The following is a 229,297-nucleotide window of genomic DNA, read 5'->3' as shown; positions in this document are numbered from 1 at the left end:
TGCCCTTCTCGAAGTCGCCCATGGACGCGGTGGTGACGGTGTCGTCCAGCGGACGCCGCTCCAGGGTCTCGCGGATCTCGTCCAGCTCGACGCCGAGCGCGCGCGCCATCAGCCGGACCTGCCCGCCCCACACCATGGTCGGGACGGTCGCGGCGAGCATGGGCGGTTCGTAGTCCATGGGCTGGCCCATGCCGACCAGGTACCGGACGGAGTCGGGCTGGTCGTAGGTGGAGTAGTCGAAGATCTCCTGGCAGCGGACGACGTCGATGACGCCGCCGAGCCCGCTGATCATCAGCGGCAGGACGTCGTTGCCCCAGCCCGGGTCGACGCCGGAGACGAACAGCGAGCCGCCGCCCTCGGCGATCGCGTCCAGTACCGCCTCCCGCATCTCGGGGGGCGCGTTGCGCTGGTCGTAGAGCGCGTACAGCGCGGGCGTGACGACCACGGCGCCGGCGCGGATCGCCGTCAGGATGTCGGCGAGCGCCTCGTCCGGGCGGATGTCGCCGGACGCCGCGTAGACGACGGCCTGCGGGCGGGTGGCGAGGAGGGCCTCAGCGTCGGTGGTCGCGGCGACGCCGAGGTCGCGGCCGAGGCCGGCGAGGTCGCCCGCGTCCCGTCCGGCCTTGCCCTCGTCGTGGACGATCACACCGGTGAGGGTCAGCGCCGGATGGGCGTCGACGGCGCGCAGGGCGAGCCGCCCCACATTGCCGGTGCCCCAGACGATCGCGGAGATCATGGGCGGAATGTAACAAAGCCCGGACCGCTTGCCAAGCAAGCACTTGGTTGTAAGTTACTTTTGCGTAGCTAGTGACTTCCCTTCCGGCTCGATATAGAACCTGTTCCAGTCTCAATGAGAGTGAGGGAGGTCACACATGAGCGACTTCGCCATGCCCGACAAGAGACCCGGCGACGTTTCGCGCCGTGGGTTCATCGTTGGAACCGGTTCCATTCTGGGATTGGGACTGATGGGGAGCGCCGGCCTGTCCCGTGCCCGGGCGGCCGGGCCGATCGGCGACGGCGCGCACGTCCCCGCCCTGATCATCGGCACCGGCTACGGCGGCTCCGTCGCCGCGCTGCGGCTCGCCCAGGCCGGCGTCGACGTGCACATGGTCGAGATGGGGCAGTCCTGGGACACCCCGGGCTCGGACGGCAAGATCTTCGCCAACACCCGGACGCCCGACTACCGGTCCTACTGGCTGCGGACCCGGACCAAGCAGCCGATCAGCAACTTCCTCGGCTTCCCGATCGACAAGGACGTCCCCCGCTACACCGGGATCCTGGACGCCGAGGAGTTCGCCGGCATCACCGTCTACCAGGGGCGCGGCGTCGGCGGCGGCTCGCTCGTCAACGGCGGGATGGCGGTGACGCCGAAGCGCTCGCGGTTCAGCGGCGTCCTCCCGACGGTCGACGCCGACGAGATGTACAACACCTACTACCCGCGCGCCAACGCCGGGCTCGGCGTCAACGAGGTCGACCGGGCCTGGTTCGACACCACCGACTGCTACCAGTACGCGCGGGTCGGGCGGAAGCACGCCCAGCGCTCCGGGTTCGAGTTCGTCTACGTCCCCAACGTGTACGACTTCGACTACATGGAGCAGGAGGCGGCGGGCACGGCGCCGAAGTCGGCGCTGGCGGCGGAGATCCTCTACGGGAACAACTACGGCAAGAAGTCCATGCCGAAGACGTACCTGGCGCAGGCCAAGGCGACCGGCCGGGTCTCCATCTCACCGCTGCACCGGGTGACGTCGGTGTCGCCCGCGTCCGGCGGCGGCTACACGGTCGTGATGGAGACGCTCGGCACGTCCGGCGACGTGACCGGCACCAAGACCGTGCGGGCCGACCGGGTGTTCTTCGCGGCCGGCAGCGTCGGCACCAGCAAGCTGCTGGTCAAGCTCAAGGCGACCGGGGCGCTGCCGAACCTGAACGGCGAGGTCGGCAAGGGCTGGGGCGACAACGGCAACGTCATGTGCGGCCGCGCCAACCACATCTGGGACCCGACCGGCAGCCTCCAGTCCTCGATCCCGACCGGCGGCATCGACAACTGGGACGCGGGCGGCGCGTTCGCGGAGGTCGCGCCGCTGCCCACCGGGATCGAGACCTGGGCGTCGTTCTACCTGTCGATCACCAACACCCCGCACCGGGCCGAGTTCTCCTGGAACGCGGCGGCGGGCCGGGTGGACCTGAACTGGCAGACGGCCTGGAAGCAGACCAGCATCGACATGGCCAAGTCGATCTTCGACAAGATCAACAAGAAGGAGGGGACGATCTACCGGACCGACCTCTTCGGCGCCTACAAGATCTGGGGCGACCACCTCACGTACCACCCGCTCGGCGGCGCCGTCCTCAACAAGGCCACCGACAACTACGGCCGGCTGCGCGGCTACTCCGGCCTCTACGCGATCGACGGCTCGCTGATCCCCGGCAACACCAGCGTCAACCCCTTCGTCACCATCACCGCCCTCGCCGAACGCAACATCGAGAAGATCATCGCAACCGACCTGTAGCGGCGCGCCGACGGGATCCGGCCACGGGCGCGTGTGGCCGGACTGTTCACGCCGGGGCGCGCTCACCTCACGGGCAGGGGTCGAAGAGCCGCCGCGTTCCCGTCCCGGCCGCGTAGGCGGCGGGGTCGCTGAACCGGCACCCGTAGTCGGCACCCGCCACCGTCCGCGGCTTCGTCGTCACGTCACCCGCCGGGCGCCTGCCGGTGCCGATCCAGCGCACCAGGTCGTCCCAGGCCGTCCCCGCCTCCGTGGCGGAGAACTCGCAGTGCTGGGTCGTCCGGATCGCCCGCTGGACGAGCAGCCGCGACCGGTGCCGCCGTGCCGCCTCGGACGCGTAGACCTGCTCCATCGAGAACGGGACGAACATGTCCCCCAGCCCGTGCAGGCTGAGCACGGGCACGTCGGGGCGGCCGTTGACGCGCGGCACCTGCGACAGCCGGTTCGACAGCCGCGCCGGCAGGTTCGCGACCGGCACCCGCTGCACTGTCCCGTTGACGTCCACCGGCTCGTTCGGCCGGTACCGGGTGAACAGGTTCGTCGCCAGCTGCCCCGGTTCCTCCGCGAGCGTCGCGCCCGGGACGGACGGCGTGGCCAGCGTGAACGGGAAGTCCTTCCAGAACGCGAACGACTGCACGGCCCCGGGCCGCGTCCCGCCCGTCCGGTCGATGACGATCGACCGGAACTGCTTCCCGCGCGCGTTCGCCGTGTCGGGCCCGCCGGGCCGCAGCGCCGTCAGCCCGAGCGCGGCCTCGATCTTCGGGACGGTCACCGTCGCGTACTGGTCCGTCACGGGGTATTCGCGGATGCCGGAAAGGTCCTGCGCGACGACGTTGTAATCGAGGAAGAAGTCGAACAGCTCGTCGTCGCCGAGCACCCCGCACATGGGCAGCGCCCCGTCGTAATAGCCGGGGAACTGCTCCAGGGAGCGTCCGATGACGTGGCCGCCCATCGAGACGCCGACGATGATGCGCTGCTTGGGCCGTCCCACCTCGCGGGCGAACAGGTCGGCGAGGTCGCGGGTGCTCAGCACCCCGGCCCGCACGTCGTACCCGTTGTCGTAGTAGGACGACGCCGCCCACGCGTACCCCTGGTCGAGCAGCCGCTGCCGGAGCCCGAACGGCGGCGGCCCGACCGTCAGCACGAACCCCTGGCCGGCGTAGCCGTGCGCGTAGAGCGCGAGCTTCCCGTTCCAGTGCGGCGGCACCTCGATGTCGTAGGCCGCGTGGCGGTGGACGCCCTGCAGGACGCGCGACGGCGTCCCGTGCATATGGACGGGCGCGAGCGGCGGATTGGCGATCGTGTATCCGGGTAGCGGCTGATCATCGGGGGTGCGGTCGGCGTGGGCCGGGCCTGACGGGACCAGAGCGGCGAAGGCCGTCGCGGCGAGGGCGGTGAGGGCTCGGATGCGCATGGTGCTCCTCTGGCAGACGCCCGCATTACATACCGGCACGTGACATACCGTCCAGTCGGTTTGTGGATTCGGGGAGGCCGGATCCGGCCTCACCCGGGGACGGCGCCCGGTTGCGTCCGGCGACCCCGGGTAGGTGCGGACCCGGACGGGTCCGTCGGGGGAGATCGTGGATTCCGATGAGCATTCTCGGCATGGGCATCGCGGTGGTGGCCGCGGGCTTCATCGGGCTCGGCTTCGTGGCGCAGCAGCACGCCGCGTTCCGGGAGCCGCTGGAGGAGATCCTGCATCCGCGGCTGCTGCTGGACCTGCTGCGCAGCCGGCTGTGGCTGACCGGCATCGCCTCGATGATCACCGGTCAGATCATCTTCGCGTTCGCGCTGAACATGGCCGACGTCGCCGAGGTCACGCCGGTGCTCACGGTCAACCTCATCTTCGCGCTGTTCGCCGCGCACGTGATCTACCGGGAGCGGCTCGGCCGCACCGAGGTGCTGGGGTCGCTGCTGCTGACCGGCGGCGTCGCGCTGTTCCTCGGCGTCGGGGTGCCGCACGGCGGGTCGCTGCCCGGCGTCCACTCGCCGCGCTGGCTCGCGGGCGCGGCCGTGCTCGGCCTCGTCGTCCTGTGCGCGTCCGGCGGCCTGCACCGGGACCTGCGCGTCCGCGCGATGCTGCTCGCCTGCGGCGCCGGGCTGCTCTACGGGCTCCAGGACACCCTGACCCGCAGCGTCCTGCTGGTCTCCGACAACGGCTTCACCCGCGTCCTGGTGACCTGGCAGCCGTACGGGCTGGTGCTCATCGGGGCGCTGGGCCTGCTGTTCGCGCAGAGCGCCTTCGACGCGGCGCCGCTGCGGATCTCGCTGCCCGCGACCACCGCGGCCGAGCCGCTCACCGGCATCGCGCTCAGCATCGTGATCTTCGGGGAGCGGGTGCGGCTGGAGATCTCCGACCTCGCCTTCGAATCGCTCGGGCTCGCCGCGATGGTCGCGGGAATCATCGTCCTCGGCCGGTCGCCGTACCTGGGCAAGCCCGGCGATCGCGCGGCCGCGCCTCCTGACGAGGTGGAGTGCCGGTGATCCCCATCGTCCTCGCGCTGCTCGCCGGAGCCTCGAACGCCCTCGCCTCGGTGCTCCAGCGGCGGGTGGCCAAGACCGCGCCCGAGGCGGACGCCTTCAAGCCCGCGCTCATCCTGGACCTGCTGCGCAGCCCGATGTGGCTCGCCGGCATCGGCGCGCTCATCGCGGCGTTCGTGCTGCAGGCGGCGGCGCTGTCCATCGCGGGGCTGTCGCTCGTCCAGCCGCTGCTGGCCGTCGAACTGCCCTTCACCATGATCCTCATCGCGTGCCTGCCGCCGCGCGGGCTGGACCGGGTGCCGTGGACCGCCGTCATCCTGCTCAGCGCCGGCCTGGCCGTGCTGCTGTTCGCCCTCTCGCCCGACGAGAGCTACACCCGGCCGGGCACCGCCGCCTGGAGCATCGCGACGGCCGGCACGGTCGCCTGCGTCGCCGGGCTCGGCGCGCTGGCCCGGCTCATCAGCGGGCCGGTCCGCGCCGTCCTGCTCGGCGTCACGACCTCGATCGGGTTCGCGCTGACGGCCGCCTTCATGAACACCGCCACGCACGACTTCGAACGCGGCGTCCGCGCCGTCCTCACGTCCTGGCAGCTCTACGCCATGGCCCTCGCCGGCCTCGCCAGCCTCTACCTGCTGCAGAACGCGCTGCAGAGCGGCAGCCTCGTCGCCGTGCAGCCCGCCCTGACCATCTCCGACCCCGTCGCCAGCATCGTCCTCGGCGTCTACCTGTTCGGGGAGGACGTCCGCGGCGGGCCGTGGATCGTCCTGGAGGCCGCCGGCATGGCGCTGATCCTCCTCGGCAGCATCGGCATCGCCCGATCCCCGCTGCTGCACGAGGAGCACGACGTCAGCCGAGCACCGACCGGATGACCCGCTCGGCGGGGACGGCGTCGAACAGCGCGCCGACCTTGCGGGCCCGCGCCTCCCGCACCGCCTCGTCCTTCAGCCGGTCGAGCGCCTCCACCAGCTCGCCCGGCGACTCGGCGTAGCAGCTCAGGCCGTCGCGCGCCATCGCCGCGGCACCGTCCCGCCCGTGCCCGGGGATCGGCCGGTAGGAGATCACCGGCAGCCCGCACGCGAACGCCTCCCGGCAGGTCAGCCCCGCCGCGTTGTCGATCAGCGCGTAGGCGCCCGCCATCAGCTCGGGCATGTCGTCCCGCCAGCCGAGGGCGGGCCCGTAGACGCGTTCGAGGAGCCGCTCGTTGCGCCCGCACAGCACCACCGGCACGTACCGGCCGGACGCCGCGATGCCCTGCGCGGTCTCCACGACGCGCCCCACTCCCCAGGCGCCCGCCGAGATCAGCACGATCTTGTCGTCCGGCCGCGCGCCCGCCGCCTCCCGAAGCCGGTCGTCCGCGGCCCGCTTCCGGCGGAACGCGGGCCGCACCACCGGCGCGTGCCCGCCGGCCGGACGTCCCGTCCGCTCCATCACGGCCCGCGCGGCCCGCTCGTCCGGGCACAGGTACCGGTCGTTGCCCGCGTGCAGCCACATCCGGTGGACGGCGAAGTCGGTCACCAGCACCAGCGACGGCACCGTCAGCCGCCCCGAGTCGCGCAGCCGCCCGGCCGCCTGCGCCGCGAGGTGGAACGTCGACACGACCGCGTCGGGCGGCAGCTCCCGGATCCGCGCGTCCAGCCGCCGCGCGATCAGCGCCGTGAGCGGCGACGCGGGCGGCGGGCGCCGGGACACGAAGAACGCCCGGTAGATCCCCTCGTACAGCCACGGCGCGGACCGGACCATCCCCCCGTACATGCGCCGCAGCCCATGCCCGAGCTTCAGCGGAACCAGGTCGAGGACGTCCAGCACGGCCGTCTCCACTTCCTGGAGCGCCATCCTGCGGGCCAGCTCCGCCGCAACCGCGTTATGCCCGGCACCCATGCCCGCTGTCAGAATTAAGAGTCGTTTGCCCATGAGTTGAGCTCCCCCCGGTGAAGATGTCTTCATGTCCCGCCGCGTCCCCGCCGTCCTGGCCGCCGCCCTCCTGGCCCACGCGCTGCCCGCGGCGTCCTGGCTCGGCCCGGTCCGCCGCCTGACCCCCCGCATCGCCGGCCGCGGCGGCCCCCGCCACGTCGCGCTCACCCTGGACGACGGCCCCGACCCTTCGTCCACGCCCCTCTTCCTGGACGAGCTGGCCCGCCTCGGCTGCCATGCGACGTTCTTCGTCCTCGGCACGATGCTCCAGCGCGCCCCGTGGCTCGGCCGCCGCATCGTCGCCGACGGCCACGAGATCGCCGTGCACGGCTGGCACCACGACAACGCCCTCGTGACCCGCCCCGGCCGGGTCACCGCCGAGATCCGGGACACCGTCCACCTCATCGAGGACGTGTGCGGCGTCACCCCGTCCTGGTACCGGCCCCCGTACGGCGCCCTGAGCACCGAGGCCCTGTTCGCCGCCCGCCGCAACGGCCTCCGCCCCATCCTGTGGACGGCCTGGGGCAAGGACTGGACGGCGTCCGCCACCCCTTCGTCCGTCCTGGAGACCCTCGCGCCCGGCCTCAAGGGCGGCGCGACGCTGCTCCTCCACGACAGCGACGTCACCGCGGCACCCGGCGCCTGGAGGTCGACCCTCGGCGCCCTCCCCGAAGTAGTGACCGAATGCCGCACCGCCGCGCTGACCATCGGCCCCCTGCGCGACCACGGAGTGCACCCGTAACGACCGCTGCCACACGGCTACTACTCCCCCACGACACGTCCTCTATGTGGAGCCGCCACCCGTTTCTGAAGGGCTGCGGCTCCTGGTCATGCCAGCTCGTGAGGGCGCGTCAGAACGCCTGCGACTACAGGCCGAGCTCCCCGCGCTTCACCCGCACCAGCAACCCCGCGAACGCATCCCGCCCGAACGCCAGCCGCTCCCCGTCCGGATCCTTGGAGTCCCGCACCCACACCCGGCCCGCCAACTCCGCCAACTCCACACACGCTTCGTCATTCCCGCCACCGGTATAGGAACTCTTCCGCCAAGTGATCATTCGTACGTCCTCATCGTCCGTTCGATCAGATCCTTCGAAGCTGCCCGCGACAGGGCATTTGCTCCGATCTGATCGAACCGTATCGTCAGGGTGTCCGCTTGGTCACCGGCCTCGATCAAGCGGCCGCCGATCTGCGCTCCGGCATAGGCGACCTCTCGACCTCGAATCCGCAGCACCTGGAACGGGCCATCGTGGCCCGGATGCCAACCCGACTCGCGCAGGACGACTCGCACGCAGACGTGCGGCAACTCCGCGACTTCGAGAAGTCGCGCCAATTGCCCTCTCATGACCTCGCTGCCCGCGACAGGACAATCAAGGACCTCCTGATCTATGAGGATCCAGAGATATGGCGGGTCGTCCCGGGTGAGGATCTCCTGTCGTTTCATCCGAGCCTTGGTAGTCGCCTCAGCCTCGTGCATGTGCCCGGCCGCGCGAAGCACGCCCTGCGCGTAAGCCTCCGTCTGCACGAGCAATGGGACGTTCTTGCCATGGAACATCTTGATGATCTCTGCGTCCATCTCGTATTGGACGTATTGCCGGAACCAATCAGGGTCATGGCCAGCGCAGGCGAACATGTGCAGCCGCTCGAAGTGCCCACCCGTGTCCCACGCCTGGTCGAGGCGCTTCATGCACGTGTCACTCGGCCGGAACCGCCCGGCCTCCCAGTTCGATACGGTCCCCCGGGTCGCGTTGACGATCATGGCGACCTGGGCCAGCGAGAGACCGCGCCGACTGCGGTAAAACCACAGGTCAAAGGCCATCCAGGCCCATAGCGACGACTTCGGATCAATGGACTCGCGCACGCTCATCGTTCACCTGCATGTGTATTGACCGCCACACAATGCACAACGCGTTAGCGCGCGATCACTCAAAGTGAGGGCAGAATCCGAAAAGTGAGGACGGCCTCCAATGAATGATCTTGATCTCGTCACACCGGCGCCCGGTATCCCGGAGGTTCGGCTCACTCTGCTCGCCGTGCCGTCGACCGTCGTCCTGGCCCGGGAACTCGTCCGCTACGCGCTGACGAACTGGGGGTTCAGCCGCGAAGTGATCAACGACTCGACCCTCGTCATGAGCGAGATCGTCACCAACGCCGTCGCGGCGTCGCACGGCCGGCGGCTCCGCCTCCGCTGCGCCCTTCATGAGGGGACGCCTCTCCTGGAGTGCTGGGACCCGTCCCCCGAACTCCCGATCCCGAGCCCGCCGTCCCTGACGGCCGAGAGCGGCCGGGGCCTCGCCATCGTCTCCGCCTATGCCAAGGAGACCGGCACCCGCCCGTCCGCCACCGGCGAGGGAAAGATCGTCTGGGCCCAGATGCCCGCCTGACCCGCCGGGATCCGCAGCCTGGTGGGCGACCGGATGGTCGTCCACGATGATTGGCGGCTCGCGTCCCGCTTGACCGGGACCGGCTCGTCGGGCTGCCGGGCGTCCGAGACGGGCTGGATCTGACCGCACCGCCCGGCATGGCCTCGGGGCATCCGGAATCGGGGGCGGCGCGGCGGGTGTTGAAGCTGAGATGACCACGGCCGAGGAACGACTGATCGCGGATCGCGACGGCACGCTGAAGCTCATGGCGGCGCTGAGCCGCGATTGGGACGGTGTCGTCGAGGCCTCGGCGCAGACCGGGGTGGACGACGAGCACGACCCGGAGGGCGCCACCATCGCCTTCGAGCGCGCCCGGATCGAGGCGTCCCTGAGCCGGGCGCGCTCGCAGCTGGCCGACATCGAAGACGCGCTGCGCCGGCTCCGCGACGGCACCTACGGCACCTGCGAACGCTGCGGCGGCCCGGTCGGGGCGGACCGCCTGGACGCCCGGCCCGCCGCCCGCACCTGCATCACCTGCGCCGCCGCCTGACAGGTCCGGGTGCGTTGACTGCGGCGAGTTGTTGTTATCGGCCTTGCCATAGCAACAACTCGCCGCAGGTGAACGAGTGTCGACCCGGCCAACGTTCGTGGACGCCGCGCTAGAGGCGCTGCTTCAGGAGTTCCTTGCCCTGGTCGGCGCCCTTGCGGCTCTCTCCCTGCGCGCGGCGGAAGAAGTCGGCCAGCTCGACGTCCCCCTCGCGTTCGGCGTCCTGGATGTAGGTGTCCAGCCTGAGAGCGTTGCTCAGGCACTGCTCGACGAACCAGGTGATGTTGTAGTCCTTGTCCTTGGTCCCCGTGGCGTGACCGGTCTCTTGAGCAGACATGTTTCCTCCCCGATGATGCTTGCGCTCCGGCGCGTACCCAAAAAACGGCCCCGGTCACACGGCGCCGGCCCGGGTGGGGTCCGCGGCGGAGCGGGTCCGCGAGCGGAAGGTGCGGCGGTAGGTGTCCGGGGGCACGCCGACGGTGCGGTTGAAGTGCCGGCGCAGGGTCGTGGCGGTGCCCATGCCGGTGGCCGCCGCGATGGCGTCGATGCCGTCGCCGGTGGTCTCCAGCAGCTCCTGGGCGTGGCGGATCCGCTGGGTCAGCAGCCATTGCAGCGGGGTCGTGCCGGTCACCGACCTGAAGCGGCGGGTCAGGTGGCGCGGGCTCATCCGCGCCTGGCGGGCGAGGTCCGCCACGGTGAGCGGCTGGTCGAGCCGTTCGATCGCCCATGGGAACAGGACGGCGAGCGGGTGGCCGTCCGGGGCGGGTACCGGGGCCGTGACGAACTGGGCCTGGCCGCCGTCCCGGTGCGGCGGCACGACGAGGCGGCGGGCGACCGCGTTGGCGACCGCGGAGCCGTGGTCGAGGCGGACGAGGTGCAGGCACAGGTCCATGGCGGCGGCCTTGCCCGCGGAGGTGAGCACGCTGCCGTTGTCGATGTAGAGCACGTCCGGGTCGACGTCCACTCGCGGATAGCGGGCGGCCAGGTACCCGGTGTGCGCCCAGTGCGTGGTCGCGCGCCTCCCGTCCAGCAGGCCGGCGGCGGCCAGCACGAACGCGCCCGTGCAGAGTGACGCCACGCGTGTGCCCGCCTCGTGGGCCGCGCGCACCGCGTCCACCAGGTCGGCGGGTGGGTCGGTATCGACGTCCGCCCAGCCCGGGACGATCACGGTGTCGGCCTGCGCGAGCCGGTCGAGGCCGTGGTCGGGTTCCAGCCGGAACCGGCCTACCCGGACGGTGCCCGGCCCGCAGACGGTGAGGCCGTACCAGGGGACCGTCACACCGGCGGGGGCGGCGGCGAAGACCTCGTACGCCAGCGACAGTTCGAGGTGCAGCATGCCGTCGGTGACGGCCAGCGCGACAGTGCCCATGTCCGGAATTGTACGGAGCATGGCGTTCCAGACACTCACGGCGGGCTGCCCGCCGCCGCCAGGATGTCCACGGCAGATCGTTTGAGCGAGGAGAACCCATGGGGTCGGGGCAGCCGGTGGCGGTGTTCGGTGCGTACGGGCACACCGGGCGGTTCGTGGTGGCGGAGTTGCGGGAGCGCGGGTTCGTCCCGGTCCTGTCGGGCCGCGACGAGGGCAAGCTGAAGGCGATGGCGCACGAGACCGGGCTGGACGCGCGTCCGGCGTCGGCCGGCGATCCGGCCTCGCTCGACCGCGCGCTGGCCGGTGCGGCGGCCGTGATCAACACCGCCGGGCCGTTCGCCTCGACGGCCGCCCCCGTGATCATGTCGGACCCGGACACCCCCGCGCCGGTCCCGGCCGACGAGCGTGGGCGGTCGGCGCAGACCTTCCTCGTCGACGTCGTCGTGCGCTCCGGCGGCGGCGAACGGCGTGCCGTGGCGACCGGCCGGGACGGGACCCTTCAGCCGAGCTGTTTCGTCATGAAGACGCTGTTCGGGTCCGGGCGGTAGTCGGCGAAGGGGGCGCAATAGGTGAAGCCGAACTTCTCGTAGAGGCTTCTGGCCGGGAGGAAGAACTCGTCGGAGCCGGTCTCCAGGCTCATCCGGGTGAATCCCATCCGCTCGGCTTCGGTGATGATGTGCCCCAGCAGCCTGGACGCGATCCCGCTCCGCTTGCGCGTCGTGGACGTGCGCATCGACTTCAGTTCGGCGTGGAACGCGTCCAGCCTCTTGATCGCTCCGCAGCCCACGACGGCGCCGTCGTCCATGACCGACCAGAACGTGACGTCGGGTTTGCGGAGCCCGTCCAGGTCAAGGGCGTGCTTGCTCTCCAGCGGCGTGATGGACCGCATCTGGCGGACGTGCTCGGCCAGGAACTCGGCGATCTGCGTCCCGGACAGGTCGTCGACGACGATTCTCATCTTGCTCGCTCACTCCTGGCCGTCATCCCGCTCCAGCATGGCTTCCCATCGTTAACCTGCACTTCACGATCGTTGCACAGCAGCGCATTGATCGGCCTCCCGCACCGGCCAAGAGTAGAAGGCATCCTTCCTCTGATCTGCAATGGGAGCAGGCATGTACGTGACCGATGGGCAGGCGGTGTCAGCGTCCGGGGACGAGGCCGTGGTGCGGGAATTGCGCGATCGCGCCGAGATCGTGGACGCGCTGTACCGGTTCGGCCTCGGCCAGGACCTCCAGGACGCCGAACTGTTCGCGTCCGCCTTCGCCGCCGGCGCCGAACTCGACTTCCGTCCCGCGGCCGCCAAGTGGGGCGGGCACCCGCCGCTGATGGTCGGACGGGACACGATCGTCACCACCATCCTCGGGTCGTTCACCGGACGGGTCGACACCACGCACCAGGTCGCCAACCCCCGCGTCAGCGTCGACGGCGACACAGCCCGGCTCACCGCCCTGGTGGAGGCCCAGCACCTGCTGACCGCGGACCACTCCACGTTCGCCCTGCTGAAGAACCCCTACGACGTCGAACTGGTCCGGGACGGGCGGCGCTGGGTCGTGCACCGGATGCGCATCGACAACGCCTGGTACCTCGGTGACCCCACCGCCATCTTCGGCTGACCACCCCTGCGCACCGAATGGCCGGCCGCTATTCTGATGGGTCGTCCGAAGGGAATGACCAGGAGGGAAAACGGTGACTCTGCCGGCGGAGGAGACGTTCAGCTTTCAGGCCGAGGCGGCCCAGATCCTCGATCTCATGGCCAATTCGCTGTACAGCAACAAGGAGATATTCCTGCGCGAGCTGATCTCCAATGCGTCCGATGCGATCGACCGGTTCCGGATCGAGCGTTTCGCCGAGCCGGAGTCCGCCGGGAGGGAACCGGAGGACGAGCCTCGGATCCGGGTCGGTTTCGACAAGGACGCCGGCACGATCACCATCGCCGACAACGGCATCGGGATGAGCCGCCGGGAGGTGATCGGGAACATCGGCACGATCGCCCGGTCGGGCACCGCCGAGTTCCTCCGCGCGACGAGCGGCGACAAGCGCGGCGACACCGCGCTGATCGGGCAGTTCGGCGTCGGCTTCTACTCCGCGTTCATCGTCGCCGACCGGGTGACGCTGACCACCCGCCGCGCCGGGCTGCCGGCGGGCGAGGGGGTGCGCTGGTCGTCCGAGGGCAAGGGCGAGTACACGGTGGAGACCGTCGAGCGCGCCGAGCGGGGGACGACGATCGTCCTGCACCTGCGCGACGGCGAGGACGAGCTGCTGAACGAGCACCGGCTGCGGACGGTCATCAAGCGGTACTCCGACCACATCGGCCGGCCCATCCTCCTCGGCGACGACGACACCCCCGTCAACCAGGCCACCGCCCTGTGGGCGCGCCCGAAGAGCGAGCTGAAGGAGCAGGACTACAACGACTTCTACCGGCAGCTCACCAACGACTTCTCCGACCCGCTGGCCCACGTCCACGTGAAGGTGGAGGGACGGTACGAGTACACGCTGCTGCTGTTCGTCCCGTCGCAGGCCCCGTACGACCTGTGGCTTCCGCAGTCCCTCCAGGGCGTGCGGCTCCACGTGCAGCGCGTCTTCATCCTGGAGGACACCGACCGGCTGATGCCCCGCTACCTGCGGTTCGTCCGCGGGATCATCGACTCCGCCGACCTGCCGCTGAACGTCTCCCGCGAGATCCTGCAGGGCGGCCAGGCCATGGACCACATCCGGTCGAGCGCGGTCAAGCGGGTGCTCAAGCTGCTCAAGGACATGGCCGAGGGCGAGCCGGAGAAGTACGCGACCTTCTGGAAGGAGTTCGGCGCCACCCTGAAGGAGGGCATCCCGGACGACCCCGCCCACCGGGACGACATCGCGCGGCTCCTGCGGTTCACGTCCACCAAGCAGGCCGACGTCTCGCTCGGCGACTACGTGTCCCGCATGAAGGAGGGGCAGGACAAGATCTACTACCTGCTCGCGCCCGGCCTGGCGGACGCCGCGTCCAGCCCGCACCTGGAGGCGTTCCGCGAGAAGGACATCGAGGTCCTCCTGCTGGACGACGCCGTCGACAACTTCGTCGTCACCGCCCTGCCGCACTTCGAGGACAAGCGGCTCCAGTCGGTCGCCCAGGGCGCACCCGACTTCGGCGACATGGAGGACGCGGCCGACAAGGAGGCCGCCGAGCAGGCCGACGCCGACTACGCCGCCCTCGTCGGCAAGCTCAAGGAGCACCTGGACGGCCGGGCGTTCGACGTGCGCGTCACCAGCCGCCTCACCACGTCCCCGGCCTGCATCGTCGCGAACGAGGCGGAGACCGAGTTCGCCCTCGCGCAGCGGATGCGCGGCTCGGGCCTGCCGAACCAGCCGGTCCTGGAGGTCAACCCGCGCCATCCGCTGATCGAGCGCCTCAACGGCGGGCGGGACGACCCGCGCCTGGCCGACTGGGCGCACGTCCTGTTCGACCAGGCCGTGCTCACCAGCGGCGCCCGCGTCGAGGACCCCGGCACGTTCGTCTCGCGGCTCAACGACCTCCTGGTCTCACTCGCGGACGGGCGTTGACGCAGCGCCGGCTTCCCCGCCGCCGACGTCACCGGATGTCTTGCGTACGGTGGTAAGCCGTACGACCTTGTCCTCAGGTGCGTTCACGGGACCTTCGGCCCGCGGATCAGGGCCGGACGTCACATCGCCGCCGGTGGGCGGCGGCACCAGACTTGCCGGACGGGGCACCTGGGAGGGAAGCCATGGCGGATGTCCGGACGGCGCTGGCGGAGGCCGTCGGCGAGGAACACGTCCTGTCGGGTGACGCGGTGCCCCCCGAGTACGGGCGGGACGAGTCGCTCGGCGTCGCCGGGGTGCGGCCGGACCTGGTCGTGCGGCCGGCGGACGCCGGGCAGGTCGCGGCCGTGCTGAAGGTCGCCGGCGAGCACGGGCTGCCGGTGACGGCGCGCGGGTCGGGGACGGGGCTGTCCGGTGCGGCGGTGCCGCGTCCGGGCGGGCTCGTGGTGTCGTTCGAGCGGATGAACCGGATCCTGGAGATCGACGCGGACGGCCAGGTGGCGGTGGTGCAGCCGGGTGTCACGCTCGCGGAGCTGGACGAGGCGACGGCCGCGCAGGGGCTCGTCTACCCGATCTTCCCGGGCGAGGGCAGCGCCAGCATCGGCGGGACCGTCGCGACCAACGCGGGCGGCATGCACGCGGTGAAGGAAGGGGTGACGCGGCACCACGTCCTCGGGCTGGAGGCGGTACTCGCCACCGGAGAGGTGATCCGGACGGGCGGACGGTACGTGAAGACGTCCACCGGCTACGACCTGACGCAGCTCATCGTGGGCTCGGAGGGCACACTCGCCCTCGTCACGGAGGTGACGCTGCGGCTGCGGCCCCGGCTCCCGCACACGGCGGGGGTGCTGGCGCCGTTCCCCGGCACGGAGCCGGTCACGGCGGCCATTCCCCGGCTGACGGGCGGCGGGCTCGACCCGCTCGTGCTGGAGTACGTGGACGTCCTGGCCATGTCGGCGATCACGCAGAACGCCGGGCTGGACCTCGGGGTGCCGCAGGAGATCCGCGACGCCGCCGGCGCCTACCTGCTGGTGGTGCTGGGGAACCGCTCGGCGGAGCGGCTGGACGAGGACGTCCAGACGCTGGGCGAGCAGCTGGCCGGCCTGGGCGCCGCCGACGTCTACGTCCTCCAGGGCGAGCCGCTGCGGAAGCTGATCACGGCGCGGGAGGGGGCGTTCTGGGCGGCGCGGGCCGCCGGGGCGAACGCGATCGTGGACGCCGTCGTGCCGCGCACCGCGCTGGCCCGGTTCTTCGCCGCCGTCCCAGAGATCGCCGGACGGCACGGCGCGCTGATCGGCGGGTGCGGGCACGCCGGCGACGGCAACGTGCACCTGTCGGTGTTCCAGCCGGATGACGAGGCGCTGGCCGAGGCGATGGACGAGCTGCTCGCGGCGGCCGCCGAGCTGGGTGGGACGATCAGCGGGGAGCACGGTATCGGACGAGAGAAGATCCGCCAGTTCCTCGCCCTGGAGGATCCGGCGAAGGTGGCGCTGATGCGGCGGATCAAGACATCCTTCGACCCGGACGGGATACTCAATCCGGGCGTCCTGTTCGGCTGAAGTGGGGAGATGCAATGAACGGCGCGCAGGCCATGGTGCGCACGCTGGCGGACGCCGGCGTCGGCGTGTGGTTCGCCAATCCGGGCACGTCCGAGCTGCACCTGGTGGCGGCGCTGGACGGCGAGCCGCGCGCGAGGGGCGTGCTGTGCCTGTTCGAGGGCGTCGCGACGGGCGCCGCCGACGGGTACGGGCGGATGGCGCCGGACCCGGCCGCCGTCCTGCTGCACCTCGGGCCGGGCCTCGGGAACGGGCTCGCCAACCTGCACAACGCGCGGCGCGGCGGGACGCCGGTCGTCACGGTCATCGGCGACCACGCCACCGGGCACCAGCGGTTCGACGCGCCGCTCCAGTCGGACATCGCGGCGGTGGCCGGGTCGGTGTCGGCCTGGACGGGGCGTCCGGTGACCGCGGCCGAGGCGGGCAAGGCGGCGGCCGAGGCCGTCGCGGCGGCCCGCGCCGGGGGCGTCGCCACGCTGATCGTGCCCGCCGACGCCGCCTGGTCGGACGGCGGCGAGGTCGCGGCGGCACTGCCCGCTCCCCCGCCCGAGCCGGTCGCGGACGCCGCGCTGGAGCCGGCCGCCGCCGCGCTGACCGGCGGTGAACCCTGCGTCGTGCTGATCGGCGGGGGCGCGACCCGGCGCGAAGGGCTGGAGGCCGCCGGGCGCATCGCGGCGGCGACCGGGGCGCGGGTGCTGTGCGAGACGTTCCCGGCCCGGCTGGAGCGCGGCGCCGGGCTCCCGGCGGTGGAGCGGCTCGCCTACCTGGGCGAGATGGCGGCGGCGCAGCTCGACGGCGCCCGGCACATCGTCCTCGCGGGTGCGCGCCGTCCGGTGACGTTCTTCGCCTACCCCGGCCTTCCGGGCGACCTGGTGCCGGACGGCTGCCAGGTGCACGACCTCGGCGCCGACGCGACCGGCGCGCTCACCGGGCTCGCCGGCATGGTCGCCAAGGACGCGGCCCCCGCCCTGCAAGTGGCGGCGCGGCCGGAGATCCCGACCGGGGCGCTCACCGGGGAGACCGCCGCCGCCGTCATCGGCGCGCTGCTGCCCGAGGGCGCGATCGTGTCCGACGAGGCCAACACCTCCGGGCTGTGGCTGCCGGGCGCGACCGCCGGCGCGCCGCCGCACGACTGGCTGTCGCTGACCGGCGGCGCGATCGGCCAGGGCCTGCCCGTGGCGACCGGCGCCGCGGTCGCCTGCCCGGACCGCCCGGTCGTCTGCCTGGAGGCGGACGGCAGCGCCATGTACACGATCTCCGCGCTGTGGACGCAGGCCCGCGAGGGGCTCGACGTCACGACCGTCGTGTTCAACAACGGCTCCTACGCGATCCTGTCGATGGAGACGACGCGGGTCGGCGCCGTCCCGGCACCGCCCGAGGCGGGGACCATCACCCGCGACATGGTCGACCTGTCGCGCCCGGCGCTCGACTTCGTCGCGCTGGCGTCCGGCATGGGCGTCCCCGCGTCCCGCGCGCGCACGGCCGAGGAGCTGGCGGCCCAGTTCGGCAAGGCGCTCGCCGAACCCGGCCCCCACCTCATCGAGGCTGTCGTACCGCCGCTCGGCTGACGGGCGCCCGGCTGCGCGCCAGGCGGCGGAACATGCCCCGCTGGCTCCGGTACAGGCCGGGGAACTCCCGGTAGAGGCGCTCGTACTCCGCCCCGGCCGGCGCGTCGGGGCGGAAGACGCGGTCGACGCGGATCCGGACGTCCTCGCGGCGGACGGCGCCCAGCGACAGCGCGGCGAAGACCGCCTGGCCGCGCAGCGTCGCGTTGATCGGGTCGGCGACCCGCTCGACGGTGCGGCCGAGCACGTCCGCGTGGATCTGGCACCACAGGTCCGACCGGGCGCCGCCGCCGATCAGCCGGATCGGGTCGAGGCGGCGGCCGGCGAACCGCTCGACCGCCTCGTGCAGCCACCGGTTGTTGTACGCGACGCCCTCCAGCACCGCGCGGACGAGGTCGTCCTGCGTCGTGGTGAGCGACAGGTTGTGGAAGCCGGCGCGGGCGTCGCGGTCGTCCACCGGGGACCGTTCGCCGTCCAGCCAGGGAGTGAAGATCACCCCGTTGCCGCCCGGCGGCACGCCGGCGGCGCGGGCCGCCAGCCGCTCGTAGTCGGCGTCGCGGGTGGCGGGCGCGCCCAGCACGCCCTCGTTCAGCCACTGCAGGCACCGGCCGCCGGTCTCGTGGTTGTTCGCGACGACGTAGGAGCCGTCCCGCAGGCCCGGCACGCTGGCGATCGACCGCAGGACATCGGTCTTCTTGAACGGCACCGACAGCCCGATCCAGGACGTCGTGCTGATCGCCAGATGTGCCTGGTAGTCGTCCAGCCCGGCACCGCAGACCGCCGCGTGCAGGTCGGGAAGGCCGGTGACGACCGGGAGCCCCTCCGGTACGCCCAGCTCGCCGGCCGCGCCGGCGGAGACGCCGCCCACCACCGAGCCGATGCCGCGCAGCGGCGGGAGCTTCCCGATGTCGACTCCGGCGCGCCGCGCCAGGCCGGTGTCGTAGCGCGGCACGTCGGGGCGCCGGTTGTCGGTCAGCCACGCGGCCGTCATCGAGGCGTGCGTGGCGGCGGCGACCCCGGTCATCCGCATCGTCAGGTAGTCGACGGGCTCCAGGAACCAGCGCGCCGCGGCGTACACGTCCGGCATCTCGTGGCGCAGGAACAGCAGGTGCCCGATCGGGTCGGCGCCGGACGGCGACGGCGCCCCGCCCGTCTTCCGCACCCAGGCCAGCGCGTTGCGCGGCGCGAACCCGGCGACCGGCCCCGCGATGACGGCGCGGGAGTAGGGCGCGCCGCGCGTGTCGTCGTACAGGAGGCAGTCGCCTACGGGACGGCCCGCCGCGTCCACCGGCACGGTGCTGGCCCACTGCCCGGTGCACGACGCCGCGACGAGCTGCTCGGGACGGACCTGCTCCACGACCCGCCGGGAGGCAGCGGTGACGAGCCGCCACCACTCCTCCGCGTCCTGCGTGGACGCGCCGCCGCCCGGCCGGGACGTCGTCACGAACGCGAACTCGCACTGGGCGATCTCCCCGGTGAGGGAGACGAGGCCGACCTTCAGCCCGGTCGAGCCGAGGTCGACGGTGAGGACGTAGCGCTCGTCCGGCGGATACATGATCGTCGTCTCCGGCCGGGTCAGCGGGCGGCCGGGGGCAGCGACTGCTGGGCGTCGAGCATCCCGGCCATGATCTCCCGGATGAAGTCGTCCGCCTCTTCGGTGAGCCCGCCCGGCACTCCCCCGTACACGGCGCCCGACATCGGCGCCTCCCCCGCCGCCTGCCGCGCCGCGGCGTGCTCGACGGCGGCGGCGAGGTCGGCGGCGAACGCCTCCGCGACTCCGGGCTGCGTCTGCGGCCGCGTCACCGCCATGTGGACGGCGTTCGGGTACTGCTGGCCGTTCAGCCGCCAGCCGCGTCCCGCCATGAAGTCGTACACGTGGTAGATGTCGAACTCGTCCGAGGTGAAGCTGAACAGGAACGTCGGCTCGCCCATCACCCGAAGTTCGGGGTGCGACCGGACCGCCTCGATCATCCGCCGCGCGGTGGCGAAGATCTGCTCGGCGTGGCGGCGGTATCCGGCGCGTCCGAGCTTGACCATCCCGGCCCAGGTGGCGGCGAGCAGCCCGCCCGACCGGGAGCCCTCGATGCCCGGCGACAGGTACTTCCCGCCGCTCCACCCGGTGTTGAGGAAGTACAGCGCGTTGCGCAGCGCGCCGTCGCGGAACAGCAGCGTGGACGTGCCCTTCAGGCCGTACCCGTACTTGTGGGTGTCGGCGGAGATGCTGGTGACGCCCGGCAGCCGGAAGTCGAAGACCGGGACGTCCACGCCCAGCTCCTCGCCGAACGGGAGGATGAACCCGCCGAGGCAGGCGTCCACGTGCAGGCCGACGCCCCGGGACAGGGCCATTTCCGACAGCTCCGCGATCGGGTCGATCGTCCCGTAGCCGTAGTTGCCCGCCGAGCCGATCACCGCGACCGTGTTCGCGTCGATGAGCTGCGCCACGGCGCCGACGTCCACCAGGGTCGTGGCCGGGTCGACCGGCGCCTCCCGCACCTCGATGCCGAACAGGTGGCCCGCCTTGTCGAACGCGGGATGCGCGGTCTCCGGCTTGACGATGTTCGGACGCCCGTGGCCGGACGGCTCGCGCCCGGCGGCGTCCCGGTAGGCGAGCATCGCGTGCAGGATGCTGCCGGTCCCGCCCGTCGTGACGATCCCGCCCGGCGTCGTCCCGGTGACGGCGCCGCCGTGCATGAGGTCGAGGGTCATGGCGAGGATCTCGCCCTCGAACTTCGTCGCGCTGGGGAACATGTCCCGCTGCAGGACGTTCGCGTGCCCGAACAGGCCGTACGTCTCCGTCATGAAGGCGTAGTGGCCGTGGTCGCCGCAGTAGACCGTCCCGGACGCCTTGCCCGTCTCCCAGAAGGCGTCCTCCGCGGCCGCCATCTCCCGAAGCTCGGCGAGGATCTTCTCCCGGGGCCGCCCGTCCTCGGGGAGCCGCTCGTGGACCTCGAACCGGTCGGCGTAGGGAAAGTCCGTCACGTGTGCCGCCCCTCCGTCCCGCGCGTCCGCTCCGTCACGGCGCGCCGTGCCCACGATCGTCGGACGGCCGGGGCCGGGGAGGTAGGGGCTTTCGTCCCCCCGGCCGGTGCCGTTCGGCCCGGCCGGGGGACGGGGTCAGACGCCGAGGCCGCGGCCGATGATCTCCTTCATGATCTCGGTGGTGCCGCCGAAGATCGTCTGGATGCGGACGTCCTGGTACGCCTTGGCGATCGGGTACTCGGTCATGTAGCCGTAGCCGCCGTGGAGCTGGACGCAGCGGTCGACGACCCGCTTGAGCAGCTCCGTGTTCCACCACTTGAGCATCGCGGCCTCGTCGGCGGTCAGCTCCCCCTTGCTCTCCTTGAGGATGCACTCGTCGGTGAAGGAGCGGGCGACGGTCAGCTCCGTCTTCATCTCGGCGAGCGTGAAGCGGTTGTGCTGGAACTTGCCGATCGGGCGGCCGAACGCCTCGCGCGTCTTGCAGTACTCGAGGGTCTGCTCGAACGCGTCCTCGGCGGCGGCCATCGCGGTCGCGCCGATGGACAGGCGCTCGCGGGCCAGGTTCGTCATCAGGTAGATGAAGCCCATGCCCTCCTCGCCGAGCAGGTTCGCCTTCGGGACGCGGACGTTGTCGAAGAACAGCTCGGCGGTGTCCTGCGCGTGCATGCCGACCTTGTCGAGGTTGCGGCCGCGCTCGAAGCCGTCCATGCCGCGCTCGACGGCGAGGAGGCTGACGCCCTTCGCACCGGCGGACGGGTCGGTCTTCGCCACGACGATGACGAGGTCGGCGAGGATGCCGTTGGAGATGAACGTCTTCGACCCGTTCAGGACGTAGTCGTCGCCGTCCTTGATCGCGGTGGTCTTGATGCCCTGCAGGTCGGAGCCGGCGGCGGGCTCGGTCATCGCGATCGCGGTGATGATCTCGCCGGAGCAGTAGCCGGGGAACCAGCGGGCCTGCTGCTCGGGGGTGCAGAGCTGGCGCAGGTAGCCGCCGTTGATGTCGTTGTGGACGGCGAAGCCGGGCCCGTGGATGCCGGCCTTCGCCAGCTCCTCGTTGAAGATCACGTAGTAGCGGTAATCGGAGTTGCCGCCGCCCCCGTGCTCCTCCGGCATGTCGATGCCGAGCAGGCCCGCGCGGCCGGCCGCCAGCCACACTTCACGCGAGACGATCCCGTCCTTCTCCCACTGCTCGTGGTGGGGGGCGGCCTCCTTCTCGATGAAGGAGCGCACCATGTCGCGGAAGGCGTCGTGCTCGTCGGTGTAGATGTCCCGTCCCATCCGGCGGTCTCCCTCAAGTAAGTGTGTACTGATACAGGATTAATGTAACACTGGCGCTGTCACATAGAGGGAGGCGGGATGGAACTCACCGTCGACGAGCTGGCCTCGCGCGCCGGGGTCACCGTCCGGACCGTGCGGTTCTACGCCGGGCGCGGCCTGCTCCCGCCCCCCAGGCTGCGCGGACGCACCGGGCTCTACGGTCCCGACCACCTGGCGCGGCTCGAACTCGTCCGGGAACTCCAGTCGCTCGGCCTCACACTGGCCTCCATCGAGAAGCACCTCCAGAGGATTCCCCTGGACGCCCCCGCCGAAGACCTCGCGCTGCAGCGGGCGCTGCTGTCGCCGTGGGCGCCGGAGCAGCCCGAGGATCTCGACCGGCACGAACTCGACCGGCGCGCCGGGCGCCACCTCGACGACGAGACGATCAAGCGGCTGGAGTCGCTCGGGGTCGTCGAGCGGATCTCGGCGGACGTCATCCGGGTCGTCAGCCCGGCCCTGCTCGGCATCAGCGCCGAACTCGCCGAGCTGCCCATGCCGCTGGACACGCTGATCGCCTCGCACGAGGCCGTCGACCGGCACACGACCGCGCTGGCCGCCGAGCTGCAGCAGGTCTTCCAGGACACCGTCGTCCGCCCCTACCGGGAGGGCGGGCGGGCTCCGCAGGAGCGGGAGCGGCTCATGGAGATGGCGGGAAAGATGAAACCGCTGATGATCCAGTCGCTGGTCACGTCGTTCCAGCGCGCCGTCGACAAGGCCATCCGCCAGTCGGTGCCCGACTGATCAGGAGTTCTTCCACTCCTGGCCCTCGTACTCGACGAGGCGCGGATGGACGAGCGTGTTGACGCCGACGTCCCGGCTGCGGCGGTCCTTGGGGAAGACCGTCGACGCCTGGAGCACGGCACTGTCGAGGAAGCGCAGATCGGGGACGTCGGGGGCCAGCCTCAACGCGGGCGCCTCCTTCGCCGGGGCCGCCAGGACGAAACCCCAGTCGCCGAAGCTCGGCACGTCCACGTGGTACGGGGACGTGGCGAAACCGGCGGCGGCGATCGACTTCTGGATGCTCCAGAACGACTTGGGCGCGAAGTACGGCGAACCCGACTGGACGACCATCCGGCCGCCGGGTGCGAGGATCCGCCTCACCATCCCGTAGAACTCGACCGAGTACAGCTTGGCCGTGGACACGTCGTCCGGGTCGGGCATGTCCACGATGACCGCGTCGAACTGCTCGTCCAGGCCGCGCAGCCACGAGAACGCGTCCGCGGCGACCGTCCGCACGCGCGGGTCCTCGAACGAGCGGTGGTTCAGCGACACGATCGGCTTGTAGGTGCGGGCCAGGTGCAGCATCTCCGGGTCGAGCTCGACCAGCGTCGCGCTCCGGACGTCCTTGTAGCGCAGCACCTCGCGCAGCGCCAGCCCGTCCCCGCCGCCGAGGATCAGCACCCTGCCGTGCGGGCCCGACATCAGCGGATGGACGAGCGGCTCGTGGTACCGGTACTCGTCCACCGACGAGAACTGCAGGTCGCCGTTGAGGAACAGCCGCAGGTCGGACGGGCCGAGCCCGGCCTGCCGGGTGATGACGATCTCCTGGTACTTCGTCCGCTTGGAGATCGCGATCGGGGCGCTGTAGAGCGCCTGCCGCGCCGACACCTCGAAGCGGTCCGCCAGCGCGTACGTCCCGCCGAGGACGCCGATGACCGCGATCATGCCGAGCGCCAGCGCGGCCCGCGCGACGCGCCCGACCTGGCGGCGGAACAGCCACAGCACGACCGCCATCCCGGCGACGGCGTTCACGACGCCGACCAGCAGCGCGCCCTTGATGTGCCCGAACGCGGGCAGCAGCAGGAACGGGAACGCGAGCCCGCCGACCAGCGCGCCCACGTAGTCGGCCGCGAACAGGTCGGCGACCGCGGACCCCGCGTCCTGCTTCCGGATCCGCTGCAGCAGCGTCATCAGCAGCGGGATCTCCGCGCCGATCAGCGCGCCCACCGCGAACGACACCACGACCAGCGCCGGGACGTACAGGTCGAGCCACGCGAACGCCGCGTACAGCGCGAGGACCGACACGCCGCCGATCAGCGCGAGCGCGCCCTCGACGACCGCGAACGCCACGACCGCGCGGCCCTGCAGCGGCTTCGCCGCCAGCGACCCGACGCCCATCGCGAACACCATCACCGACAGGACGATCGACGCCTGCGTGACCGAGTTGCCGACGAGGTAGCTGCCCAGCGCGACCAGCGCCAGCTCGTACACCAGGCCGCACGCCGCGCACGTGAACACGGCGGCGAGGACGAGCGTGCGGGCGAACCGGGCGGGAACGCGCGGCCTCCCCGGGCCGTCCGCCTGGGACGGCTCCGGGGAGGACGGCCGGCCGGCGGCCTCGTCCAGGCCGGGGGACGTCAGGAGACCGCCCCGGCCACGATCGCGGCGACGCCCAGGTCGGCCGCGGCGACGACCCACCCGGCCGGGTGGATGGCGGTTCCGCCGCCGTCCGCGTCGACGAGCGTCGCGCCGAGCTTCCCGGGCGTGATCACGTCCAGCAGGACGAACGCGACGATCATCAGCACGATGCCGCACGCGCCGAACACCGCGGTGTCGATCAGCCCTTTGCTGAGGTCGCTGTCGCTGGTGATGATCGCCGTGAAGACGATGCCGCCGATGCCGAACAGCTTGACCGCGAGCAGCAGCGCGGCGCCCCGGTTGCCCTCGGTCCAGATCTGCTTGCCGAGGCGGCCGGGCGTCGTCACCTCCACCACCAGGTAGCCGACGGCCATCAGCGCGATGCCGACCGCCCCGTAGGCGAACGTCGCGCCGACCTCGTCAAGGATGTCGTTCATCTTTCGCTCCTCATTTGCCCGACCCCGGGCCGCCGCCCCGGAATGATGCGGCGCCTCTGCTGTTCCAACCCTTGCTGCCGGGGCTCGCCCAGTGACCGCCGATATGGGAGTAGTAGCGGTTGTAGCCGCGGCGGGGCTTGTCGACCGTGATCCGGCTGCCCGCCCCGTTCGGCAGGACGCCGACGACGAGCTGCGGGTAGCGCAGGAAGATGCCGCCCGCGGCGCCCCTGGCCGCCATGTCGTCCACCCGGTCGATCGGCTTGAACTTGCGGCTGATCTCCGAGGCGACCGTCCCGGGGGCCTTCGGGGACCGGTAGGTGCCCGACCCCATCTTCGTGTACTTGTCGCCGATCCATGACGACTGCGACTGCCCGCAGCCGCCGAGCGCCACGGTGGTCAGGGCGGCGGCGGCCACCGCGCCCGCCACCCGGAATCTGCTGTTCATGAAGGTCTCACCAACCGGCTCCGCGTCATCACGATCTCCCGGGTCTGGGGGTAGGCGTGCCAGGTCCGCCAGCCGAACCCGGGTTCTTCCGTCTCTTCCAGGGCCAGCGCGGTGACGGCGTGCGGCGAGCCGGGGAACGACCCGGTCAGCGCGTCACCGCGGTCCGCGAGCCGCGCGCACACGGCCTCGACGGCGCCGGCGAACGCCGTCGCGTCGCTGTGCGCGGCGGTCGTCGCGGCGAACTCGTACGCCCAGCCGGGCACGTTCGTCGCGGCGCGGCCGGGCAGCGGCTCGGTGCGGCCGGCCAGGCACGCCACCGTCTCGCTCAGCGGGCCCGCGATGACCTGGTGGGACGCGCCGAGCAGGCGCATCTCCACGGTCAGGCCCGCGCGCTCCACCGGCAGGACGGCGAGCGCGTCCAGCGGCGGCAGCCCGAGCACGAAGGACAGCCCGTCGGCGCGCGCGTCCGCGTAGGGGGTGTCGAGGGTCGCGCGCAACTCAGCTACCGCCACCCGGGTAGATCGTCATCGAGCCGGCCGGGACGCGCTCGCCGAGGCCGGCCTCCCACTGGCCGCCGCCGTACTGCTCGAACGACAGGTACTTCCCGCGCGGGCCCTCGTAGTCGACGTACTCGACCCTGCCCTGGACGCCGACGCCCGTCGTGCCCTCGCTGGTGTAGTCGGCGGTGCCGTGCTCGTCGCGGCGGTACTCGACGCCGTCCACGACGACGGTCTTCTCACCGGGCCTGAGGTCGCCGGCGTCGTGCTCGGTCCACCAGACGACCTCCAGGTCGGGGTCCTCCTCGACGGAGATCCACACCTTCTGGCCCTCGATGGTGTCGGCGTCGAGGAGGTGCTCGCTCCAGGTGAAGCCGCCCTCCCGCAGCCGCAGCGAACCACGCACGAAGTAGCGGGTGCCGAGGTACTCGACCATGTCGCCGGCCTTCAGCGTCCGCGGGTCGCCGGCCACCGAGTCCTCGGGGGCGAACGGGTCGCGCGGGACGGCGGGGGCCGGGCCGGGCGCCGGGGCGCTCGAACGACGCCGCATCAGGACGAGGATGAGCACGACCAATGCGGCCAGGATCAGGACCAGAAGGATCACAATCGCCGTTCCGCCCACGGACACCTCCATCTTTTCGTCGACAACACGGGCGCAGACCAGCGGATCCTACCGATTGCGCCGTTCCAAGCCCATACCGCGATGAGACGTATCAAATGATCCACGGGTTTCCTATGGAAAGCCGGGATCCGATGCAAGGCCGGTACACGGGCCGGCAGCCGGATCCGGGGGGGCGGCCGCGTCAGAGGCGGCCGGCGGCGGCGGCGACGCGGTCGTCCGTCGCGGTGAAGGCGACCCTGACGTGCCGGGCGCCCGCCGGGCCGTAGAACTCGCCGGGGGCGACGAGGATCCCGAGGGACGCCAGGTGGGCGACGGTGTCCCAGCACGGCTCGTCCCGCGTCGCCCACAGGTACAGGGACGCCTCGGAGTGGTCGATGCGGAACCCGTGCCGCTCGAACGCCTCCCGCAGGGCGGCGCGGCGGCGCGCGTACCGCGCGCGCTGCTCGTCCACGTGGGCGTCGTCGCCGAACGCCACCGCCATCGCGGCCTGCACCGGAGCCGGGACGATCATGCCGGCGTGCTTGCGGACCTCCAGCAGCCGCTGCACGATCGCGAGGTCGCCGGTCACGAAACCGGCGCGGTAGCCCGCCATGTTGGAGCGCTTGGAGAGGGAGTTGACCGCGAGCAGCCCCTCGTGGGAGCCGTCGCACACGTCCGGGTGCAGGATCGAGACCGGCGGGTTCTCCGCGTCCCAGCCGAACTCCAGGTAGCACTCGTCGCTGACGACGATCGCGCCCCGGCCGCGCGCCCACGCCACGACCTTGCGCAGATGCTCGGCGGGCAGCACCTTGCCGGTCGGGTTGGACGGCGAGTTCACCCACACGATCTTCGGGTTCACCGGGCCGAGGCGCAGCAGCCCGTCGGTCGCGACGGGCGTGGCGCCGGCCAGGCGGGTGCCGACGTCGTACGTCGGGTAGGCCAGCTCGGGGAAGACGACCCTGTCGCCGGGGCCGGCGCCGAGCAGCGTCGGCAGCCAGGCGACCAGTTCCTTGGTGCCGATGACGGGGAGCACCGCGTCCGGGTCGGCGCCGGACACTCCGGCGCGCCGCCGCAGCCAGCCCGCGACCGACTCGCGCAGCCGCGGCGTCCCGTAGGTCTGCGGGTAGCCGGGCGCGTCGGCCGCGCCGGCGAGCGCCGCCCGGACGGGCTCGGGCGTCGGGTCGACGGGCGTCCCGACGGACAGGTCGACGATGCCGTCCGCGTGCCCGTGCGCCCGCTCCTTGTAGGGCGCGAGCCGATCCCACGGAAAGTCCGGCAGCGTGAACACTGGCCCTGTTCCTCCTCTGGACGCCCGGCGGGCCGTGGCCTTCCCGAACTCGGGAGAGACCACGGCCCTGAAGTCAACGCAGGGGGACCTCGGGGCGCGTCCGCGCCGGGACGCGCCGGAGGTCCCCCGGCTCAGTCGTCGTGGCTCTGCGGGGGCAGCGCCGCGACGATCGGGTGGTCCTTGTCGATCTTGCCGACCTTGGACGCGCCGCCCGGCGAGCCGAGGTCGTCGAAGAACTCGACGTTCACCTTGTAGAAGTCCTTCCACTGATCGGGGACGTCGTCCTCGTAGTAGATGGCCTCAACCGGGCAGACCGGCTCGCACGCACCGCAGTCGACGCACTCGTCCGGGTGGATGTAGAGCTGACGCTTCCCTTCGTAGATGCAGTCGACCGGGCACTCCTCGATGCATGCCTTGTCGAGCAGGTCCACGCAGGGCTGCGCAATGACGTAGGTCACGTCAGTGACTCCTCTCGGATATCCGGCCCCGCCGCACGTCACGGGTCGCCGCAAGCTCGCTGTGAATAGTATGGCCACCACGGCTCGGTCGATTCGACATGGGGGTCCTCACATGTCCGCTCGCTTCGCCGCGCGGCTGGTGGTGTCCATCAGTGGCGCGGACGTGGGCCAGCGGATCTCGCTGCGCCGCCGTCTGCCTACGGGAGAGTACAGCGACGTGGTCGGCGTACTCGAATCCTGGTCCGGTGGAACGCTCACGGTGCGCCGCCGCGACGGCGAAGTGGTCGAGGTCCCCGAGGGGATCATGGTGGCGGCGAAGGTCGTCCCGCCGCAGCCCCCGCCGCGCCGCCCTCCCCGCCGAGAGGAGCCGGAGGACGGCTGACGCGGCCGGCCGCGCTCAGCCGGTGCCCGACGGCACCGGGCTCGACGCGGCGGGGCTGGACGGCGCGGGGCTGGACGGGGCCGGGCTTCCGCCTCCCGGGCCGGCGGGCGAGCCGTAGGGCGGCGGTTCCGCCGTCACCTCGACGGTCCGCTCGGTGTAGGTCTCGCCGGGCTTGAGGTCGCGGCCCTGGAACAGCTCCGACACCGTGACGAGCGTGAACCCGCGCTTCTTCAGGCCGGCCACCACCTTCGGGATGGACTCGACGCTCGTCTTGTGGATGTCGTGGAACAGGATGATGCCGCCGCTCTTCGCCTCCTTGGTGCCGACCCTGACGTCGCGGGCGACGTTGTGGTAGCGCCAGTCGAGCGTGTCGACGCTCCACAGGATGAGCGGCATCCCGACCGCGTGCCCGACGCGCTTGTTCGTCGCGCCGTAGGGCGGGCGCATCAGCGTCGGCTCCACCCCGCCGGACGCCTCCTTGATCACCTTCTGCGTCCGCTGGATCTGCGACCGCACCTCGGCGGACGACAGCGAGGTCAGCTCGGGGTGGGACCAGCTGTGGTCGGCGAGCTCGTGCCCTTCGAGGGCCATCCGCCGCACCACGTCCCGGTGGCCGCCGACGTTCTCGCCCAGCATGAAGAACGTCGCGCGCACGCCGTCCTTCCGCAGCGTGTCGAGCAGGCCCGCCGTGTAGGGGCCGGGGCCGTCGTCGAACGTGAGCGCGACGCACTTCACCCGGTCGCAGTCGATCTTCCGCGGCGGTGGCGGCGACGGGGACCGGGGCGCCTGCGCCCCGCGACCCAGGGCGGCATGCTCCCCGGCCGTCCGCGCCTGCCGCTTGTCGGCGTGGCTGCATCCCGCGACGAGCAGGAGCCCCGCGCCGATAATGGCGATTTTCCTTATCCGCACCACGCACCCCCGAACGTGTCGCTTCGGGGCGGCTCATACCCTCCGTCACCCAAGCGACACACGCCGCTAAGATGCGGAAACAGCGGTTACCGGACGGGCCAGTCGGGGACCTCGGGCGGGAGGTCCTTGCTGACCCGCATCGGGAAGGCGGCTTCGCGCTTCTCCAGGAAGGACGTGACGCCCTCGATCGCGTCGGCGCCGCCGCCGAGGGCGGCCATGAGGCGGGAGTCGGCGGCGTGCGCGTCCCACGGGGACGGCGCGGACAGGCCCGACCACATGAGGCGGCGGATCGCGGCGACGGAGACGGCCGAGGTGTTGTCGGCGATCTCGCGGGCGAGCGCGTAGGCGGCGGGGAGCAGCTCGTCCGGCGCGTGGACGCGGGAGACGAGGCCGCCGGCGAGGGCCTCCCGGGCGTCGAAGACGCGGCCGGTCGCGGCCCACTCCATGGCCTGCGCGATGCCGACGAGGCGCGGCAGGAACCAGCTGGACGCGGCCTCGGTGACGATGCCGCGGCGCGCGAACACGAACCCGAACCTGGCCTTCTCGCTGGCGAGCCGGACGTCCATCGGGAGGGTCATGGTGACGCCGACGCCGACCGCGGCGCCGTTGAACGCGCCGATGACGGGCTTGAGGCAGCGGGCGATGCGGAGCGCGACCGTGCCGCCGCCGTCGCGGGGCGTGCCGTCCTCCAGGACGTCGTCCTCGCCCGCGAACATGTCCTTCGACCGCTCCTTGTCGAAGGTGTCGCCGCCGCCGCTCAGGTCGGCGCCCGCGCAGAACGCGCGTCCCGCGCCGGTCACCACGACCACGCGCACGTCGTCGTCGGCGTCGATGCGGTCGAAGACGTCGAGCATCTCGTTGCGCATGGTGAACGTGTAGGCGTTCATCTTCTGCGGGCGGTTCAGCGTGACGGTGGCGATCCCGTCGCGAACCTCGTACTCGATCTCCTTGTACGGCACCTGCGGCCCCTCTCGCGCTGGACAGAACTCGATTCTAGAACGAGACTTCAGCTGCGGGCTTCGGGGAAGAGGCGGAGCAGGACCTCCCGGCGCCACTCGGCCGTGTCGCGGCCCAGCGGCGGGACGGGGAGCAGCGCGCCGTCCGCCGCTTCGGCGAAGCCGATCCCGACGCCGGGGGCGAGTTCGGCGGGGGGCTCGCCGGTGGCCGCGAGCCGCCGCGCCAGGGCGCCGAGGACCCGGGCCCAGCCGTCCCCCAGGTAGGGCGGCAGCCCCTCGGCGCGCAACTCGGGGAGCCCGCGGGCGGCGAGGCCGACGGTCCGCAGGACCAGGCCGTCCGGGCCTTCGGCGCCGACGATCCGGACCTCGGACGTGACGTCCGCCATTCCCAACACCGCCTCCCTGCAGGACTTTCTCCGATAAATTATGACAGTGAACTGGGCCGTGACGACGTACGACTCCGCCTTCGGGTATGTCTCCGCGCACGGTGCCCCCCTGATCGATCTGCTCGATCCGCAGCCCGGCGAGCGGGTCATCGACCTCGGGTGCGGCACCGGCACGTTCAGCGCGGAGATCGCCGAGCGGGGCGCCGAGGTGCTGGGCATCGACGGCAGCCCCGACATGGTCGCGCAGGCCACCGCCACGCACCCGGGCCTGTCCTTCGTCGTCGGCGACGCCCACGACTTCACCGTCGGCGACTCCTTCGACGCGGTCGCCTCCAACGCGGCCCTGCACTGGATGACCCGCGACCCCGACGCCGTCATCGGGCGGGTGCACTCGGCGCTGCGCCCCGGCGGCCGGTTCGTCGGCGAGCTCGGCGGCGCCGGGAACTGCGCCGAGCTGATCGTCGCGATGCAGACGGCGTGGCGGGTGTTCGGCCTCGGCGAGCCCGAGCTGCCCTGGTACTTCCCGTCGCCGGCCGAGTACGCCGCGAAGCTGGAGGACGCCGGGTTCACGCTGCGGCTGCTGGAGCACGCCGACCGCCCGACCCGGATGGCGGAGGGCCCGAACGGCGCCGCCGACTGGGTCCGCGCCTACGCCGCGCGGGCGCTGGCGGACGTCCCGCCGGAGCTGGTCGACCCGCTGCTCGACCGGGTGAACGACCTGGCCGCGCCCGCGCTGCGCCGCGAGTCGGGGTGGGTCGCCGACTACGTGCGGCTGCGGTTCGCCGCCGTCCGCCGCTCCGACGGCGCCGCCCCCATGCCGTTCGGCCCGCTGGAATCCGACCGGCCCCTCTGATCCTCCGGCGTCCCGCCGCCTAGGGTGGGAGGCATGCTGCGGTTGCACGACCACCGGACGGGACGTACCGAACCTCTGCCGGCCGGGCCGGGCCTGCGCCTGCAGGTCCTGGACGGCGCCGGCCACCGCACGCTCGTGGTCGCCGATCTGCTGCGGCGGATCGCCGGGCGGGCCGGGCGCCGGGTCCGTTTCACGAGCGTCCCGGTCGCCGTGGAGGGCTGGGCGGACTACAACGTCGCGTCCTTCGAGGTCCTCGACGAGCCCCTCGCGGAGGCCGACGTCTACGTCGCCGCCGCCATGGCCGATGTGGACGCGCTGTGCCTGGCGGTGCCCCCGGAGACGGGCGGGAAGCCGCCGGACGCGCTGGCCGCGCGCCTGGCGATGCTGGAAGTCCCGTATCGGGAGCCCGTGGAGTTGTCGGACGCGCGCTTGACGGCCGCGGGCGCGCGGCTGGACGCGTGGCGCGGCATGGTCGCCGAATGGGCGACGGCTCCGGGGCGTCCACTGAGCCGGGAGTACACGAATCAGGCGGAGACGGCGCTGGCGGACGATCTGGACAGCGCGGGCGCGCTCGCCGTCCTGGACCGGCTCGCCGCCGACCCGGACGTGCCGCCGGGCACGAAACTGGAGACGTTCATCCACCTCGACATGCTGTTCGCGCTGGGGCTGATGGCGGCGATCGGGAGCGCCTGATCACACCTCGATGAGGCCGCCGTCGGCCGTTGCAGCCGGTAGAGGTGGTCCCGATGGCCTCCGTGCGTCGCGATGGCCTCCTCGATGGCACCTGTGCGGCAGATTAACCGCACCGCCGGGTGACCCGGGCTTTCGCGGTGCCTGGGAGAAGCTAACTTCGTATGTCGTGTCGACCGAAGCCCCAGAATCACCGGCACCCGCGGCCCCCGGGCCGCCGGTCCGGTCGCGCCGCCGCCGCGCCCGCCCGCTGATGGCGGTGCTCGTCGCGTTCGCCGTCCTGCTGTTCGCGGCCGTCGGCGGCGTCGGCTGGTACTTCGCGGGCGTCGCGATCGAGGTCGACCACACCGCCGAGTACCCGCTGACGATCGTGGACGCGGCGGACGGCACCGTCACGCTGCCCCGCGAACCGGTGACGGAACGTCCCGGAACGTGGGCGCTCGTCTGGAAGGGCGGGCGTGCTCTGCTCGGCCCCATCGTCGGCGGCGACTCCCGCCATGTCGTGCGGAAGGTGTCGTCGGTCGTCTCGGGTTCCCTGACGAAGAGCGCGCCGGCCGCCATCGACCACTGGATGTACGAGGGCGACCCCAAGACGGCCTTGGGGCTGCCCTTCGAGGACGTCACGTATCCGTCCAAGGTGGGGGCGATGCCGGCGTGGCTGGTCCCGGGGTCGTCCTATAAGGGGACATGGGTCATCGCCGTCCACGGACGGAACGCGGACAAGGCGGAGACGTTCCGCGTCATGCGCGTCGTCCACGAGATGGGCCTGCCGATGATGTCCATCGCTTACCGGAACGACGTGGGCGCGCCCTCGTCCGGCGACCGGAAGAACCATCTCGGCGACACGGAATGGCACGACGTCATCTCCGCGATGGGCTACGCGCGCGCACACGGCGCGACCGGAGTCGTCCTGCACGGGTGGTCGATGGGCGGCGCGATGGCGATGACGGCCCTGCGCAAGGACCCGTCGTTCGTCCGGGGCGTCGTCCTCGACTCCCCCGTCCTGGACTGGAGCGCCACCCTGGACAAGCAGGGCGACGCCCGCAACCTGCCCGGCTTCATGACGGACGTGGCCAAGCAGGTCCTGGAATGGCGCATCGGCATCGACCTGACCGACTACGACCAGCGCCGGTACGCGCCCCGCCTGCGCACGCCCGTCCTCATGTTCACCACGCAGGACGACGCCACCGTCGCCAACGGGCCCGCCTACACCTTCGCCAGGAAGGCCCCGCCCGGCATGGTCACGCACATCTCCACACCGGGCGACCACACCGAATCGTGGAACGTCGACCCGGCCGCCTACGAACGCAGCCTGCGGTCGTTCCTGAAGAGGGTGGGCTAGAGCTCCAGCAGGGTCTTGCCAACGGTGGAGCGCGACTCGATCGCCCTGTGCGCGTCGGCGGCGCCTTCGAGCGGGAAGCGCTGACCGATCACCGGCCGGAGCCGTCCCTTGGCGGCCTCCTCCAGCGCGCTCCTCGTGAACTCCCGCAGTTGGTCAGGCGTGGCCGTGGACCGGACGAGCGTCACGCCGCGTCCGGCCGCCTCCTCGTCCGCAATGCTCGCCCACTCGCCGGACGCGAGCCCGAAGCTGACCATGCGCCCGCCGCCTCGCAGCAGGCCGAACGCCTCGCGCGCCACGGCACCGCCGACCCCGTCGAAGACGACGTCCACTCCCCCGGCCTTCCCGGCCCAGCCGGGCTCGCGGTAGTCGACCGCCTCGTCCGCGCCCAGCCGCATCGCGGCCTCGGTCTTCCGCGCACCCCCGGCCGCCGCGACGACCGTCGCGTTCCTCATCTTCGCCAGCTGGACGAGGAGCGTCCCGACCCCGCCGGCCGCCGCCTCCACGAGCACCCGCTCCCCCGGACGGGGCGCCGCCGCACTCACCATCATCGCGGCGGTCCGTCCGTCGGCCAGGAGCGCCACCGCGTCGTCGAGCGCCAGACCGTCCGGCACCTCGAACAGCCCCTTCGCATCGACGGCCGCCTTCTCCGCGTAGGCGCCGGTGCCACCGGTACTGCTCACGACCCGCCGCCCGACGAGCCCGCCGTCGACACCCGCGCCGACCTTCGCCACCACGCCGCCCACGCCGTTGCCGGGGATGACGGGCGGCTCCAGCTTCACCGGCGCCGGGCCGCCGCCCGACCGCATCTGCGTCTCCACGAACGTGATGTTGACGAACTCGACCTCGATGAGCACCTGCCCCTCGTCCGGCACCGGATCGGGCGCCTCACCCGGTACGAGCACCTCCGGCCCGCCGAACTCCGTCAGCCACACCGCACGCATCCGAACCCCTTCCATCAGCGGTAGTAGCCGAAGCGTGCAACCTCAAGCGAGGTCGAGGTCAAGCCGGTCGCAACGAATCTCTTTTCTCGCCCCACGCGCCTCTGTAAGCTTTCGGGCGAGTTCCGCCCCCGTTGTCGGCTGCCGCTCAAGGAAGACGATGCGCGCCCGGTTGGTACGTTCCTCCCCGCACGGGTCAAACCGCGCAGCTACCGCGGTCGCCCTGCTGGCCCTGTGCACGGCCGCCGCCTGCGGTTCGTCCGGCTCGTCCTCGAACGGCGAACTGGCCCCCAACGGCTCCTTCAACACCGCCCCCGCCGCCCCTTCGCGAGCCGCCGACGCACCCTCGGCCATGCCCACGGCGGAGCTTTACAAGACCGTCCTCAAGCGCTACCGCGCCTACCAGGACGCCTACAAGAAGGCCTACGAAACCAACGACGCAGGCATCCTCCAGGACGTTGCCATGGACCCCCTCCTGACCGAGGTCGCCAACGACGTAGAGGCGACCGAGGCCAAGGGCGTGGTCTGGCGCTTCACGAACACGTTCAACCCCCGCGTCTACGCCCGCTCCAAGGACAGCACGAAGGTCTACGTCATCGACTGCGTCAGCACTCTCGCCGCGTACCGCTACTCCGCGAAGACCGGCAAGAGGATCGAGCAGCTCCCCGGCGGGGCCTTCGTGTACCGGGCCACCGTCGCGTATGACTCCGGCACCTGGAAGGTCGCCGCCAACGTCCGGGACCGGCAATGCTGACGGTCCGCAGGGAAGGACACTCGATGTCTGCCCACACCCCCACCAGACGCCGCACGGCCGCAGCCATGGCAGCGGCAACGGCCATGGCCATGCCCCTGCTGATCGCCGTCCCCGCCCAGGCCGCGCCCTGCAACGTCACCAAACGCAAGCATGCGAACTGCAACAAGGTCATCCGCACCCCCGGGAGCGGGGGAGGCGGAACCGGAACGGGCGGCGGCACCAGCGGCCCCTGGGTTCCTCCCCCGCCGGAAGGGCTGACCCCGGACGAGGCACAGGGTGTCATCGGGATCCCGGGCGCGCCTCCTCCTGCGCCCGCGCCGCCCGCCACGGCCGACTTGGTCGCCATGGCGCAGGCCGCCGCCGAGTTCCCCACGCCCACCGTGCATACGGCGCCGGAGGGCAAGACATTCGTGAGACTGCGGACGGCCCTGTGGGTGGACGGCTTCCAGAACGTGCAAACAGAGCCGATCACCGTGGGCGCGCAGACGATCCAGTTGATCGCCGAACCCAAGTCCGTCACATGGAACATGGGCGAGAGAACTTTCGCATGCAGCGACGCCGGGACCAAGAACGGTAAGACCTGCAACTACACCTACCGGCAGTCGTCCGCGTCAAAGCCCGGTGGCGAGTACAGGATCACGGCGACCATCAATTGGGAGGTCAGGTGGACCTGCGAGGGTGCCGACTGTGACTCCGATGGCGGTGCCCTCCCCCCGAATCCCGTGCCATCGCCGGCCACTCCGCTGGTGGTGGGCGAGATCCAGACCAATACCGGCCAGTGACACTACGTGAACATCGGCTGCCGGGGTTCGTCGAACTCGCGGAGCTGGGGACGGGCACCCAAGGCGAGGTCGTGCTCGCACGGCACGAGTCCGGCGGTCCACCAATCGCGATCAAATATCTGGCGTCCGGCCTGCGCGGCGACACTGCCGCTCGGGGCATCTTCCGAGCCGAGGCCCAGATGCTCAAGCGGGTGAACAACCCGCACGTGGCGCGATTACTCGATTACCTGGAATCTCCCTGGGGAGCCGCCATCCTCTTGGAGGCAGTGCCCGGCCGCCCACTCCGCAGGGTGCTGGACGAGCAGGAAGGGGCACTGACGGCCGAGGCGGCGTTGGCGACGCTGAAAGGCTCGCTGCTCGGTTTGGCCGCGGCACACGCGGTCGGAGTCGTCCACCGCGACTACAAACCCGCGAACGTGCTCGTCCAGGACGACGGGCAGAGCAAACTGATCGACTTCGGGGTCGCCGTTCTCACCGGACAGGGCGGCCAAGCCGGGACGCCCGCCTACATGTCCCCAGAGCAATGGGCGGGCGGACCCGCCACACCGGCGACCGACCTCTACGCGGCCACATGCGTCTTCGTGGAATGCATCACAGGCAAGAAGCCCTTCGGGGGCACGACGCTCGCCGAGTTCAAGACGGCACACGAAGAAGGCTTCACATCATTCGAGAGCGTGCCGGAGCCGTTGCGCCCGCTCGTCCAGCGAGGCTTGGCGAAGAGCCCAAGCGATCGAGTCTGGAACGCGTACGAGTTCGTGAGCGAGTTGGAATCGGTGGCCGTACAGGCTTACGGACCCGACTGGGAACGGCGTGGCTTCCTCGCACTCGGCGCGGTCGCCGCGACCGTCGTGACGGCCGTCCCGCTGGCCATGCTCGGCGGCACCCTGCTGGCCCCTGGCGCATCCGCGACGGGCGCCGCGGCCTCCACGGCGGCAGGTCATGTGTCGGCAGGGCTCGTCCAAGGCGCCACGTCGGTGGACGTGATGGCGAAGACCGGAACGTCCGCCGCCAAGGGCTTCCTGAGCAAGGTCGGCGGGACGAAGGGCGCTGTCGGCATCGGAGTCGCCGGTGTAGGCGGCGTGATCGCGGCATGGCTTCTCTGGCCCGGGCCGAGCGTCGGCGGGACGAGCCACGCCGGCGTGCACGCATACTTCACTAAGCCGGGAGTTCTTCTAGGCCAGGCCTACCTGCCCGCTTCCGAGACTCCGTACATCGACTTCAGATACTCGCTTGCGCCGGCCAGAGCGAAGACCGGGACGGAAGTGCGTCTAGTAGAGAAGTTCCGCGCCCGCACCCCAGGGAGCCTCTACTACACCCCGAGCGGTGAACGTCAATGCCTCAGCGAAAACACCGACCCACCGAAAACCCATGCGTATGGATGGGGACTCGGGCTCGGCCAGAACCAACTCGACGTCAAAAGCCCGGACTTCATGGCCTTTTACCCCATGCCACCGGCAAAACGGAACGATATTCCGCAGAAGACGACCGGCGCCGTCGTTCTCCCCGTCCGAAGCGACACGGTCGGTGAGCAGCAGCCGTGGGTCCAGGCGGAATGCGCCACCATCAGCCAATGGACGACCACGGCGAGGATCGTCCTGCCGGACCACAAGCTGCTACCACCCGGCAAGTACCTCGTGACACCGCATGTGCCGATGAAGATCACGCAGGCCAGCCTGGAGGACGAGGCGATCCCTCCGGAGTCGGCGGGCGGCAGAATCGACGGAACGCTGCCGATGATCGAGGTGCTGGACGACTGAAGCGCCGTGTCGGCGCGCGTCCACTCCTGGTTCTGCGTCAGTCGGTCGCGGGTGCGGCGATGAGGCCCGTGCCCCGTGTTGTTCGTCAGGCCACGTTCTACGCTGGTTTGCGGGCCATTCCGCCCCACAGGGCGGCGGGTGCGGACGCCTCAAGGTCGGAACGAGGGCGCCACTGTGGGACCTGGACGACGCCGGGCTCAACGAGGTCCAGCCCGCGGAAGAACCCGGCGACCTGCTCATGGTCGCGCAGCGTGACCTTCTCCGCCGACTTCTGGTTCATGGCCCGCGCGAACGCGGCCATCTCCTCGGGAAAGATGTCCTTCGCGGTGTGGGACACCACCAGGTAACTGCCCGGGGGGACGGCGGCCATCAGCGAGTCCGCGATCTGGTACGGGTTCGGCTCATCCGGAATGAAATGGAGTACGGCGATGAGCATGACCGCCACCGGCCGGCTGAAGTCCAGCGTCCGGGAGGCCTCCTGCAGAATCTTGCCGGGTTCGCGCAGGTCGGCATCGATGTAGTCGGTCGCACCCGAGTCGGTGCTCCGCAGCAGCGCCTCGGCATGAGCGAGCACGATCGGATCGTTGTCGACATAGGCGATCCGGCACTCGGGCGCGATCGCCTGGGCGACCTCGTGGGTGTTGTTGGCCGACGGAAGCCCGGTACCGATGTCCAGGAACTGGCGGATCCCGGCCTCGGCCACCAGGTACTCCACCGTCCGCGCCAGGAACGCGCGGTTGGCCCGTACGGACTTGACCGTGCTCGGAAAGGCTTGCAGGCCGGCCTCGGCAGCCGCCCGGTCGGCGGCATAGTTGTCCTTGCCGCCCAGCCAGGCGTCATAGACCCGGGCAGGGTGCGGAATGCTCGTATTGAACCGGGAGAGCTTGTCCTGACTCGGCGACTCTCCAGGCAGATCCGATGCCACGAACGTCTCCTCAAGCGCCGCCATTGATTTGCACGAACACCATATATGCGACACGCCTTCCGCGGGCTCCAGTCGCAGATGGCCGCTGGTCCCCGTTCGCGGCGGGGCGACCATCGCCGAGGCGACGACCGGCGGCGCCGCCGGTTTCAGGTGGCGGGTGCGGGCTCGGCGGCGAGGGAGCCCAGGAGGCGGAGCCGCTCGGCGGACGCCGAGCCGGGTTCGGCGGTGTAGATCATGAGCATCAGGCCGGGTTCGGCGGTGATGGCGAGTTCCTCGTGGGCGAGGACGAGCTCGCCGACCTCGGGGTGATGGAAGCGCTTGGTGCCGGCGCCGAGGACGTGCACGTCGTGGGCGCTCCACAGCCTGCGGAACGGCTCGCTGTGCGCGGAGAGTTCGCCGACGAGTTCTTGCAGGCCGCGGTCGTGGGGGTCGCGTCCGGCCTCGGCTCGGAGGATCGCCACGCTCATCTGCGCGAAGCGGTCCCAGTCGGGGTAGAAGCCGCGCGAGGCGGGGTCGAGGAACAAGAACCGCGCCAGGTTCGGCACGCGGCCGGCGTCGCCGATCAGGGGTGCGTAGAACGCCCGGCCGAGGGCGTTGGCGGCCAGGACGTCCGTCCGGGGGTTGCGGACGAAGGCGACGGCATCGGTGATCGCTTCCAGCACCCGGGCAAGGCCGGGGCGTACGGTGGCCGGCTTCGTCGTCCGGCGCCGCCCGGAGGCGGGGTTGCCGTCGGCGGTGCGGGCCAGGTCGAACAGATGCGCGCGTTCGGCGTCGTCGAGGCGAAGGGTGTCGGCGATGGCGTTCAGAACGGCGGCGGACGCGCCCCGGATGGCGCCCCGTTCGAGCCGCGAGTAGTACTCCACGCTCACACCGGCGAGGATCGCGACCTCACTGCGGCGGAGCCCGGGCACCCGGCGGCCACTCCCGGCGGGCAGCCCCGCCTGCGCGGGGGTGACCTTGGCGCGTCGCGACATGAGGAACTCGCGTACCTCGTGGCGGTTGTCCATGGGATCGAGCGTACGACGGCCCTGTGCCGCCGAGGAGTGCCCTGCCAGGACACCTAAGGCCGGGGTTCGACGGCTGAGGGGCTGGTGGGGGCGCTGGTATCATCTCGGGCGATGCGCGGGCGGAAGCGGTGACGCAGCCAGGAGGCCCGCCCCCGGCGTGACACGGCGGATCTCCCATCGGCGCGGGATTCCGTCCGCCCGCTCGTCCACAGTTAGGTTCCCCGGTGCTGCTCTTCCCTCTGGCCAATCGTTGCTCGAAGAGCGCAGTGGGCGCGGTCAGGGGCCACTGGTTGTTCGCGCTGGTGCTGCTCGCGGGTGTCGTTCTGCGGGTCGTCACCATGCTCGGGTTCCGGGGCGTGCTGTGGTTCAACGACAGTTACGACTTCCTGCGGATCGCGGACGATCCGTTTCCGCATCCGCTGCGGCCGTCCGGTTATGGGCTTTTCCTGTGGGGGTTGAAGCCGTTCCACAGCCTGGCTCTGGTGACGTTGTTGCAGCATGCGGCGATCGTCGGGCTGGCGGTGGTCGCGTACCGGATGCTCGTCCGGGACTTCGAGGTGCGGCGGGCGTGGGCCGCGCTGGCCGTGACGCCGATTCTGCTGGACTCGTACCAGATCGAGCTCGAGCATCTGCTGCTGTCGGACACCTTGTTCACCGTGCTCGTGCTCGGGGCGATGCTGCTGCTGGCGAAGCCCGGGGCGGCCGGGTGGCGGCGGGCGGCCGCGGTGGGGGCGCTGCTGGGCCTGGCGGCCGTCACGCGGACGGTCGGGCTGCCGCTGTTCATGATCGTCCTGCTCTACCTGGTGGTGCGGCGGACGAGATGGACCGTGTACGCGGCGCTCACGGTGACGTTCGTCCTGCCCGTCGGGGCTTACGCGACCTGGTTCCAGCAGGAGCACGGCCGGTTCCAGATGACCGGCGTGGACGGCGTCTTCCTGTGGGGGCGCACGGCGGCGTTCGCCGACTGCGACGCGCACACGCCGCCGCCGGATCTGGCGAGCCTCTGCCCGTACGGGGCGAAGGAGAACCGGCCCGCCTCGTCCCACCAGATCTGGGAGAAGAACTCGCCCACCGGATGGTCCAACGGGGAGGCGTTCAGCGAGGAGACGAACGAGCGGGCGCAGCGGTTCGGGTTGTGGGCGATCCGGAATCAGCCGGTCGACTACCTGCGGGTCGTGTCGTACGACTTCTTCGTCCGGACGTTCTCGTGGCACCGGTCGCAATACCCGACGGTCGGCACTGAGGCCCGGTATCACTTCCCCACGAAACCGACGGCGCGGAAGCCTGGTCTGCGCGTGCTCGGGGGCGGCGACCGGCGGTCGGTCGTCCATGAGTACTCGCATGGCACCGGACGGACGCACATCGTGGAGCCGTATGCGGGTGTGATGCGCGGCTACCAGGAGCGTGTGAGCGTGCCCGGGACGGTGCTCGGGGTCGTCCTGCTGGCGGGTGCGGCCGGGATCGTGTGGCGGCGGGCGCGCGCGCGGACGGCGCTCTTCTGGACGTCCGGGGTCGCCCTCCTGGCCATCCCCCCGATCACGGTGGACTTCGACTACCGGTACATGCTGCCCGCCCTGCCGTTCGCGTGCTTCGCCGCCGCGATGGCGTGGGGGCGCGGCGAACCGGCCGGTGAGGGGCGGGAACCGGACGCGGTCGAGGCGGCGGAGCCCGAGGCGCAGCCGGCCGACGCCTGACGGCCCCTTGCGTCCGCGATCGCCGTCACCCTCGACGCGAAATGAGTACGAACGCGGATGCCGGCGGGCCGTGGCGACCGTGATCCTTGAGCTCATGCGCCGATATGTGATCTTCCTGGTTCCCGTTCTGCTGGCCGCCGCCTGCGGCGGCGTCCCGTACGCGGGCGGCGGGACGTCCGGGAGGCCGGCCGCCGGAACGGCCGAGGAGCAGGCCACCGCAGACGCCCGGAAGACCGCCGACAACGCCGGCGACAAGGTCTACACGGCCCGGGTGTGGCCCGCGCGCGACCTGGCCCACCGGGCGGCGGATCTGGACGGCGTCGAGGTCATGGGCGTGCGGGGTGCGTCCACCGCCGGGGCCGGGGTGGCCCTCGTCGTCCGCGTCTCCGGCACGGGGACGAAGGCCGGGCCGTATCCCGGCGAGCCCATCACCGTGAAGCGCTGTTTCCGGATGCGGTTCTCGACGACGACCGAATGGCACGAATACGAGACGCGCCTGGTGACATGCCCGCCGGGAGAACCGCTGCGGTTCGAGCCGTGGCCGAAGACGCCGGACATTCCGTCCGCGAAACTGCAGAAGGTGCTGCCGCGCGTCCCGGCCGGGGGCAGGGCGGACGAGGCGAAGGTCCGCGCGGCGGTCGCGTCGCTGCGCCTGGACCCTGCGATCAGCCGCGAATTCCGGACCGAGGGGCCGGTCGTCGGCGTGGTGCTGAAAGTGCGGCCCTATCTCTCGGACGCGTTCGACTGCGTCCTCGCCCGCGTCGCGCCGGGACGGACGAGCGTCTGGTCACCGGCACGGATCCAGCGGATGCCGGGCGAAGGCGGCTGCAGCGCCGGCAACGCCGTCGACCCGATGCCGCCGCCGCACTAGAGGTCGCCGAGGCGGGCGGCGGCGACCTTCTTCGGGACGACCATTCGCCACGCGTCGATCACCAGTTCGCGCATTTCCGCTTCGTCGAGCGCGGCCGTCCAGGCGTGCACCCAGTTGAAACGCATGTCGGACTCGCGGGGCAGGTGGAATTTCGCCGGTTCGGAGGCCACCAGCGCGGCGCGCTCCTCCTTGGGGAAGGCGAATCCCATCACGGTCTCGTCCCGCGAGAGTGCGACGTAGACGATGGAGCCGACGCGGAACTTCACCTGGTCCCTGATGAGGTGCTCCGATGTGCGGGGCAGAGTTCTCGTGAGCGCCCGCACCTGCTCGACGGTGATCATCTTGTCCTCCTCCGGCCGCGGTTTCCCCAGCAAAGCACCCGGGACCGACGATCTTGTTAGATTTGCCTGCACGAGGGGGCGGTCGTGAACGAACTGGTGCGCTGGCAGACCGAGCACGGGACCATCGTCGTGGAGAGCGACGACCGGGAACCCGGATTCGGATCGGTGTCCCGTAGCGGCGAGATCTTCCATGAGGCGGCGGGCAAGTTCGAGGACGCGTTCGCCAACGTCCGGGAGGCGGCCCAGTCGGCGCTCGCGGCGCTGCGCGGCGGCGACCTGAACCCCGACGCGGTCGAGCTGGAGTTCGGCGTCAAGCTGAACGCCGCGGCGGGCGCGGTCATCGCGAAGACGTCCGTCGAAGGGCACCTCAAGGTCAAACTGACGTGGGGTCGGCCGCCCGCCGGGGCCGGAGCCGCGGAGGAGGCGTAGCGGGGATCGTGGACGATTGGCAGTGGCGCGCCTGGGTCGGCCACCCGTCCGGCGGCAAGCTGGGCGCGGCGTTCCTCATCACCGAGACCCGCCTGCTGACCTGCGCACACACCGTCGAGGGGATGGACGAGGCACGCGTCGGGTTCCCGGGGCTCCGGGAGGACCTCCCCGCCGCGGTGGTGCGGTGCACCGGCTGGCGGCGGGCGGGCGACTTCGGGGACGTCGCCGTCCTGGAACTGCGGGAACCCGTCCCCTACGAGCCCGCGCGGTTCGCCGCTCCCGACGAGGTCCACTCCCGGGCCGGGGAGAACGAGTTCGGCGTGTGGGGGTTCCCCTACGGCCTGGACGACGGCGAACTGCACGGCACGGTCACGACCAGGCCGCAGTGGCAGCGCCGGCGCGAGTGGTGGCAGTTGCGGGCCACGCAGGGCAGCGCGCTGGAGAAGGGCTACAGCGGGTCGGCGGTGTACCGCCTGGCCACGGGCGAGGTCATCGGCATGGTCACGAACGCCGACCTGCGCCGCGACGACTACACGGACGTCGGCTGGATGCTCCCGCTCGACCGGCTCCGGCTGTATTCGGAGGAGCTGGACGACCTGCTGCCGCTCACCTGGCTCACCGCCCCGGCCCGGCGCGAACTGCGGGGGATCCTCGCCGGCGTCCCCTTCACGCCCGTGCTCGCCGCCGAGCTGGCGGTGGTCACCGGACGTCCCTCGCCGGCCGTCTTCCAGTCGGCCTGGCACTCGGTACGGCATGTCGCCGAGGGCTTCCGTGAGGAGCAGCTCGTCCGCTACCTGCGGGCGGTGCGCCGGGCCTCCCCGGCCTCCGCCGCGCGGCGCCTGACCACCTGGTCGAGGCGTCACCTTCCGGACGGCGCGAACGCGCACGGCCCCCGTCCCGGGCCCCCGTCGGTGATCGTGCGGCTGGAGCGGATGACGCACGGCGCGTTCGACATCACCGTGCACCTCTGGACGGACGGCGCGGCGGGCCGCTCCCGGCGCGCGGAGGAGGTGCCGAGGCAGCGGGTGCGGCAGGTCGTCGAGGAGCACGTCGCCGAACTGGCGCCCGCCCTCTTCGGACGCGAGTGGATGATCGAGTTCGCGGTGCCGCAGAAGTGGCTCAGCACGCCGTTCGAGCAGTGGCACGCGGACCCCGAGAAGACGCAGCGCATGCGCCGGTACCCGCTGGTCGTCCGGGACGTGCAGCGCATGCGCCCGGACTCCTTCGCGCGGGACCAGGCGTATCGGCGCTGGCGCCTGCTCAGCGAGCTGGAACGCAGCGACCCGCGGCGCATCACGTGCGACACGGCCCGGGACAGCGGCTACTTCAGCGATCTGCTGGAGGCCAACGACGACTACTGCGTGCTGGTCTACGGGGCCTGCCCGCCCGACGAATCGCTCCGCGCCGCGCTGAGCAACGGCGTCCCCGTCATGCTGTGGCCGCGTACCGCGTGCGACGCCGCCGTGCACGAGAAATGCCACGGCCACGGCGTCCAGGAGGAACTGGCCGAAGCGGTCGGCGGCGCGCATCCCGGCGACCTCCCCCGGCTCGCCCGTGATCTGCGCAAGCGCGCGCTGCTCGCCAAGGACGAGCCGCACTGCGGGCGCGACCTCACCCTGCTGTGGGACGACCCGTCCCGCCTTCCCGACCCCCCGCTCGCCATGGAGGTATAGGTGCCGGACTGGCTGCTCTACACCGGGAGCCGTTCCCCGCACGACGGCATCGGCAGGCTGCCGCCACCGCCGCCCTGGCGCGCATTCGGCGGCGAGCCCGTGCTGCCGTCCCCGTCCGGCGGCTCGGGGAACGAGCACCAGGCGACCACGTACCGTCCGTCGGACGACGCGGTGCAGCAGGTCAACGCCGCCTTGTATCTGCGTCGCCCGCTGCTGGTGACGGGGCCGCCCGGTACTGGGAAGTCCACGCTCGCTTACGCGGTGGCCCACGAACTCGGTCTCGGCCCCGTCCTGCACTGGCCCGTCACCAGCCGGACCACCCTGCGCGACGGCCTCTACCAGTACGACCCGCTGACACGCCTCTACGCGGCGGGACGGGAGGAGGCGCCGGCCGAGGAGGACATCGGCCGCTACATCCGCCTCGGCCCCCTCGGCACCGCGCTCCTCCCCTACGGCCGCCCCCGTGTGCTGCTCGTGGACGAGATCGACAAGAGCGACATCGACCTGCCCAACGACCTCCTCACCATCTTCGAGAAGGGCGAGTACGAGCTGCCTGAACTGACGCGGCGGGCCGAGCCGACCGCCGAGGTGATGACGGCCGACGGGCCCGGCGCCCGCGTCACGGTCACCGCCGGGACGGTCCGCTGCAACGCCTTCCCCCTGGTCGTGATGACCAGCAACGGCGAACGCGAGTTCCCGCCCGCGTTCCTGCGCCGGTGCGTGACCGTGGAACTGCGCCAGCCTTCGGAGGAGGCGGAACTCTCCGCGATCGTCCGCGAGCACCTCGGGCCGCTGGCCGACCAGAGCGACGACCTCGTCCGCCGGTTCTTCGAGCGCTCCACGTCCGGCACGCTGGCGACCGACCAGCTCCTCAACGCCGTCTACCTGTGCCGCCACGCCGCCACCGAAGACCGCCGCGCGCTGGCCGACCGCATCATGCCCTACCTGACCGGCCCGATCGATGACGATTGACCGGCTCCGGGAGGCCCTGTCGGCGATCGGCCCACCACCGGACGCCCGGGAACTGAGCGAGATGCTGTGGCTCGCCTGCCACATCACCCCGGCCGAGGAGCGTCCGTCTCCCGCGCCGCCACCGCCGGTCGCTCCCGCCCCGGAGATCCGGCAGCCGCCGACACCGGCCACCCCGGCCACCCCGGCCGCGCCGCCACCGCACGCGCCGGAGCCGCGCACCGGCATCCACCCGCGTCCGGCGCCCGGCGCCGAACCGGGCGGCGAGGCGGCGGAGGTGCTCGTCCCCACGGCGCCGATGCTGGCGGACCCCCTCGGCCTGCAACGCGCGCTCCGGCCGCTCAAGCGCCGCATCCCGTCCCGCCATCGCCGCGAACTGGACGAGGAGGCGACCGCCGCGCGCATCGCCGACACCCGCCTGTGGACACCCGTGCTCGTCCCGTCACCCGAACGGTGGCTCACCCTCGCCCTGGTCGTGGACACGGGGCCGACCATGCGCCTCTGGCGTCCCCTCGCCCGCGAGCTCACGGAGATGCTGATCCGCCAGGGCGCCTTCCAGGACGTCCACATCACCTACCTGGACGAGGCGGGCCGCATCGCATCGACGCCCGGCGCCCCGTCCCAGGACCCGCGCACACTGCTGGACGCATCAGGCCGCCGAGCGGTGCTCGTCCTGAGCGACTGCTCCGGCCCGCACTGGTGGAACGGGCACGCCAGGCGCGCCGTCCGCCACTGGGCGCAGGCCGGGCCGACCGCGATCCTGCAGCCCCTCGCCGAACGCCTCTGGCGCCGCACCGCCGCACCGACCGCGCCCGGCCTCGCCGTCCTGCCCCGCCCCGCCGCCCCGAACACCGACCTGCGCTTCACTCCCTTCGACGGCGCCGTGCCGCCCGGAGTACCCGTCCCGGTCCTGGAGCCGACGCCCCGCTGGTTCGCCGCCTGGGCCCGCCTGGTCTCCGGCGCGGCCCCGCAGCCCGCCGCCGTCGCCGCCCTCCCGCTCCGCGCCCCCGGACCGGCCCCGGTACACCGCGAACGCGAACTGCCCGTCACCGAACGCGTCCGCCGCTTCCTCTCGACGGCCTCCCCGGACGCCGCCGAACTCGCCGCCCACGTCGCCGTCTCCGTCCCGTCGCTGCCGGTGATGCGCCTCATCCAGCACCGCATCCTCGGCGGCTCAGGGCCCGGCCAGCTCGCGGAGGTCCTGCTGAGCGGCCTGCTCCGCCCGGTCGGCGACGTCCGCTACGAGTTCGTCCCGGGCGCCCGCGAGGCCCTCCTCGACACCCTCCCGCGCCCCGACGCCCTGCACACCCGCCACGTCCTGGAAGCGGTCTCCGCCGAGATCGAACGCCGCGCAGGCACCACCGCCGAGACCTTCCGCGCCCTCCTCCCCCGCGACGGCGGCCCGGTCACGCTGACCGCCGACACCGACCACTTCGCCCTCGTCACCCCCCGGACCCGCACCCACCTCGCCCCGGCCCCCTCCACGGACTTTTCAGGAGCTCCCGACCTGCTCGACCTGCTGGGCCTGCCGGTGGACGAACTCCTCGGCGACGGCTGGGACCGTGCTCCACGGCCAACGGTGATCGGTGCGGACGGCGAGGAGCCGGTGGCGCTGGACATCCTCAACGGCCACCCCGACCTCCCGCACGGACTGATCCGCGCCCCGAGAGCCGCGCGCAGGTGGCTGATCCGGGCGATCGTGTGGAGCCTGGCCCTGACGCATTCACCGAACGTCGTCAACTTCGCCTTTGTCGGCTTCTCCACGAGGGGACGGTCTCTCGGCGATCTGAGAAACCTCCCCCATGTCGCCGCCGACGTCCACGACGACCCTGCGGACCCACCTCCGGCGAGCGACGTTCCGCGGATCCTCGAAGCCGAGCAGAGACGCCGCAAGTCCATCCTGCGCTCCGCCGGCGTGGACACGTGGGACGAGTACCAGGCCGCCATCGCCGAGGGCCGAGCCCTCGATCCGCTGCCCGCCCTCCTAGTGATCATCGACGACGCCCACCCCCTGCTGGACCCGCAGTTCGATCTGACGGATCCCCTCGCCCGGCTCTACGGCACGGGGTCGGCTCAGGGCATCACATTCATCATCTGCACCCCGGACGACCTTCTCCCACCGCTGCATCTCACCCATCTGGCCGGCTGGAACATGGGGCCCAGCGGGCACGGCGGCGACCTCGCCTTCCTCCATGTCCTCGCACGGCAGGCCCACCCGAGTTTCCTGCCCGCACGCCTTTCGGCAGAGCAGAGCGCCCCCATCGTCGAACAGATGCGCCGCCGAGGTCCGCAGGCATACCGGCTCGGCACCCCCGCTCCCCCGAGCGTGCCCGCATTCGACGTGCTCAGGCTGAACGGCGGCGGCCCCAGCGGCATGTTCGAGGAGACGTGGGCGCTCCCCGCCTCCCAGCCGAGAAATCCCGCCATCGGCTACGACACCGAGGGCAACGCCCTCACCCTCTACCCGCTCGAGCCCTCGTCGGGCATCCCGCACGGCCTGATCGTCGGCAGTCCCGAATCCCGGCAGCGCATCGTCCGCGCCATCACCCTGGCCCTGGCCGCCGGCCACTCCCCCGCGAACCTCGCCTTCGCCTTCGCCGGCCTGGGCGAGCACCCCCTCGGCGAACCACTCGACCTGCCGCACGTCCGCTACTCCGCGGACGAGTTGCTCGGGCATCCGGAGAAGCTCCAGCGCTTCCTCGATTACCTGTCGCGCGAACTGGACGCCCGGACCACCGCGTCACCGCGCGGCTTCCCGGAGCCGCCCCCCTCCGATTCCGGCGAAGACCACTGGCCGGAAACGCCACCGCGCCTTCTCGTGGTGGCCGACATGTCGCTGACGCTTCCCATGAGCAGGCCCCAGGTCGGCGAGGCGCTCCTCTCGCTGGCGCAACGCGGGAGATCCCTCGGCGTGCAACTGCTGCTCACGTCGACGACAGTCGAGAACACCACGATCTGGGACCGCTTCCTCCCCCTCCTCGGCTGGCGCATCGCCGCCGGCCCGCGTCCGGCCGCCGAACTTCAACGCGTTTTCGGGCAGGGTGGCCTCGCCTTCCCCGACGAACGCACGGCCTACTACCTCCTCGCCGGCGGCGGCTCCCCGCACCGGTTCACGGTGGCGGAGGAGCCCCCCGCACCCGTGGTCGAGAGCTTCGTCCGGCGGACGCGCGACCACTGGCGGGCGACCCCCCTCCCCGCCGACGCGGTCGCTGCCGACGCGGAGCCGGCCCTGGCCGATCCCATGCGGTCCCGCGCGGTACTGATCGGCGTGTCCGCATATACCTCGCTGCCTTACCTGCCCGGCGTCCTGAACAACCTGGAGGGGCTGAAGCGGGTCCTGTGCGACCCGCGGGTGTGGGGCCTGCCGGAGCGCAACTGCGTCGTCTTGGCAGAGCCATGGAGCCTGACGCAGATCGTGGACGCGGTCGACCGCGTCGCCCGTGAGGCGGAGGACGCGCTGCTCGTCTACTACGCAGGGCACGGCTTGCGGGACGAGGCGGACGGCACGCTCTCCCTCGCCCTTCCCACGTCCCGGCCCGGCGAGATGCACACCGCGCTCCCGTACACCTGGCTGCGACGCGCGATCGACATCCCTGACGGGCCGAAAAGCAAGGTCGTGATCCTTGACTGCAGCTTCAGTGGCCTCGCGGCGGATGACGGGATCCAGCGGACATCCGCCGGCAGTGACACCTTCTTGATGACATCGGCGTCCCGGGGCGGGCATGCGCTCGCCACTCCAGACGCGGCCCACACGTCGTTCACCGGCGAGCTGGTCGCTCTGCTCGAAGAGGGGCTCGAAGGCGCGCCCGCCGGCCTCGACATGAGGACGCTCCATGTCGCCGTGCAGCAGCGGCTCGTCTCCAAGGGCCACCCGCCCGGGGCGGCGAACTACGGCTCCTCCAGCAGCGCCCGCAGGAGGCTGTTCCGCAACCGCGCCCACGAGGGGGACGCTCCTGCCGCCAAGGGGCTCAGCGAACCGGTCAAAGCACTGCTCGAAGCGGAATTGCGCACGGAGAGAGCGGACGACCGCGGTAGTCGCCATCTGGTGTTCTGCGGCCGCTACGGGCCGGAGATGCTGGCTGCGGCCGGGTGGTACGGCCTACGGCTCGCCGAACGCGGTGAGTCGCGGCACGGAAGGGCGATGGCGACGTCCTGGCGCTGGCTGGTGGGTCCGGACATGGGCGGCAGGGCCACTCCGATCCCCGTGTTCTTCCTGGAGTCCACAGGCGGCGTGCTGGTCCTCCAAGATGCGGACGACCTGGTGACCGCCGAGGGCGGCCCGATCGGGTCGGCGGCGGCCGACGAGATCGCCCGGATGGCCGGGGAGCACGACGATCCGGTGATCATCATGTGCGGGGAGGAGCCCGCCATGCGAACCCTGCTCAGCATGCTGCACCCCGAGGTCGCCGACCGGTTCCGCATCATCGCGCCGGCGGAGTGGGGCGACCCCGCGCCGCCGCTGCCGGCGCACCTTCCGCGCAGCCGCCTCGCGATGGCGTCGCAGGGCCGCATTCCCATCGGCGTCGAATACGGGACTCAAGAGCCGGCCATCCTGGACTTCAGGGAGCGGCCGCATTTCGTCGTGGCCGGGAATCCGGGCTCCGGCAGGACCAACGTGCTGCATCTGGTCTTCGACGCCCTCAGCACCGGTGAGGAGGCGCTCTACGTCGTCGACCCGGCCGGCGGGCTGAACGACACGGACTTCCGCCGTCCGGGCCCGCCCCGCGTGTCGTCCGGAACCTACGCCGCCACGTCGATGCAGGTCAGATCTCTGATCGGCAGGCTCCTCGGCCACCTGGAGAGGTCACCCGAAGACGAGATTCACCTGATCGTGGACGACCAGGATCTGCTGGACCGCGATCTGTTCCAGCCGCTTCGCCCGTATCTGAGCGAACGGCGGTTCCACATCGTCCTCGCCCGCACCGGCGACGGACGGGATCCGCTGTTCGGATACCTCGACCCACTGGCGTGCGCCGTCCTGCTGATGGGCGGGCCGACGCCGGCCGACCGCGTCCCGGGGCGCGGCGTGCTCACCCAGGGCTACGAGAGCCGGCTCATCCAGGTCGCCGCGGCGTTCTGACCATATTGGATCAGCCGGTACATAACGTGTTAGCGTGCGGGTATGGGGCGGCCCAGGAAGTTCGACGAGGGGCGGGCGGTCGAGGCGGCCATGCGGGCGTTCTGGGCCGACGGATATGAGGCGACGTCCACGCAGGAACTGTGCGAGGCGACCGGGCTCGGACGCAGCAGCATCTACAACACGTTCGCGAGTAAGCGCGAACTGTTCGTCAAGGCACTCACCCACTACATGGACGACAGGACCGCCCGGCTCGTCCAACTGATGGAGGACGGCGGGAAGCCGGTGCGGGAGCGGCTGCGGACCGTCCTGGAGCGGGCCGCCACACCGGACGACGACGACCCGGCCGGATGCCTCGTCGTGAACGCGACCGTTGAGTTCGGCCCGCAGGATCCGGACATCGCGGAGCGGCTCGAACGGCACCGGCGGCAGCGGTTCGCGGTCCTGAAGGCAGCCATCGAGGACGGGATACGCGTGGGCGAGCTCGACGCGCGCAAGGACGCGGAGGCCCTGGCGCACTTCGTGATCTCGACGGTCAGCGGCATCCAGGTCGCCGCCCGCGGCGGCGCCGACCGCGCGACCCTCCGGAGCATCGCCGACACGGCCATGCACTCCCTCTGAGCAAGGGCGGCCACGCGCCGCCCTCTTTCACGCCCTGACTTGTATCGACCGATCCCACAAAGGGGACAACGCCGATGCCGTCGGCCGTGTACGTGCTGGCCGACCACAGTTCGCGCGGACGGGGTGAAGGGCCGGCACGGGGTGTCTGGGCCGGCCCTTCGGGTGGTGTCTGTCAGGAGCAGGAGTTCGCCCGGAAGGACCACAGGGCTCGCCGGCCGGCGTGTTCGGCGACCGTCCAGATTCGGTGCCGGCTTCGGTAGCAGGCAAGGTCTTCCGGGCCGTAGGAGATCGTCCGGTGCTTCACCTTGGCCCAGCCTCGTGAGGTGGGGTAGGTCGTGAGGAGGCGGCCGCGCTTGTGGCCGTGGCTCTGGGTGAACCACCAGCGGCCGTGGGTCCGGACCCCGCCCTGGATCTTGTCGGCCGGGAGTTCGGCGCCCCAGCTGGGGCGGACGGGGCCGCCGCCGGCCAGCGCCCCGAGCCGCCAGGTCACCACGCGTCCCTGCGGCCAGTTCGGGCGGCAGTACTCGCCCGCGGTGAGGACGTGCGGCCGGGTGGTGCGGTCGATGGAGAGCCAGGACATGCGCAGCGGGCCGGTGCCGCGGCACTTGCCGCGGACCTTGCCGTGGGCGAACTCCCAGCTGCTCGTCTGCGGCATCACGTAGCGGAGGCCGTGGCCGTAGTACTTGCCGTGGTGGAGGCCGACCCAACCGGCGTGGTGGGTCGAGCCCCGCTTGCTCTTGGCGAGGTCGTAGATGTGGCGCATGTCGAACTCGCGCACCCCGTGCCGGGTATCGGCGACGTAGAGCTTGTCGCCGTACCAGGCGATGCCGCCGGCGTGGATGCCGATGTCGGTGTAGGTGGCGTTCCGGCCCTGCATCACCGGTGCGACGAGGAGGACGTGCCGGTACGTGCGCCGGTCGGGGTTGACGAACGTCAGCCTGACCTTCCCGCTGTCATGCCACGACACGAGGATCGGCCTGCCGCCGCCCTCCCACCGCCCGCCGGCCACCGCGTCCGAGACGGTCGTGACGCCCTGTGGCACCCAGCTCCGGGTGGCGGAGTCGGTCCTGTCGAAGCAGTACACGAGCGAGTGGGCGGGCACACCGGCGCGCCCGGCACAGCCGCGGCCCATCTTGGCCTGGCCGGACGAGCGGAGCAGGGCGTTGACGCTGCTCGTGCGGAGCCTGCCGTCCAGCGCGCGGAGCGGCGTGCTCCGGTCGGCGCCGCGGCGCAGGACGAAGTCGCGGGGGTTCAGGTCCGCCGGGGCCTTCGCCGTCACCGTCGTTGCGGGGGCCGCTTGGGCGACGCCCGGGACGGCCACGAGCGCGGCACCGGCGGCGAGGGCCGCGACACCCGGCCGCCGGACCCGGGTCACTGTACGCTGCATGATCATCACGTTCCGCTACATAGCCCCGGGCGGGTCGCACTAAAGGTGGCCACGCCTCCCGCGATGATCAAGTTATGTTTACGCCCGCCGGGTGAACCGCCGAGATCGCCTGGACGTCGCGGACGGGACGGCCCCCGCGCGGAGGGCCGTCCCGTCCGGGTCAGCGCAGGCGGCAGGTGCCGGAGTCGGACTTCGACGGTTCGCTCTCGGAGGTCGCCGTCAGCCGCAGCCGCGCGTGGCGGGACGCACCCGGTGCGGCCTTCGCCCAGACCTCGACGCGGGTGCGGCCCCCCGACGCGGCCGTCGCCAGCTCGTTCGGCAGCCGCGTCGTCCAGCCGGCACCGGACACGGCCGCCTTCAGGCGGAACACGTCCGAGGCGTGGAGGCCGCTGCCGCCCTGGCCCGTGTTGCGGAGCATCATCGTGCACTTCGCCCAGCCGGCGGCGGTCGGGCGCGCGTGGGCCGAGGACATCCGCACGCCGCGCCGCTGCGGGCCGGCGCCGTCCAGAGAGCTGATCGCGACCGTGTAGGACAGGACGCCCTTCCGGTCGCGCTTCAGGTCGAGGACGTAGAAGTGCAGCCGGTTCGCCTCGTCCACGTACTCGTACTCGCTGCCGGAGTCCCTGCCGGCGTGGTAGAGGGCGTCTGACAGCTGGCGGTAGTCGCCGATCGTCATCTTCTGCGGCGTGCCGTCGGGGAAGACGAAGTCGACCTTGTCGATGTCCTGCGGGTTGGCGTCCTTCACCCAGATGAAGGGGGCGCGGTCGCGGTCCTTGGTCTTCGCCAGCAGGACGCCGGAGTCGGGCGTGAAGGAGTCGGTGCCCATCCGGTCGACGACCTCGATGGTGTAGTTGTCGTAGCCGCCGCCGTCGCAGAGCGGGTCGGTGCCGGTGTCGCAGGCGGGGCTCTTGTCGCCGCCCGCACCGAGCTTCACGTTGACGCCGGCCAGGTCATCGGAGCCCGGTTCGACGGAGCGGGCCGTCACCTTGGCGACGACCATGCCGGACGAGGCCAGCGCGTCCCGGCTGAGCTGCAGCACCTTGTCGGGGTCGACCATGCCCAGCTTCATCTTGTTGCGGAGCATGTGCTGCGCGCCCATGGACCCGCCGCCCGTCGCCGGGATCGTCCAGCGGCTGTGCGGGCCGCCCGGCCCGTTGAACGTGCCGCGGCTGAGCATGTCCCACGGGCCGCTGTAGGCGCGGCGCGGCGGATCGCTGTACGGGTTGTTGTAGTTGTCGCCGATGCCCAGGATGTGGCTGAACTCATGGGCGTAGACGGACATGCCGGAGCTCTCCGCCTGAGTGGAGGAGACGCCCGGGATGGCGTTCGGCCAGATCGTGGAGCCCGCCTGCCAGGACGTCCAGGGGATGTACCGGGTCTTCACCCAGTTCGGCAGGTTCGGGTCGCCCGGCCCCCACGCGTCCGGCACGTTCTCCGGCGCGCCGAACTTCATCTCGCCGAACTCCTGCCAGGTGGACGACTCGTCCTGCCCGGCGCTGAGGAAGAAGACGAAGTCGTACTCGCCCGCCGTCTCCTCGCCGACGTCGCCGACCCACGCGGCGCGGGCGTCCGCCCGCAGGTCGCGGCCGCAGGTGTCGCCGGCCGGGCAGCCCGTGCCGCCCTGCATGCCGTCCACGCCGTACTCGTGGTCCTTGGCGGGCATCTGGTAGGCGCCGAACCCGGTGAGATTCACCCCGTACCGGCCGCCGGAGTCCTCCATCCAGTACTCGTGGAGCGTGTGGCCGTGGTTCAGCTCCTGCGGCCTGTTGAGGAAGTCCTGGTAGAACCCGGCGACCTTGTCGCGCGGGACGTCGCCGACCTCGACCGGGTTGCCGAAGATGGACGAGTTCTTCGGCTGCGTCACCTCGAACGGCTGGTTCGGGTAGTCGACCAGAACCACCGCGACGTTGAAGTTCCGCACCGATCCCCGCCGGGCCGGGTCCGACCACGACGTGCCGGGGACGGACCTGTAGTCGTCCCACGTCATCGTGTCGGGAAGCTCGTAGTTCTGCGGGTCGATGGGGCGCGGGGCGCCCGCCGCGAATGCGCGGGCGGACGGCTGGTCGCGCTGCCACGGCTGCGTCCGCGGCCAGTGCCGCATCTGCCAGGGGTTCGCGGTCGGCTCCGGGACCGGCGGTCTCGGCTGCGCGGCGGCCGGGGCGGCCGCCAGGCCCGTGACCAGCCCCATCGCCGCCGCGGGCACCAGCAGCATCTTCTTCGCGCGCATGTCTCCCCTACCTCTCAGGTGGGTTGCTGAGAGGTAGGTAAGAACAGGCGATTCCGTCCCGCTAGGGCCGACTTAGCCGATCTTGCGCTGTATGTCCTGGCAGGTCGCGCGATGCACCCAGGTCACAGCACCGCCCGGATCACAGCACCGCCCGGATCACAGCACCGCCCGGATCACAGCACCGCCCGGATCACAGCACCGCCCGGATCACAGCACCGCCCGGATCACAGCACCGCCCGGATCACAGGGGCAGCTCGCGGCCGGCGACGACGATCCCGTCCTCGTCGCTGTAGAGCCAGTCGCCCGGACGGAACTCGGCTCCGCCGAACGACACCGGGACGTCCACCTCGCCGGCGCCGTCCTTGGCGCTCTTGCGCGGGTTGGAGCCGAGCGCCTTCGCGCCGAGGTCGAGCCCGCGGATCGCCGCCACGTCCCGGACCGCGCCGTTGATCACGACGCCGGCCCAGCCGTTCGCCACCGCCGCCGCGGCGATCATGTCGCCCATCAGCGCGGACGCCAGCGACCCGGCGCCGTCCACGACCAGGACGCGGCCTTCGCCGGGGGTGTTCAGCAGCTTCTTCACCAGGCCGTTGTCGCGGTGGCAGCGCACGGTCGCGACCGGGCCGGCGAACGTCGTCCGCGCGCCGTACTGGCGGAACTGCGTCTCGCAGCTGCGCAGCTCGTCCCCGAAGTCGTCGATGAGGTCAGCGGTCGCGAAGTCCATGACGGCAGCCTACTGAACGGTAACCGGTCAGCCCGAAGGCGCGTCGGTGGGACGGCCGATCAGCCGCGACAGCACGATCGACGTCTTCGTCGCGGTGATGTTGCCCTCCCGGCGCAGCCGTTCGAGGGCCTGCTCCAGATGCTGGATGTCGCGGGCCCGCACGTGCACGAGCGCGCTCGCGTCCCCGCTGATCGTGTACGCCGCGACGACCTCGGGGTGGCCGCGGACGCTCGAGTAGATCTCCTCGGGGGACGTGGCGCCCGTGCAGAAGATCTCGATGAACGCCTCGGTCGTCCAGCCGAGCGCGGCCGGATCGACGACCGCCGCGAAGCCGTTGATGACGCCGTCCGAGCGCAGCCGGTCGACCCGCCGCTTCACCGCCGGCGCGGACAGCCCGACCTTGTCGCCGATCTGCGCGTAGGAGGCGCGGCCGTCCTCCAGGAGGCGCGCAACGATTCGACGGTCCAGCTCGTCAAGACGCAACAAATATCACCCTCGAAGTCGGTTTTCATCATTGGTCGGCGGTCATTTCCGAACATACGCTGGGAAGCGGACCGGCGGCCACCTGAACCGCCCGGCCTCCTCCCCTCGGCACCGGACGCGAGTCCGGTGTCCCAGCCATGCCCGGCCCGACCGGCCGGGCCGAGCCGCGAAGGAGCGTCGTGACGCCGACCGACCAGCTGCGAGCGATGTCCGAGGACCACAGCGCGCACAACTACCACCCCCTCCCCATCGTGGTCGCGGAAGCGGACGGCGTGTGGCTGACCGACGCCGAAGGCCGCCGCTACCTCGACATGCTGGCCGCCTACTCCGCGGTCAACTTCGGGCACCGCAACCCGCGCCTCACCGAGGTCGCCAAGCGGCAGCTCGACCGGGTCACGCTGGTCAGCCGGGCCTTCGACCACGACCAGTTCGGCCCGTTCGTGTCCGAGCTGGCCGAGCTGTGCGGCAAGGACATGGTCCTCCCGATGAACAGCGGCGCCGAGGCCGTCGAGACCGCGCTGAAGACCGCCCGCAAGTGGGGCTACGAGGTCAAGGGCGTCCCGGCGGACCAGGCGAACATCATCACGTTCGAGGGCAACTTCCACGGCCGAACCACCACGATCATCAGCTTCTCCACCGACCCCGACGCCCGCGACTCCTACGGCCCCTACACGCCGGGCTTCCGGACCGTCCCGTACGGCGACGCCGAGGCGCTCAAGGCCGCGATGGACGACGCCACGGTCGGCGTGCTGATCGAGCCGATCCAGGGCGAGGCCGGCGTGAACGTCCCGCCGAGCGGGTTCCTGCGCGCCGTCCGCGAGCTGTGCACGGCCAACGGCACCCTGATGATCGCGGACGAGATCCAGTCGGGCCTCGGCCGCACCGGCACCACGTTCGCCGTCGAGCACGAGGACGTCGTCCCCGACGTCTACATCCTCGGCAAGGCGCTCGGCGGCGGCATCATGCCGGTCTCCGCCGTCGTCGCGGACCGCGACGTCCTGGGCGTCTTCAAGCCCGGCCAGCACGGCTCGACGTTCGGCGGCAACCCGCTCGCCTGCGCCATCGGCCGCGAGGTCATCAAGATCCTCAAGAGCGGCGAGTTCCAGGAGCGCTCCCGGACGCTGGGCGCCCACATGCACGAGCGCCTCGGCCGGCTGCCCACCGACATCGTCCGCGAGGTCCGCGGCCGCGGCCTCTGGGCGGGCGTCGAGCTGCACGGCAAGGCCCGCCCGGTCAGCGAGCGCCTCATGGACCTGGGCGTCCTGGCCAAGGAGACCCACGAGACCACCCTGCGCCTCGCGCCCCCGCTGGTCATCGAGCGCGAAGACCTCGACTGGGCCCTCGACCAGCTGGAGATCGCCCTCAAGGGCTGACCCCGAGTCCCGGGACACCGCCGGTCAATGGCGCCCGGCGGTGTTTCGCTTTAATGCAAACCCGCGAGCGGTCAAAGAGTTGGCCGGTGCCCGCACGGCGCGGCGGCCCGCCGGGCGCCCGGGGGCAGTGTGGTCGGCATGCTGCGGAACATGGGCCGGCGCCGGGTCGTCATCGGCTGCGGTGGGCTGGCGTTGGGCGTCCTGCTGCTGCTCGCGGGCGGCCTCTACCTGCTGCAACGCGCGTACAACGGGGAGGTCGCGCGGGTCGCGGGGGCGCTGCCCACCGGGGGCGGGCGGCCGTCGGACTCCGGGCGCGGCGAGAACTGGCTGCTGATCGGCTCCGACCGGCGCGCGGACATCCCCTCGATGGGCGCGCGGGCCGACACGATCATGCTGGTCCATCTGTCCGGGCGCGGTGACCGGGTGTCGCTGATCTCCATTCCGCGGGACGGGTGGGTGCCCGTCCCGGGGCACGGCACCACGAAGATCAACGCGGCGTTCGCGTACGGCGGGCCGTCGCTGCTGATCCGCACGGTGGAGCAGCTGACGCGTGTCCGCGTCGATCATTACGCCTCGCTCGACTTCGGCGGGTTCGTGAAGATGACGGACGCGCTCGGCGGCGTCGACGTCACCATCACCAAGGACACCTACGACCCGATGCACAGCCGGCGGTGGAAGGCCGGGCACCAGCATCTGGACGGCATGGAGGCGCTCGACTTCGTCCGGCAGCGGTGGAACCTGCCGGACGGCGACCTCGACCGGATCAAGCGGCAGCAGGCGTTCCTGCACGCGCTCGCGGCGAAGGCGCTGGACACCCGCAACCCGCTCAAGATCGACCGGTTCATCCGGGCCGTGACCGCCTCGGTGACCGTGGACGACTCGGTGACCGCCGGGACGCTGCGCGGGCTCGCGCACCGGCTGCTGAAGACGTCGCTGATCGAGTACCTGACCACCCCGGTGGCGAAGCCCGCCGAGCGGGGCGGGCAGAGTGTCGTACTCCTGGACGATGATGGAGTGCGGGCGCTGTCCACCGCCGTCCGGGAGGACCGCGTGGGCGGCTACGTGGCCCGCAACGGCGCGGCGAACTCGGTGGACGCCGTGCGCTGACCTGCGCGAACTGTCCGAAAATCATATTAAGGTGACGAAGTCGGTCCAAGTGGATTAGTCTGAGTGGACTAATCACTTCGATCCCGAGGCCGCCACCATGTCCCGACCGCTCACGCCGCTCGCGCTCACCGTGCTGCGGATGCTGTGCGACGGACCCATGCACCCGTACGAGATGCAGCAGCGCATCCGCGACTACGCCTACGACAAGGCCGTCAAGATCACCCACGGGTCGCTCTACCACTCGGTGGAGCGGCTCGCCGCGGCCGGGCTGATCGAGCCGCTGGAGACCAGCCGGGAGGGCCGCCGGCCCGAGCGCACCACCTACGCGGTGACCACCGCCGGGCGGGACGCCGCGCAGATCCGGCTGGCCGAGCTGCTGCACGACCCGATCGAGGAATTCCCCCTGTTCGGCACCGGGCTGGCGTTCGTCAACCTGCTGCCCGAGGACGAGGTCACCCGGCTCCTGCGCCGCCGCACGGTCGCGCTCGAGGCGGCGCTCGCCGGGCACCGGACGGCGTACGACTCGCTCCGCAAGCAGGGCCTCGACCGGTACAAGCTGCTCGACCAGGAATGGATGATCGCGCGCGTGCGCGGCGAGCTGGAGTTCGTGCGGGGGCTGGTCGACGACCTGGATTCCGGCCGGCTCACCTGGAAGGACGACGAGGTGCGGATCCGCTGCCACCCGCGGCCACGACCACCACGCCATGACGACGAGGGGACCTCATGAGCAAATGGCGCGGAAATCCCTGGGCGATCCTGCTCACGCTCTCCCTGGGATTCTTCATGACGCTGCTCGACCTGACGATCGTGAACATCGCGATCCCGAGCATGATCGACAAGCTGGACGCCTCGCTGGACGAGGTGCTGTGGGTCGTCAACGCCTACATCCTGGTGCTGGCGGTGCTGCTCATCACCGCCGGCCGGCTCGGCGACCTGTGGGGCAAGAAGAACCTGTTCATCGCGGGGGTCGCGCTGTTCACGCTGTCCAGCCTGGCGTGCGGCATCGCGCAGGACCCGACGCAGCTGATCGGCGCCCGCGCCGTGCAGGGGCTCGGCGCGGCGCTGCTGATGCCGCAGACCATGTCGATCATCATCGGAACGTTCCCGGCGGAGCGGCGCGGCGCCGCGCTCGGCGTCTGGGGCGCGGTCGCCGGCGTCTCCACGATCGCCGGGCCGACCGTCGGCGGCCTGCTCGTCACCAGCCTCGACTGGCGGTGGATCTTCTTCGTGAACCTGCCGATCGGCATCCTGGTGCTGGCCATGGCCGTGCCGATCCTGCCCGGCCACACCCGGACCGTCCGGCACCGGTTCGACCTCGTCGGCGTGCTGCTGGCGTCCGCGGCGCTGTTCTGCCTCACGTTCGCGCTCACCGAGGGCCAGAAGTACGAGTGGAACGAGGGCATCTGGGGGCTGATCGCCGCCGGGCTCGCGCTGTTCGTCGTCTTCGTCGTCCACCAGCGCGGCCGCCAGGACGGTGAGCCGCTCGTCCCGTTCTCCCTGTTCAAGGACCGCAACTTCACCGTGCTGAACTTCGTCGGCGCGGCGGTGTCGGTCGGCATGATCGGCATGTTCCTGCCGATGACGATCTACCTGCAGTCGGTGCTGGGCTTCAGCGCCCTCAAGGCGGGCCTCGTCATGGCTCCGTCGTCGGTCGTGTCGATGTTCCTCGCGCCCGTCGCGGGACGGCTGTCCGACCGGATCGGCGGGAAGTTCATCCTGATGTCCGGCCTCACCCTCTACGCGGCGGGCATGATGTGGATCGTCCTCATCGCCGGCGTCGCGACGGACTGGAAGGCGTTCATCCCCGCGCTCGTCGTCTCCGGGTTCGGCATCGGCGGCCTGTTCGCGCCGATGGCGACGGAGGCGACCCGGAACGTCCCGCCGCACCTCGCGGGCGCCGCGTCCGGGGTCAACAACACGATCCGGCAGGTCGGGTCCGTGCTGGGCAGCGCGGCGGTCGGCGCCGTCCTGCAGAACCGGCTCGCGTCCTCGCTGCGGGACGAGGCCACGGCCCGCTCCGCCGCGCTCCCGCCCGACGTCCGCCCCGGGTTCGTGCAGGGGTTCGCGGACGCGGCCAAGGGCGGGCTGGAGGTCGGCGCGGGCCAGAGCGGCGCGAAGCAGCAGCTCCCGCCGGGCGTCCCGCCGAGCGTCGCGCACCGCGTCCACGAACTGGCCGGGCAGGTCTTCTCGCACGGCTTCGTGCATGCGATGAAGCCGACGATGTGGCTGCCGATCGGCGTGATCCTGCTCAGCGCCGCCGCCTGCCTGTCCCTGAAGGGCCACAAGAGCAACACGGCCCTGCCCCAGGCCGACCCCGAGCCCGCGCCCATGGCGTCCTGACCGGGGCGCTATCCGCGCGTACGGCCCGCCCTGCCGAGCAGCCAGTCGCCCGGCGGGCGGGCCGGCGGCACGCTCATGATCCCGGCGACGGCGGCGAGCATGCCGCCGATGATGAACAGGTACCCGGCCGTCGTGCCGGCGACGACGAGGTCGCCCTCGGCGCGGCGCATCGACATGACGAACACCACGACGCCCCACACGACCGCGGGGACCGTCGCGCCGAGCCGTCCGCCCATCCCCAGCCCGGCCAGCCGGGCCATCGCGAAGACCAGCGCCACCAGGACGATCGCGATGACCGGCACCGGGCCGATCGTCCAGTCCTGGGCGAACGAGCCCACCACGCCGAACACCCCGCCGAGCAGGGCGAGGGCGGCGTAGGCGGCGCCCGACACGAACGCCTCCAGCGGGCCCTCGCCGGCCCGGCTCACGCCGGTCGCGGCGCCGTCCGCCGGGAGGCCGTCCTTGGCGAGGCTGACCCGCGCCTCGTCGTCGTCCTTGTGCACGGACGTCAGGCTATCGAGTCGCGCACACCGGCCAGACCGGCGAACAGGTCCCGCTCGCGGCGGCCGGAGCCGACCGGGCCGAGCTCGCCGGCCTGCAGGATGAAGTACTCGGTGCCGAACGCCTGCTGGCCCAGGTTGTTCGACAGCGCGAAGAACGGCCCGACCTGGTCGGGCGCGACGACGATCTGGGTCCGGTGGGCGCGCAGCGCGGCGAGCTTGGCGGGCAGGTGGGCGCGGGCGTCCACGACCGTGGTGACCTGCCCGTCGGGGACGCCGGAGCCCAGCTCGTCCAGCCCGGCGACGCGCGCGAACGGCAGCTTCGCCTCCCGCATCACCGCGATCGCCCGCGCGAGGACGGTGCGGGGCGTGGCATAGGCGTAGAACTTGGCGGCCCGCCACGGCTCGGCGCCGTCCTGGAAGTCCGGGTCGGCGGCCAGCTCGAACGCCCGCCACGCGACGCGGTGCGCCTGGATGTGGTCGGGATGCCCGTAGTTGCCGCGCTCGTCGTAGGTGACGATCACCTGCGGCCGGATCTCCCGGATCACCGCGACGAGGTCCGCGGCGGCGGTGTCGAGGTCCGCGCGCCAGAAGCAGCGCGGGTCGTCGTTGGTGGGGGCGCCCATCATGCCGGAGTCGCGCCACCGGCCGGCGCCGCCGAGGAAGCGGTGGTCGCGCACGCCGAGCGCCGCGCACGCCGCCCCGAGCTCCCCGATGCGGTGCTCGCCGAGGGCGTCCTCCTTGTCGGACGCCAGGTGGCGCAGCTCCTCCGGGATGACCTCGCCCTCCTCACCCAGGGTGCAGGTGACGAGACAGACATGGGCGCCCTCGGCGGCGTACTTGGCCATGGTCGCCCCGGTCCCGATGGACTCGTCGTCCGGATGGGCGTGGACGAACAGGATCCGCGGCTCCTTCATAGTCGACGAGCCTACTCAGGGCCCGGCGGCACGGCGATGACCGCCCTGCCCCACGCGACCCGGAACCGCGTCACCGGCCCGGCTCAGCCGCCCCCGCCGGCCCCCGGGCCGGTGCCTCCGCCGGTCCCGCCGCCCGCTCCGGTGTCGCCACCACCACCGCCGCCTGCGCCACCGCCGCCGCTGGTCGGCGGCGTGCTCGTGGGCGGCTCGCTGGTCGGCGGCGTGCTCGTCGGCGGCTCGCTGGTCGGCGGCTCGGTCGTCGGCTCGGTCGTCCGCGGCGGCGGGGTGCTCCGCGGCGTCCGGGTGCGGGTCGGCGTCGGCTGCGTCGGCTCCTCGGTCGTCGGCTGCTCCGAGACCGTCCCCGAGTCGGTGACGGCCGGCGTGGTCGGCGGGTTCGACGGCGAGTCCCCGCCGCGGGTCGCCGCGAACACGCCGACGACGAGCGCCAGCACGGCGATCGCGGCGACGGCCGCGACGATCGGCCACCTGGACTTGCGCTCGGGCTCCCAGTCGTCGTACCGGGCCCGGTCGGCGCCGTACGGGGGGCCGGCGGGCGGCAGGTTCCCGGTGTAGTCGGCCGGGGAGACGCCGCGCGGCCCGCCGGGGTGGGTCGCGCCCGCCATCATTCCGGCCGCGCCGAGCCCGCCCGCGGCGAGCGTGGAGCCCTCCGCCAGCATCGTGTTCGCCCGGGCGGGATCGTCCATGGCGGTCTGCCCGGCGCCGCCGGGGCCGCTGCCGATCAGCGCCATCATGATCTGCTGCGCGGTCGGCCGCCGCTCCGGCTCCTTGGCCAGGCACGCGCCGATCAGCCGGTGCAGGTCGGGCGGCACGCCGTCCAGCGTCGGCGGCTCGTGCATCACCCGGTTGATCACCGCCATCACGGTGTCGTCGCCGAACGGGGGGCGCCCGGTCGCGGCGAACACCATCGTGGTGGCCCACGCCCACACGTCCACGGCCTCGGTGAGCGTCGCGCCCGCCACCTGCTCCGGCGCCATGTAGGACGGCGTGCCGATCGCCTTGGTCGCGTTCGTCTGCCCGGTGTCGAGGGCCCGCGCGATGCCGAAGTCGATCACCCGCGGCCCGTCCGGCGCCATGATGACGTTGTGCGGCTTGAAGTCGCGGTGCACGATCCCGGCCTGGTGGATCGCCACCAGCGCGGTCGCGGTGCCGATCGCGAGCCGGTCGAGCGCCGCCCCGCCGATCGGGCCGCTCCCGGTGACCTGCGCGTAGAGCGACGGGCCCGGCACGTACTCGCTGGCGATGTAGGGCTGGTCGCCCGCGACGTCGGCCTCCAGGACCTGCGCGGTGCAGAACCGCGCGACCTGCTTGGCGGCCTGCGCCTCGCGGACGAAGCGGGTGCGCGCCATCGTGTCCCCGGCCAGGTCGGCGCGCAGGAGCTTGATCGCCGCCCGGTTCCCGGAGGCGTCGACGCCGGCGTAGACGACGCCCTGGCCGCCCTCGCCGAGCCGTTCGACGATCTCGTACGAGCCAAGCCGCCGGGGATCTCCCGGCTGCAGCTCCGGCATTGACCACTCCTCAGCCCGCGACGAAAAAAGTGCTTGGGGAAGCTTTGAGCTTACGCGAGCGCGGACCCGGGCACGGACCATTCCCCGACCACCACGCGACGACCCGTGATCATAGGGGGCAGGAGGCCGCCGTGCGCCAGACTTCCGCGCGTCCCAGTCGCCGGGCGCCCTGGCAGACTCGGATGCCATGAGCATCAGCTATCCGCGGCAGAGCGCCCGCACCCGACGGTTCAGCCTCGGCGTCCCGCGCGCCTTCCAGATCGCGCCGGACGAGTCGCGCGTCGCGTTCCTGCGCACGAGGGCGGGCGACGATCCCGTCACCTGCCTGTGGACGCTGGACACCGCGACCGGCGAGGAGCGGTGCGTCGCCGACCCGGCCGCGCTGGACGTCCCCGGCGAGGAGAACCTGCCCGCCGAGGAGCGCGCCCGGCGCGAGCGGGCCCGCGAGCAGGCGGGCGGGATCGTCGGCTACGCCACCGACCGGGCCATGAGGCAGGCCGTGTTCACGCTGGCCGGGCGCCTCTACGTCGCCGACCTCGACACCGCGCTGGTCCGCGAGCTGCCCGCGCGGGCGCCCGTGTTCGACCCGCGCCCCGACCCGGCCGGGCGGCGGATCGCCTACGTCTCCGGCCGGACGCTGCGGCTGATCGAGATGGACGGCACCGACGACCGGGCGCTCGTCCAGCCGGAGTCCGACCAGATCTCCTACGGCCTCGCCGAGTTCGTCGCGGCGGAGGAGATGGACCGGATGCGCGGCCACTGGTGGTCCCCCGACGGCGGGACGCTGCTGGTCGCGCGGGTCGACGAGACGCCGGTGCAGCGCTGGCACATCGCCGACCCCGCGAACCCCGACCGCCCCCCGTCCGAGATCGCCTACCCGGCCGCCGGCACGCCGAACGCGCTGGTGTCGCTGGTGCTGTTCAAGGTGGACGGCCGGCGCACCGGCGTCGCCTGGGACCGCGGCATGTTCCCCTATTTCGTGGCCGCCGCCTGGGACCGGCACGGCCTGCTGATCGTCGTGCAGCCGCGCGACCAGCGGGCCCAGCGGGTGCTGAGCGTCGACCCGTCCAACGGCGAGACGTCCCTCGTGCACACCGAGCACGACCCCGTGTGGACGGACATCGTCCCCGGCCTGCCCGTCCGGACGAACTCCGGCGACCTGATCTGGACCACCGAGGACCGCGACGCCGACACGCGCCGCGTCACCGTCGCGGGCAAGCCCGTCACGCCGGCCGGCCTGCAGGTCCGGGCGGTCCTCGGGGTGGACGGCGAGTCGATCCTGTTCACCGCGTCCGAGGAGCCCACCGAGGTCCACCTGTACTCCTGTGACGCGGGCGAGGTGACGCGGCTGACCGAGGGGCAGGGCGTCTTCGCCGGCATCCGCTCCGGCGGCGTCACGGTGGTGACGGGGGCCCGGCTCGACCGTCCCGGCTCGGAGGTCGAGGTGCGGACGCCGTCCGGGACGCACCCGGTCGCCTCGTTCGCCGAGACTCCGGTGATCACCCCGCGGGTGGAGCTGCTGCGCGCCGGCGACCGCGAGATCCGCACCGCCGTGCTGCTGCCCACCGGCTGGGAGCCCGACCAGGGCCGGCTGCCCGTCCTCATGGACCCCTACGGCGGGCCGCACGCGCAGCGCGTCCTGGCCCTCCAGCGGATGTACTGCGAGCCGCAGTGGCTCGCCGACCAGGGCTTCGCCGTCGTGATCGCCGACGGCCGCGGCACACCGGCGCGCGGCCCGGCGTGGGACCGCGCGGTGCACGGCGACTTCGTCGGGCCCGTCCTGGACGACCAGATCACAGCGCTGATCGAGGCCGCGCGCCGGCACCCGGGCGCGCTCGACCTGGACCGCGTCGGCATCCGCGGCTGGTCGTTCGGCGGCTGGCTCGCGGGCCTCGCCGTCCTGGAGCGCCCGGACGTGTTCCACGCGGGCATCGCGGGCGCCCCGGTCACCGACTGGCACCTGTACGACACCCACTACACCGAGCGCTACCTGGGCCATCCGGGCGAGGAGCCGGAGAACTACGCCGCCAACTCCCTGATCGAGCGAGCCGCCGAGCTGAAGCGCCCGCTGATGATCATCCACGGCCTGGCCGACGACAATGTGGTGGCCGCCCACACCCTGCGCCTCTCGTCCGCTCTCCTCGCGGCCGGGCGCCCCCACACGGTCCTCCCGCTCTCGGGCGTCACCCACATGACCCCGCAGGAGGTGGTGGCCGAGAACCTCCTGCACATCCAGATCGACTACCTGAAGGCGGCGCTCACCTGATGACGCGGCGGCCTAGCCGCCGTGCCACGACCTCCACAGCGCGGCATAGGAACCCCTCGCCGCGATCAGTTCGTCGTGGGTGCCTAGCTCGGTGATGCGGCCGTCCTCCACCACCGCCACGCGGTCGGCGTCGTGGGCGGTGTGGAGGCGGTGCGCGATCGCCACGACGGTCCGGCCGTCCAGGACGGCGGCGAGCGAGCGTTCCAGGCGGCGGGCGGCGCGCGGGTCGAGCAGCGACGTCGCCTCGTCCAGGACGAGCGTGTGCGGGTCGGCGAGCACGAGCCGGGCCAGCGCGAGCTGCTGCGCCTGCGCGGGCGTCAGCGTCGCGCCGCCGGAGCCGACGACCGCGCCGAGGCCGGGCCCGTCCCAGTCGACCGCCGCGAGGACCTGGCGGATCTCCTCGTCGGACGCGCCCGGCCGGGCCATCACCAGGTTCTCGCGGAGCGTGCCGCGGAACACGTGGTGCTCCTGCGTGACGAGGGCGACCTCGCGGCGCAGCCCGTCCAGCGGCAGCTCGACCAGCGGGACGCCGCCGACGGTGACGGCGCCGGAGCGCGGGCCGTCCACCCCGGCCAGCAGGCGGCCGAGCGTGGACTTGCCCGCGCCGCTCGGCCCGACCATCGCGAGGCGCTCGCCGGGCCGCAGGTCGAGATCGACCCCGTGCAGGACGTCCTTGCCGGGCCGGTACGAGTAGCGGACGCCGCGCGCCGTGAGCCGTTCGTCGGCCGGCCGGCCCCGGTTCGGGGAGCGGTCGGGCGGGACGTTCCCGACGCCGAGCAGCCGCGCCAGCGACGCGCCGCCGAGCTGCAGTTCGTCCAGCCAGGAGAGCATGGTGTCGACCGGCTCGATGAGCAGCTGCGCGTACAGGGTCGCGGCGGTCACCTGCGCGAGTGTCGCCATGTCGTGGAGGTAGAGGAGGCCGCCGGCGAGGAGCGTCGCCACCACGGGCAGGACGAAGCTCAGCTCGGCGATCGGGAACAGGACCATGCGCAGCCGCAGCGTGTACCGCTCGACCTTGTAGGAGGCCGCGATGTCGGCGTCGCCGCGCCGGTGCCGGCGTTCGGCGAGGCCGAGCGCCTCGACCGTCCGGGCGCCCTGGACGGTCTCGGTGAGCCCGTCCGCGATCCGCGACCACGCCTCGTTCTCCCGCAGGTAGCCGCCGTGCGCGCGGGGCAGGTACCAGCGCATCACCGCCACCAGCAGCGGGACGGCGACCAGCGCGGGCAGCGCGACGAGCGGGCCGTTCAGCAGCAGCGCGGCGAGCGTGAACCCGCCGACGACGATCGCGACGAGGGTCTCCGGCATCGCGTACCGGACGGACGTGCTCAGCGTGTCCACGTCGCGGGACGCGCGGGTGACCAGGTCGCCGGTGCCCGCCCGCTCGACCGTGGACAGCGGCAGCGCCAGCACCCGGTCGACGAACTCCTCCCGCAGCTCCGCCAGCACCCGCTCGCCCAGTTTCGCCGACGCGAGGTAGGCGTACCGGATCAGCACACCCTGCACGACCACGAACCCGGCGATGGCGAGGCCGGTCGTGTCGATGGCGGCCCGGCCGTCGCGGACGTCCTCGACGAGCGCGCCGAGCAGCCGCGGCGTCACCAGGCCCGCGACGGCGGCGAGCGCGTGCAGGACCAGCACCCCGGCGAGGGGGCGCGGATGCCGCAGGACGAGCCGCCGCGCGTACGCCCGCACCTGCGCGGGCGTCGCGATCGGCAGGATCTCGGTGCTCACGGGCTCACCGGCCTCTCCACGGTCCCTCCCCGTACTCCGCCGCTCCCGTTTCCACCAGCGGTCACGTCCGGAACCGCGCCGCGGTCCTCGCCGCGGGTCACGATGGCGGCGTAGCGCGGCTCGGTCTCCAGGAGGTAGCGGTGCGTGCCTTCTGCGACGACCTCGCCGCCCTGGATGAAGGCGACGTGGTCGGCGCGGTCCAGCATCAGCGGGCTGGTCGTGCACACCACGGTGGTGCGGCCCGCGCGCGCTTGGCCGAGCCTGTCGGCGATACGCGCTTCGGTGTGCGCGTCCACCGCGCTGGTCGGCTCCACCAGGACGAGGACGTCGGGGTCGGCCGCGAGCGCCCGTGCAAGGCGCAGACGCTGTTGCTGGCCGCCGGAGAACTCCCGTCCTGCTTCGGCCACCTGCGCGTCCAGGCCGACTGAGGCGACGACGTCTTCAGCACAGGCCGCATGGATCGCCGCTGCCAGTGTCGCCTCGTCGGCGTCCGGCGCCAGGGACTCGCCGAGCGGCCCTGAGAAGAGCCGGTCCTCGTTGACGGCGACGAGGATCCGTTCCCGTACCTCCGCGACCGTGTGCAGCGGAACGCCGCCGAAGTCGACGTCGCCCGCCGCGTACCGGCCGAGCCGGTCGGCGACCGCCTGCGCGCCGTGCGCGCCGCCCGCCGCGATCGCGGTCACCCGGCCCGGCCGCACGACCAGCCCGGACGCGATGTCGACCAGCTCCGCGGCCGCCGCCGGGCGGGCCGTCCCGGCGGCCGGCAGCTCGGGGTCGATCGCGAGCAGCGCCGTCACCCGGCCCGCGGCGACCAGCCCCTTTGTGATCTTGCCGGCGGCCTCGCCGAGCGTCTTCAGCGGGACGATCAGGAACACCGCGTAGCCGTAGAACGCGACCAGCTCGCCGACGCCGATCGTCCCGTCGGCGGCGAACCTGGCGCCCGCCCAGGTCACCAGCGCGATCAGCAGGCCGGGCAGCAGCACCTCGGCGCCGTTCAGCCGGGTCTCGGCCCGCGCGACGGCCGTCCCGGCCGCGCGCACCCGCTGCGACTCGGCCCGGTAGCGGCCGGAGAACAGCGCCTCGCCGCCGATGCCGCGCAGCACCCGCAGCCCCGCGACCAGGTCGGTGGCGTGGGTGCTCAGCTCGCCGACCAGCTCGCGGTGCGCGAGCTCCCGCTCGCGGAAGGGACGCAGCAGCGGCGCCGCGATCGCCAGGATCAGCGGGACGCCCACCAGCACGATCAGGCCGAGCGGCGGCGACGTGCTCAGCAGGATGCCGGCCACGGCGACGATCGCGACGACGGCGCCGGACCCGCGCGAGACGATGTCGAGGGCGTCGCCGATGTGCGACACGTCGGACAGGCCGATGCTCACCACCTCGCCCGCGCTCAGCCGCTTCGGCAGCGTCCCGCCGAGCCGGGTCGCCTGCCGGGTGACGAGCTGGACCGTCCGGTAGGCGGCCGCGAGCCAGTTGAACACCGCGAACCGGTGCCGGGCGGCACCGGTGGCGGCCTGGACGACGCCGAGGCCGAGCAGCGCGCCGGACCACACCAGCAGGGCGTGCTCGTCCCGCGCCGCGAGGCCGTCGCCGATGGCGCGGCCGATCGCGGCGGGCATGAGGGCCTGGCTGAGCATCCAGACCACGCCGAGGAGCGCGCCGCCGGAGATGCTGCGCCATTGGACGCGGAGCAGCCACAGCAGGTAGCGCGCGGGGGTTCGATGATCCGGCCTGCCAGGATCTTTCTCCGGCAACGGCTTCACCTGACGCAGGTTATGCAGCGGAACGTCCGAAGTTCGACTGGTTTTTCACCTGGGCCGATCCGTTTCGGACCGCCCGGAAATGGCCATCAGGACGCACTCAGGGGATGCATCGCAAGGTAAGGACACGCTAAGGTCTGGGACGTACGGAGCGACGCTTCCTCCGCTCCTTGAGCCGGGACCCTGGCGGCTAGGCAAAAGCCGCTGCCCCGGCGCGGCCCGTCGCGCCCGTCCGCCCCTGCGGAATAAGCGGGACGTTACCGGCCGTTGCCAGTGCCGTCAGCCCGACTTTCCGGAAGCCCTGTGAGCACGCTCAGCCATCAGACGCCCAGTCATCAGACGCACCCCTTCACGCCGGGGGCCGAGGACAGGATCGACCTGCTCCTCATCGACGCCGACCCCTCCGACGTCCTCATGGTCGAGAAGATGCTCGCCGAGAGCGGCATGGACGTCGGCATCACCGTCGCGTCCGACCTGGCCGCCGCCCGGCGGTCGCTGACGCGGCGCACCCAGTGCATCATCGTCGACCTGTCCACCCCGGGCATCGACCGGCTGGACGGGCTGCGGCAGGTGCTGGCGCTGTCCGGCCCGGCCGCCGTCGTCGTCTTGACCGGCCTGGACGACGCGCACCTCGGCGTGCGGGCGGTCGCCGCCGGCGCCGAGGACTACCTGGTCAAGCAGGAGGTCGACGCGCCGCTGCTGGCCCGCGCGATCCGCTACGCCATCGAGCGCAAGCGCTCGGAGGAGACCGAGCGGCGGCTGGTCGAGGCGCGCATCCTCGGCCGGGAGAACGCCCGGCTGGAGCGCGGGCTGCTGCCCGTCCCGCTGATCGACGACCCCGCGCTGCGGCACCACACCCGGTACCGGCCCGGCCGGCGGCGCGCGCTGCTCGGCGGCGACTTCTACGACACCGTGCAGACCGAGGGCGGCGCCGTCCACCTCGTGATCGGGGACGTGTGCGGGCACGGCCCGGACGAGGCGGCGCTCGGCGTCCAGCTCCGGATGGCGTGGCGGACGCTCGTGCTCGCCGGGCACACCGGCGAGCAGCTCCTCGGCACCCTCGACACCGTCCTCGGGCACGAGCGGCGCAGCGAGGAGATCTTCACCACGCTCTGCATGATCACGATCGCGCCGTCCCGGCGGACCGCGCGGATGCACCTCGCCGGGCATCCGGCGCCGCTGCTGTTCCGCGGCACCCTCGGCGAGGACGGCGAGGTCGCGGCGCTGCCCGAGTACGCGCACGGCCCGGCGCTCGGCCTGCTGCCGGGCGGCGAGTGGCCGACGACCGAGATCGACCTCGGCGAGTCCTGGGGCCTGATGCTCTACACCGACGGCCTGATCGAGGGGAAGGTCGGCGAGGGCTCCGACCGGCTCGGCACCGACGGCCTCGTCGACCTGGCCCGCGCGGCGCGCCGCCGCGCCGCCGGGCGCGCCCTCATCGACGATCTGGTGTCCGAGGTGGAGCGGCTCAACGGGGGCTCCCTGACCGACGACCTCGCCGTCCTGCTGCTGTCCCGGCAGCCCGGCCACGGCCGCGCGGGAGCCCTAACCACAAGCCGCTGACCTGGGTCAATGTCTTCTGGATCACGTGATCCGCAAGTTCCCCGTCACGCTGTGAGGTCACTCACGAGGCAAAGCGTAACGGAACGGCCACGACGCCCGCGCGGCGTGCGTTCATAGCCTGTGGCTATCGCCATGAGTGCGCTGATGACTTGGAACTATCCTGCGACCCGGACATAACGTGCAGGCCGTGGCTATAGCGATCCCTGCGATCTACCGATCGACCGTCGGCAAGAAGGCCGTCATGGCGGTGACCGGCGGCGTCCTCGTGCTGTTCCTGATCACGCACATGCTCGGGAACCTGAAAATCTTCCTCGGCGCGGAGGAGTTCAACCACTACGCGCACTGGCTGCGCACGATCGGTGAGCCCGCGGTACCGCACCGGACGGTCCTGACCCTCCTCGAGGTCGTGCTGGCCGTCTCGGTCGTGCTGCACATGTGGTCGGCGGTGTCTCTCGCCAAGCGCGCCTCCCATGCGCGACCCGTGAAGTACCAGTCGAAGAAGAAGTCGCAAGCCCAGGGCTACGCCGTCCACACGATGCGCTACGGCGGCGTCATCATCGCGGTCTACATCATCTGGCACCTGCTGGACCTGACGTTCTTCGTCGTGAACCCGAAGGGCTCCGCCGCCACCCCCTACGAGCGGCTGGTCGCCGACTTCGACCCGTCCCGCTGGTACATCACCGTCTGGTACGTCGCCGCCGTCCTCCTCGTCGGGCTGCACCTCAACCACGGCATCTGGAGCGCGTTCCAGACGCTCGGGCTGCGCAGCCCGCGCACCCACAACGCCCTGCGGGGCCTCGCCGCGACGGTCGCCGCGCTGATCACGCTCGGCTTCGTCGCGATCCCCGTCTCCATCACGTTCGGATGGGTGAGCTGACCATGACCGACAGCTTCTACAAGTCCGGCGAGCCGATCGCCGACGCCAAGGCGCCCAAGGGCCCCATCGAGGACCGCTGGACGACGCGCAAGTTCGAGGCCAAGCAGGTCAACCCGGCCAACAAGCGCAAGAAGAAGATCATTATCATCGGCACCGGGCTCGCGGGCGGCTCCGCCGGCGCGACCCTCGGCGAGGCCGGCTACCACGTCGTCCAGTTCTGCTTCCAGGACTCGCCGCGCCGCGCCCACTCGATCGCCGCGCAGGGCGGCATCAACGCCGCGAAGAACTACCGCAACGACGGCGACAGCGTGTACCGGCTGTTCTACGAGACGGTCAAGGGCGGCGACTTCCGGTCCCGCGAGTCGAACGTGTACCGGCTCGCCGACATCTCGCGGAACATCATCGACCAGTGCGTCGCGCAGGGCGTCCCGTTCGCCCGCGAGTACGGCGGCCTGCTCGACAACCGCTCGTTCGGCGGCACGCAGGTCTCCCGCACCTTCTACGCCCGCGGGCAGACGGGCCAGCAGCTGCTGCTCGGCGCCTACCAGGCGCTGATGCGGCAGGTCGAGGCCGGCAACGTCGAGCTCCACCCGCGGCACGAGATGCTGGACTTGATCATGGAGGACGGGCGGGCCCGCGGCGTCGTCGTCCGGAACCTGATCAACGGCGAGGTCAAGCACTACACGGCGGACGCGGTCGTGCTGGCGTCCGGCGGCTACGGCAACGTGTACTTCCTGTCCACGAACGCGATGGGCTCGAACGTCACCGCGTCCTGGCGCGCCCACCGGCACGGCGCCCTGTTCGCCAACCCCTGCTACACGCAGATCCACCCGACGTGCATCCCGGTCAGCGGCGACCACCAGTCCAAGCTGACGCTCATGTCGGAGTCGCTGCGCAACGACGGCCGGGTGTGGGTGCCGAAGAAGGGCGGCGACACCCGCAAGCCGTCCGACATCCCCGAGGACGAGCGCGACTACTACCTGGAGCGCATCTACCCGTCCTTCGGCAACCTCGTCCCGCGCGACATCGCGTCCCGCGCGGCGAAGAACGTCTGCGACGAGGGACGCGGCGTCGGCCCCGGCGGCCTCGGCGTCTACCTCGACTTCGCGGACGCCATCGGGCGGCTCGGCCGCGACAAGGTCGAGGCCAAGTACGGCAACCTCTTCCAGATGTACGAGCGCATCACCGGCGAGAACCCGTACGAGACGCCGATGCGCATCTACCCCGCCGTCCACTACACGATGGGCGGCCTGTGGGTGGACTACGACCTGGAGTCCTCGATCCCGGGCCTTTTCGTGGTCGGCGAGGCGAACTTCTCCGACCACGGCGCGAACCGGCTCGGCGCGTCCGCGCTGATGCAGGGCCTCGCGGACGGCTACTTCGTCTTGCCGAACACCATCGGCGACTACATCGCCCGCCACGACTTCGCCCCGGTCGCCGAGACCGCGATCAGCGAGGCCGAGGAGCGGGTACGGACCCGGATCGACAAGCTGCTGTCGATCGACGGGGACCGCTCCGTCGACTCCTTCCACCGCGAACTCGGCCACATCATGTGGGAGTACTGCGGCATGGAGCGCACCGAGGAGGGCCTGCGCAAGGCGCTGGAGCTCATCCCGGCGCTGCGCGCGGAGTTCTGGACGCGCGTCAAGGTCACCGGCAAGGGCGAGGAACTGAACCAGCAGCTGGAGAAGGCCGGCCGCGTCGCCGACTTCTTCGAGCTGGCCGAGCTGATGGTCATCGACGCCCTGCACCGCACCGAGTCCTGCGGCGGCCACTTCCGCGCCGAGAGCCAGGACGAGGACGGCGAGGCCAAGCGCGACGACGACAACTTCGGCTACGTCGCCGCCTGGGAATGGGCCGGGGAGGGCGAGCAGCCCGTCCTCCACAAGGAGGCCCTGGACTTCGAGAACGTCAAGCCGACGCAGCGGTCGTACAAGTAGCAGAGGTCGGACAGGTAATCATGAAGCTCACACTGCGCGTCTGGCGCCAGAGCGGCCCCCAGGACAAGGGCAGGATGGTCGAGTACAAGCTCGACGACATCTCCCCCGACGCCTCGTTCCTGGAGATGCTGGACGTCCTCAACGAGAAGCTCATCGCGGACGGCGCGGAGCCGGTCGCGTTCGACCACGACTGCCGCGAGGGCATCTGCGGCATGTGCTCGCTGGTCATCAACGGCACCCCGCACGGCCCGGAGCGCGCCACCACCACGTGCCAGCTCCACATGCGCAAGTTCGAGGACGGCGAGGTCATCGACGTCGAGCCGTGGCGGGCCAAGGCGTTCCCGGTCGTGAAGGACCTGGTCGTGGACCGGTCGGCGTTCGACCGGATCATCCAGGCCGGCGGCTACATCACCGCCCCGACCGGCACCGCCCCGGAGGCGCACTCGACGCCCGTCCCGAAGCCGGACGCCGACCGGGCGTTCGAGGCCGCCGAGTGCATCGGCTGCGGCGCCTGCGTCGCGGCCTGCCCGAACGGCTCGGCCGCGCTGTTCCTCGGCGCCAAGATCAGCCACCTCGGGCTGATGCCGCAGGGCCAGCCGGAACGCTGGGACCGCGTCGTGTCCATGCTGGAGGTCCACGACGCGGAGGGCTTCGGCGGCTGCACCAACACCGGCGAGTGCACCGCCGCCTGCCCGAAGGAGATCCCGCTGGACTTCATCGGCCGCCTGAACAGCGACTACCTGAAGGCGACCGCCGGCGGCAAGAAGCGGTAGCCGCCCTTCTCCAGGCCCCTCATCTCGGCCCCGCCCGGAGTACCGGGCGGGGCCGTTCTACTGCGATCGCGTGATCACACTGGTTCCGGCGGCACCGTCCGGGAACGCCTGCCGCGCGACCTCCTGACCGCCTGATCCGGCCGCCCACGCGGGGGCCGAGACTCTCCTGCGCAGCGCGATCTTGCATTACGATGCGCTCATGCACGTGCATAAGACGGTGCATCTGCAAGAGCAGATGCAAGGTACGCCGGACTCGTCTCCGGCGGTGCACCGCTCCATCCTCTGCGTGGACGTCGAGAGATTCGGCGGCCGGACGAACCCGGAGCAGATCCGCACGCGGGCCGCGCTGTACCAGGCGCTGCGGGACGCCCTCGCCGAGTCCGGCGTGCCGGCCGAGTCGTGCTACTGCGAGGACCGCGGCGACGGCGCCATGATCCTCGTCGGCCCCGACGTCCCGAAGGAGCGGCTGGCCGGGCCGTTCCCGGCCGCGCTCGCGGCCTTGCTCCAACGGCACAACGGCAGCGCGCCGCCGGGGACGCACCTCCGGATCCGCGTGGCCGTGCACGCCGGGGAGGTGCTCTACGACGGGCACGGCGTCGCCGGATGCTCGATCAACACGGCGTTCCGGCTGCTGGAGGCCGACTCGCTCAAGGACGCGCTGCGCGGCTCCCCCGGCGTCCTCGCGCTGATCGCGTCCGACTGGTTCTACGACGAGGTGGTCCGCCAGTGCCCGGGGTGCGACGCGGTGTCCTTCCGCGCCGTGGACGTCTCGGTCAAGGAGACCCGGACCCGCGCATGGGTGCGGCTGCCGGACGTCCGCGCCGACGCCGGCCGCGTCCTGCGGCTCCTCGCCGTGCACCCCGGCACGGAGGTCTCCGTCCCGGCCGCCGCCGCACTCCTCGACGTCCCCGAGGACGAGGCCGCCGCGATGCTCGGCGACCTCCGGCTGGAGGAGCTCGCCCCCGGCCGCTACCGCGTCCCGGTCCTCGCCGGCGAGCTCACCGGCGAGGAGCGCGCCGCCGCGCTGCGCCGCGTCCTCGCCTGGTACCTCGGCACCGCCGACAACGCGCGCCTCCTGCTGTGCCCGGACCGTGTCACCGCGACGCTCACCCTGCCGGACGCGCCCTGCCGCGCGCTCGCCTTCGCCTCCGCGGCGCAGGCGCGGCAGTGGTGCGAGTCCGAGCGGCTCAACCTGATCGGCGCCGCCCGCGCCGCCGCCGACGAGGGCCACCACGACATCGCCTGGCGCCTCCCCCTCGCGCTGTGGGCGTTCTTCTTCCTGCGCAGCCCCTGGACGGACTGGATCGGCACCCTCCGCACCGGGCTCGCGTCCGCCCGGCAGATCGGCGACGACCGCGGCATCGCCTACGCGCTCGGCGGCCTCGGCTTCGCGAGCCAGAACAGCTGGCGGTTCGAGGAGTCGCACGACTTCCTCACCGCCGCCCGCGACGTGTTCGTGCGGATCGGGGACCGCCGAGGCGAAGCCTGGGCCCTGCACGGCCTCGGCCAGGCCTGCCGCCGCCTGCAGCGTTTCCGCGAGGCCGTCGCCCACCACCGCCGGTCCGTGGAGCTGGCCCGCGAGGCCGGCGACCTCCACAACACCGGGCTCGCCCTGACCGCCCTCGGGTACGCCCACGCCGGTCTCGGCAAGTTCGACACCGCCCTCACCTGCTTCGAAGAGGCGCGCACGCTCGCCGAGACCGGTTCCCGCGCCGAAGGCTGGGCGCTGCACGGCCTCGGCTACGCCCGCCACGGACTGCGCCGGTTCGATACCGCCGTCGCCCACTACGAGAGGGCGCTGTCGGTGTTCCGCGAGTCCGGCGACCGGCCCGGCCAGGGCGAGACCTTCTACGGCCTCGGCCGCACCCATCTGCGGACGTCCCGGCCGGACGCCGCCCGCGACTGCTGGCTGCGGGCCCTCGCCATCTTCGAGGACCTCCAGACCCCGCAGGCCGAGGGCGTCCTCGCCCAGCTCCGCTCCCTCGACCCCTGACCAGCATCCCTGCTCGGACGGGGCAGGCGGTGCCGCCGACGGCGTCCTAGGCGTCGACCAGGTTCTCGACGCCGGCGGGGAGGGTTCCGGCTTCGGCGGCCTCCGCGAGGAACGTCTGCAAAGTCTCCTGGAAGGCGCGTGCGGCGTGGGTCAGCTCGACGTCCTTGCGGTGGGCGAGTGCGATGGTGCGGAGGAGGCCGGGGCCGTGCCGGCCGCGGCGCGCCTCCTCGTCGGCCAGGACGAGCGGTGTTCCGCGGAGGCCGGGGCGTCCGGCCAGGACCATGCTCGGTACGACGGCGATACCGAGACCGACCTCGACGAAGCGGAGCACGGCGTCCATCTCGCCGCCCTCCACGGCGAACCTGGGCTCGAACCCGGCCGCCCGGCATGCGCTGATGGTCGCTTCGCGCAGGTCGTATCCCGGACGGAACATCACCAGGGGGCGGTCGTGGAGGTCCTCTATGCGCAGGTACGAGCGGCGCGGCAGTGACCGCTGCTCCGCCGGAGAGGCCACCACCAGGTATTCGCGCAGGATCGGGGTCGTGTCCAGCGGCGGGTCGCCCTGCAGCGGGAGGATGACCAGGGCCAGATCCAGAGAACCGCGCGTCAGCTCGCGGACGAGGTCCCGGGAGCCTCCCTCTTCGACGATGAGCTGGATGCCCGGGTAGGTGTCGTGGAAGCGGCGCAGGACGTCCGCCAGCAGGCCCGCGCACAGGGAGGGTGTCGCGCCGAGCCGTACGCGGCCGCGTTTGAGGCCGGCGAGTTCCTGCACCTCCAGGCGGGCGGTGTCGACGTCCGCCAGGATGCGCTTGGCCAGGGGCAGCAGCGCCTCACCCGCGGGCGTCAGCGTGATGTTGCCGCGCGCGCGCCGGAACAGGGAGACGTTCAGCTCGCTCTCCAGCGCGCGGATCTGCTTGGACAGCGACGGCTGCGCCACCCGCAGGATCTCCGCGGCCTGCGTGAAGTGGCGCACCTCCGCGACCGCGACGAAGTAGGCGAGCTGCTGAAGCTGCATCCTGCACACAGTACGGGTCGCCGCCGCGTGCGGGACGACCCGGGCTACCGTGCGTGGCGGCGGAGAGCCTGGAGGTCGTGCACGATCAGCCGCCGCCGCCCCGTCTCGATCCAGCCGTGCCGGCGCAGCGTGCGCAGCGCCTTGCTGACCGCCTCGCGGGACGCGCCCACCCAGCCGGCCAGCTCCTCCTGCGACAGGTTCAGCGTGATGCGGACGCTCTCCTCGCCGGTGCCCGTCGGGTGCGGCACCCCGAACCGCTCGGCCAGCTCGACGAGCCGCTGCGCGACCCGTCCGGTGGCGTCGAACATGCCGAACTCGACGCGCTTGCGGTCGGCGTCGCGCCAGCGCTGGCACAGCATCCGCATGATGATGATGGAGACGCGGCCGTGCGACTGCAGGAACGCCATGAACTCCTCCGCGCTGACCGCCAGCGCCCGCACCGGTTCGAGGGCCTGCACCGACGCCGACCGGGGCAGCCCGTCGATCGCGGCGACCTCGCCGAGCACCGCCCCGGCCCCGCGCACCGCCAGCAGGGCCTCGCCGCCCTGCTCGTGGTAGGAGAACGCCTTCACCCGGCCGCGCAGCAGCACCGCGACCCAGCCGGGCTGCTCCCCCTCCGTGAAGAGCGTGTCCCCCCGCGCGAAGTCACGGACGCGGCCGCGTGATTCCAGGTCCGCGCGTTCCGCCGCGGTGAGATCGGCAAGGAACGAACCCGGTTCGAGGGGGCTCATGCCCTCCACGCTAAAGGGATCCGGGCCCGGCCGCCTCCCTGGAAAAGAATCACGTTTCAATCTCGCGTTGTGTGCACTAATCCCTACTCGCGCGGGCGCGCGTGCGTCAGGGTGGGGCTCGGCGTGCGCGACCGGGCGGCCGTTCCGGCGTCCGCGGCGTCCTCGGGGAACGGCGGGGGCGGCGGGCGGCGGTCCGGGGGCACGCCGCCCGCCGTGTTTCGGGAGCGCCGCCTGCCAGAGCGGCGCCCCCGCAGCGGAGAGCGGCGGAAACGCGAACGTCCCCCGTCGCGCGGGGCGGCGGGGGACGTTCGCGAGAACCTCGGGGAAGACTCAGGCGGACGGGGTGTCCTGGCCCTTCTTCACGATGCCGAGCTTGCTGCCGAGCCACACCACCGGGTCGTACCTGCGGCCCACGACCCGCTCCTTCATCGGGATCAGGGCGTTGTCGGTGATCTTGATGTGCTCGGGGCAGACCTCCGTGCAGCACTTGGTGATGTTGCAGAAGCCGAGGCCGTGGTCGTCCTGCGCGATGTTGCGCCGGTCGGCCTGGTCCGCCGGGTGCATCTCCAGCTCGCCGATCCGCATGAGGAAGCGCGGGCCGGCGTACTCCTTCTTGTTCTCGTCGTGGTCACGGATGACGTGGCACACGTTCTGGCACAGGAAGCACTCGATGCACTTGCGGAACTCCTGCGAGCGCTCGACGTCCACCTGCTGCATGCGCAGTTCGCCGGGCTTGGCGTCGCCGGGGTCGAACGACGGGATCTCCCGCGCCTTCTCGTAGTTGTACGACACGTCCGTGACCAGGTCGCGGATGACCGGGAACGTCCGCATCGGGGTGACCGTGACGGTCTCGTCCGGGTCGAAGGTCGACATCCGGGTCATGCACAGCAGCTTCGGCATGCCGTTGATCTCAGCCGAGCACGAGCCGCACTTGCCCGCCTTGCAGTTCCACCGGACGGCGAGGTCGGGGGCCTGGGTCGCCTGCAACCGGTGGATGATGTCGAGGACGACCTCGCCCTCGTTCACCTCGACCGTGTAGTCGGTGAGCTCGCCGTCGCCGTCGTCCCCGCGCCAGACCTTGAACTTGGCCTCGTAGCTCATCGGTCGCCCTCCTCGTCGTCCGCGGCGCCGGCGGCGGTCGCGCCCGACCCCGCGGCGGCCTCCGCCTCCTCGGTCTTGACCTCCTCGGCCAGGACCTTCGGCAGTTCCTCGGCGGTCAGGTACTTCTTCAGCTCGTCGTTCTCGAACAGTTCGAGCAGGTCCTCGCGCATCGGCGTCAGCGGCTGCCGCGTCAGCTCGACATGCGGGGACGCCGGGTCTCCGGCCAGCGAGCAGACCAGGTTGATCTTGCGCCACTCGGCCGACATCGCCGGGTAGTCGTCGCGGGTGTGGCCGCCGCGGCTCTCCTGCCGCGCCAGCGCCGCCTTCGCGACCGCCTCCGAGACCAGCAGCATGTTGCGCAGGTCCAGCGCGAGGTGCCAGCCCGGGTGGTAGCCGCGGCCGTCGTTGACCGCGACCGGCTCGACGGCGACGTTCGCGACCCGCTCGCGGAGCTTGCCGAGCGCCTCGATGGCCTGCTCCAGCTCCTCTTCCTTGCGGATGATGCCGACCAGCGTGTTCATCGTCTGCTGCAGCTCGGCGTGGACGGCGTACGGGTTCTCGCCGGCCTTCCGCTCGAACGGCGCGAGCGCCTCGGCCGTGGCCGCCTCGACCTCGGCCTCGGGGACGGCCGGCCGCGCGGCCAGCGCGTCCACGTACTCGGACGCGCCGAGCCCCGCCCGGCGCCCGAAGACCAGCAGGTCCGACAGCGAGTTGCCGCCGAGCCGGTTCGAGCCGTGCATGCCGCCGGACACCTCGCCCGCCGCGAACAGGCCGGGGACCTTCGCCGCGCCCGTGTCGGGGTCGACCTCCACGCCGCCCATCACGTAGTGGCAGGTCGGGCCGACCTCCATCGCCTCCTTGGTGATGTCGACGTCCGCCAGCTCCTTGAACTGGTGGTACATCGACGGCAGCCGCTTGACGATCTCGGCGGCGCCGCCCGGCATCCGGTCGACGACGGTGAGGAACACCCCGCCGTGCGGCGATCCCCGTCCCGCCTTGACCTCGGAGTTGATCGCGCGCGCCACCTCGTCGCGGGGCAGCAGCTCGGGGGGCCGCTTGTTGTTCTCCGGGTCGTCGTACCAGCGGTCGCCCTCCTCCTCGGAGGTGGCGTACTGCTCCTTGAAGACCTCGGGGATGTAGTCGAACATGAACCGCTTGCCCTCGGAGTTCCGCAGGACGCCGCGGTCACCGCGGACCGACTCGGTCACGAGGATGCCCTTGACGGACGGCGGCCAGACCATCCCCGTCGGGTGGAACTGCACGAACTCCATGTTCAGCAGCGTCCCGCCGGCGAGCAGCGCCAGCGCGTGTCCGTCCCCCGTGTACTCCCAGGAGTTGGACGTGACCTTGAACGCCTTGCCGATGCCGCCGGTCGCCAGCACGACCGCCGGCGCCTCGAACACGACGAACTTGCCGGTCTCGCGGACGTAGCCGAACGCGCCGCAGATCTTCCCGTCGGCGTCCGTCAGCAGCCGGGTGACCGTCGTCTCGGCCCACACCTTGAGGTTGGCCTCGTAGTCGCCGTGCTCGGCGTGGTCCTCCTGCTGGAGCGCGACGATCTTCTGCTGGGCGGTGCGGATCAGCTCCAGGCCCGTCCGGTCGCCGACGTGCGCCAGCCGCGGGTACTCGTGCCCGCCGAAGTTGCGCTGGCTGATCTTGCCTTCCTTGGTGCGGTCGAACAGCGCGCCCCACAGCTCCAGCTCCCAGACGCGGTCCGGAGCCTCCTTGGCGTGCAGCTCGGCCATCCGCCAGCTGTTCATGAACTTGCCGCCGCGCATGGTGTCGCGGAAGTGGACCATCCAGTTGTCGTGCGGGTTGACATTGCCCATCGCGGCGGCGGCGCCGCCCTCGGCCATCACCGTGTGGGCCTTGCCGAACAGCGACTTGGAGATGATCGCGGTCTTCTTGCCCTGGAGGCGCGCCTCGATCGCCGCGCGCAGCCCGGCGCCGCCGGCGCCGATCACCACGACGTCGTACGAGTGCCTCTCGATCTCAGTCATGATTCCTTGGCCTCAGTTGAAGATGCGCGGGTCGTTGAAGACGCCGCCGGCGACGAGCGCGATGTAGGCGTCGGCCACCACCAGCGAGCCCAGCGTGATCAGCGCGTACATGCCGTGCTGCTCGTTGATCTTGGACACCCAGCCCCACATCTTGTACCGGAAGGGGTGCTTGGAGAAGTTCTTCAGCCGTCCGCCGACGATGTGCCGGCACGAGTGGCACGACAGCGTGTACAGCCACAGCAGGATCACGTTCACCACGAGGATGACGGTGCCGAGCCCGATGCCGATGCCGCCGTCCTTGCCGTGGAAGGCGCGGATCGCGTCGTAGGTGTTGATGAGGGAGATGAGGACGGCCGCCAGCCAGAAGTAGCGGTGCAGGTTCTGGCCGATCAGCGGGAAGCGGCGCTCCCCGGTGTACTTGCCGTGCGGCTCCTTCACGGCGCACGCCGACGGCGACAGCCAGAACGACCGGTAGTACGCCTTGCGGTAGTAGTAGCAGGTCAGCCGGAACAGCAGCAGGAACGGCAGCGAGATCGCCGCGAACGGGATCCAGCCGCGGGTGCCCGCCGGGAGGAACGTGCCGAACTCCGCGGCGTTGCCCTTCACGCCCGTCTGACCCACCACGTTGTTGCAGATCTCGTTCAGGCACGGCGAGTAGAACGGAGTCAGGTAGTGGTACTCCGGCACGTAGAACGCGGCGCCCCAGAAGGCCCGGACGGTCGCGTACACCACCCACGCCGTGAAGATGACGAAGGTGGTGAGGGGGTACAGCCGCCAGTTGTCCTTCCGGAGGGTTCTTTCCTTGATCTGGGCGCGCGTCTTGGCCGGCGCCTCCACAGTGCTCATCGATCGCTCTCCTGAGCTCGGGTCGTCGTGTCCCCGTACCACGGTCCGCGCGCACCATGCGGGCGTCGCACCCTGCCATCGGCTCGACAGCGCCATCGCGCCTGGGCCGCTGGCCATGCGTCCCGGCCCGGGCCGCGCTCCGGCGGTCTCAGGCCGTTGCCGCATTGCGGGCGGTGACGCCTCGTGTGCGCTTCCAGCGAAGCGACCCTACGCCACCCGGCAGGAGCTGTGACATACATAACAGCCAGACCCGCATGTGAGCCTGACCACAGACTTTAGCCCGGTCACGGGCGCGCCGCACGGTCCGCCGTCCATAACCAGTCGTTATGGCACAGCGGAATCGAGATGAGCGCGCTACGGAATGACCGAGCGGTCGCCGAGCACCCTGCCGAGCACCGTACGGGCGAAGTGCGCCTCGGCCTCGCTCGTCCGGCCCGTCCCGTACACCCGGAGGACCTCGGCGAGTTCCGGGAAGCGGTCGGCGATGAGGGCGGCGGCGGCGTCGATCTCGGCGGCGGAGGCGACCTCGCGCAGCAGCACCTGCACCACCCGCGCCGGCTCCGCCGCCGTCCGCGCCGCCTCACCGGGGCCGTTCCCGGCCTCGGCCGCTCGGCTCGCGGCGGCGGTGCGTCCGGACTCGGCCGGCCTGAGCCCGGACGTGGTGGCCGCCGTCTCGCCCCTGATCTCCTCCAGCCGCGCCTTGACGTCCGCGGCCGGCAGCGAGCCGAACGCGGGACCGGCGACCAGCTCCTCGACGGCCATCAGCCGGTGCAGGACGGCCGGGTTGCTGATCTTCGCCCGGTGGGCGGACATGAGCTGCGACAGCATCGGCGCGGACAGCCCGAGCACGCCGGCGAGCCCGGACTGCGACAGCCCGAGCCGGTCGAGCAGCGGCCGGACGCGGTCGCCGAGCGGCTCGCCGTACCACTCGATCTGCAGCGCGCGGTTCCGGGCGACCGCGTCCTCGGCGACGCTCACCTCTCCACTCCTCTTGCCCTCTTGACGATTAGCAGATGCAAACGATAGATTCACGTCCGCACACAAAGGTGCGGGGCTGTGAGCCATGCTGCCACGGAACCCGCTGTTTGCATATGCGACGAACCGCGGAGGACCGACCATGCGCCTAGCGGCCGCCATCACGGCGCCCCTGCTCCTCGCGGCCGGGCTGTCCGGCTGCTCGATGATCGAGGACGCCCCGTCGTCCAGCCGCGGTTCCGCGGCCTCGGCAGGCCGGGCGAGCTTCGACAACGCCACCGAGCCGCTGGTGAAAGGCACCTTCGACAGCCCGATCGCGAAGGGCGCCACGGTCGACATCGCGATCATGGGCCTGAAGGTGAAGGGCAAGCTGGCCACCCTGAGCGCCCAGTTCACCCCGCACATCCCCGCCGACGAGGCGGACCGCATCAACGCCTTCGGCCTGAACGGCAGGCACGGCCTGGGCACATCCCTCATCGACCCGGTGAACCTCAAACGCTACGTCGTGGTGAAGGACTCCGGCGGCAAGGAGCTGGAGACCGACGACATCTTCACGAAGCTGACGAACGACCAGCCCACCCCCTTCTTCTTCACCTTCGCCGCCCCGCCGGAGAGCGTGAAGTCCATCGACGTCCAGATCGGGACGTGGCCCATGTTCCGCGATATCCCGGTCGAACGGTGAGCCGCATGCGCCGACCGGCCGTCATCGCAAGCGCCCTGGCCGTCGTCCTGACCGTCTCCAGCGCCGCCGGCGCCGACCCGGGCGTACCGGACGAGAACCTGGCCGAGAGCGTCCAGTCCATCGGCACCGGACCCGCCGTGCGCGCCATCGACCTGTCGAAGGCCGTCGTCCCACTGGAAGAGGAGCACACCGACGGCGAGCAGGTCACGGTCAGCATCTCGGCGGACGTCCTGTTCGACTTCGGCCAGGCCGCCCTCGCCTCCAGCGCCCGCCGCCGGATCGCCGACCTCACCCCCCGGCTACGCGGCGCCAAGGGCACCGTCCAGATCTCCGGCCATTCCGACTCCATCGGTGACCCCGGTTACAACCTGAGGCTGTCCGAGCAGCGCGCCGAGGCGGTCAAGGCCGAACTGCAGGACGCACTGACGGGGGCGAGCTTCCGGATCGAAGCCAAGGGCTACGGCGAGACAAGGCCCGTCGCCCCCAACGAACAGGGCGGTGAGGACGACCCCGAAGGCCGCGCCAAGAACCGCCGCGTAGAGATCACCTACGAGAAGGGCTGAGAGCGTGCAGGGCGTATCCGTGCCGCCACCCTGGCGGTGAACCCAGCCACCCGGTAACCCGGCACACATTCGCCAGAAGTCCGCTCCAAAAGGAGCGGGGGTCAGTGGGGCAAGGGGCCGAGGTGGTCGAAGATCTGCAGCGGCTCGCCGTCCAGCGTCCGGACGGGGAAGCGAAGCTCAAGGCGGCACGCGGCCAGGGTGCGGCGGGCCAGGTCGGCGGTCTCGGGACGGTGCGCGGGGTCGTCCGCGCACAGCCGGGCCACCACCGACCACAGCGTCGGCGGAACGCCGGCGGGCGGCGGCCCGACCCGCTGCCGGGGCTCGGGGTCGCGTGCGCCGGTCAGCATGCGCCAGCAGACCATGCCGGCCGCGTACAGGTCCTGGCGCGGCCCCGGACGGTTCCAGTCCAGCACCTCCGGGGCCAGGTATCCGGGCGTCCCCACGGTGAACCCGGTCGTGGTGAACCGCAGCCCGTCGTCCCCCAGCGCGATGCCGAAGTCGGCCAGCCGCACGTGCGGCGCCCCGACCGGGCTCGGCTCCAGCAGCAGGTTGGCGGGCTTCACGTCCCGATGCACGACCCCGGCGCCGTGGATGTGACTCAGCGCGGCCAGCAGTTGATCGAGCACCTCCGCCGCGTACTCGGGCGGGAGCCTGCCGTAGTCCCCCAGGAGCGTCTCCAGCGAGCCACCGCGCACCAGGTCCATCGCGAGGAGGACGTCATCGTCCGTCATGCGCGACGCGTAGGGCGTCACCACATGCGGATGCGCCAGCCGCAGCGCCCGCTCCCGGACGACCCGCAGCATCGACGTGGGCCCCCGCCGCCGGACCAGCTTGGCCGCGCAGTACCGCCGCTCCGCATGGTCATAGGCCCGCCACACACGGCTCGTCCCTCCCGTCCCGATCCGGTCGAGCATGGTGAACCGACCGCCGATCACCCACCCCGCGTCCACGGCACCGATCGTACGGAAGACGACCTCATCCGGACGCGCAGAATTCCGTGCTTCTGTCAACAGAACGGACCACCTGGGCATCCAACAACGGGAGGCGCCCGCTCCCCGCGACACCCGGCTCCTCCATACAATGATCAACCACCCCAAACCACCCGCCCTCACCAGGGCCCGCCCGAGACGTGACCTATGAGCGACAAAGACCCCGGCCGCGACGACCTCGCACGGGACAAGGCCGCCCACACCACCCCCGGCACCTCCGGGCCCACCCCCAGCGAAGAGCAGGCAACCGCCGGCACCGCACCGGACGGCACCACGGCCGGCGAAGCAGAAACAGCCGGTCCCGCCGAGAGGGAGACCACAAGCGCCGCTGCCTCACGCACGTCCGAGCAGGTCGACGGCACCGTCGACGAAGGCGGGGTCGGCGCGGACGACGACTCAAGCAGCGCAGACGTCTCCGAACCCGGCGACAGCACCACTAGCGACGGGACGGGCGTCGGCGACAGCGAGAAGGAGGACGACGCCGCGGCACGCGCCAAGGAAGTGAGCAGCGGCGGCGACGTTCATGTGTCCAGGGCCGCTGGTGCACCTGGGGCCGAGTTGGGCGACGGGGATGCGGCACGCGGCGAAGGGGACGGCGCGGATACGTCTGGGCGGGGCGGGGCGAAGAGGTCTCGGCGGCGGAAGGTTCTGCGGCGGGTCGCGCTCGGTGTGGTCGTGGTCATGCTGCTCGGGGGCGGCGGGGCGGCCTGGCTGTACCACGACATCGTCGGAGGCATCGAGCAGAAGCACGTCAGCGACAAGCTCGGGACGGACCGGCCGAAGAAGCTGAACAAATCGCTCAACATCCTGCTGATCGGGTCCGATACGCGGGCGGGCGACAACGCGCGGTACGCGGCGGACGGGATATCCGGGGCACGGTCGGACACGACGATCCTGCTGCATCTGTCGCCGAACCGGGACCAGGCCGTCGGGATCAGCTTCCCCCGCGACTCGATGGTGAAGATCCCAGCGTGCAAGAAGGAGAAGGGCGGGACCGTTCCGGCGCAGTTCGGGATGCTGAACGCGGCGTTCGCGTATGCGGGCCCCACGTGCACCTGGAAGACGCTGGAGTCGCTCACCGGCATCCACATCGACCATTTCGTCCAAGTGGACTTCGCCGGGTTCAAGCGGATGGTCGACGCGCTGGGCGGCGTCGAGATCTGCGTCAACAAACCCGTGAGCGACCCGCGGGCCGAGCTGTACCTGAAGGCGGGCAAGCAGACCGTGAAGGGTGAGCAGGCGCTCGGCTATGTGCGGGCCCGCTACTCGCTCGGGAACGGCTCCGACCTGGAGCGGATCGAACGCCAGCAGAAGTTCATGGCCTCCGTCGTCGACAAGGCGACCAGCGGTTCCGTCCTCACCGATCCGGCCAAGACGTACAAGTTCCTCAAGGCCGCGACGAAGTCGATGACGACCGACGACGATCTCGACCTGGCGGCGATGCGGAAGCTGGCGGACGGCCTCAAGGGGATGAGCGCGGGGCAGGTGCGTTTCGTGACCGTCCCGGTCGAGCGCTACGCGCCGGACCCGAACCGCGTCCAGTGGAACCAGCAACTCACGAAACCGATGTTCGAGGCGATCCAGAACGACAGCGAGCTGCCCGCCGAGCCCGCGAAGCCGGTGAAGGCCGGACCGCCGCCGCCTGCGCCCGGGAAGGTGCACGTCACCGTCGTCGACGCGGGCGGCAAGGGCAAGCTGATCCAGCGCGTCCTCAAGCAGCTCAGGCAGCGTGGCTACAAGGTCGCGAAGAAGGTGGAGAAGGGCACCGAATCAGCCGAGAGCCGCCTCGTCTACGCGCCGGCCGCGGAAGCGCAGGCGTCGGCGCTCGCACGGGACCTCCCCGACGCGATGCTCACCGCCGACGCCAAGGCCCCGCAGAACGGGGTCCGGCTCGTGATCGGCACGAGCGGCGTCCGCCTCGCCCCGCCCGCCATCAACAAGATCGGCGGCGGCGTCAAGGGAGGCCAGAACCTCTGCAAGTAACGTCCTCAGCCGGCGGCGAACGCAAGGACGGAGATGAGCGCCCCGGCGAGCATGTACGGGCCGAAAGGGAACTCGCCCTTGCGCGTCCGTCGGACGATCATGATGCCGACGGCGACGAGGCCGCCGAGCAGGTAGGTCGCGAGGAGGCCGAGCACCCAGGCGTCCCGCCCGAACCAGCCGAGGCAGAGGCCGAGCACACCGGACAGCTTCACGTCCCCCATCCCGATCCCGGACGGGACGAGGAACGCCTGGAGGAAGTACAGCGCGAACAGCGCCGCCATGCCGATGAGCGCGTGCTCGAACCGCCGCAGCCCGCCGTCGGTGAACGGAACGGCCGCGGCCAGCAGCGCCGCCACGATGGCGTAGGACGGCAGCGTGAACCGGTCCGGCAGCCGTTTGACCTGGACGTCGATGAATCCGAGCAGGGCGCCGACCGTCGCCAGGTAGACCAGCGCCGGAAGGACGGGCTCCGTCCCGACCCGCCACCCCAGCACCGCGCAGAGCGCCGCCGTGACCAGCCCCATCACGATGCGGCGGCGGCGCGGGACGTCACCGACGTAGGGTGCCGCCATCGGCGCGGAGAGCAGCCCGGCGACGAACCCGACGGGCACCAACACGAACGCGATCATCGCCCCTCGCCCCGATCCGGCATCAGCTCGGCCCCGGCACCCTAACCGGCGGACGCCCGCAACGCCGTCCCGGCACCCGATTCGCGCCGGCGCTAGGTCACGCGCGCGTACAGGATGACGAGACCGATGACCGTGAACAGGCAGCCCACGGCGGCCAGGCCGAGGGAGCCCGCCAGACCGCGACCCGAGGACGTGTCCATGCGGGCCTCACGTGGTCTGAGCGGGTCATAGAGGACGCCGACCCAGCGCCCCTTGAGCCTGAGAAGCTCATAGGACCCGGCGGGGGTCTTGCCGACGGTCTCGATGTCGACGCCGTCCAGCGTGCGGAAGCGCAATACCGGGAAGTACTCGTGGGTGTCGATGCTCCACACCCGGTGAGATCCCACGACGAGCCCCGGGACGCGGTGCGCCGAAGCCAAGAACTTGCGGGCGGCGCGGAAGCGGTGGACCCCGCCGACGACGGCGCCCGAGCCCAGCACCAGCGGCACGACAATGAGGAGCCAACTCGACATCACAGACCCACCGCCGCTCGGATGATTCCCAGCGCCACGCCATCCGCACCGAGCACCCCGGCCATCTCGGTTCACCCCTCGATCGAATCGGCGATGCCATCGGCGGCCCCCGTCCTCGAGGCAGCCGCGTGGGCAAGTGACGCGGACGGCGTGCAGGTGGCCGAGTGACGAAGCGGGCGGTCCTCGCACGGGCCAACGCGGTCACTCCGCCCGTGACGATTGAGAAATCCGATCCAGTTCGTCGCCGTTACAAGCTCGACGCGACCGCATATGGCCCACAAGTGAGCCGCTGCCCCCTGGATCAATAGCCCAGCATGTGCCGCTGCACACAACTGAGCCCTTCTCGCGGTGTGGCCGGTGGACGCATTGCCGGAGACAGCAGATGCGTCCGCGACGGCCGGCCCGGTGCGGTCACCGGGGGCGCCACAGTTGCGATCGGCGCGCGGGCGGGTTCGGGTGCGGTGGGGGATCAGGCTCTAGAGTCTGCGTGTAGGCCCCACACTGGAGACGGCGGCGATGACGAATCCTTCGGACCCCGGTCACCCACCGCGCCCGCAGGCGCACGATCCGGCGGGGGGACCGTACGGTCCGCCCCCGAACGTCCCCGGTCCTCGTCCGCCCGGTCCTGGGACGGGGCAGCAGCCGTGGGCGCCGCCCGAGCCCGCTGAGAAGGGCCTGCTGGCCGCTCTGCTGGACACCAACTTCAACGCGCTGGTGACCCCGAAGCTCGCGAAGACGGTCTACGTCCTGTCGCTGATGCTGATCTCCCTGGAGTGCCTGGGCGTCCTCCTGTTCGGTCTCTGGGTGCTGGTCTCGACCCGGTTCTGGCTCGGGGGCCTCATCGTCATCGTCGCGACGCCGCTGATCTGGCTGGTCCAGATGCTGCTCGTGCGCATCTTCGTGGAGGCGGTGGTGGTGCGGTTCAAGCAGGCCGAGTATCTGCGGGTCATCAAGGACAAGAGCTAGACGGGGCTGCTGGTGGGCGAGTTCGACGGCACGCCGCCGCGGGACACCCGGCGGGACGCCGGGGCGACGCGGCGCGATGGCGCTCGGGTGCCGGGGCCGCGGGCGGCGTCGGAAACGACGCGGGACGGGGCGGCGGGCGGCGATTCGCTCATGCGGCTGCCCGCGGTGCTCGGCGGGCGGTACGCGACGGTCGCGGAGCTGCCGGTGCAGGGCGCCGAGTCGGATCTGCTGCTGGTGCGGGACGAGCGCGGCGACGAGTACGTGGTCAAGATCTTCCGCCGCGGCTACCGCGCCGACCGGGACGTGTGGGCGAAGCTGCCCGCGCTCGACTCGCCGAACGTCCTGCGGATCCTGGAGACCGGGCACGCGGACGGGCGCGATTACGAGATCACCCCGTACATGCCGGACGGCAACCTGCGGGCGCTGATGCAGGAGGGGCCGCTCGGCGACGAGACGGTCGGGGAGGTCGCGGCGCAGTTGGCGGCGGGGCTGACCGCGCTGCACCGGGCCGGGATCGTCCATCGGGACCTCAAGCCCGAGAACGTGCTGGTCATGGGGACCGAGCCGGTGCGGGTGACGATCGCCGACTTCGGGCTCAGCAAGGTCCTCGACCAGAGCGTGGTGTTCGCGTCGTCGTCGCGGACGCTGGCGTACGCGGCGCCGGAGTCGCTGTCCGGGCAGGTGTCGCCGGCCCGCGACTGGTGGTCGCTCGGCATGATCGTCCGGGAGCTGGCGACGGGACGGGCGCCGTTCCAGGGATTGAGCGAGACGGTGGTGGTCGACCATCTGGCGACGCGTCCGGTCAGCGCCGACGACGTCCCCGATCCGAGGCTGCGGACGCTGTGCCGCGGGCTGCTGACGAGGGATCCGCGCAAGAGGTGGACGGGTGAGCAGGTCCAGGAGTGGCTGGACGGGGGTTCGCCCCCGGTCGCGGAGGAGACCGCGCAGGCCGAAGCGGGTGACGGCCTCCCGTTCAAGGGCCGCCGGTACGCGAGAAGGGACGAGCTGGCGCGCGCGCTCGTCGAGAACTGGGATCACGCCGCGCAGTACTTCTTCGGGCGCGGCGAGTCGGGCGAGGCGTGGCGGAGCCTGCGTGAATGGCTCGCGGACGTCCCGGACGACAGCCGCATCGGCCTCGTCGACGGCTACCTCATGACGAGGCTGCCGCCGGACGTCAAACTGCTTCATCTGGTGCGGTGGCTGGATCCGGCGCTTTCGCCGCACTTCCTCGGCCGCCGCGTCACCGCCGACGATCTTCCCGGGCTGGCCGCGCTCGCGGGCGACCACCGCCATCCCGACCACGGCACGGCCGTCCTCATCGGGCGGGCGTTGTGGGAGCACCATCTGCTGCGGGTGCTGGCCGGTTTCGAGGGCGCCGGGGAGCTGGCGCGGATCGACGATCAGTGGCGCGCCCATGTGCCGGCGTGGAACGACCTCGTCCGCTGGCTGCGCGGGCAGGACGCCATGCCGCCGGGGGTCGCGCGGCGGCTGCCGGACGCCGGGGCCGAGGAGCCGCCCGCCGTGCTGCTGACGCTGCTCGCGCTGGCGGCGCGTCCGGCGGACGCGCACCGGCTGATCGCGGAGGGCGCGGCGCGGGCGCGCGAGGCGGTGTCCGATCCGGTGCCGTGGTTCACCTGGATGGCGGACGCCGCGGGCGACGATCCGCTGCGGCTGCTGGCTGTGACGCGGGCCGCGCCCGAGGCCGTCGCGGAGAGCGAGTCGCGGGCGCGTGCGCGGCGGACCGCCGAGCAGCGGGACGAGGCGCTGCGCGAGCAGTGGGCGGAGCGGGAACGGCAGCGGCTCGCCGGACGCGGTGCCGCCGCGGTCAAGGCCGTCCTGTGGACGCTGCCGGTGCTGTTCCTCTGGCTCGCCGGCAGCTGGGTGGTCGGTTCGCTGTTCGGCGGCGGGAGCGACGACGGCACCGCGTCCGTCGGGCTGCACAGCTCCTCGTCGGGCTTCTCCTTCGGCGTGCTGGCCGTCGTGTCGTTGCTCGCCTGGGCGGTGCAGTGCGGCAGCGAAGTGCTCCTCGCGCGCGCGCAGGGCACGGACTACCTCCCCTACGGTCCGTGGTCGATGCTGTCGGGAGTCCTCAGCGCGAGTGGCCGCGGGTTCTCGAAGGCGTCCCAGACGATGTCGGGCGCCGCGCAGCGGACCGGGCGGCGCGGCTGCGGCCTCATGCTGATCGCCGTGACGGTTCCGCTGCTGCTCCTGCTGCTCCTGCTCGCCGCGCTGACGTCCGTCGCGAGCCTGCTCTGGGTTCTGGTCCTCATCGCCGCCTCCGCCGCGCACGCCGCCGCGGCGGGTGTGCGGCTGCACCGCTGGCGGCAGGCACGCACGATCGGAGGCACTCCTTGAGCAGCGGGATCGACGCGGACATCGCGCTGGACGCGGCGGTGGTGCTCAGCCTGGGCATGAACCGCGTGCTCGGACGCGGCGCCGGGATGGCCGGGCGGGGCGCGGAGGCCCTCGCGGCGCTCGCCGCCGGGCGGGCCGAGGCGCGGGCGGCCGCGCTCGCCGAGGTCGAGTCCCACGAGCGCGCGCTGCGCGAGGTCGTGGAGCGCAACGCGCGTGTCGCGGCGCTCACCGAGACCCGCGCGAAGATCGGCGCGGAGGTGTCCCTGCCGGAGCGGCTGCAGCCGGACGAGCAGACCCCCGAAGAGCTGACCGCCTGGTGCGCGACCACCGACCGTGCCTTGGACGAGGCGGAGCGGAAGCTGTCCGAGCACCTCGCCGCCCAGGTCAGCACGCAGATCTTCGCCGTCCCCACCGAGGGCCTGACGGCCGATGCAGGGAAGGGCGCGCCTCCACCCGCCGGAGACGACGTCCAGCGGAACCTGGAACGGATCATGACCCGGCTGCTGCCGGACGCGGCGGACGCGGAGCGGCGGGCGGTCGCGGAGGCGGCGGCGCTGCTCACCGGCGCCGGGACGGCGGAGGAGGCCGAGGGGGTCCTGCAGGAGGTGCGGCTGCGGATCCAGGGCGCCAACCGCCGCACCGAGGAGCGGCGGGCGCGGGAGCGGCGGCTGGCGGCCGAGCGCGACGCCGCCGAGCAGGCCGAGGCCGAGCGCCGCTACGTCCTCGACTCGATCACCGCCGCGTTCGAGGACATGGGGTACGAGGTCCACACCGGGTTCGAGACGCTGACGGCCGAGGACGGCACCGTGACGCTGACGAGGGGCGCCTGGCCCGACCACAGCGTCCGGATGCGGGTCGACGACGCCGCGCACGTCCGGGCGTCGATGGTGCGCGAGCGGCCCGCCGAGAGCGAGGACGACCGGCGGGTGGACGTCGAGCGGGAGCGCGAGTGGTGCGAGGCGTTCGAGGCGGCGCGGACGCGCCTCGCGGACGCCGGGATCCGCTCCGACGTGTCATGGCGGCTGGATCCCGGGGTGCGTGAGCTGCCCGTTTCGGCGCGGCCACGGCAGACTAGGGGACGTGCGGGGCAACGCGAGCGCCATCGCGAGCGTCATAACTGAGATGCCGGGGGACGTGGAATGAGTGGGGGCGCACCAGCAGATGAGCATTGATTCGCCGACTCTCGGGGGGCGGCTGCAGGGGTGGCCGCCGTTCGTGCGGGAGCTGGACGCGACCCTCTCCGTGCACTCCCAGTACGTCCTGTCGGGGAACCTGTACGACAGTTTCCTCACGCCGCCGGCGGAGGGCGGGGCGGCCACGGGGCTGCTGCCGCTGCGCGCCCTGCTGTGGGAGGCGCTGCGCTCCAGCGGCGCGTCGTTCATGGCCGTCTACGACCCGGTGGACGGGCTGCAGATCATCCCGGGCGGCGACGACGACGCGACGCGGGCGGCCGAGCGGCTGCTCGGCAAGACCAAAGCGGACGAGAAGCCGTCGCTGGAGGCGCTGACGAGGCTGCTGGCGGCGGTGGCCCGGCCGAAGGAGGACGTCCGCGCCGCGTTCGTCGTCGACTCGGCGTCCCGGATCGCGCGCACCCCGACGGACCTGGAGCCGGCCGAGCGCGACTTCTTCCGGTTCTGCGCGAAGCTGTCGCGCGGCGCCCGGCCCGTCCGGGTGACGGGGCCGCGGCCGAAGCCGCTGTACAACCCGATCCTGTGGCTGGTGGAGCGGCCCGGCGACCTGCCGCCGTGGCTGACGGCCGACAACGAGAACATCCGCGAGATCACGATCCCGCGCCCGCATCTCGGCGACCGGCAGGAGACGGCGCGGCTGCTGGCCCGCGCGTTCGGGGTCACCGACGTCGGGGACGACGAGGCCGCGGCGGCGGCGTGCGACGCGTTCGCCGAGCAGGCCGACGGCCTCACCCTGCAGTCGATGATCGAGGTGACCCGGCTGGCGAAGGAGCGGGGCGTCGGCCTCACCGACCTGCCGGACGCGGTCCGCACCTACAAGCTCGGCGTGCTCGACAACCCGTGGAGCCGCGGCCATCTGCGCCGCCGGGTGCTGGAGGGCGAGAAGCGCGTCCCGGAGCGGGTGATCGGGCAGCCGCAGGCCGTCACGAAGACGCTGGACATCCTGAAGCGGGCCGTGCTCGGCCTGTCGGGCGCGCAGGCGACCCGGTCCGGGAGCCGGCCGCGCGGCGTGCTGTTCTTCGCGGGCCCGACCGGCACCGGCAAGACGGAGCTGGCGAAGGCGATCACCGAGCTGGTGTTCGGGGACGAGTCCGCCTACCTGCGCTTCGACATGAGCGAGTTCTCCGGCGAGGGGTCCGGCGACCGGCTGATCGGGTCGCCGCCCGGCTACGTGGGGCACGAGGCGGGCGGCGAGCTGACCAACGCCGTCCGCGAGGACCCGTTCCGGGTGATGCTCTTCGACGAGATCGAGAAGGCGCACCCGCGGATCCTGGACAAGTTCCTGCAGATCCTGGAGGACGGCCGGCTCACCGACGGGCGCGGCAACACCGTCCACTTCTCCGAGTCCATCCTGATCTTCACGTCGAACCTGGGGATGTACGTCCCGGGACGGGACCTCACGACGCGCGACGCGTCCCCGTTCGCGGCGCCCGACCGTGTGCAGAACATCACACCCGGGATGTCGTACGACGAGGTCGAGCAGCGCATCAAGGGCGCGGTCGCCGACCACTTCACCGAGGTCCTCAACCGGCCGGAGCTGCTCAACCGGTTCGGCGACAACATCGTCGTGTTCGACTTCATCTCCGCCGAGGCCGCACACAAGATCTTCGACCTGCAGTTCGCGAACATCTGCCGCCGGGTCACCGAGGAGCACCGGCTCTCCCTCGCCGTGAAGGGCGACGCGCTGACGACGCTCCGCGAATGGTGCACGGAGGAGCTCGACAAGGGCGGGCGCGGCATCGGCATGGCGCTGGAGTCGCACTTCGTCAACCCGCTGGCGCGCGCGCTGTTCGACCGGGAGCTCGTCCCGGACGAGAAGGTCACCGTGACGGGCATCCGGCGCGAGGGAAGCATCGTCCATCTGGACCTCCAGTGAGCGGCGAGGCGCTGCTGCTCGCCAAGGCGCACTATCCGGTGACCACACTCGGCCCCGGAACCCGCGCCGGGATCTGGACCCAGGGCTGCACGCTGCACTGCCACGGCTGCCTCTCCCGGGACACCTGGGAAGCCGACCCGCGGCGCGCGGTGCCCGTCGAGACCGTCTTAGGATGGCTCGCGTCCCTGCCCGGGCCGGTGGACGGAGTGACCATTTCCGGTGGTGAACCGTTCGAGCAGCCGGCCGCGCTGGCGGCCCTGCTGCGCGGTGTCCGCGCGTGGCGGGACACCCCCGGCCGTGAGACGATTGAGTTGGACATATTGGTTTACAGCGGATATGTCTACTCGCGGCTCGCCCGCAGCGGTGAGACGCGCGAGATCCTGGACATGTGCGATGCCGTCATCACGGGACCGTACGTCGAGCGGCTGAATCCGGGGGGGCGACACTCGGGGGACGGCTCCCTACTCTGGAGGGGGTCGGCCAACCAGCGTGTCGTGCCGCTGTCCCCGCTGGGGCGCGAACGGTACGGGGCACCGGCCGGTGTCGGGAAGACTGGAGAAGGAACAGGGCCCCGAGTGCAGGTGTCCGTGGACGAAGGGCCGGAGGGAAGGCGGGTGTACTACATCGGGATCCCGCGAAGGGGTGACATGGAGCACCTGACGTCGAGGCTCGACCGCGCCGGGGTGCGCTCGGGGGATGTGTCATGGCGACCTTGAACTGTCCTGTCTGCGGTGAACCGCACCAGCAGGGCGATCTGCTCTGCATGAACTGCGGGGCCAACCTCGCGCGCGGCGGTGGCGGCGCCCACCGGCAGGCGCCGGGCGGGTACGACGACCAGCAGCCGCCGCGGGTCCCGCCGCCACCCGGCGGCCAGTACGGCGGCCCGCCGCCCGGCGGCCAGTACGGGCAGCCGCCGCAGCCCCACGACCCGTACGGGCAGCAGGCTCCGCAGCACCAGCAGCCGGGCCCGCCCGCGCAGCAGCAGGACCCGTGGGGAGCGCCGCAGCAGCAGCCGCAGCAGGACCCGTGGGGTGCGCCCATGCCCCAGCAGGGACAGGACCAGCACGGCCAGCCTGGGCAGTACGGCCAGCCCCAGCACGGCCAGCCCCAGCACGGTGCGCCGCAGCAGGGCGGACCTCAGCCGGGTGGACCCCAGCACGGGGGCCAGCCGCCGATGCAGCACCAGCAGCCGCCCGCTGACCCGTGGGGAGCGCCGCAGCAGCAGCCGCAGCAGGACCAGTGGGGAGCGCCGCAGCAGCAGCCCGGGGGCGACCAGTACGGGCAGCGCGAGCCGCAGTACCAGGCTCCGCAGGACCAGTACGGCGCGCCGCAGGACCAGTACGGGGCTCCGCAGCAGGATCAGTACGGCGCCCCCCAGGACCAGTACGGTGCCCCGCAGGACCAGTACGGCGGAGCACCGCCCCAGGACCAGTACGGTGCCCCGCAGCCGGGCCCGGCGGACCACCAGTTCGGCGCGCCGCCCCAGCAGCACGGGCAGCCTCCGCTCGGCGGGCCGCAGCATGGCGGGCCGCAGCACGGAGGGCCGCAGCACGGGGGGCCGCCGCTGCCGCCGCACGGCCGTGAGGCGACGCTCCTGCCGCACGACCACAACCAGGGTCAGCGTCCGCCCGCCCCCGACAGCACGGCGTTCATGTGCCCGTACTGCGAGGCGGTGCTGAGCAACCCGGGTGCGGCGCAGTGCGACTCCTGCCTGCGTCCCCTGCCCAAGCAGGGCACGCCCGTCCTGCGGGTGCAGTTCCCGACCGGTGAGCTCAAGGTCTCCGTCGGCCAGCACCTCGTGCTCGGCCGGGACGCGGGGCAGTCGCCGGTGGCGGCCACGTTCACGCAGTACGACAACGTGTCGCGGCGCCACTCGACGGTCTGGCTCGACCCGTCCGGCACGGCCTGGGTGCGAGACGAGGGCTCCACCAACGGAACGTTCGTCAACGGCGAGCGCCTCCCCCGCGGCGTGGAGGCCCCCCTCCGCGACGGCGACCAGCTCCGGCTGGCCGCCGACGTGACCGGGACCGTCCAGCTGAAGTGACCCGCACGTGAGAAGGCGGCCCCGAGGTTCTCAGAACCCCGGGGCCGCCTTTCTGCTTCGGCGAGAGCCTCAGCCGGCGCGCTTGGTACGGGCGCGGGTGCGCTCGCGCTCCTTGGCGTCAAGCACGACCTTGCGGATGCGGACGTTCGCCGGGGTCACCTCGACGCACTCGTCCTCGCGGCAGAACTCCAGCGCCTCCTCCAGCGACAGGTTGCGGGGCGGGGTGAGGCGCTCCAGCTCGTCGCCGGTGGACGAGCGCATGTTCGTGAGCTTCTTCTCCTTGGTGATGTTGACGTCCATGTCGTCGGAGCGGGAGTTCTCCCCGACGATCATGCCCTCGTACACCTCGGTGGTCGGCCCGACGAAGAACGTGCCGCGCTCCTGCAGGTTCGTGATCGCGTACGCGGTGGCGGCGCCGGAGCGGTCGGCGACCAGCGAGCCGGACGGGCGGGTGCGCAGCTCGCCGAACCAGGGCTCGTAGTCCTCGAAGACGTGGTGCGCCATGCCGGTGCCGCGCGTCTCCGTCATGAACTCGGTGCGGAACCCGATCAGGCCGCGGGCCGGGACGAGGAACTCCATCCGGACCCAGCCGGTGCCGTGGTTCGTCATGTGCTCCATGCGGCCCTTGCGGACGGCCATGAGCTGCGTGACCGCGCCGAGATGCTCCTCGGGGATGTCGACGGTGAGCCGCTCGACCGGCTCGTGCCGCTTGCCGTCGATGTCGCGGGTGACGACCTGCGGCTTGCCGACGGTCAGCTCGTAGCCCTCGCGGCGCATGTTCTCCACCAGGATCGCGAGGGCCAGCTCGCCGCGGCCCTGCACCTCCCAGGTGTCCGGCCGCTCGGTCGGCAGCACCTTGATCGACACGTTGCCGACCAGTTCGCGGGCGAGCCGGTCCTTGACCATGCGGGCGGTGACCTTCGTGCCCTTCTCGCGGCCGGCCATCGGCCCGGTGTTGGTGCCGATCGTCATCGAGATCGCGGGCTCGTCCACGGTGATCAGCGGCAGCGGGCGCGGGTCGTCGGCGTCGGCGATGGTGTCGCCGATCATGATGTCCGGGATGCCGGCGATCGCGATGATGTCGCCCGGCCCCGCGTCGTCGGCGGGCTTGCGGGCGAGCGCGTCGGTCATCAGCAGCTCGGTGATCCGCACGCGCTCGATGCTGCCGTCGTGCCGGCACCAGGCGACCTGCTGGCCCTTCTTGATCGTCCCGGCGCGGACGCGGCACAGCGCGATCCGGCCGAGGTAGCTGGAGGCGTCCAGGTTCGTCACGTGCGCCTGCAGCGGCGCGTCCGGGTCGTAGGACGGCGCCGGGATCGTCTCGGTGATGACCTGGAACAGCGGCTCCAGGTCGCCGCTCGTGGGCATCTCCCCGTCGGCTGGCTTGTCGAGCGAGGCCCGCCCGGCCCGGCCGGACGCGTACACGATCGGGAAGTCGATCTGGTCCTCGTCGGCGTCGAGGTCCATGAACAGCTCGTACGTCTCGTCCACGACCTCGTCGATGCGGGCGTCGGGACGGTCGGTCTTGTTCACGACGAGGATCACCGGCAGCCGCGCGGCGAGCGCCTTGCGCAGCACGAACCGGGTCTGCGGGAGCGGGCCCTCGCTGGCGTCCACCAGCAGGACGACGCCGTCCACCATGGACAGCCCGCGCTCGACCTCGCCGCCGAAGTCGGCGTGGCCGGGCGTGTCGATGATGTTGATCGTCAGCCCGTTGTGCTTGACGGCGGTGTTCTTCGCGAGAATCGTGATGCCCTTCTCGCGCTCCAGGTCGTTGGAGTCCATGACGCGGTCGTCGACGTCCTGGTTCTCGCGGAAGGCCCCGGACTGCCAGAGCATGGCGTCGACCAGCGTCGTCTTCCCGTGGTCGACATGGGCGACGATCGCAACGTTCCGGAGGTCGTCGCGCGTGGAGAGGGGCATGCGGGTTACCTTGCGTGAGGTTTCAGGAGAGTCGCCGCAGAAACGCGGCAGCACTCCATTCTACGCGCCGCTGTGCGCACCCCATCCCGAGCGCGCCCGTCCCGTCCGTCACAGGGCTTCACACGGACCCCGATTCGCATACTTTGCTCATCCTTTGTAATCTTCCCGAGACCGGTCGTCCGGAGTCCCACCCCCAGGGGCTGCGACCGGAACGCCGAATCTCCCGCCCGCGGGAGAACCGGGGACCCACAGTCCCCCGGGGTGAATCGGTGCACGCCGCAAGGCGGTGCGCCGTAGGGCGACTCCTGGCCCGAACCCGTCAGCTAACCCGGTAGGCGCGCGAGGAGAGGAGAACACCGGCTTGGCACCGGACCCCCGCCGGCGGCGCCGCGTCACGCCCGCCGCCACCGCCACCCTGCTCCTGATCGGCCTCGGCGCCACCGCGCCCGTCGCCGCCCACGCGGCGCCGCCGTTCCGGCTCGCCGCCGCGGCGACCACGCCGAGCCCCGCTCCGACGACGGAGAAGGGCCTGCGCAAGAGCCTGAACGCGCTGAACGACGAGGCCGAGATCCTCACCGAGAAGTACAACAAGGCCCGGGTGGACCTGAAGGCCGCGCAGAAGGCCGAGCAGGCCGCCGCCAAGAACGCGGCGGTGCTGCGCGCCCAGGCCGGTCCCGCCCGCGAGCAGCTCGGGCGGATGGCCGCCGCCAACTACATGGCGGGCGCCCCCGACACGATCTTCGGCTCCGACGGCTCCCCCGAGGGGCTGTCCGAACGCGCCTACCTCACCCAGAACCAGGCCACCGCCGTCCAGGCCCTGCAGGGGCAGATCAAGCGGGCCGAGGCCGCCCAGCACACCGCCGAGGCCAAGACCGCGCAGGTCAAGAAGGCCTGGGAGGACGCCAAGAAGGCGCGCGCGGAAGCCAAGGGCAAGGTCACCGAGGTGATGAAGCGCCTCGACAAGCTCTCCACCACGCACGCCCGCGACCCGCGCACCGGCCTCACCGCGACCATCAAGGGCTCGGACCTGCCCGCCAAGATGGCCCGCAAGGCCTACGGCAAGATCGGCTCGCCGTACGTGTGGGCCGCCGCCGGCCCGAGCAGCTTCGACTGCTCCGGCCTCGTCGTGTGGGCCTACGCCCAGGTCGGCAAGCCCGGCCTGCCGCACTACACCGGCGACCTGTACCAGCTCGGCACGAAGGTGCCGCGGAGCCAGCTGCGGTCCGGCGACCTGGTGTACTTCGGCGCCAACCTCCACCACATGGGCATCTACCTCAGCGACGGCAAGTTCCTGCACGCCCCGCAGACCGGCGATGTGGTGAAGATCTCCAAGATGTCGGACCGTTCCGACTTCGCGGGCGCCAACCGCATCACCTGACCGCCGCACGCGGCCCCACAGATGTCGGGGGCTTCCTGCGGCGCGGCAGGAAGCCCTCGCGTTCATCGTGTTCCTCATATGCGCCGGACGCGATCCGGCGCGTTGCGGTCGGCGTGCGGTGGCGGCTAGGGCAGGCCCTCTTGGGCGAGGACGTCGATGACGGGGCGGTCGCCGGGGAGCCAGGCGACGTCGTAGAGCTCGTGCGGGGCGAGCCAGCGGAGTGCCAGATGTTCCAGCGGCCGTGGTTCTCCTTCGAGGATCTCGGCTCGCCAGACGCGTAGCAGGGCTTGGTCGCTCAGGGGCCAGTCACCGCCGATGCGGCGGCCCAGGCCCACCTTGATCGCCAGCTCCTCCTGGCACTCGCGTACCAGGGCGTCCTCGTCCTGCTCGCCCGGATCGACCTTTCCGCCCGGCAGCTCCCAGCCGCCCGCCATGTGCGGCGGCTCGGCCCGCTGCGCGCTCAGCAGCCGCCCGTCCGCGATGATCGCCGCACCCACGACCACGAGATCGATCGCCATCAGCCCCTCTCCGTCACGGCGGCCTCCGGCCTGCCGTTGCCCCGCGCGGCGTCGACCAGCCGCGTCGCCTCCCGGACGATCTCCTCCAGGCGGTCGCCGTGCGCGCCGCGCCAGTAGACCTGCCCGCAGCCGGCGCAGCGGCCGTAGATGTCGTAGCTGCGGCGCGTGCCCGCTTCGAGGTCGCCTTCGACCTCGCTCTTGTCGACCGGGACGAGTTCGCCGTTGCAGGCGGTGCAGCGCGTCCATGGGCGCAGGACCGGGGCGAACCGGTCGAGGAGGTCGCGGAGCTGGTCGTCCGGGCGGGAGCCGCGGACGTAGGCGCCGAACCACAGGGCGCGGCGGCGGAGGAGGCCGCGGTCCTGGGTGAGCAGGACGCGGCGCTCCTCGTTGGCCTGCACGACCAGCGCCGGGTCGTCCATGTCGTTGTGGTAGGCGGTGTCGAGGCCGAGGAGGCGCATCCGGCGCGCGAGCGTGCCCAGGTGGACGTCCAGCAGGAAGCGCGGCGCGTCCTGGCCCGGCTCCAGCGGGACGGGCTGGGGGCGCGGCACCGCCTCCACCCGCACCTCGTCGCCGGCCCGCGGCCGGGTGGACGGCCCGGCCCGTTCGCCGCCGATGGTCATCGGGCCCGCCTCGGGGAGCGGCACGCCGAGCGACTCCACGACATGCCCCAGCGTCGACGTCCCGTCGCAGGGCACCCGGTTCACGGTCTCCCGCCGCGTGGCGGGCAGGAACATGAGCAGTTCGGCTGCGACGCGGACGGTCATCTCGGGCTCCACGCGAATCAGCATGCCACGCGTCCCCGACGTTCCCCGACGGAATTACCGGCTGGTCACGTGCGCGGCGGCTCAGGGCTGCCGGGCGGCCAGCTCGCCGGCCTTCTTCTTGAAGTCGGGCCGCGCGAGCGGACGGGTCACACCGACCCAGTCCGACCGCTTGTAGGACTTCACGCCGATCGCCGGCACGCACGTCGAGCAGCTCGCCACGATCATTTTGCCCCTGCCGATGACCATCCCGACATGGCCGGGGCTGTCCGCCGACGTCCCCGGGCCCGAGTTGAAGAACACCAGGTCGCCGGCCTGCTCCCGGCCCTTGGCGATCTTCACTCCGAACGGCCACTGCTGGAACGTGGTGCGCGGGAGGTCCAGACCCACCTGCCGGTAGGCGGCCTGGATGAGGCTGGAGCAGTCCCACGCGTCCGGTCCGTTCGCGCCGAACACGTACGGCTTGCCGCGCTGCGCCAGCGCGAACCGGATGATCGTCTTGACGAGGTCGCCGATGTTCGCGGGCAGCTCGTTGTCCTCGCAGTTGACGCCGTTCGCCTGGACGACCTCGAACTCGCCGCCCGCGTAGCGCTTCGCCCAGTCGAGGACGAGGTCGACGTAGTCCGACGAGTGGTTGTACTGGAAGATCGCGGTCTTCATCCGCTGCGGGGCGCCGTTGTGCTTGAGGTAGGCGGCGGCGCTCGGGATCGCGTCCGCCGGGTCGTAGCGGTCCTTCTTGCCGTCCCTGTCGCCGTCGACGCCGAACTCCTTGAACGTCGCGGCAAGGAACTGCATCGGGCCGCCGGCGCCCGCGTAGTTCTCCCCGCTGCTGACGCCGGGGAGCGTCGACCGGCCGTGGTCGGTCTCGACTTTGCCGATGCCGGCCAGCACGTTCCACGGCATGCCGTACTTCTTGCCCGCCTCCTGGTACAGCTTCAGGTAGTTCACGGGGACGGCCTTGGCGTCGTCCGCCGCGGCGGGCTGCGCGCCGGCGCCGGCGACGTCCACGCAGTCGCCTCCGCCGCCGATCCCGCCGCCGAACATGAACTGGCTCGCGCCGAACAGGATCGGGACGAAGACTAGGGCGACGAACATGGTCGCGGCGACGCCCAGGCCGCCCGCGAAGAGCAACCGGCGCGGGCTCATCCGGTGTCACCCGCCTGGCCCGCGTCCGCGGGCGCGAACGAGTACACCTTCAGCGAGCCGCCGTCGCGGGCGACGGTCACCGCGTACTGCTTGCTCGCGGTGCTGTCCTTGCCGCCCTTGGTCAGCTGCTGGCGGCCCGTCACCAGGAAGATGACCGAGTTGTTCTCGATGGTGCGCACCTGGTCGAGGGACGCCGACCCCTGCGCGACGACCTGCTCGCGGCGGCGCTCCTCCAGCAGGCCCGGGGTCGCCGCGTTCCGTCCGAGCTGCTGCACCAGATCGCCGGTCGCCAGGCCGGACAGCCGCCCCATGTAGGTCTCGGGGGGCTCGTCGTAGCGGTACGTCTCGTAGGCGGTGACGAACCGCTGGGCCAGGTCCGCCGCCGTGGCGAACTCCTGCCGGGAGAACGGCAGCAGCCGGTAGATGTCGAAGTCGCCCGGGTTCACGGCGTTCTGGATGCCGGGCGGCGGGGACTGCGGGCCGGGCGACCCGGCCGTGGACGTGGCGCTCGGCCGCGCCTCCCGGGGGTCGTCGCCGTGGTCGGGGGTGGCGACGGTCAGGTAGACGCCGACGGCGGCGAGCACCACGACGAGCCCCGCGAACAGGAGCTTGCGCCGGCGGTCGTTCAGGTTCATCACTCGTCCCGTTCCGGCTCACCGGACGGACGGTCCACCGGGCGCAGCCAGAACGGGATCGGCGGGCCGTCCTCGGAGCCGCGCCGGCCCCACAGGGGCGGGGGCTGCCGCCGGCCGCCCGGGCCCTGCGCGGGCGGTGTCCCGTTCCCGTTGGAGGAGCCGCCGCGCTGCTTCGGCACGTTCGTCGCGGGCGCCCCGCCGCCGGAGCCTCCACCCGACCCGCCGGAACCGCCCGACCCGCCGGAGCCGCCGGACCCGCCGCTTGAGCCGCCGCCCGCACGGCCCCGTCCGCGTTCCACCGAACCGCCCGAACGGCCGCCGCCACCGAACCAGCCGCCGCCACCGCCGGAACCGCCACCAGAACCGCCGGAGCCACCGGAACCACCGCCGGAACCACCGCCGCCGCTGACGCCGCCGCCGTTACCGCCGCGTCCCGACCAGGTGGTCGGCCGGACGGTGCCCGCGCCGGGACCCGCACCGGACGACGGCTTCCCGCCGCCCGCCGCAGCGCCGGCGTCCGCGCCGGCACCCGCGCCGCCCTTCGCCACGGAAACGCCGCCCGGACGGGTCGTCGCCGCCGTCCCGCCGTCCGCCTGGCGGTCGCCGAGCGCGCCCGCGCGGGTCGGCAGGTTGAGCGGCGGCGCGCCCCGCCGGGACCGTCCCCGCGAAGCCGCCACGGCACCGCCCGCGCCGCGCGGCTTCGCCGCCAGCACCGGCGCCTCCTCCGGCGACGGGCCGTCGCCCGCTCCCGCGCCCGCCCGCCTGTCGGCGACGGCGACCGCCGTGCCGGGCACGACGTCGCCCTGCGTCGCGGGCGCCACGCCCTCGGACGTCGCCTCGCGCTTCGCCCACCGGGCCAGCCGGTACCCGGCGGCACCCGGTACGACGGCGCCCGCGACCCCGGTGGTGCTCCGGCGCGCCTCCGCGACCGACTTGTTGAGCTGCGCCTCGCTCTTCTCCCGCGACCCGACGGCCGAGTAGCCGACGGCGGAGAACAGGTGCTGGAACGGCTTGCGGTAGATGAACGCCGCGAACGTCACCAGCGCGATGAGCAGGACCTGCAGGCCCCAGGGCAGCGTCTCACCGAGGATCAGGCTGTACGCCCACAACAGCAGCGACAGGACGCCGATCAGCGCCGCCTGTTTGAGCAGCATGGACAGCAGGAGTTCGAGCCATCGGATGGCGATGACCCGTCCGATGCCCGGATGTATCCCGATCCCCAGGAAGATCGGCCCCGCGACGAGCAGCAGCAGGAACGCGATCTTCACGACGATCAGCGCGATCGCGATGACCATGATCAGCAGCCCCGCGACCAGCGCGGCGAACAGCCCGCCGAACGCGACCGCCAGCCGGTTCTGCCAGTTCTTCCCCTGATAGAGCGAGTACGTCTGCGGGTAGTTGTCCTTGATGTTCTTCGTGACGTCCTTGTAGGCGTCGGCCTTCTTGCCCAGGTCGACCTTGTTGCCGCCGTACGTCTCCGGAAGATCGACCGCCTGCGACCACAGCAGCTTGTCGGCGTTCTCCTTGACGATCTTGGCGTTGGGGTCGGTGGTGCCGAACTCGCCCTGCAGCCACGGCTTGCAGACGAGCGCCACCCACAGCCCGTTGGCGTTGCGGGTCGTCGCGTCCAGGTTCTGCGAGGTCGCCGGATCGGGCTTGCCGTCCGGCCTCGGTATACAGGTCCCGCCCTTGGTGTCGCTCTGCGGCAGGGCTGCGTTGAACGCGGCGCTGGTCGCCTCGGACGTCTTCGTCCCGAGCGTGGTGAAGTCGGCGGGGCGCGCGACCAGCCAGATGAGCGCCACCATCGCGGCGACCATCCAGATCACGCCCTCGGTGACCTTGCTCGCCCGCTTGCGGACCAGCCCCCACCAGGCGAGCCACATCGCGCCGAGGATGACCACCCACGACCAGTAGCGCGCGTTGAACGTCTTGCCGATGTTGCTGATGACGCCGTCGACGGTGTCCTTCAGCCAGCCGAGCAGCGAGTCGGACGCGGCGGCCTGGTAGATGCTGATCGTCGTCCGGTCGACCGCCCGGACGATGGTGAACGTGGTGTTGGCGAGGGCGTTGCCCATCAGCGCCATGCCGTCCGAGCAGCCCATGTCGACCGCGTACCACGTCTGCCCGGCCATGCCGAACCGGTCGTAGTACGTCAACTGCTCTACCGGGGTCTTCTGCAGCTTCTCGTTCGGGTAGTCGGGCGGCTTGATCAGCCCGTCCGTCCCGGACCCGTACTGCTCGGGGGCAGGGTTGTCCGCAGGGCGGCACGCGTCGTTGGGCGACGGGAAGATCGGGTTCGCGCCCGCCATCGGGGACAGCCCGACCATGAACAGCGCCATGAGGAACAGCACCACCGCGGAGCGGCGGGCGCGCGGGCGGCGCCGGTGGCGGCCGCGGCGGTCGAGGACCGCGCGGTCGAGCCCTTCTCCGGGCGAACGCTGCAGGCGCGCGTCCATCCGGTGGCGGGGAGCCCTCATCGACTGACCTCCTCGACCTCGGCCCCCGCGACGGTGAGTTCGGACGGGCCCGGACGTGACCGGGTCGGGTTGGTGTCCAGCCAACGCTGCAGTTCCTCGGAGATCAGGTCGACGCCGATGCGCCCCGCTCGGCCGTCGAGGTCACGGAAGATGCATTCGCCGTTGCCGAGGTTGCGCAGCACGGCCTTGTGCTCGTCGGACGCCTCGACGCCTAGCAGCGACATGACGTTGCCGACCTCGACCCGTTCGGTGGAACGGAACGAGAACACCGACGACAGGCAGTTCGTCACCTGTTCGTTCAGCAGGTCCCCCGCGTTCTGGGAGACCAGGATCAGGGCGGTGTTACGCGAGCGTCCCATGCGGGACACCTCCGGCACCAGCTTCGCGCCCTCGGGTGTCGAGGTGATCGCCCACGCCTCGTCCAGGAAGATCGCCTTGGGCAGCCGGCGGTCGAGGCCGTGCATGAGCCGCCGCGCGAACTGCGACACCAGGTACATCAGCGCCACCGACAGCCGCTGCTCGTAGGAGTAGTCCTCCCGCGACACGGCGACGTCGGGCAGGGTGAGGCCGCCGAGCGTGAACACCGTCGTCCAGCCCTCGGTGTCGATGCGCTCGCCGCCGGACGGGTCGAAGCACAGCCGCGCGAGCCGCATCTCCGACATGGAGCGCAGCACCGCGCCGAGGTTCTTGGACGCGGGGTCGTCCGCCGCTTCGAGGTGGTCGACGACGCGTCCGAGCGACGGGCGCTCCGCGTTGGCGACCGCGCCGACCGCCTGGATCATCGCGGACTCGCGCTCCTCCGACATCCGCGGCAGCAGCAGCCGCAGCGTCTCCGTCGCCATCGTCTTCATCGTCGCGAGGTCGTCGCCGAACGAGAACGGGTCGAGCAGGCCGGGCGCCGCCGAGCCGAGCGGCAGGATCCGCGCCTTCCTCCCCCGCGCCTTCAGCAGCTGGACGAGCGACTCGGCGTCGCCCTTCGGGTCGATCGCCGCGATCGTGACGCCGCGCAGCGCCATCTGGTAGATCAGCAGCAGCGCGAGCGTGGTCTTGCCGCCGCCGGGCTCGCCGGTGATCGCCACCGCGGTCGGGCGGTTCCGGGCCGCCGCGACCAGCGGGTCGAAGTGGACGATGGCCCTGGCCCGGCCGAGCGTCTCGCCGATGTAGGGGCCGATCCAGCCCTCCTGGTTCTCGTCCGGCCGGTCGCCGAGGTCGACGGTCGCGACCGGCATGCCGCCCGCGATCGTCCGCAGCGGCTGCCGCTGCGCGTACGCGTTCAGCCGGATCTGGTCGCCGGGCAGCGACTCCAGGAACAGCGAGAACTGGTCGCCGGTCGAGTTGACGACGTCGATGCCGATGTCGCGGTAGTGCTCCACGACCGCGTCCACCCGCTGGGCGAGCAGCTCCTCGGTCGGCGCCGACACGATCAGCCGGTTCCACCCGTACACGAACGGCAGCCGCTCCTTGGTGATGCCGTGCTCCAGCATCCGGGCGGCGTCGATCTGCTCGGCGAGCGCGATCGGCGCCTCCGCGCCCGCCTCCCGGATGTGCTGGTCCATGTCGCGGGCATGCGCGAGCTTCCGCGAGACGTCCTTGGACGCCTTCGCCGGCGGGATCAGCTTCATCCGCGCGCTGATCTCCACCGGGAACGGGAGGGCGTCGGCGTAGTGGAACCAGGGTTCGCCGTCCGGGAACGGCATCATGTCCGGGAACCGGGCGAACGACAGGTAGGCGACATACGACTCGGCCGTGGCGCTGCCGCCCGCGCCCGTGAAGTTGGGCTGCTCGATCCGCAGGTACGAGCGCCCGTTGTGGATGGCGCCCTCCACCAGCGACTCGATCTCGCCCTTGCCCCACGTCCTGCGCGCGACGGCGGACGGCGGCGGGTCGGCCAGCGACCCCGACACCGCGTGCTGGAACAACCACGCGACCTCGGTGGACGACGCGTGCCTCGCGTAGAGGGCCGAGCCGCCGAGAGCGCGGCCGACCCGTTCGGCCTGCTCCGTCCAGCGCGCGATCTCCTTCTTGTCGATCGCGTCGTCGTGCACGCCCAGCACGTTCTCGCTGCGCTTGTAGAACCCGAGCAGCTGCGACAGCACGCCACCGGACAGGTGCGCGCCCATGCCGCGCGGGCCGAGCCGGACGCCGAGGTAGACCTCCTTGGTCCAGAAGTCCTTCGCCCACACGTGCGCGTAGGTCTCCTCCAGGTACTCCCGCCACCCGGCGCCGCCGTCGGACGTCCGGTCCAGGGCCAGCGCCCACTCCGCCGCCGGATACGTCCGGTGCGCGATCCGCAGGTGCACCTCGGCGTCCTGCATCCGGATGCCCGCCAGCGCGATGGTGATGTTGGTGGCGAGCGCCTCCCGCTCCTCACCGGTGGTGAACTCGTACGACACCGTGGGCAGCCGGAAGTACGCCCAGGCGGCGCTGTCGGTGAACAGCACGCGGTCGTCGAAGTAGCGGACGGCCAGCCGGCTGGACTTGCTCATGCCGCCCTCCCGTCGCTCCCGACCAATGATTCTCCCGTCGCACGGGCGCCCGCGCAGGGTTGCCCGGGAGAGTCTTTGCGGTCCGGACGGACATGAACGTCGAACGCGTCCGCCAGCATGCCGGTCTCCGCTCGATGCCCGCGAGGGGCGCTCATCGGGTGGCCTCCTGCTCCTGCTGAATCTCCTGGTAACGCTCGGGCATGACGGTGAATCCGCCGGCGACCACACCGGCGAGGGCGAGATAGGCACGCCGCGTCGGCGTCCGCAACGACTTCAGCTCGTTGCGCGGCGCGCGGTCCATGCTCAGGTGATCATCCCACGGGATGCGCACGAGGGCCCGGCAACGCCCCCGCGCCACGGCCTCGGCCTGCTCGACGTCGTCCATGCTCCGGCGGCTCACCCCATTGATGACGGTCACCGCGCGGGACCGCAGCTCCTCGTAGCCGTGGCCGTCCAGCCACTCGAACGTCATGGCGACGGCGCGCGGCGCGTCCGCGCTGGCCGGCGCCACGAGGACGACCTGGTCCGCGTAAGGCAGCACCCGCGCGACGACCGCGGCCGCCGCGTCCAGCAGCGTCACCGAGTAGAACCTGTCGATGGTCCGGATCGCCAGCGCATAGTCCCTGTCGTCTAGCGCCTGCAGCGGATTCTTACCGGCCGCGATCACATCGAGCCCCGACTTGGCCTGCGACGTGTACCGCCTCATGGCGGTGAGGCTGCCGACCTGGTCAGCCCGGGTGATGAGCCCGGTGAGCGTCTCGTTGGTGTCGCTTCGCGTCCTGCGGGCCAACGCACCCGGCCCGGGATTCACGTCGATCGCGACGACGGGCTCCCCGTTGTGCTGCGCGAACGTGTGCCCCAGCATCAACGCGGTGACGGTCTGCCCGGCACCCCCGGTACATCCGAGCACCACCACATGCCGCGTCCCGTGGAAGGGCTGCTGAAGCCGCTGCTGGTACTCGGCGTCGACCTCGCCGTGCCCGCCCCCGACCGCATGGATGAGCCGCCGCAACCCGCCCGTCGTGACCTCGTGCTCAGGACCCGGCGGCGTGATCGCGGGACCGGACGGCGGCGGCGCGGGCGGCGGCGGAAGCGGCCGCGGCCGCACGGGCGACGCGGGCTGCGACCGGACCTCCCGCGGCGGCGCCTGCTCCTCCACCGGCGGTGCCTGTCCCTCCACCGGCAGTGCCTGTCCCTCCACCGGCAGTGCCCGCTCCTCCACCGGCGGGGCGGGCTCGGGCACCGCGGGCACCGGCTCGGCCGCCGGCCGCTGCGGCCTGGACAGCCCCTCCGACCACGGCCTGGGCGGCTCCCGGCGCGGCGCCGGCGGCTGCCCGAACGCCCCGGGCACCATCGGCACGTCCGGCCGCGTCACCGGCGGCCCCCACGGCGGCGGCGGAGGCGCGGGCGTCCTGGCCCCGGCGACCTTCCTGTCCCCGGGCTCCCCGCCACGCGCGCTTCCCCGCGCGCTCGCCTGCTGGGCCTCGCCTCGCGCGCCCTGCGCGGCCGGAGCCTCTGAGACCCGGCCTGCCACGGGGACGTCGGACGGGTCTTCCGTGCCAGGCATCTGCGGAGCGGCCGACTCGACGGGACTCACCGGCTGTGGCGCATCGGCTGCCGCGCCCTCCGAAGCAGGCACTCGCGCCCGTCCGGCCACGCGGACGTCGGGCGCGTCGGCCGTTCCCTCGGCGGCGGGTTGCGCACTCGCCCGCTGCGGCTCACCGGGCACGGCCTCCGGCGACCCGGGACCGGCCACGGGACCGGCCACACGACCGGCCACGCGACCGGCCACGCGGACGTCCGGCGGGTCGGCCGGCGCCTGCTCAGCGTCCGTCGAGACGTGTCCCCCCGGGTGGACGTCGGGCGAACCAGCCTGCGCGGGGTGTGGCTCGGACGGTGTCGCCGGGGGCTGGGGGGGCGGCTGTTGGGCGGCGCCCGCGTTCTGCGGGCGGGGGCCGTTGGCTATCTCCTCGGCGGTCCGGCGCAGGTCCTGCTGGGGGATGTCGGGGCGGGTGGGGGAGGCGGCCTGCCGGAACTCGGCGGGGGCGCCGGGGCGGCGGACGCCGGAGGCCAGGGCGCGCTCGCCCGAGCCCTCCAGCAGGGGGGTCGCCGGGGGACGCTCCATCTCGGCGGGGACGGGGAGGACGTCGTCCTCGTGGGAGATGTCGCGGGTGGTGCGGCGCCAGGGCTTGGGGGGTGCGGCCGGGCTCTGGGCGGCGTAGTCGACCAGGGGCGGGGCCGCCGCGGCGGTCGCGGGGCTTGGGAGCCGGACCGGGAGGGGGTCGGTTCGGGGGCCTGGCGGCGCTTGCGGTGGGCCTTGACGGCGGCACGTTCCATCGCGGCGGGGGCCTCCGCGCGGCGCCAGACGCGGGCGACGATCACCACTTCGCGGGGTTCGCGGATCGGGGTGAGGCGGCACCAGGTGCGGGGCTCGGCGAGGTAGCGGCTCTGGGAGAGCAGCAGCTCGGTGAGGCGCTTGCCCTCGATGACCGGGCGCGTCGCCATCCAGGTCAGGACGCCCGGCGGGACGATGTACAGGACGTGCCACGGCGACTCGAAGGGGATGCCGACGAGCCTGAGCAGCAGGATCCACGGCACGAACACGCCGAGGAACACGCCGATCTGGACGAGCGGCAGCGGCATCGGCAGCCGCAGGTCGTACAGCTTGTAGAGCCGCTTCTCGATGCGCCAGATGTTCGTGTACGTGGGTAGATCCACGCCCTACTCCCCTAACTGCGCTCCCTGTGGATCAGGAGACGTCCACACCGAGGGCCTTGGCGATCGCCTTGGCCGTGGTCTCGATGATGTTCGGCACGTAGAAGACCACTCCGATCCCGATCGCCAGCACGATGAATTGGACGAAGCGCGTGATCTCGCGGGTGAACAGGAAGAAGATCGCCACAATGGAGACGATCACGAGGAACAGCGGGCCGAATATCTGGCGGAGCCAATCGGCCAGCTGATCCGTCTTGAGTTCGTCGTTGGGCGCCGCCAGGATTTCGTGCGGAATCGACGCCATGAGGTGATGCAGCATCGACTGACTACCTTCCTAGGTCGGCGGACTCGGGGGTTGGGGTGTTCAATTCGCGGCCTCTCATGACGCGTTCGGTTCTGTGGTGCCGCGAATGTCGCGCACGAGCCAGGTCGTGCCCTTCTTGACCATGGCGAGCCGGTAGCTCTGCTCCAGCTCGCCGCCGCCGCCCCCGGCGGGCTGCCACACCACCGTCGCGGTGACGGTGCGCTCGCCCTCGGGGCCCTTCGCCGCGACGACCTCCTTGACCTGGACGAACGTGACGGAGTTGGCGAGGCCGGCGATGGTCGTCCCGTCGGAGAAGCGGGACAGGGCCTCCTGGTTGCCGGTCGCGTACTCCTGGAAGAAGGTGCCGAGGAACGGCTTGAGCTCGTTCTCGAGCGCGGTGTCGCGGTCGTCGACGCCGCCCTGCGGAAGCTGCGCCTTGGTCGGCGGGGGAAGCAGGGCGGGACGGGCGGACACGACCAGGGAGCCGCTCTTGTCGGCGTACACGGGAACGGCGAGACGCAGCCACCGGTCGGCGGTGCGGGCGAGGAGCGTCACGGTCGCGTTGCTGGCGTCGCGGGCGTCCACTCCGGCGACCTGGACGGACTGCACCTGCATCTTCCCGACGCCGTTCCAGCCGAATTGGGCGTCGGCGCCGTCGGGCAGGAAGGTGCGCAATTGCGCCTCGCGGGCGGGGGCGTTCTTCTGGTCGAAGTTGAGATACACGTTGGCGAACTGGAGGGCGAACGCGCCCGCGGCGCTGCTGGGGAACGCGGCGCTCTTCGGCGGCTTGGCCGCGGTCGCGCCCCCGCCGCCGCCGGACGAGTCGTCGGCGGTGAAGCGCTCGAACGGGGCGCGGACGCCGTTGACGAGGATGACGATGATCAGCGCCCACAGCACGGCGCGCCCGGCCCACACCCACCAGCGGCCGCCGGACCCGCCCCAGCGGCCGCCCCGCGGGCCGCCGCGGCCGGACCCGCCGCCGCGTCCGTTCCGCTCGGGCAGGTCCCACGAAGGGTCGGCGGAGGACGCGAGCGCCCGGCCGGGCGCCGCGGTCTCCTCGACTACGGCGGTGTCACGGCCGCGTCCCACGGCCGACCTGCGAGCCATCCTGCCTCCGCTCGCGCCTCGCCCCCGGTCGGCGCGGTCCTGTGCTGCCTGGTCATGTTCCGGTGGTTTTCCTGAACCCACCTCGGGCCCAGGGTAACCACGGGGGTCAATTGTTCCAGCGCATCGCAGCGAAGCACAGCCCCGGCGCGCGGTTGTGGATAATGCAATCCACCTCAGCAGGAACGGGGAAGATTGCCAAACGGTGACGATCCCCTATCCAAGGCTCCGAAGAGTGCGCAGGTCCAGGTTTCGGACAAGCAGCACGACTCGGTTGTTGCTTGGTTACCGGGTGACGGTGGCGGACGCCATCTGTTCCCGAAAGAAACCGACAATGTGCCGCATTCGCGACATCTCGCGCCAAAACACCCAGCTCAGTGGCCACATGGGCCCCGCGGCGACCCGCTGTTGCCAAAATCACACTGGTCACGGCCGTTGCCAGACGCCGGACCGCCGATCTCCGAACGCCGGGGCCGGGCGCCGCGGGGTCAGACGTTGAAGCGGAACTCCACGACGTCGCCGTCCTGCATCACGTACTCCTTGCCTTCCATCCGGACCTTGCCGGCGGTGCGGGCGGCGGCCATGGAGCCGGCCTCGACCAGGTCGCCGAACGACACGGTCTCGGCCTTGATGAAGCCGCGCTGGAAGTCGGTGTGGATCACGCCGGCGGCCTCCGGCGCGGTGGCGCCCCGGCGGATCGTCCAGGCCCGCGCCTCCTTGGGGCCGGCCGTCAGGTACGTCTGCAGGCCGAGGGTGCCGAACCCGATCCGGACGAGCTGCGACAGGCCCGACTCCTCCTGGCCCATGCCCTGCAGCAGTTCGAGCGCCTCGTCGTCCGGCAGCTCGATCAGCTCCGCCTCGATCTTGGCGTCCAGGAAGATCGCCTCGGCGGGGGCCACCAGGTCGCGCAGGCGCGCGCGCAGCGCCTCGTCCGTCAGCTCGCTCTCGTCGAGGTTGAAGACGTAGAGGAACGGCTTGGCGGTGAGCAGGTGCAGCTCCCGCAGGAGCGCCAGGTCGATGCCGGCCTTCTCCGCGCCGGCGAAGAGCGTGACGCCGTCGTCCAGCAGCTTCTGGGCGGCGTTGACGGCGTCGACGACGGCGAGCTTGTCCTTGTCCTTCTTGGTGCGGGCCTCCTTGTCGAGGCGCGGCAGCGCCTTCTCGATCGTCTGGAGGTCGGCCAGGATCAGCTCGGTGTTGATCGTCTCGATGTCGCGGGACGGGGCGACGTCGCCGTCCACGTGCGTGACGTCCGGGTCCTCGAACGCGCGGATGACCTGGCAGATCGCGTTGGTCTCGCGGATGTTGGCGAGGAACTTGTTGCCGAGGCCCTGCCCCTCGGACGCGCCCTTGACGATGCCCGCGATGTCGACGAACTCCATCGTCGCCGGGATGATCTTCTGCGAGCCGAAGATGTCCGCCAGCGTGCGCAGGCGCGGGTCGGGCACCCCGACCACGCCGACGTTGGGCTCGATGGTCGCGAACGGGTAGTTGGCGGCCAGGGCGTCGTTCTTGGTCAGCGCGTTGAACAGGGTGGACTTGCCGACGTTGGGCAGCCCGACGATTCCGATGGAGAGGCTCACGGCCGTCAAGTTTATGGGCGCGCGGGCACCCCTCGGGTTGTCCCGAAACTACGTCCGTCCCGCCGGATGTCCGGAACGCGGCGTCCGGGCGGTACCGGCGCGTCGCGGTCGCGCTTCGCCGCCGCGCTGCCACGATGAGCGGATGGACCTCGCGCTGTTCGCCGGCCTGCTCGTCGGCGCCGTCTTCGGCGCCGTCGCCGGGTACGCGCTCGCGACGGGCCGTCAGGCGAGCAGGCACGGCGCGCTGATCGCGCGGGCGCGTGCGGCCGAGGAGAAGCTCGCCTACGCCGAGGAGCGGATGGCCGAGCACTTCGAGACCCTGTCCGCGCGGGCGCTGGACGCCAGCAACCAGCGGTTCCTCGAGCTGGCGGACGCACGCCTCAAGGCGGCCGGGGTCGAGGCGGCGGGCGAGCTGCAGCGCCGCCAGCAGGCCGTCGAGCATCTGGTCGCGCCGCTCAAGGAGACGCTCGCCAAGGTGGAGGAGCAGCTCCGCGAGGTGGAGACGGGCCGCCGCGAGTCGCACGCGATGCTGGCCAAGCAGGTCGACTTCGTCCGGCAGAGCTCCGACCAGCTGCGCCGCGAGACGCAGTCGCTCGTCCGGGCGCTGCAGCGGCCCGAGGCGAGGGGACGGTGGGGCGAGCTTCAGCTCCGCCGGGTCGTGGAGCTGGCGGGCATGGCGCACCACTGCGACTTCGACGAGCAGGCGAGCGCCTTCACGGCCGACGGCACCGTGCGCCCCGACATGGTGGTGCGGCTGGCCGGCGGCAAGAGCATCGTGGTCGACTCGAAGGTCTCCCTGGCCGCCTACCTTCAGGCCGCCGAGAGCGGCGACCCCGTCCGGCTGGACGCGCACGCACGCCACCTGCGCGACCACGTCGAACGCCTGGCGGCCAAGTCGTACTGGCAGGCGTTCAGCCCGGCACCGGAGTTCGTGGTCCTGTTCATCCCCGGCGAGGCGTTCCTCGCGCCCGCGCTCGACCGCGACCCCGGCCTACTGGAGTACGCGATGCGGCGGCGCGTGCACATCGCCACGCCGACCACCCTCATCACGATGCTGCGGACGGCGTCCTACGCGTGGCAGCAGGCCGCGCTCTCACAGAACGCCCGCGCGGTCTTCGAGCTGGGCAAGGAACTGTACGAGCGGCTGGGCACGATGGGGCAGCACGTCGACGAACTGGGCCGCGCGCTGACCGGAGCCGTCAAGTCCTACAACCGGACGGTCGGATCGCTGGAAACGCGCGTGCTCGTCAGCGCCCGCAAGCTGAACGAACTGGGCGTGGTCGACGACGGCCTGGACGGTCCGCACCCCGTGGAGGAGAGCCCCCGCGCGCTCTCCGCGGCCGAGCTGACCGCGGCGGACCGCCTCCCCGACGACGAAGACGCTCAGCCCGACCCGGCCGCGGACGCGGTAGGTTTCGGCGCACAGGCCGTCCCCGAGCAGATCGACCGGCGCGACCCGCACGAGCGGAGCGGACCGGGGGGTCTGGGGGGCCGGCCCCCCACTGCGAGAGGGTGGCGATGAGTTCATCGACGGTACGCGGTGCGCCCGGCGGCGCCTCGCCGGCTCCGGGGGGTTCAGTGGGACGTCAGCACGGCGCCGCCGCGCCGCGTTCGCGCTCGGCCGGGGGGAGCCCGGTCACGCTGACCGGACGCGGCGGCATCGTCGTCATGTTCGCCACCGGGGTCGTATGCGGGCTGCTGTCGCACTGGTTCGGGGTGCCGCTGCTCGCCGGGGCCGGGTTCGCGATCGGCTGCGCGCTCGCCGCGTTCGCGACGCGTCCCGCCGATCTGCTCACGCTCGTCGTCAGCCCGCCGCTGATGTTCTTCGCCGCCACGTTCACGGTGGTGTTCGCCACCACGCTCGGGCAGGGCTCGCTGCTGCGCGGCGTCACGGTCGGCGTCCTGACCGCGCTCGCGGCCACCGCGCCGTGGCTGTTCTTCGGCACGCTGCTGGTGCTGGTGATCTGCCTGGCGCGGGGCCTCATGACCAACGTCCGCGAACTGCGGGACAAGCTCGTCGGGGTGCGTCTCTTCGAGAAGGAGGAGAACGAGAACCCCGTCCGGTGGGACGAGTCCCCGACCACGACGCAGGAGCGCCGTCTCCATCACGGCGAGGTCGACTAGACCCGCGTGATCCGAACCGGGGTGAGTTAGACCGGGTCACTTAGACCGGGGTGACGCGGAGGTCCTTGCGGAGTTCCTTCGGCAGGGAGAAGCGCATGCGCTCCTCCACGGACTCGATCTCCTCCGCCTCCCCGAAGCCCCGCGCGGCGAGCCAGGCCAGGACCTCCTGGACCAGCTCGTCCGGGACGGAGGCGCCGCTGGTGACGCCGACGGTGGTGACGCCCTCCAGCCAGGCCGGGTCGATGTGCTCGGCGTAGTCGACGAGGTAGGCGTTGTCCGCGCCGTGCTCCTTGGCGACCTCGACCAGCCGCACGGAGTTGGAGGAGTTGGAGGAGCCGACCACGATGACGAGCTGCGACTGCGCCGCCATCTCCTTCACGGCGACCTGCCGGTTCTGGGTGGCGTAGCAGATGTCGTCGGACGGCGGGTCCATCAGCTTGGGGAACCGCTCGCGGAGCTTCTCGACGGTGGCGATGGTCTCGTCGACCGAGAGTGTGGTCTGCGACAGCCACGCGACCTTCTCGGGGTCGCGGACGGTCACGTTGGCGACGTCGCCGGGGCCGTCCACGAGGTGGATGTGTTCGGGGGCCTCGCCGGTGGTGCCGATGACCTCCTCGTGGCCCTCGTGGCCGATGAGCAGGATGTCGTAGTCCTGGGCGGCGAAGCGGATCGCCTCCTTGTGCACCTTCGTGACCAGCGGGCAGGTCGCGTCGATGGTGCGCAGGTCGAGGCCCTCGGCCTCCTCGTGCACGACGGGCGCGACGCCGTGCGCGGAGAACACCACGATCGACCCCTCGGGGACCTCGTCGGTCTCCTCCACGAAGATCGCGCCGCGTTCCTCCAGCGTCTTCACGACATGGACGTTGTGGACGATCTGCTTGCGGACGTAGATCGGCGCCCCGTACTTCTCCAAGGCGATCTCGACCGTCTGGACGGCGCGGTCGACGCCCGCGCAGTAACCACGCGGCTTGGCGAGCAGGACACGGCGCTGGCTGTTGGCGGTCATGGCTCCATCGTACGAGTGGCCGGCGCGTACGTGTGACCCGGCTGTGACCCACTCCACGGCGGCTTTGGACAGAATTCCATCAACCCGGGGAGACCCCGATCGCGCGCATGGGGCAGAGTGGGTGGTCACGAGACGAGGCAGGAAGAGGAAGAGTCGATGACGAAATCGCCGCGCCGCCTCAAGGAGCAGGTCCAGGACTCGGTGGGCGAGCAGGTTCGCGATCTCCCGCTGCACGCCGTCCGGCTGGCCATGTTCGGCGTCGGCCGGGCGCTGCTGCTCGGCGACCGGTTGACCCGGGACTACAAGGAGATCACCGAGGGCGGCGGCGTGAAGCCGGTGCTCGGGCGGTGGCGCGACGACGTCCAGCACACGGCCGGGAAGGTCGTCGGGCGCGTCGCCGAGCGGGTGCGCGGCGAGGAGCCGGAGCCCGAGCCCGAGCCCGTCCGCCGGACCCGCCCCGCGGGACGGACCGCCGCCGCGCGCTCGGCCAGTGCGGAGATCTCGGTCGGGAAGCCCGGCGCCGGGACCCGGCACGCGCCGAAGCACGCCCGGCCCGGAGCGCCACCGAAGCCGGCCAGGCCCGGCGCGCTGGGGCGCCGGCACGCCGGCTCAGGGGGCGAGCAGGGGCCCGCGGGCGAGGGGGCGCCGGTCGCCGAGCCCGCGCCGAAGCCGGTGCCGTCCGCGCCGAAGCCGGAGCCCGCACCGCAGGCGGAGCCCGCGCCGAGCCCGAAGGCGGCCAAGCCTGAGCCCGTGCAGCCCGAGCCCGCCGGGCAGGTGGAGCCGAAGCCGATCGCGGAGGTCGCGCCCGTGCAGCCCGCTGAGGTGGAGCTCACCGAGGCGACGGACGAGGCGACGGAGAAGGCGGTCGCCAAGGACGAGCAGGCGTTCGAGCCGAAGCCCGAGAACAAGCCGGCGGCGCCGGCGGAGGCCGCGCACATCGCGGAGGACCTCCCGGTCCCGAACTACGACACCGCGACGCTGCCGCAGCTGCGCGCGCGCCTGCGCGGCCTGTCCGTCGAGCAGGTGAAGCTGCTGCGCGAGTACGAGCGCAAGCACGCCGCCCGCGAGGACGTCATCCGCATGTACGAGCGCCGCATCGCCAAGCTGAACGGCCTCAGCTGACACCGGGACCGACACGGCAGAGCCCCCGGCCGGTCCGGGGGCTCTGCCGTCTCAGGGCCCACTGAGGAGCTTGTCGAAGGCGGGCAGCGCCGCCGCGACCTGGGCGCGCTCCTCGTCCGTCAGGCTCGCGAGCCGCTCGCTGAGGAACGCGAGCCGGCGCTCCCGCCCGTCGGTCAGCCGGTCGCGGCCCGCCGCGGTGAGCCGGGCCGTGACGACGCGGGCGTCGGTGCCGTCCCGGCCGCGGGTGATGAGCTCGTCGCGTTCGAGCCGGTTGATCTGGGCGGTCATGGTCGGCAGCCGGACGCCGTGCTCGGCGGCCAGCTCGGTCATCCGGCGCGGCCCGTGCTCCAGCGAGCCGAGCACGGACAGCTGCTGTGGCGTGACCGGCTGGTCGGCGCCGACCTGCCGCAGCATCAGCACCACGTGGCGCAGGCGCAGGTTGAGCTGTTCGGCGAGCTCGCGTTCGGATGCGGTCACGATCACTCTCCTCAGGGCCGAGTAGTTGACTAGTGTTCCTGCATGGCGATGGAGACCACGGCCGAATCCCCGGTTCCGGTGCGGACGGTTCTGCAGGCGGTGAGCGGCTGGATCGGCAAGCTCGGCCGCATCTGGGTCGAGGGCCAGATCACCGATCTCAACGCCCGGGGCGGGACGGTCTACATGACGCTCCGCGACCCGGTGGCGAACATGTCGGTGCGGGTCGTCGGGCCGCGCGCGGTGTTCGAGGCGGCCGGTCCGGCGGTGACGGACGGCGCGCGCGTCGTGGTGCACGCCAAGCCGGACTTCTGGATCAACCGGGGGACGTTCTCGCTCAGCGTCCTGGAGATCCGGCCGGTCGGGGTCGGGGAGCTGCTGGCCCGGCTGGAGCGGCTGAAGCAGGTGCTGGCCGCCGAGGGGCTGTTCCGGCCGGAGCGCAAGCGGCCGCTGCCGTTCCTGCCCGGGAAGATCGGGCTGATCTGCGGGCGCGACTCCGACGCCGAGCACGACGTCCTGCAGAACGCCCGGCGGCGCTGGCCCGCGGTCGCGTTCCGGGTGGAGAACACCGCGGTGCAGGGCTCGTACGCGGTCGGCGAGGTCATGGAGGCGCTGCGGACGCTCGACGCCGATCCCGAGATCGATGTGATCATCATCGCGCGCGGCGGGGGCGCGATGGAAGACCTGCTGCCGTTCTCGGACGAGGCGCTCGTGCGCGCGGTGTCCGCGGCCCGCACCCCGGTGGTCAGCGCGATCGGCCACGAGCAGGACGCCCCGATCCTGGACCTGGTCGCGGACGTGCGGGCCTCGACGCCGACGGACGCGGCGAAGAAGGCCGTGCCGGACGTTCGAGAGCAGCTCCAGCTCGTCCGGCAGCTGCGCGACCGGGGGCGGCGCTGCCTGGCGGGGGCCGTCGACCGGGAGCTGGCGTGGCTGAAGGCGGTCCGGTCGCGGCCCGCGCTGGCCGACCCGGTGCGGGAGATCGAACGGCAGTCCGAGCAGGTCGCGGCGCTCCGCGACCGGGCGCGGCGGTGCCTGTCCGGGGCGCTGGACCGGACCGGGGACGAGCTTTCGCACACCCGCGCCCGGCTGCTGGCCCTCTCTCCCGCCGCGACGCTGGAGCGCGGCTACGCGATCGTCCAGCGGGAGGGCGGGGCGGTCGTGCGGGAGTCGGCGGCCGTCAAGGACGGGGAGCGCCTGCACGTCCGGCTGGCCGATGGGCGCCTCGGCGTGCACGTGACCGACCGCGAGACGTCCTAGGGTGGGGCAGGTGGCGGACGACAAGGGGACGGCGGAGAAGCCGTCGTACGAGCAGGCACGGGACGAGCTGACCGAGGTCGTCAAGCGGCTGGAGGCCGGCGGCCTGACGCTGGAGGAGTCGCTCGGCCTGTGGGAGCGCGGCGAGAAGCTCGCCGCGGTCTGCGAGGAGTGGCTGGAGGGCGCCCGCGCGCGGCTCGCCGCCGCCCTCGACCGGCCCGGGAACGGCGGCGAGGCGGCCCCGTTCTGACGGTCAGGAGCCCGGGGTCGGGGGCGGCAGCGTCGCGCCGTCCCTGCTCTGCGGCTTGAGCGACGCCGCGAGGACCGCCAGCTCCTGGTAGGACGCGGTGCCGGTCACGACGATGCTGACGCCGTCCGGCAGGGTGCGGGCGAGGGAGTTCGCCCTCTTGTCCTTGCGGTGGTACTTCGTCCAGGTGACGCCGTCGACCTGCTGCGTCCCGGTCGGCGTGCTGCTGTTCGTCATGCGCGGGACGTACTCGGACGCCTTCTCGTTGCTCTGCTCCAGCGCAGCGTACTCGTCGCTCGGCGTCACGAACCCGAGGTGCCACGCGACGGGCTCCTTGCCGCCGGACTCCAGCCCGTGCAGCCGGGAGCTGTTCGGACGCCAGGCGGCGGGCAGCCCCACGGGCGCGTACACGGTGTAGGGCGCGTCGCTGCGCATCGCCCACAGCTGCGAGCCGTAGTCGACGGTCGGCAGGACCTCCTTGCCGCCGCCGCGGGGCGACACGATGTAGACCGCCAGCACCAGCAGCAGGCACGCGGCCATCGCGATGGCGAAGCCGCCGAGCCCCGTCGTCAGCCGCTTGTGCACCGCGGGACTGACCTGGACGGCCGGCCGCCCGGCCGGGGCGTCCTGAACCTCCTGGGCGTCCGCGGACTCCTGAACGGAGGCGGGCTCCTGAACGGAGGCGGGCTCCTGAACGGAGGCGGGCTCCTGAACGGAGGCGGGCTCCTGATCGGCGGCTGTCTCCTGGGCGGGAGGGGTCTTGTCGGTCACCCCTCCAGGATCCCCCACGGTCAGCGCTGCTCCGTACGGGGGTTGCGGATCGTGCCGACGATGCCCATGATCTCGTCGGCGAGGCGGCGGGCGGCGTCCTCGTCGTCCAGCAGTGAGATCTCGGACACGGCGCCCGCCATCGCTCCGGTCAGCACGGTGACGAGGGCCTCGTCGACGCCGCCGTCGGCGGTGTGGAACAGCGCGGCGTTGCGGCGCGCCCACTTGTTGAGCCGCTGCCGCATGACGCGGTCGAATCCGGGCGGGCCGTCGCCGGAGATGAACAGCCGGGCGACGGCGCGGTCGTCCAGGCAGCCGCTCAGGTAGGCGCCGGCACCGGCGATGAACTGCCGCATGGGGTCGGTCTCGCCGGCCTCCCGGACGGCGCTGATCGCCTCGCGGGTGCGCTCCTGCTGGCGGCCCTGGAAGTCCTCGAACAGCGTGAGGTACAGGTCCGCCTTGCCGTTGAAGTGGTGGTAGAGGCTGCCGACGCTGGCGCCCGCCTTGGCGACGATGTCGGTCACCGCCGCCTGGGCGAACCCGGACGCGCAGAAGACGTCCCGCGCCGCGGCCAGCAGGGCGCCGCGCGTGGCGGCCCCGCGGTCGGAGGTCCGTGCGTGGCCTCCGGCGGGCCGCGCGCCCCCGTTCTGTGCCACCTCGCCGGACGAGACGTCGATGTCGCTGCTCATGACGCCAGAGATTACGCCCTCTCCCATGGGGAAACGATCCCTTGCCCGCGTGACCGTCAAATCCGGGCGCCGCGCGGGGCTGGTACCACGGGTGCCGGTACGATCCGTGCGCGCGGCTGGTCTGGTCCAATTTGTGGCTCACCGTCCGGTCCACGGAGAATCCGAGGCACCACCGACCGAAGGGGCTGCCCCGTCATGTCCGACGAGACCACCGTTTCCTCTCCGCTCACGACCGAGCCGGAGGCCCCGGACCGCAACCTCGCGATGGAGCTGGTCCGCGTCACCGAGGCCGCCGCCATGGCAGCGGCCCGCTGGGTCGGCCGCGGCGACAAGAACGGCGCCGACGGGGCCGCCGTGAACGCCATGCGCCAGCTGATCAACACGGTGTCCATGCAGGGCGTCGTCGTGATCGGCGAGGGCGAGAAGGACCACGCGCCGATGCTGTTCAACGGCGAGCTGGTCGGGGACGGCTCCGGCGCCGAGTGCGACGTCGCGGTCGACCCGGTGGACGGGACGCGGCTGACCGCGCTCGGCATGAACAACGCGATCGCGGTGCTGTCGGTGGCGCCGCGCGGGTCGATGTTCGACCCGTCCGCCGTGTTCTACATGGAGAAGCTGGTGACCGGCCCGGAAGCGGCGGACGTCGTCGACATCGAGCGCCCGATCGCCGACAACATCCGCGCGATCGCCCGCGCGAAGGGCTCCTCGCCGCACGACGTGACCGTCTGCATCCTGGACCGCCCGCGGCACGAGGGCATCGTGCGGGAGGTCCGCGAGGCCGGGGCGCGGATCAAGTTCATCCTGGACGGCGACGTGGCCGGCGCGATCATGGCGTCCCGGCCGGGTACCGGCGTCGACCTGCTGCTCGGCATCGGCGGCACTCCGGAGGGCATCATCGCGGCGTGCGCGATCAAGGCGCTCGGCGGGGTGATCCAGGGCCGGCTGTGGCCGCAGGACGACGAGGAGAAGCAGAAGGCGCGGGACGCCGGGCACGAGCTGGGCCGGGTGCTGACCACCGACGACCTGGTGACGTCCGACGACGTGTTCTTCGCCGCGACCGGGATCACCGACGGGGAGCTGGTGGACGGCGTCCGCTACAGCAAGGGGACGGCGGTCACGCACTCGCTGGTCATGCGCTCGCGCAGCGGGACGATCCGGACGATCTCCAGCGAGCACCAGCTGGGCAAGCTCCGCGCCTACAGCGCGATCAACTTCGACACGGCGGTCTAGCGGCCCCGGCCGAGCCGGCCGCGGACGCGGCTGCGCAATGACCGCTTCGGCGCGCGGGCGCGCACCGAGCCGAAGATCATCGTGCCGCCGACCTCGACCGTGGGCCCGTCCTGGGCGGGACGGGCCCGCAGGTCGCGGGTGCTGAGGATGGTGCGGCCGGTGACGCTGACGCTGACGCCCTCCGGCACGATCAGCCGGATCCGGCCGCCGAGCACGAGCGTGTCGACCACGATGTGGCGGCGCTGCAGGACGGCCTCGCGCAGGTCGAGGTCGACCGTGCCGAAGAGGGCGAGGATCGGCAGCTTCACCGGGACGACCCAGCGTCCCTCCCGGCGGGTGCGGCCGAAGAAGACCGAGACGGGGCGGTCGTCCACGAGAATGGGCTGCGCCTCCTCGGGGCTGAGGTCGCCGGTGAGGCCGGTCAGCTCGCCCAGGGTGCGGGCGGCGTAGGCGCGGGAGGTGCGCTCGGAGTGCTCCTCCACGGTGAGCCGTCCGTCCGCGTAGGCCTCGCCCAGGACGGCGGCGACGCGTTCCCGGTCGGCGTCGGACGCGCGCAGGTCGCGCACGCGGGTGACCTTCTCGGAGGCCGGGCGATGGGGGACGTCCACAGTTAGAGATTAGCCCGCGCCCGGAAGGACACCGCGCGAAAACCTGTGGGGATGTGTCCCCCGGTGTTCCTAGTGTGAGGAGCATGACCTTGCAACGTGCCCAGATCGCGGCCGCCCGGGACGGGGCCGGCGCGGCGGCGATCAGCCTGCGCGGCGTCGTGAAGCGGTTCGGCGGCTTCACCGCCGTGGACGGGCTGGACCTGGAAGTCCCCGCCGGGGCCTGCATGGGGCTGCTGGGCCCGAACGGCGCCGGGAAGTCGACGACGATGAAGATGCTGACCGCGCAGGCGATCGCGGACGAGGGGAGCATCCGCGTGCTCGGCTTCGACGTCCCGCGCGAGTCCAAGCGCGCGCGGGCCGTGATGGGTGTCGTCCCGCAGCAGGACAACCTCGACGAGGAGCTGACAGCGCGGGAGAACCTGGAGGTGTTCGCGCACCTGTACCGGGTGCCGCGCGGGGAGCGGCGCAAGGCGGTGGACGACGCGCTGGCGGTCGCGCACCTCACCGGGCGGCAGAAGACCAAGGTGGACGACCTGTCCGGCGGCATGCGGCGGCGCCTGCTGATCGCGCGGGGGCTGGTGCACCGGCCCGCGCTCGTCCTGCTGGACGAGCCGACGGTCGGCCTCGACCCGCAGGTACGGGCGGAGCTGTGGGGGCTGATCGACGGGCTGCGCGCCGGGGGGACGACGGTGCTGATGTCGACGCACTACATCGAGGAGGCCGAGCGCCTGGCGGACGAGTGCGCGCTGATGTCGCACGGGAAGGTCATCGCGCGGGGCTCGCCGTCCGAGCTGGTCGCCGAGTACGCGGGCGACCGGGTCGTCGAGCACTACGGGCCGCCCGACCGGCTGACGGAGGTGGAGCGGCTGGCCAGGGCCGCCGGGCTGGCCACGCGCCGCACCGGGCCGTCGGTGTCGGTGCTGAAGGCCGAGACGATCCCGCCTTCGCTGGAGGACGAGCTGGGCCCGGACGGCGTGCGCCGCGCCGCCAGCCTTGAGGACGTGTTCGTCGTACTGACCGGGGAGCGTGTGGAATGAGCGGAGCGAACCGGGGGGCGCGGGGGGTCGGCCCCCGCAGGGAACAGGCATGAGCAGGGCGAACCGGGGGGTGCGGGGGGTCGACCCCCCGCAGGGAACAGGAATGAGCGGAGTGAGCGCGCAGATGGAAGGGGCGCCGCGGCTCAGGCGGTTCGAGTTCGCGCCCGTGCGGGGCATCTGGCGGCACGAGCTGGCCCTCTACAAGCGGTACTGGAAGTCGCAGTCGTTCGCCTCGATGGTGGAGCCGACGTTCTTCCTGCTCGCGTTCGGCTACGGGTTCGGGTCGATGGTCGCGATGATCGGCGACTACCGGTACCTCGACTTCGTGGCGACGGGCGTGGTCGGGACGGCGGCGCTGTTCACGTCGGTGTTCCCGGGCATGTTCAACGGCTACATCAGGCGGGTCTTCCAGCACACCTACGACGGGATGCTGGCCGCGCCGGTGGACGTCCACGAGCTGGTGACGGCCGAGGCGCTGTGGATCGCGGCCAAGTCGGCGGTGTACTCGTGCACGCCGCTCGTCGTGGCGCTGTTCTTCGGCCTCGACCCCTCGTTCGGGATGCTGCTGGTGCCGTTCGTGACGTTCTTCACCGCGCTCGGCTTCGGCCTGTTCGGCATGTGGACGTCCTCGGTGGTGCCGTCGATCAACTCGTTCGACTACGTGATCACCGGCGTGGTGACGCCGCTGTTCCTGATCGCCGGGACGTTCTTCCCGGTGAGCGCGCTGCCGGACTGGGCGCAGACGGTCTCCTACCTCAACCCGCTCTACCACTGCGTGGAGCTGGTCCGGGACGCGGTGTTCGGCCTCGACCCGCTGGCCGACCTCGGCCATCTGGCGGGCCTGATCGCGTTCGCGGCGCTGATGTGGGTCATCGCGGTCCGCGGCATGCGGAACCGCCTCATCGACTGACGCCCCCTCGGGACGATTGACTGGCCGCGTACCCTGTCCCTACGCTGACGCGAATCTTCTTCACGTTGCGCAGCTCAGAGAGGTCGGGCCGCATGACCCAGGGCATCACCGCGCGGGACCGCCAGGCCCGGTTCGCCGCGTACACGGCGTTCGCCGTCCAGGGGCTCTGCTTCGCCTCGCTGGTGACGCAGGTGCCGCAGATGCAGAAGGCGCACCACCTGAGCGACGCCACGCTCTCGCTGGTGCTGCTGATGGTGCCGCTGGTCGCCGGGGTGGGCAGCGTCGTGTCCGGCGCCCTGTTCCGGCGGCTCGGCAGCGGCCCGGTACTGCGGGTCGCCCAGCCGGCCGTGGCCGCCACGATCGCGCTGATCGGCCTCACCGGCGACAACGACGTCGCGCTGTACGTCGCGGTCGCGCTCTTCGGCCTGTTCGTCGGCGCGGTGGACGCCTCGATGAACGCGCAGGCGGTCGCCGTCGAGCGCCGCTACGGGCTCAGCCTGATCACCGGGTTCTACGCGGTGTGGAGCGTCGCGGGCATCCTCGGCGGGCTCTGGGCGTCGCTGTCCAACAAGGTCGACCTGTCGCTGTTCACCTGCTTCGCGATCGCCGCCGCCGTGGGCGTCGTCGCGTCCCTCGCCACCGGGCACCGCCTCTACCGGCGGGCGGAGGAGGGCGGCGGCCCGACCGCCGAGGAGCTGAAGGCCGCCGGGCGCAGCGTCCCGTGGCGCCCGATCCTCGTCGTCGGCGCCGCGATGGCGGTCGCCTACCTCGCCGACGCGGCGATCTCCAACTACGGCGCCAAGTACCTGGACGACGAGCTGTCCGCGAGCGACTGGGTCGCGCCGCTCGGCTACGTCGCCTACCAGGTCACGATGGTGATCAGCCGGGGCGTCGCCGACTTCGCCGTCCGCCGCTCGGGCGCCGTCCAGGTGGTCCGGATCGGCGGGCTGGTCGGCATCGTCGGCATGGCGGGCGTGGTCGCGGCACCGAACGCGGCCTTCGCCATCGCCGCGCTCGCGCTCGCCGGTCTCGGCCTCAGCGTGATCGCCCCGGTCTCCTTCTCCGCCGCCGGACGCGTCGACCCGACGGGCCTGGGCGTGGCCGTGTCACGCGTGAACATCTTCAACTACGTCGGCTTCGTCCTGGGCGCCGCCGTCGTGGGCGCCATCGCCCCGCTGAGCGCGGACCACGGCCTGCGCATAGCCTTCATCGTCCCCACGGTCCTGATCCTGGTCGTCTTCGTCACCGCCAAGGGCTTCGACCCGAAACCGGTGAAGGGCGCCAAGCCGGACGCCCCCGCCATGGAACGCCCCACGGTCTGAAACTCCCCACGGTCTGAAACTCCCAGGGGGCGGCCCCCTGGGGAGTTCAGGCGTCTTCGAGCGACCTGATCGCCTTCTCGCCTTCGGCTTGGGCCTGCTCGGGCGTCATGTCCTTCAGCGCGCGGCTGAGCGCCACCTCGGCGGCGTCGGCGGCGGCCCGCAGGGTCACCGCGTGCTCCTGGGCCCGATCGAGGTCGCCCAAGCCGATGCAGTCGAAGGCCACCTGCGCGTCGTGGCCGGCCATCTTCAGTTGCCGTGCGGCCTCGTCCAGACTCATCCGTACCTCCTACACCGGGGATGCGAGTCTTACCCACCGGCCCCGGAGGTAACCGCTTGACCCAGCAGTTCCGCGGCCTTGACCAGGCGGGTCTCCGAGAGCCCGGCGTAGCCGAGGACGAGCGCGGGCGGCGCGGTGCCGGCGCGTCCGGCCGACCAGAGGGACCGGGCGCCCGTGACCGCCACGCCCGCTCGCGCGGCGCGGGCCACGACCTCGTCCTCGTCGCATCCGGCCGGCAGTTCCACGTAGAGGTGGATGCCCGCTGAGACGCCGTGAACCCTCGCGTCGGGGAGACGGGCGGCCAGCGCGCCGGCGAGGGCGTCGCGGCGGGCCCGGTACCGGCGCCGCATGGTGCGCAGGTGCCGGTCGTACCCGCCGCTCCGGAGGAACTCGGTCAGCGCGTGCTGCTCCAGGACGGGCGCGCCCAGGTCGGTGTGGGCGCGGTGCTCGCGCAGCCGCCCGGCGATGGACGGCGGCGCGACGGCCCAGCCGAGCCGCAGCGCGGGGGCGAGGGACTTGCTCACCGAGCCGAGCAGGACGACGCGGTCGGGGTCCACGCCCTGGAGGCAGCCGACGGGGTCGCGGTCGTAGCGGAACTCGGCGTCGTAGTCGTCCTCCAGGATCAGGCCGTCCACGTCCCGCGCCCAGGCGATGAGCGCGGCGCGGCGGGCCGCGGACAGCACGACCCCGGTCGGGTACTGGTGCGCGGGCGTGACCAGCACGGCCCGCGCCCCGCTGCGCATGAGCGCCGCGACGTCCAGGCCCTCGCCGTCCACCGGGGCGCGGACGAGCCGCAGCCCGGCGGTCTCCATCATCGGCAGCTGCCGGGCGCTCGTCGGGTCCTCGACCGCGAGCTCCCGGTGCCCGGCGGCGCGCAGCAGCGCGAGCAGGGCCGACAGCCCGTGCGCGACCCCGTTCATGATCACGACCCGGCCCGGGTCGGCGTGCGCGGCGCGGACCCGGCCGAGGTAGCCCGCCAGTTCCGCGCGCAGCGCCGGGACGCCGCCGGCGTCGGGGTAGCCGAGCGCGTCGTGCGGAAGGGTGCGCAGCGCGGCGCGGGCGGCGGCGATCCAGCGTTCGCGGGGGAAGGCCGCCAGGTCGGGGCGGCCGGGGATCAGGTCGTAGCGGGGCGGGGCGCCGTCCGGCCGCGCCGGCGCGGCGGGGCGCGCGGTCCTCTCGCGCGGCGGCGCGGCCTCCTCGTCGGGGCGGGCGAGCGGCGCGATCCGGGTGCCGTCCCCGCGCCGGGCGATCAGGAAGCCCTCCGCGGTGAGCTGCTCGTAGGCGGTGACGACGACGCCCCGCGAGACGTCCAGGTCGCGCGCCAGGTCACGGCTCGACGGCAGCCGGGTCCCGGCGGTCAGCCGCCCGGAGCGCACGGCCGCGCGGAAGCCGGCGGCGATCTGCGCCGCCAGCCGGCCGGCGGACCGGTCCAGGGGAAGGTGAAGGTCGGTCACACCACACTCAGCGCCGGGAGACGCCGCAAGCGTCACGAGATCTGCAATGGTCTATCTATCAGCGCATGGATTGGCTCTGTTTGGCAAGCCAATACGCTCCTAGCGTTGCGTCCATGAACGGCTCTCAGCGACGCGGCACGGCCGGCGCCGGCACCGCGATGTTCCTGGTCGGCACGCTGACCGCGGTGTCGGCGGCCATCGCCGGCTACCCCCTGTTCGGCGGCCAGGCGGTCCGGTACGCGGCCGCCGCGGCCGTGCTGCTCGCCGCGGCCCGCCTCGCCGGCGGCCCGGCGGCGCGCCCGTCGCCGCGCGACTGGCTGCTGCTGGCCGCGCTGGCGGCGACGGGCCTGGTGGCGTTCAACGTCTGCATCGTCGAGGCGACGCGGGACACGAGCCCGGCCACGATCGGCACGGTGATCGCGACGGTCCCGATCGTCCTGGCGCTGGTGGGACCCCTGCTGGAGGGGCGCCGCCCGGCCCCGGCGATCGTGGTGTCGGCGTGCGTGGTCGCGGCGGGCGCGGGGCTGGCCAACGGCCTCGGCGGCGGGAGCGCCCGCGGGCTGCTGTTCTCGCTCGGCGCGCTCGCCGGGGAGGTGTGCTTCTCGCTGCTCGCCGTCCCGCTGCTGCCCCGGCTCGGCCCGCTGCGGGTGTCGGCCTACTCCGCCGCGCTGGCGGCCCCGATGCTGCTGGTCCTCGGCGCCGCCGTGGACGGGACGGCGGTGCTGCGCGTCCCGACCGCGGGCGAGCTGGCCGGCTTCGCCTACCTGTCCGCCGTCGTCACCACGATCGCGTTCCTGCTCTGGTACGACGCGATCGGGCGGCTCGGCGCCGACCGGGCGGGGCTGTTCGCGGGACTGATCCCGGTCAGCGCGGTCGTCACGACGGTCGCGCTCGGCCTCGGCCGGCCGAGGCCGGCGGATCTCGCGGGCGCCGCGCTGGTCGCGGCGGGCGTCGTGGTCGGGCTGCGGGCACGGGTCGCCCCACGCGAACCGGTCGTTCCCGAGCCCGTAACCTGTGATGCGGCCCCCATCGGAATCGCGCGAGGATCTGCCTGAGATGCCTGAGTTCTCCTACACCGACCTGCTGCCGCTCGGCCCGGACGAGACCGACTACCGGCTGCTGACCTCCGCCGGCGTGTCCACCTTCGAAGCGAACGGCCGGACGTTCCTGCAGGTCGAGCCGGAGGCGCTGCGGCTGCTCACCGAGACCGCGATGCGCGACGTCGCGCACCTGCTGCGCCCCGCGCACCTGGCGCAGCTCCGCCGGATCCTGGACGACCCCGAGGCGTCCCCCAACGACCGGTTCGTCGCGCTGGACCTGCTGAAGAACGCGGGCATCGCGTCCGGCGGCGTCCTGCCCATGTGCCAGGACACCGGCACCGCGATCGTGATGGGCAAGCGCGGCCAGCACGTCCTCACGGACGGGCGCGACGAGGAGCACATCTCGCGCGGCGTGTACGACGCGTACACGAAGCTGAACCTGCGCTACTCGCAGATGGCTCCGGTCACGATGTGGGACGAGAAGAACACCGGCAACAACCTGCCCGCGCAGATCGAGTTGTACGCGGCGCCCGGCGACGCCTACAAGTTCCTGTTCATGGCCAAGGGCGGCGGCAGCGCGAACAAGTCGTTCCTGTACCAGGAGACCAAGGCCGTCCTGAACCCGAAGCGGATGCTGTCCTTCCTGGAGGAGAAGATCCGCTCGCTGGGCACCGCCGCGTGCCCCCCGTACCACCTGGCGATCGTGGTGGGCGGGACGTCCGCCGAGTACGCGCTCAAGACCGCGAAGTACGCCTCGGCCCACTACCTCGACACGATGCCGTCGGAGGGCTCTCCCCTGGGCCACGGGTTCCGCGACCTGGAGCTGGAGCTCCAGGTGTTCGAGCTGACGCAGAAGCTCGGCATCGGCGCGCAGTTCGGCGGCAAGTACTTCTGCCACGACGTGCGGGTGATCCGGCTGCCGCGGCACGGCGCGTCCTGCCCGGTGGCGATCGCGGTGTCGTGCAGCGCCGACCGGCAGGCCCAGGCGAAGATCACCGCGGAGGGCGTGTTCCTGGAGCGGCTGGAGACCGACCCGGCCCGGTACCTGCCCGACACGACCGACGAGCACCTGGACGACCAGGTGGTCGGCATCGACCTGAACCGGCCGATGGCGGAGATCCGCGCCGAGCTGACCAGGTACCCGGTGAAGACGCGGCTGTCGCTGACCGGCCCGCTCGTCGTGGCCCGCGACATCGCGCACGCCAAGATCAAGGAGCGGCTGGACGCGGGCGAGCCGATGCCGCAGTACCTGCGCGACCACGCCGTCTACTACGCGGGGCCCGCCAAGACGCCGGAGGGCTACGCGTCCGGCTCGTTCGGCCCCACCACGGCCGGCCGGATGGACTCCTACGTCGAGCAGTTCCAGGCCGCCGGCGGCTCGCTGGTCATGCTCGCCAAGGGCAACCGGTCGAAGCAGGTCACCGACGCGTGCAAGGAGCACGGCGGCTTCTACCTCGGCTCGATCGGCGGCCCGGCCGCCCGCCTCGCCCAGGACTGCATCAAGAAGGTCGAGGTGCTGGAGTACCCGGAACTCGGGATGGAGGCCGTCTGGAAGATCGAGGTCGAGGACTTCCCGGCGTTCATCGTGGTCGACGACAAGGGCGAGGACTTCTTCGCCGACACCTCCGGCCCCGTCCTGACGATCGGCAGGCGCTGACCTTCGGCAGCGGCTGACGGATCGCGGAGGGCCGTCGGCCGCCCCATCCCGGTTGTTTCTCGTCGGTAGGTCACAGTATTGGGCCAAAAATTTAGTTCCTACTGAGGTCTCCCCGATGACCGCCTGGCCACTCCGGTATCTTTTCCGCCATGTCACAGTCAGAGCGCCTCGTTCTAGCGACGCGCTACCGGCTGGTCTCGGAAATAGGTCAGGGTGCCAACGGCACCGTCTGGAGAGGGCATGACGAGCTCCTCGATCGCTCGGTGGCGATCAAGGAGCTGCGGCTCCCCGAGGACCTCTCCGAGGACGACCGGGTGGTCTTCTACCGCCGCACCCTGCGGGAGGCGCGCGCGCCCGCTCAGCTGCGCACGCACTCCATCGTCGAGGTGTACGACGTCGTCATCGAGCAGGGCCGGCCCTGGATCGTGATGGAGATGATCGAGGCGCCGAGCCTCGAACAGCTCATCGAGCGGTCCGGCCCCCTGCCGGCCGACCGCGTCGCGCACATCGGCCGCGCCCTGCTGGACGCGCTGAACGTCGCGCACAAGGCCGGGATAGTGCACCGCGACCTCAAGCCCAGCAACGTGCTGCTGGACGGCGACAGGGTCGTGCTGACCGACTTCGGCCTCGCGTTCTCGTCCGGCTCGGCGAGCCTGACGAAGACGGGCCACTTCATGGGCTCGCCCGCGTACGTCGCGCCCGAAGTCGCCGCCGGGGAGAAGGCCACGCCCCGGTCGGACCTGTGGTCCCTCGGCGCGACGCTGTACGCCGCACTGGAGGGCCGCCCGCCGTTCGAACGCGAGAACGTGATGGCGACGCTGTCCGCGCTGGCGAACGAGTCGACCCCGGCCCCGCAGAACGCGGGCGCGCTCGCGCCCGTCATCACCGGGCTGCTGGAGAAGAACCCGACCCGCCGGCTCAGCCACGCGCGCGCGGTCGACCGGCTCGAACGGGCGCTCACCGGGCCGCGGTCCGGCCGCCGCCCGCCGACGCCCCGCTACCGGCTGATGGCCGTGATCGCGCTCATCGGCGCGACCGTCGCCTCCTGCGGGATCGGCGCGACCGCGCTCATCGTCGGCATGATGCGGGAGAGCCCCGGGCCCTCCCCCACCGCCGCCGCCACCTCGTCCCGCCCGGCGGGCTCTCCCCAGGCCACCGCGCCGCCCGGCGTCGAGTCCAGCACGCTGGTCGTGCGGGCCCGCAACGAGGAGTGCCGGATCTTCGTCTCGGTGCCGGGCGACACGATCACCGTGCTCACCGACGAGAGCCTCCACAAGGGCGACCTGCGGCAGTACGACCAGCCGCGCCTGAACGCCGTGATCTACGACGCGTCCGCCTGCGACGTGTGGGTCAACGGCAAGGAGGAAGCGGCCGGCAAGCCGAAGGAGCGCAAGAACTACACCCTGAACAAGGAGTGAGCCGGACCAGGGAGTGAGAAGGCTCGCACCGGGGAATGCGGGAGTCGCCCGACGGGCTGCCATGAAGGACGGCCGAAGAGCAGCGGGAGGCTTTCCATGTCCGAGCAGGGGTTCCGGGTCGAGCACGACTCCATGGGCGAGGTGCGGGTGCCGGCCGCGGCCAAGTGGCGGGCGCAGACGCAGCGCGCGGTGGAGAACTTCCCCATCTCCGGGCGGACGCTGGAGGGCGCGCACATCGCGGCGCTCGGCCAGATCAAGGCCGCGGCGGCGACGGTCAACGCCGAACTCGGCGTGCTCGGCGAGGACATCGCGGGCGCCGTCGCCGAGGCCGCCCGGGAGGTCGCCGACGGCAGGTGGGACGACCAGTTCCCCATCGACGTGTTCCAGACCGGGTCCGGGACGTCGTCCAACATGAACGCGAACGAGGTCGTGGCGACGCTGGCGCAGGAGCGGCTCGGCCGCCCCGTCCATCCGAACGACCACGTGAACGCCTCTCAGTCGTCCAACGACGTGTTCCCGTCGTCCATCCACATCGCGGCGACCGGGGCCGTCCTGCACGAGCTGATCCCCGCGTTGCGGCATCTGGAGGCCGCGCTGGCGCGCAAGGCCGGCGAGTTCGCGACGGTGGTGAAGTCGGGCCGGACGCACCTGATGGACGCGACGCCGGTGACGCTCGGCCAGGAGTTCGGCGGCTACGCGGCGCAGGTCGGGCACGGCGTGGAGCGGCTGGAGGCCGTCCTGCCGCGGCTCGCCGAACTGCCCCTCGGCGGGACGGCCGTCGGCACCGGCATCAACACGCCGGAGGGCTTCGCCGCCCGCGTCATCGCGGAGATCGCGCGGGTCAGCGGGCTGCCGCTGACCGAGGCCCGCGACCACTTCGAGGCGCAGGGCGCGCGGGACGGGCTGGTGGAGGCGAGCGGCGCGCTCCGCACCGTCGCGGTGAGCCTCAACAAGATCGCCAATGATCTGCGCTGGATGGGGTCCGGGCCCCGCGCGGGGCTCGCCGAGATCCGGCTGCCCGACCTGCAGCCCGGCTCATCCATCATGCCGGGGAAGGTGAACCCGGTGATCCCGGAGGCGGTGACGCAGGTCGCCGCGCAGGTCATCGGGAACGACGCGGCGGTGGCGTTCGGCGGCGCGGCCGGCAACTTCGAGCTGAACGTGATGCTGCCGATGCTGGCCCGCAACGTGCTGGAGTCGATCACCCTGCTGGCGAACGCGTCGCGGCTGCTCGCGGACCGCTGCGTGGACGGCATCGAGGCCGACGAGGGCAGGATGCGCGAGTACGCCGAGTCCTCACCGTCGATCGTGACGCCGCTGAACCGCTACATCGGCTACGAGGAGGCGGCGAAGGTCGCCAAGCAGGCGCTCGCCGAGCGGAGGACGATCCGCGAGGTCGTGCTGGAACGCGGCTACGTCGACGAGGGCAGGCTCACTGCGGAGCAGCTGGACGAGGCGCTGGACGTACTCGGGATGACCCGTTCGTCCCGCACGTGACCGGCCGGACGCGTCCCAGCCGCCCTGTGCGGGCCGGGACGCGCCGGAGGCGGGTCAGTACCAGCCGACCGACTGGAAGTGCGACCAGCCGCCGCAGGGCGTCTTGTAGCGGTCCTTGATGTAGCCGAGGCCCCACTTGATCTGCGTGGTGGCGTTGTTCTGCCAGTCGGGGCCCGCGCTCCCCATCTTGGAGCCGGGCAGGGCCTGCGGGATGCCGTACGCGCCCGACGGGTTCGCCGCGTGGGTGTTCCAGCCGCTCTCCCGGTCCCAGAGATTCACCAGGCAGCCGAACTGGCCGTCGCCGGTGAACCCGAAGCTCGGCATGAGCTTCTTGGCGATCTCCTGCGCCTCGCCCTTCGGCACCGGGTCGCCGACCGGGCCGCTGCCGCCGCCGGACTTCTTCTTCTCCGGCGTCTTGGTGGGGATCGGCTTGCCCTTGGGGAGCAGGGACGGCCCCTTGGAGCTGTCCTCGCGCGTCTTGCGCGAGGCGCGTTCGAGGGCCAGGTCGCGCCGCTGCTGCTCCAGGACCTTCGGGTCGACCTTGGGCGCGGCGGCGTCCGCCTGCTGCCGCGTCGGCTTGAGGGTCGTGCGGTCGCCACCGGAACCACCGGAACCGCCGGTCAGCGCGAACGCGGCGGCCGCGCCGCCGCCGATCACGACGGCCGCGCCCGCGGCGACCGCGACGATCCGCATGCCGTTGCGGCGGCCGGAGCCGCCGCTGCCGCCCTGCGGCCCGCGCCGGTCCGACCCGATCTCGTCGTGCGGCCCCGTCGCGGAGACGCCGGTGCGCATCGGCCGCGGCGGCATCGCCTGGAAGCCCAGCGTGTCGCCGGCGGGGGCGCCGATCCGGGTCCGGTCGCTGCCGGCCACCCGCACATCGTCCTGTCGTTCGTCTCGCCTAGGGGACCCGGGATGGTCTCCGTACAAGGCGGTCCTTCCGACGGTCGCACGCGCATGGACACGCGCACGAGCTGCTTCCACCCCCGGTCGGGCACCTATCGGGGGGTGCTTACGAGGAGACACAATGCCGGAGTCCGCAGCCCGCTTCGCAACCGAAACGAGACAAATGCGGCCGGTGGGACTCTTGTCAACTCCCCCGCGGCACCGCCGAAACCCGCGGCGGGCCTGGGCATCTCCGCCGCCGGACGGTGAAATGTGACCTTAATCACAGCTCTACGGTACGAGGTTTAATGATCACGTTCCGTAGGGAATGGCCCGGGTTGTTCTGAGACACGAGACCCCGGCGGCCAGCACCGGCCCGCCGGGGTTTCGACGTGTCTCCCGTCCCCTCCCTACACGCCCTCCCTACACGCCGACGTCGCCGAGCATGTCGGTCACCAGCTCGGCGATCGGCGAGCGCTCCGACCTGGTCAGCGTCACATGCGCGAAGAGCGGGTGCCCCTTCAAACGTTCCACCACGGCCGCGACGCCGTCGTGCCGCCCCACCCGCAGGTTGTCGCGCTGCGCCACGTCATGGGTCAGCACGACCCGCGAGCCCGAGCCGATCCGCGACAGGACGGTCAGCAGCACGCCCCGCTCCAGCGACTGCGCCTCGTCCACGATCACGAACGCGTCGTGCAGCGACCGGCCCCGGATGTGCGTGAGCGGCAGGACCTCCAGCATGTCGCGTTCCACGACCTCGTCGATGACCTCCGGCGTCGTCACCGCCGACAGCGTGTCGTAGACGGCCTGCGCCCACGGCGACATCTTCTCGTTCTCCGAGCCGGGCAGGTAGCCGAGGTCCTGGCCGCCGACCGCGTACAGCGGGCGGAACACCACGACCTTGCGGTGCCGGCGCCGCTCCATGACGGCCTCCAGCCCCGCGCACAGCGCGAGGGCCGACTTGCCCGTGCCGGCCCGGCCGCCGAGCGAGACGATGCCGACGTCCTCGTCCATCAGCAGGTCGAGCGCGATCCGCTGCTCGGCGGACCGGCCGCGCAGCCCGAACACCTCGCGGTCGCCGCGCACGAGCTTCACGGACTTGTCCGGCAGCGTCCGGCCGAGCGCCGAGCCGCGCTCCGACAGCAGCCGCAGGCCGGTGTGGCAGGGCAGGTCCGCGGCCTCCTCAAGGTCGGTGCCGCCCGACTCGTACAGCTCCTCGACGGCCCCGGCGGGCACCTCCAGCTCGCGCATGCCGGTCCAGCCGGACTCCACGACCGCCAGCTCCGCCCGGTACTCCTCGGCGGCGATCCCGACCGCGGACGCCTTCACCCGCATCGGCAGGTCCTTGGAGACGAGCACGACGTCCCGTCCCTCGTGCGCCAGCCAGGCGGCCACCGACAGGATCCGGGTGTCGTTGTCGCCGAGCCGGAAGCCGTCCGGCAGGACGCTCGGGTCGGAGTGGTTCAGCTCGACGCGGAGCGTGCCGCCCTGGTCGCCGTTCGGCCCCTCGACGGACACGGCCTCGTCCAGCCGGCCGTGCCGCAGCCGCAGGTCGTCCAGCGTGCGCAGCGCCTGCCGGGCGAAGTACCCGAGCTCTGGGTGGTGGCGCTTGGCCTCCAGCTCGGAGATGACGACGATGGGGAGTACGACCTCGTGCTCGGCGAACCGGGTCAGCGCCCCGGGGTCGGCGAGCAGGACGCTGGTGTCGAGGACGTACGTGCGCCGCTCCGGAACGGAGGTTCCGGAGGTGTTCCCGGACATGCCGGGACGGCGCGGGGAGGATGTGGCCACTCGATCTCCCTGACTATGGGGAACCAACCGGTGGCGCGCAGGTCCGCCGCGGGGGCGGTGGTCCGCGTGGGACGGTCAGGTACCGTAGCGCCGGTGCCGCGCGGCATAGGAGCGCATCGCCCGGAGGAAGTCCACCTTGCGGAAGTCCGGCCAATGGACTTCGCAGAAGTAGAACTCCGAGTGGGCGCTCTGCCAGAGCATGAAGCCGGAGAGACGCTGCTCCCCCGAGGTGCGGATGACCAGGTCCGGATCCGGCTGGCCGCGCGTGTAGAGATGCTCCGCGATGTGCTCCACGTCGAGGGACTCGGCGAGTTCCTCGATGCTGGTGCCCCGGCTCGCCTGCTCGATGAGCAGTGAGCGCACCGCATCAGCGATCTCACGCCTACCTCCATACCCAACCGCGACGTTCACAATCAGGCCGGGAGCGCCAGATGTGGCCTCACCCGCATCTTTAAGGACGCGGGCGGTCTTATCGGGCAGCAGGTCGAGGGCGCCGACGGGCTTGACGCGCCAGCCGTCGGCGGCGAGCTTGCGGACGGTGTTCTCGATGATCTCCAGCAGCGGCGCCAGCTCGGCGGCGGGGCGGTTGAGGTTGTCGGTGGACAGCAGCCACAGCGTGACCACCTCGACGCCGGCCTCCGCGCTCCACTGCAGCAGCTCGGAGATCTTCTGCGCGCCGCGCTGGTGCCCGGTGTTCACGTCGGCCAGGCCCATCGACCTGGCCCAGCGCCGGTTGCCGTCGAGTATGACGCCGACGTGCCTGGGGGTGACGTCGGTCGGCAGGTCGGCCTCGACGCGGCGCTCGTACAGCCGGTAGACGACGTCGCGGACGGCCGCGTACGGGCCGCTGCGCCGGAGGGCGGAGACCAGCCGCCCGCCCTCGGCGGGGCGGCGGCGCGCGCCCTCGCTGCGCCCGCCGCGCTGCTTCGCGAAGCGCGGCATTCCCGTACGCCGAACCCCCATGTGGGCTTCCCTTCGAGCGACCCGTCCCTGGCGGGAGGACCGCTCAATTATGGCCCCGCCGCGACACTTCTCCCGCCGTTTCGGTGAGGTCGGGGTACAGCGCGCGAACCTGCCTGCGAAGGGACGGCCGGCCTGCTCAGGCCGTGGGGCCGGCCGCGCGGGCGCGTTCGACGTGCCGCAGCGCGGTGCGCAGTTCGGCGAGCCACACGTCGGTGTTCTTGCCGACGAGCCGGACGCACCAGGCGAGCGCGTCGCTGCGGCTGCGCGCGACGCCGGCGTCCACGAGCGTGTCCAGGACGCGCCGCTCGGGCTGCCGCAGCCGGGTCATGACCGGCACCGAGAGGTGGGTGAACATCTCCCGCTCGCCGTCGCACTCGATGCCCCAGGAGACCTTGTAGCCGAAGCGCTGCTCGGCCTCGCGGGCGATGCCGATGCGCTGCTCGCGGGTCTCCTCGCGGAACCGCTGGACGTGCCCGGCGATCACTCCGGCCCGCTCCGCGCCCGCCACCGCCTCGGCGGCGGCCGGGACGGTGAGCCGGCCGATGACGCTGGCCTCCTCGCGGTCGAGGACGACCTCGGGGGCGCCGTCGAACCACTCGTCCGGAAGCCGCCCGGAGAACCAGCCGCGCAGCTCCTCGGCCGCTTCGCTCGTAGTCATGTAATCAAAATTACAGCTCCACAATCGACTACGCCAGCCGGCCACCCTGTTTGACATCGGCCATCTTTTGAGAGTTACTCTCATTTCATAGTTCGACTCATTTGAAGGTGGCACTCATGACGGTCGGATACACCCGGCGCTGGCTCGGGCTGGGCGCGCTGTCGCTCTGCATGCTGGCGCTCGGATTCGACATGACGATCCTCAACGTGGCGCTGACCACGCTGTCCGAGGACCTGCGCGCGAGCACCAGCGAACTGCAGTGGATCGTGGACTCCTACCTGCTGGTGTTCGGTGCGCTGCTGCTGCCGGCCGGGCTGCTCGGCGACCGGTTCGGCCGCAAGTGGCTGCTGCTCACGGGTCTCGGGATCTTCGGCGCCGCCTCCCTCGCCGGGGCGCTCGCGGACGGCACCGGCGGCCTCATCGCGGCCCGCGCGTTCATGGGGGTCGGCGCGGCGGTCGTGCTGCCGCTGTCCATGTCCATGCTCCCGGCGGTCTTCCCGCCGGAGGAGCGGACCAGGGCGGTCGCGATCTGGGCCGCCGCCAACGCGCTCGGGCTGCCGCTCGGACCGCTGCTCGGCGGCTGGCTCCTCGACAACTTCTGGTGGGGCTCGATCTTCCTGATCAACGTCCCGGTCGTCGTGGTCGGCGGCATCGCGGTGGCACTGCTGCTGCCCGAGACCAGGGACCCGGCGGCGCCGCGGGTCGACCTCGCCGGCTCGCTGCTGTCGATGGCGGGCCTCGTCGCGCTGGTCTACGGGGTCATCGAGGGGCCGGTGCGCGGCTGGACCGATCCCGTCGTGCTCGTCTCGTTCGCCGCCTCCGCGCTCGTCCTCACCGGGTTCGTGCTCTGGGAGCGGCGGGCCGCGGAGCCGATGCTGAACATGGCGCTGTTCCGCGACAACGCGTTCGTCTGGGCGATGGTCGCCGCCGTGATCGCGAACCTGATGCTGGGCGGGATCCTGTTCGTCCTGCCGCAGTACCTGCAGGCCGTCCAGGGCGCCGGCGTGTTCGACACCGGGCTGCGGCTGATCCCGATGCTGCTCGGCCTGCTGGCCGGCGCGGTCGTCACCGACCGGGCCGCGGCCCGCGCCGGGCACAAGCCGATCATCGTGACGGGCCTGCTGGTACTGGCGGCCGGCTTCGGCTGGGGCATGCTCAGCACCGCCGGCGACGGCTACGCCGCCACCGTGCCATGGCTCGTCGTCATCGGCGTCGGCTCCGGCCTCACGCTGATCCCGGCGATGGACGCGGTGCTCGCCGCGCTCCCCGCCGACCAGGCCGGACGCGGGTCCGGGCTCGTCCAGGCGCTCCGCCAGACCGGCGGCACCCTCGGCGTCGCCGGCCTCGGCAGCATCCTGTCCGGGATCTACCGCGACCGCGTCGCCACCGGCGGCCTGCCCGCGGACGCCGCCGGCGCCGCCCGCGAGTCGGTGGGCGGCGCCGCCGCCCTCGCCGGCCGCCTGCACGACGGCGCGCTGCTCGCCTCCGCGCGGGACGCCTACGTCCACGGCATGGACGCGGTGCTCGCCGCCTGCGGGGCCGCCGCGGTCGCCGCCGCCGTCCTGCTGTGGCTCTTCATGCCGCGGCGCACGGCCGGGGATGCGGTCCCCGCCGCCGATGACAGAGAATCGACCCATGAGCACGTCGTCCCCTGAGCACGCGATCGACCGGCTGGAAGACCGGCTCTCCCGCCTCCCGCTGCGGGAGCGCAAGAAGCTGCGGACCCGGAGGGCGATCCAGGACCACGCCCTCCGGCTGTTCGCCGAGCGGGGGTACGACGAGACGACCGTCGAGCAGATCGCGGCGGCGGCGGAGATCTCGCCGAGCACGTTCTTCCGCTACTTCCCCACCAAGGAAGACGTCGTCGTCACCGACGAGTACGACCCGATCATGGCGCAGGTCATCCGCGACCAGCCGCCCGAACTGCCGGCGATCGAGGCGCTGCGCGCCATGCTGCGGGAGATCCTCCCCCAGCTGTACGAGACCGACCTGGACGCCATCAGGACGCGGCTGCGGCTCACCGCGGACAACCCCGCCCTGCGCGGCCGCACGTTCGAGTCGATGCGCGGCACCTTCGAGCTCATGAGCGAGGCCATCGGCGAGCGGACGGGACGGGCCGCCGACGACCCCGACGTGGAGGCGTTCAGCTGGGCCGTCCTCGGCGTCATGCAGGCCGCCATGTACCGGCTGATCGACGGCAAGGTCTCCTACGAGGAGCTCCCCGGCCTCCTCGACCGCAACCTGGCCTTCCTGGGCCGCGGTTGCCCTTTGTGACGACGCGGCTGCACCTGTGACGACGCCGCGTCAGCCGCCGATGGCGGCGGCCACCTTGGCGGCGGTCTTGGGGCTCACGCGGACGGCGCCGCGCATGTTGCGGGTGTAGACGTTCTGGATCTGCACCACGGTGCCGCGGCGCGGGGCGGCGAGCATCTTGCCGCCGCCCAGGTAGAGGGCGATGTGCGAGATGTAGCCGGGGGCGGTCGGGTCGTTCGCCCAGATGAGCATGTCGCCCGGCTCGGCCTTGGCGTAGGGGATCACCCAGCCGGCGCGGGCCTGGTCGGCGGCGACGCGCGGCAGCCTGATGCCCGCCTTGGCGAACGCGAACTGCATCAGGCCGGAGCAGTCGTAGCCGCCCTCGGCCTCCGACTCGCCGCCCCACACGTACGGCCAGCCGAGCCGCGTGTACGCCGCCTTGATCACCGTCCGCACCTGCTGCGCGGTCATGACCTGGCCGCTGGACGTGGGGAGGTTCCCGCTCTTCGGGAAGTCGATCTCCGGGTTGACCGCGACGGCCTTCGCCTGCTTCGGCAGGACCTTGCGCAGCTTCTTGATGAACGTCTTCGGCTTGCTCTTCGGCACGCTGATCAGCATCGCGTTGCCGCTCGGCATCCCGAGGGCCTGCGCGGTGGTGTGCGAGATGACCGCGTCGACGTCGCTGATGCCCATCGTCGCGTAGGCGCCGACGCGCAGCTGCGACTGGTGCTGCTTGCCGCCGACGGGCACCTGGCTGCCGAGCTTGACGCCGCCGTCGCTGCCCATCGTGAACGAGATCGCGACATCGCCGGACGCCAGGTTGCGCCAGAGCGCGTCCGACTTGGCGGTCGGCTTCGGCGTGTAGTTGCGGAACGTGGCCGGGTTCACGCCCATCAGCCCGACCCGCTTGCCGGCGACCATGCCCTGCACGGCGTCCACGAGCTCGACGCCCGCCACGCCCTTCGCGCCGCGGATCTTCTGGACGACGTCCGCGGGCAGCGTCGACGGCGCCGCCACCAGGACGTGCGGGGTGAGCCGCTTGCCGAGCGGCGCGACCGCCGCGGGCGACAGGTTCGTGCTGCCGGACGCGGCCACGTAGCGGGCGCGCTTCTCGTCCTGCCGGGCCTGCGCGGGGGTGTCGTCGTGGGAGATGAGGACGGCCACGTTGGCGGCGAGCGTCGTCAGCACCGAAACGCCGATGATCATCGGTAGGATCCGGCGGTTCGGCTTGCCCACTGCCACACTCCTCGAAGGTCGCCCTGTGCCCTGACCGTCCTGAGCAACGACTATGACTCAGGTGACCGGCCATCGTCCAGATACCCGGGACGCCACCCGGCACCCTCGCCCGCCAGGCCCCATCGGGTCACTTCCGCCCCGGCTACTCATTGGTAACACAAAGCGCGAACGAGACCAAGGTCACGTTGCCACAAAGTGGACCTTCAGTCCAATTGCCCACGTAGTTCGCGGGCGAGGTCGGCCGTCGTCGACACCGGCAGCCGGCACACGAACCCGCGGCACACGTACGCGGCCGGCACCCCGTCCACCAGGCCGCGCCCCTCCAGCAGCGGGACGCCCTCCGCGTCCGGCGGGCCGACGCTCACCACCGCGCCGGGCGCGACCGCCATCAGGGCCGTCCGGTGCAGCGCCTTCGTGCGCTCGTCGGCCGGGTCGCCGATCACGGCGACCTCCACCGGGCCCGCCGCGCGCGCCTCCGCCACGGCCAGCCCCCAGCCCGCGAACCGCGCGTGCTCCCGGGCGAGCGTCCCGGCCGGGGCCAGCGCCTGCTCGGCGGCCTCCCGGTGCCGGTCGGAGCCGGTGAGCGCCGCGAACGACAGCAGCGCCCCGGCCGCCGCGAACTGCCCGGACGGGGTCGCGTTGTCGGTCGGGTCCTGCGGGCGCCGGAACAGCTTCTCCGCGTCGTCGGCCGTGTCGTAGAAGCCGCCTCCGCCGTCGGTGAACCGTTCGAGGACGGTGTTCAGCAGCTCGCCGGCCAGCCGCACGTGCCGCGGGTCGCCGGTGACGCCGTGCAGGGCGATCAGGCCCTCGGCCATGTCGGCGTAGTCCTCCAGGACGCCGGAGTTGGCGCCCGCCGTCCCGTCCTTGGACGTCCGCGTCAGCCGCCCGTCACGCTCGTGCACGTCCAGCACGAGCCGCGCCACCTCCTCGGCCGCCCGGACGAGGTCCGGCCGGTCGAACAGCGCGCCGCACTCGGCGAGGGCGGCGATGGCGAGGCCGTTCCAGGCGGCCACGACCTTGTCGTCCCGCGCGGGAGGAACCCTGTGCGCGCGCGCCGACAGCAGGGCCGTCCGTACGCGCTCGTAGCGCTCGGCGTCATCCGGTTCGCCGAGGAGTTGCAGAACCGACGTCCCGCGCTCGAACGTCCCCGTCACCTCGAACAGGTCCTCCGCGAACGCGCCGTCCTCCTCGCCGAGCACCTCGCGGAGCTGCTGCGGCGTCCACGCGTAGTACTTGCCCTCGACGCCCTCGCTGTCGGCGTCCAGCGCCGAGGCGAGCCCGCCCTCGTCCGTGCGCAGGTCGCGGAGCATCCAGTCGCACGTCTCCAGCGCGATACGCCGCGCGAACGGCGTCCCGGTGAGCCGCCACCAGTGCGCGTAGACCCGCGCCAGCAGCGCGTTGTCGTAGAGCATCTTCTCGAAGTGCGGCACGACCCACCGCGCGTCCACCGAGTACCGCGCGAACCCGCCGCCGAGCTGGTCGTACATCCCGCCGCGGGCCATCGCCTCCAGGGTGTGCGACGCCATCGCGAGCGACTCGTCGTCGCCCGTCCGCGCGTGGTGCCGCAGCAGGAACTCCAGCGCCATGGACGGCGGGAACTTGGGCGCGCCCCCGAACCCGCCGCGCGCCGCGTCGTAGGACCCGCCGAGCGCCTTCACCGCGCGCGCGAGCAGTTCCTCGCCCGGTACCTCCGTCCCGGTCAGGCCCGAACCCCGCGAGCTGAGCGCCGCGACGACCTGCTGCCCCTGCCCGGCCACGTCCCCGCGCTGCTCCGTCCACGCCTTGTGGACGGCCTGCAGCAGCGCCTGGAACTGCGCGCGCGGGAAGTAGGTCCCGCAGTAGAACGGATGCCCCTCCGGGGTCATGAACACCGTCATCGGCCATCCGCCCTGGCCCGTCATGGCCTGGGTCGCCTCCATGTAGACGGCGTCGATGTCCGGCCGCTCTTCGCGGTCCACCTTGATGTTCACGAACAGCTCGTTCATGACCCGCGCGGTCTCACCGTCCTCGAAGGACTGGTGAGCCATCACATGACACCAGTGAGATCAGCGGAGCTACCAGTGGCAAGATGCGTACCCTACTGAGAGCAGTATGGGCACGTCCCGCCGCTTTGCCTCCGCGATCGCCCCCTCTCCCCATTCCCACCAGTCGACCGGATTGGTGGCGTGCTGAAGGAGGTATGGCGACGTAGCTTGAGCTAGTCGGTTCACCTCTCCAGCCTCTCACATGCAACGAGCACATTCCCCGCCACCACCCACCGTGAAATGTCGGACCCGGACTGTAACTTCACTCACGTCCAGCGGCCCGACCGGAAGGCGAGACGAGATGAGCTCTCCCCAGCCACTCCTCATCGCGTACGCGCGCATCAGCGACCTGTCAGGGAAGCGGCAGACGCTCGCCGCGGCCCTCGGCGTGGAGGCCCAGCACGCCGCCTGTCAATCGATGGCACGCGACGCGGGAGCCATCGTGACCAAGCAGTACACGGACAACGACAGGTCGGCAAGCCGCGGTGAGAACCGGCCCGGGTTCGAGTCGATGCTCGCCGACCTGCATCGCGGCCGCACCGGCGATGACGAACCTGTGCAGGGTGTGATCACGGTGGACATCGACCGGATCTACAAGACACCGGTCCAGTGGGAACGCTTTGTCACCGCGTTCCGTGCCGCTCCCGGACGCGTCTTCGTGGACTGGCAAGGACGGCGCGACCTGTACGCGTCGGACGCCGACGAGGAGGGATTGCACGAGGTCTCCGCCGATGGGCTCTTGGGAGCCCATCATCAGCCCGTCCGAGTGGGAGGCGGTCCGCAGGCGGTACTCACCACGCCACCGGGCCCCAGGAGGCCGGAGCTTGGACAGCGGAGGACGCACCCCGCGCAAGTACCTGCTATCCGGCTTCCTCCTCTGCGGCCGGGAGGTGGACGGGCGGCTCTGCAGGTGCGTCATGTCCGGCTGCGCTACCAAGATCGGTCAATCTACTTACCGGTACGCATGCCGCCCGAAGAGTGATGGCGGATGCGGCGGCAGCGCAGTGCGCGGTGAATGGATGGACCAGGAGGTGACCGACCTCGTCCTCGACATCGTCGCCAACGCACGACCCGGCACTCTCGAACAGCCCGCATGGGCTCGGGCCCGGGAACTCGACGCATTCCACGCCAGGCGAGAGGAACTCCACGCACGCCGTCAAAAGGGCGACATCACCGACGCCCTGTTCCTACGGCGATCAGCGGTCCTTGAGGAAATCCTGCAAGATCTACTCAAGGAGAAGGAAGCCTGGGAGGCGGTCGAGGCGTCCTTCAGCGACGAAGCCTCCGAGCGGCTCCGGCAATGGCGGACGCGCCCGGAGGCAGGGGGCTACAGCCTTCATCAGCGACGGGCACTCGTCGCGCAGACCCTCAGATCGGTCCTGGTCTTTCCGGCGGGACGCGGAAGGCCGCGTCGGCGCGGGGAGGGCTATCTCCCGATCCTCAACGCGAGCCTGGTGATATCGCCGAGCGGAGAACCTGCTCAGGTCGTGAGGTCGGCCAGAGCGGTCTCGATGGCGCGGTGGAAGGTGGGGTAGGCGTAGATCATGTCGCGGAGGACGGCGGTGGGCGTCTCGGCGTGGACGGCGACGGCGAGGAAGCCGAGGATCTCGCCGCCGGCCGGGCCGACCGCCGTGGCGCCGACCAGGGTGCCCCATTCGGTGTTCTCGACGAGCTTGATGAAGCCGTCGTTGCCGGCCTTGTGGATCCAGCCGCGGGCCGACTCGGGGATCTTCGCCATGCCGGTGCGGACGGGCAGGTTCTGGTCGCGGGCCTGCGCCTCGGTGAGGCCGACCGAGGCGATCTCGGGGTCGGTGAAGGTGACGCGGGGGACGGCGCGGTAGGCGGCGGGCGAGCCCTCCTCGCCGAGGATGTCCCGGACGGCGATGGCCGCCTGGTACATGGAGACGTGCGTGAACGCGCCCATGCCGGTGATGTCGCCGATCGCCCACACGCCGCCGGCGGCGCGCATGCGGCCGTCCACGGAGACGCTGCGGGCGTTCTCGTCCAGGCCGACGTGCTCCAGGCCGAGGCCCTTCAGGTTGGGCCGGCGGCCGGTCGCGACGAGGAGGCGGTCGGCGGCGAGGCTCTCGTCGCCCAGGCGCATGGTGAACTCGTCGCCGTCATGGGCGACGCCGGTGACCTTCACGCCGGTGCGGACGCCGATGCCCTCGCGTCCGAAGACGTCCTGGATCAGCGCGCTCGACTCCGGTTCCTCGTTGAGGAGCAGGCGGTCCGCCGCCTCCACGATGGTGACGCGGCTGCCGAACCGGGAGAAGACCTGCGCCATCTCGGCGCCGACGACGCCGCCGCCGAGGACGAGCAGCGAGGCGGGGACCTCGGTGGCCTGGACGGCCTCCCGGTTCGTCCAGAACGGCGTGTCCGCGAGGCCGTCGATGGGCGGGGCCGCGGGAGCCGTGCCGGTGTTGAGGACGATGCCCCGGCGGGCGCGGAAGACCTGGCCGTCGACCCTGACCTCGTCCGGGGCGGTGATGCGGCCCTCGCCGCGCACCAGCTTCACGCCCTTGCCGGTGAGGCGGTCGGCGGCGACCTTGTCGTCCCACGAGTCGGTGGCCTCGTCCCGGATGCGGGCCGCGACCGGCGCCCAGCCGGGGCTGACGCTCGCCTCGCCCGCCATCCCGGGGATGCGGCGGCCCTCTTCGAGGAGTCCGGCCGCGCGCACCATCATCTTGGTGGGGACGCAGGCGTAGTACGGGCATTCGCCGCCGACCAGCCGGGACTCCACGGCGACGACCGACAGGCCCGCCTCCGCCAGCCGCCCGGCGGCGTCCTCTCCCCCGGGTCCCGTACCGATCACCACGACATCGACTTCGTCAGCCATGCCGTTGATCCTGCCCGCGTTGCGGCTCGGTTAGGCGGCGCGGCGGCATCGGAATCCGATCAAGGTCGTGGACGAGGGTGATCTCGCCGCCGAACGCGGCGGACGCCTCGTCCACGTAGCGGTGCTCGTCCTCGGCGGGATACCGCTCGGAGAAGTGGGTGAGGACGAGGTGCCGGACGCCCGCCTCCGCCGCGACGGCTCCCGCCTGCGCGGCCGTGAGGTGCCCGTACTCGGCGGCCAGCGCGGCGTCCTCGTGCCGGAACGTCGACTCGATGACCAGCATGTCGACACCGTCGGCCAGGTCGCGGACGCCGTCGCAGAGCCGGGTGTCCATGATGAAGGCGACCTTCTGCCCCGGACGGGGCACGCTGCACTCGTCGAGGGTGACCTCGCGGCCGTCCGGCGCGGTGACCCGGCCCTCCTCCTGGAGCCGCCGGATCATCGGCCCCCGGACGCCCCGCGCGGCGAGCTCGGCGGGCAGCATGGTGCGTCCGTCCGGTTCCTCCAGCCGGTACCCGTACGCCTCGACCGGATGCGACAGCCGGCGCGCGACCAGGGTGAACGGCGCGCCGCCGGTGTCGAGCGGCATCCGCTCCCCCGACACGGGCCGCTCGCGGATCACGTCGGTGTCCCGGAAGACGGCCGCGTGCCGCAGCCGCTCCCAGTACCGCCGTCCGCTCGCCGGGAACGCGGCGTCCACCGGGTGCTCGACGCCGTCGCGCGCGATGCGCTGGACGACGCCGGGCACGCCGAGGCAGTGGTCGCCGTGGAAGTGCGTCACGCAGATCCAGGTCACGTCGTTCGCGGAGACCCCGGCGCGCGACATCTGCCGCTGCGTCCCCTCGCCGGGGTCGAAGAGCACGCCGTGCCCGTCCCAGCGCAGCAGGTACCCGTTGTGGTTGCGGGCCTTGGTGGGCACGGCGCTGGCGGACCCGAGGACGATCAGATCGCGAACCGACATCCCCCCATGGTGCCGGGTCGCGGAGCCGGGCAAGCGCTTGGTTATTCTGTGCGCGATACAGGCGAACCAGGGAGGCCCCGTTGGCCGGCAGCAAGCGCGACAAGATCAAGATGACCCCGGACGAGGTGGCGTCCTACCTCGCGGACAACTTCAAGGTCCAGGTCGCCACCGTCGGCAAGGACGGCGAGCCGCACCTCGTCCCGATGTTCTACACGCTGTTCGAGGGCAAGATCGCCTTCACCACGTACAAGGCGTCGCAGAAGGTGCTGAACCTGCGCCGCAACCCCACCATGACCTGCCTGGTCGAGGACGGCGTCGAGTACAGCGAGCTGCGCGGCGTCGCCCTCTACGGCCGCGGCCTCGTCATCGAGGACCCCAAGCCCCGCAGCAAGGTCGGCATGGTCGTCGGCTCCCGCATGGCGGGCCTGCCCGTCCCCGAGATCGGCGAGCCCATCGACCCGGTCATCGCCGAGGGCATCGAGCAGGCCATCGCCAAGCGCGTCCTCATCCTCATGGACCCCGACCGCGTCGTCAGCTGGGACCACCGCAAGGCCCTCTAGCCGGGACCGTCCTCCCGGACCAGGTCGGTGGCGCGGATCAGGGCCGCCGTCTCGGCGGCGTGGTCGGCTCTCCGGTGGGCCGCGTCGGCTATGTGGACGAACATGGCCGCCTGCTCGTCCGGCGTGCCGTGCCTGCGCAGGATCTCCAGCGCCTGGCCGAAGAAGTTGGTGGCCGCGACCGGGCGGTGCGCGCGCAGGTACGCCTCGCCCAGGGCGGTCAGCGCGCGGGCACGGCCGTGGTGGTCCGGTTCCGGGAGGGCGGCGAACTCCTCCGGGAGCGGGCCGAGCAGTTCGATGGCGCGGTCCAGGTCGCCCGTCCCGATGAGGGCGCGGGCGAGGTCGTAACGGGCCCGCAGGATCGCGTGCGGATCGCCGCCTTCCTCCGCCTCGCCGAGTCGTTCCGCCATGACGTCGGCGGCCTCCGCCCGGCGTTCGCGGTCGAGGAGGGCCGTGGCCTGGGGGGCGTCCCCGGCGGTCGCCGGGGTGAGGGCGTGGTCGAGGAGGCGGCGGAGCGCGGCCTCACCCTCGTCCCGGCCGGCCCGCTCGCGCGCCTCGTCGCGGACGTCGCCGGGCAGCCGGAACCGGTCGCCGGACGCGCTGACGAGCCCGCGCGCGGCAAGCGCCGCCAGCAGCTCGCGGGCCTCGGGCTCCGGCACGTCCGCCAGGGCGGCGGCCGCCGCGGACCCGATCTCGCCGCCGGGCGGCAGGCTCAGCAGCCTGAGCAGCCGGGCCGCCGCCGGGGCGAGCTCCCGGTAGGCGTCCTCGAAGTTCGCGCGCACGACGAGGGTCCTCCCCGGCCGCGACCCGATCGAACCGGACGGCTCAGGCGTCGTCGGCGGGGCCGTTCGCCGCGGCGCTCTTCGCGTCCTGGGCGCGTTCCCACTCCCGCTGCTTCAGGTCCTCCTCGCTGGGCGCCTGGATCTTCTTCATCTGCTTGCCCATCGAGCGGATCAGGAAGACCGTCGCGGCCGCGAGGGCGAGGAAGACCACGAAGCCGAGGACGCCGGGAGTGACCGTGTCGTCGTTCAGCGGCATGGCGTAGAGGGGAGGCATTAGAGACACACCTTCTCCCGGATGCCGGCGAACAGATCGTCCTCCGGCACCTCGGTGTCGACGAGGGACCTGGCCAAATGGTAGTCCTCGGTCGGCCATGCCTCACGCTGGATGTCCATCGGGACGACGAACCAGAACCCGTTGGGGTCGATCTGGGTGGCGTGGGCGAGGAGGGCGCGGTCCCTGGTCTCGAAGTGGTCGGCGCAGGGGACGCGGGTGGTGATGTCCCACTTGGCGCGCCTGTCGCCCTCGTCCTCGAAGCGCTTCATCCAGTCGCCGTAGGGCGACTCCAGGCCGGCGCTCTCCATCGCGGTGTGGAGCGCGAGGACGCGGTCCTTGCTGAAGGTCATGTGGTAGTAGAGCTTGAGCGGCTGCCACGGCTCGCCCGCGCCGGGATAGCGCTCCGGGTCGCCCGCGGCCTCGAACGCCTCCACCGACACCTCGTGGCACTTCACGTGGTCGGGGTGGGGGTAGCCGCCGTTCTCGTCATAGGTGAGCATCACGTGCGGGCGGAAGTCGCGGACGGCGCGCACCAGCGGCTCGGACGCGGTCTCCAGCGGCTCCAGCGCGAAGCAGCCCTCCGGCAGCGGCGGCGGCGGGTCGCCCTCCGGGAAGCCGGAGTCGACGAAGCCGAGCCAGCGCTGCCCGACGCCGAGGATCTCGCGGGCCCGCGCCATCTCCTCCTCGCGGACCTTGCCGATGTCGGCCTTGATCTCCGGCCGGTCCATCGCGGGGTTCAGGATGTCGCCGCGCTCCCCGCCGGTGCAGGTGACGACGAGGACCTCGACGCCGTCCGCGACGTACTTGGCCATCGTGGCCGCACCCTTGCTGGACTCGTCGTCGGGGTGGGCGTGCACCGCCATGAGCCGCAGCGGGCCGGCGCCGCCCTCGCACGGCCGGTCGAGCGTCGTACCGTCGATGACCTCGGACACGGATCTTCCTCTCGGGACTCTTCTTGGCGCCCCCCGGTTCGAGGCACGCGCCGGCACAGACGAGAATTGTCCCTGACAACGTCCGCACACCGCACGGAGATTCCCAGCCATGACGACGAGCGTGCCGAAACCAGCGACGCCGGCCGAGCCCCGGCGGAGCCGGGCCGGGATGGTGGTCGCCGGTCTGCTGGCGGCACTGGTCGCGGCGGGCATGGGGATTCTCGCCGCGCATGCCGGGCAGACTCCGGGGATCGTCCCGCAGACCGTCTCCTACGACATCACCGACACCGCGGTGACGATCAACTACACGGTCGCCAAGGGGAAGGACGACGAGGTCCGCTGCACGGTGGACGCCTTCGACGCCGACTTCGTGATCCTGGCGGAGAAGGAGGTCTCCGTTCCGGCCGGGAAGTCCGGCATCGAGGGCACGGAGACGCTGGCGACGCCGCGGCGGGCGACCGGAGCCCGGATCCGCGACTGCCGGACGGCGTGAGCGGACTGGACCGGCCGGCCGGACGCTACGTCCGGTGAACGCCGGACCAGCGTTGGCGGATTGCGGACGCCGAGTTCAGGGAACCTTTACCCGCACACACCGGATAGGCTAGAGGTTTCACCCGGCCGCCTTCATGTCGATGTGACACCCACCCGCGTGGGCGGGTGAGGATCGCAACATGTGGATGAGGAGTACCCGTGACCGAGACCCGCGCTGACAACGTCACCTGGCTCACCCAGGAGGCGTACGACCGGCTCAAGTCTGAGCTGGACCACCTGTCGGGCCCGGGCCGCATCGAGATCGCTCAGAAGATCGAGGCGGCGCGGGAGGAGGGCGACCTGCGCGAGAACGGCGGCTACCACGCGGCCAAGGAGGAACAGGGCAAGATCGAGGGCCGGATCCTCCAGCTCCAGGGCATCCTGGAGAACGCGCGCGTCGGGGAGGCTCCGCGCACGGAGGGGGTCGTCGGCCCCGGCATGACCGTCACGGTGTCCTTCGAGGGGGACGACGAGGAGGTCACCTTCCTGCTCGCCTCCCGCGAGGAGGTCGGCGCGCCCATCGACGTCTACTCGCCGAAGTCGCCCCTCGGGTCCGCGATCGACGGCAAGAAGGTCGGCGAGAAGGCCACCTACAACCTCCCCAACGGCCGCTCCATGACGGTGGAGGTCCTCGACGCGACCCCCTACGGAGGCGCCTGACCCTTCCCGTCCTCCGGCCCTGGTACAGCGGCCCGAGGCGGGAGCAGTGCTTCTTCACGGTGCCCTTGCGGCTCCGGTGCCCCCGGGCAGCGGAGCCGCAAGGGCACCGTTCATTGTTCTTCGCCCCCGGCGGCGGCGCGCACCAGGGGAAGGGTGCGGTAGGGGATCTGGGTGGCCAGGGAGATCACCGAAGAGGCCCGTTCGACGCCCGCCACGTCCACGATCACGTCGATGACGCGCTGCAGGTCGGTGTTGCTGCGGGCGACGATGCGGCACAGCATGTCGCCGGGGCCGGTGATCGTGTGCGCCTCGATCACCTCGGGGACCTGGGCGAGGCGCGCGGCGACCGGGTCGTGCCCGCCGGCCTGGCGCAGCTGCAGGGTGACGAACGCGGTCACGCCGTAGCCGAGCGCGGCCGGGTCGATCTCCGGGCCGAAGCCGGCCACGACGCCGTCCCGGGCGAGCCGGTCGAGCCGCGCCTGGACGGTGCCGCGCGCGACGCCGAGCCGGCGGGACGCCTCCAGCACGCCGACGCGCGGTTCGGCGGTGAACATCTCGATCAGCCGGGCGTCCAGCTCGTCGATCGCCACGACACCTCCGCGTGACCGTGGTCACGATGTACAGGAATACCGGTCGGTACCAGAGTTCACCGTACAATTTGCCCAGCGATTCACGCCACTGTTGCGCACCTTGCGGCCGTACGCCGAGATTAGTGGGCATGGATGAGTTTCCGGTCAAGGGTATGGACGCCGTCGTCTTCGCCGTCGGCAACGCCAAACAGGCCGCCCACTACTACTCGACCGCGTTCGGGATGCGCCGGGTCGCCTACCGGGGGCCCGAGAACGGCAGCCCCGACGAGGCGGTGCACGTGCTGGAGTCGGGCGGCGCCCGGTTCGTGTTCCGCGGCCCGGTGAAGGCGGGCACCGGGATCGGCCGGCACATCGCCGAGCACGGCGACGGGGTCGTCGACCTCGCGATCGAGGTCCCGGACGTGGAGCACGCCTACCGGCACGCGCTCGCGAAGGGCGCGACGGGCCTGGAGGAGCCGCACGTCCTGGAGGACGAGCACGGCAAGGTGACCATCGCGGCGATCGCCACCTACGGCGACACGCGGCACTCCCTGGTCGACCGCTCGAACTACACCGGCCCCTACCTGCCGGGGTTCGCGCCCGCCGACCCGGTCGTGGAGCCGGGCGACCGGTACTTCCAGGCGATCGACCACTGCGTCGGCAACGTCGAGCGCATGGACGAGTGGGCCGACTTCTACCACCGCGTCATGGGCTTCACCGACATGGCGGAGTTCATCGGCGACGACATCGCGACCGAGTACTCGGCGCTGATGTCCAAGGTCGTCGCGGACGGCACCCGCAAGGTGAAGTTCCCGCTGAACGAGCCCGCGGAGAGCAGGCGCAAGTCGCAGATCGACGAGTACCTGGAGTTCTACGGCGGGCCGGGCGTGCAGCACATCGCGCTCGCCACGGGCGACATCCTGGCGTCGGTCGACCGGATGCGCGCCGCGGGCGTCGAGTTCCTCGACACCCCCGCCTCCTACTACGAGGACGCCGAGCTGCGCGAGCGCATCGGCGAGGTGCGGGTGCCGATCGAGGAGCTGCAGAAGCGCCGGATCCTGGTCGACCGCGACGAGGACGGCTACCTGCTGCAGATCTTCACCAAGCCCGTCCAGGACCGTCCGACCGTGTTCTTCGAGCTGATCGAGCGGCACGGCTCGCTGGGCTTCGGCAAGGGCAACTTCAAGGCCCTGTTCGAGGCGATCGAGCGCGAGCAGGAGCGCCGCGGCAACCTGTGACCCGCCGCCCAGGACTCGGGGGACCCGGCCCAGGACTCGGGGGACCCGGCCCCGGACGCCGCACCGCGTCCGGGGCCGGGTGCTGTGCCGGTGACCTGTTCGTGGCCGGTAACGGGCACACTGTGGGGGCATGAGCGAACCCCCTCAGAACCCCCGGCCCTCCGACGGCGACCCGGCGAACCCGGATCCCGGGCCCGGCGCCGAGGCGTCCCCCTCATCCGACTCGTCCGCCTCGTCCCCCTCGTCCCCCTCCTCCGAGCGTCCGCCGCCCTACCAGGGGACGTACGGCTCCCAGCCCGGGCCCGCCGTTCCTCCCCCGGCGGGCGGCCTGCCCGGACCGGGCGGGCCGGGCTACGGGCAGCCGCTGCCCAAGGCGCCGCCGCTGCCCGGCTACGGCATGCCCGGCGGCCCCCAGGACGGTCCGGCCGGACGCCTCGCCCGGCTCGGCGCGGGCATCCTGGACAGCGCCGTCCTCAGCATCGCGGCCGTCCCGGCGGCGCTGGCCTCCATCCGCTGGGACAAGATGCAGGAGTCCCTGGAGTCCGGTGAGCCGATCAGCAACCCGCTGGACATGTACAACATCCCGGTGCTGCTGATCTCGTACACGGTCGTCTTCGTGCTGGGCTTCGGGTACTTCACCGTCCTGCACGCCAAGTTCGGCCAGACGCTCGGCAAGAAGGCGTTCGGCATCCGGGTGGTGAAGGCGTCCGACCGGTCCGCGGTGACCTGGGGGCAGGCGTGCGCCCGGCAGGGCTTCGTCTACGCCATCGCGCTCGTGACGGTCGCGATCAACTTCGTCTCCGCGGGCGGCGCCGTCCTGGGGTTGCTCGGCCTGCTCGACACTGCCTGGATCCTGTGGGACGAGCGGCGCCAGGCCGTGCACGACAAGGTCGCCGGGACGGTGGTGATGAAGGCGTCGCCCTGGACGCCGAATCCGTACGCCCGGACGCCCGCTCCGCACGGGGCGGACGGCCCCGGCAAGATTTGATCGGCAGCGGGGAACATTTCACACGATCCCGGACGCGGCGATGTTTGGACGGCGATGGCGCGGCCACGCTGACGACATGACGCAACCGCCGAGAGACCCCGCGTCCGGGGGAGGGCCGGAGGAGAACCGGCCGCACGGCCACGAGGAGCCCGGACGGCCGGGACCGTACGAAGGCGGGCCGTACGGCGGCCTGCCCCGGTACGGCGAGCAGTCCCACGGGCAGCAGCAGCAGCCCCAAGGCGGGCAACCCCCGTACGGAGAGCACCCGTACGGAGAGCACCCGTACGGAGAGCAGCCGTACGGGCAGGCGCCCCACGGCGCCCAGCCCGGATATGGGAACGTCCCCGGGTACGGCGCGGGCGGCTACGGCGGCCCGCGGACCGAACTCGCCGGCAGGTGGGCGCGGCTCGCCGCCGGCATCCTCGACCTCATCATCGTCGGGATCGCGGCGGGCCTCATCTCGATCCCGTTCATCAACTGGGACCGGGTCTTCAACCCGGAGCCCGGCACGTCGTTCTACAACGGCGCCCAGGTCGGGACGAACGCCGTCAGCGTCGTCATCGCGTTCCTCTACTTCTGGCTGATGCACGCCAGGTGGGGGCAGACGCTCGGCAAGATGCTGCTGGGGATCCGCGTCGTCCGGGACGAGGACGGGCAGGCCATCAGCAACGGCCAGGCGCTGGGACGTTCGGCGTTCTACAGCGTCCTCGGCGGCATCTGCGGCTGCATCGGCTTCATCGACATCCTGTGGATCCTGTTCGACCCGCGTAAGCAGGCCCTCCACTGCAAGGTGGCGCACACGATCGTCGTCAAGGCCGACCCCGGCCTCCCCAACCCGTACGAGTCGCGCTGACGGGGGCGCGCGCCGCCGGCTGAGTTGCCCGGCGGGCGGTGGTACGGGCAGGCTGGGCGGGTGCATATGGCCGGAAACACCCCCAGTCCCCGCCCGCAAGGGTCACGTGCCGTCCGCGGTGCCGCGGGGCTGGCCGCCCTCGCCGTCGCGGGGTCGCTGACCGCAGCCTGCCAGGTCCCGTTCGGCGACGACGACCCGGGCGGACCCAGCGGATCGCCGAAGGGCGCGGCGACCGGGCCGGCGGGCCCGACGACCGCCGGCGACGACTACGTGCCGGGCGACGGCAACGGCGGCTACGACGTCCAGCACTACGGGCTGAAGCTCACCATCACTCCGGACGGTGCGAAGCAGCTCGACGGCACCGCGACGATCAACGCGACCGCGACCGAGCGTCTCGCCCGCTTCAACCTCGACCTGACCGGCCTCGACGTCGCGTCCATCAAGGTGGACGGGGCGCCCGCGCGGCAGCAGCGCGGCGGCGGCGAGCTGGAGGTCACCCCGGCCGAGCCCCTGCGGAAGGGGGCGAAGTTCACCACGGTGATCAAGTACTCGGGGACCCCGAAGCCGGTGTCGGACCCGGTGCTCGGCACCTACGGCTGGATCCGCACGCCCGACGGCGTGTTCGTGGCGTGCCAGCCGAGCGGCGCGCACACCTGGTTCCCGAGCAACGACCATCCGAGCGACAAGGCCACGTTCGACTTCGAGATCACCGTCCCGGAGGGCCTCACGGTGATCGCCAACGGGGAGCCCGAGACGCCGCTGGAGGGGACGGGCGGGACGCCGGGCCTGCCGGGCGCGCCGCCGACCGGCGGCCCCGGCACCGGCGGTCCCGGCGTCGAGCCCGTCGCCTGGCACGGCAAGGTTCAGCGCGCCATGACGACGTCGAAGTGGCGCGTCAAGGACCCGATGGCCACCTACCTGGCGACCGTCGACGTCGGCCGGTTCGGGGTGCGGACGAGCAAGACGGCGAGCGGGATCCCGAACATCACCGCGGTCGACCCGACGCTGCCCGGCGTGAACCTCGACCAGTTCCACAAGCTGAACGGCGACATCACCGAGGAGTGGACGAGGCTGTTCGGCCCCTACCCGTTCTCCTCCACCGGAGGGCTGATCGACAACGCCGACGTCGGCTTCGCGCTGGAGGCGCAGACCCGCCCGGTGTACGGGGCGTTCGGCCTGCAGCCGACCATCGTCGCGCACGAGCTGGCCCACCAGTGGTTCGGCGACAGCGTCAGCGTGACCCGCTGGCAGGACATCTGGCTCAACGAGGGCTTCGCCACCTACGCCGAGTGGCTGTGGGACGAGAAGACCGGCGGCGAGACCGTCCAGGGGCACTTCGACCAGGCGTACGAGGGGGGCGGCGGCGAGCTGTGGAACGTCCCGCCCGGCAACCCGGGGCGCAAGCAGATGTTCGGCCGCTCGGTGTACGACCGGGGCGGCATGACGCTGGTGGCGCTCCGCAAGCGGGTCGGCGAGGACACCTTCTACAAGATCCTGCAGGCGTGGACGAAGGAGCGCGCGCACTCCAGCGGGACGACGGAGCAGTTCATCGCGCTGGCGAACAAGGTGTCCGGCAAGAGCCTCGACGCGTTCTTCGACGACTGGCTGTACCAGAAGGGCCGTCCGGCGAAGTAACCGGCCGGATGCCGGATCCGGCCACAGAATCGCCTCGTCCGAGCGAATTCGAGACCAAATCGCGCTTGCACGGCCCCGGATGACGAGAAAGTCTTGATCACGGTTGTGACGGCTTACCTAGGTAACCGAGGACGAGGTCGATGAGCAGAACTCCACGAGCCCTGGCCGCCGTGTCGCTGGGCGTCGCCGCGAGCCTCGCGGTGACCGCCGCGCCCGCCGGCGCCGCCACCGCGCGGTTCACCCCCGGCGCTCCCGGCGCCGGCGACCCCTACTTCCCCGACATGGGCAACGGCGGCTACGACGTCGCCCACTACGACATCGGCCTGAAGTACGACCCCGCCACCAAGGGGATCCAGGCCGTCACCAAGATCAAGGCGACGGCGACGCAGAACCTGTCCCGGTTCGACCTGGACTTCCTCGGCCCGCTGACGATCTCCTCGCTGCGGGTGGACGGGCACAAGGCGTCCTTCACGCGGACCGGCGCCCAGGAGCTCGTCATCACGCCGCGCAAGGGGCTGCGCAAGCACCGGCACTTCACGGTGACGGTCGCGTACTCGGGCGTGCCGCAGACGATCGACGACGCGACGCTGGGCACGTCCGGCTGGATCCCGACGGCCGACGGCGCGGTCATGCTCAACCAGCCGTTCGGCGCCGCGACCGTCTACCCGGTGAACGACCACCCGACCGACAAGGCGACGTACACGTTCACGCTGTCGGCGCCCAAGGACCTCACCACGCTCGCCAACGGCGACCCGCGCGGCACCTGGTCCAAGCACGGCTGGACGACCACCCGCTGGGACGTCCGCAACCCGATGGCCAGCGAACTCGCCATGGTCGCGATCGGCAAGTACGACGTCCTGAAGGGACGGACGGGCGCGGGCATCCCGAACCTGACCGCCACCGACCACGCGATGGCCGTCAAGCCGGACGACGCGAAGAAGTTCCACGACCAGACCGCCGAGGTCACCGACTTCGAGGCGTCCGTCTTCGGCCGCTACCCGTTCACCTCCACGGGCGGGATCGTGGTCAAGGCCGGCGTCGGCTACGCGCTGGAGACGCAGGGGCGTCCCGTCTACGACCTGGGCCGGCGGCCGGGCGCCATCCCGAGCGGCGGCCTGCTCGCGCACGAGCTGGGCCACCAGTGGTTCGGGGACGCGGTGTCCCCGGCGAAGTGGTCCGACATCTGGCTGAACGAGGGCTTCGCGACGTACTCCGAATGGCTGTGGGCCGAGCACACGAACGGCACGCCCGTCCAGAAGAGCTTCGACGACGTGTACGCGACCCCGGCGGACGACTCCCTGTGGAAGGGCAAGGTCGCCGACCCGGGCCGCGACCACATCTTCGACGGGCTCGTCTACGACCGCGGGTCGATGGCGATCCACGTCCTGCGCACGACCATCGGCGACAAGGACTTCTACCGGCTGCTGAAGGCGTGGCCCGCCGACCACCGGTACGGGAACGCCTCCACCGCGGACTTCGTCCGGTTCGCCGAGCGCCTCTCCCACAAGAACCTCGACGCCTGGGCCAAGGCGTGGCTCTACTCGGAGGGCAAGCCGTCCCTCTGACCGTGCAAGAACGCTGACCGTGCAAGAACGCAGGGTCAGCTCAAGGTGAGGGTGTAGCCCTTCTCGCGCAGGCGGCCGATCACGTCTTCGGAGTGGTCGGCCCCTCGCGTCTCCAGGTGCATGAGGACCTCGGCCTCCTCGACGTGGAGGCGGGCCGCGACGCGCTCGTGCATCACGTCCAGGACGTTGACGCCCAGCTCGGCGAGCTCGCCCAGCAGGGTCACCAGCGCGCCGGGGCGGTCCTTCAGCCGGCAGCGGACGACGAGGTACCGCCCGGCGCCGGCGAGGCCGTGCCGCAGCACCTTCGACAGCAGCAGCGGGTCGATGTTGCCGCCGGACAGCACCACCACCACGGGCGGCTCGACCGCGTACGCATGCTCCAGCAGGGCCGCGACCCCGGCGGCCCCGGCGGGCTCGACGACCTGCTTGGCGCGTTCGAGGCAGAGCAGCAGCGCCTGCGAGATGGACTCCTCGGACACCGTCACGACGGCGTCCACGAGCTCGGTGAACATGGCGTAGGTGAGGTCGCCGGGACGGCCGACGGCGATCCCGTCCGCCATGGTCGGCTCCAGCTCGACCTGCACGGGCTTGCCGGCCGCCAGCGAGGGCGGGAACGCCGCCGCGCGCTTGGCCTGCGCGCCGAGGATCTTGATGTCCCGGCCGCCGGCCTCCTTCGCCGCGCCCTTGGCCGCCGCCGCGATGCCGGACAGCAGGCCGCCGCCGCCCACCGGCGCCACGATCGTCCGGGCGTCCGGGCACTGCTCCATGATCTCCAGCCCGATCGTCCCCTGCCCGGCGGCGACGTCGGGGTGGTCGAACGGGTGGATGAACACGGCGCCGCACTCGTCGGCGTACCGCTGCGCGGCGATGAGGCAGTCGTCGACGGTCGGGCCGGGGAACACGACCTCGGCGCCGTAGCCGCGGGTCGCGGCGATCTTGGGGAGCGGAGCGCCGACCGGCATGAACACGGTGGCCTTGCAGCCGAGCATGGACGCGGCGAGCGCGACGCCCTGGGCGTGGTTGCCGGCGCTGGCCGCGACGACGCCGCCGGCCCGCTCGGCCTCGCTCAGCCGGAAGATCCGCACGTACGCGCCGCGGATCTTGAACGATCCGGTGCGCTGCAGGTTCTCGCACTTCAGCAGGACGGGCCCGCCGAGCTGCTCGGACAGGACCCGGGAGGGGAGCAGGGGGGTGGGAACGGCCACCGCGCGGAGCAGCTCGCGGGCGGCCCGGACATCGTCGACGCTGACGGAGGTCATGGTCCGATCTTCGCACCCCGCGGCCCTCAGCCCGCACTCCAGTAACGATCTTGGGCGTGGACCAGGGCGGCGGCGCCGACGAGCCCGGCGGTCTGGCCGAGCGCCGCCGGGACGATCCGGGCGCGGCGCGCGAAGTCCATCCGGGCGTGCGCCCGGAACGCCGCCTCCATCGGCTCGAACAGCAGCGGGCCGGCCTGGGAGAGCCCGCCGCCGATCGCGGCGACCTCCAGGTCGCACAGGTGCGTCGCGGACGCGATCGCGATGCCGAGGGCGCGCCCGGCGCGCCGCATCGCGGACCCGGCGACGGGGTCGCCGCGCCGCGCGTCGGCCGCCAGCTCCACGCCCGTGACGTCGGTTCCGCCGGGCCGCCAGCCCTGCTGCTGCGCCCACGCGACCAGTCCCGGGCCGCGCGCGATCGCCTCCAGGCAGCCGCGCCCGCCGCAGGCGCACGGCGGCCCGTCCGGCTCGACGACGACGTGCCCGATGTGCCCGGCGTTGCCGCTGGCGCCGTTGACGAGGTGCCCGCCGAGGATCAGCCCGCCGCCGACGCCCGTGGACACGACCATGCCGAGGACGTTGCCGTGCCCGCGTCCGGCGCCGAGCCAGTGCTCCCCCACCGCCACGCAGATCGCGTCGTTGTGGATGCGGACGGGCAGGCCCGGATGGCGGGCGCGGAGCCGCTCCCGCAGCGGGAAGCCGCGCCACGCCGGGATGTTCAGCGGGGACACCTCGGCGGCGGGCCACGTCATCGGCCCGCCGCAGCCCGCGCCGACGCCCGCGAGGGACGGGTCGCCTGCGTCGGCGAGGAGCTTGCCGAGCAGCGCGTCCAGCGCCCGCCACAGCTCCTCGCCGTCCACGCCCGGCCCGTTCGGGGTGGGGGCGCGGTCGTGGGCGGCGACGCGTCCGTCCGGTTCGACGAGCGCGGCGGCGAGCTTCGTCCCGCCGATGTCGATCGCGAGGACCGGGGCGTTCGCGAGGACGGGGCCGTTCGCGCGGGCGGGCGCGGCGCTCAAACGAGGCCCCCCGCGCCGTCCGCGCGGCCGAACGCGAGGATGGACGCGGTGAAGCCGTGCACGTGGTTGCGGCCCGAGACCGGCCCGATCTCGCCGGCGGCGAAGAACCCGCCCACCCCGGCCGGGCCGAACGCGCGGTCCAGGACCTTCGCGTCATGGTCGGAGTCGGGGAACATCGCCTGGCCGCGCCCGTTGCAGGAGAACAGCAGCGCGCCCTCGACCGGCGCCAGGTCGAACCGCTCGAGCAGCGCGGCGAGGTCCTCCTCGGCGGCGCCCGCGTCCCGGACCTGGAACCGGACGGTGCGGCCCACGTCCACGACGTCGCCGATCGCGATGGCCCCGCTGTCGGTGTCGGCGCCCACCACCCCGCGGACGAGGAAGTCGCCGTGCTCGTGCTCGTCGGCGTACTCGTCCATCGCGACGCCGATCAGCAGCCCGCGCCCGGCGAGCTCCTGCTCCTCCTCCGGCAGCCCGAGGACGATCTGCTCCAGCTTCTCCAGCGCGGGGACGCCCGCCAGCTCGTAGAGGACGTTCTCCTCCGCCTTCGTCACCACCATGTCGGGCCCGATCGGGCGGGCGCCCTGGCTGACCACGGTGGCGGCGGCCACCGGCCCGCCGATCACCACGCCGACCGCGCCGTCCCGGTAGACGTCGCCGCCGACGAACAGCCGCGCGTCGCCCCGTCCGATCTCACCGGGCCCGTCCTCGCCGAGCCCGCCGCCGCCGGGCCCGCCACCGGGGCCGCTGCTCTCGGCGAGGCCGCCGACCAGCGGCAGCCCGGGAAGCGCCTCGTCGGAGCGCTCCACGAAGGCGTCCACGGGGAAGCTGTACGGGTCGGCCAGCAGCACGCCGACCACGTCGTCGTCCTGCCCCTCCGGCATGCCGACCACGACGAGGCGGTCGTCGGCCTTGAGGGTCTCCAGCCGGAACGCGTCGAGCCGCGCACCCGGCAGCACCGCCGCCCACGCGCTGACCGCGCCGCGCTCCTCCACCCCGCGCCCGGCGCCGATCACCCCGGACGCGCTGCAGCCGAGCAGCATCGCGGGCCCCGCCGCCCGCTCCGCGGCCAGGGCCGCCGCCTCGATCTCGTCCGGGTCGTCGCCCGTGACGAACACGCACACCAGGTCGGGCGCCGCGCTCAGCGGGGCGAGCGCCTGCTCGACCGCCGACGCGGCCGCGCTGGACAGGTCGGGTCCGAGGGCCAGGCCATCACCGAATCGCGCCATCGGCGCCGCCTCCCTCACTGTGTTCACCGGCTCCGTTCACACCTCCAGTCTCCCCCGCTCCGGGCTCTCCACCCAAACATCGGCGAGACCGGCCAAGCGGACGAATCCGGGAACCGAGGGTGCGATTCCGCGGACCGGCGACGTAGTGTCGGTCGCGTGCGTCCATCCACACCCCGTGAAACTCTCCCCTCTGGGACAACAGTGGGCGAGCTGCGCGCCGGCGGCCACGTCCAGCTTTCCGTGAAGGCCGAGATACGGCGCAACCTGCTCGACCGGCTGCGGTCCGGAGAACCCCGGTTCCCCGGCATCCTCGGGTTCGACGACACCGTCCTCCCCCACCTCGAGCGCGCCCTGCTCGCCGGGCACGACCTGGTGCTGCTGGGCGAGCGCGGCCAGGGCAAGACGCGGCTCATCCGCACCCTGGGCGGGCTGCTGGACGAGTGGACCCCCGTGGTCGCCGGCTGCGAGATCAACGACCATCCGTACGCGCCGGTGTGCGTGCGCTGCCGCCGGCTCGCCGCCGAACTGGGCGACGACCTGCCGGTCGGGTGGCTGCACCGCGACGAGCGGTACGGGGAGAAGCTCGCCACCCCCGACACCAGCGTCGGCGACCTCATCGGCGACGTCGACCCGATCAAGGTGGCCGAGGGCCGCACGCTCGGCGACCCGGAGACCGTGCACTTCGGGCTCGTCCCGCGCACCAACCGCGGCATCTTCTCCATCAACGAGCTGCCCGACCTCGCCGAGCGGATCCAGGTGGCGCTGCTCAACGTGCTGGAGGAGCGGGACGTGCAGATCCGCGGCTACGCGCTGCGGCTGCCGCTGGACGTGCTGCTCATCGCGTCCGCCAACCCCGAGGACTACACCAACCGCGGCCGCATCATCACCCCGCTGAAGGACCGCTTCGGCGCGGAGATCCGCACCCACTACCCCCTCGAACTGGACGCCGAGCTGGCGCTGATCCGGCAGGAGGCCGAGTTCGCCGACCTCGCCGGGCTGCCCGCCGAGGTGCCCGACCACCTGATCGAGGTGATCGGGCGGTTCACCCGCCTCGTCCGGGAGTCGACGGCGGTGGACGCCCGGTCCGGCGTGTCGGCGCGGTTCGCGCTCGCGGGCGCGGAGACCGTCGCGGCGGGCGCGGTGCGCCGTGCCGCGCTCACCGGCGAGGAGCACGCCGTCGCGCGGGTCTGCGACCTGTCCGCGGTCGTGCCGTCGCTGATGGGCAAGGTCGAGTTCGAGGTCAGCGAGGAGGGCCGCGAGCAGGAGGTGCTGGAGCACCTGCTGCGCCGCGCGATCGCCGAGACCTACCGGCGGACGCTGGGCGCCGCCGACCTGACCGGGCTGCTCGACAAGTTCGACTCCGGCGAGCGGGTCGAGTCGGGCGAGCTGGTGGCGGCGAACGAGCTGCTGCGCCGCATCGGCCAGGTCCCCGGCCTCGCCAAGCTCATGGAGCGGCTCGGGCTGAGCGGGGAGTCCCCCGGGCAGGCCGCGGCCGCGCTGGAGTTCGCCCTGGAGGGCCTGTTCCTCACCCGCCGGCTGTCGAAGGACGTCACCGAGGGCCGGTCCGACGGGACGGCCACCTACCGGACGTGACCGTCCGGACCTGAGGTCTCCACGCGTAAGGAGCTTCGATGAGCCGGTATCGCTACGGGGCCTACGAGGACGGGCCCGACCCGCTCGCCCCGCCCTACGACGTCCGCGACGCCCTCGACGCGATGGGCGACGCGGTGCTGGACGGCACCCGCCCCGACGACGCGCTGCGCGAGCTGCTGCGGCGCGGCCTGCCCGGCGCGCGGGACCGGCGCGGGCTGGACGACATGCTGCGCCAGGTGCGGGAGCGGCGCCGCGCGCTGCGCGACCGGGGCCGCCTCGACGGCACCCTGGAGCAGGCGCGCGCGCTGCTCGACACGGCGATCGGGCAGGAGCGGGCCGAGCTGTTCCCCGATCCGGGCGACGAGGCGCGGCTGCGCGAGGCCGAGCTGGACACGCTGCCGTCCGACACCTCGCAGGCGATCCGCCGGCTGTCGGACTACGACTGGCGGTCCGACGCGGCCCGCCGCACGTTCGAGCAGCTGAAGGACCTGCTGCGCCGCGAGGTCCTCGACGCTCAGTTCCAGGGCATGAAGCAGGCTTTGGAGAACCAGGACCCGGCCGCCATGGAGCGGGTCAAGGACATGATGGCCGCGCTCAACCACATGCTGGAGCGCGACGCCCGCGGCGAGCACACCCAGGAGGACTTCGACCGGTTCATGGAGCAGTACGGGGACATGTTCCCCGACGATCCGCAGAACCTCGAAGAGCTCGTCGACTCGCTGGCCCGCCGCGCCGCGGCGATGGACCGGCTGCTCGCCTCGCTCAGCCCCGAGCAGCGCGCCGAGCTGGGCGGGCTGATGGAGCAGGCCATGCAGGACGCGGGCCTCGCCATGGAGATGACGCGGCTCGGCGACGCGCTGCGGGCGCGCCGTCCCGATCTCGGCTGGGGCCGGCCCGAGCAGATGACGGGCGACGACCCGCTCGGCATGGGCGACGCCACCACCGCGCTCGCGGAGTTGGCCGACCTGAGCGAGCTGGAGGCGGCGCTCGGGCAGGACTACCCCGGCGCGCGGCTCGACGACATCGACGAGGACGCCGTCCGGCGGGCGCTCGGCCGGCAGGCCGTCGACGACCTGGACGCGCTGCGCCGCATCGAGAAGGAACTGGAGCGGCAGGGCTACCTGCGCCGCAACCGCGGCAAGCTGGAACTGACCCCGAAGGCGGTGCGGCGGCTCGGCGAGACCGCGCTGCGCCGGGTGTTCTCCCAGCTCACGTCCGGCCGGCAGGGCGACCACGACCAGCGCGACGCGGGCCAGGCGGGCGAGCTGACCGGGGCCAGCCGGGAGTGGCGGTTCGGCGACGAGCAGCCCCTCGACGTCGTCCGGACGGTGAGCAACGCGATCCGCCGCAGCGCCATGGAGTCCGGCCCCGGCCTCGCGACGCGACCGGTGGCCGCGCAGGCCGTCGAGCCGGGCACCGCGGACGTCGCGCGGACCGGCGCCGGCGCGGAACCCGCCGGGCTGAAACCCGCCGGTGTGAAACTGGGCGTGGACGACTTCGAGGTGCACGAGACGGAGCGGCGCACCGGCGCGGCCGTCTGCCTGCTGGTCGACCTGTCGTACTCGATGGTGCTGCGCGGGACGTGGGCGGTCGCCAAGCAGACCACGCTCGCCCTGCACACGCTCGTGACCAGCAAGTTCCCGCAGGACGCGATCCAGATCATCGGGTTCTCCAACTACGCGCGGGTCCTGCACCCCGAGGAGATGGCCGGGCTCGACTGGGACATGGTGCAGGGCACCAACCTGCACCACGCGCTGATGATCGCCGGACGGCACCTCGACCGGCACCCCGACTTCGAGCCGATCGTGCTCGTCGTCACCGACGGGGAGCCGACCGCGCACCTGCGCCCGGACGGCCGCTCGCTGTTCGACTACCCGCCGTCCACCGAGACGCTCGTCCTCACCCTCGCCGAGGTCGACAAGATGACGCGGCGCGGCGCCTGCATGAACTTCTTCATGCTGGCCGACGACCGGCGGCTCGTGTCGTTCGTGGAGGAGGTCGCGCAGCGCAACGGCGGCCGCGTCTTCGCGCCGGACGCCGAGCGGCTCGGCGAGTACGTCGTCAGCGACTACCTCCGCGTGCGCCGGGGCCGGAGGGGCTAGGGTCGGCGGCATGTCGACTTCCGATCGCATCCTGCTGATCCTGCACATCGGCTTCGCGATCTTCACGCTGGGACCGCTGACCGCCGCGACCATGTCCTCCCCCCGGTACATCCGCAAGCGGAACGTGGCCGTGGTCCGCTTCCTCCACTGGACCACCCGCGTCTACGGCCTCGCGACGCTGGGCATCTTCCTGTTCGGGCTGGGGCTCGCCGAGGGGAACTTCGCGCAGGCGTGGCTGACGGTGTCGATGACCCTGTTCATCGTCGCGCTGGTGCTGCTGCTGATCGTCGAGCGCGACCAGCGGAAGGCCGTGCACCTGCTGGAGCTCGCGGCGGCCGAGGAGGCGCGGACGGCGGTGCCCGCGGTGCCGGTCCGCCCGGACGCCGGCGAGGCGGCGGACGGCGGGGAGGGGCCCGGCGACGGGGAGCCCGGCGGGCGGGCCGCGGAGAAGACCGGCGGGGCCGCCGGGAAGACCGACGGGGCCACGGCCACCGCCGGGGGCGGCGAGATCGCGGCCGTGGAGCGCGGCCGGCTGGCCGCGCTCTCCGGCGTCATCGCGCTGCTCTGGCTGGTGATCCTGGTGCTGATGGTCTGGAACGGCTGAGCCGCGACCGCCGCTACTCGACCGCCGCTACTCGCCCGACCCCGGCTTCAGGTGGCTCTTCAGCCAGCTCACGATCGTCGGGTAGGTGTTCTCGTCGCTCAGCAGCTGTGCGGCGTGCATCTGCCCCTCGACCGTCTTGACCGTCGTCTGGACGCCCGCGGCGCGCAGCGCGCCCGCCAGCCCGGTGCTCTGGGCGACCGGGACGAAGTCGCCGGTGGCGTGCATGAGCAGCATCGGCGCGTCCCCAGGCGAGACGTGCGTGATGGTGCTGGCGTCGTCCAGCCGGGGCCAGCAGTCCTCGCCGGTGCCGGTGTCGGTACCGGTACCGGTCCCCGCGTCGGGGGCCGGCTCGGTCCGGGCGCCGGGCACGCAGTGCATGAGGTCGACCACGGCCCGCCGCAGCTTGCGCTGGCTGGGCGTGGCACCGGCGTTCGCGCCGTCCTGGTAGGCGAGGTACGGGTTGTTGGGCGGCGACAGCGCGACCACGCCGCGGACCTGCCGGGTGCCCGTGCCGAGCGTGCCGAGCTGGGTGGCGAGCTGCCCGCCGGCCGAGGAGCCGACCACGGCGACCCGGTTCGCGTCGGCGTTCCACACCTGGGCGTACTTCTTGATGAAGGCGAGCGCGGCCAGCGAGTCGTCCCGCTGCGCCGGCCAGTGCGCCTTGGGCGCGAGCCGGTAGTTCGCCGACATGACGACGAACCCCTCCTCGGTCAGCCGCCGCGCGAAGTACTTCCAGCCGCCGCCCTTGTCGCCCTGCAGCCAGTAGCCGCCGTGCAGGATCAGCACGACCGGGCGCGGCGTGGCCCGGGGCCCGCCGTCGCGCCAGTACGCGTCGATCTTCTGCGCGGCGGCCTTGCCGTAGGCGTAGGTGCGGAACTTCGGCAGCTCCGGCGTGACCATGACCGCCTGCGCCGTGACGGTGCCGTCGGGCTCCCCGTCCGGTGCGCCCTGCCCGTTCTCGGGGAGGGTCGTGGACGACGCCGACGGCGACTCCGCTCCGGGCGTCTCCGGGCCGCCGGACGGGCCGGCCGGACCGGACTCGCCCGCCGGCGGCACCGACGGGACGGTGGCGGACGGCGTCGGCGCGGGGGTGTTCGCGTGCGCTCCTCCGGGGATCGCGACGGCGGAGACACACGTGGCGGCGAACGCCGCCCCACACACCAGTACTTTGCGCACCCGGGGCCCCTCCTTTACGAACCTGGCGCGCTGAGTATAGATGTTTTGATCAAGCCGGGGCGGGAATCGTCAGGTAGCTCTCAGCCGAGCGCCTGCTCGAGGTCGCGCCGCAGGTCGGTGGCGTCCTCGATCCCGACGGACAGTCGCACCAGGTCGGAGGGCACCTCCAGCGGGGATCCGGCGGCCGAGGCGTGCGTCATCCGGCCCGGGTGCTCGATCAGCGACTCGACGCCGCCGAGCGACTCGCCGAGCGTGAACAGCTTCGTCCGCTCGCAGACGGCGATGGCGGCCTCCTCCGACTCCAGCCGGAACGAGACCATGCCGCCGAACGCCCGCATCTGCTTGGCGGCGACGTCGTGGCCGGGGTGGCCGGGCAGCCCCGGGTAGAGGACCTGCCGGACGGCCGGGTGCCGCTCCAGCATCTCCACGATCCGCTCCGCGTTCGCGCAGTGCCGGTCCATCCGCACGCCGAGCGTCTTGATCCCGCGCAGCGTGAGCCAGGCGTCGAACGGCCCGGCGACGGCGCCCATCGCGTTCTGGTGGAACGCCAGCCGCTCGCCGAGGTCCGCGTCCGACACGATGAGCGCGCCGCCGACGACGTCGGAGTGCCCGCCGATGTACTTGGTGGTCGAGTGGACGACCGCGTCCGCGCCGAGCTCCAGCGGGCGCTGCAGGTACGGCGAGGCGAAGGTGTTGTCGACGGCGAGGAGCGCGCCCGCGTCGTGCGCGACCGCCGCCAGCGCGGCGATGTCGGCGATGCCGAGCAGCGGGTTGGTCGGCGTCTCCACCCAGATGATCTTCGTGTCGGGACGGACCGCGGCCCGCACCGCGGCGATGTCGCCGAGCGGCACCGGGTCGAACGTGACGCCCCACGGCTCGGCGACCTTCGCGAACAGCCGGTAGGTGCCGCCGTACGCGTCGTTCGGGATGATGACGTGATCCCCCGGCCGGCAGACCGTCCGCAGCAGCGCGTCCTCCGCGGCGAGCCCGGAGGCGAACGCCAGGCCGCGCGTGCCGCTCTCTATCTCCGCCAGGCATACTTCGAGCGCAGTACGCGTCGGGTTGGCCGACCGGGAGTACTCGTAGCCGCCCCGCAGGCCGCCGATGCCGTCCTGCTTGTAGGTGGAGACCTGGTAGATCGGCGGGACGACCGCTCCGGTGGTTGGGTCGGGCTCCTGTCCGGCGTGGATCGCCAGGGTCTCGAAGCCGTGCTGAACCTCGTTGTCCATGGGTACGAGGCTATCCACCGCTCGCCCCTCCTAGAGGAGGAGGCGCTCCCCCGCAGGTATCAGCCCCTATTTCGGCGCTGGGGGTGACCCCAAGGGCCCACATGATCTCTACCGTTTTAGAGGTATCCCAACGACCTTGATTAAGGAAGCCCCATGTTCGCTCGGCTCGCGCGCTTCGTCGTGAGACACCCGTGGTGGACGATCGTGGCCTGGCTCGTGGCCGCGATCGTGATCATCGCCTTCTCCCCCAAGCTCACCACCGAGTCCGACCAGGGGGACTTCCTGCCCTCCAAGTACGAGTCGGTCCAGGCGATGAAGATCGCCGAGAAGGCGTTCCCGCAGCAGGAGGACACCTCCTCGCTGATCGTCGTGAAGCGGTCGGACAAGCAGCCGCTGACGGCCCAGGACAGCGCGAAGGTGGCCGAGGCCGCCAAGTCCCTGAGCGCCGACAAGCCGCCGACCGTGCTGGCCTTCGCGACCGGCCCGCAGGCCATCGCGCCGAACAAGGCCGTCCAGGTGATCATGGTGCCGATGCAGGGCACCTCGATGGCCGACAACGAGAAGCAGGGCGACGCGGTCAAGGAGATCCGCAAGGACCTGCCCGGCCTGCTCAAGGGCAGCGGGCTGGAGGCCAAGGTCGGCGGCGACGTCGCGAACTTCGTCGACAACGAGGACTCCTTCAACAAGTCCTTCGAGATCGTCGGCATCGCCACCCTCGTGCTGATCATCGGCCTGATCCTGCTGATCTTCCGGGCCCCGCTGGCGGCGGTGCTGCCGATCGTCGTCATCACGGTGACGATGCAGGTCGCGATGGGCCTGATCGGCGTCGCCTCGAAGATCTTCGGCTTCTCCGGCGACGACAGTCTCAGCACCATCATCCTGATCGTGCTCTTCGGCATCGGCGCGGACTACTACCTGTTCCTGATGTTCCGGTTCCGGGAGCGGCTGCGGGCCGGCGACGACAAGAAGACCGCGATGATCACCGCGGTGGAGCGGGTCGGCGAGGTCATCTCCTCGGCCGCCGCCGCCATCGCCGTCACGTTCCTGGTGCTGCTGCTCGCGACGTTCGGGGTGTTCAGCGCCTGGGGACCGTCCCTCGCCATCGCCGTCGTCGTGATGGGCATCACCTCGCTGACGCTGATCCCCGCGCTGGTGTCGCTGCTCGGCACCGCCGTGTTCTGGCCGTCCAAGGCGTGGAAGAAGCAGCCGAAGGGCACCATCTCCCAGGCCATCGGCCGCGGCGTCGGCAAGCGTCCGGCGGTCGCCGCCGCCGCGTCCGGCCTCGTCCTGGTCGTGCTGGCGCTCGGCGCCCTCGGGTTCAAGGCCGACTACGACTTCGCCGCCGGCTTCCCGCAGGACACCGAGTCCGCGCAGGCGACCAAGGACATGGAGAAGGGCTTCCCGCCCGGCCTGACCACCCCGGTGCAGGTGTTCATCAAGTCCGACGGCGGGCAGCCGATCACCGACCAGCAGCTCGCGTCCTTCAGCCAGGCCGCCAAGACCGCGCCGGGCGTCGGCGCGGTGCAGCAGCCCGTCCACGGCCAGGACAAGGCCGTCGCCCGGGTCGACCTGATCCTGAAGGAGAACCCCGCGTCCAACGAGGCGATCAGCCTCGTCAAGGACGACCTGGCGCCGGCCGTGCACAAGGCGGCGCCGGAGGGCACCCGCGCCTACGTCGGCGGCTCGACGGCGATCTTCGCCGACATCAACGCCGTCAACAACCGCGACCTGTCGGTGATCCTGCCGGTGGCGGCGGTGCTGATCGCGTTGATCCTGGCCCTGCTGCTGCGGTCGGTCGTCGCCCCGATCTACCTGGTCGTGTCCGTCCTGCTGGGCTTCGCCGCGACGCTCGGCTCCGCGGTGTACGTCTTCCAGGGCGGGATGGGCGAAGCGGGCGTCACCTTCCAGTTGCCGATCATCCTCTACCTGTTCGTGCTGGCCATCGGGACCGACTACAACATCCTGATGACCGCGCGGCTGCGCGAGGAGGCGAAGGAGGGGCACTCCCCGCGGGAGGCGGCGTCCCTGGCCGTCCACCACGGCGGCCCGACCGTCGCCGCGGCGGGCCTCATCCTGGCCGGCACGTTCTCGGTGATGATGCTCGCGCCGGTGTCCATGCTCAAGCAGATGGGCTTCTCCGTCGCGATCGGCATCGCGCTGTCGGCCTTCGTGATGTCGATGTTCCTGGTGCCGGGCATCACCGCGCTGCTGGGCCACCGGGCCTGGTGGCCGGGGCACGGCGACGAACCGGAGAAGAAGCCGGCCCGTCCCGCCGACACGCGGGAGGACTACGTCCCGTCCGGGTTCCGCCAGTAGGAGCCCCCTGAACGTCGGGTTGCGGAGCACGGCCCGAAACGCCGCCCACCGGCCGGCTCCGCAACCCGGCATACTCCCCGCAACGCCGGAGGCCCGGAGATCGCGATGATCTCCGGGCCTCCGGCGTGCGGGACCGGTCAGGTGGTGGACGCCGCCAGGAAGGAGAGGAGGTCCTGGCGGGTGACGAGGCCCTTCGGCTTGCCATCCACGAGGACGACGGCCGCGCCGGACTTCTCCAGCACGCCGACCGCCTTGGACACCGGCTCGCCGTAGCCGAGCGTCGGCAGCGGCGGCGACATGTGCAGCTCGACCGGCTCGGACATCTTCGCCTCGCCCTTCACCATGACGTCGAGCAGGTCGGTCTCACCGACCGAGCCGACCACCTCGGCCGCCATGACCGGCGGCTCCTCCTTCATCACCGGGACCTGCGACACCTCGTACTCGCGCATGATGGCGATCGCGGTCTGCACGGTCTCGTGCGGGTGGACGTGCACGAACTCCGGCAGCGTGCCGCCCTTGCGGGTGAGCACCTCGCCGACCCGGGCCTCCTCGCTGTGCGGGGTGAGGAAGCCGTAGTCGGCCATCCAGCCGTCGTTGAAGATCTTGCCGAGGTAGCCGCGCCCGCCGTCCGGCAGCAGCACGACCACCACCGCGTCCGGGCCGGCCTTCTCGGCGACGCGCAGCGCCGCGACCACGGCCATGCCGCAGGAGCCGCCGACGAGCAGCGCCTCCTCGCGGGCGAGCCGCCGGGTCATGACGAAGGAGTCCTTGTCGGACACCGCGATGACGTCGTCGCAGATCTCGCGGTCGTAGGTCTCGGGCCAGATGTCCTCGCCGACGCCCTCGGTGAGGTAGGGACGGCCCGAGCCGCCCGAGTAGACCGAGCCCTCCGGGTCGGCGCCGATGATCTGCACCCGGCCGCCGGACACGTCCTTGAGGTACCGGCCGGTGCCGCTGATCGTGCCGCCAGTGCCGATGCCCGCGACGAAGTGGGTGATGCGGCCCTCGGTCTGCTCCCACAGCTCCGGGCCGGTCGTCTCGTAGTGCGACTGCGGGTTCTGCGGGTTGGTGTACTGGTTCGGCTTCCACGCGCCGGGGATCTCGGCGGCGAGCCGGTCCGACACCGAGTAGTAGGAGTCGGGGTGCTCGGGGTTCACCGCCGTCGGGCAGACGACGACCTCGGCGCCGTACGCGCGCAGCACGTCGATCTTGTCCTTGCCGACCTTGTCGGGGCAGACGAAGACGCAGCGGTAGCCGCGCTCCTGCGCGACGATGGCGAGCCCCACCCCGGTGTTGCCGGACGTCGGCTCGACGATCGTGCCGCCCGGCCGCAGCTCGCCGGACTTCTCGGCCGCGTCGATCATGCGGACCGCGATGCGGTCCTTCACCGAGCCGCCGGGGTTGAAGTACTCCACCTTGGCGAGCACCTGCGGGCGCAGGCTCCCGGTCACCTTGCGCAGCCGAACGAGGGGGGTGTTGCCCATCAGTTCGACGAGCGAGTCGTGTACGTGCACCGCGACATCCTTGTCGGTTCAGTGTGGATCCGAGCAGCGCGTCCCCGATCCGCCGCCGGTAACACGGCGGAACGGGTGCGGCTCCGGAAGGTTTCCCGTTTCCGACGTTAGCCGACATCGACGGGCCAGGCATCAACTCCTCTTCGCGCGGGTAGGTACTTAATCACGGAGGGTCAGCGCAGCATGTTGAGAGCATTCACCGCCCGGCGCATCGCGGCCGCCGCGGCCTATGGCGGAGGCGGCATCACGGCGATCGGCGGCGTCACCTTCGGCCTCATCGTCGTGGAGGCGAAGCTGGCCCGCCGGATCATCCAGGCGACGCCCTACGGCGACCCGCCGGCGGCCGACGGACTCTACGGCGAGGCGTCCGGCGGCGCGCCGCTGTCGCTGGTCATGCTCGGCGACTCGACCGCGGCCGGGCTCGGCGTGCACACCCCGGCGGAGACGCCCGCCGCGCACCTCGCCACCGGGCTCGCCGCGATCGCCGGGCGCCCCGTCCGGCTGACGAACGTGGCCCGCCCCGGGTCCCGGTCGCAGGCCCTCGGCGCCCAGGTCGAGCAGGCCCTGCAGACCCGTCCCGACATCGCCGTCATCATGATCGGCGCGAACGACGTGACCGGCCGGATCACCCCCGCCGAGTCCGTCCGGCACCTCGCGGACGCGGTCGGGCGGCTGCGCGACGCGGGCGGCCAGGTGGTCGTCGGCACCTGCCCCGACCTCGGCTCGGTGAAGCCGCTGATGCAGCCGCTGCGGTGGTTCGCCCGGCGCGCCTGCCGGCAGCTCGCCGCCGCGCAGATGATCGCCGTCGTCGAGCACGGCGCCCGCTCGGTCTCGCTCGGCGACCTGCTCGGCCGCGAGTTCGCCGCCGACCCGCTGTCGATGTTCAGCGAGGACCGCTACCACCCGTCCGCGCGGGGCTACGCCGCCGCGGCCGCCGCCGTCCTGCCGTCGATGGCCGCGGCGCTGGGGCTGGAGCCCGACCTGCCCGGCGCGGCCGCCCGCCCGGTCTCGCTGGCCGCCGCCGAGGCCGCCGAGCGGGCCGGGACCGAGGTCAGCGGGGCGTCCGTCGCCGGCGACGACCGCGGCCCGCGGGGCCGCTGGGCCACGCTGCGGTATCCCCTGCAGCGCCCGCTGCGGCAGGCACTGGGCCGCCCGCTGGCCGGCGGCATCGCGGCGATCGGCGCGGTCGCTCCGGTACGCCTCGCGACCCGGCTCCGGACGCGCTCGCGGCCGGAGCCCGAGACCGGTGGCTGAGCGCCGGCCGAACCGGGGCCCGTCCGGTCACCGGAAGACGGGACCCCGGCGGTCCGGCACGCCGGCCGGCCGGTCCGCCGCCCGCGCTCGCGGCGGCCCGGCCGGTGGCGTGGGACCCAGGGTCGGCCGCCCGGCGTCCCAGGCGCATGGGGTGACCGTCACCTGGGGATCGGGATTCGCCGCAGGTCAGTAAGTCGACACTTATTAGACGCGCCGTACGATAGAGCCGGGGGGTCGGCGTGCACGGCACCGGTGCCGGCGGTTAGATTGACCAGGTGACCGGTGAGTAAGTTGGACCATTCGGCCACTGAGACAGGAGACCCGCCATGCCCGAAGCAGTCATCGTCGCAACCGCGCGCTCGCCGATCGGACGCGCCTTCAAGGGTTCGCTCAAGGACATCCGGCCCGACGACCTCACCGCCCAGATGATCACCGCCGCGATGGCGAAGGTCCCGCAGCTCGGCCCGGACCAGATCGACGACCTGCTGCTCGGCTGCGGGCTGCCCGGCGGTGAGCAGGGCTACAACATGGCGCGCGTCGTGTCGGTCCTGCTGGGCTGGGACAACGTGCCCGGCGCCACCATCACCCGGTACTGCTCGTCCTCGCTGCAGACGACCCGGATGGCGCTGCACGCGATCAAGGCGGGCGAGGCCGACGTGATCGTCTCGGCCGGCGTCGAGACCGTCAGCCGGTTCGCCAAGGGCAGCAGCGACGGGCTGCCCGACACGCAGAACCCGCTGTTCGCGGACGCGCAGGCCCGCACCGCCAAGGCGGGCGAGGGCGGCGCGCCGGTGTGGCGCGACCCGCGCGAGGACGGCACGCTCCCCGACATCTACATCGCGATGGGGCAGACCGCCGAGAACGTCGCCGGGATGCGCGGCGTGTCCCGCCAGGCGCAGGACGAGTTCGGCGTCCGCTCGCAGAACCTCGCCGAGAAGGCGCTCGGGAACGGCTTCTGGGAGAAGGACATCACCCCGGTGACGCTGCCGGACGGCAGCGTCGTCGCCAAGGACGACGGCCCCCGGCCCGGCACCAGCTACGAGAAGGTGTCGCAGCTCCAGCCGGTGTTCCGGCCGGACGGTACGGTCACCGCGGGCAACTGCTGCCCGCTGAACGACGGCGCCGCCGCGGTGGTCGTCATGAGCGACACCAAGGCCGCCGAACTCGGCATCACCCCGCTGGCCCGGATCGTGTCGACCGGCGTCACCGGCCTGTCCCCCGAGATCATGGGCCTCGGCCCGGTGGACGCGTCCCGCAAGGCCCTCGCCAAGGCGGGCATGACCATCGGCGACATCGACCTCGTGGAGATCAACGAGGCGTTCGCGGCGCAGGTGCTGCCGTCCGCCGAGGACCTCGGCATCGACCACGACAAGCTGAACGTGAACGGCGGCGCGATCGCGGTCGGCCACCCGTTCGGCATGACGGGCGCCCGTATCACCTCCACGCTCCTCAACGGGCTGAAGTTCCACGACAAGCAGTTCGGTCTGGAGACGATGTGCGTGGGCGGCGGCCAGGGCATGGCGATGATCCTGGAGCGGCTCTCCTAGTTCTCCGGGCGGTGGCCCGCGCGAGAGTGCCCTGCGGGGCCTTCGTGCGGGCCACCTGCGCGTTTCCGGGGAATATCCCCGTTATAAATGATCTACGTAACGCAAAAGATAGGTCCCCGTTAGGGTCTTGTCACATGCGGAGACGTGTTGCAGAGTCAGCAGGAAGAGCCCCGCGACCTGGAGGTGCCAATTGTCACTGAGCCACTCGCCGGAGACGCACACCAAGCTGATCGCACGCATTCCGCAAGTCACAGGACGTGACATCCCCGAGTGGTTCACCACGATCGAGAACGGTCCCTCGTTCACCCGCTGCGAGGAACGCAGCAGCTGGCTGGCCGACGAGCACAACCTCTCGCACGGCTACGCCGCCGCGCTGGTGCGCGAGCACGAGCGTGCGCGCCGCGCGCGCCACTACTGAGCGCGCGCCCCCGAACTTCATACAGACCCGGTGGGATCCCGCCAACGGATGCCCCCGCAGTCGTGCCGCTGCGTCGCCACGACCCTGGCGCCGAGATCCCACATGGATCAGCCCCGCACCGCCCGGCGCGGGGCTGATCAATGTCGCGGCTAGTCGCGTCCGCTGAAGTAGCTGAGCAGCCGGAGGATCTCCAGGTAGATCCACACCAGGCTCAGCACCAGCCCGAACGCGCAGTACCAGGCGAACTTCTCCGGCGCCCCCTGGCGGACGCCCTGCTCGACGGCGTCGAAGTCCAGCAGCAGGAAGAAGCAGCCGACCAGGATCGCGACGACGCTGAAGACGTAGGCGAGCGGGCTGCCCGGGTCGCGGATGCCGATGCCCTGGTCGCCGCCGAACAGGTGCACCAGCATGTTGATGATCATCAGCCCGATGAGCGCGGCGCCCGCGGCGACGACGAACTTGGCGAACTTCGGCGTCACCCGCACGATGCGCAGCGCGTAGACGGCGAGCGTGGCGCCGAACGCCAGCGCGGTGCCGATCACGGCCTGGAAGACCACGCCGTGGTAGAGGTCGTTGTAGGCGTGGCTGATGATGCCGACGGCGATCCCGTAGACGGCCGCGAACGCCAGCACCGTCGGCGCGTTCGCCTTGCGGCCGAACGTGATGAACGCCCAGATCCCGATCTCGGCGATGAGGGCGACGACCAGCACCGGCGTCGCGAGCTCGATGGGCACCAGCGCCCACGCGAGCGCCGCGGTGAGCACCAGGACGGCGAGCGTCATGAACCCGCGGACGACGACGTCGTCCATGGTCATCGGCCGGGTGGCCGGCGGCGCGTATCCGGGGGCCGCGTAGCCGGCGGCCCCGTACTGCTGTGCCCCGTAGCCCGGTGCGCCGTAAGCGGCACCCCCGGCCCGCGGGTCGAAGGCGTTCCCCCGGAACGCGGGGTTTCTGCTCTCCATCAGAGTCTCCACTTTCGGCCGACGTGGCCCCCCAGTGTAAACGTGAAACCCCCGCATGATCAGTGCGAATCCCGCCCGGCTCCATCACGGCGACGAACGGCACACCTCCGCGCGACGCGGCGAAGCCGTCGCGCCGGGGGTTCCAGGGGGTCGCCCCCCTGGATCAACGCTGCGGGCCCCGGCGTGGCCGATCGAAGATCGGCGAGCAGGACAATCCGACTCGTGCCCCTGGTCGGACTCGAACCGACACAATGGCTCTTTTAGGGAGCCTGCCTCTGCCATTGGGCTACAGGGGCGGCGTCATCATATCGAGTGAGGGGCCGGCGGCGGCGAGTCCTTTCCTATGGGCGGCGGGCGCGGCCGGGTCCGGCCAGTTCGACAAGGCCAGTCAAGACGCGTGGAAGGCCCGCGCGGGCAGGCCTTCGGCGCTCCTCCCCGCCCGGGTCCGCCTCGACGGATGGGGTCAGGCGGTCACGTTCTCGCTGGTCCTGCCCGCGGCGAGTTCGAATTCCTGGCGCGGCCGTTCCAGTTCGGCCAGGGAGATGATTTCGCGCTGGAAGAAGAACGCGAGCGTCCAGTCCATGGTGATGCGGAACTTGCGGTTGACGGTCGGCATCCGCGACAGATGGTACGTGCGGTGCATGAACCAGGCGGGCAGCCCCCGCACCTGCAGCCCGTAGACGTTCGCGACGCCCTTGTGCAGGCCGAGGCTCGCGACGGACCCGACGTAGGCGTGCTTGTACGGCTTCCTCGGCTTGCCGTGCAGGTCCGCGACGATGTTGTCGGCGAGCCGCCGGGCCTGCCTGACCGCGTGCTGGGCGTTGGGCGCGGTGAAATCGCCCTTCCCGCTGAGGTCGGGGACGGCGGCGTTGTCACCGGCCGTGTACACGCCCTGCGCTCCCTCGACGGTGAGGTCGGCGGTCGCCTTGAGGCGTCCCTTGCCGTCCAGCGGCAGGTCGCTGTCCTTGAGGACGGGGTGGGGTTTCACGCCGGCCGTCCAGACGAGGGTGCCGGCGTCGAACTCGTCGCCGTCACTGAGCACGATGTGCCGTTTCTCGGCGGATTTCAGCTGGGTCTTCATCTTGACCTCGATGCCGCGGCGGCGCAGGGCGTCGGCGGTCCAGCGGCCCATCTCGGGACCGACCTCGGGCAGGATCCGGTCGGTCGCCTCGACCATCATCCAGCGCATCTCGCGCTCGTCGATGGTGGGGAACCACTTGCAGGCGTCCCGCGACATGTCCTCCAGTTCGGCCATGGCCTCGATGCCCGCGAATCCGGCCCCGACGAACACGAACGTCAGCGCCCGCTTCCTGACCTGCTCGTCGCCCGGGTTGGACGCGGCGATGTCGAGCTGGTGCAGGACGTGGTTGCGCAGGAAGATCGCCTCTTCGATGGTCTTGAACCCGATCCCCCATTCGGCGAGCCCCGGGATGGGCAGCGTCTTCGAGATCGACCCCACCGCGACCACGAGCATGTCGTAGTCGATGTTCCGCTCGGCGACGCCGTCGGTGCGCGTGCCCGCGGGGCAGATGGTGATCCGGCGGGACGCGTGGTCGATCCGCGTCACGTAGCCGTTCACGATCCGGCACCGCTTCAGGACCTTGCGCAGCGGCGCGACCACGTGCCGGGGCTCCAGGTTTCCCGCCGCCGCCTCGGGAAGGAAGGGCTGGTAGGTCATGTAGGACTGGGGCTCGATGACGGTGATGCCGACCTCGCCGCGGCGCAGCTCCCGGCGGAGCTTCCGCTGCAGGCGCAAGGCCGTGTACATGCCGACGTACCCGCCGCCGACGACCAGGATCTGCTTCGCGGACCCCCCGCCGCGCCCCGAGGTGACCGCAGGGTCGCTCGTCCGAACTGTTGGAGAAGGCATGTCGGAGCCGATACCCGCCTGCCCGGCTCGCGAACTTCATGGCCCGATCCGGCATCTCATGGGATGTACCACCAGAAAGAAGACGACGGGGACAGGGCCGGACGGGGGCGCCAAGCGGCCGCGGGCGGCGGGCCGGGACAGGGGCCGGTCACACGCCCCGGCCGCTTGGCCAAGGCCCTGCCCCGCCGTCGCTCTCATTCGCTGGGGGGTCACCATGCCACGGGTCATCTGGGGGACGCTCGCCGCCGCCGCCATCACCACCGCACTCGCCGGATGCGGGTCCAGCTCCACGGTGAGCGGCGCTTCGTCCAGCGGCGGCGCGGCGCCGGCACCGCCGCCGGGCACGTCCGGGGCGTCCACCGCCCCGAGCCGGGGGTCCGGAACGGCGGGGAACGGCGGCGGGACGTCCGGTAACGCGGCGGGACGTCCGCACTGCACCAGCGGGATGCTCAGCGCGCGGCTCACCGATCTCGGCGCCGCGGCCGGGAACCGCTACGCGACGCTCGTGCTGACGAACGAGTCGGGGAAGCACTGCACGACCGGCGGCTGGTCGGGCCTTCAGCTGGCCGGCGCGGACGGGACGATCCCGACGAAGGTCATCCGCACGGGCACCGCGCGCACGATCACGATCGGCAACGGCGGCCACGCCTATGAGCGGCTGCACTGGGCGGTCGTCCCCGCCGGGGACGAGACGGACGGCGCCGGCTGCGAGCCCGAGCCGGCCGCGCTCAAGGTGATTCCGCCTAACAACACCGAGCAGGTCACCGCGAACTGGACGTACGGGCCGGTCTGCCAGCACGGCCAGATCCGCCTCACGCCCGTCACGACGAACCCGGAGCCCCGGTAGCGGGCGGCGCTAGCGGTAGTCGCGGGCGCGGACGAGGACCGCGTCCAGCATCTCCTCGGTGACCCGGCCGGTGAAGGTGTTCTGCTGGCTCGGGTGGTAGCAGCCCAGCAGCAGGACGGGATCGCGGCGGGCCGCCGAGGGCGGCGGCACCAGCTCCGCCTCCGCGCCGTGGCCGAACTTCGGCCGCGGCCGCGGCACCCCGTACCCCGCCTGCTTGAGCGCCGGCCACACGCCCTGCCACGCGAACCCGCCGAGGCACAGGACGCAGCGGACGCTCGGCGCGACCATCTCGACCTCGCGGGCCAGCCACGGCAGGCAGGTCGTCCGCTCCAGCGGCGTCGGCTTGTTGTCGGGCGGCGCGCAGCGGACGGTCGCCGCCATCCGCGCGCCGATGAGCCGCTGCCCGTCGCCCGCGCGGACGCTGGTCGGCCGCGACGCCAGCCCGACCCTGTGCAGGGACGCGAACAGCCAGTCGCCCGACCGGTCGCCGGTGAAGATGCGGCCGGTGCGGTTGCCGCCGTGCGCCGCCGGGGCCAGCCCGACGATCAGGACGCGCGGCTCGGGGTCGCCCCAGCCGGCGATGGGCCGGCCCCAGTACTCCTCGTCCGCGAACGCGCGGCGCCGCTGGACGGCGACCTTCTCCCGCCACGCCACGAGCCGGTCGCACGCGCGGCACACCGACTGGCGGGCGCACAGCTCGTCCAGATCGGGCGCCTTCGCGGCCAGCTCGGCGACCTCGCCGGTGCCGTGCGCGACGGGCGTGTCCGGCGTCGCGGGGTCCTCCGGCCATCCGGAGCCGGGCGGGACGAACGGGGCGTTGGCGGTCGGCATACCATCGATCGTCCCACGCCGTGCGGGCGCGCTCGGCGGTGGCCGGGTTCCGCCCATGGCGGGTGCGGAGCGTGCCCGGTCGGTACGATGCGTTCGCCGGTCGGGGAGGCGGGTGTCCGGCGCTGCCATAGTGCGAAGCGGGAGGCAGGAGTGTCGCAACCGGGCTGGTACCCCGATCCGTACGGCACTGGGAGCCTGCGCTGGTGGGACGGGCGGAACTGGACCGAGCGCCTCAACCCCGAGCCGGACCGGCCGCCGCGGCTGCAGCCGCAGAAGCGGCGGGAGCCCGTCCGGGAGGAGGCGGGGACCGCGTACGCCGCCCCGCACGGGCAGCAGCCGACCTGGGACCGCGTCCCGTCCGTTCCGGCACTGGACGTGACCGTGCGCGGCGTGCACCTGTACGCCGACGACCAGGTCGTCGCCTACGGGGACACTTCGCTGACCTGGCCGCGGGTGGAGTGGGTGGCGTACTGGGCGGCGGAGCGCCCGGCCGGTTCCGGCCAACGCCCCGGCAGGCAGTGGATCTTCCAGGCGGGCCGGTTCCCGTTCCGCGGCGGCCCGCGCGTCGAGGTGGTGATCGAGCCGGAGGCGCTGCCCGGCCGGGACGGCGAGCCCGAGCACATCTGGGGGCGGCTGATCCAGCTCTGCCAGGAGCACGCCGAGCAGCGCCTGGTCGGCGAGCTGGCGCGGCGCGTCCGGGCCGGCGAGTCGGTCGACGTGGCGCAGGGCCTCACCGTGCATCCGGGCGGCGTGCGGGGCAACCGGGTGTCGCTGAGCTGGTCGTCGATCTCCGGCGCGACCGTCGACCGGGGCCGGGTCTGGATCCAGCAGGCCAGCAGCAGCTCGCCGATCCTCTACGTCCCGCAGCAGAACCCGAACGCGGTGCTGATTCCCGCGCTGCTGGTGCGGCTCAAGAACTGAGCGGCGGGCCGGCTCAGAGCAGCGACCAGGCGATGCCGTCCAGAATGTCGTGCTCGCTGACGACGACGGCGCCGAAGCCGTACTCGCGCATGATGCGGTCCAGGATGAGCGCGCCCGCGCCGATCACGTCGACGCGCCCCGGGTGCATGACGCCGATCTCGGCGCGCTCGGCGCGGGTCTCGTGCAGCAGCCGGCGCGTCACCTCGTGCACCTGGGTGGCGGTGATCCGCGACAGGTGGATGCGGGACGGGTCGTACTCGGGCAGGTCGAGCGCGATCCCGGCGACCGTGGTGACCGAGCCGGCGAGGCCGACGAGCGTGCGCGCCTCGTCCACTGGGACCCGTTCCCGGACGGCGGCGAGCGCGGTGTCGATGTCGGCGGCGGCGTTGGAGATCTGCTGCGGCGAGGGCGGGTCGTCCTTCAGGTGCCGCTCGGTCATCCGCACGCAGCCGATGTCGATCGAGCGGGACGCGTCGGCGGAGGAGCTGCCGAGGACGAACTCGGTGGAGCCGCCGCCGATGTCGACCACCAGGTAGGGGCGGGCGGGGCGCAGCTCGGCGAGCTCGCGGGTGGCGCCCGCGAACGACAGCTCGGCCTCCTCGTCCCCGCTGATCACCTCGGGGACGACGCCGAAGATGTCGACGACGCCGCGGACGAAGTCGCTCCTGTTCTCCGCGTCGCGGGTGGCGCTGGTCGCCACCACCCGGGTCTTGATCGGGCCGTGCCCGGCGCCGCTGCCGTGCCGCTCGATCAGCCCGGCGTAGCCGCGCATGGCGGTGAAGGTCCGCTCCAGCGCGGCGGGCGAGAGCCGCCCGGTCTCGTCGACGCCCTCGCCCAGCCGGACGATCTCCATCCGGCGCTCGACGTCGGCCAGCCGGCCGGCGCCCGCGCCGGGCTCGATGTCGGCGATCAGCAGGCGGACCGAGTTCGTCCCGCAGTCGATGGCCGCGACGCGTGTCACTCGTCCTCCCCGGGTTCGGCATCGGCGCCCGGCACCTGGACGCAGGGCCCCGACCGCCACCATTCCGGCAGCGCCTCCAGCGCCTCGCGGCCGAACGGGTTCACGCCGGGGACCGCCAGCTCGTGCCCGATCAGGGCGTGCAGGCACTTGACGCGCTCGGGCATGCCGCCCGCGCTCTGCATGCCCGCGGGCAGCGGCTCGACGCCCTCGTCGCGGGCGGCCTCGTCGCGGCGGCGGAGGTAGTCCTCGTGGGCGGCGGCGTACTTCTCCCTGAGGGACGGGTCGGCGGCGAGCCTCGCCTGCATGTCCTTCATGACGCCGCTGCCCTCCAGCGTCCCGATGGCCGAGGCGGCCTTCGGGCACGTCAGGTAGAACAGCGTGGGGAACGGGGTCCCGTCGGGCAGCCGCGGCGCGGTCTCGATCACCGCGGGCAGCCCGCACGGGCAGCGGCTCGCCACCGCGCGGACCCCGCGCGGCTCCCGCCCGAGCTGGGCCGCCACGGCGGCCGTGTCACCTGCTTCGATCATTCGTCCCCACCCGCGTATCAGCGCGGCCGGTCGGCGGCCTCCACCGATCGCCACAGCGTCTCGTACCAGGGCGGCCTGCTCGGTGGCCCGCCCCGCTGCGCCTGCCGGTCCTCTCCGCCGCTGCCGTCCAGCACGATGTAGCACTTTACGTCAGGACGGCAGTAATGAAGCCTTCGCGTGGCCTCACGCTCAATGTACGACTTGTCACCCAGTTGCTGCTTCCGCTGGAGGAGCTCGTCGACCCGCCGGCCGGCCTGCGCCTCCTGGTGCCGCAGTTCGGCGATCTCCTTGCGCTGGGCGATGTACTCGCGGACGGGGTAGGCGAGGCTCAGCGCGATCGCGCACACCACGACCGCGAGGATGGCGGCGCGGCTGGTCAGCGCCGGGTTGCCGCGGCGCCCGCCGGCCCCGTGGTCGCCGACGCCGTGGCCGTCGGCGCGCTCATCGGCCGCCCGGCCGTCGTCCTGCGCCATCGTGTCACCTGCCTCCGGCTCGGCCGCCCGGGACCCGGCGGCGGGACGGGGCCCCGCCCGCCGGGTCGCGGGCCGGTGCTCAACCCTGCGCGTCGAAGCGCGGGAACGCGGCGGCGCCGGCGTAGCGCGCGGCGTCGTCCAGCAGCTCCTCGATGCGCAGCAGCTGGTTGTACTTGGCGACGCGGTCGCTGCGGGCCGGGGCGCCGGTCTTGATCTGGCCGCAGTTGGTCGCGACGGCCAGGTCGGCGATCGTGGTGTCCTCGGTCTCGCCGGACCGGTGGCTCATCATGCACTTGTAGCCGCTGGTCTGCGCGAGCGAGACGGCGTCGAGGGTCTCGCTGAGCGTGCCGATCTGGTTGACCTTGACCAGCAGCGCGTTCGCGGCGCCCGACTTGATGCCGCGCCCGAGCCGCTCGGGGTTGGTGACGAACAGGTCGTCGCCGACGAGCTGGACGCGGTCGCCGACGGCGGCGGTGAGGCCCTCCCAGCCGGCCCAGTCCTCCTCGTCGAGCGGGTCCTCGATGGAGACGAGCGGGTAGTTGCCGAGCAGTTCGCCGTAGTAGGCGGCCATGTCGTCGGCGGACCGCTTGGTGCCCTCGAACGCGTACTGCCCGTCGGCGTGGAACTCGGAGGCCGCGACGTCCATGGCGAGCGCGATGTCGCGGCCGGGAGTGAAGCCGGCCTTGCGGATCGCCTCCACGATCAGGTCGAGCGCGTCCCGGTTGCTCGGCAGGTCGGGGGCGAAGCCGCCCTCGTCGCCGAGGCCGGTGTTCAGGCCCTTGGACTTCAGCACCGACTTGAGCGCGTGGTAGGTCTCGGCGCCCCAGCGCAGCGCCTCGGCGAAGGTGGCGGCGCCGATCGGCGCGACCATGAACTCCTGGACGTCGACGTTGCTGTCGGCGTGCGCGCCGCCGTTCAGGATGTTCATCATCGGGACGGGCAGCAGGTGCGCGTTCGGGCCGCCCACGTAGCGGAACAGCGGCAGCCCGGCGGAGTCGGCGGCGGCCTTGGCGACCGCGAGGCTGACGCCGAGGATCGCGTTGGCGCCGAGCGCGGACTTGTCCGGGGTGCCGTCCAGGTCGACGAGCAGCTGGTCGATCAGCCGCTGGTCGGACGCCGGGTAGCCGACGAGCTTCTCGTCGATGGTCTCGTTGACGGCCTTGACCGCGTTGCGGACGCCCTTGCCGCCGTAGCGCTCCCCGCCGTCGCGCAGCTCCACGGCCTCGAACTGGCCGGTGGACGCGCCGCTCGGCACGGCGGCGTGCGCCTCGGTCCCATCGGCGAGCAGGACCTCGACCTCGACGGTCGGATTGCCGCGGGAGTCAAGGATCTCCCGGGCGAGTACGGCCTCGATCGACGACACGGGGAACCCCCTGAGGATGCTGATGGTCTGGTGCGATCACCGAGCCTATCCGCGCGCCCCCCGCGCGGACGAACGGGCTCGCCGTTCCCCTGCCGGACCGGCCCCGCGCGACCGTTCCCACCAGGGGACTTGACGCGAACACCGGGCGAGCTATCTACTTAACAGGTCTATCCGACTTGATTGGTAGGGAAACAAGACAATGATTCGTGGACTCTCCGGGCGCATCACCGCGGCGGCACTCGCCGCCCTGGTCACGGCGGGCTCGCTCGGCGCCTGCGGCGACGGCGGCGGCGAGTCCGGCACGGCCGCGCCGCTCAGACTCGGCTACTTCCCCAACATCACGCACGCCACCGCCCTGGTCGGCGTCGAGAAGGGGATCTTCGCCAAGCACCTCGGGGCCGCGCCCGAGACGGCGACCTTCAACGCGGGTCCCGCGGCCGTCGAGGCGCTGTTCTCCGGCGCGATCGACGCGACGTTCGTCGGGCCGAACCCGTCCATCAACGCCTGGGCGAAATCGCACGGCAAGGCGGTCCACATCATCTCCGGCGCGGCGTCCGGCGGCGTCTCGCTCGTCGTGAAGCCGGGGATCGGGAGCGTCCAGGACCTGCGCGGCAAGAGGATCGCGACGCCGCAGCTCGGCAACACGCAGGACGTGGCGCTCCGGTACTGGCTCAAGAAGAACGGCCTGACCGCGAACAAGGACGGCAGCGGCGACGTGAAGGTCGTCCCGCAGGAGAACGCGCAGACGCTCCAGACGTTCGCGCAGGGCGACATCGACGGCGCCTGGGTCCCCGAGCCGTACGCGTCCCGGCTGATCTTGGAGAGCAAGGGCGAGAAGCTGCTGGACGAGAAGTCGCTGTGGCCCGGCGGCAAGTTCGTCATCACCAACGTGCTCGTCGGCCAGGAATACGAGAAGAAGCACCCGGAGCAGGTCACGAAGCTGCTCCAGGGCGTCGTCGAGGCGACCGACTACATCAACCAGAACAAGGCGGACGCGAAGAAGGTCACCAACGACGCGCTGGCGAAGCTGAGCGGCAAGCCGCTCAAGCAGGACGTCCTCGACGCGGCGTTCAAGGAGATCGACTTCACCGTCGACCCGGTCGCCTCCTCGCTGACCGCCGGCGCCCGGCACGCCGAGGAGATCGGCCTGCTGGACGAGACCGACCTGGCGGGCATCTACCGCCTCGCGCCGCTGAACGACGTCCTCAAGGCGGGCGGGAAGGCACAGGTCGGCGACCGATGACCGGGACGGCCGCGGTCCGGCTCGACGGCGTCTCGAAGGCGTTCGGGACGGGCCGGTCCGCGCTCCTCGCACTCGACCGGGTCTCCCTGGACGTGGCGCCGGGCGAGTTCGTGTGCCTGCTCGGCGCGTCCGGCTGCGGCAAGAGCACGCTGCTGAACCTGGTCGCCGACCTCGACGCGCCGAGCGCCGGGACGATCGACACGGGCGGCGGGCGGGTCGCGCTCATGTTCCAGGAGCCCGCGCTGTTCCCGTGGCTGACCGTGACGGGCAACCTCGAACTCGCCCTCAAGATGCGCGGCGTGCCGCGCGCTGAGCGGCGCGGGCGCGCGGCGGAGCTGCTCGTCTCCGTGCACCTCGGCGACTTCGCGCGGAAGCGCCCGCACCAGCTGTCCGGCGGCATGCGGCAGCGCGTCGCGCTCGCCCGCGCGCTCGCGCTGACCGACGGCGCGGGGCCGGACCGCACCATCCTGCTGATGGACGAGCCGTTCGGCGCGCTCGACGCCATGACCCGCGACCTCCTGCACGACGAGGTCGAGCGGATCTGGCGGGACCGCGACCTCACCGTGCTGTTCGTCACCCACAACGTGCGCGAGGCGGTGCGGCTGGGCGACCGGGTCGTGCTGCTCAGCAGCCGCCCCGGCCGGGTGGTGGAGGAGTTCCCCGTCCCGATGAAGCGGCCGCGCCGCATCGACTCGCCGGAGGTCGCCTCGCTGGCGGCGTCCATCACCGACCGGCTGCGCGAGGAGGTCGTCCGGCATGGCGCATGACGTGCTGGCGGAGGGCGGGCGGCTCGACCGCGAGCTGGCCGGACTGGACGCGCTGGAACTCGGCGGCGGGACGCGCGTGCGCCTCGGCCTGCGGGTGTGGTCGGCGGTGTGGCCGATGGCCGCGGCGGTGCTGATCGCGCTCGGCGCGTGGCAGCTGGTGGTGTGGAGCGGCTGGAAGGACCCGTGGGTCCTGCCCGGCCCCGGCGACACGCTGCCGGTGTTCTGGGACCAGATCACCACCGCGCGGTTCTGGGAGGCGGTCGGGCTCACCATGCGCCGCGCCCTCGCCGGGTTCGCGCTGGCCGTCGCCGCCGGGGTGCCGGCCGGGGCGCTGGTCGCGCGGTTCCGGGTGCTGCGGCGCGCGTTCGGGTCGCTGATCACGGGCCTGCAGACGATGCCGTCGATCGCGTGGTTCCCGCTCGCCATCCTGCTGTTCCGGCTGAGCGAGAGCGCGATCCTGTTCGTGGTGATCCTCGGCGCGGCCCCCTCGATCGCCAACGGGCTGATCGCGGGCGTCGACTACACCCCGCCGATCCTGCTGCGCGCCGGACGGGTGATGGGGCTGCGCGGGCTCCTGCTGTACCGGCACCTGATCATGCCGGCGTCGCTGCCCGCGTTCGTGGCGGGGTTGAAGCAGGGCTGGGCGTTCGCCTGGCGCAGCCTGATGGCCGGCGAGCTGCTCGTCATCATCGGCGACACGACCTCGCTCGGCGTGCTGCTGTCGCAGGCCAGGGAGCTGAACAACACCGCGGACATGATCTCGTACATGCTGGTGATCCTGCTCATCGGCATCGTGATCGACCAGCTGTTCGGGGTCGCGGACGGGGCCGTGCGGCGGCGCTGGGGCGTGGCCGGGGACGGCGCGGCATGACCGGGTTTTACCCGTCCGCCACGGTGGCGTTTGCCCCGTTCAGGCAAGGAATCACGGGTACTGGCAGAACGTACCCGGGAGGTCGCCATACGGTTCCGGCGCCGCCGGCCGTCCAAGGGACTGAGCCACTGGATCTGGCGGGCCGTCCTGCGTCACCCGGAGATACGGCTGCGGGTGACGGCGGCGGCGTCGCTTGTAGCGCTGGTGCTGTCGACCGCGCTGTGCGCGGTGCTGCTGACCCTGGTCCACCAGCAGGCGGTCAGTGAGACGTTCCGGAGACTGTCCCGGGACGGGCGCCGGGTCGCGACGTCGGTCAACCTGGGGCGGCTGAGCAACCCGATCCTGACGTCCGACGACGAACTGCTGCAGGTCACCGACCTGCAGCACCGGGTGGTCGCCGCGTCGCCGCGGATGCAGGGCCGCCCGCCGGTGCGCTTCCCGCCGCCGAGGCGGTACGACGACCGCCGCGACGGGCGGATCTGCGGGGTCGACGCTCCCGGCGGGGACTGCTTCCTCCTGGTCGAGAACCGGGTCGGCGTCGGGCCGTCGACGAAGTTCGTCTTCTCGCTGGCCCCGGAGCCGGGACCGCTGCCGCGCCCGCTGGTCGCGGCGCTGATCGCGCTCTGCATCCCGTTGATCACCGGCCTCGTCGGCTACGGGACGTGGCTGTCGGTGAGCCGGGCGCTGCGGCCGGTCGCCGAGATCCGCCGGAAGCTGGACGAGATCACCGCCACCGATTTGGAGCGCCGCGTGCCGCTGCCGGGCCGCCGCGACGAGGTGGGGCTGCTCGCCGAGAGCGTGAACGCGACCCTCGACCGGCTGGAGCAGGCGGTCGCGCGGCAGCGGGCGTTCGTCTCCGACGTGTCGCACGAGCTGCGCAGCCCGCTCACCGCGCTGCGGATGGAGGTGGAGCTGGCGCTGACGGCACCCGAGGACAGCGACGTGCAGGAGACGCTGCGGGCCGTCCTGGAGAACACCGAGCGCCTGTCGGCGGTGGTGGACGACCTGCTGGCGCTGGCGCGGCTGGAGGCCGACCGCAACTTCGAGCGCGAGGCGGTGGACCTGACCGAGCTGACGGACGCGGAGGTGCTGCGCCGCCCGCGCCGCACCCAGGCGACGGTTCTGTCGGAGGGGTCGGTGACGGTGCACGGGGGGCGCAGCGAGCTGGCGCGGCTGCTCACCAACCTGCTCGACAACGCCGACCGGCACGCGACGGGCGAGGTGACGGTGATCCTGCGCGCGGAGCCACCTTCGACCGCCGTCGTGGAGGTGATCGACGACGGCCCGGGCGTCCCGCCGGAGGACCGCGAGCGGGTGTTCGAGCGGTTCACCCGGCTGGCCGAGGGCCGGCACCGCGACGCGGGCGGCACCGGCCTCGGCCTCGCCATCTCCCGGGACATCGCGCAGGCGCACCAGGGGTCGCTGATCCTCACCGACCGCATCGACGGCCGCCCCGGCGCCCGCTTCGTCCTGCGCCTCCCCCTCCGGTGACGGCGCCTCCCCTCCGGTGACGGCGCCGGCCCGCGTCAGTGCAGGTCGGCCGCCGTGACGGAGACCTCCGTGCCGGGCGCGGGGTCGACGCCCATCGCACGTGCGAGCTTGCGGAAGGCGCCCGCCTCGTCCGCGCGGCCCTGGCGTTCCAGGGTGCGGGCCAGCGCCTCGTGGGCCCAGCCGTTGCAGGGGTCCAGGCCGACGAGGCGGCGGAAGGCCGCCTCGGCGCGGCCCAGCTGCGCGCTGTGGAAGTAGGCGCGGCCGAGCAGCTCCGCCGCGGCGCGGTTGCCGGGGTCGCCCTCGGCGATCGGGGCCAGCAGGCGCGCCGCGCCGGCGTAGTCCTTGGCGTCGAAGAACAGCGTCGCGCGCTCGAACTCCTCGTAGGTGGTCATCCCGCCCCTCCCCTCAGGTTGCTTGACGCAACGCACAACCGGGGACGGGCGGGATCTGTTCCCGCAGGCGGTTTCCCGGGGCTCAGCCGAGGCCGAGCGAGTCGCGGAGGCGCTCGCGCTCGCCCTCCAGCTGCTCGATCTGGCCCTGCAGCTCCTCCCGCTGGGCGAGGTACTGCCCCGAGTCGACCATGTCGCCGGCGTCGGCGGGCGGGTCGGGAAGGTCGGCGCGGAGCCGGTCGAGAGACTCCTCGATGTCGCGGAGCCTGGCGCGCCGCTCGTCCTCGGGCTGGTTCATTCTCATCCTCCCCGTCGGGTACGGCCTCTGCATGCCCGCGACGGGCCCGTGCACTCCTCGCCCCCCGCGATCAGACGCGGATCACGGTCTTGCCGCGGGCGCCGCCGGCGCGGTTCGCGGCCAGCGCGTCGGCGGCCTCGGCGAGCGGCACCTCGTGCTCGACCCGGACGCGGAGCGCGCCCGCGTCGATGAGGTCGGACAGCCGGTCCAGCAGCGCGGCCGACGGGCGGCCGTCGTAGTTGACGCCGCGCAGCTCCCTGGCCTCCATCGCGTCGGGGTTCACCGCGTAGGTCGTGCTGACGTACGTCCCGCCGGGACGCAGCAGCTGCGCGATGTGCTCGGCGGCGGTGGTGTCGCTGACCACGTCGAGGACGATGTCGATCCCCTCGGAGTGGACGGCGAGCACCTGGCGGTTGAGGTCGCCCTTGGAGTGGTCGACGGTCTCCTCCGCGCCGAGGCGCCGCATGGTGCCGGCCATGTCGTCGCGGGCGGTCGCGATGACCTTGGCGCCCGCGCGGGACGCCAGCTGCACCAGGCCCTGGCCGACCCCGCCGGTCGCGCCCACGACGAGGACGGTGTGCCCGCTGTCGACGCCGGCCTCGTCCACCATGGCGAGCGCGGTCGTGCTCGCGGTCGGCACTGCCGCGGCCTGCGTGTAGATCATGCCCGTCGGCATCTTCGCGACCGGCCCGTCGTCGCGGGCGATCGCGTACTCGGCGAAGCTGCCGAGGCCGCGCTCCGGGTGGGCGAAGACCCCGTAGACCTGCTCGCCGTGCCGCAGCCGGGTCACGCCGTCGCCGACCGCGTCCACGACGCCGGCGCCGTCCTGCCCCAGGACGAGCGGGAACGGCACGTCGACGGAGTCCTTGAGCATGCCGTCGGCGATCTTCCAGTCGAGCGGGTTGAGGCCCGCCGCGACCATCTTCACGAGGATCTCCCCCGGCCCCGGCTCCGGGCGCGGAAGGTTCGTCCACGCCGGTGTGGCGCCGTATTCGGACACGGCGATGACTCGCATGATGATCGTCCCCCCGATCGGATCGCGCGGAGGCCCGGACACCCCCCGGTTCGCTCTACCCGATCACCCGGCGATCACACGGGCCCGCAGGTCGGACGGGTCACACCACCGGCCGCCCTCAGGCGGGCGCCTCCTGCCCGGGGGGACCGGGCGGCGGCGTGGCCGGCGGGCCGCCGGGGCCCGGACGGCCGCCGCCGTCGCGCTTCTTCGAGCCCTTGCTGACGCGCAGCGTGATGGTCGTGCCGGGCTCGGCCGAACCGGGGCCGGGGGACATCTCGGCGACCGTGCCCTTCTTGTACCGGCGGGACTCGACCTGCTCGCCCACGTTGGTCGTGAAGCCCGCGGCGCGGAGCTTGGCGACGGCGTCGCCCAGCTTCATGCCGCGCACGTCGGGGACCTTCGCCCGGTCCTCGCCGGACCCCTTGCTGAAGTAGAACGACGGCGGGCGGCGGAACGGCGACGCGTCCGTGCCCCGCAGCGCCCCGCTCATGCTCTGCTGCCAGATCGGCGCCGGGATCGTCGCGCCGAACACGGCGCCGTAGCAGGTGCCGTCCATGCAGAGGTTCTCCATCGGGTGCCGGTAGCCGCCGCGCGGGTCGCCGACCCAGACGGCCGCCGCGAGGTCCGGCGTGTACCCGGCGAACCAGGCGGCGGAGAAGTTGTCGACGGTGCCGGTCTTGCCGGCGGCGGGGCGGCCGATGCCCATCCCGCGCGCCGTGCCCTTGGTGAGGACGCCCTGCAGCACGTAGTTCACGGCGTCCGCGACGCCCTCGTCGATGGCCCGCTCGCAGTCGCGCCCCGGCACCTTCAGCCGGTGCCCGGACGCGTCCTTGATCGAGGTGATCGCGATCGGCTTGCAGTACTCGCCGCGGGCGCCGAACGCGGCGTAGGCGGCGGCGAGCCGCAGCGGGGAGACCGGGTTGAAGCCGAGCGTGAACGACGGGTACTCCTCCAGCGGCTTCCCGTTCGCCTGCTTCATCCCGAGGCGCTCGGCCATCTTGACGGTGTCGCAGAGGCCGACCTCCTTCTCCAGCGCGAGGAAGAAGGTGTTGACGGAGTGGTGCGTGCCGGTGACGAGGCTGAACTCCTTGCCGCCCTCGCCGTCGGCGGCGTTGCGCAGGGACGCGCTGGGGTCGCCGACCTTGTCGCCGTCGCAGTTGCGGAAGCCGACCGGGGTGAACCTGCGCGGCGCCATCAGCCGCGTCCCGAACGGCATGCCCTCGTCCAGCGCCGCGGCCAGCGTGAACGCCTTGAACGTCGACCCGGCCTGCATGCCGATGCTGGAGCCGTGGCCGGCGTCCGCGGCGAAGTTGATCCAGGTCTTGCCGCGCTCCTTGTCGGGGCCGAGCTTCCGGTCGACGACCATCGCTTTGATCTCGCCGGTCCCCGGCTCGACCATCGCCTCGGCGGCGGCCTTGTGCGCGGAGTTCTTCGGCGGGACGTGCCGGTCGACGGCGCGCTGCGCGGCCTTCTGCGCGCGCCGGTCCATCGTGGTGCGGATCGTGAGGCCGCCGCGCTTGAGCAGCTTCTCCCGGTCCTTGGCGGTCTTGCCGAACACCGGGTTGGTGGAGATCTCGCGCTGCACGTAGTCGCAGAAGAACGGCGCCTTGCTGGACACGCAGCCGCTGCGGACGTTGTCGATGTCCAGCCCGACGGGCTTGCTCTTGGCCGCCTCCGCCTTGGCGGGGTCGACCCAGCCGAGCTGGGCCATCCGGTCCAGGACGGTGTCGCGGCGCTGCCGCGCCTCGCCGGGGTGCCGGATCGGGTCGTAGGCGTAGGGATAGCGGATGACGCCGGCGAGCAGCGCCGCCTCCGCCAGGTTCAGCTCGGACGCGTGCTTGGAGAAGTAGTGCCGGGACGCGGCCTCGATGCCGTAGGCGCCGTCGCCGTAGTAGGCGATGTTGAGGTAGCGGCGCAGGATCTCGTCCTTGCCGAACTTCTCCTCGACCGCCACCGCGTACCGCAGCTCGCGCACCTTGCGGGCGGCGGTGACCGCGGTGGCCTCCTGCCGCTCCTCGTCGCTGTCGGCCTGGGTCAGCAGCAGGTTCTTCACGTACTGCTGGGTGATGCCGGAGCCGCCCTGCGTCACCTGCCCGCTGCTGAGGTTGCTGGCGAGCGCGCGCAGCGTGCCCTGCAGGTCGATGGCGCCGTGCTCGTAGAACCGGCTGTCCTCGATCGCGAGCACCGCCTGGCGCACGGCCGGCGCGATCTTGTCCAGCGGGACGTCCACCCGGTTCTGGTAGAAGAACGTCGCGATGGTGGAGCCGTCCGCGGCCAGGATCCGGGACCGCTGCGGGACGCCGGACGTCGTCAGGTTCACCGGCTCGCTGTCGAACCAGCGGGCCGTGTCGCGGGCGCCGACGCCGGCCGTGCACGCGGTCGGCAGCAGCATCAGCGCGACGAGGACGCCCGCGAGGCCGCCGAGCGCGCCCAGCCCGCGCAGCGCGCGGGCCTTCTCGGCACGGGTCGTGGACGAGGTGAGGATCCGGCGGCGAGGACGCGGGCCGCCCGGGACATCCCCCCGTGCGTCGCGCTTCCCTGGTTCACCATCAGCCCCGGCAGACACGCGCCCAGAGTAAACGGGCCTTCCCGGTCGGACCACCCCATCGATGATGTTCCGGTAGTTTCCCCGCGAATCAGGCGCGCTGCCGCCGTTCCCACGCTCGGACACGATCGCGGAATACCCGGGAAACGGCCCGCAACTCGGACTCCGGGTCGACTCCCCGCTCCGCCGCCTCCCGGACGAGCGCGAAGAGCCGCGTACCCAGGTCGTTCCCGGCGGCGTTCCCGGCGGCGGCGCGCTCATCGGGCACGAGATCGTCGGCGAGGCCGGCGGGGGCCGCCATCCGCTTCGCGCGGCGCTGGAGCTGCGCCGCGAGCGACAGCGCCGGCTGCCCCATCGGGACGCCGTCGAGCGCCGACGCCTCGGCGCCGCTCTTCTCCGCCCGCTCCGCCGCCTTGATCTGCTCCCAGTTGGCGTTGACCTCGTCGGCGCCGGAGACGGTCACGTCCCCGAACACGTGCGGATGGCGGCGCACCAGCTTCTCGACGATCGCTCCGGCCACGTCGTCGATGGTGAACGCGGTCTCGTCGTCGCGCTCGGCGGCCACCACCGAGTGGAACGCCACCTGCATCAGCACGTCGCCCAGCTCCTCGCGGAGCGCGCCGAGGTCGCCGGACTCGATCGTGTCGAGGACCTCGTACGCCTCCTCCAGCAGGTACGGGACGAGCGTGACGTGCGTCTGCTTGCGGTCCCAGGGGCATTCGCGGCGCAGCGTGTCCATGACCGACACCAGATCGAGCAGCCGCGCGCCCGGCAGGTCGTAGGAGCCGTGCAGCACCTCGACGTCCAGCGGGTCGTTGACGACGAGCGTGCCGACCTCGCGCATCAGCGCCTCGTCGCCCTCCGGCGCGGCCACCCACACGATGTCCGCGTGCCGCGCGTCGGCGACCAGCCCGCTCGCGTCGGGCTCCTCGACCGTCTCCGGGGCGATCCCGGCGTCGCGCAGCGAGGGCAGCAGCGGATGCCCGTCGCGGAGCCGGACGGCGGACGCCGACCGGAGCGCGTCCCACGCCCGCCAGGTCAGCAGGCCGGGCGCGACCCGGTGCGTGGTCGCGAGCAGTGTCAGGGCCATGCGCCTCAGATACCCGAATCGGGGCTGGACAGCCGGTAGGTGATCGAGCCGACCTCGAACTTGCCCGGGTCGTAGTGCCCGTAGCGCGGGTTGACCTCGATGCGCATGCCGTCGGCGGTGCGCTTGAACAGCTCGTTCCACTGCCGGCCGGCCTGCTGCGTCGCCGGGCTCAGCCGGTTGCCCAGGTCCGCGCCGAACCGCTGCATGACCGCGATCTGCGTCGCGACGAGGCGCGCGAGGTCGCGGGTGTGCGCGCGGGGCAGCCCGCTCGCCAGCGTGATCGAGTCGGCGCCGCCCTGCTGGTTCAGCGCCTGGACCGCGGTGTCCACCTCGCCGCCGGTGACCTTGACGCCGGCGGCCTTCGCCACCTTGTCGGCGACCTGGAAGTTGATCAGCAGGGTGAGCGCGCCCTGCAGGTCGGACTCGGAGTCGCCGGCGAGCTGCGGGGCCGGGTTGGCGGGGTTCGCGCGCAGCTCGTTGGCGGCCGGGTCCGCGCGGAACTGGGTGCGCCAGTCGCGGACGGTCTGGCTGAGCTCGGTGTTGGTGATGCGGTCGTCGCCGACGAGGGCGGCGGTGCCGACCTTCGGGGAGCCGCCGCAGCCGGCCAGCGCGCCGGCCGCCAGCACGACCGCCACCGCCGCCTTCACGGACTTACCAGGCACGGAATCCTCGTCTCGTCATGGGAGTGCTCGGGGTCGGCCCAGGCTACCGCCTGCCGGACGCGGTCGCCGTTTCCAGGAACAGGGCCTCGACCAGGTCGGTCGCCCACTTCAGCAGCTCCTGGTCGCGCAGCGGCCGGCCGCCGAGCGGCGCGGTCTTCGGCGCCGGGACGAGCAGGGTGTCGGTCGCCGGCTTCAGGATGCTCTTCGGGTACAGCCGCTGCAGCCTGACCTGCCGGGAGTCGGGCAGCCGCACGGGCGTGAACTTGACGAAGTTGCCCTGGAGCGTGACGTCGGTGAGCCCCGCCCGGCGCGCCTTCGCCCGGAACCGCGCCACTTCGAGCAGGTTCAGCACCGGGACGGGCAGCGGGCCGAAGCGGTCCTTCAGCTCGTCGTGGACGGCGCCGATCTCGTCGTCGGACGTGATCGCGGCGATGCGGCGGTAGGCGTCCAGCCGGAGCCGCTCGCCCGGCACGTACTCGTGCGGCAGGTGCGCGTCGACGGGCAGCTCGACCTTCGTCTCGACGGCCTCGGCCTCGCCGGCGCCGCCGTCCTTCAGCTCCCGGACCGCCTCGCCGACCATCCGGACGTACAGGTCGAACCCGACGCCCGCGACGTGCCCGGACTGCTCGGCGCCGAGGATGTTGCCCGCGCCGCGGATCTCCAGGTCCTTCATCGCGACGTACATGCCGGCGCCCACCTCGGTGTGCTGGGCGAGCGTCGCGAGCCGCTCGTGCGCGGTCTCGGTCAGCGGCTGCTCCGGCTGGTAGAGGAAGTACGCGTAGGCGCGCTCCCGGCCGCGTCCGACGCGCCCGCGCAGCTGGTGCAGCTGCGACAGCCCGTACATGTCGGCGCGGTCGACGATGAGGGTGTTGGCGTTCGGGACGTCCAGCCCGGACTCGACGATCGTGGTCGCGACGAGGACGTCGTAGTTCTTCTCCCAGAAGTCGACCATGACCTTTTCGAGCTCGTTCTCGTTCATCTGGCCGTGCGCGATGCCGATCCGCGCCTCCGGGACGAGGTTCGCCAGATTCGCCGCGACCTTGTTGATCGAGCGGACCCGGTTGTGCACGAAGAACACCTGGCCCTCGCGCAGCAGCTCGCGGCGGATCGCCGCGGCGATCTGCTTCTCCTCGTACGGGCCGACGAACGTCAGGACGGGGTGCCGCTCCTCCGGCGGGGTGAGGATCGTCGACATCTCCCGGATGCCGGTCAGCCCCATCTCCAGCGTGCGCGGGATCGGCGTCGCGGACATGGCGAGCACGTCGACCTGCGTGCGGAGGCGCTTCAGCTCCTCCTTGTGCTCGACGCCGAACCGCTGCTCCTCGTCGATGACGACCAGGCCGAGGTCCTTGAACCGGGTCTGCGACGACAGGATCCGGTGCGTGCCGACGACGACGTCCACGCCGCCCTCGGACAGGCCGCGCAGCGTCTCCTCGATCTCCCTGTCGGTCTGGAACCGGCTGATCGGCTTCACCACGACCGGGAACGCCGCGAACCGCTCGCTGAACGTCGACATGTGCTGCTGGACGAGCAGCGTCGTCGGCACGAGCACCGCGACCTGCCGCCCGTCCTGGACGGCCTTGAACGCCGCCCGCACCGCGATCTCGGTCTTGCCGTAGCCGACGTCGCCGCAGATCAGCCGGTCCATCGGGAGGGGCTTCTCCATGTCGCCCTTGACCTCGTCGATGGCGGCGAGCTGGTCGGGCGTCTCGTTGTAGGGGAACGCGTCCTCCAGCTCCCGCTGCCACGGGGTGTCGGGCGCGAACGCGTGGCCGGGGCTCGCCATCCGCGCCGAGTACAGCCGGATCAGCTCCCCGGCGATCTGCTTGACGGCCTTGCGGGCGCGCGACTTCGCCTTCTGCCAGTCGGCGCCGCCGAGCCGGTGCAGGCTGGGCGCCTCCCCGCCGACGTACCGGGTCAGCTCTTCGAGCTGGTCGGTCGGGACGAACAGCCGGTCGCTCTTGGCGTACTCCAGGATCAGGTACTCGCGGGTGGCGCCCTGCACCGTCCGGCTGACCATCTCCACGTACCGCCCGACGCCGTGCTGCTCGTGCACCACGTAGTCGCCGGTCTTGAGCTGGAGCGGGTCGATGCCGCCGCGCCGCCGCGACGGCATCCGCCGGGCGTCCTTCGTGGACGACTTCTGCCCCGACAGGTCGGTCTCGGTCAGCACCGCGAGCTTGACCGACTCCCAGGTGAACCCGTTCTCCAGCAGCCCGGTCGCCACCGTCACCACCGACGGGCCGGGCGGCTCGGCGAGGTCGGCGCGCCGCGCGCCGATCCCCTCCTCCCCGACGAGCTGGACGAGCCGCTCGGCGGGGCCGTGCCCGGCGGTGACCATCACGACGCGCCAGCCGCCGTCGATCCACCCCTTCAGGTCGCCGACGACGCGGGACGTGTCGCCCCGGTACGCCTCCGCCGGCGTCACACCCAGATTCAGCGCCTCGCCCCCGTCATCCAGGGGGGACGCCCCCCCTGTACCCCCCGCGCTCGCTTCGCTCGCCGTCAAGGGGTTGAGCGCCGTCACGCTCCAGCGCGGCAGCCCCAGCTCGGTGCTGTGCTCGCGCACCTCCTCCAGCGAGCGGAACGCGGCGGCGCCCAGGTCGATCGGCGCCTCTCCCCCGGCGGCGGCGTTGACCCAGCTCGCCTCCAGGAACTCCTGGCTCGTCCGGACCAGCTCCACCGACCGGGTCCTGATCCGCTCCGGCTCGCACACCAGCAGCGCCGACCCGTCCGGCAGCAGGTCGGTCAGCAGCTCCATGCGGTCGGCGAGGACGGGCGAGAACGCCTCCATGCCCTCGACGGTGTCGCCGTCGGCGATCCGCCCGAGGATCTCCGCCAGCGCCGGGTGCTGCCCGGCGAGGAGCCTCGCGCGGTCGCGCACCTTCTCCGTCAGCGGCAGCTCGCGGCACGGCGGCGCCCACAGCCCGCCTTGCGCGATCTCCAGCGAGCGCTGGTCGGCGGCCTTGAAGTAGCGGATCTCCTCGACGGTGTCGCCCCAGAACTCCACCCGCAGCGGATGCTCCTCGGTGGGCGGGAACACGTCCAGGATCCCGCCGCGCACCGCGATCTCGCCGCGCTTCTCCACCAGGTCGACGCGGTGGTACCCGGCGTCCACCAGATCGCGGACGGTGTCGTCCATGTCGGCGTCCTCGCCGGAGACGAGCCGCACCGGCTCCAGGTCGGCGAGCCCGGCGACGATCGGCTGCAGGACGGCCCGGATCGGCGTCACGACGACGTCCAGTTCGCCGCCCTTGCCCTCTTCGGCGGGCCGGCCCGCGTCCGGGTGGACGAGCCGGCGCAGCACCGCGAGCCGCTGCCCGACCGTGTCCGACCGCGGCGACAGCTTCTCGTGCGGCAGCGTCTCCCACGCCGGGAAGTGCGCCACCCGGGCGGGGTCGAGCAGGCTCGACAGGGCGGCGGTCAGGTCCTCGGCCTCCCGGCCGGTCGCGGTCACCGCGAGGACCGTGCCGCCGGCGTCCGAGGCGCCGCCGGCCCGGAGCCGGCGGCTGAGCGCGGCGGCGAGCACCGGCCACAGCGCCGCCGGCGCGACGACCTCCTGGTCCGCCCGCGCACGCTTGAGGGCGCGCTCCAGACCGGGATCGGTGCACGCAAGGTCAACAAGTCCAGAAAGCGTCATTTTCGCCCGCACATTCGCCGAAGAACCCCGTGGCAGGGCAGCCCGAAGAGCCGGGAATCCCAGCGGGACCCCGGTACCGCGTCCCAGGGTACGCGACACGGCATTACCAAGAATGCGCAAATAGCGGACGGAGTGCAGTCGGGCGATTACGCTGCGAGACTGTGACCGATCTGCGTACGCCGCCGGTCAGCGACGGCGATCTCTTCTCAGAACGCGCCCGACAGTACGCCCTAGAGAAGCCCCTGCAGCGGATCCACATCCTGGAGGCGGGCTGCGGCTGGGGCACGGGCCTGGACCTCGGCGACCACGACCACCACGTCACGGGCGTCGACATGGAGTCCCCGGAGCTGCGCGCCTACACCTGCGAGCGGCCCGACCTCGACACCTGGCACCTCGGCGACCTGCGCACGGTGCCGCTGCCGCCGCGCGCCTACGACATCGTGCACGCCTCGTACCTGATCGAGCGCGTGCCGCACGCCGAGCTGGTGCTCGACCGGTTCGTCGCCGCGCTGAAGCCCGGCGGGCTGCTGCTGGTGCACCTGCGCGACCGCAACACCGCGTTCGGCTTCCTGGACCGCACGCTGCCCCGGTGGCTGCGCCCGTCCGGGCGGCGCCGGCGGCCGCGTCCCGGCCGGGGCCCGCGGGGGGCGCACGCGCGCGTCCCGTATCCCGCGGACGAGCGGGTCGCCGGGCCGGAGACGGCCCCCGGCACCGCGCCCGCCACGACACCCACAACCACACCCGCCGCCGCGCCGGCCGCCGCGCCCGGCACGGCGCCGGCCGGGGGCCCGCCGCCGGGGCGCGCGTCGCGCCCGGTGCCGGTCGTCCGGACGGGCCCGCCGCGCGCGGTCTACGGCCGGGTCGCGTCCGGGCCGGGCCTGCGCTGGTACTGCGTGATGCGCGGGCTGGTGATCTCCGAGGAGTACACGTCCCGGCAGGCCATCGACGCGCTCGGGGCCGGATCCGGCCTCGCCGACCTGCTGTGCCGGCTCGTGTCGGCGGTCACCCGCGGGCGCCTCACCGCAGACCACAGCGAGATCACGCTGGTCATCCGCAAGCCCGAGAACCGTTTCGCCAGGGTCATCTGACCGGGGCGGGTGTGCGCGGGCGCGGGCCGACGCAGTATTTTTCCTGCGGAAACTCCCACTGACACGGACGAGCCCGGTTCCCCGCCGCCGGGCGGGATCGGAGATCGCGGTGACCGCCGACGCCGGCCTTCCCGACACGCTGCGCGACCTGCCCGCCTGGACCCCGGACCCGGTGGAGCTCGCCGACCTGGAGCTGCTCCTCGCCGGGGTGCACCGCCCGCTGCCCGGGTTCCTCGGCGCCTACGACACGGCGATGGTCGTCGCCGGCGGGCGGCTCGCCGACGGCACCCCGTGGCCGGTCCCGGTCACGCTGACCGTCCCCAAGGAGCTGACCGGGCACGAGCGGGTCGTCCTGCAGGACCCGGAGGGCGTGCCGCTCGCCGTGCTGGACGTCACCGAGGCCTGGCAGGACCCGGCCACCCAGGCGTGGCGGCTCGCGGGGCCGCTGGAGGCCCTCCGCGCACCGGCGCACGGACCGTTCCACGCGCTGCGCCGCCGTCCCGACGAACTCGCCCCGGTGGAGGGGCCGCTGCTGGCGGTGGCCACCCGCGAACCCCTGCACCGCAAGCAGCTGGGCCAGCTCCGCCAGGTCGCCGAGCGGCTCGGCGCGACGGTGCTCGTCCTGCCGCTGCTCGGCGGCGAGCACGACGAGTCGCTGGTCAGGGCGCTGCTGGGCGTCCGCAAGGAGCTGCCGGACGGGACCCGGATCGTCCCGGTGCCACTGCCCGCCCGCGGCGACGAGGAGCGTGACGTCCTGCTGCGCGCGCACGTCGCCGCCGCGTACGGCGCCACCCACCTGCTCGCCGAGGCGGAGCGGGACGGCACCGCGATCCCGCTGGTCGTGCCGGAGCCGTGGGCCTACGACGCCGACGTGGAGGTCTGGCGGCCGGTCGCGCGCATCGAGCCCGACCACGTCCAGGCGGAGCTGACCGCCGAGCGGCTGAACGAGCTGCTGGACGCGGGCGAGCCCGTCCCCGACTGGTTCACCCCGCCGGCCGTCGCCGCCGAGCTGGTGCGGGCGCGCCCGCCGAAGCACTCGCGGGGCATCACGGTGTTCTTCACCGGGCTGTCCGGCTCGGGGAAGTCGACGGTGGCGCGCGGCCTGTCCGACGCGCTGATCGAGCGCGGCGGCCGGACCGTCACGCTGCTGGACGGCGACGTCGTGCGGCGGATGCTGTCGGCCGGCCTGACGTTCTCGCGCGCCGACCGCGACCTCAACATCCGGCGGATCGGGTTCGTCGCCGCCGAGATCACCCGGCACGGCGGCACCGCGATCTGCGCGCCGATCGCCCCGTACGCGGCGACCCGCGCCGAGGTCCGCCGGATGGTGTCCGCCGTGGGCGACTTCATCCTGGTGCACGTCGCGACACCGCTGGAGGAGTGCGAGCGCCGCGACCGCAAGGGCCTGTACGCCAAGGCGCGCGCGGGGCAGATCCCCGAGTTCACCGGCATCTCCGACCCCTACGAGGTGCCCGCTGACGCCGATCTGACGCTCGACACCTCGCGGCTGTCGCCGGACGAGGCGGTCGGCGAGGTGCTCGGCCTGCTGGTGGATGGCGGCTGGGTTCGCCCCGAATAGAACATCTGCCCCGTTTGTCCCTCGCCACCCGGGTTAGACCCAACCGGGGGCCGTCCCCTAGGGTATACGCGAGTTTTCCTACATGGCAGGTAGGTCATGCCGATGGACTTCGATTGGACGATGGCGCTGGGATCCTTCCTGGTCGCCATCATCGTCGGGCTGACGGGGATGGGCGGCGGCGCGCTGATGACGCCGATGCTCGTGACCTTCTTCGGGGTCAGCCCGCTCGCCGCCGTGTCCAGCGACCTCGTCGCCGCCGCCGTGATGAAACCCGTCGGCAGCGCCGTCCACTACCGGCAGGGCACGATCAACATGCGGCTCGTCGGCTGGCTGTGCGCCGGCTCGGTGCCGGCCGCGTTCTCCGGCGTGCTGCTGGCGAAGGCGCTCGGCCGCGGCGACTCGGTCGAGAAGCTCATCAGCACCGCGATGGGCGTCGCGCTGATGATCGCCGCGGGCGGGCTCGTCCTGCGCGCCTACCTCGCCCACCGGGGCCGGGCGGGCTCCGCCGAGGACGGCGGCGGCGAGGCGCCCGAGGTCACGGTCCGCCCGGTGCCGACCGTGCTGGTCGGCGCCGTCGGCGGCCTCGTCGTCGGCATCACCTCGGTCGGCTCCGGCTCCCTCATCATCGTCGCGCTCCTCGCCCTGTACCCGGCGCTGAAGGCCAACCAGCTCGTCGGCACCGACCTGCTCCAGGCCGTCCCGCTGGTGTTCGCGGCCGCCATCGGCCACCTGCTGTTCGGCGACTTCCGGATGGAGGTCACCGCCGCCCTGCTGGCCGGCTCCATCCCCGGCGTCTACCTCGGCTCCAAGATCTCCTCGCGCGCCCCCGGCGGGCTCATCCGCCGCGTGCTGGCGCTCGTCCTCGTCGCGTCCTCGCTGAAGATGTTCGGCGTCGGCGCCCTCCCGCTCGCCTGGACGATGGCCGCGCTGACCGCCGCCACGGCCGCCGCCTGGCTGTACCTGCGCCACCGCGCCGGCCGGAACCCCGGTACGCTGCCCTCTCCCGTCCGAGCCGCCGGCCGGGCCGGTGCGTCAGGAGAGCAGCGTGGACCAACGATGGCCGCATGACACCGTCGACGTCCTCGGCGTGCGCGTCAGCCGCGCCGACGTCGCGCGGCTCCGGTCGTTCACGGAGACGGCCGTCAAGGAGCGCGCGAAGCTGACCGTCACGTTCGCCAACCCGGACTACGTGCTCAAGGCGCAGAAGGACGCCGCGCTGCGCGACCTCATGAACGGCTTCGACCTCAACCTGCCGGACGGCTGGGGCGTCGTGCTCGCCGCGAAGATCTTCGGGCGCCCGGTGCCCGGCCGGATGGCCAACGACGACCTCACCGGCGACCTGTTCGGGCAGCCCGCCGAGCACGGCTGGCGGGTCTTCCTGTTCGGCAACGCGCCGGGCGTCGCCGAGGCCGCGGCCGCGAACGTCCGCGCGTGGTACCCGGGCCTGGAGATCGCCGGGACGCTGCACGGCCACTGGGCGGACGAGCACGGCCGGCTGCCCGCCGAGACCGCCGAGCGGCTCGTCGCCGAGATCAACGAGGCGGCCCCCGACATCCTGCACGTCGGCCTCGGGACCCCGCTGCAGCAGCGGTTCGTCACCGAGTACCGCGACCGGCTCACCGCGCCCGTCATCATCACGTGCGGCGCGTACTTCGAGCACCTCGCCGAGCGGCGACAGTACTACCCGGCCTGGGTCCTGAAGCTGCGCGTCGGATTCCTGTACCGGCTGGCCCGCGAGCCCCGCCGGCTGTGGCGCCGCTACACCATCGAACTGGGCTCCTACCTGGGCCGCGTCATCCTGCACCGGATCCGGCACGGCAAGGCGCGCGACCGGTGACCGGCTCACGGCCGACATCTCTTTCCGAGAGCGGTTCCCCCGGAACCGCTGCCCGCTATTCGCCCATGTGGTAGGACAAGATGCGATCATCAACCCCGGCCGTCCCCCGGAGCACCTTCATGCGACCCTTCATCGCCTGCCTCACGGCCACCACTCTCGCGGCGTCCGCGCTGACGGCCGCGGCGAGCACGGCGTCCGCCGACATCGCCATGCCGTCGGTGGTCTCGGCCAATCCGGTGAACAACACCCCGCACGTCCTCGACGGCACCGTCCGCGCCATCGCCGTCGTGGGGAGCCTGGTCGTCGTCGGCGGCAACTTCGACGAGGTGCGCGAGGCCGGCACGTCGAAGACGCTGAAGCGGCACAACCTGTTCGCCTACGACATGACGACGGGGAAGATCAGCACGGTCTTCATCCCGAAGGTCGACGGCACCGTGCACGCCCTCCAGGCCGGGACGAGCGGCTGGGTCTACATGGCCGGGACGTTCAAGACCGTCAACGGCCGCAGCACCGGCACGGTCGCCTCGATCAAGACCACGACCAACCAGGTCCACACCGGCTTCAAGCCGAGCGTGAACTACCGCGTCACCACGATGGTGCGGCGCGGCCTGCACCTCTACATCGGCGGCTCGTTCACCAAGGCCGGCGGCAAGTCGCGCACCGCCGTCGCCCGGCTGGACGCGCTGAGCGGCGCCGCCGACGGCGGCTTCAACTTCAGCGTCACCAACCCCCGGTCCGGTGCGCTCAAGGTCTACAAGCTCGCGGTCGACCCCGCCGACACCCGGCTGGTGATCAACGGGACGTTCACCCGGGTCAACGGGGCGACCCGGTACCAGATCGCGCTGATCAACCTGGGCACGACCGCGAAGCTGTCGACCTGGTCGACCACCGAGTACGCCGACGCGTGCAACCTCAACGCGTTCGACACCTACATGCGCGGCATGGACTTCTCCCCCGACGGCAAGTACTTCGTCGCCGTCACCACCGGCGGCCCCTACGGGCGGACCACGCTGTGCGACTCCGCCGCCCGCTGGGAGGCGTCCCGCACCGGGTCCGGGCAGAAGCCCACCTGGGTCAACTGGACCGGCGGCGACACGCTGCTGTCCACCTCCGTCACCGGCTCCGCCGTCTACGTCGGCGGGCACCAGCGGTGGCTGGACAACCCCTACGGGCACGACAACCCCGGCCCCGGCGCCGTGTCGCGGCCCGGCATCGGCGCGCTCAACCCGTCGACCGGCAAGGCGCTCTCGTGGAACCCCACGCGGACGCTCGGCCACGGCGTCGAGGCGCTCGTCGCCCACCCGAAGGGCCTGCTCGTCGGCAGCGACACCGAGGAGCTCGGGCACGAGTACCACGGCCGGCTCGGGATGTTCCCCGCCCAGTGAGCCCTGTGACCTGTGTGAGATAAAGGGGCGACGACCATCGAGAGGAAGGGGCCGTCCGTGCGCGACCCCCGCGATCCGTTCCCCGGTGGTCACCACCGGCCCGACCCCCGCCGCTCGCAGCCCGTCCCGCCGGCGCGGCCGCGCCGGCGGCGCGGGCGGCGGCCGTCCCTCTACTTCACCGCCGCGGGCACCCTCCTCGTCGTCGGCGGCTCCGCCGGCGCGATCGCGCTGACCGGGGCCGGCATGAGCCGCGAGGCCCGGACCGCGGCCGCCGGCGGCGGCACCGTCGTGCCGGCGTCCGCCGACACCTACGTGGTACGCGAGATGCCCGGCAAGGGGTTCGGCGACGACAAGAAGATCACCGCCTCGGTGTGGCCCGAGTGGCACACCGAGGCCTACATCGCGTTCGACGTGCCGCGCGGCACCCCGGAGATCACCAAGGCCCGGGTCGAGGTGACGTTCGACCGCCCCCGCAACCGGCCCCGCCAGGTCGAGCTCCGCGCCCTCCCCGCTTCCTGGACGGAGAACGGCACGTCCTGGAGCAACCGCCCGTCCGCCGGCCCCGTCATCGCGACCGCCTCGTCCGGCAAGGACCGGATCTCCTTCGACGTCGGATCCGTCGTGACCGGCCCCGGCCGCTACACGTTCGCCATCACGAACCAGCACTTCCGGTCGGCGGCCTCCCTGCACTCCCGCGAGGGCGGCGACGGGCCCCGCCTCGTCCTGAAGACCCGCCGCGGCGAGCCCGCGCAGTCTCCGGGCGCGTCCCCGTCCCCGACGGCGCCCCCCACGGCGGCGCTGCCCGCACCGGGCCCCGAACCCACCTGGGAAGTCCCGCAGCCCACCAAGTCCCCCGAGACCTCCCCCGGCGGCGGCACGACGCTCTGCGGCCTCTCCCTCGAACTCAAGCCGGGCGAGACCTTCCAGAAGGCCCTCGGCCGCCTGGACGCCCGCTACGGCGGCCTGGAGACCGTCCGCCTCTTCTACCGGGGCGTCCCGCCGGCGTGGCCGGGCAACCCGGACCTCGGCGCCCGCCCGCCGATCATCTCCTTCAAGCTGGCGCCCAAGGACGTCCTCGCCGGCAAGTACGACAAGGCGATGACCGCCTGGTTCGCCACCGCCCCCCGCGACCGCGACGTCTACTGGGTCTACTACCACGAGCCCGAGGACAACATCGCCGCCGGCGAGTTCACCGCCGCCGACTACCGCGCCGCCTGGCGCCGCCTCCGCGCCCTCGCCGACAAGGCCGGCAACTCGCGGCTGCACGCCACCCTCGTCCTCATGAGCTGGAGCCTCGACCCGCTCTCCAAGCGCGACTGGCGCGACTACTACCCGGGCGGCGACGTCATCCAGGTCCTCGGCTGGGACGCCTACAACCTGGGCTGGAAGAAGGGTCGCTACGACTCGCCGTCCACCATGTACGACCGGGTCATCGCCGTGAGCAAGGCCGAGGGCCTCCCCTTCGGCGTCGCCGAAACGGGCAGCTACCTGGTGGGCGACGACGACGGCACCGAACGCGCCGCCTGGCTCCACGCCACCAACGCCTACCTGAAGAAGCACAAGGCCCTCTGGGTCGCCTACTTCGACCTGGACTGGTCCACCGGCGACTTCCGCCTCCTCGACAGCCACAGCCGCAAGGCCTGGCAAGACTTCTGCTAGCTCCCAGGGGGGCGACCCCCTGGGACCCGCATAACGAGGCATGCGGCCGTCGCCGGGCATGCCCGCTCCGGACGCTGGTGGGCCTCCGCGTCGCGGCGCGCTGTTAATACGTATGGCCGCGGTGCCGGCGCTGTTGGGCGTCGGCACCGCGGCCACGTTGTTGACGAGCGGGTGGGTTACTTTCGCTTGAGGATGATGGTCCACATCGCGGCGCGGCTGGCGGCGTTGGTGGTGGCCGTCTTGCCGCCGTAGCTGCCAGTGGGGACCGCGGCGTTGCTGTCGACGGTCAGGCTGGTGATGCGGCCGCCGCCGGACCCGATGCCGGTGCCGCGGGTCTCCACGCCCGCGGGGGCCGTCCACGAGGTGGTGCTGGACGACTTGTCGGCCCAGTACGTGATCGCCCAGCCGCCCGAGGTGGTGACGTCGGCGTCCGGGCTGGTGTGCTGCGTGCCGGAGTCGTCGTCGGTGTCCTTGGCGACCTTGGCGATCGGGTCGGTGGTGTCGGTTCCCGCGTAGGCCATCAGCCGGATGTCCGCCTTGGTGTAGGCGCTCAGCCCGATGTCGACCTGCTTCCCGGCGTCACCGGCCTGGGCGACCCTCTTGAAGAGGACGGACGTCGCGTTGCCCGCGTTCTGGTCGTCCACCTTCGTCCAGCCGGCCGGGGGCGTCGTCAGTTCCGCGTCGCTGCTGTTGAAGGTCAGCACCATGATGAGGCCGTCGCCCGGCTGGACGGACGCCGGGATCTGGGCGTACGCGGTCTTGACGTTGGCGTTGCCGCCGACGCCAGCCCGGTAGGAGATGTCGGCCTGGTCCGGCGCGACCGTCACCGTCTCGGACCTGGTGTCCTTGGCGCCCTTGTCGTCGGTCACCGTCAGCTTGACCGTGTAGGTGCCGGCGGCGTCGTAGGCGTGCTGCGGCGTGGCGCCGGTGCCGTTCTGGCCGTTCCCGAAGTCCCACGCGTACGAGGCGATGGAGCCGTCGGGGTCGGCCGAGCCGGACGCGTCGAACGTGCACTGGAGGTCGTCGCAGCTGCGGCTGAACGCGGCCTGCGGGGCCTCGTTCGTCGCCGCCGAGTCACCCTGGGCGAGGATGATCGTCCACATCCCGGCGCGGCTCGCCGCGTCGGTGGTGGCCGTCTTGCCGCCGTAGGTGCCGGTGGCGACCGTGCCGTTGCTGTCGACGGTCAGGCTGGTGATGCGGCCGCCGCCGGACCCGATGCCGATGCGGCGGGTCTCCACGCCTGCGGGCGCCGTCCACGAGGTGGTGCTGGACGACTTGTCCGCCCAGTACGTCACCGCCCACGATCCCGTGCCGCCGACCTGCGCGTTCGGGCTGGTGTGCGCGGTGACCGAGTCGGCGTCGCCGCCCTTGGCGACGGCGGCGACCGGGTCCGTGGTGTTGGTGCCGTCGTAGGCGAGCAGCTGGATGTCGGCCTTGGTGAAGGCGCTCAGCCCGATGTCGACCTGCTTCCCGGCATCACCGGCCTGGGCGACCCGCTTCCACAGGACGGAGGTGGCGCTGCCGACCGTCTGGGTGTCGACCTGCGTCCAGCCCGCCGGCGGCGTCGTCAGCGACGCGCTGCCGCTGTTGAAGGTCAGCATCAGGATCATGCCGTCGCCCGCCTGGACGGACGGCGGGATCTGCGCGTAGGCCGTCTGGACGTTGGCGTTGCCGCCGATGCCGGCGCGGAAGGCGATGTTCGCCTGGTTCGCCGCGACGGTGAGCGTCTGGGTCTTGGTGCCCTTGCCGCCCCGGTCGTCGGTCACCGTCAGCTTGACGGTGTACTCGCCGGCGTCGGCGTAGGTGTGCTGGGGCGTGGCTCCGGTGCCGGTGCCGCCGTCGCCGAAGTCCCACGCGTACGAGGCGATGGAGCCGTCGGGGTCGGCCGAGCCGGACGCGTCGAACGCGCAGTCCAGCTTGTCGCAGTTGGCGGTGAACGCGGCCTGCGGCGCCGTGTTGGGCGTCCCGGCGAACAGGAACACCGCCCGGCCGCGCCAGTCGGCGGAGCTGACCTCGGTGGAGGCCCCGGAGGGCACCCCCGCCGCGGAGAACGCGACCCGGTACAGCTTGCCGCTGGTGTTGCCCACGTAGTAGAGGTCGCCGCCGTTGACGAACATGCCGCCGACGGAGCTCCACGACATGCCGGGCAGGTTGCCCACGGCGGTGAACTCCTGCGCGCCGACGACGTTGCTCTCCGGGTTGAACATCCGGTAGTAGAGCGCCGACTGGCCGCGGGTGTAGTAGACCCGGCCGTTGGCGAAGAACATGCCGGTGATGCTCGCGACCTGCGAGTGCCAGGTCGTCATGGTGACGAGCTGGTCGGCCGCGTCGATCTCGGTGACGGGGCCGAGCGTGGTGCCGTCGAAGGCGCGGCGGTTGAACGAGCCGTCCGACCCGCCGTAGAACAGGTCACCGTTGATCATGAAGGCGCCGCGCGCGGACCGCCAGTCGACGCCGCCGGTGGCGTCGGCGACCTCGGCGCCGGCGGCGGTGCCGTCGAATGAGCGGTGCTTGAGGTAGTTGGCCGCGCCGTTGCCGATGCCGCCGCCGGAGTAGACGTTCCCGGGCAGCTCGCCGGTGCTGGACGGCGGGACGGCCTTGCCGCCGGCGAGGGGCATCAGCGCGAGCTTCTGGTGGTACTCGCCGCCGATGTTGTCGGTGTCGCTGCCGACCCACAGGCCCTCGCCGGTGGCCAGCATGTCGAACACGCCGACGCCCTTGTCACGGCCGGGGTTCCAGCTGAACGGCAGGCCGCTGGCGGGGTCGAGCGCGACGATGCCCTCGCGGGAGACGGCGCCCTGGCCGGGCTTGTCGCCGGCGAAGGGGTTGTTCGCCCAGCGGAAGTGGCCGCCGGCGTAGACGGCGCTGTCGGTGATCTCCACGGCGTAGGTGGTGTCGCCGCCGGTGTAGTTCACCCAGGTGGGCTGCTGGCCGGCGCCGGTGGCGGCGCTCTCCCATCGGGCCTGGGTGTCGCACAGCTTGGCCGAGCCGCCGTAGGCGCCGGTGGTGGTGACGACGAAGTACGCGCCGTCCGGGGAGAACTCGACGTCCCGCATGTAGGTGTCGAACGACTGGGAGCACTGGTCGCCGTAGCGGGTGGTGTCCCAGTTCGCGAGCTGCGCGGACGCGCCGGTGAGGTCGAGCATGACGATCTGGCGCCGGGTGCTGCCCGCGACGGAGCTGAAGTTGCCGATGCCGACGAGCTTGGAGCCGTCGGGGCTGATGTCCATCTTGTAGATCTGGGTGACGCCGTCGCCGGTCTGGGTGCCGGCGATGTTCAGGTCCACGAAGTCGTCGCGGGCGCCGGTCTGCGGGTTCAGCGTGGCGAGGCCCGCCCGCGCGGCGCCGCCCGCCGTGGCGAAGGTGCCGGCGACGTAGAGCCGGCCGCCGGCGAACCGCAGGTCGCGGACTCGGGCGTCGAGCTGCGGCTTGAACGCGGTGATGGGCGCGCCGGTCTGCGCGTCGATCCGCGCGAGGACGAACTGCCGGGTGCCGTTGATCTCGCTGAAGCTGCCGCCGACGTAGATGGACTGGCCGTCGGGGGCCGGCAGCAGCACGCTGGCCTCGCCCTTGTTCAGGCTCGGCGCGAAGTTCGGGTCGATCGCGCCGGTGGAGGCGTCGAAGGCGAACAGCCGGTCGCGGGTCAGCGTGGGCTTGTTCGCGCCGGGCTCCTTCACCTGGGTGAACGAGCCGCCCACGTAGATCTTGCCGCCGATCTTGATGATCGACTTGACGTCGCCGTCCACGACGTTCGGCGTGTAGTTCGCCGGGTCCGCGTTGACGACGCGGCCGTGCCCCGGCTCGGATCCCCGCTGATCGGCATGCGCCGGGACCGCCGCGACGAGACTCGCCGTCAGCGTTCCCAGCGCGAATGCGGCACTCGCGGCAAGCGCCCCCCACCTGCGTCTGCCCATCGACCCCTCCGTGCCATATAAGACATAAAACGACCGTATTGCGCGCGTAAAGGCGCACGGCGCCGGGCAATCGTAGCCGCGGGCCGCCTGACCTGCCGATCTGATCACTAACGTTTCGGTTTCAGGTACCGAACGGACAACAGATCCGGCGGGTTGGGGCATGCCTCGCACCTCCGCCGGACACGCCCATCATGCGCAGCGGGGTACGCTGCGCACCTTGGAAGGACGCCCCCCGACCCTTACCGGACGACCGGAATGGGTGGCCGAATCCGGCCACGGCCCGCCGTCGCCCCTGGCAGGCGGCCGGACGTCCTCCACCGTGCGGCGTGCGCCCGGATGCCCGGACGTCGCGGTCCGCGCGCCCGACGGTGCGTCCAGGGGAACGGAGCGGTGATTGGCCGGGATGCGAGGGATCGCGGGGAGCACGCCTCTCGCGCCGCCGCGGCTGCTGCCATGGCGGCTGCGGCCGGGGTGGCCGCTCAGCGTCGCGCTGCTCGGCTTCCCGCTGTGGTGGATCCTCGGCCTGGCCAACATCGTGCTGCTGCTCATCAGCGTGCCGATGGCGCTCACCCTGTGGCGCCGGCGGGGCACGCTGGTCGCGCCCAGCGGCTTCGGCGCCTGGCTGTTCTTCCTCATCTGGGTCGTGCTGGGCGTGCTGGTCCTGTGGGCGGACGCGCCGCTCGCCGAGCCGGGCGGCGGGTTCAGCCGGCTGCTCGTGTACGGCTACCGGCTCGCCTGGTACCTGTCGTTCACCATCGTGCTGCTCTACATCGGCAACATGAGCGAGCGGGAGCTGCCGTCCGGGAAGATCGGCCGGCTGCTCGGCTACATGTTCGTCGTGACGACGATCGGCGGCCTGATCGGCTCGTTCTTCCCGGCGATCCAGCTGACCTCGCCGGTGGAGATGGTGCTGCCGCGGGGCCTGACGGGCAACTCCTTCGTCCGCGACATCGTCCATCCGAGGGTCGCCGAGATCGAGTCGATCCTCGGCTTCGCGCAGTCCCGGCCGATGGCGCCGTTCGCCTACGCCAACACCTGGGGCGCCGCCTACGCGTTCTTCCTCCCCTACTTCCTGCTGACGTGGATCGTCCGCGCCCGGATGCGGCGCCGCGTCTTCGCGCTGATCATCCTCGCGGCGTCGCTGTGGCCGGTCGTGTACTCGCTGAACCGGGGCCTGTGGGGTGCGCTCGGCGCGATCGGGCTGTTCGGCGTCCTCAAGCTCCTCCAGGTGGGCGGGCCGCGGGTGATCGCCTGGACGGCCGGGATGGCCGCCGCCGGCGCGATCGTCGTGGCGCTGTCGCCGCTGCCCGGCCTCGTCCAGGACCGGCTGGACAACCCGCACAGCAACAACCGCCGGACGCTGCTCGCCGAGGAGACCACCCGCAGCGCGCTCATGGGCTCCCCGCTGGTCGGCTTCGGCTCGACCCGCAACGTGCAGGGCGACCTCGGCCAGGTCGCCGGCGGCGCGCGGGTCGGCTGCAAGGCGTGCGAGTCGCCGCCGCTCGGCACCCAGGGCCACCTGTGGCTGCTCATCTTCGCCAACGGCGTCGTCGGGACGATCGCGTTCTGCGCGTTCTTCGCGATCCGGTTCCTGCGGCACTGGCGGGATCGCGGCGCCTACTCGCTGGCGGGCTGCTGCGTGCTGATCGCCTGCACCCTTTTCATGATCACGTACGACATGGTGGAGGTACCGCTGTACACGGTGATGATCGCGGTGGCCCTGATGTGGCGGGCCAGGCGGGACGAGCAGGGCGTCGCGGGCCCGCGTCCGCGCGTCCGCGCGCTGGCCGCCGAGGAGGCGCAGTGACCGGGGCGGCGAACAGCGGGGCGGCGGCGGGCGGTGCGGCGAGCGGGGCCGGCGAGACGCGCGCCGCCTGGATCGCGGCCGTCGAGGAGCTGTGGCCGGACGCGGCGGTCGAGGCGGTCGGCCCCGGGCGGTCCGCGGGGGCGCGCCGCGAGCTGGCCTTCCTGCCGGACGCCCGGCACCCGCGGCTGCTCGTCCCGGCGGGCCTGCCCCGCGCCACGGCCACCGCGCTGCGCCGCTACAGCCACGACCTCGGCGTCAAGCAGCGCGCCTCGCGCGGCCTCACCGCCGCGGCCGTCCGCACCGGGCTGCCGGAGCGGACGCTGCGGGACCGGCTCCGCGTCACCGGCGGCGGCCCCTCCATCGAGGACCGGCTGGCCGAGCTGCTCGGCCGCCCCGTCGTGGTCAGCGTCGGCCTGGGCAGCGCCCGCGCCAACCGCAAGCCGATCCTGCACGTGCTGTCGCCGCGCGGCGAGCCCGTCGCGTTCGTCAAGGTGGGCGACACCGGCACGGCCCGCGGCCTGCTGGACGGCGAGGCCGCCGCCCTCACCTACCTGAACTCCGCCCTGGACCGGACGCGGCTGCACGTCCCGGAGCTGCTGCACCACGGGACGTGGCGGAACCTCGACCTGCTCGTCCTGGAACCGCTGCCGACCAGCGCGCTCGGCTGGCGCCCGCGCGGGCGGGCCCCGGTCGCCGAGATGCGGGCGCTGTTCGAGGTCGGCGGCGTCGAGCGGACGCCGCTGCGCGGCAGCGCGTTCTGGGACGGCATGGCCGCGAGCCCCGCCGGGATACTGGACGAGCGGCAGCGCGCGACGTTCGGCGAGGTCGTCGAGGGCATCGGGAAGGCGCACGGCGACCTGCCCCTCGACTTCGGCGCCTGGCACGGCGACTGGACCCCGTGGAACATGGCCTGGCACCGCGGCGTGCTGCGGCTGTGGGACTGGGAGCGCTTCGCGCGCGGCGTCCCCAACGGATTCGACCTGCTGCACTACCGGCTGCAGGAGGCGATGCGCGCCGCGTCCGGGCCGCCCTACGCGACCTGGCCGGACGGCGCCGCCGCCATGCTCGAACCGCTCGGGCCGGCCGGCGCCGCCGCGGACGCGACCGTCCGCCTCTACCTGCTGGAGCTGTGCCGCCGCTACCTGCTGGCCGCGCAGGAGCCGATCGGCGGCCCGCTGCGCACCGACGCCGAGCGGCTGCTGGCCCTCCTGCACACCGACCTCGGGAGGATCTCGTGATCTCACGCCGCGACGCCCCGCAGTGGGTCAAGGAGGCCGGGCGGGCCGCGACCCGCGCCGGCGGGCGGCTCACCTCCGGCTCCCGGATGCTGCCCGGCTTCCTCATGGTGGGCACGCAGCGCGGCGGCACGACCTCGCTGTTCCGGGCGCTGGCCGCGCACCCGGCCGTCGTCCAGCCGAACTTCCACAAGGGCGTCCACTACTTCGACGTCAACTACCCGCGGGGCCTGTCCTGGTACCGGGGGCACTTCCCGGTCCGGACGCTCGCCGAGCGCCGCGTCGCCGCCGCCCTGGCCGAGGCCGGCCTGGGCGAGGCGCCGCCGCTGGCGTTCGAGTCCGCCGGCTACTACATGCACCACCCGCTGGCACCGGAGCGGATCGCCCGCGACCTGCCCGGCGTGAAGCTCATCGTGCTGCTGCGCGACCCGGTGGTGCGCACCTACTCGGCGCACAAGCACGAGCTGGCCCGCGGGTTCGAGACCGAGCCGTTCGAGCGGGCGCTGGACCTGGAGGCCGAGCGGCTCGCCGGCGAGGTCGAGAAGATCAAGGCCGACCCGGCGTACGTGAGCCACGGCCACCGGCACCACTCCTACGTCGACCGCGGCCAGTACGCCGACCAGATCGAGCGGCTGTTCGAGCTGTTCGGACGCGACCGGGTGCTGGTGGCGTACGCGGAGGACTTCTTCTCCGAGCCCGAGCCCTGCTACGACTCCATCCTGGAGTTCCTCGGCCTGCCGCACTGGCGGCCCGCGTCGTTCGAGCGGCACAACGCCCGGCCGGGGTCCCCGCTGCCGGACCATCTGCAGCGCCGCCTGGCCGACCACTTCGCCCCCTACGACGACAAGCTCGCCGCCCTCCTCGGCGCCGAACCGGCGTGGCGGAGGGACGAGCGGCGATGACCCCGCGATGAAAATGACCCCGCGATGAAGACGGCCCCGCGATGAAGAGGCGCACCCTCGGACCGTCCAGCGTGCAGGCGGAGCCGCCGCTCGCCCCGGACTCCATCCCGGTCACCCGGTACGCGGGCGCGCTCCGCCGGCACCTCGCCGCGCTGCTGATCGCGCTGCTGGCCGGCGGCGCGCTCGGCATCGCGAAGATCGTGCTGACCCCGGCGACGTACACCGCGCGGATCTCGGTGCTGGCGCCGCCGGTGTCGCTGCACCCGGGGTACACGCCGGGACGGCCGCTGAACCCGAAGGAGCGCCAGCCCCGCGACACCACGATGGACACCGAGGCGCAGCTCGTCTGGTCGGACGAGGTGCTGCGCCGGCTCGCCACGTTCCCCGGCTTCGACGCGTCCCGCGCGGAGCTGCGCGAACGCATCGACCTGTCGGTGCCGAACTCCACGCACGTGCTGACGATCGGGGTGCGGGCCGGGTCGCCGAAGGAGGCGCAGAGCGGCGCGCAGGCCACCGCCGAGGCGTACCTGGACCTGCGGCAGCAGATCCTCGGCGGCATCCAGCAGCGCAACCGGGAGGCCCTGGAGAAGTACCTCACCCTGCTGCACAAGCAGTTGCGGACCCTGCCGGGCGACGAGGAGGACCTCACCGGCCACACCGCCCGCACCCGCCGCGAGGAGATCATGCAGCAGATCAAAGACGTGCAGAAGCAGATCTCCGCGCTGAACAGCAAGGTCGTGCAGCCCGGCGAGGTGCTGCGCGGCCCGGCGCTGCCCACCGGCCGGGACGACGCCGGCCGGGACATCGCGCTCGCCGGCGGCATCGGCGTCGGCCTGCTCGGCTGGGTCTCCTTCGTGCTGCTGATCGACCGGCGGCCGCGGCGCATCCGGCGGCCCGCCGACGTCCGGCTGCACGCGCAGCTGCCGATCATGGTGGAGTCGGCGGCGCTCGGCGGCGGCCACCGGGAGATCTGCCGGCGGCTGCGCAACCTGGTCTTCGACGCCGAGGCCACCACCGTCCTCGTCACCGGCGTGCCCGCCTCGGCCGGCACGGCCGTCGCCTACGAGCTGGCCGAGCTGTGCACCGAGGGCGGCTCGGCGACCACCGTGCTGCGGATCCGCAAGGACGGCGAGGACCGCGACCCCGGCGACGTCCCGCCGCCGCGCACCTTCGGCGTCCGGCTGGTGCGCAGCGACGACGACCGGCAGCTCACCCGCGCCGTCGACAGGGCGGGCCGCGAGTCCCGCATCGTCGTGATCACCACACCCGACATCAACGCCGCCGATACGATCAGCGCGGCCGCGGCCAGCGACCTCACCCTGGTCGTGGTGGAACGCGGGCACGCCCTGGACCGCGAGGTGGCGAGCGGCGTCCTCGCCCTCGACCAGTCCGCCAACCCCGCCCGCGGCATCGTGCTGACCAGGCAGAGCCCGGGCACCCCCGTCCGCCGGGTCACCACTCCCGGCCCCGGCTCCCCACGAGGTTGAGATGAACGAAACCGGACCCGCGTCAAGCGCGGATAAAGTCGTGACCATCTGTCCGTCGAGCACGACCCGGATCATCAAGGGGGATCGTCGTGGGAGCTGACCAGACGGCCGACCCGCAGCAGGGTCAGCTGCTGTCCCTGCTCAGGCGGTACGTGCCGCTGCTGATCCTGCTGGCCGTGCTCGGCGCCGGCGCCGGGGTCGGCGCCGCCATCGCGCTGCCCGCGCCGTACAAGGCCACCGCGACCGTGCTGGTCAGCCCGCTGGAGGGCAACCCGTACTCGCCGGACGGCCGCGGCGACGACCTGGTCAACCTGCAGACCGAGGCGCAGCTGGTCACCACCGACCGGGTCGCCAAGATCGCCGGGCAGAAGCTGGGGCACGAGCCGGAGGGGACCGTCGTCGTCGACGTCCCGCCGAACACGCAGGTGCTCAACCTGACCTACACGGCCCGCAGCTCGGCCAACGCGCGCGCCGGCGCGCAGGCGTTCGCCGACGCCTACCTCGCCTACCGGCAGCAGCGCGCCCAGGACGTGGTGAACAACCAGCTCGCCAAGCTGAAGGCGCAGTCCGACAAGGTCCAGCGGCAGCTGCTGAAGACCAACCGGGAGATGGCCGCCGCGACCGGCGCCAAGCGCGCCACGCTGCAGCAGCGCGTCACCGCCTACACCAACCAGCTCGGCGTGATCGACGAGCAGGCCAACGACATCGGCAGCACCCCGATCAGCCCGGGCCAGGTCATCACCCCGGCCGGCGCGCCGGACGGGCCCGGCCAGATCCGCACCGCGATGTTCGGCGCCGGCGGCCTGGCCGGCGGCATCGTCATCGGCCTCGCGGTCGTGCTGCTGCGCGAGCGGCTGAACCAGCGGCTGCGCAACGCCGAGGCGATCGAGGGCATGGGCGTCCGCACCCTGACCACCGTCCCGGCGGGCGGCCCGCCGGGCGACTCGCTCGCCCTGGTCGCCGCGCCGAAGAGCCCGGCCGGCGAGGCGTACCGGCGGCTGCGCGCCGCGGTCGTGGCGACCGCGCCGCAGACCCCGGTGGCGCTGCTGGTCACCAGCGCCACCCCGGGCGGCAGCGCCCGGCTCGCCAGCGCCAACCTCGCGGTCTCGCTGGCGTTCGCCGGCGCCAAGACCATCATGATCGACGCGACCACCGACGACACCGACGTCAGCGCGCTGTTCGGCGCCCGTCCCGGCGGCAAGGGCCTGTCGGACACGCTGCTCAGCGGCACCGACCCGGCGACCCTGCTGATCCACACCGACTCGCAGCTGCGGCTGCTGCCGCGCGGCCCGCGCGCGGCCGAGGCCGCGCACCGGTTCAGCGGCCCGCGGATGCGCGAGGCCGTGAAGGTGCTGCGCCGCCGCAGCGAGTACCTCGTCGTCAACGCCGCCAGCCTGCACGACGCGGACGCGCAGGCGCTCTGCACGTTCGTGGACGCGGTCGTCCTCATCGCCAACCAGGGCGTGACGACGCGGGAGGAGCTCCGCCAGGCGTACGTCGAGGCCGAGCGCGCCGGATGCACCGTGCTGGGCGTGGTGCTGGAGCCGCCGGAGCAGCGCGGCGGGCGCGCGGCGCGGCAGCCGCAGCAGGCCCGGCCGGCCGGCCGGGCGCCGCAGCCCGTCCGGGGCCGGGGCGCCGCCGAGTCGCGCACCGTCGAGTCACGGGCCGTCGAGTCACGGGCCGCCGACCCGCGCGGCAGCGGTGAGCGGCGCGCCCTGTCCGAGGGCTCCCCCACGTGGGCGGACGAGCAGCCGGGCGAGGCCAAGCGGGCCGAGCGGGACGACGACAAGGGCTACTGGCCGGGGATGCCGCACGACGAGGACGACCAGGACCCCGGCGACGGGTCGACCTTGACCACGCAGGCGCTGCCCCAGGTCGGCCGGCCGCCGCGGCAGGCGCCGTCGCGCGGCCCGGGACGGCCGGGCCGGCGTCCCCTGCCGCCGTCGCTGGACCCGCCGTCCGGGCCGGGCAAGCCCGTCGCGCCGCGGCCCGTGCCGCCGGCGGACGTCGCCCAGGGGACCGGACGGCCCGGCTCGGCCCGGTCGAGCGCCGGCAAGACCCGGCCGGCCGGCACCGAGCCCGCCGAGCCCGCCGAACCCCCCGAGCCTGCCGATCCCGCCGAGATCGCCGAGCGGGCGGAGACCGAGGAGGCACTGGAGTCCGCCGCGACGCGGACCCAGGAGGACATCTCCCAGTACATGCCGGCCGAGCTTCCGGACGACCCCGCGGAGGGGCCGGCGCCGACCGCCGACGTCCAGCCGCGCTACGGCAAGAAGCCGCACAAGGCGGGGCGGCATGCCGGGTCCTGAACCGGCCGCGCCGGGCGGGCCCAATCTGAACAGGCTGGCCAGAGGCGGCGCCCTCAACCTGGTGGGCGCCGCGGTCGCGGGCGTCCAGGGGCTCGCGCTGGTCTTCCTCGTCGCGCACCTGTACTCGCAGCGGATCGCGGGCACGTTCTTCGCGGCGACGTCGCTGTTCATCATCCTGCAGGCGGTCTCCGGCCTCGGCACCGACGCCGGGCTGCTGCGCTGGCTGCCCCGCCACCTCGCGCTCGGCGACCGGGCCGCGGCGCGCCGGACGGTGCCGGTGGCGCTCGTCCCGGTCGCGGCGACCGCGGCGATCAGCGCGCTCGTCCTCGTCGCCACCGCGCCGTGGACGGCGGGCCACATCGGCGCCGACGACGCGCACCAGGCCGTGCACATGGTGCGGGTGCTGGCGCTGTTCCTGCCGCTGGCGGGCGCGCACGACGCGCTGCTCGCGGCGACGCGCGGATACGGCTCGATGCGGCCGACCGTCCTCGTCGACAAGATCCTGCGGCAGACGCTCCAGGTCGGCGGCGTGGTCGCGGCCGCGGTGCTGTCCGACGACGCGGTCTGGCTGGCGGCGGCCTGGGCGGCGCCCTACCTGCCGTGCCTGGTCATCGCCGCGCTGTGGTACTTGAAGATCAGCCGCGCGGGCACCGCCGCGGCGCCCGCTCCCCCGGCCGCGCCGGCGGCCGGGCCGCGCCGGCTGGCCGGCGACTTCTGGCGGTTCACGGCGCCGCGCGCGTTCGCGCAGATCTGCCAGACGGCGTTCCAGCGCGCCGACATCGTGCTCGTCGCGGCGCTCAGCTCGCCGCGCGAGGCGGCCGTCTACACCGCCGCGACCCGGTTCATCGTGATCAGCCAGCTCGCCACCCAGGCGGTGCAGAACGTCATGCAGCCCGCGGTGAGCCGGCTGATGGCGCTCGCCGACCGGGCCGGCGCGCAGCGGATCTTCGCCGTGTGCGCGTCCTGGAACCTCGCGCTCGCCTGGCCGGTGCACCTGGCGATCGCGGTCGGCGCGCCGGTGTACGTCGGCTCGTTCGGGCCCGGCTACCGCGGGACGGGCGAGGTCGTCACCGTGATCCTCGCGATGGCGATGCTGGTGGCGACCGCGACCGGCGCCCGCGACGTGATGCTGCTGATGGCGGGCCGCAGCGGGCTGAGCCTGGTCAACCAGAGCACCGCGCTCGGCGTGAACCTGGTGCTGAACGTGCTGCTGATCCCGCCGTTCGGGATCGCCGGGGCGGCCGTGGCGCGGGCGTGCGGGCTGCTCGTCCGGACGCTGCTCGCCCTCGTCCAGGTCCGGAGGATCCTCGGGATGTCCCCGGCGAGCGCCGGGCTGTTCTGGGCGGGCGGCTCGGCGCTGCTCAGCTTCGGCGCGATCCCGCTGGCCGTCCGGTTCGCCGCCGGGTCCAGCCCGGCCGCGCTGGCCGCCGGGCTGATCCCCGGCGCCATCTTGTACTTTGCCCTACTCTGGGGCGGTCGCGAGCGGCTGTCCCTCACCGCCTTCGCCTCCCTGCTGCCGGGGCGGCGGGCCCGCGCAGGCTCCGGGCCCGCGGGTGCCACCGCCCCGCCGGCCGCGGAAACGCCGGCCACGGATGCGCCGACCACGGATGCGCCGACCACGGAAACGACACCTGCCAGGAGCATGCATGCCCACGGGAATTGACCACGTACGCCGCAAGTCCCGCGCGGTGCTGCGCAAGAGCGGGCTCGCACCCAGCGGCCCGGTGTACGGGCGCCTGGTCGACGCCGGGCGCTCCCTGCCGATCCCGGCCGCCGCCCGCGTCGCGGTGTCCACCGCCGTGCTGCGCCGCCCGTGGAAGGTGCCCGTCCGGTTCGACCAGCTCCTGGTGGGCGCGCAGGGCGGCTGGACGGCCCGCGAGTTCGCCGACCGCACCGGCGACCTGCTGTGGCCGTCCACCCCGTTCCTGGACGGTCCGCACGTCGCCCTGCTGCGCCTCGCCGACGAGCACGGCGACCTGGCCGACGAGCAGATCCTGGAGAGCGCCTACGGGCGGCTCGGGCTGCGCTGCATCGAGGCGGGCGGCAACTACTTCGGCGGCACCGACCCGGCCGGCGTCCTCGCGGCGGCCCGCGCGTTCATCGCCCGCCACCGCGGCGAGGACGCGCCGGGCGGGACGCCCCGCCCGCAGCAGAGCGGCCCGCAGGACCCGGTGCTCGTCGCGCCCGTCCGCGGCTCCGACCAGTACCAGATCCTCGACGGCCACCACCGCCTCGCGATCGCCGCGATGAGCGGCGCCGACGGCGCCAGCGTCGTCGCCAAGTGGCTTCCCGTCACCACCCCCCTCCAGGACCTGCTGCTCAAGATGAGCTGGCTCGACGGCACCCACGAGCTGTACCAGCCGATCGACGCGCCCGAGCTGCGGTCCGGCTGGACGACCGTCCGGCAGTGCACCGACCGGCTCGCCAAGATGGACGCGTTCCTCGGCGAGCGCGGCATCGCGGGCGGCCGCTATCTGGACGTCGCCAGCTGCTACGGCTGGTTCGTGTCCCAGCTGGCGCAGCGCGGCTTCGACGCCGAGGGCATCGAGCGCGACCCGCTCGCCGTCCCGCTCGGCCGGGCGATCTACGGGCTCCCGGACGGCGCCGTCTCCACCGGCGACTGCGTGGAGTTCCTCGGCGGCCACGACGCCGCCCGCTGGGACGTGGTGTCGTGCTTCAGCCTCCTGCACCACTTCGTCCTCGGCCGCGGCTCCGTCAGCGCCGAGGAGCTGATCCGGCTCCTCGACCGCGCCACCGGCCGGGTGCTGTTCTTCGACACCGGCCAGGACAACGAGGCGTGGTTCGCCGAGTCGCTGCGCGGCTGGGACCCGCCGCGCGTCGCGCGGTTCCTGCGCGAGAACACGACCTTCGACGAGGTCGTCGACCTCGGTCCCGACGACGACGCCCGCCCGCCCTATGAGGACAACTACGCCAGGCACCTGTTCGCCTGCGTCCGCACGGCATGACGGCGGCGCGGCGCTCGATCGCCGTGCTGCTCGCCGTCCCCGCGGTCCTGGCGGCGGCGGCGTGCGACCGGTCCGCGGCGGGCGGCGCGGCGGCGCCGTCGTCCCCGCCGCCCGCCGCCGGGTCGGCGGGCACCGAGACGGGCACCGTCTGGACGAGCGGCCTCAACGACCACGGGCAGCTCGGCCGCCCCGGCGGGACGATCGACGTGAAACTCGCCCCGGTCACCGGGGTCGGCGGGCAGGGCCGGCTCGGCAGGGTGCGCGCCGTCGCCGGCGGCGGGCGGCATTCGCTGGCGGTCGTCGGCGGCGGCGAGGTCGTCGCGTGGGGCGCCAACGACCACGGCCAGCTCGGCGACGGCACCCGCCGCGACAGCCCCGTCCCCGTCCCCGTCCGCGCGCCGGACGGCCGCCCGGGCACGCTGGACGGGGTCGTCGCGATCAGCGCCAACAACGACTTCTCCATGGCGCTGCGCCGCAACGGCACCGTCGTGACGTGGGGCGCCAACGACCACGGGCAGCGCGGCACCGGCAAGCGCGGCACCGGCAGGCGCGCCAGCCCGCGGGTCCCCACGACCGTGAAGGCGCCGGACGGCCGCAGGCCGCTCACCGGCGTCACCGCGATCGCCGCGGACGGGCACACCGAACTGGTGCTGCGCGGCAACGGGCGGGTCCTCGCATGGGGTGCCAACGACTACGGGATGGTCGGCGACGGCACCCGCCGCGACCGGGCGCTGCCGGTGCCGGTGCGCGGCCTGGACGGCGCCCCGCGGCTGTCCGGCGTGACCCGCGTCGCGATCGGCGGGCAGCACGGGCTGGCGCTGCTGCGGGACGGGCGGCTCGCCTCCTGGGGCCACAACGACCTCGGCCAGCTCGGCGACGGGTCCCGCCAGGACCGGCTCACCCCCGGCCTCGTGTCCGGTGTGGACGGCAAGGGCGTCCTCCGCGACGTCACCGGGATCAGCGCTGCGGAGAAGCACAACTACGCGCTGCGCAAGGACGGCACGGTCGTCGCCTGGGGCAACAACACGGCGGGGCAGCTCGGCGACCGGTCGGTGAACCTCCGCGCGACGCCGGTCGCGGTCGCCGGCGGCCACGGGCCGAAGCTCCGCGGCGTCGCCCAGGTGTTCGCCGGCGAGGCCTACGGCGCCGCGATCCTCACCGACGGGACGCCGCTGACGTGGGGCGCGGGCGGCAGCGGCCAGCTCGGCTCCGGCAACCGGGTGCCGCGCAGCCGTCCCGGCACGCTGGTGATGGCGCACGGCGCCGCGCCGGGCAGGGCACTGTCGGCGGGCGCCGCTGAGCGCCATCTGATCCTGCTGTTGAACCCCGACGGCTCCTAGACGTCCTTCGGGGGCTAGACGTCCTTCGGGGGCTCGACGTCCTTCGGGGGCTGGGCGTCCTTCGGGGGCTCCGGCGCGGAGTCGTCCGCCGTGGGCGCCTCGGCGGGCGGCTGCGGCGCGGGCGGCTGAGGCGCGGTCGGGGCGGGCGGCGCGGCGGGGGTTCCGCTCGCGGCGGCGCCGGCGGGCGCCGGCGTCGCGGAGCGGCGGCGCCACAGCAGGAACCCGGCCCCGGCGGCGGCCACCACGACCACACCGCCGCCGCCGAGCAGGTACGGCGTCATGGAGCCGCCGTCGTCCTTCCGCGCGGGCTCGAAGCCGGCGGCCGGCGCGGTCGGCTGCTGCTCGGCGAGCGTCTTCTCCTCCTGCTGCTCCCGCTGCTTCGTGGACTCCGGCGCGGGCTTGCCGTTGTTGCCGGGCTTGCCGGGCTTCGGCGGCGCGTACTTCGACTCCGGCAGCGTCTGGACGAACTTCAGCAGCGCCAGGTCGGGCTTGCCGTTGCTGCCCTTCACGGCCTTCGCGTAGGCGGTCTTCACCTGGCTCGCCGGCAGCGTGTTGGACGTCGCCTTCAGCTCGTTCCCGGCCAGCACCACGTACGTGCCCTTGCGCTTCATCAGGCCGGGCAGCTGCTGGAGGACCTGCCCCGCGTCGTCCCCGGCCGGGAGGATCGCGATGAACACCGGCACGGACCGGCCCTGCGCCGTGCGGAGCAGCTCCTGCGCCCCGTCCGACTGGTAGTACTTGGCGTGCGAGTCGACGTAGTAGCCGCTCTCGGTGATGCCCTCGGCGACCGCGTCGAGGTCGGCGCCCGCGAACGCGGGCGCGGCGGTCAGGGCGAGCGCCGGCGCCAGCGCCAAAGCCAGCGTCCCGGACGCGACGATGCGGCGGGAAGAGATGTTCACGGAGAGGCTCCTTCTAGCACTGCGACGGGCACCGACAGTACCGGCGCGATGTGGGGAAAGGTGGCGAAAGCCCGGGAATCGGTGCGGGTCGCGTCAGATACCGCGGCCCCTGGTGTGCAGGGCGAGCAGGACGCGCTTGCCGGACACGACACCGGACGCGACGGCCAGCGCGAACGGGACCCGGCGCTCGGCCGGATTGGCCTTGATGGCGCGCGCCGACCAGCGGAGGGCGTCCTTGCGGCGGCCCACGGTCGCGCAGCCGAACGCGAGCTGGCCGTACACGCGCCCAGCGGCGCCCGGCTCCTTCCCAATCTCCGGGTAGTGCTCCAGGAACCACTCCAGCGCGGCCACCTTCGTCTCCCACGCCTGCGCGTAGTACGACGTCAGCCCCCACAGGACGCGGACGTACGGCTCGTCGACGTTCACGACCGGGTGGCGGCGGGCGGCGCGCAGCGCGAGGTCCCAGTCCTCGCCCTGGCTGCCGGGGATCGTCTCGTCCACCATGCCGATCTCGACGAGCGGCTCGCGGCGCGCGACGTAGGTGGACGAGTGGACGCTCATCATGCGGTCGCGGATCAGCGCGTCGTAGGTGACGCGTCCGGTTCCGGCCAGCCGGGGCAGCTCGCGCCCGTCGAAGTCGACGAGGATGCCGGAGCTGCACAGCACCGCGTCCGGCTCGCCTTCGAGCGCCTTCACCTGCGCGGCGAGCTTGCCGGGCAGCCACTGGTCGTCGTCGTCGCAGAACGCGACGAGGTCGGTGTCCAGGGCCAGGATGCCGGAGTTGCGGGCGCCGGCGAGGCCCGGCTCCCGCGTGTTGGCGATGACCTCGACGCGGTCGCCCGCGAGCGACATGTCCGGTTCGGCGCGGTCGAAGACGACGATCGCGCGCAGCCCGCCTTCATAGTCCTGCGCGAGGACCGACTCCAGCGCGCGGCGCAGCAGCTCCGGCCGGTTGTGCGTCGGGAGGACGACGCCGACGGATGGGGGCATCGAGGGCCTGCCTTGTCGCGGGGGGTTCCAGTGGAGGGCGGCGCCGCGGGACCGGCGGCCCCGCGGCGTCCGGTCAGCGCGCGCCGATGATCATGCCGGCCGCGACGGTGTTGTTGGTGGACTCGTCGATCAGGATGAAGCCGCCGGTGAGGCGGTTGCGGGCGTAGTCGTCCACGAACAGCGGCTGGGTGACGCGGAGGGAGACGCGGCCGATCTCGTTCAGGCCGAGCGCGTCCGCCTGCTCGTCGCGGTGCAGGGTGTTGACGTCCAGCCGGTAGTGCAGCTGCTTCACCACCGTCTTCGCGGTGCGGGTCGTGTGCTTGATGACCAGCTTGGAGCGCGGGGTGAGGGTGCGGTCGGGGGTCATCCAGCAGACCATCGCGTCGAGGTCCTGGGCGACCTCGGGACGGTTGTTCGGCCGCGCGATCATGTCGCCGCGGGAGATGTCGATGTCGTCGGCGAGCCGGAGCGTGACCGACATCGGCGCGAACGCCTGCTCCACCGGCCCGGACGGGCCGTCGATGTGGGTGATGGCCGTCGTCAGCCCGGACGGCAGGTGCACGACCTCGTCGCCCGGCTTCAGCACGCCGCCCGCGACCTGGCCCGCATAGCCGCGGTAGTCGTGCAGGTCGGGGTCGGTCGAGGCGTGCGGCCGCACCACGTACTGCACGGGGAACCGCACGTCGATCAGGTTCCGGTCGGACGCGATGTGCACGTGCTCCAGGTGGTGCAGCAGCGACGACCCCTCGTACCACGGCATGTTCACGCTGCGCTCGACGACGTTGTCGCCGTGCAGCGCCGAGATGGGGACGAACGTCATGTCCGTCACGTCGAGCTTGGAGGCGAACGAGGTGAACTCGTCCACGATCCGCTCGTACACGGCGCGGTCGTAGTCGACGAGGTCCATCTTGTTGATCGCCACGACCAGGTGCGGGACCTGCAGGAGCGTGGTGAGGAACGCGTGCCGGCGCGACTGCTCCAGGATGCCCTTGCGGGCGTCCACCAGGATGATCGCGAGGTCGGCGGTCGAGGCGCCCGTCACCATGTTCCGGGTGTACTGGATGTGCCCCGGCGTGTCGGCGATGATGAACTTGCGGCGCGGCGTCGCGAAGTAGCGGTACGCGACGTCGATCGTGATGCCCTGCTCCCGCTCGGCGCGCAGGCCGTCGGTGAGCAGCGCCAGGTTCGTGTACTCCTCGCCGCGCTCGGTGCTCGTGCGCTCCACCGACTCCAGTTGGTCCTCGAAGATGGACTTGGAGTCGAACAGCAGCCGGCCGATCAGCGTCGACTTGCCGTCGTCGACGCTGCCGGCGGTGGCGAACCGCAGCAGGTCCATCGGCTTGCCCGTCGGCCCCGCCTCGGCGGGCTCGTTCCCGGCCATCAGAAGTAGCCCTCCTTCTTGCGGTCCTCCATCGCGGCCTCACTGGTGCGGTCGTCGGCGCGGGTCTGGCCGCGCTCGGTGATCCGGGTCGCCGCGATCTCCTCGATCACCTCGTCCAGCGAGGACGCCGCCGACTTCACCGCGCCCGTGCAGGACGCGTCCCCGACCGTCCGGTACCGGACCGTCGCCTGGAACTCCGGCTCGTCGTCGCCGCGGTTCGCGAAGCCCGTCTCGGCGTCCAGCAGCAGCCCGTCCCGCTCGAACACGCGGCGGGTGTGCGCGAAGTAGATCGAGGGGAGCGCGATCTCCTCCCTGCGGACGTAGTCCCAGATGTCCAGCTCCGTCCAGTTGGACAGCGGGAACACCCGGACGTGCTCGCCCTGTGCGATCTTCGTGTTGAAGACGTTCCACAGCTCCGGGCGCTGGTTCTTCGGATCCCACTGCCCGAACTCGTCCCGGAACGACACCACGCGCTCCTTGGCGCGGGCCTTCTCCTCGTCCCGCCGCGCGCCGCCGAACGCCGCGTCGAACCGGTGCTCCTCGATCGCGTCCAGCAGCGGCGCGATCTGCAGCCGGTTCCGCGACGCCCGCCGCCCCTTCTGCTCGGTCACCCGGCCGCTGTCGATCGCGTCCTGCACCGACGCCACCACCAGCCGGACGCCCAGCTCGGCGACCCGCCGGTCGCGGAACTCGATCACCTCGGGGAAGTTGTGCCCGGTGTCGACGTGCATCACCGGGAACGGGATCGGCGCGGGCCGGAACGCCTTCTCGGCCAGCCGCAGCATCACCAGGCTGTCCTTGCCGCCCGAGAACAGCAGCACCGGCCGTTCGAACTCGGCCGCCACCTCCCGGAAGATGTGGATCGACTCGGCTTCAAGGACGTCCAACTGCGACAGCAGGTAATCGGAACGCTGCATGGTCTGGGGCTCTCTCCACGCTTTCTGGCAGATGCAACCGGTGGCCACGGGACGGGATGTCCCACCCGGAACGGATTAATCGGGGTGTGCGCCGCTGACTCCCGCGATGCCGGTCAGCAGCATCGACGCCGACGCGGGATGGCACACCAGGATATCCGGGAGCCGCGGGTCCTCCCGGTTGTACTCCAGCGGCGACCCGTCGATGCGGGAGGCGTGCGCCCCCGCGCCGAGCGCCACCGCCGCCGGCGCCGCCGAATCCCACTCGTACTGGCCACCCGCGTGCACGTACGCGTCGACCTCGCCGAGCAGCACCGCGGAGATCTTCGCCCCCGCCGAGCCGATCGGCACCAGTTCCACGTCCGCGTCGAGGCGGTCGGCGAGCTGCCGGACGAACTCGGGCGGCCGCGTGCGGCTGACGGCGACGCGGAGCTTGCCCGCGTCCGGCGCCGGGACGTGCAGCGGCACCTCCCGCGGCTGCGCGGCGCCCGGACCGGCCGTCAGCGGATCGGGCTCCCCCGGCTCCGTCCGGACGAGCGACGCGCCGCCCGTCGCGTCCGTGCGGAGCGTCAGCCCCTGCGCCGGCAGCGCCACCGCGCCGGCGGCCAGCCGCCCCCTCCCGGCCGCGTCCCGCACCCAGAGCGCCACGTGGACGGCCCAGTCGCGGCGGCCCTCCTCGGAGAACTCGCGGGTGCCGTCCAGCGGGTCGACGATCCACACCCGGCCGGCGGTGAGCCGCTCGGCGGTCGCGGTGTTGCGGGTCGGCGCGCGGTCGTCGCCCTCCGCCCGCTTCCCCGCCACCGAGGAACGCCCCTCCTCGGACAGGACGGCGTCGCCGGGACAGCGCTCGGCCAGCGCCGCCACGAGGTACTCGTGCGCCCGCAGGTCGCCCGTGTCCTTCAGGACCCGCGCGTCCGCGAACCCCACCTCGTCCCGCACGCCCAGCAGCAGCCGGCCCGCCGCGCCGGCGAGCTCCGCCGCCAGCGCGTGGTCGTCCACATCCGTCATCCGCTGATCACAATCCCGACTCGAATGGTCTGTTCGGTCTACTTTCTCATGCCTACCCGAGCCGGCCCGATGCCCGGGTCCCGCTCAGTAGGCGCCGGAACCCCGGAACACCGCGGACCAGGTCTTCCACATGATCTGCAGATCCATGGCGAGCGTCCAGTTGTCGACGTAGCGCAGGTCGAGCCGCACCGACTCCTCCCACGACAGGTCGGACCGGCCGCTCACCTGCCACAGGCCCGTCAGCCCCGGCTTCACCACCAGCCGCCGGTACACGTCGCCGCCGTACTGGGCGACCTCCTCCGGCAGCGGCGGGCGCGGGCCCACCAGCGACATGTCGCCGCGCACCACGTTGAACAGCTGCGGCAGCTCGTCCAGCGAGTAGCGGCGCAGCCACCGGCCCACCCGGGTGATCCGCGGGTCCTCACGGATCTTGAACAGCACGCCGTCGTTCTCGTTGGCCGCCATCAGCTCGACCTTGCGGGCCTCGGCGTCGGCCACCATCGTGCGGAACTTCAGCACGGTGAACTCCCGGCCGCCGCGCCCGACCCGGACCTGCCGGAACATCACCGGTCCCGCGCTCGTCACCTTGATCAGGAACGCGACGATCAGCAGCAGCGGGCTCAGCGCCAGCAGCCCGCCGAGCGCGGCCGCCCGGTCGAACAGGCCCTTGAAGACCTTGCGGCCGCCGTCCAGCTCCGGGTGCTCCACGTGCAGCAGCGGCAGCCCCGACACCGGGCGGATCGAGATCCGCGGGCCGGTCACGTCCATCAGCGCCGGCGCCACCACGAGCTCGATGTCGTCGCGCTCGATCTGCCACGCCAGCCGGCGCAGCGCCACCCCGTCCATCTCCGGGCAGGCCAGCACCGCCACCGAGTCCGCGCCGATCCGGTCGGCCACCGCCGCCGCCTGCGCGAAGTCGCCCAGCACCGGGACGCCCTCCACCTCGGCGACCGCGTCGTCGCCGGACGCGAGCGCGGGCGGCAGGCACACCGCCGCGATGTCCATGCCGTGGTAGCGCTTCTTGCGCAGCAGCCGGATCAGGTCGGCCACCGACGTCCGGTGCCCCACCGCGACCACGCGGCGCATGCACTCGCCGTTCCAGCGCTTCTTGTGCAGCCACTTGCGCAGCCGGTACCGCGCGACGAGCGCGAGGAACGTGCCGAGCGGCAGCGCCATCACCACGTAGCCGCGCGCCACCTCGGTCTTCGTCGCGTACGCCAGGATCGCGACCGTCGCCGTCAGGATGAACCCGGCGCGCAGCACCCGGTGGAACTCCTCGTACCCGACGCCGATGTACCGGGGCTGGTAGGCCCGGCACAGCGACAGCGTCGGCAGCCACACGACGGGGAGGAGGACGGTCAGCGCGACGTACGGCGCGTTCAGCTCGGTGGGGACGCCGGGGAACCGGAGCACGAACGCGATCACTCCGGCCATCAGCATGCTGAGGACGTCGAGCCATTTCGCGACCCTGCGGTACTTCCCGCTCCAGTTCGGCGACGGGGTGCGCCCCTGCTCATGGTGGGTCGATGACTCGGCCTGGACCTTGTCAACGACGGCCATAGAGCACTCACCAATCCCCTGTAACACGCGCCCCGTCAGCGCGATTCACACCGAAGACGGCTGAACGTCGCCTGAGCCTGGATCCACGGCGTGATTTCCGGTGATCCATGTTGGTTCCGATCTCGTCATGAGAGCCGGTCTGCTTGGCAGAGCGGCATTTC

At 72.3% G+C, this 229,297-nt stretch carries 199 protein-coding genes, 1 tRNA gene, 1 pseudogene and 1 riboswitch (1 of these 202 cut by a window edge); of the genes and pseudogenes, 98 read left to right on the top strand and 103 right to left on the bottom strand.

All coding sequences use genetic code 11. The annotated features are described in order from the left end of the window. Positions 1-736, bottom strand: the 5' portion of a protein-coding gene (locus AL2_RS11700) for an NAD(P)H-dependent amine dehydrogenase family protein (RefSeq protein ID WP_067632950.1). It extends 344 nt beyond the left edge of the window; only the first 736 of its 1,080 coding nucleotides appear in the window; the start codon lies at positions 734-736; its stop codon lies beyond the left edge, outside the window. 229 nt (positions 737-965) lie between these two features. Between AL2_RS11700 and AL2_RS11695 the strand changes: the two genes are divergently transcribed. Beyond that, positions 966-2,504 carry a GMC oxidoreductase gene (locus AL2_RS11695; protein ID WP_245666556.1) on the top strand — a complete coding sequence of 513 codons (1,539 nt, stop codon included), beginning with the start codon at positions 966-968 and terminating at the stop codon, positions 2,502-2,504. A gap of 67 nt (positions 2,505-2,571) precedes the next feature. On the opposite strand, the gene AL2_RS11690 is transcribed toward AL2_RS11695, so the two are convergent. Further along, complete coding sequence (locus AL2_RS11690) at positions 2,572-3,915, bottom strand: hypothetical protein (RefSeq protein WP_067632943.1); 1,344 nt, start codon at positions 3,913-3,915, stop codon at positions 2,572-2,574. A 176-nt stretch (positions 3,916-4,091) separates the two neighbouring features. On the opposite strand from AL2_RS11690, the gene AL2_RS11685 reads away from it, so the two are divergent. Together AL2_RS11685 and AL2_RS11680 are read left to right on the top strand one after the other, a co-directional pair. Continuing rightward, positions 4,092-4,985, top strand: a complete 894-nt coding sequence (locus AL2_RS11685) for a DMT family transporter (RefSeq protein WP_067632941.1) — start codon at positions 4,092-4,094, stop codon at positions 4,983-4,985. Then, positions 4,982-5,851, top strand: coding sequence for a DMT family transporter (locus tag AL2_RS11680; protein ID WP_157438104.1), 870 nt, complete (start codon positions 4,982-4,984; stop codon positions 5,849-5,851). Before AL2_RS11685 ends, AL2_RS11680 begins: the two co-directional genes overlap by 4 nt. Here AL2_RS11680 and AL2_RS11675 read toward each other — a convergent pair. Further along, positions 5,829-6,860 carry an MGDG synthase family glycosyltransferase gene (locus tag AL2_RS11675; RefSeq protein WP_245666554.1) on the bottom strand — a complete coding sequence of 344 codons (1,032 nt, stop codon included), beginning with the start codon at positions 6,858-6,860 and terminating at the stop codon, positions 5,829-5,831. The genes AL2_RS11680 and AL2_RS11675 overlap by 23 nt on opposite strands. A gap of 64 nt (positions 6,861-6,924) precedes the next feature. Here AL2_RS11675 and AL2_RS11670 point away from each other — a divergent pair, with 64 nt between their 5' ends. Further along, positions 6,925-7,635, top strand: coding sequence for a polysaccharide deacetylase family protein (locus AL2_RS11670; RefSeq protein ID WP_067632936.1), 711 nt, complete (start codon positions 6,925-6,927; stop codon positions 7,633-7,635). Between the two features lie 124 nt (positions 7,636-7,759). Here the strand turns inward: AL2_RS11670 and AL2_RS11665 are convergent, their stop codons facing one another. Both AL2_RS11665 and AL2_RS11660 read right to left on the bottom strand, forming a co-directional pair. Further along, positions 7,760-7,948 carry a DUF397 domain-containing protein gene (locus AL2_RS11665; RefSeq protein ID WP_067632934.1) on the bottom strand — a complete coding sequence of 63 codons (189 nt, stop codon included), beginning with the start codon at positions 7,946-7,948 and terminating at the stop codon, positions 7,760-7,762. Next, positions 7,945-8,757 carry a helix-turn-helix domain-containing protein gene (locus tag AL2_RS11660; protein WP_067632933.1) on the bottom strand — a complete coding sequence of 271 codons (813 nt, stop codon included), beginning with the start codon at positions 8,755-8,757 and terminating at the stop codon, positions 7,945-7,947. Before AL2_RS11660 ends, AL2_RS11665 begins: the two co-directional genes overlap by 4 nt. 100 nt (positions 8,758-8,857) lie before the next feature. On the opposite strand from AL2_RS11660, the gene AL2_RS11655 reads away from it, so the two are divergent. Together AL2_RS11655 and AL2_RS11650 are read left to right on the top strand one after the other, a co-directional pair. Next, positions 8,858-9,274: an ATP-binding protein gene (locus AL2_RS11655; protein ID WP_083946417.1), complete on the top strand. Its 417-nt coding sequence runs from the start codon at positions 8,858-8,860 to the stop codon at positions 9,272-9,274. Between the two features lie 190 nt (positions 9,275-9,464). Then, entirely contained in the window at positions 9,465-9,803 is a 339-nt protein-coding gene (locus AL2_RS11650; RefSeq protein ID WP_067632927.1) for a TraR/DksA family transcriptional regulator, read from the top strand. 109 nt (positions 9,804-9,912) lie between these two features. Here AL2_RS11650 and AL2_RS11645 read toward each other — a convergent pair whose 3' ends face one another. Both AL2_RS11645 and AL2_RS11640 read right to left on the bottom strand, forming a co-directional pair. After that, positions 9,913-10,137: a hypothetical protein gene (locus tag AL2_RS11645; protein WP_067632925.1), complete on the bottom strand. Its 225-nt coding sequence runs from the start codon at positions 10,135-10,137 to the stop codon at positions 9,913-9,915. A 54-nt stretch (positions 10,138-10,191) separates the two neighbouring features. Continuing rightward, the gene (locus AL2_RS11640) at positions 10,192-11,169 is read right to left on the bottom strand and encodes a helix-turn-helix domain-containing protein (RefSeq protein WP_067632921.1); all 978 of its coding nucleotides are present in this window, start codon (positions 11,167-11,169) and stop codon (positions 10,192-10,194) included. Positions 11,170-11,267: 98 nt separating this feature from the next. Here AL2_RS11640 and AL2_RS39140 point away from each other — a divergent pair, with 98 nt between their 5' ends. Then, entirely contained in the window at positions 11,268-11,717 is a 450-nt protein-coding gene (locus AL2_RS39140; RefSeq protein WP_067632920.1) for an NAD(P)H-binding protein, read from the top strand. On the opposite strand, the gene AL2_RS11630 is transcribed toward AL2_RS39140, so the two are convergent. Next, positions 11,669-12,127: a GNAT family N-acetyltransferase gene (locus tag AL2_RS11630; protein WP_067632918.1), complete on the bottom strand. Its 459-nt coding sequence runs from the start codon at positions 12,125-12,127 to the stop codon at positions 11,669-11,671. The genes AL2_RS39140 and AL2_RS11630 overlap by 49 nt on opposite strands. A gap of 154 nt (positions 12,128-12,281) precedes the next feature. On the opposite strand from AL2_RS11630, the gene AL2_RS11625 reads away from it, so the two are divergent. The 4 genes from AL2_RS11625 (at position 12,282) to AL2_RS11610 (ending at position 17,830) form a co-directional block, all read left to right on the top strand. Next, positions 12,282-12,782 (top strand): nuclear transport factor 2 family protein, encoded by a 501-nt coding sequence (locus AL2_RS11625; protein ID WP_067632916.1) that lies wholly within the window; start codon positions 12,282-12,284, stop codon positions 12,780-12,782. A 73-nt stretch (positions 12,783-12,855) separates the two neighbouring features. Beyond that, a complete protein-coding gene (gene htpG, locus AL2_RS11620) occupies positions 12,856-14,709 on the top strand; it encodes a molecular chaperone HtpG (RefSeq protein WP_067632913.1) in 1,854 nt (617 codons plus the stop codon). Positions 14,710-14,891: 182 nt separating this feature from the next. Then, positions 14,892-16,265 carry an FAD-binding oxidoreductase gene (locus AL2_RS11615; protein WP_067632911.1) on the top strand — a complete coding sequence of 458 codons (1,374 nt, stop codon included), beginning with the start codon at positions 14,892-14,894 and terminating at the stop codon, positions 16,263-16,265. Positions 16,266-16,279: 14 nt separating this feature from the next. Continuing rightward, positions 16,280-17,830, top strand: coding sequence for an acetolactate synthase large subunit (locus tag AL2_RS11610; RefSeq protein ID WP_067632909.1), 1,551 nt, complete (start codon positions 16,280-16,282; stop codon positions 17,828-17,830). Here the strand turns inward: AL2_RS11610 and AL2_RS11605 are convergent. From AL2_RS11605 to AL2_RS11595, 3 genes are all read right to left on the bottom strand, one after another. Further along, a complete protein-coding gene (locus AL2_RS11605; RefSeq protein ID WP_067632906.1) occupies positions 17,799-19,382 on the bottom strand; it encodes a xylulokinase in 1,584 nt (527 codons plus the stop codon). The two genes, AL2_RS11610 and AL2_RS11605, sit on opposite strands and share 32 nt — an antisense overlap. Positions 19,383-19,402: 20 nt before the next feature. Beyond that, positions 19,403-20,806 carry a pyridoxal phosphate-dependent decarboxylase family protein gene (locus AL2_RS11600; protein ID WP_067632904.1) on the bottom strand — a complete coding sequence of 468 codons (1,404 nt, stop codon included), beginning with the start codon at positions 20,804-20,806 and terminating at the stop codon, positions 19,403-19,405. Positions 20,807-20,941: 135 nt separating this feature from the next. Beyond that, the gene (locus AL2_RS11595) at positions 20,942-22,084 is read right to left on the bottom strand and encodes an acyl-CoA dehydrogenase family protein (RefSeq protein ID WP_067632901.1); all 1,143 of its coding nucleotides are present in this window, start codon (positions 22,082-22,084) and stop codon (positions 20,942-20,944) included. Positions 22,085-22,162: 78 nt separating this feature from the next. Here AL2_RS11595 and AL2_RS11590 point away from each other — a divergent pair, with 78 nt between their 5' ends. Then, positions 22,163-22,864 carry a MerR family transcriptional regulator gene (locus AL2_RS11590; protein WP_067632899.1) on the top strand — a complete coding sequence of 234 codons (702 nt, stop codon included), beginning with the start codon at positions 22,163-22,165 and terminating at the stop codon, positions 22,862-22,864. Here AL2_RS11590 and AL2_RS11585 read toward each other — a convergent pair whose 3' ends face one another. The 7 genes from AL2_RS11585 to fdxA all read right to left on the bottom strand — a co-directional run bounded on the left by AL2_RS11585 (position 22,865) and on the right by fdxA (position 28,207). Continuing rightward, complete coding sequence (locus tag AL2_RS11585) at positions 22,865-24,469, bottom strand: polyamine aminopropyltransferase (RefSeq protein ID WP_067633124.1); 1,605 nt, start codon at positions 24,467-24,469, stop codon at positions 22,865-22,867. An 11-nt stretch (positions 24,470-24,480) separates the two neighbouring features. Next, entirely contained in the window at positions 24,481-24,918 is a 438-nt protein-coding gene (locus AL2_RS11580) for a DUF350 domain-containing protein (protein WP_067632897.1), read from the bottom strand. Positions 24,919-24,928: 10 nt separating this feature from the next. Next, on the bottom strand, positions 24,929-25,363 hold the full coding sequence (locus AL2_RS11575) for a DUF4247 domain-containing protein (protein WP_067632896.1): 435 nt from the start codon (positions 25,361-25,363) through the stop codon (positions 24,929-24,931). Continuing rightward, positions 25,360-25,875: a DUF2617 family protein gene (locus tag AL2_RS11570; RefSeq protein ID WP_245666551.1), complete on the bottom strand. Its 516-nt coding sequence runs from the start codon at positions 25,873-25,875 to the stop codon at positions 25,360-25,362. Before AL2_RS11570 ends, AL2_RS11575 begins: the two co-directional genes overlap by 4 nt. Next, positions 25,862-26,494 carry a DUF4178 domain-containing protein gene (locus tag AL2_RS11565; protein WP_067632893.1) on the bottom strand — a complete coding sequence of 211 codons (633 nt, stop codon included), beginning with the start codon at positions 26,492-26,494 and terminating at the stop codon, positions 25,862-25,864. The genes AL2_RS11570 and AL2_RS11565 overlap by 14 nt, the downstream gene beginning before the upstream one ends. 169 nt (positions 26,495-26,663) lie before the next feature. Next, entirely contained in the window at positions 26,664-27,749 is a 1,086-nt protein-coding gene (dapC, locus tag AL2_RS11560) for a succinyldiaminopimelate transaminase (protein WP_067632892.1), read from the bottom strand. A 131-nt stretch (positions 27,750-27,880) separates the two neighbouring features. Then, the gene (gene fdxA / locus AL2_RS11555) at positions 27,881-28,207 is read right to left on the bottom strand and encodes a ferredoxin (protein WP_067632891.1); all 327 of its coding nucleotides are present in this window, start codon (positions 28,205-28,207) and stop codon (positions 27,881-27,883) included. A gap of 112 nt (positions 28,208-28,319) precedes the next feature. Between fdxA and AL2_RS11550 the strand changes: the two genes are divergently transcribed. Next, a complete protein-coding gene (locus AL2_RS11550; RefSeq protein WP_067632890.1) occupies positions 28,320-28,589 on the top strand; it encodes a putative acetyltransferase in 270 nt (89 codons plus the stop codon). A gap of 15 nt (positions 28,590-28,604) precedes the next feature. Here the strand turns inward: AL2_RS11550 and AL2_RS11545 are convergent, their stop codons facing one another. From AL2_RS11545 to AL2_RS11535, 3 genes are all read right to left on the bottom strand, one after another. Further along, positions 28,605-29,498: a polysaccharide deacetylase family protein gene (locus AL2_RS11545; RefSeq protein ID WP_245666549.1), complete on the bottom strand. Its 894-nt coding sequence runs from the start codon at positions 29,496-29,498 to the stop codon at positions 28,605-28,607. A gap of 86 nt (positions 29,499-29,584) precedes the next feature. Continuing rightward, the gene (locus tag AL2_RS11540) at positions 29,585-30,457 is read right to left on the bottom strand and encodes a crotonase/enoyl-CoA hydratase family protein (protein ID WP_067632887.1); all 873 of its coding nucleotides are present in this window, start codon (positions 30,455-30,457) and stop codon (positions 29,585-29,587) included. A 47-nt stretch (positions 30,458-30,504) separates the two neighbouring features. Continuing rightward, positions 30,505-30,840: a hypothetical protein gene (locus AL2_RS11535; protein ID WP_067632885.1), complete on the bottom strand. Its 336-nt coding sequence runs from the start codon at positions 30,838-30,840 to the stop codon at positions 30,505-30,507. A 46-nt stretch (positions 30,841-30,886) separates the two neighbouring features. Between AL2_RS11535 and AL2_RS11530 the strand changes: the two genes are divergently transcribed. The 3 genes from AL2_RS11530 to AL2_RS11520 all read left to right on the top strand — a co-directional run bounded on the left by AL2_RS11530 (position 30,887) and on the right by AL2_RS11520 (position 33,725). Then, positions 30,887-31,693: a class I SAM-dependent methyltransferase gene (locus AL2_RS11530; protein ID WP_083946416.1), complete on the top strand. Its 807-nt coding sequence runs from the start codon at positions 30,887-30,889 to the stop codon at positions 31,691-31,693. Positions 31,694-31,726: 33 nt separating this feature from the next. Next, positions 31,727-32,386 carry a hypothetical protein gene (locus AL2_RS11525; RefSeq protein ID WP_067632882.1) on the top strand — a complete coding sequence of 220 codons (660 nt, stop codon included), beginning with the start codon at positions 31,727-31,729 and terminating at the stop codon, positions 32,384-32,386. A 166-nt stretch (positions 32,387-32,552) separates the two neighbouring features. Further along, entirely contained in the window at positions 32,553-33,725 is a 1,173-nt protein-coding gene (locus AL2_RS11520; RefSeq protein WP_168444583.1) for an alpha/beta hydrolase family protein, read from the top strand. Here the strand turns inward: AL2_RS11520 and AL2_RS11515 are convergent. After that, on the bottom strand, positions 33,722-34,666 hold the full coding sequence (locus AL2_RS11515) for a zinc-binding dehydrogenase (protein WP_067632878.1): 945 nt from the start codon (positions 34,664-34,666) through the stop codon (positions 33,722-33,724). The two genes, AL2_RS11520 and AL2_RS11515, sit on opposite strands and share 4 nt — an antisense overlap. Positions 34,667-34,823: 157 nt before the next feature. Between AL2_RS11515 and AL2_RS11505 the strand changes: the two genes are divergently transcribed. Genes AL2_RS11505 through AL2_RS11490 form a run of 3 tightly spaced genes read left to right on the top strand, consistent with a single transcriptional unit; the run spans position 34,824 to position 37,956 of the window. Next, positions 34,824-35,417 carry a hypothetical protein gene (locus AL2_RS11505; RefSeq protein WP_157438103.1) on the top strand — a complete coding sequence of 198 codons (594 nt, stop codon included), beginning with the start codon at positions 34,824-34,826 and terminating at the stop codon, positions 35,415-35,417. A 23-nt stretch (positions 35,418-35,440) separates the two neighbouring features. After that, positions 35,441-36,199, top strand: a complete 759-nt coding sequence (locus AL2_RS11500) for a hypothetical protein (protein ID WP_067632873.1) — start codon at positions 35,441-35,443, stop codon at positions 36,197-36,199. Beyond that, positions 36,196-37,956 (top strand): serine/threonine-protein kinase, encoded by a 1,761-nt coding sequence (locus AL2_RS11490; protein WP_168444585.1) that lies wholly within the window; start codon positions 36,196-36,198, stop codon positions 37,954-37,956. Before AL2_RS11500 ends, AL2_RS11490 begins: the two co-directional genes overlap by 4 nt. 97 nt (positions 37,957-38,053) lie before the next feature. On the opposite strand, the gene AL2_RS11485 is transcribed toward AL2_RS11490, so the two are convergent. Together AL2_RS11485 and AL2_RS11480 are read right to left on the bottom strand one after the other, a co-directional pair. Next, positions 38,054-38,881 (bottom strand): SAM-dependent methyltransferase, encoded by an 828-nt coding sequence (locus AL2_RS11485; RefSeq protein WP_067633122.1) that lies wholly within the window; start codon positions 38,879-38,881, stop codon positions 38,054-38,056. Between the two features lie 146 nt (positions 38,882-39,027). Further along, positions 39,028-39,888 (bottom strand): helix-turn-helix transcriptional regulator, encoded by an 861-nt coding sequence (locus AL2_RS11480; protein ID WP_067632867.1) that lies wholly within the window; start codon positions 39,886-39,888, stop codon positions 39,028-39,030. Between the two features lie 224 nt (positions 39,889-40,112). Here AL2_RS11480 and AL2_RS11475 point away from each other — a divergent pair, with 224 nt between their 5' ends. Continuing rightward, a complete protein-coding gene (locus AL2_RS11475) occupies positions 40,113-41,582 on the top strand; it encodes a hypothetical protein (RefSeq protein WP_169806468.1) in 1,470 nt (489 codons plus the stop codon). A 94-nt stretch (positions 41,583-41,676) separates the two neighbouring features. Beyond that, positions 41,677-42,453 carry a hypothetical protein gene (locus AL2_RS11470; RefSeq protein WP_067633118.1) on the top strand — a complete coding sequence of 259 codons (777 nt, stop codon included), beginning with the start codon at positions 41,677-41,679 and terminating at the stop codon, positions 42,451-42,453. Here the strand turns inward: AL2_RS11470 and AL2_RS11465 are convergent. Then, entirely contained in the window at positions 42,450-42,794 is a 345-nt protein-coding gene (locus tag AL2_RS11465) for an MmcQ/YjbR family DNA-binding protein (RefSeq protein ID WP_067633116.1), read from the bottom strand. The two genes, AL2_RS11470 and AL2_RS11465, sit on opposite strands and share 4 nt — an antisense overlap. 84 nt (positions 42,795-42,878) lie before the next feature. On the opposite strand from AL2_RS11465, the gene AL2_RS11460 reads away from it, so the two are divergent. Genes AL2_RS11460 through AL2_RS11440 form a run of 5 tightly spaced genes read left to right on the top strand, consistent with a single transcriptional unit; the run spans position 42,879 to position 51,563 of the window. Continuing rightward, positions 42,879-43,223 carry a CU044_2847 family protein gene (locus AL2_RS11460; RefSeq protein ID WP_067632865.1) on the top strand — a complete coding sequence of 115 codons (345 nt, stop codon included), beginning with the start codon at positions 42,879-42,881 and terminating at the stop codon, positions 43,221-43,223. A gap of 8 nt (positions 43,224-43,231) precedes the next feature. Further along, positions 43,232-44,896, top strand: coding sequence for a VMAP-C domain-containing protein (locus AL2_RS11455; protein WP_067632863.1), 1,665 nt, complete (start codon positions 43,232-43,234; stop codon positions 44,894-44,896). Continuing rightward, positions 44,897-45,868, top strand: coding sequence for an AAA family ATPase (locus AL2_RS11450; RefSeq protein WP_067632861.1), 972 nt, complete (start codon positions 44,897-44,899; stop codon positions 45,866-45,868). After that, the gene (locus tag AL2_RS11445) at positions 45,858-50,945 is read left to right on the top strand and encodes a caspase, EACC1-associated type (protein WP_067632860.1); all 5,088 of its coding nucleotides are present in this window, start codon (positions 45,858-45,860) and stop codon (positions 50,943-50,945) included. The genes AL2_RS11450 and AL2_RS11445 overlap by 11 nt, the downstream gene beginning before the upstream one ends. A 42-nt stretch (positions 50,946-50,987) precedes the next feature. Continuing rightward, positions 50,988-51,563 carry a TetR/AcrR family transcriptional regulator gene (locus AL2_RS11440; RefSeq protein ID WP_067632858.1) on the top strand — a complete coding sequence of 192 codons (576 nt, stop codon included), beginning with the start codon at positions 50,988-50,990 and terminating at the stop codon, positions 51,561-51,563. Between the two features lie 172 nt (positions 51,564-51,735). On the opposite strand, the gene AL2_RS11435 is transcribed toward AL2_RS11440, so the two are convergent. From AL2_RS11435 to AL2_RS11420, 4 genes are all read right to left on the bottom strand, one after another. After that, entirely contained in the window at positions 51,736-52,950 is a 1,215-nt protein-coding gene (locus tag AL2_RS11435; protein ID WP_157438102.1) for a hypothetical protein, read from the bottom strand. Positions 52,951-53,110: 160 nt separating this feature from the next. Further along, entirely contained in the window at positions 53,111-55,177 is a 2,067-nt protein-coding gene (locus AL2_RS11430; RefSeq protein WP_245666547.1) for a M6 family metalloprotease domain-containing protein, read from the bottom strand. Positions 55,178-55,418: 241 nt separating this feature from the next. Continuing rightward, the gene (rraA, locus tag AL2_RS11425; RefSeq protein WP_067632853.1) at positions 55,419-55,901 is read right to left on the bottom strand and encodes a ribonuclease E activity regulator RraA; all 483 of its coding nucleotides are present in this window, start codon (positions 55,899-55,901) and stop codon (positions 55,419-55,421) included. A gap of 27 nt (positions 55,902-55,928) precedes the next feature. Continuing rightward, positions 55,929-56,384 carry an Lrp/AsnC family transcriptional regulator gene (locus AL2_RS11420; protein ID WP_067632851.1) on the bottom strand — a complete coding sequence of 152 codons (456 nt, stop codon included), beginning with the start codon at positions 56,382-56,384 and terminating at the stop codon, positions 55,929-55,931. Positions 56,385-56,590: 206 nt separating this feature from the next. Here AL2_RS11420 and rocD point away from each other — a divergent pair, with 206 nt between their 5' ends. From rocD to AL2_RS11400, 4 genes are all read left to right on the top strand, one after another. After that, positions 56,591-57,757 (top strand): ornithine--oxo-acid transaminase, encoded by a 1,167-nt coding sequence (gene rocD, locus AL2_RS11415; RefSeq protein WP_174550837.1) that lies wholly within the window; start codon positions 56,591-56,593, stop codon positions 57,755-57,757. A gap of 138 nt (positions 57,758-57,895) precedes the next feature. Then, positions 57,896-58,864: an LCP family protein gene (locus tag AL2_RS11410; protein WP_067632847.1), complete on the top strand. Its 969-nt coding sequence runs from the start codon at positions 57,896-57,898 to the stop codon at positions 58,862-58,864. A 97-nt stretch (positions 58,865-58,961) separates the two neighbouring features. Further along, positions 58,962-59,591, top strand: coding sequence for a PadR family transcriptional regulator (locus tag AL2_RS11405; protein ID WP_067632845.1), 630 nt, complete (start codon positions 58,962-58,964; stop codon positions 59,589-59,591). Continuing rightward, on the top strand, positions 59,588-61,204 hold the full coding sequence (locus tag AL2_RS11400; RefSeq protein ID WP_067632843.1) for a DHA2 family efflux MFS transporter permease subunit: 1,617 nt from the start codon (positions 59,588-59,590) through the stop codon (positions 61,202-61,204). Before AL2_RS11405 ends, AL2_RS11400 begins: the two co-directional genes overlap by 4 nt. A gap of 8 nt (positions 61,205-61,212) precedes the next feature. Here AL2_RS11400 and AL2_RS11395 read toward each other — a convergent pair whose 3' ends face one another. The 3 genes from AL2_RS11395 to AL2_RS11385 all read right to left on the bottom strand — a co-directional run bounded on the left by AL2_RS11395 (position 61,213) and on the right by AL2_RS11385 (position 64,147). After that, complete coding sequence (locus tag AL2_RS11395; RefSeq protein ID WP_067632841.1) at positions 61,213-61,707, bottom strand: DUF6113 family protein; 495 nt, start codon at positions 61,705-61,707, stop codon at positions 61,213-61,215. A gap of 5 nt (positions 61,708-61,712) precedes the next feature. Further along, entirely contained in the window at positions 61,713-62,621 is a 909-nt protein-coding gene (gene mshB / locus AL2_RS11390) for an N-acetyl-1-D-myo-inositol-2-amino-2-deoxy-alpha-D-glucopyranoside deacetylase (RefSeq protein ID WP_067632839.1), read from the bottom strand. A gap of 83 nt (positions 62,622-62,704) precedes the next feature. Then, on the bottom strand, positions 62,705-64,147 hold the full coding sequence (locus tag AL2_RS11385; RefSeq protein WP_067632837.1) for a serine/threonine-protein kinase: 1,443 nt from the start codon (positions 64,145-64,147) through the stop codon (positions 62,705-62,707). Positions 64,148-64,334: 187 nt separating this feature from the next. Between AL2_RS11385 and AL2_RS11380 the strand changes: the two genes are divergently transcribed. After that, complete coding sequence (locus AL2_RS11380; protein ID WP_067632835.1) at positions 64,335-66,413, top strand: S9 family peptidase; 2,079 nt, start codon at positions 64,335-64,337, stop codon at positions 66,411-66,413. A gap of 12 nt (positions 66,414-66,425) precedes the next feature. Here the strand turns inward: AL2_RS11380 and AL2_RS11375 are convergent, their stop codons facing one another. Beyond that, positions 66,426-68,144 (bottom strand): ABC transporter ATP-binding protein, encoded by a 1,719-nt coding sequence (locus AL2_RS11375; protein WP_067632833.1) that lies wholly within the window; start codon positions 68,142-68,144, stop codon positions 66,426-66,428. Then, the gene (locus tag AL2_RS11370) at positions 68,141-69,904 is read right to left on the bottom strand and encodes an ABC transporter transmembrane domain-containing protein (protein ID WP_067632832.1); all 1,764 of its coding nucleotides are present in this window, start codon (positions 69,902-69,904) and stop codon (positions 68,141-68,143) included. Before AL2_RS11370 ends, AL2_RS11375 begins: the two co-directional genes overlap by 4 nt. A gap of 300 nt (positions 69,905-70,204) precedes the next feature. On the opposite strand from AL2_RS11370, the gene AL2_RS11365 reads away from it, so the two are divergent. From AL2_RS11365 to AL2_RS11345, 5 genes are all read left to right on the top strand, one after another. After that, positions 70,205-71,464 (top strand): PP2C family protein-serine/threonine phosphatase, encoded by a 1,260-nt coding sequence (locus AL2_RS11365; protein WP_067632830.1) that lies wholly within the window; start codon positions 70,205-70,207, stop codon positions 71,462-71,464. A 187-nt stretch (positions 71,465-71,651) separates the two neighbouring features. Beyond that, positions 71,652-72,341, top strand: coding sequence for a succinate dehydrogenase cytochrome b subunit (locus tag AL2_RS11360; RefSeq protein ID WP_083946431.1), 690 nt, complete (start codon positions 71,652-71,654; stop codon positions 72,339-72,341). A gap of 2 nt (positions 72,342-72,343) precedes the next feature. Further along, positions 72,344-74,281, top strand: a complete 1,938-nt coding sequence (locus AL2_RS11355) for a fumarate reductase/succinate dehydrogenase flavoprotein subunit (protein ID WP_067632828.1) — start codon at positions 72,344-72,346, stop codon at positions 74,279-74,281. Between the two features lie 20 nt (positions 74,282-74,301). Then, entirely contained in the window at positions 74,302-75,054 is a 753-nt protein-coding gene (locus AL2_RS11350) for a succinate dehydrogenase/fumarate reductase iron-sulfur subunit (RefSeq protein WP_067632826.1), read from the top strand. A 199-nt stretch (positions 75,055-75,253) separates the two neighbouring features. Then, complete coding sequence (locus AL2_RS11345; RefSeq protein ID WP_157438101.1) at positions 75,254-77,047, top strand: tetratricopeptide repeat protein; 1,794 nt, start codon at positions 75,254-75,256, stop codon at positions 77,045-77,047. Positions 77,048-77,093: 46 nt separating this feature from the next. Here AL2_RS11345 and AL2_RS11340 read toward each other — a convergent pair whose 3' ends face one another. From AL2_RS11340 to AL2_RS11315, 6 genes are all read right to left on the bottom strand, one after another. Further along, positions 77,094-78,062 (bottom strand): LysR family transcriptional regulator, encoded by a 969-nt coding sequence (locus tag AL2_RS11340; protein WP_067632822.1) that lies wholly within the window; start codon positions 78,060-78,062, stop codon positions 77,094-77,096. 44 nt (positions 78,063-78,106) lie between these two features. Next, positions 78,107-78,793 carry a Crp/Fnr family transcriptional regulator gene (locus AL2_RS11335; RefSeq protein WP_067632820.1) on the bottom strand — a complete coding sequence of 229 codons (687 nt, stop codon included), beginning with the start codon at positions 78,791-78,793 and terminating at the stop codon, positions 78,107-78,109. A 330-nt stretch (positions 78,794-79,123) separates the two neighbouring features. Continuing rightward, a complete protein-coding gene (locus tag AL2_RS11330) occupies positions 79,124-79,894 on the bottom strand; it encodes a succinate dehydrogenase/fumarate reductase iron-sulfur subunit (RefSeq protein WP_067632818.1) in 771 nt (256 codons plus the stop codon). Further along, on the bottom strand, positions 79,891-81,894 hold the full coding sequence (locus AL2_RS11325) for a fumarate reductase/succinate dehydrogenase flavoprotein subunit (protein WP_067632816.1): 2,004 nt from the start codon (positions 81,892-81,894) through the stop codon (positions 79,891-79,893). Before AL2_RS11325 ends, AL2_RS11330 begins: the two co-directional genes overlap by 4 nt. A gap of 12 nt (positions 81,895-81,906) precedes the next feature. After that, complete coding sequence (sdhC, locus tag AL2_RS11320; protein ID WP_067632815.1) at positions 81,907-82,740, bottom strand: succinate dehydrogenase subunit SdhC; 834 nt, start codon at positions 82,738-82,740, stop codon at positions 81,907-81,909. A gap of 354 nt (positions 82,741-83,094) precedes the next feature. Next, positions 83,095-83,718, bottom strand: a complete 624-nt coding sequence (locus AL2_RS11315; RefSeq protein ID WP_067632813.1) for a hypothetical protein — start codon at positions 83,716-83,718, stop codon at positions 83,095-83,097. Between the two features lie 139 nt (positions 83,719-83,857). Here AL2_RS11315 and AL2_RS11310 point away from each other — a divergent pair, with 139 nt between their 5' ends. Further along, positions 83,858-84,397, top strand: coding sequence for a hypothetical protein (locus tag AL2_RS11310; RefSeq protein ID WP_067632811.1), 540 nt, complete (start codon positions 83,858-83,860; stop codon positions 84,395-84,397). Positions 84,398-84,402: 5 nt separating this feature from the next. After that, a complete protein-coding gene (locus tag AL2_RS11305) occupies positions 84,403-84,960 on the top strand; it encodes an OmpA family protein (protein WP_067632809.1) in 558 nt (185 codons plus the stop codon). Between the two features lie 101 nt (positions 84,961-85,061). Here AL2_RS11305 and AL2_RS11300 read toward each other — a convergent pair whose 3' ends face one another. Continuing rightward, complete coding sequence (locus AL2_RS11300; protein WP_067632807.1) at positions 85,062-85,910, bottom strand: serine/threonine-protein kinase; 849 nt, start codon at positions 85,908-85,910, stop codon at positions 85,062-85,064. Between the two features lie 186 nt (positions 85,911-86,096). Here AL2_RS11300 and AL2_RS11295 point away from each other — a divergent pair, with 186 nt between their 5' ends. Further along, the gene (locus tag AL2_RS11295; protein WP_083946407.1) at positions 86,097-87,932 is read left to right on the top strand and encodes an LCP family protein; all 1,836 of its coding nucleotides are present in this window, start codon (positions 86,097-86,099) and stop codon (positions 87,930-87,932) included. Between the two features lie 5 nt (positions 87,933-87,937). Here the strand turns inward: AL2_RS11295 and AL2_RS11290 are convergent, their stop codons facing one another. Both AL2_RS11290 and AL2_RS11285 read right to left on the bottom strand, forming a co-directional pair. Further along, positions 87,938-88,561, bottom strand: a complete 624-nt coding sequence (locus AL2_RS11290) for a prepilin peptidase (RefSeq protein ID WP_083946406.1) — start codon at positions 88,559-88,561, stop codon at positions 87,938-87,940. Positions 88,562-88,653: 92 nt separating this feature from the next. Beyond that, on the bottom strand, positions 88,654-89,073 hold the full coding sequence (locus AL2_RS11285; RefSeq protein ID WP_067632806.1) for a DUF3592 domain-containing protein: 420 nt from the start codon (positions 89,071-89,073) through the stop codon (positions 88,654-88,656). A gap of 516 nt (positions 89,074-89,589) precedes the next feature. On the opposite strand from AL2_RS11285, the gene AL2_RS11280 reads away from it, so the two are divergent. Genes AL2_RS11280 through AL2_RS36220 form a run of 5 tightly spaced genes read left to right on the top strand, consistent with a single transcriptional unit; the run spans position 89,590 to position 96,176 of the window. Then, positions 89,590-90,039, top strand: coding sequence for a DUF4282 domain-containing protein (locus AL2_RS11280; RefSeq protein ID WP_067632804.1), 450 nt, complete (start codon positions 89,590-89,592; stop codon positions 90,037-90,039). A 12-nt stretch (positions 90,040-90,051) separates the two neighbouring features. Next, positions 90,052-92,394, top strand: coding sequence for a protein kinase domain-containing protein (locus tag AL2_RS11275; RefSeq protein ID WP_067632802.1), 2,343 nt, complete (start codon positions 90,052-90,054; stop codon positions 92,392-92,394). Beyond that, positions 92,391-93,515 carry a response regulator receiver protein gene (locus tag AL2_RS11270; protein ID WP_067632800.1) on the top strand — a complete coding sequence of 375 codons (1,125 nt, stop codon included), beginning with the start codon at positions 92,391-92,393 and terminating at the stop codon, positions 93,513-93,515. The genes AL2_RS11275 and AL2_RS11270 overlap by 4 nt, the downstream gene beginning before the upstream one ends. A 40-nt stretch (positions 93,516-93,555) precedes the next feature. Continuing rightward, positions 93,556-95,460, top strand: coding sequence for an AAA family ATPase (locus AL2_RS11265; RefSeq protein WP_067633109.1), 1,905 nt, complete (start codon positions 93,556-93,558; stop codon positions 95,458-95,460). Further along, a complete protein-coding gene (locus AL2_RS36220; protein ID WP_083946405.1) occupies positions 95,457-96,176 on the top strand; it encodes a 4Fe-4S single cluster domain-containing protein in 720 nt (239 codons plus the stop codon). The genes AL2_RS11265 and AL2_RS36220 overlap by 4 nt, the downstream gene beginning before the upstream one ends. On the opposite strand, the gene AL2_RS11260 is transcribed toward AL2_RS36220, so the two are convergent. Further along, positions 96,080-97,063: a hypothetical protein gene (locus AL2_RS11260; RefSeq protein ID WP_157438100.1), complete on the bottom strand. Its 984-nt coding sequence runs from the start codon at positions 97,061-97,063 to the stop codon at positions 96,080-96,082. The genes AL2_RS36220 and AL2_RS11260 overlap by 97 nt on opposite strands. Before the next feature lie 69 nt (positions 97,064-97,132). On the opposite strand from AL2_RS11260, the gene AL2_RS11255 reads away from it, so the two are divergent. Then, on the top strand, positions 97,133-97,504 hold the full coding sequence (locus tag AL2_RS11255; protein ID WP_169806467.1) for an FHA domain-containing protein: 372 nt from the start codon (positions 97,133-97,135) through the stop codon (positions 97,502-97,504). Positions 97,505-97,573: 69 nt separating this feature from the next. Here AL2_RS11255 and typA read toward each other — a convergent pair whose 3' ends face one another. Continuing rightward, positions 97,574-99,427, bottom strand: a complete 1,854-nt coding sequence (typA, locus tag AL2_RS11250; RefSeq protein WP_067632794.1) for a translational GTPase TypA — start codon at positions 99,425-99,427, stop codon at positions 97,574-97,576. 202 nt (positions 99,428-99,629) lie between these two features. Then, a riboswitch (cyclic di-AMP (ydaO/yuaA leader) is annotated at positions 99,630-99,781 on the top strand. Between the two features lie 7 nt (positions 99,782-99,788). On the opposite strand from typA, the gene AL2_RS11245 reads away from it, so the two are divergent. After that, the gene (locus AL2_RS11245; protein WP_067632793.1) at positions 99,789-100,805 is read left to right on the top strand and encodes a C40 family peptidase; all 1,017 of its coding nucleotides are present in this window, start codon (positions 99,789-99,791) and stop codon (positions 100,803-100,805) included. 125 nt (positions 100,806-100,930) lie between these two features. On the opposite strand, the gene AL2_RS11240 is transcribed toward AL2_RS11245, so the two are convergent. The 11 genes from AL2_RS11240 to ychF form a co-directional block, all read right to left on the bottom strand. Beyond that, positions 100,931-101,323, bottom strand: a complete 393-nt coding sequence (locus tag AL2_RS11240) for a (deoxy)nucleoside triphosphate pyrophosphohydrolase (RefSeq protein WP_067632791.1) — start codon at positions 101,321-101,323, stop codon at positions 100,931-100,933. Next, positions 101,323-102,111 (bottom strand): Mut7-C RNAse domain-containing protein, encoded by a 789-nt coding sequence (locus AL2_RS11235; protein ID WP_067632789.1) that lies wholly within the window; start codon positions 102,109-102,111, stop codon positions 101,323-101,325. The genes AL2_RS11240 and AL2_RS11235 overlap by 1 nt, the downstream gene beginning before the upstream one ends. 57 nt (positions 102,112-102,168) lie before the next feature. Continuing rightward, on the bottom strand, positions 102,169-103,230 hold the full coding sequence (locus AL2_RS11230) for a C40 family peptidase (protein ID WP_067632788.1): 1,062 nt from the start codon (positions 103,228-103,230) through the stop codon (positions 102,169-102,171). Next, a complete protein-coding gene (locus AL2_RS11225) occupies positions 103,227-103,865 on the bottom strand; it encodes a hypothetical protein (protein ID WP_067632786.1) in 639 nt (212 codons plus the stop codon). Before AL2_RS11225 ends, AL2_RS11230 begins: the two co-directional genes overlap by 4 nt. After that, positions 103,865-106,342 carry a type IV secretion system protein gene (locus tag AL2_RS11220; protein WP_067632784.1) on the bottom strand — a complete coding sequence of 826 codons (2,478 nt, stop codon included), beginning with the start codon at positions 106,340-106,342 and terminating at the stop codon, positions 103,865-103,867. Before AL2_RS11220 ends, AL2_RS11225 begins: the two co-directional genes overlap by 1 nt. Continuing rightward, positions 106,339-108,828 (bottom strand): ATP-binding protein, encoded by a 2,490-nt coding sequence (locus tag AL2_RS11215; protein ID WP_067632782.1) that lies wholly within the window; start codon positions 108,826-108,828, stop codon positions 106,339-106,341. Before AL2_RS11215 ends, AL2_RS11220 begins: the two co-directional genes overlap by 4 nt. A 151-nt stretch (positions 108,829-108,979) precedes the next feature. Then, positions 108,980-110,203 carry a MinD/ParA family ATP-binding protein gene (locus AL2_RS37360; protein WP_157438099.1) on the bottom strand — a complete coding sequence of 408 codons (1,224 nt, stop codon included), beginning with the start codon at positions 110,201-110,203 and terminating at the stop codon, positions 108,980-108,982. A gap of 587 nt (positions 110,204-110,790) precedes the next feature. Continuing rightward, positions 110,791-111,546: a conjugal transfer protein gene (locus AL2_RS36215; RefSeq protein ID WP_083946404.1), complete on the bottom strand. Its 756-nt coding sequence runs from the start codon at positions 111,544-111,546 to the stop codon at positions 110,791-110,793. 31 nt (positions 111,547-111,577) lie between these two features. Then, entirely contained in the window at positions 111,578-111,847 is a 270-nt protein-coding gene (locus AL2_RS11195) for a hypothetical protein (RefSeq protein WP_245666569.1), read from the bottom strand. A 75-nt stretch (positions 111,848-111,922) separates the two neighbouring features. Beyond that, on the bottom strand, positions 111,923-112,954 hold the full coding sequence (locus tag AL2_RS11190; protein WP_067632773.1) for a conjugal transfer protein: 1,032 nt from the start codon (positions 112,952-112,954) through the stop codon (positions 111,923-111,925). 485 nt (positions 112,955-113,439) lie between these two features. Next, positions 113,440-114,531, bottom strand: a complete 1,092-nt coding sequence (ychF, locus tag AL2_RS11185) for a redox-regulated ATPase YchF (protein ID WP_067633108.1) — start codon at positions 114,529-114,531, stop codon at positions 113,440-113,442. 142 nt (positions 114,532-114,673) lie between these two features. On the opposite strand from ychF, the gene AL2_RS11180 reads away from it, so the two are divergent. Together AL2_RS11180 and AL2_RS11175 are read left to right on the top strand one after the other, a co-directional pair. Beyond that, the gene (locus AL2_RS11180) at positions 114,674-116,053 is read left to right on the top strand and encodes a DNA recombination protein RmuC (RefSeq protein WP_083946403.1); all 1,380 of its coding nucleotides are present in this window, start codon (positions 114,674-114,676) and stop codon (positions 116,051-116,053) included. A 56-nt stretch (positions 116,054-116,109) separates the two neighbouring features. Then, complete coding sequence (locus tag AL2_RS11175; protein WP_067632771.1) at positions 116,110-116,655, top strand: DUF6542 domain-containing protein; 546 nt, start codon at positions 116,110-116,112, stop codon at positions 116,653-116,655. Positions 116,656-116,695: 40 nt separating this feature from the next. Here the strand turns inward: AL2_RS11175 and AL2_RS11170 are convergent, their stop codons facing one another. After that, positions 116,696-117,661 carry a 4-hydroxy-3-methylbut-2-enyl diphosphate reductase gene (locus AL2_RS11170; RefSeq protein ID WP_067632769.1) on the bottom strand — a complete coding sequence of 322 codons (966 nt, stop codon included), beginning with the start codon at positions 117,659-117,661 and terminating at the stop codon, positions 116,696-116,698. Between the two features lie 156 nt (positions 117,662-117,817). On the opposite strand from AL2_RS11170, the gene AL2_RS39740 reads away from it, so the two are divergent. Further along, on the top strand, positions 117,818-118,783 hold the full coding sequence (locus AL2_RS39740; RefSeq protein ID WP_067632768.1) for a DUF8129 domain-containing protein: 966 nt from the start codon (positions 117,818-117,820) through the stop codon (positions 118,781-118,783). Between the two features lie 51 nt (positions 118,784-118,834). Here AL2_RS39740 and AL2_RS11160 read toward each other — a convergent pair whose 3' ends face one another. After that, entirely contained in the window at positions 118,835-119,260 is a 426-nt protein-coding gene (locus AL2_RS11160; RefSeq protein ID WP_245666544.1) for a MarR family winged helix-turn-helix transcriptional regulator, read from the bottom strand. Positions 119,261-119,302: 42 nt separating this feature from the next. Between AL2_RS11160 and xseA the strand changes: the two genes are divergently transcribed. Together xseA and AL2_RS11150 are read left to right on the top strand one after the other, a co-directional pair. Beyond that, entirely contained in the window at positions 119,303-120,517 is a 1,215-nt protein-coding gene (gene xseA, locus AL2_RS11155; RefSeq protein WP_067632765.1) for an exodeoxyribonuclease VII large subunit, read from the top strand. Between the two features lie 10 nt (positions 120,518-120,527). Then, the gene (locus tag AL2_RS11150; protein WP_067633090.1) at positions 120,528-120,764 is read left to right on the top strand and encodes an exodeoxyribonuclease VII small subunit; all 237 of its coding nucleotides are present in this window, start codon (positions 120,528-120,530) and stop codon (positions 120,762-120,764) included. Between the two features lie 3 nt (positions 120,765-120,767). On the opposite strand, the gene AL2_RS11145 is transcribed toward AL2_RS11150, so the two are convergent. Both AL2_RS11145 and AL2_RS11140 read right to left on the bottom strand, forming a co-directional pair. After that, positions 120,768-121,532, bottom strand: a complete 765-nt coding sequence (locus AL2_RS11145) for a DUF4245 domain-containing protein (protein ID WP_083946402.1) — start codon at positions 121,530-121,532, stop codon at positions 120,768-120,770. Between the two features lie 20 nt (positions 121,533-121,552). After that, the gene (locus tag AL2_RS11140; protein ID WP_083946401.1) at positions 121,553-122,218 is read right to left on the bottom strand and encodes a TetR/AcrR family transcriptional regulator; all 666 of its coding nucleotides are present in this window, start codon (positions 122,216-122,218) and stop codon (positions 121,553-121,555) included. Positions 122,219-122,413: 195 nt separating this feature from the next. Between AL2_RS11140 and glpX the strand changes: the two genes are divergently transcribed. Beyond that, positions 122,414-123,448, top strand: coding sequence for a class II fructose-bisphosphatase (gene glpX / locus AL2_RS11135; RefSeq protein ID WP_067632764.1), 1,035 nt, complete (start codon positions 122,414-122,416; stop codon positions 123,446-123,448). On the opposite strand, the gene AL2_RS11130 is transcribed toward glpX, so the two are convergent. Continuing rightward, positions 123,445-124,056, bottom strand: coding sequence for a DUF1707 SHOCT-like domain-containing protein (locus tag AL2_RS11130; protein ID WP_083946400.1), 612 nt, complete (start codon positions 124,054-124,056; stop codon positions 123,445-123,447). The two genes, glpX and AL2_RS11130, sit on opposite strands and share 4 nt — an antisense overlap. Positions 124,057-124,139: 83 nt before the next feature. On the opposite strand from AL2_RS11130, the gene AL2_RS11125 reads away from it, so the two are divergent. The 3 genes from AL2_RS11125 to AL2_RS11115 all read left to right on the top strand — a co-directional run bounded on the left by AL2_RS11125 (position 124,140) and on the right by AL2_RS11115 (position 127,325). Then, positions 124,140-125,093: an ABC transporter ATP-binding protein gene (locus tag AL2_RS11125; RefSeq protein ID WP_083946399.1), complete on the top strand. Its 954-nt coding sequence runs from the start codon at positions 124,140-124,142 to the stop codon at positions 125,091-125,093. A 103-nt stretch (positions 125,094-125,196) separates the two neighbouring features. Next, positions 125,197-126,003 carry an ABC transporter permease gene (locus tag AL2_RS11120; protein ID WP_067632760.1) on the top strand — a complete coding sequence of 269 codons (807 nt, stop codon included), beginning with the start codon at positions 125,197-125,199 and terminating at the stop codon, positions 126,001-126,003. A gap of 92 nt (positions 126,004-126,095) precedes the next feature. Then, on the top strand, positions 126,096-127,325 hold the full coding sequence (locus tag AL2_RS11115) for an MFS transporter (protein ID WP_067632758.1): 1,230 nt from the start codon (positions 126,096-126,098) through the stop codon (positions 127,323-127,325). A gap of 46 nt (positions 127,326-127,371) precedes the next feature. Here the strand turns inward: AL2_RS11115 and AL2_RS11110 are convergent, their stop codons facing one another. Beyond that, entirely contained in the window at positions 127,372-127,602 is a 231-nt protein-coding gene (locus AL2_RS11110) for a hypothetical protein (protein ID WP_067632756.1), read from the bottom strand. A gap of 29 nt (positions 127,603-127,631) precedes the next feature. Next, positions 127,632-129,056: a MocR-like pyridoxine biosynthesis transcription factor PdxR gene (gene pdxR / locus AL2_RS11105; RefSeq protein ID WP_067632754.1), complete on the bottom strand. Its 1,425-nt coding sequence runs from the start codon at positions 129,054-129,056 to the stop codon at positions 127,632-127,634. A 113-nt stretch (positions 129,057-129,169) separates the two neighbouring features. Here pdxR and AL2_RS11100 point away from each other — a divergent pair, with 113 nt between their 5' ends. The 4 genes from AL2_RS11100 to AL2_RS11085 all read left to right on the top strand — a co-directional run bounded on the left by AL2_RS11100 (position 129,170) and on the right by AL2_RS11085 (position 134,668). After that, positions 129,170-130,111, top strand: coding sequence for a DMT family transporter (locus AL2_RS11100; protein WP_067632752.1), 942 nt, complete (start codon positions 129,170-129,172; stop codon positions 130,109-130,111). A 1-nt stretch (position 130,112) separates the two neighbouring features. Further along, positions 130,113-131,753, top strand: a complete 1,641-nt coding sequence (locus tag AL2_RS11095) for a fumarate hydratase (protein WP_067632750.1) — start codon at positions 130,113-130,115, stop codon at positions 131,751-131,753. Between the two features lie 149 nt (positions 131,754-131,902). Continuing rightward, positions 131,903-133,171, top strand: coding sequence for a serine/threonine-protein kinase (locus AL2_RS11090; RefSeq protein ID WP_083946398.1), 1,269 nt, complete (start codon positions 131,903-131,905; stop codon positions 133,169-133,171). Between the two features lie 96 nt (positions 133,172-133,267). Beyond that, positions 133,268-134,668 (top strand): class II fumarate hydratase, encoded by a 1,401-nt coding sequence (locus AL2_RS11085; RefSeq protein ID WP_067632745.1) that lies wholly within the window; start codon positions 133,268-133,270, stop codon positions 134,666-134,668. A 54-nt stretch (positions 134,669-134,722) separates the two neighbouring features. Here the strand turns inward: AL2_RS11085 and AL2_RS11080 are convergent, their stop codons facing one another. The 4 genes from AL2_RS11080 to abmR form a co-directional block, all read right to left on the bottom strand. After that, positions 134,723-135,538 (bottom strand): aggregation-promoting factor C-terminal-like domain-containing protein, encoded by an 816-nt coding sequence (locus tag AL2_RS11080; RefSeq protein ID WP_083946397.1) that lies wholly within the window; start codon positions 135,536-135,538, stop codon positions 134,723-134,725. A gap of 435 nt (positions 135,539-135,973) precedes the next feature. Beyond that, on the bottom strand, positions 135,974-137,311 hold the full coding sequence (gene phoH2, locus AL2_RS11075; protein WP_157438112.1) for an RNA 5'-3' helicase PhoH2: 1,338 nt from the start codon (positions 137,309-137,311) through the stop codon (positions 135,974-135,976). 105 nt (positions 137,312-137,416) lie between these two features. After that, positions 137,417-138,304 carry an isoprenyl transferase gene (locus tag AL2_RS11070; RefSeq protein WP_245666542.1) on the bottom strand — a complete coding sequence of 296 codons (888 nt, stop codon included), beginning with the start codon at positions 138,302-138,304 and terminating at the stop codon, positions 137,417-137,419. A 136-nt stretch (positions 138,305-138,440) separates the two neighbouring features. Continuing rightward, positions 138,441-138,962 (bottom strand): ATP-binding transcription factor AbmR, encoded by a 522-nt coding sequence (abmR, locus tag AL2_RS11065; protein WP_067632741.1) that lies wholly within the window; start codon positions 138,960-138,962, stop codon positions 138,441-138,443. A 116-nt stretch (positions 138,963-139,078) separates the two neighbouring features. Here abmR and AL2_RS11060 point away from each other — a divergent pair, with 116 nt between their 5' ends. After that, positions 139,079-140,617 carry a DHA2 family efflux MFS transporter permease subunit gene (locus AL2_RS11060; protein WP_067632739.1) on the top strand — a complete coding sequence of 513 codons (1,539 nt, stop codon included), beginning with the start codon at positions 139,079-139,081 and terminating at the stop codon, positions 140,615-140,617. Beyond that, the gene (locus AL2_RS11055) at positions 140,598-141,236 is read left to right on the top strand and encodes an acyl-CoA-like ligand-binding transcription factor (protein WP_067632737.1); all 639 of its coding nucleotides are present in this window, start codon (positions 140,598-140,600) and stop codon (positions 141,234-141,236) included. Before AL2_RS11060 ends, AL2_RS11055 begins: the two co-directional genes overlap by 20 nt. 30 nt (positions 141,237-141,266) lie before the next feature. On the opposite strand, the gene AL2_RS11050 is transcribed toward AL2_RS11055, so the two are convergent. Then, complete coding sequence (locus tag AL2_RS11050) at positions 141,267-142,421, bottom strand: C40 family peptidase (RefSeq protein ID WP_210748294.1); 1,155 nt, start codon at positions 142,419-142,421, stop codon at positions 141,267-141,269. Between the two features lie 233 nt (positions 142,422-142,654). Then, positions 142,655-144,661, bottom strand: a pseudogene (locus AL2_RS11045) (thioredoxin domain-containing protein). A 115-nt stretch (positions 144,662-144,776) separates the two neighbouring features. Here AL2_RS11045 and AL2_RS11040 point away from each other — a divergent pair. Together AL2_RS11040 and AL2_RS37355 are read left to right on the top strand one after the other, a co-directional pair. Further along, complete coding sequence (locus tag AL2_RS11040) at positions 144,777-145,457, top strand: recombinase family protein (protein WP_067632733.1); 681 nt, start codon at positions 144,777-144,779, stop codon at positions 145,455-145,457. 37 nt (positions 145,458-145,494) lie between these two features. Beyond that, complete coding sequence (locus AL2_RS37355; protein ID WP_157438097.1) at positions 145,495-146,010, top strand: hypothetical protein; 516 nt, start codon at positions 145,495-145,497, stop codon at positions 146,008-146,010. On the opposite strand, the gene AL2_RS11035 is transcribed toward AL2_RS37355, so the two are convergent. Both AL2_RS11035 and AL2_RS11030 read right to left on the bottom strand, forming a co-directional pair. Further along, positions 145,956-147,314 carry a dihydrolipoyl dehydrogenase family protein gene (locus AL2_RS11035; RefSeq protein ID WP_067632731.1) on the bottom strand — a complete coding sequence of 453 codons (1,359 nt, stop codon included), beginning with the start codon at positions 147,312-147,314 and terminating at the stop codon, positions 145,956-145,958. The two genes, AL2_RS37355 and AL2_RS11035, sit on opposite strands and share 55 nt — an antisense overlap. Further along, positions 147,307-148,275 (bottom strand): ribonuclease Z, encoded by a 969-nt coding sequence (locus tag AL2_RS11030; RefSeq protein ID WP_067632729.1) that lies wholly within the window; start codon positions 148,273-148,275, stop codon positions 147,307-147,309. Before AL2_RS11030 ends, AL2_RS11035 begins: the two co-directional genes overlap by 8 nt. A gap of 80 nt (positions 148,276-148,355) precedes the next feature. Between AL2_RS11030 and AL2_RS11025 the strand changes: the two genes are divergently transcribed. Then, the gene (locus AL2_RS11025) at positions 148,356-148,835 is read left to right on the top strand and encodes a pyridoxamine 5'-phosphate oxidase family protein (RefSeq protein WP_157438096.1); all 480 of its coding nucleotides are present in this window, start codon (positions 148,356-148,358) and stop codon (positions 148,833-148,835) included. Here AL2_RS11025 and AL2_RS11020 read toward each other — a convergent pair. Genes AL2_RS11020 through mca form a run of 3 tightly spaced genes read right to left on the bottom strand, consistent with a single transcriptional unit; the run spans position 148,832 to position 150,751 of the window. Then, positions 148,832-149,614 (bottom strand): tetratricopeptide repeat protein, encoded by a 783-nt coding sequence (locus AL2_RS11020; protein ID WP_067632727.1) that lies wholly within the window; start codon positions 149,612-149,614, stop codon positions 148,832-148,834. The genes AL2_RS11025 and AL2_RS11020 overlap by 4 nt on opposite strands. 43 nt (positions 149,615-149,657) lie before the next feature. Continuing rightward, complete coding sequence (locus AL2_RS11015) at positions 149,658-149,888, bottom strand: hypothetical protein (RefSeq protein WP_067632725.1); 231 nt, start codon at positions 149,886-149,888, stop codon at positions 149,658-149,660. Continuing rightward, positions 149,888-150,751, bottom strand: coding sequence for a mycothiol conjugate amidase Mca (gene mca, locus AL2_RS11010; RefSeq protein ID WP_067633075.1), 864 nt, complete (start codon positions 150,749-150,751; stop codon positions 149,888-149,890). Before mca ends, AL2_RS11015 begins: the two co-directional genes overlap by 1 nt. Before the next feature lie 178 nt (positions 150,752-150,929). Here mca and AL2_RS11005 point away from each other — a divergent pair, with 178 nt between their 5' ends. Together AL2_RS11005 and greA are read left to right on the top strand one after the other, a co-directional pair. Beyond that, positions 150,930-151,313: a DUF4307 domain-containing protein gene (locus tag AL2_RS11005; RefSeq protein ID WP_067632723.1), complete on the top strand. Its 384-nt coding sequence runs from the start codon at positions 150,930-150,932 to the stop codon at positions 151,311-151,313. Positions 151,314-151,510: 197 nt separating this feature from the next. After that, positions 151,511-152,011, top strand: coding sequence for a transcription elongation factor GreA (gene greA / locus AL2_RS11000; protein WP_067632721.1), 501 nt, complete (start codon positions 151,511-151,513; stop codon positions 152,009-152,011). A gap of 110 nt (positions 152,012-152,121) precedes the next feature. On the opposite strand, the gene AL2_RS10995 is transcribed toward greA, so the two are convergent. Beyond that, positions 152,122-152,601, bottom strand: coding sequence for an Lrp/AsnC family transcriptional regulator (locus tag AL2_RS10995; protein WP_157438095.1), 480 nt, complete (start codon positions 152,599-152,601; stop codon positions 152,122-152,124). Between the two features lie 128 nt (positions 152,602-152,729). Between AL2_RS10995 and hppD the strand changes: the two genes are divergently transcribed. The 5 genes from hppD (at position 152,730) to AL2_RS10970 (ending at position 158,859) form a co-directional block, all read left to right on the top strand. Next, positions 152,730-153,818: a 4-hydroxyphenylpyruvate dioxygenase gene (gene hppD, locus AL2_RS10990; RefSeq protein WP_067632719.1), complete on the top strand. Its 1,089-nt coding sequence runs from the start codon at positions 152,730-152,732 to the stop codon at positions 153,816-153,818. Positions 153,819-153,948: 130 nt separating this feature from the next. After that, positions 153,949-154,806, top strand: coding sequence for an RDD family protein (locus tag AL2_RS10985; RefSeq protein WP_067632717.1), 858 nt, complete (start codon positions 153,949-153,951; stop codon positions 154,804-154,806). A gap of 76 nt (positions 154,807-154,882) precedes the next feature. After that, positions 154,883-155,659: an RDD family protein gene (locus tag AL2_RS10980; RefSeq protein ID WP_067632715.1), complete on the top strand. Its 777-nt coding sequence runs from the start codon at positions 154,883-154,885 to the stop codon at positions 155,657-155,659. A 66-nt stretch (positions 155,660-155,725) separates the two neighbouring features. Beyond that, entirely contained in the window at positions 155,726-157,294 is a 1,569-nt protein-coding gene (locus AL2_RS10975) for a M1 family metallopeptidase (RefSeq protein WP_067632714.1), read from the top strand. A gap of 140 nt (positions 157,295-157,434) precedes the next feature. Then, complete coding sequence (locus AL2_RS10970; RefSeq protein ID WP_067632712.1) at positions 157,435-158,859, top strand: M1 family metallopeptidase; 1,425 nt, start codon at positions 157,435-157,437, stop codon at positions 158,857-158,859. Positions 158,860-158,894: 35 nt separating this feature from the next. Here the strand turns inward: AL2_RS10970 and ilvA are convergent, their stop codons facing one another. Genes ilvA through AL2_RS10955 form a run of 3 tightly spaced genes read right to left on the bottom strand, consistent with a single transcriptional unit; the run spans position 158,895 to position 162,357 of the window. Beyond that, positions 158,895-160,118: a threonine ammonia-lyase gene (gene ilvA / locus AL2_RS10965; protein WP_067632709.1), complete on the bottom strand. Its 1,224-nt coding sequence runs from the start codon at positions 160,116-160,118 to the stop codon at positions 158,895-158,897. A 26-nt stretch (positions 160,119-160,144) separates the two neighbouring features. Further along, on the bottom strand, positions 160,145-161,131 hold the full coding sequence (locus AL2_RS10960; RefSeq protein WP_067632707.1) for an ROK family protein: 987 nt from the start codon (positions 161,129-161,131) through the stop codon (positions 160,145-160,147). Then, positions 161,128-162,357: an FIST signal transduction protein gene (locus AL2_RS10955; RefSeq protein WP_067632705.1), complete on the bottom strand. Its 1,230-nt coding sequence runs from the start codon at positions 162,355-162,357 to the stop codon at positions 161,128-161,130. The genes AL2_RS10960 and AL2_RS10955 overlap by 4 nt, the downstream gene beginning before the upstream one ends. Positions 162,358-162,513: 156 nt before the next feature. Here AL2_RS10955 and AL2_RS10950 point away from each other — a divergent pair, with 156 nt between their 5' ends. Genes AL2_RS10950 through AL2_RS10940 form a run of 3 tightly spaced genes read left to right on the top strand, consistent with a single transcriptional unit; the run spans position 162,514 to position 166,656 of the window. Next, entirely contained in the window at positions 162,514-163,950 is a 1,437-nt protein-coding gene (locus tag AL2_RS10950; RefSeq protein ID WP_067632703.1) for a sigma 54-interacting transcriptional regulator, read from the top strand. Positions 163,951-163,988: 38 nt separating this feature from the next. After that, positions 163,989-166,052: a vWA domain-containing protein gene (locus AL2_RS10945; RefSeq protein WP_067632701.1), complete on the top strand. Its 2,064-nt coding sequence runs from the start codon at positions 163,989-163,991 to the stop codon at positions 166,050-166,052. 10 nt (positions 166,053-166,062) lie between these two features. After that, positions 166,063-166,656 (top strand): hypothetical protein, encoded by a 594-nt coding sequence (locus tag AL2_RS10940; protein ID WP_067632700.1) that lies wholly within the window; start codon positions 166,063-166,065, stop codon positions 166,654-166,656. A 27-nt stretch (positions 166,657-166,683) separates the two neighbouring features. On the opposite strand, the gene AL2_RS10935 is transcribed toward AL2_RS10940, so the two are convergent. Both AL2_RS10935 and AL2_RS10930 read right to left on the bottom strand, forming a co-directional pair. Beyond that, entirely contained in the window at positions 166,684-167,832 is a 1,149-nt protein-coding gene (locus tag AL2_RS10935; protein ID WP_245666540.1) for an alpha/beta hydrolase fold domain-containing protein, read from the bottom strand. Between the two features lie 80 nt (positions 167,833-167,912). Continuing rightward, positions 167,913-169,061, bottom strand: a complete 1,149-nt coding sequence (locus AL2_RS10930) for a cystathionine gamma-synthase (protein ID WP_067632698.1) — start codon at positions 169,059-169,061, stop codon at positions 167,913-167,915. A gap of 153 nt (positions 169,062-169,214) precedes the next feature. Here AL2_RS10930 and AL2_RS10925 point away from each other — a divergent pair, with 153 nt between their 5' ends. Continuing rightward, positions 169,215-171,377 carry an MMPL family transporter gene (locus AL2_RS10925; protein ID WP_067632696.1) on the top strand — a complete coding sequence of 721 codons (2,163 nt, stop codon included), beginning with the start codon at positions 169,215-169,217 and terminating at the stop codon, positions 171,375-171,377. Between the two features lie 137 nt (positions 171,378-171,514). Here AL2_RS10925 and AL2_RS10920 read toward each other — a convergent pair whose 3' ends face one another. Further along, positions 171,515-172,891 (bottom strand): cystathionine beta-synthase, encoded by a 1,377-nt coding sequence (locus AL2_RS10920; RefSeq protein ID WP_067632695.1) that lies wholly within the window; start codon positions 172,889-172,891, stop codon positions 171,515-171,517. 183 nt (positions 172,892-173,074) lie between these two features. On the opposite strand from AL2_RS10920, the gene AL2_RS10915 reads away from it, so the two are divergent. From AL2_RS10915 to AL2_RS10905, 3 genes are all read left to right on the top strand, one after another. Beyond that, complete coding sequence (locus AL2_RS10915; RefSeq protein ID WP_083946393.1) at positions 173,075-174,145, top strand: SGNH/GDSL hydrolase family protein; 1,071 nt, start codon at positions 173,075-173,077, stop codon at positions 174,143-174,145. 326 nt (positions 174,146-174,471) lie between these two features. Next, positions 174,472-175,692 (top strand): acetyl-CoA C-acetyltransferase, encoded by a 1,221-nt coding sequence (locus AL2_RS10910; protein WP_067632693.1) that lies wholly within the window; start codon positions 174,472-174,474, stop codon positions 175,690-175,692. Positions 175,693-175,882: 190 nt separating this feature from the next. After that, positions 175,883-176,110, top strand: coding sequence for a DUF4287 domain-containing protein (locus AL2_RS10905; protein ID WP_067632691.1), 228 nt, complete (start codon positions 175,883-175,885; stop codon positions 176,108-176,110). A 149-nt stretch (positions 176,111-176,259) separates the two neighbouring features. Here AL2_RS10905 and AL2_RS10900 read toward each other — a convergent pair whose 3' ends face one another. The 3 genes from AL2_RS10900 to AL2_RS10890 all read right to left on the bottom strand — a co-directional run bounded on the left by AL2_RS10900 (position 176,260) and on the right by AL2_RS10890 (position 178,840). Beyond that, positions 176,260-177,072: a Bax inhibitor-1/YccA family protein gene (locus AL2_RS10900; protein WP_067632689.1), complete on the bottom strand. Its 813-nt coding sequence runs from the start codon at positions 177,070-177,072 to the stop codon at positions 176,260-176,262. A gap of 223 nt (positions 177,073-177,295) precedes the next feature. Beyond that, a tRNA-Leu gene (locus AL2_RS10895) sits at positions 177,296-177,368 on the bottom strand. 167 nt (positions 177,369-177,535) lie between these two features. Then, the gene (locus tag AL2_RS10890) at positions 177,536-178,840 is read right to left on the bottom strand and encodes an NAD(P)/FAD-dependent oxidoreductase (protein WP_067632688.1); all 1,305 of its coding nucleotides are present in this window, start codon (positions 178,838-178,840) and stop codon (positions 177,536-177,538) included. A gap of 316 nt (positions 178,841-179,156) precedes the next feature. Here AL2_RS10890 and AL2_RS37350 point away from each other — a divergent pair, with 316 nt between their 5' ends. Next, on the top strand, positions 179,157-179,789 hold the full coding sequence (locus AL2_RS37350) for a DUF4232 domain-containing protein (protein WP_157438094.1): 633 nt from the start codon (positions 179,157-179,159) through the stop codon (positions 179,787-179,789). Between the two features lie 9 nt (positions 179,790-179,798). Here AL2_RS37350 and AL2_RS10880 read toward each other — a convergent pair whose 3' ends face one another. Continuing rightward, positions 179,799-180,620, bottom strand: coding sequence for a uracil-DNA glycosylase (locus tag AL2_RS10880; protein ID WP_067632685.1), 822 nt, complete (start codon positions 180,618-180,620; stop codon positions 179,799-179,801). A 150-nt stretch (positions 180,621-180,770) separates the two neighbouring features. Between AL2_RS10880 and AL2_RS38485 the strand changes: the two genes are divergently transcribed. Next, positions 180,771-181,541 (top strand): DUF2510 domain-containing protein, encoded by a 771-nt coding sequence (locus AL2_RS38485; RefSeq protein ID WP_067632683.1) that lies wholly within the window; start codon positions 180,771-180,773, stop codon positions 181,539-181,541. Positions 181,542-181,554: 13 nt separating this feature from the next. On the opposite strand, the gene AL2_RS10870 is transcribed toward AL2_RS38485, so the two are convergent. The 4 genes from AL2_RS10870 to eno form a co-directional block, all read right to left on the bottom strand. Then, the gene (locus tag AL2_RS10870) at positions 181,555-182,502 is read right to left on the bottom strand and encodes a Ppx/GppA phosphatase family protein (protein WP_067632681.1); all 948 of its coding nucleotides are present in this window, start codon (positions 182,500-182,502) and stop codon (positions 181,555-181,557) included. Beyond that, positions 182,499-183,029 (bottom strand): DUF501 domain-containing protein, encoded by a 531-nt coding sequence (locus tag AL2_RS10865; RefSeq protein WP_067632679.1) that lies wholly within the window; start codon positions 183,027-183,029, stop codon positions 182,499-182,501. The genes AL2_RS10870 and AL2_RS10865 overlap by 4 nt, the downstream gene beginning before the upstream one ends. Before the next feature lie 17 nt (positions 183,030-183,046). After that, positions 183,047-183,502 carry an FtsB family cell division protein gene (locus AL2_RS10860; protein WP_083946390.1) on the bottom strand — a complete coding sequence of 152 codons (456 nt, stop codon included), beginning with the start codon at positions 183,500-183,502 and terminating at the stop codon, positions 183,047-183,049. Between the two features lie 79 nt (positions 183,503-183,581). Next, a complete protein-coding gene (gene eno / locus AL2_RS10855) occupies positions 183,582-184,865 on the bottom strand; it encodes a phosphopyruvate hydratase (RefSeq protein WP_067632678.1) in 1,284 nt (427 codons plus the stop codon). A 199-nt stretch (positions 184,866-185,064) separates the two neighbouring features. On the opposite strand from eno, the gene AL2_RS10850 reads away from it, so the two are divergent. From AL2_RS10850 to AL2_RS10835, 4 genes are all read left to right on the top strand, one after another. Further along, positions 185,065-186,108: an ABC transporter substrate-binding protein gene (locus AL2_RS10850; protein ID WP_174550832.1), complete on the top strand. Its 1,044-nt coding sequence runs from the start codon at positions 185,065-185,067 to the stop codon at positions 186,106-186,108. Further along, a complete protein-coding gene (locus AL2_RS10845) occupies positions 186,105-186,875 on the top strand; it encodes an ABC transporter ATP-binding protein (protein WP_067632676.1) in 771 nt (256 codons plus the stop codon). Before AL2_RS10850 ends, AL2_RS10845 begins: the two co-directional genes overlap by 4 nt. Next, positions 186,865-187,746: an ABC transporter permease gene (locus tag AL2_RS10840; protein WP_067632674.1), complete on the top strand. Its 882-nt coding sequence runs from the start codon at positions 186,865-186,867 to the stop codon at positions 187,744-187,746. Before AL2_RS10845 ends, AL2_RS10840 begins: the two co-directional genes overlap by 11 nt. 174 nt (positions 187,747-187,920) lie before the next feature. Next, positions 187,921-189,237, top strand: coding sequence for a sensor histidine kinase (locus AL2_RS10835; protein ID WP_245666538.1), 1,317 nt, complete (start codon positions 187,921-187,923; stop codon positions 189,235-189,237). A gap of 35 nt (positions 189,238-189,272) precedes the next feature. Here AL2_RS10835 and AL2_RS10830 read toward each other — a convergent pair whose 3' ends face one another. From AL2_RS10830 to mfd, 7 genes are all read right to left on the bottom strand, one after another. Continuing rightward, complete coding sequence (locus AL2_RS10830; protein ID WP_067632672.1) at positions 189,273-189,629, bottom strand: tetratricopeptide repeat protein; 357 nt, start codon at positions 189,627-189,629, stop codon at positions 189,273-189,275. A gap of 82 nt (positions 189,630-189,711) precedes the next feature. Beyond that, on the bottom strand, positions 189,712-189,924 hold the full coding sequence (locus tag AL2_RS10825) for a DUF4349 domain-containing protein (protein WP_067632670.1): 213 nt from the start codon (positions 189,922-189,924) through the stop codon (positions 189,712-189,714). A gap of 70 nt (positions 189,925-189,994) precedes the next feature. After that, positions 189,995-190,939 carry an NADP-dependent oxidoreductase gene (locus AL2_RS10820; RefSeq protein ID WP_067633064.1) on the bottom strand — a complete coding sequence of 315 codons (945 nt, stop codon included), beginning with the start codon at positions 190,937-190,939 and terminating at the stop codon, positions 189,995-189,997. 118 nt (positions 190,940-191,057) lie between these two features. Continuing rightward, complete coding sequence (locus tag AL2_RS10815; protein WP_157438093.1) at positions 191,058-193,505, bottom strand: penicillin-binding protein; 2,448 nt, start codon at positions 193,503-193,505, stop codon at positions 191,058-191,060. A gap of 70 nt (positions 193,506-193,575) precedes the next feature. Continuing rightward, a complete protein-coding gene (locus AL2_RS10810) occupies positions 193,576-194,574 on the bottom strand; it encodes a nucleoside triphosphate pyrophosphohydrolase (protein WP_067632668.1) in 999 nt (332 codons plus the stop codon). A gap of 5 nt (positions 194,575-194,579) precedes the next feature. Further along, positions 194,580-195,236: a hypothetical protein gene (locus AL2_RS10805; RefSeq protein ID WP_157438092.1), complete on the bottom strand. Its 657-nt coding sequence runs from the start codon at positions 195,234-195,236 to the stop codon at positions 194,580-194,582. 43 nt (positions 195,237-195,279) lie between these two features. After that, positions 195,280-198,876: a transcription-repair coupling factor gene (gene mfd / locus AL2_RS10800; RefSeq protein ID WP_067632664.1), complete on the bottom strand. Its 3,597-nt coding sequence runs from the start codon at positions 198,874-198,876 to the stop codon at positions 195,280-195,282. A gap of 161 nt (positions 198,877-199,037) precedes the next feature. Here mfd and AL2_RS39130 point away from each other — a divergent pair, with 161 nt between their 5' ends. From AL2_RS39130 to AL2_RS10770, 6 genes are all read left to right on the top strand, one after another. Beyond that, positions 199,038-199,964, top strand: a complete 927-nt coding sequence (locus tag AL2_RS39130) for a class I SAM-dependent methyltransferase (RefSeq protein ID WP_245666536.1) — start codon at positions 199,038-199,040, stop codon at positions 199,962-199,964. A gap of 109 nt (positions 199,965-200,073) precedes the next feature. Beyond that, complete coding sequence (gene cysC, locus AL2_RS10790) at positions 200,074-201,543, top strand: adenylyl-sulfate kinase (protein WP_067632662.1); 1,470 nt, start codon at positions 200,074-200,076, stop codon at positions 201,541-201,543. A 102-nt stretch (positions 201,544-201,645) separates the two neighbouring features. Beyond that, positions 201,646-202,611, top strand: a complete 966-nt coding sequence (locus tag AL2_RS10785; RefSeq protein ID WP_168444856.1) for a sulfite exporter TauE/SafE family protein — start codon at positions 201,646-201,648, stop codon at positions 202,609-202,611. Then, on the top strand, positions 202,589-203,380 hold the full coding sequence (locus AL2_RS10780) for a WecB/TagA/CpsF family glycosyltransferase (RefSeq protein WP_067632660.1): 792 nt from the start codon (positions 202,589-202,591) through the stop codon (positions 203,378-203,380). The genes AL2_RS10785 and AL2_RS10780 overlap by 23 nt, the downstream gene beginning before the upstream one ends. 119 nt (positions 203,381-203,499) lie before the next feature. Next, positions 203,500-204,765: a hypothetical protein gene (locus AL2_RS10775; RefSeq protein ID WP_067632658.1), complete on the top strand. Its 1,266-nt coding sequence runs from the start codon at positions 203,500-203,502 to the stop codon at positions 204,763-204,765. 57 nt (positions 204,766-204,822) lie between these two features. Beyond that, positions 204,823-206,424 carry a CBM96 family carbohydrate-binding protein gene (locus tag AL2_RS10770; RefSeq protein WP_067632656.1) on the top strand — a complete coding sequence of 534 codons (1,602 nt, stop codon included), beginning with the start codon at positions 204,823-204,825 and terminating at the stop codon, positions 206,422-206,424. A gap of 176 nt (positions 206,425-206,600) precedes the next feature. Here AL2_RS10770 and AL2_RS10765 read toward each other — a convergent pair whose 3' ends face one another. Next, the gene (locus AL2_RS10765; protein WP_067632654.1) at positions 206,601-210,338 is read right to left on the bottom strand and encodes a PKD domain-containing protein; all 3,738 of its coding nucleotides are present in this window, start codon (positions 210,336-210,338) and stop codon (positions 206,601-206,603) included. A 403-nt stretch (positions 210,339-210,741) separates the two neighbouring features. On the opposite strand from AL2_RS10765, the gene AL2_RS10760 reads away from it, so the two are divergent. The 8 genes from AL2_RS10760 (at position 210,742) to AL2_RS10725 (ending at position 222,384) form a co-directional block, all read left to right on the top strand. Then, positions 210,742-212,145, top strand: a complete 1,404-nt coding sequence (locus AL2_RS10760; protein WP_067632652.1) for a hypothetical protein — start codon at positions 210,742-210,744, stop codon at positions 212,143-212,145. After that, positions 212,142-213,383: a hypothetical protein gene (locus AL2_RS10755; RefSeq protein WP_245666534.1), complete on the top strand. Its 1,242-nt coding sequence runs from the start codon at positions 212,142-212,144 to the stop codon at positions 213,381-213,383. The genes AL2_RS10760 and AL2_RS10755 overlap by 4 nt, the downstream gene beginning before the upstream one ends. After that, positions 213,380-214,282 (top strand): sulfotransferase domain-containing protein, encoded by a 903-nt coding sequence (locus tag AL2_RS10750; protein ID WP_067632651.1) that lies wholly within the window; start codon positions 213,380-213,382, stop codon positions 214,280-214,282. The genes AL2_RS10755 and AL2_RS10750 overlap by 4 nt, the downstream gene beginning before the upstream one ends. 41 nt (positions 214,283-214,323) lie before the next feature. Continuing rightward, positions 214,324-215,769, top strand: coding sequence for a GumC domain-containing protein (locus AL2_RS10745; protein WP_067632649.1), 1,446 nt, complete (start codon positions 214,324-214,326; stop codon positions 215,767-215,769). 89 nt (positions 215,770-215,858) lie between these two features. Then, positions 215,859-218,078, top strand: a complete 2,220-nt coding sequence (locus tag AL2_RS10740) for a tyrosine-protein kinase domain-containing protein (RefSeq protein WP_067632646.1) — start codon at positions 215,859-215,861, stop codon at positions 218,076-218,078. Beyond that, positions 218,065-219,741 carry an MATE family efflux transporter gene (locus AL2_RS10735; protein ID WP_157438091.1) on the top strand — a complete coding sequence of 559 codons (1,677 nt, stop codon included), beginning with the start codon at positions 218,065-218,067 and terminating at the stop codon, positions 219,739-219,741. The genes AL2_RS10740 and AL2_RS10735 overlap by 14 nt, the downstream gene beginning before the upstream one ends. Then, positions 219,725-221,044 carry a ParB N-terminal domain-containing protein gene (locus tag AL2_RS10730; RefSeq protein ID WP_067632644.1) on the top strand — a complete coding sequence of 440 codons (1,320 nt, stop codon included), beginning with the start codon at positions 219,725-219,727 and terminating at the stop codon, positions 221,042-221,044. Before AL2_RS10735 ends, AL2_RS10730 begins: the two co-directional genes overlap by 17 nt. Beyond that, the gene (locus AL2_RS10725) at positions 221,041-222,384 is read left to right on the top strand and encodes an RCC1 domain-containing protein (RefSeq protein WP_067632643.1); all 1,344 of its coding nucleotides are present in this window, start codon (positions 221,041-221,043) and stop codon (positions 222,382-222,384) included. The genes AL2_RS10730 and AL2_RS10725 overlap by 4 nt, the downstream gene beginning before the upstream one ends. Positions 222,385-222,398: 14 nt before the next feature. Here the strand turns inward: AL2_RS10725 and AL2_RS10720 are convergent, their stop codons facing one another. The 6 genes from AL2_RS10720 to AL2_RS10695 form a co-directional block, all read right to left on the bottom strand. Beyond that, entirely contained in the window at positions 222,399-223,283 is an 885-nt protein-coding gene (locus tag AL2_RS10720) for a hypothetical protein (RefSeq protein WP_067632641.1), read from the bottom strand. 93 nt (positions 223,284-223,376) lie between these two features. Next, positions 223,377-224,273 carry a glycosyltransferase family 2 protein gene (locus tag AL2_RS10715; protein WP_067632639.1) on the bottom strand — a complete coding sequence of 299 codons (897 nt, stop codon included), beginning with the start codon at positions 224,271-224,273 and terminating at the stop codon, positions 223,377-223,379. A 73-nt stretch (positions 224,274-224,346) separates the two neighbouring features. Continuing rightward, positions 224,347-225,609, bottom strand: a complete 1,263-nt coding sequence (locus tag AL2_RS10710; protein ID WP_067633056.1) for a sulfate adenylyltransferase subunit 1 — start codon at positions 225,607-225,609, stop codon at positions 224,347-224,349. A 44-nt stretch (positions 225,610-225,653) separates the two neighbouring features. Beyond that, positions 225,654-226,571 carry a sulfate adenylyltransferase subunit CysD gene (cysD, locus tag AL2_RS10705; RefSeq protein ID WP_067632637.1) on the bottom strand — a complete coding sequence of 306 codons (918 nt, stop codon included), beginning with the start codon at positions 226,569-226,571 and terminating at the stop codon, positions 225,654-225,656. A gap of 75 nt (positions 226,572-226,646) precedes the next feature. Further along, positions 226,647-227,576, bottom strand: a complete 930-nt coding sequence (locus AL2_RS10700) for an inositol monophosphatase family protein (RefSeq protein WP_067632635.1) — start codon at positions 227,574-227,576, stop codon at positions 226,647-226,649. A gap of 84 nt (positions 227,577-227,660) precedes the next feature. Then, positions 227,661-229,136 (bottom strand): sugar transferase, encoded by a 1,476-nt coding sequence (locus AL2_RS10695; RefSeq protein ID WP_067632633.1) that lies wholly within the window; start codon positions 229,134-229,136, stop codon positions 227,661-227,663. Positions 229,137-229,297: the final 161 nt, after the last annotated feature.

Source organism: Actinomadura latina NBRC 106108, assembly GCF_001552195.1.
In the GTDB taxonomy this organism is placed as follows: domain Bacteria; phylum Actinomycetota; class Actinomycetes; order Streptosporangiales; family Streptosporangiaceae; genus Spirillospora; species Spirillospora latina.
Note: the sequence above shows the minus strand (reverse complement) of the source record. Positions and strands in the feature narration are given on the sequence as shown.

Bases quoted from the DNA above. Each gene is read 5' to 3' on its own strand.
- AL2_RS11695 (WP_245666556.1), top strand. From the start codon at position 966: ATGGGGAGCGCCGGCCTGTCCCGTGCCCGGGCGGCCGGGCCGATCGGC.
- AL2_RS11690 (WP_067632943.1), bottom strand. From the start codon at position 3,915: ATGCGCATCCGAGCCCTCACCGCCCTCGCCGCGACGGCCTTCGCCGCT.
- AL2_RS11685 (WP_067632941.1), top strand. From the start codon at position 4,092: ATGAGCATTCTCGGCATGGGCATCGCGGTGGTGGCCGCGGGCTTCATC.
- AL2_RS11675 (WP_245666554.1), bottom strand. From the start codon at position 6,860: ATGGGTGCCGGGCATAACGCGGTTGCGGCGGAGCTGGCCCGCAGGATG.
- AL2_RS11670 (WP_067632936.1), top strand. From the start codon at position 6,925: ATGTCCCGCCGCGTCCCCGCCGTCCTGGCCGCCGCCCTCCTGGCCCAC.
- AL2_RS11665 (WP_067632934.1), bottom strand. From the start codon at position 7,948: ATGATCACTTGGCGGAAGAGTTCCTATACCGGTGGCGGGAATGACGAA.
- AL2_RS11660 (WP_067632933.1), bottom strand. From the start codon at position 8,757: ATGAGCGTGCGCGAGTCCATTGATCCGAAGTCGTCGCTATGGGCCTGG.
- AL2_RS11655 (WP_083946417.1), top strand. From the start codon at position 8,858: ATGAATGATCTTGATCTCGTCACACCGGCGCCCGGTATCCCGGAGGTT.
- AL2_RS11650 (WP_067632927.1), top strand. From the start codon at position 9,465: ATGACCACGGCCGAGGAACGACTGATCGCGGATCGCGACGGCACGCTG.
- AL2_RS11645 (WP_067632925.1), bottom strand. From the start codon at position 10,137: ATGTCTGCTCAAGAGACCGGTCACGCCACGGGGACCAAGGACAAGGAC.
- AL2_RS11640 (WP_067632921.1), bottom strand. From the start codon at position 11,169: ATGGGCACTGTCGCGCTGGCCGTCACCGACGGCATGCTGCACCTCGAA.
- AL2_RS39140 (WP_067632920.1), top strand. From the start codon at position 11,268: ATGGGGTCGGGGCAGCCGGTGGCGGTGTTCGGTGCGTACGGGCACACC.
- AL2_RS11630 (WP_067632918.1), bottom strand. From the start codon at position 12,127: ATGAGAATCGTCGTCGACGACCTGTCCGGGACGCAGATCGCCGAGTTC.
- AL2_RS11625 (WP_067632916.1), top strand. From the start codon at position 12,282: ATGTACGTGACCGATGGGCAGGCGGTGTCAGCGTCCGGGGACGAGGCC.
- AL2_RS11615 (WP_067632911.1), top strand. From the start codon at position 14,892: ATGGCGGATGTCCGGACGGCGCTGGCGGAGGCCGTCGGCGAGGAACAC.
- AL2_RS11610 (WP_067632909.1), top strand. From the start codon at position 16,280: ATGAACGGCGCGCAGGCCATGGTGCGCACGCTGGCGGACGCCGGCGTC.
- AL2_RS11605 (WP_067632906.1), bottom strand. From the start codon at position 19,382: ATGTATCCGCCGGACGAGCGCTACGTCCTCACCGTCGACCTCGGCTCG.
- AL2_RS11595 (WP_067632901.1), bottom strand. From the start codon at position 22,084: ATGGGACGGGACATCTACACCGACGAGCACGACGCCTTCCGCGACATG.
- AL2_RS11590 (WP_067632899.1), top strand. From the start codon at position 22,163: ATGGAACTCACCGTCGACGAGCTGGCCTCGCGCGCCGGGGTCACCGTC.
- AL2_RS11580 (WP_067632897.1), bottom strand. From the start codon at position 24,918: ATGAACGACATCCTTGACGAGGTCGGCGCGACGTTCGCCTACGGGGCG.
- AL2_RS11575 (WP_067632896.1), bottom strand. From the start codon at position 25,363: ATGAACAGCAGATTCCGGGTGGCGGGCGCGGTGGCCGCCGCCGCCCTG.
- AL2_RS11565 (WP_067632893.1), bottom strand. From the start codon at position 26,494: ATGGAGGTGTCCGTGGGCGGAACGGCGATTGTGATCCTTCTGGTCCTG.
- AL2_RS11550 (WP_067632890.1), top strand. From the start codon at position 28,320: ATGTCCGCTCGCTTCGCCGCGCGGCTGGTGGTGTCCATCAGTGGCGCG.
- AL2_RS11535 (WP_067632885.1), bottom strand. From the start codon at position 30,840: ATGGCGGACGTCACGTCCGAGGTCCGGATCGTCGGCGCCGAAGGCCCG.
- AL2_RS11525 (WP_067632882.1), top strand. From the start codon at position 31,727: ATGCTGCGGTTGCACGACCACCGGACGGGACGTACCGAACCTCTGCCG.
- AL2_RS11515 (WP_067632878.1), bottom strand. From the start codon at position 34,666: ATGCGTGCGGTGTGGCTGACGGAGTTCGGCGGGCCGGAGGTGCTCGTA.
- AL2_RS11505 (WP_157438103.1), top strand. From the start codon at position 34,824: ATGCGCGCCCGGTTGGTACGTTCCTCCCCGCACGGGTCAAACCGCGCA.
- AL2_RS11500 (WP_067632873.1), top strand. From the start codon at position 35,441: ATGTCTGCCCACACCCCCACCAGACGCCGCACGGCCGCAGCCATGGCA.
- AL2_RS11480 (WP_067632867.1), bottom strand. From the start codon at position 39,888: ATGGACAACCGCCACGAGGTACGCGAGTTCCTCATGTCGCGACGCGCC.
- AL2_RS11470 (WP_067633118.1), top strand. From the start codon at position 41,677: ATGCGCCGATATGTGATCTTCCTGGTTCCCGTTCTGCTGGCCGCCGCC.
- AL2_RS11465 (WP_067633116.1), bottom strand. From the start codon at position 42,794: ATGATCACCGTCGAGCAGGTGCGGGCGCTCACGAGAACTCTGCCCCGC.
- AL2_RS11445 (WP_067632860.1), top strand. From the start codon at position 45,858: ATGACGATTGACCGGCTCCGGGAGGCCCTGTCGGCGATCGGCCCACCA.
- AL2_RS11440 (WP_067632858.1), top strand. From the start codon at position 50,988: ATGGGGCGGCCCAGGAAGTTCGACGAGGGGCGGGCGGTCGAGGCGGCC.
- AL2_RS11435 (WP_157438102.1), bottom strand. From the start codon at position 52,950: ATGCAGCGTACAGTGACCCGGGTCCGGCGGCCGGGTGTCGCGGCCCTC.
- AL2_RS11430 (WP_245666547.1), bottom strand. From the start codon at position 55,177: ATGCGCGCGAAGAAGATGCTGCTGGTGCCCGCGGCGGCGATGGGGCTG.
- rraA (WP_067632853.1), bottom strand. From the start codon at position 55,901: ATGGACTTCGCGACCGCTGACCTCATCGACGACTTCGGGGACGAGCTG.
- rocD (WP_174550837.1), top strand. From the start codon at position 56,591: ATGTCCGAGGACCACAGCGCGCACAACTACCACCCCCTCCCCATCGTG.
- AL2_RS11410 (WP_067632847.1), top strand. From the start codon at position 57,896: ATGCTGCGGAACATGGGCCGGCGCCGGGTCGTCATCGGCTGCGGTGGG.
- AL2_RS11405 (WP_067632845.1), top strand. From the start codon at position 58,962: ATGTCCCGACCGCTCACGCCGCTCGCGCTCACCGTGCTGCGGATGCTG.
- AL2_RS11400 (WP_067632843.1), top strand. From the start codon at position 59,588: ATGAGCAAATGGCGCGGAAATCCCTGGGCGATCCTGCTCACGCTCTCC.
- mshB (WP_067632839.1), bottom strand. From the start codon at position 62,621: ATGAAGGAGCCGCGGATCCTGTTCGTCCACGCCCATCCGGACGACGAG.
- AL2_RS11385 (WP_067632837.1), bottom strand. From the start codon at position 64,147: ATGCCGGAGCTGCAGCCGGGAGATCCCCGGCGGCTTGGCTCGTACGAG.
- AL2_RS11380 (WP_067632835.1), top strand. From the start codon at position 64,335: ATGAGCATCAGCTATCCGCGGCAGAGCGCCCGCACCCGACGGTTCAGC.
- AL2_RS11355 (WP_067632828.1), top strand. From the start codon at position 72,344: ATGACCGACAGCTTCTACAAGTCCGGCGAGCCGATCGCCGACGCCAAG.
- AL2_RS11350 (WP_067632826.1), top strand. From the start codon at position 74,302: ATGAAGCTCACACTGCGCGTCTGGCGCCAGAGCGGCCCCCAGGACAAG.
- AL2_RS11345 (WP_157438101.1), top strand. From the start codon at position 75,254: ATGCACGTGCATAAGACGGTGCATCTGCAAGAGCAGATGCAAGGTACG.
- AL2_RS11340 (WP_067632822.1), bottom strand. From the start codon at position 78,062: ATGCAGCTTCAGCAGCTCGCCTACTTCGTCGCGGTCGCGGAGGTGCGC.
- AL2_RS11335 (WP_067632820.1), bottom strand. From the start codon at position 78,793: ATGAGCCCCCTCGAACCGGGTTCGTTCCTTGCCGATCTCACCGCGGCG.
- AL2_RS11330 (WP_067632818.1), bottom strand. From the start codon at position 79,894: ATGAGCTACGAGGCCAAGTTCAAGGTCTGGCGCGGGGACGACGGCGAC.
- AL2_RS11325 (WP_067632816.1), bottom strand. From the start codon at position 81,894: ATGACTGAGATCGAGAGGCACTCGTACGACGTCGTGGTGATCGGCGCC.
- sdhC (WP_067632815.1), bottom strand. From the start codon at position 82,740: ATGAGCACTGTGGAGGCGCCGGCCAAGACGCGCGCCCAGATCAAGGAA.
- AL2_RS11310 (WP_067632811.1), top strand. From the start codon at position 83,858: ATGCGCCTAGCGGCCGCCATCACGGCGCCCCTGCTCCTCGCGGCCGGG.
- AL2_RS11305 (WP_067632809.1), top strand. From the start codon at position 84,403: ATGCGCCGACCGGCCGTCATCGCAAGCGCCCTGGCCGTCGTCCTGACC.
- AL2_RS11295 (WP_083946407.1), top strand. From the start codon at position 86,097: ATGAGCGACAAAGACCCCGGCCGCGACGACCTCGCACGGGACAAGGCC.
- AL2_RS11290 (WP_083946406.1), bottom strand. From the start codon at position 88,561: ATGATCGCGTTCGTGTTGGTGCCCGTCGGGTTCGTCGCCGGGCTGCTC.
- AL2_RS11285 (WP_067632806.1), bottom strand. From the start codon at position 89,073: ATGTCGAGTTGGCTCCTCATTGTCGTGCCGCTGGTGCTGGGCTCGGGC.
- AL2_RS11280 (WP_067632804.1), top strand. From the start codon at position 89,590: ATGACGAATCCTTCGGACCCCGGTCACCCACCGCGCCCGCAGGCGCAC.
- AL2_RS11265 (WP_067633109.1), top strand. From the start codon at position 93,556: ATGAGCATTGATTCGCCGACTCTCGGGGGGCGGCTGCAGGGGTGGCCG.
- typA (WP_067632794.1), bottom strand. From the start codon at position 99,427: ATGCCCCTCTCCACGCGCGACGACCTCCGGAACGTTGCGATCGTCGCC.
- AL2_RS11240 (WP_067632791.1), bottom strand. From the start codon at position 101,323: ATGGCGATCGATCTCGTGGTCGTGGGTGCGGCGATCATCGCGGACGGG.
- AL2_RS11235 (WP_067632789.1), bottom strand. From the start codon at position 102,111: ATGCTGATTCGCGTGGAGCCCGAGATGACCGTCCGCGTCGCAGCCGAA.
- AL2_RS11230 (WP_067632788.1), bottom strand. From the start codon at position 103,230: ATGAGCCCGCGCCGGTTGCTCTTCGCGGGCGGCCTGGGCGTCGCCGCG.
- AL2_RS11225 (WP_067632786.1), bottom strand. From the start codon at position 103,865: ATGAACCTGAACGACCGCCGGCGCAAGCTCCTGTTCGCGGGGCTCGTC.
- AL2_RS11220 (WP_067632784.1), bottom strand. From the start codon at position 106,342: ATGAGGGCTCCCCGCCACCGGATGGACGCGCGCCTGCAGCGTTCGCCC.
- AL2_RS11215 (WP_067632782.1), bottom strand. From the start codon at position 108,828: ATGAGCAAGTCCAGCCGGCTGGCCGTCCGCTACTTCGACGACCGCGTG.
- AL2_RS11195 (WP_245666569.1), bottom strand. From the start codon at position 111,847: ATGGCGTCGATTCCGCACGAAATCCTGGCGGCGCCCAACGACGAACTC.
- AL2_RS11190 (WP_067632773.1), bottom strand. From the start codon at position 112,954: ATGGCTCGCAGGTCGGCCGTGGGACGCGGCCGTGACACCGCCGTAGTC.
- AL2_RS11180 (WP_083946403.1), top strand. From the start codon at position 114,674: ATGGACCTCGCGCTGTTCGCCGGCCTGCTCGTCGGCGCCGTCTTCGGC.
- AL2_RS11170 (WP_067632769.1), bottom strand. From the start codon at position 117,661: ATGACCGCCAACAGCCAGCGCCGTGTCCTGCTCGCCAAGCCGCGTGGT.
- AL2_RS39740 (WP_067632768.1), top strand. From the start codon at position 117,818: ATGACGAAATCGCCGCGCCGCCTCAAGGAGCAGGTCCAGGACTCGGTG.
- xseA (WP_067632765.1), top strand. From the start codon at position 119,303: ATGGCGATGGAGACCACGGCCGAATCCCCGGTTCCGGTGCGGACGGTT.
- AL2_RS11140 (WP_083946401.1), bottom strand. From the start codon at position 122,218: ATGAGCAGCGACATCGACGTCTCGTCCGGCGAGGTGGCACAGAACGGG.
- glpX (WP_067632764.1), top strand. From the start codon at position 122,414: ATGTCCGACGAGACCACCGTTTCCTCTCCGCTCACGACCGAGCCGGAG.
- AL2_RS11125 (WP_083946399.1), top strand. From the start codon at position 124,140: ATGACCTTGCAACGTGCCCAGATCGCGGCCGCCCGGGACGGGGCCGGC.
- AL2_RS11120 (WP_067632760.1), top strand. From the start codon at position 125,197: ATGAGCGGAGTGAGCGCGCAGATGGAAGGGGCGCCGCGGCTCAGGCGG.
- AL2_RS11115 (WP_067632758.1), top strand. From the start codon at position 126,096: ATGACCCAGGGCATCACCGCGCGGGACCGCCAGGCCCGGTTCGCCGCG.
- AL2_RS11110 (WP_067632756.1), bottom strand. From the start codon at position 127,602: ATGAGTCTGGACGAGGCCGCACGGCAACTGAAGATGGCCGGCCACGAC.
- AL2_RS11100 (WP_067632752.1), top strand. From the start codon at position 129,170: ATGAACGGCTCTCAGCGACGCGGCACGGCCGGCGCCGGCACCGCGATG.
- AL2_RS11095 (WP_067632750.1), top strand. From the start codon at position 130,113: ATGCCTGAGTTCTCCTACACCGACCTGCTGCCGCTCGGCCCGGACGAG.
- AL2_RS11090 (WP_083946398.1), top strand. From the start codon at position 131,903: ATGTCACAGTCAGAGCGCCTCGTTCTAGCGACGCGCTACCGGCTGGTC.
- AL2_RS11085 (WP_067632745.1), top strand. From the start codon at position 133,268: ATGTCCGAGCAGGGGTTCCGGGTCGAGCACGACTCCATGGGCGAGGTG.
- phoH2 (WP_157438112.1), bottom strand. From the start codon at position 137,311: ATGTCCGGGAACACCTCCGGAACCTCCGTTCCGGAGCGGCGCACGTAC.
- AL2_RS11070 (WP_245666542.1), bottom strand. From the start codon at position 138,304: ATGGGGGTTCGGCGTACGGGAATGCCGCGCTTCGCGAAGCAGCGCGGC.
- abmR (WP_067632741.1), bottom strand. From the start codon at position 138,962: ATGACTACGAGCGAAGCGGCCGAGGAGCTGCGCGGCTGGTTCTCCGGG.
- AL2_RS11060 (WP_067632739.1), top strand. From the start codon at position 139,079: ATGACGGTCGGATACACCCGGCGCTGGCTCGGGCTGGGCGCGCTGTCG.
- AL2_RS11055 (WP_067632737.1), top strand. From the start codon at position 140,598: ATGAGCACGTCGTCCCCTGAGCACGCGATCGACCGGCTGGAAGACCGG.
- AL2_RS11050 (WP_210748294.1), bottom strand. From the start codon at position 142,421: ATGATCATCGGCGTTTCGGTGCTGACGACGCTCGCCGCCAACGTGGCC.
- AL2_RS11040 (WP_067632733.1), top strand. From the start codon at position 144,777: ATGAGCTCTCCCCAGCCACTCCTCATCGCGTACGCGCGCATCAGCGAC.
- AL2_RS37355 (WP_157438097.1), top strand. From the start codon at position 145,495: ATGGACCAGGAGGTGACCGACCTCGTCCTCGACATCGTCGCCAACGCA.
- AL2_RS11035 (WP_067632731.1), bottom strand. From the start codon at position 147,314: ATGGCTGACGAAGTCGATGTCGTGGTGATCGGTACGGGACCCGGGGGA.
- AL2_RS11030 (WP_067632729.1), bottom strand. From the start codon at position 148,275: ATGTCGGTTCGCGATCTGATCGTCCTCGGGTCCGCCAGCGCCGTGCCC.
- AL2_RS11015 (WP_067632725.1), bottom strand. From the start codon at position 149,888: ATGCCTCCCCTCTACGCCATGCCGCTGAACGACGACACGGTCACTCCC.
- mca (WP_067633075.1), bottom strand. From the start codon at position 150,751: ATGGCGGTGCACGCCCACCCCGACGACGAGTCCAGCAAGGGTGCGGCC.
- AL2_RS11005 (WP_067632723.1), top strand. From the start codon at position 150,930: ATGACGACGAGCGTGCCGAAACCAGCGACGCCGGCCGAGCCCCGGCGG.
- hppD (WP_067632719.1), top strand. From the start codon at position 152,730: ATGGATGAGTTTCCGGTCAAGGGTATGGACGCCGTCGTCTTCGCCGTC.
- AL2_RS10985 (WP_067632717.1), top strand. From the start codon at position 153,949: ATGAGCGAACCCCCTCAGAACCCCCGGCCCTCCGACGGCGACCCGGCG.
- AL2_RS10980 (WP_067632715.1), top strand. From the start codon at position 154,883: ATGACGCAACCGCCGAGAGACCCCGCGTCCGGGGGAGGGCCGGAGGAG.
- AL2_RS10975 (WP_067632714.1), top strand. From the start codon at position 155,726: ATGGCCGGAAACACCCCCAGTCCCCGCCCGCAAGGGTCACGTGCCGTC.
- AL2_RS10970 (WP_067632712.1), top strand. From the start codon at position 157,435: ATGAGCAGAACTCCACGAGCCCTGGCCGCCGTGTCGCTGGGCGTCGCC.
- ilvA (WP_067632709.1), bottom strand. From the start codon at position 160,118: ATGACCTCCGTCAGCGTCGACGATGTCCGGGCCGCCCGCGAGCTGCTC.
- AL2_RS10955 (WP_067632705.1), bottom strand. From the start codon at position 162,357: ATGGCGCGATTCGGTGATGGCCTGGCCCTCGGACCCGACCTGTCCAGC.
- AL2_RS10945 (WP_067632701.1), top strand. From the start codon at position 163,989: ATGAGCCGGTATCGCTACGGGGCCTACGAGGACGGGCCCGACCCGCTC.
- AL2_RS10940 (WP_067632700.1), top strand. From the start codon at position 166,063: ATGTCGACTTCCGATCGCATCCTGCTGATCCTGCACATCGGCTTCGCG.
- AL2_RS10930 (WP_067632698.1), bottom strand. From the start codon at position 169,061: ATGGACAACGAGGTTCAGCACGGCTTCGAGACCCTGGCGATCCACGCC.
- AL2_RS10925 (WP_067632696.1), top strand. From the start codon at position 169,215: ATGTTCGCTCGGCTCGCGCGCTTCGTCGTGAGACACCCGTGGTGGACG.
- AL2_RS10915 (WP_083946393.1), top strand. From the start codon at position 173,075: ATGTTGAGAGCATTCACCGCCCGGCGCATCGCGGCCGCCGCGGCCTAT.
- AL2_RS10910 (WP_067632693.1), top strand. From the start codon at position 174,472: ATGCCCGAAGCAGTCATCGTCGCAACCGCGCGCTCGCCGATCGGACGC.
- AL2_RS10900 (WP_067632689.1), bottom strand. From the start codon at position 177,072: ATGGAGAGCAGAAACCCCGCGTTCCGGGGGAACGCCTTCGACCCGCGG.
- AL2_RS10890 (WP_067632688.1), bottom strand. From the start codon at position 178,840: ATGTACACGGCCTTGCGCCTGCAGCGGAAGCTCCGCCGGGAGCTGCGC.
- AL2_RS37350 (WP_157438094.1), top strand. From the start codon at position 179,157: ATGCCACGGGTCATCTGGGGGACGCTCGCCGCCGCCGCCATCACCACC.
- AL2_RS10880 (WP_067632685.1), bottom strand. From the start codon at position 180,620: ATGCCGACCGCCAACGCCCCGTTCGTCCCGCCCGGCTCCGGATGGCCG.
- AL2_RS10865 (WP_067632679.1), bottom strand. From the start codon at position 183,029: ATGATCGAAGCAGGTGACACGGCCGCCGTGGCGGCCCAGCTCGGGCGG.
- AL2_RS10860 (WP_083946390.1), bottom strand. From the start codon at position 183,502: ATGGCGCAGGACGACGGCCGGGCGGCCGATGAGCGCGCCGACGGCCAC.
- AL2_RS10850 (WP_174550832.1), top strand. From the start codon at position 185,065: ATGATTCGTGGACTCTCCGGGCGCATCACCGCGGCGGCACTCGCCGCC.
- AL2_RS10845 (WP_067632676.1), top strand. From the start codon at position 186,105: ATGACCGGGACGGCCGCGGTCCGGCTCGACGGCGTCTCGAAGGCGTTC.
- AL2_RS10840 (WP_067632674.1), top strand. From the start codon at position 186,865: ATGGCGCATGACGTGCTGGCGGAGGGCGGGCGGCTCGACCGCGAGCTG.
- AL2_RS10830 (WP_067632672.1), bottom strand. From the start codon at position 189,629: ATGACCACCTACGAGGAGTTCGAGCGCGCGACGCTGTTCTTCGACGCC.
- AL2_RS10825 (WP_067632670.1), bottom strand. From the start codon at position 189,924: ATGAACCAGCCCGAGGACGAGCGGCGCGCCAGGCTCCGCGACATCGAG.
- AL2_RS10820 (WP_067633064.1), bottom strand. From the start codon at position 190,939: ATGCGAGTCATCGCCGTGTCCGAATACGGCGCCACACCGGCGTGGACG.
- AL2_RS10810 (WP_067632668.1), bottom strand. From the start codon at position 194,574: ATGGCCCTGACACTGCTCGCGACCACGCACCGGGTCGCGCCCGGCCTG.
- mfd (WP_067632664.1), bottom strand. From the start codon at position 198,876: ATGACGCTTTCTGGACTTGTTGACCTTGCGTGCACCGATCCCGGTCTG.
- AL2_RS10785 (WP_168444856.1), top strand. From the start codon at position 201,646: ATGGACTTCGATTGGACGATGGCGCTGGGATCCTTCCTGGTCGCCATC.
- AL2_RS10775 (WP_067632658.1), top strand. From the start codon at position 203,500: ATGCGACCCTTCATCGCCTGCCTCACGGCCACCACTCTCGCGGCGTCC.
- AL2_RS10765 (WP_067632654.1), bottom strand. From the start codon at position 210,338: ATGGGCAGACGCAGGTGGGGGGCGCTTGCCGCGAGTGCCGCATTCGCG.
- AL2_RS10760 (WP_067632652.1), top strand. From the start codon at position 210,742: ATGCGAGGGATCGCGGGGAGCACGCCTCTCGCGCCGCCGCGGCTGCTG.
- AL2_RS10745 (WP_067632649.1), top strand. From the start codon at position 214,324: ATGAAGAGGCGCACCCTCGGACCGTCCAGCGTGCAGGCGGAGCCGCCG.
- AL2_RS10735 (WP_157438091.1), top strand. From the start codon at position 218,065: ATGCCGGGTCCTGAACCGGCCGCGCCGGGCGGGCCCAATCTGAACAGG.
- AL2_RS10730 (WP_067632644.1), top strand. From the start codon at position 219,725: ATGCCCACGGGAATTGACCACGTACGCCGCAAGTCCCGCGCGGTGCTG.
- AL2_RS10725 (WP_067632643.1), top strand. From the start codon at position 221,041: ATGACGGCGGCGCGGCGCTCGATCGCCGTGCTGCTCGCCGTCCCCGCG.
- AL2_RS10715 (WP_067632639.1), bottom strand. From the start codon at position 224,273: ATGCCCCCATCCGTCGGCGTCGTCCTCCCGACGCACAACCGGCCGGAG.
- AL2_RS10710 (WP_067633056.1), bottom strand. From the start codon at position 225,609: ATGGACCTGCTGCGGTTCGCCACCGCCGGCAGCGTCGACGACGGCAAG.
- cysD (WP_067632637.1), bottom strand. From the start codon at position 226,571: ATGCAGCGTTCCGATTACCTGCTGTCGCAGTTGGACGTCCTTGAAGCC.
- AL2_RS10700 (WP_067632635.1), bottom strand. From the start codon at position 227,576: ATGACGGATGTGGACGACCACGCGCTGGCGGCGGAGCTCGCCGGCGCG.
- AL2_RS10695 (WP_067632633.1), bottom strand. From the start codon at position 229,136: ATGGCCGTCGTTGACAAGGTCCAGGCCGAGTCATCGACCCACCATGAG.